Source organism: Pseudomonas sp. B21_DOA (assembly GCA_030544685.1).
GTDB lineage: Bacteria > Pseudomonadota > Gammaproteobacteria > Pseudomonadales > Pseudomonadaceae > Aquipseudomonas > Aquipseudomonas fluorescens_AO.
Genome location: CP086683.1, coordinates 3,167,643 through 3,398,328 on the forward strand (window position 1 = coordinate 3,167,643; position 230,686 = coordinate 3,398,328).

The 230,686-nt window shown below is 59.9% G+C and carries 190 protein-coding genes and 47 pseudogenes (1 of these 237 running past the window's edge); 93 read left to right on the forward strand and 144 right to left on the reverse strand.

The annotated features are described in order from the left end of the window. The 16 genes and pseudogenes from LJU32_14475 to LJU32_14550 form a co-directional block, all read right to left on the reverse strand. Positions 1 to 642, reverse strand: partial view of a ChbG/HpnK family deacetylase gene (locus LJU32_14475; protein ID WKV87051.1) — the 5' portion only. 150 nt of this gene lie to the left of the window's left edge; the window shows 642 of its 792 coding nt (coding positions 1-642); its start codon is at positions 640 to 642; its stop codon lies beyond the left edge, outside the window. Beyond that, positions 614 to 1,801: a GNAT family N-acetyltransferase gene (locus LJU32_14480; protein WKV87052.1), complete on the reverse strand. Its 1,188-nt coding sequence runs from the start codon at positions 1,799 to 1,801 to the stop codon at positions 614 to 616. The genes LJU32_14475 and LJU32_14480 overlap by 29 nt, the downstream gene beginning before the upstream one ends. Before the next feature lie 4 nt (positions 1,802 to 1,805). Next, a complete protein-coding gene (locus LJU32_14485; GenBank protein ID WKV91098.1) occupies positions 1,806 to 2,495 on the reverse strand; it encodes an N-acetyltransferase in 690 nt (229 codons plus the stop codon). 68 nt (positions 2,496 to 2,563) lie between these two features. Further along, complete coding sequence (locus tag LJU32_14490; GenBank protein ID WKV87053.1) at positions 2,564 to 4,483, reverse strand: hypothetical protein; 1,920 nt, start codon at positions 4,481 to 4,483, stop codon at positions 2,564 to 2,566. Next, positions 4,480 to 5,784 carry an oligosaccharide flippase family protein gene (locus LJU32_14495; GenBank protein WKV87054.1) on the reverse strand — a complete coding sequence of 435 codons (1,305 nt, stop codon included), beginning with the start codon at positions 5,782 to 5,784 and terminating at the stop codon, positions 4,480 to 4,482. Before LJU32_14495 ends, LJU32_14490 begins: the two co-directional genes overlap by 4 nt. Next, a complete protein-coding gene (locus tag LJU32_14500; protein ID WKV87055.1) occupies positions 5,781 to 6,782 on the reverse strand; it encodes a polysaccharide deacetylase family protein in 1,002 nt (333 codons plus the stop codon). The genes LJU32_14495 and LJU32_14500 overlap by 4 nt, the downstream gene beginning before the upstream one ends. 13 nt (positions 6,783 to 6,795) lie before the next feature. Then, entirely contained in the window at positions 6,796 to 7,932 is a 1,137-nt protein-coding gene (locus LJU32_14505; GenBank protein WKV87056.1) for a glycosyltransferase family 2 protein, read from the reverse strand. Further along, a complete protein-coding gene (locus tag LJU32_14510) occupies positions 7,925 to 8,893 on the reverse strand; it encodes a glycosyltransferase (GenBank protein ID WKV87057.1) in 969 nt (322 codons plus the stop codon). Before LJU32_14510 ends, LJU32_14505 begins: the two co-directional genes overlap by 8 nt. Beyond that, a pseudogene (locus LJU32_14515) lies at positions 8,890 to 10,259 on the reverse strand (O-antigen ligase family protein). The gene LJU32_14510 and the pseudogene LJU32_14515 overlap by 4 nt, the downstream one beginning before the upstream one ends. Continuing rightward, a pseudogene (locus LJU32_14520) lies at positions 10,256 to 11,346 on the reverse strand (glycosyltransferase family 4 protein). The pseudogenes LJU32_14515 and LJU32_14520 overlap by 4 nt, the downstream one beginning before the upstream one ends. Then, complete coding sequence (locus LJU32_14525) at positions 11,343 to 12,935, reverse strand: lipopolysaccharide biosynthesis protein (GenBank protein ID WKV87058.1); 1,593 nt, start codon at positions 12,933 to 12,935, stop codon at positions 11,343 to 11,345. Before LJU32_14525 ends, LJU32_14520 begins: the two are co-directional and overlap by 4 nt. 16 nt (positions 12,936 to 12,951) lie before the next feature. Then, positions 12,952 to 13,974: a polysaccharide biosynthesis/export family protein gene (locus LJU32_14530; protein ID WKV87059.1), complete on the reverse strand. Its 1,023-nt coding sequence runs from the start codon at positions 13,972 to 13,974 to the stop codon at positions 12,952 to 12,954. A 21-nt stretch (positions 13,975 to 13,995) separates the two neighbouring features. After that, positions 13,996 to 14,643 (reverse strand): CpsD/CapB family tyrosine-protein kinase, encoded by a 648-nt coding sequence (locus LJU32_14535; protein ID WKV87060.1) that lies wholly within the window; start codon positions 14,641 to 14,643, stop codon positions 13,996 to 13,998. Continuing rightward, complete coding sequence (locus LJU32_14540) at positions 14,643 to 15,389, reverse strand: sugar transferase (GenBank protein WKV87061.1); 747 nt, start codon at positions 15,387 to 15,389, stop codon at positions 14,643 to 14,645. Before LJU32_14540 ends, LJU32_14535 begins: the two co-directional genes overlap by 1 nt. A 14-nt stretch (positions 15,390 to 15,403) precedes the next feature. Continuing rightward, entirely contained in the window at positions 15,404 to 16,438 is a 1,035-nt protein-coding gene (locus LJU32_14545) for an NAD-dependent epimerase (GenBank protein WKV87062.1), read from the reverse strand. Next, a complete protein-coding gene (locus tag LJU32_14550; protein WKV87063.1) occupies positions 16,435 to 17,787 on the reverse strand; it encodes a UDP-glucose/GDP-mannose dehydrogenase family protein in 1,353 nt (450 codons plus the stop codon). The genes LJU32_14545 and LJU32_14550 overlap by 4 nt, the downstream gene beginning before the upstream one ends. 389 nt (positions 17,788 to 18,176) lie before the next feature. On the opposite strand from LJU32_14550, the pseudogene LJU32_14555 reads away from it, so the two are divergent. The 4 genes and pseudogenes from LJU32_14555 to LJU32_14570 all read left to right on the forward strand — a co-directional run bounded on the left by LJU32_14555 (position 18,177) and on the right by LJU32_14570 (position 24,256). Then, positions 18,177 to 19,873: pseudogene (locus LJU32_14555) on the forward strand (sulfatase-like hydrolase/transferase). 205 nt (positions 19,874 to 20,078) lie between these two features. Continuing rightward, complete coding sequence (locus LJU32_14560; GenBank protein ID WKV87064.1) at positions 20,079 to 20,732, forward strand: ABC transporter ATP-binding protein; 654 nt, start codon at positions 20,079 to 20,081, stop codon at positions 20,730 to 20,732. Continuing rightward, positions 20,729 to 23,199: pseudogene (locus LJU32_14565) on the forward strand (FtsX-like permease family protein). The gene LJU32_14560 and the pseudogene LJU32_14565 overlap by 4 nt, the downstream one beginning before the upstream one ends. Continuing rightward, positions 23,189 to 24,256 carry an iron ABC transporter permease gene (locus LJU32_14570; protein ID WKV87065.1) on the forward strand — a complete coding sequence of 356 codons (1,068 nt, stop codon included), beginning with the start codon at positions 23,189 to 23,191 and terminating at the stop codon, positions 24,254 to 24,256. Before LJU32_14565 ends, LJU32_14570 begins: the two are co-directional and overlap by 11 nt. A gap of 196 nt (positions 24,257 to 24,452) precedes the next feature. Here the strand turns inward: LJU32_14570 and LJU32_14575 are convergent. Continuing rightward, positions 24,453 to 25,971 (reverse strand): IS3 family transposase gene (locus LJU32_14575; protein ID WKV87066.1). Its coding sequence is split into 2 segments (ribosomal slippage): positions 24,453 to 25,506 and positions 25,505 to 25,971, totalling 1,521 coding nucleotides; the frame shifts between segments, so codons are not numbered across the junction. 566 nt (positions 25,972 to 26,537) lie between these two features. Between LJU32_14575 and LJU32_14580 the strand changes: the two genes are divergently transcribed. From LJU32_14580 to LJU32_14590, 3 genes are all read left to right on the forward strand, one after another. Beyond that, positions 26,538 to 26,780: a hypothetical protein gene (locus LJU32_14580; GenBank protein ID WKV87067.1), complete on the forward strand. Its 243-nt coding sequence runs from the start codon at positions 26,538 to 26,540 to the stop codon at positions 26,778 to 26,780. 11 nt (positions 26,781 to 26,791) lie between these two features. Continuing rightward, positions 26,792 to 26,992: a hypothetical protein gene (locus LJU32_14585; protein ID WKV87068.1), complete on the forward strand. Its 201-nt coding sequence runs from the start codon at positions 26,792 to 26,794 to the stop codon at positions 26,990 to 26,992. An 86-nt stretch (positions 26,993 to 27,078) separates the two neighbouring features. Next, positions 27,079 to 27,663, forward strand: coding sequence for a hypothetical protein (locus LJU32_14590; protein WKV87069.1), 585 nt, complete (start codon positions 27,079 to 27,081; stop codon positions 27,661 to 27,663). Positions 27,664 to 27,986: 323 nt separating this feature from the next. On the opposite strand, the gene LJU32_14595 is transcribed toward LJU32_14590, so the two are convergent. From LJU32_14595 to LJU32_14700, 22 genes and pseudogenes are all read right to left on the reverse strand, one after another. Continuing rightward, positions 27,987 to 28,814 carry a glycosyltransferase gene (locus tag LJU32_14595; GenBank protein WKV91099.1) on the reverse strand — a complete coding sequence of 276 codons (828 nt, stop codon included), beginning with the start codon at positions 28,812 to 28,814 and terminating at the stop codon, positions 27,987 to 27,989. A gap of 157 nt (positions 28,815 to 28,971) precedes the next feature. Then, entirely contained in the window at positions 28,972 to 29,469 is a 498-nt protein-coding gene (locus LJU32_14600) for a hypothetical protein (GenBank protein ID WKV87070.1), read from the reverse strand. Positions 29,470 to 29,587: 118 nt separating this feature from the next. After that, a complete protein-coding gene (locus LJU32_14605; GenBank protein WKV87071.1) occupies positions 29,588 to 30,490 on the reverse strand; it encodes a hypothetical protein in 903 nt (300 codons plus the stop codon). Positions 30,491 to 30,769: 279 nt separating this feature from the next. Continuing rightward, positions 30,770 to 31,408: a hypothetical protein gene (locus LJU32_14610; protein ID WKV87072.1), complete on the reverse strand. Its 639-nt coding sequence runs from the start codon at positions 31,406 to 31,408 to the stop codon at positions 30,770 to 30,772. A 34-nt stretch (positions 31,409 to 31,442) separates the two neighbouring features. Beyond that, entirely contained in the window at positions 31,443 to 31,805 is a 363-nt protein-coding gene (locus LJU32_14615) for an ASCH domain-containing protein (GenBank protein ID WKV91100.1), read from the reverse strand. A gap of 9 nt (positions 31,806 to 31,814) precedes the next feature. Then, positions 31,815 to 32,234 (reverse strand): transposase domain-containing protein, encoded by a 420-nt coding sequence (locus LJU32_14620; GenBank protein WKV87073.1) that lies wholly within the window; start codon positions 32,232 to 32,234, stop codon positions 31,815 to 31,817. 61 nt (positions 32,235 to 32,295) lie between these two features. Then, positions 32,296 to 32,511 carry a hypothetical protein gene (locus LJU32_14625; protein WKV87074.1) on the reverse strand — a complete coding sequence of 72 codons (216 nt, stop codon included), beginning with the start codon at positions 32,509 to 32,511 and terminating at the stop codon, positions 32,296 to 32,298. Positions 32,512 to 32,707: 196 nt separating this feature from the next. After that, positions 32,708 to 33,571 carry a sel1 repeat family protein gene (locus LJU32_14630; GenBank protein WKV87075.1) on the reverse strand — a complete coding sequence of 288 codons (864 nt, stop codon included), beginning with the start codon at positions 33,569 to 33,571 and terminating at the stop codon, positions 32,708 to 32,710. A gap of 617 nt (positions 33,572 to 34,188) precedes the next feature. Further along, a complete protein-coding gene (locus tag LJU32_14635; GenBank protein ID WKV87076.1) occupies positions 34,189 to 34,563 on the reverse strand; it encodes a hypothetical protein in 375 nt (124 codons plus the stop codon). Next, positions 34,533 to 35,684: a hypothetical protein gene (locus LJU32_14640; GenBank protein ID WKV87077.1), complete on the reverse strand. Its 1,152-nt coding sequence runs from the start codon at positions 35,682 to 35,684 to the stop codon at positions 34,533 to 34,535. The genes LJU32_14635 and LJU32_14640 overlap by 31 nt, the downstream gene beginning before the upstream one ends. After that, positions 35,609 to 35,860, reverse strand: coding sequence for a hypothetical protein (locus tag LJU32_14645; protein ID WKV87078.1), 252 nt, complete (start codon positions 35,858 to 35,860; stop codon positions 35,609 to 35,611). The genes LJU32_14640 and LJU32_14645 overlap by 76 nt, the downstream gene beginning before the upstream one ends. Before the next feature lie 38 nt (positions 35,861 to 35,898). Next, positions 35,899 to 36,225 carry a hypothetical protein gene (locus LJU32_14650; GenBank protein WKV87079.1) on the reverse strand — a complete coding sequence of 109 codons (327 nt, stop codon included), beginning with the start codon at positions 36,223 to 36,225 and terminating at the stop codon, positions 35,899 to 35,901. Further along, positions 36,225 to 36,671, reverse strand: a complete 447-nt coding sequence (locus tag LJU32_14655; GenBank protein ID WKV87080.1) for a hypothetical protein — start codon at positions 36,669 to 36,671, stop codon at positions 36,225 to 36,227. Before LJU32_14655 ends, LJU32_14650 begins: the two co-directional genes overlap by 1 nt. A 1-nt stretch (position 36,672) precedes the next feature. Continuing rightward, positions 36,673 to 37,497 carry a DUF4123 domain-containing protein gene (locus LJU32_14660; protein WKV87081.1) on the reverse strand — a complete coding sequence of 275 codons (825 nt, stop codon included), beginning with the start codon at positions 37,495 to 37,497 and terminating at the stop codon, positions 36,673 to 36,675. Beyond that, positions 37,490 to 39,567: pseudogene (gene vgrG / locus LJU32_14665) on the reverse strand (type VI secretion system tip protein VgrG). Before vgrG ends, LJU32_14660 begins: the two are co-directional and overlap by 8 nt. A gap of 133 nt (positions 39,568 to 39,700) precedes the next feature. Next, a complete protein-coding gene (locus tag LJU32_14670) occupies positions 39,701 to 40,216 on the reverse strand; it encodes an Hcp family type VI secretion system effector (protein ID WKV87082.1) in 516 nt (171 codons plus the stop codon). 625 nt (positions 40,217 to 40,841) lie between these two features. Continuing rightward, positions 40,842 to 42,230, reverse strand: a complete 1,389-nt coding sequence (locus LJU32_14675; protein WKV87083.1) for a VOC family protein — start codon at positions 42,228 to 42,230, stop codon at positions 40,842 to 40,844. 87 nt (positions 42,231 to 42,317) lie between these two features. Next, entirely contained in the window at positions 42,318 to 43,538 is a 1,221-nt protein-coding gene (glcF, locus tag LJU32_14680) for a glycolate oxidase subunit GlcF (GenBank protein ID WKV87084.1), read from the reverse strand. Between the two features lie 2 nt (positions 43,539 to 43,540). Continuing rightward, on the reverse strand, positions 43,541 to 44,590 hold the full coding sequence (glcE, locus tag LJU32_14685; GenBank protein WKV87085.1) for a glycolate oxidase subunit GlcE: 1,050 nt from the start codon (positions 44,588 to 44,590) through the stop codon (positions 43,541 to 43,543). Further along, on the reverse strand, positions 44,590 to 46,089 hold the full coding sequence (gene glcD / locus LJU32_14690) for a glycolate oxidase subunit GlcD (GenBank protein ID WKV87086.1): 1,500 nt from the start codon (positions 46,087 to 46,089) through the stop codon (positions 44,590 to 44,592). Before glcD ends, glcE begins: the two co-directional genes overlap by 1 nt. Continuing rightward, positions 46,086 to 47,012 (reverse strand): alpha/beta fold hydrolase, encoded by a 927-nt coding sequence (locus LJU32_14695; protein WKV87087.1) that lies wholly within the window; start codon positions 47,010 to 47,012, stop codon positions 46,086 to 46,088. The genes glcD and LJU32_14695 overlap by 4 nt, the downstream gene beginning before the upstream one ends. Positions 47,013 to 47,033: 21 nt before the next feature. After that, entirely contained in the window at positions 47,034 to 48,488 is a 1,455-nt protein-coding gene (locus tag LJU32_14700; protein ID WKV87088.1) for an NAD(P)/FAD-dependent oxidoreductase, read from the reverse strand. A 187-nt stretch (positions 48,489 to 48,675) separates the two neighbouring features. Here LJU32_14700 and LJU32_14705 point away from each other — a divergent pair. Both LJU32_14705 and LJU32_14710 read left to right on the forward strand, forming a co-directional pair. Further along, a pseudogene (locus LJU32_14705) lies at positions 48,676 to 49,748 on the forward strand (diguanylate cyclase). A gap of 209 nt (positions 49,749 to 49,957) precedes the next feature. Beyond that, positions 49,958 to 51,195 (forward strand): annotated as a pseudogene (locus LJU32_14710) (M20/M25/M40 family metallo-hydrolase). Positions 51,196 to 51,322: 127 nt separating this feature from the next. Here LJU32_14710 and LJU32_14715 read toward each other — a convergent pair. From LJU32_14715 to LJU32_14750, 8 genes and pseudogenes are all read right to left on the reverse strand, one after another. Continuing rightward, the gene (locus LJU32_14715) at positions 51,323 to 52,192 is read right to left on the reverse strand and encodes an oxaloacetate decarboxylase (protein ID WKV87089.1); all 870 of its coding nucleotides are present in this window, start codon (positions 52,190 to 52,192) and stop codon (positions 51,323 to 51,325) included. Positions 52,193 to 52,349: 157 nt separating this feature from the next. Then, positions 52,350 to 53,381, reverse strand: a pseudogene (astA, locus tag LJU32_14720) (arginine N-succinyltransferase). A gap of 37 nt (positions 53,382 to 53,418) precedes the next feature. Then, positions 53,419 to 54,435, reverse strand: coding sequence for an arginine N-succinyltransferase (locus LJU32_14725; GenBank protein WKV87090.1), 1,017 nt, complete (start codon positions 54,433 to 54,435; stop codon positions 53,419 to 53,421). A 118-nt stretch (positions 54,436 to 54,553) separates the two neighbouring features. Then, positions 54,554 to 55,903, reverse strand: a complete 1,350-nt coding sequence (locus LJU32_14730; protein ID WKV87091.1) for an APC family permease — start codon at positions 55,901 to 55,903, stop codon at positions 54,554 to 54,556. A 68-nt stretch (positions 55,904 to 55,971) separates the two neighbouring features. Beyond that, positions 55,972 to 56,724: an N-formylglutamate amidohydrolase gene (locus LJU32_14735; protein ID WKV91101.1), complete on the reverse strand. Its 753-nt coding sequence runs from the start codon at positions 56,722 to 56,724 to the stop codon at positions 55,972 to 55,974. Next, positions 56,708 to 58,039 carry a glutamine synthetase gene (locus LJU32_14740; protein ID WKV87092.1) on the reverse strand — a complete coding sequence of 444 codons (1,332 nt, stop codon included), beginning with the start codon at positions 58,037 to 58,039 and terminating at the stop codon, positions 56,708 to 56,710. Before LJU32_14740 ends, LJU32_14735 begins: the two co-directional genes overlap by 17 nt. Beyond that, a complete protein-coding gene (locus tag LJU32_14745) occupies positions 58,036 to 58,680 on the reverse strand; it encodes a cysteine hydrolase (GenBank protein ID WKV87093.1) in 645 nt (214 codons plus the stop codon). Before LJU32_14745 ends, LJU32_14740 begins: the two co-directional genes overlap by 4 nt. Positions 58,681 to 58,682: 2 nt before the next feature. Next, positions 58,683 to 59,537, reverse strand: coding sequence for a MurR/RpiR family transcriptional regulator (locus LJU32_14750; protein WKV87094.1), 855 nt, complete (start codon positions 59,535 to 59,537; stop codon positions 58,683 to 58,685). 317 nt (positions 59,538 to 59,854) lie between these two features. Between LJU32_14750 and LJU32_14755 the strand changes: the two genes are divergently transcribed. Next, a complete protein-coding gene (locus LJU32_14755) occupies positions 59,855 to 60,424 on the forward strand; it encodes a histidine phosphatase family protein (protein WKV87095.1) in 570 nt (189 codons plus the stop codon). Continuing rightward, positions 60,424 to 61,179, forward strand: coding sequence for a precorrin-6A synthase (deacetylating) (gene cobF / locus LJU32_14760; GenBank protein ID WKV87096.1), 756 nt, complete (start codon positions 60,424 to 60,426; stop codon positions 61,177 to 61,179). The genes LJU32_14755 and cobF overlap by 1 nt, the downstream gene beginning before the upstream one ends. 217 nt (positions 61,180 to 61,396) lie before the next feature. Here cobF and LJU32_14765 read toward each other — a convergent pair. The 3 genes and pseudogenes from LJU32_14765 to LJU32_14775 form a co-directional block, all read right to left on the reverse strand. Beyond that, a pseudogene (locus LJU32_14765) lies at positions 61,397 to 62,576 on the reverse strand (acetyl-CoA C-acetyltransferase). A gap of 11 nt (positions 62,577 to 62,587) precedes the next feature. After that, positions 62,588 to 63,253, reverse strand: a complete 666-nt coding sequence (locus tag LJU32_14770; protein WKV87097.1) for a CoA transferase subunit B — start codon at positions 63,251 to 63,253, stop codon at positions 62,588 to 62,590. 24 nt (positions 63,254 to 63,277) lie between these two features. Then, positions 63,278 to 63,976: a CoA transferase subunit A gene (locus LJU32_14775; protein WKV87098.1), complete on the reverse strand. Its 699-nt coding sequence runs from the start codon at positions 63,974 to 63,976 to the stop codon at positions 63,278 to 63,280. A gap of 283 nt (positions 63,977 to 64,259) precedes the next feature. Here LJU32_14775 and LJU32_14780 point away from each other — a divergent pair, with 283 nt between their 5' ends. Continuing rightward, entirely contained in the window at positions 64,260 to 65,156 is an 897-nt protein-coding gene (locus tag LJU32_14780) for a LysR family transcriptional regulator (GenBank protein WKV87099.1), read from the forward strand. A gap of 19 nt (positions 65,157 to 65,175) precedes the next feature. Here the strand turns inward: LJU32_14780 and LJU32_14785 are convergent, their stop codons facing one another. The 4 genes and pseudogenes from LJU32_14785 to LJU32_14800 all read right to left on the reverse strand — a co-directional run bounded on the left by LJU32_14785 (position 65,176) and on the right by LJU32_14800 (position 68,313). Further along, positions 65,176 to 66,018: an NAD-dependent protein deacetylase gene (locus tag LJU32_14785; GenBank protein WKV87100.1), complete on the reverse strand. Its 843-nt coding sequence runs from the start codon at positions 66,016 to 66,018 to the stop codon at positions 65,176 to 65,178. Between the two features lie 54 nt (positions 66,019 to 66,072). Further along, positions 66,073 to 67,118 (reverse strand): annotated as a pseudogene (locus LJU32_14790) (methyltransferase domain-containing protein). A gap of 149 nt (positions 67,119 to 67,267) precedes the next feature. Continuing rightward, on the reverse strand, positions 67,268 to 68,155 hold the full coding sequence (locus LJU32_14795) for a tryptophan 7-halogenase (GenBank protein WKV87101.1): 888 nt from the start codon (positions 68,153 to 68,155) through the stop codon (positions 67,268 to 67,270). A 23-nt stretch (positions 68,156 to 68,178) separates the two neighbouring features. Next, positions 68,179 to 68,313, reverse strand: a pseudogene (locus tag LJU32_14800) (FAD-dependent oxidoreductase). Between LJU32_14800 and LJU32_14805 the strand changes: the two are divergent. Beyond that, entirely contained in the window at positions 68,255 to 68,647 is a 393-nt protein-coding gene (locus tag LJU32_14805) for a hypothetical protein (protein WKV91220.1), read from the forward strand. The pseudogene LJU32_14800 and the gene LJU32_14805 overlap by 59 nt on opposite strands. 17 nt (positions 68,648 to 68,664) lie before the next feature. Here the strand turns inward: LJU32_14805 and LJU32_14810 are convergent, their stop codons facing one another. The 4 genes from LJU32_14810 to LJU32_14825 form a co-directional block, all read right to left on the reverse strand. Further along, positions 68,665 to 68,820, reverse strand: a complete 156-nt coding sequence (locus LJU32_14810) for a hypothetical protein (GenBank protein ID WKV87102.1) — start codon at positions 68,818 to 68,820, stop codon at positions 68,665 to 68,667. Beyond that, a complete protein-coding gene (locus LJU32_14815; protein ID WKV87103.1) occupies positions 68,817 to 70,481 on the reverse strand; it encodes a hypothetical protein in 1,665 nt (554 codons plus the stop codon). Before LJU32_14815 ends, LJU32_14810 begins: the two co-directional genes overlap by 4 nt. Positions 70,482 to 70,699: 218 nt before the next feature. Next, positions 70,700 to 72,010 (reverse strand): HAMP domain-containing histidine kinase, encoded by a 1,311-nt coding sequence (locus LJU32_14820; GenBank protein ID WKV87104.1) that lies wholly within the window; start codon positions 72,008 to 72,010, stop codon positions 70,700 to 70,702. Next, positions 72,007 to 72,747: a response regulator gene (locus LJU32_14825; protein ID WKV87105.1), complete on the reverse strand. Its 741-nt coding sequence runs from the start codon at positions 72,745 to 72,747 to the stop codon at positions 72,007 to 72,009. Before LJU32_14825 ends, LJU32_14820 begins: the two co-directional genes overlap by 4 nt. 295 nt (positions 72,748 to 73,042) lie before the next feature. Here LJU32_14825 and LJU32_14830 point away from each other — a divergent pair, with 295 nt between their 5' ends. The 3 genes from LJU32_14830 to LJU32_14840 all read left to right on the forward strand — a co-directional run bounded on the left by LJU32_14830 (position 73,043) and on the right by LJU32_14840 (position 74,975). Next, a complete protein-coding gene (locus LJU32_14830) occupies positions 73,043 to 73,306 on the forward strand; it encodes a DUF2790 domain-containing protein (GenBank protein WKV87106.1) in 264 nt (87 codons plus the stop codon). A gap of 33 nt (positions 73,307 to 73,339) precedes the next feature. Beyond that, a complete protein-coding gene (locus tag LJU32_14835; protein WKV87107.1) occupies positions 73,340 to 73,678 on the forward strand; it encodes a hypothetical protein in 339 nt (112 codons plus the stop codon). Between the two features lie 85 nt (positions 73,679 to 73,763). After that, the gene (locus tag LJU32_14840; GenBank protein ID WKV87108.1) at positions 73,764 to 74,975 is read left to right on the forward strand and encodes a cytochrome c biogenesis protein DipZ; all 1,212 of its coding nucleotides are present in this window, start codon (positions 73,764 to 73,766) and stop codon (positions 74,973 to 74,975) included. Positions 74,976 to 74,993: 18 nt separating this feature from the next. Here the strand turns inward: LJU32_14840 and LJU32_14845 are convergent, their stop codons facing one another. Continuing rightward, positions 74,994 to 75,455 (reverse strand): GNAT family N-acetyltransferase, encoded by a 462-nt coding sequence (locus tag LJU32_14845; GenBank protein WKV87109.1) that lies wholly within the window; start codon positions 75,453 to 75,455, stop codon positions 74,994 to 74,996. Positions 75,456 to 75,685: 230 nt separating this feature from the next. Here LJU32_14845 and LJU32_14850 point away from each other — a divergent pair, with 230 nt between their 5' ends. After that, entirely contained in the window at positions 75,686 to 76,498 is an 813-nt protein-coding gene (locus LJU32_14850; protein ID WKV87110.1) for a class I SAM-dependent methyltransferase, read from the forward strand. Positions 76,499 to 76,585: 87 nt separating this feature from the next. On the opposite strand, the gene LJU32_14855 is transcribed toward LJU32_14850, so the two are convergent. Continuing rightward, entirely contained in the window at positions 76,586 to 77,308 is a 723-nt protein-coding gene (locus tag LJU32_14855) for a CDP-alcohol phosphatidyltransferase family protein (GenBank protein ID WKV87111.1), read from the reverse strand. Positions 77,309 to 77,567: 259 nt separating this feature from the next. On the opposite strand from LJU32_14855, the gene LJU32_14860 reads away from it, so the two are divergent. Further along, positions 77,568 to 78,305, forward strand: a complete 738-nt coding sequence (locus tag LJU32_14860) for a tellurite resistance TerB family protein (GenBank protein ID WKV87112.1) — start codon at positions 77,568 to 77,570, stop codon at positions 78,303 to 78,305. Positions 78,306 to 78,437: 132 nt separating this feature from the next. Continuing rightward, positions 78,438 to 81,061, forward strand: a pseudogene (ligD, locus tag LJU32_14865) (DNA ligase D). Here ligD and LJU32_14870 read toward each other — a convergent pair. Together LJU32_14870 and LJU32_14875 are read right to left on the reverse strand one after the other, a co-directional pair. Then, positions 81,062 to 81,462: pseudogene (locus LJU32_14870) on the reverse strand (hypothetical protein). A gap of 80 nt (positions 81,463 to 81,542) precedes the next feature. Next, positions 81,543 to 81,857 (reverse strand): DUF2388 domain-containing protein, encoded by a 315-nt coding sequence (locus LJU32_14875; protein ID WKV87113.1) that lies wholly within the window; start codon positions 81,855 to 81,857, stop codon positions 81,543 to 81,545. Positions 81,858 to 82,019: 162 nt separating this feature from the next. On the opposite strand from LJU32_14875, the gene LJU32_14880 reads away from it, so the two are divergent. Next, a complete protein-coding gene (locus LJU32_14880; protein WKV87114.1) occupies positions 82,020 to 82,673 on the forward strand; it encodes a DUF2238 domain-containing protein in 654 nt (217 codons plus the stop codon). 4 nt (positions 82,674 to 82,677) lie between these two features. Here LJU32_14880 and LJU32_14885 read toward each other — a convergent pair. Then, positions 82,678 to 83,198 (reverse strand): annotated as a pseudogene (locus tag LJU32_14885) (superoxide dismutase family protein). Positions 83,199 to 83,441: 243 nt separating this feature from the next. Between LJU32_14885 and LJU32_14890 the strand changes: the two are divergent. Then, positions 83,442 to 85,054: pseudogene (locus LJU32_14890) on the forward strand (methyl-accepting chemotaxis protein). Positions 85,055 to 85,201: 147 nt separating this feature from the next. Here the strand turns inward: LJU32_14890 and LJU32_14895 are convergent. Beyond that, positions 85,202 to 85,633 (reverse strand): nuclear transport factor 2 family protein, encoded by a 432-nt coding sequence (locus LJU32_14895; protein WKV91102.1) that lies wholly within the window; start codon positions 85,631 to 85,633, stop codon positions 85,202 to 85,204. 531 nt (positions 85,634 to 86,164) lie between these two features. On the opposite strand from LJU32_14895, the gene mqo reads away from it, so the two are divergent. Continuing rightward, on the forward strand, positions 86,165 to 87,811 hold the full coding sequence (gene mqo / locus LJU32_14900; GenBank protein ID WKV87115.1) for a malate dehydrogenase (quinone): 1,647 nt from the start codon (positions 86,165 to 86,167) through the stop codon (positions 87,809 to 87,811). Positions 87,812 to 87,879: 68 nt separating this feature from the next. Here mqo and LJU32_14905 read toward each other — a convergent pair whose 3' ends face one another. Continuing rightward, positions 87,880 to 88,308, reverse strand: a complete 429-nt coding sequence (locus LJU32_14905; GenBank protein ID WKV87116.1) for a nuclear transport factor 2 family protein — start codon at positions 88,306 to 88,308, stop codon at positions 87,880 to 87,882. A gap of 486 nt (positions 88,309 to 88,794) precedes the next feature. Between LJU32_14905 and LJU32_14910 the strand changes: the two genes are divergently transcribed. Continuing rightward, entirely contained in the window at positions 88,795 to 89,559 is a 765-nt protein-coding gene (locus LJU32_14910) for an OBAP family protein (protein ID WKV91103.1), read from the forward strand. A gap of 464 nt (positions 89,560 to 90,023) precedes the next feature. Here LJU32_14910 and LJU32_14915 read toward each other — a convergent pair. Next, positions 90,024 to 90,793, reverse strand: a pseudogene (locus LJU32_14915) (alpha/beta hydrolase). A 111-nt stretch (positions 90,794 to 90,904) separates the two neighbouring features. On the opposite strand from LJU32_14915, the gene LJU32_14920 reads away from it, so the two are divergent. Continuing rightward, entirely contained in the window at positions 90,905 to 91,867 is a 963-nt protein-coding gene (locus LJU32_14920) for an aldo/keto reductase (protein ID WKV87117.1), read from the forward strand. 331 nt (positions 91,868 to 92,198) lie between these two features. Here LJU32_14920 and LJU32_14925 read toward each other — a convergent pair whose 3' ends face one another. Next, a complete protein-coding gene (locus LJU32_14925) occupies positions 92,199 to 93,092 on the reverse strand; it encodes a LysR family transcriptional regulator (protein WKV87118.1) in 894 nt (297 codons plus the stop codon). A 97-nt stretch (positions 93,093 to 93,189) separates the two neighbouring features. Here LJU32_14925 and LJU32_14930 point away from each other — a divergent pair, with 97 nt between their 5' ends. Further along, positions 93,190 to 93,660 (forward strand): cupin domain-containing protein, encoded by a 471-nt coding sequence (locus LJU32_14930; GenBank protein WKV87119.1) that lies wholly within the window; start codon positions 93,190 to 93,192, stop codon positions 93,658 to 93,660. A gap of 122 nt (positions 93,661 to 93,782) precedes the next feature. On the opposite strand, the gene LJU32_14935 is transcribed toward LJU32_14930, so the two are convergent. From LJU32_14935 to LJU32_14950, 4 genes and pseudogenes are all read right to left on the reverse strand, one after another. After that, positions 93,783 to 95,981: a xanthine dehydrogenase family protein molybdopterin-binding subunit gene (locus tag LJU32_14935; protein WKV87120.1), complete on the reverse strand. Its 2,199-nt coding sequence runs from the start codon at positions 95,979 to 95,981 to the stop codon at positions 93,783 to 93,785. Next, positions 95,905 to 96,932, reverse strand: a pseudogene (locus tag LJU32_14940) (xanthine dehydrogenase family protein subunit M). Before LJU32_14940 ends, LJU32_14935 begins: the two are co-directional and overlap by 77 nt. Then, positions 96,929 to 97,550 (reverse strand): annotated as a pseudogene (gene paoA, locus LJU32_14945) (aldehyde dehydrogenase iron-sulfur subunit). The pseudogenes LJU32_14940 and paoA overlap by 4 nt, the downstream one beginning before the upstream one ends. A gap of 358 nt (positions 97,551 to 97,908) precedes the next feature. Further along, a pseudogene (locus LJU32_14950) lies at positions 97,909 to 99,662 on the reverse strand (L-lactate permease). Between the two features lie 243 nt (positions 99,663 to 99,905). Between LJU32_14950 and LJU32_14955 the strand changes: the two are divergent. Then, on the forward strand, positions 99,906 to 100,112 hold the full coding sequence (locus LJU32_14955) for a hypothetical protein (GenBank protein WKV87121.1): 207 nt from the start codon (positions 99,906 to 99,908) through the stop codon (positions 100,110 to 100,112). A 51-nt stretch (positions 100,113 to 100,163) separates the two neighbouring features. Here LJU32_14955 and LJU32_14960 read toward each other — a convergent pair whose 3' ends face one another. After that, entirely contained in the window at positions 100,164 to 100,445 is a 282-nt protein-coding gene (locus tag LJU32_14960) for a hypothetical protein (protein ID WKV91104.1), read from the reverse strand. 278 nt (positions 100,446 to 100,723) lie between these two features. Between LJU32_14960 and LJU32_14965 the strand changes: the two genes are divergently transcribed. Next, positions 100,724 to 101,806 (forward strand): hypothetical protein, encoded by a 1,083-nt coding sequence (locus LJU32_14965; GenBank protein ID WKV87122.1) that lies wholly within the window; start codon positions 100,724 to 100,726, stop codon positions 101,804 to 101,806. A gap of 2 nt (positions 101,807 to 101,808) precedes the next feature. Further along, a pseudogene (locus LJU32_14970) lies at positions 101,809 to 102,160 on the forward strand (DUF1428 domain-containing protein). 62 nt (positions 102,161 to 102,222) lie between these two features. Here the strand turns inward: LJU32_14970 and LJU32_14975 are convergent. From LJU32_14975 to LJU32_15005, 7 genes and pseudogenes are all read right to left on the reverse strand, one after another. Beyond that, complete coding sequence (locus tag LJU32_14975) at positions 102,223 to 103,224, reverse strand: glutathione S-transferase family protein (GenBank protein ID WKV87123.1); 1,002 nt, start codon at positions 103,222 to 103,224, stop codon at positions 102,223 to 102,225. Between the two features lie 92 nt (positions 103,225 to 103,316). Further along, positions 103,317 to 104,299: pseudogene (locus LJU32_14980) on the reverse strand (glycosyl transferase family protein). A 14-nt stretch (positions 104,300 to 104,313) separates the two neighbouring features. Continuing rightward, entirely contained in the window at positions 104,314 to 104,649 is a 336-nt protein-coding gene (locus tag LJU32_14985) for a TusE/DsrC/DsvC family sulfur relay protein (GenBank protein WKV87124.1), read from the reverse strand. Further along, complete coding sequence (tusB, locus tag LJU32_14990; protein ID WKV87125.1) at positions 104,646 to 104,939, reverse strand: sulfurtransferase complex subunit TusB; 294 nt, start codon at positions 104,937 to 104,939, stop codon at positions 104,646 to 104,648. The genes LJU32_14985 and tusB overlap by 4 nt, the downstream gene beginning before the upstream one ends. Next, positions 104,939 to 105,295, reverse strand: a complete 357-nt coding sequence (gene tusC, locus LJU32_14995) for a sulfurtransferase complex subunit TusC (protein WKV87126.1) — start codon at positions 105,293 to 105,295, stop codon at positions 104,939 to 104,941. The genes tusB and tusC overlap by 1 nt, the downstream gene beginning before the upstream one ends. A 2-nt stretch (positions 105,296 to 105,297) precedes the next feature. After that, on the reverse strand, positions 105,298 to 105,690 hold the full coding sequence (gene tusD, locus LJU32_15000; GenBank protein ID WKV87127.1) for a sulfurtransferase complex subunit TusD: 393 nt from the start codon (positions 105,688 to 105,690) through the stop codon (positions 105,298 to 105,300). 172 nt (positions 105,691 to 105,862) lie between these two features. After that, a pseudogene (locus LJU32_15005) lies at positions 105,863 to 106,189 on the reverse strand (DUF6388 family protein). Positions 106,190 to 106,322: 133 nt separating this feature from the next. Between LJU32_15005 and LJU32_15010 the strand changes: the two are divergent. After that, positions 106,323 to 106,673, forward strand: a complete 351-nt coding sequence (locus LJU32_15010) for a hypothetical protein (protein ID WKV87128.1) — start codon at positions 106,323 to 106,325, stop codon at positions 106,671 to 106,673. 104 nt (positions 106,674 to 106,777) lie between these two features. Here LJU32_15010 and LJU32_15015 read toward each other — a convergent pair whose 3' ends face one another. Continuing rightward, positions 106,778 to 107,203 (reverse strand): GNAT family N-acetyltransferase, encoded by a 426-nt coding sequence (locus LJU32_15015; GenBank protein WKV87129.1) that lies wholly within the window; start codon positions 107,201 to 107,203, stop codon positions 106,778 to 106,780. A 151-nt stretch (positions 107,204 to 107,354) separates the two neighbouring features. Here LJU32_15015 and LJU32_15020 point away from each other — a divergent pair, with 151 nt between their 5' ends. From LJU32_15020 to LJU32_15030, 3 genes and pseudogenes are all read left to right on the forward strand, one after another. After that, positions 107,355 to 107,792, forward strand: coding sequence for a hemerythrin domain-containing protein (locus LJU32_15020; protein WKV87130.1), 438 nt, complete (start codon positions 107,355 to 107,357; stop codon positions 107,790 to 107,792). A gap of 219 nt (positions 107,793 to 108,011) precedes the next feature. Next, on the forward strand, positions 108,012 to 108,647 hold the full coding sequence (locus LJU32_15025; protein WKV87131.1) for a lytic polysaccharide monooxygenase: 636 nt from the start codon (positions 108,012 to 108,014) through the stop codon (positions 108,645 to 108,647). 98 nt (positions 108,648 to 108,745) lie between these two features. Beyond that, positions 108,746 to 109,335: pseudogene (locus LJU32_15030) on the forward strand (NUDIX domain-containing protein). A 1-nt stretch (position 109,336) separates the two neighbouring features. Here LJU32_15030 and LJU32_15035 read toward each other — a convergent pair. Next, positions 109,337 to 109,851 (reverse strand): annotated as a pseudogene (locus LJU32_15035) (methylated-DNA--[protein]-cysteine S-methyltransferase). 150 nt (positions 109,852 to 110,001) lie between these two features. Here LJU32_15035 and ggt point away from each other — a divergent pair. The 3 genes from ggt (at position 110,002) to LJU32_15050 (ending at position 115,016) form a co-directional block, all read left to right on the forward strand. Continuing rightward, positions 110,002 to 111,729 carry a gamma-glutamyltransferase gene (gene ggt, locus LJU32_15040; protein WKV87132.1) on the forward strand — a complete coding sequence of 576 codons (1,728 nt, stop codon included), beginning with the start codon at positions 110,002 to 110,004 and terminating at the stop codon, positions 111,727 to 111,729. A 64-nt stretch (positions 111,730 to 111,793) separates the two neighbouring features. Next, positions 111,794 to 112,327, forward strand: coding sequence for a cysteine hydrolase (locus LJU32_15045; protein ID WKV87133.1), 534 nt, complete (start codon positions 111,794 to 111,796; stop codon positions 112,325 to 112,327). Positions 112,328 to 114,002: 1,675 nt separating this feature from the next. Further along, positions 114,003 to 115,016: a hypothetical protein gene (locus tag LJU32_15050; GenBank protein WKV87134.1), complete on the forward strand. Its 1,014-nt coding sequence runs from the start codon at positions 114,003 to 114,005 to the stop codon at positions 115,014 to 115,016. On the opposite strand, the gene LJU32_15055 is transcribed toward LJU32_15050, so the two are convergent. After that, positions 114,986 to 115,327: a hypothetical protein gene (locus LJU32_15055; protein ID WKV87135.1), complete on the reverse strand. Its 342-nt coding sequence runs from the start codon at positions 115,325 to 115,327 to the stop codon at positions 114,986 to 114,988. The two genes, LJU32_15050 and LJU32_15055, sit on opposite strands and share 31 nt — an antisense overlap. A gap of 159 nt (positions 115,328 to 115,486) precedes the next feature. Here LJU32_15055 and LJU32_15060 point away from each other — a divergent pair, with 159 nt between their 5' ends. Further along, positions 115,487 to 116,932 carry a SulP family inorganic anion transporter gene (locus tag LJU32_15060; GenBank protein ID WKV87136.1) on the forward strand — a complete coding sequence of 482 codons (1,446 nt, stop codon included), beginning with the start codon at positions 115,487 to 115,489 and terminating at the stop codon, positions 116,930 to 116,932. On the opposite strand, the gene LJU32_15065 is transcribed toward LJU32_15060, so the two are convergent. Both LJU32_15065 and LJU32_15070 read right to left on the reverse strand, forming a co-directional pair. Next, positions 116,900 to 119,131 (reverse strand): response regulator, encoded by a 2,232-nt coding sequence (locus tag LJU32_15065; protein WKV87137.1) that lies wholly within the window; start codon positions 119,129 to 119,131, stop codon positions 116,900 to 116,902. The two genes, LJU32_15060 and LJU32_15065, sit on opposite strands and share 33 nt — an antisense overlap. 187 nt (positions 119,132 to 119,318) lie before the next feature. Then, positions 119,319 to 119,836, reverse strand: a pseudogene (locus LJU32_15070) (carboxymuconolactone decarboxylase family protein). Between the two features lie 131 nt (positions 119,837 to 119,967). On the opposite strand from LJU32_15070, the gene LJU32_15075 reads away from it, so the two are divergent. Further along, positions 119,968 to 120,783, forward strand: a complete 816-nt coding sequence (locus LJU32_15075) for an AraC family transcriptional regulator (GenBank protein ID WKV87138.1) — start codon at positions 119,968 to 119,970, stop codon at positions 120,781 to 120,783. A gap of 3 nt (positions 120,784 to 120,786) precedes the next feature. Here the strand turns inward: LJU32_15075 and LJU32_15080 are convergent, their stop codons facing one another. Continuing rightward, complete coding sequence (locus LJU32_15080) at positions 120,787 to 121,680, reverse strand: DMT family transporter (protein ID WKV87139.1); 894 nt, start codon at positions 121,678 to 121,680, stop codon at positions 120,787 to 120,789. Between the two features lie 89 nt (positions 121,681 to 121,769). On the opposite strand from LJU32_15080, the gene LJU32_15085 reads away from it, so the two are divergent. Beyond that, positions 121,770 to 123,101: a PLP-dependent aminotransferase family protein gene (locus LJU32_15085; GenBank protein ID WKV87140.1), complete on the forward strand. Its 1,332-nt coding sequence runs from the start codon at positions 121,770 to 121,772 to the stop codon at positions 123,099 to 123,101. A gap of 39 nt (positions 123,102 to 123,140) precedes the next feature. After that, positions 123,141 to 123,521, forward strand: coding sequence for a cytochrome c family protein (locus tag LJU32_15090; protein WKV87141.1), 381 nt, complete (start codon positions 123,141 to 123,143; stop codon positions 123,519 to 123,521). A gap of 500 nt (positions 123,522 to 124,021) precedes the next feature. Here LJU32_15090 and LJU32_15095 read toward each other — a convergent pair whose 3' ends face one another. Then, positions 124,022 to 125,677 carry a diguanylate cyclase gene (locus LJU32_15095; GenBank protein WKV87142.1) on the reverse strand — a complete coding sequence of 552 codons (1,656 nt, stop codon included), beginning with the start codon at positions 125,675 to 125,677 and terminating at the stop codon, positions 124,022 to 124,024. A gap of 175 nt (positions 125,678 to 125,852) precedes the next feature. Between LJU32_15095 and LJU32_15100 the strand changes: the two genes are divergently transcribed. After that, the gene (locus LJU32_15100; protein ID WKV87143.1) at positions 125,853 to 126,188 is read left to right on the forward strand and encodes a hypothetical protein; all 336 of its coding nucleotides are present in this window, start codon (positions 125,853 to 125,855) and stop codon (positions 126,186 to 126,188) included. 73 nt (positions 126,189 to 126,261) lie between these two features. Here the strand turns inward: LJU32_15100 and LJU32_15105 are convergent. Both LJU32_15105 and LJU32_15110 read right to left on the reverse strand, forming a co-directional pair. After that, positions 126,262 to 126,662: pseudogene (locus LJU32_15105) on the reverse strand (hypothetical protein). Between the two features lie 125 nt (positions 126,663 to 126,787). Further along, positions 126,788 to 127,357, reverse strand: a complete 570-nt coding sequence (locus LJU32_15110; protein ID WKV87144.1) for a chorismate mutase — start codon at positions 127,355 to 127,357, stop codon at positions 126,788 to 126,790. Positions 127,358 to 127,555: 198 nt separating this feature from the next. Here LJU32_15110 and LJU32_15115 point away from each other — a divergent pair, with 198 nt between their 5' ends. Together LJU32_15115 and LJU32_15120 are read left to right on the forward strand one after the other, a co-directional pair. Next, on the forward strand, positions 127,556 to 128,914 hold the full coding sequence (locus LJU32_15115; GenBank protein WKV87145.1) for an MATE family efflux transporter: 1,359 nt from the start codon (positions 127,556 to 127,558) through the stop codon (positions 128,912 to 128,914). Positions 128,915 to 128,988: 74 nt separating this feature from the next. After that, positions 128,989 to 129,546, forward strand: a complete 558-nt coding sequence (locus LJU32_15120) for a YceI family protein (protein ID WKV87146.1) — start codon at positions 128,989 to 128,991, stop codon at positions 129,544 to 129,546. A gap of 27 nt (positions 129,547 to 129,573) precedes the next feature. Here the strand turns inward: LJU32_15120 and LJU32_15125 are convergent, their stop codons facing one another. After that, on the reverse strand, positions 129,574 to 130,035 hold the full coding sequence (locus LJU32_15125) for a hypothetical protein (protein ID WKV87147.1): 462 nt from the start codon (positions 130,033 to 130,035) through the stop codon (positions 129,574 to 129,576). A 152-nt stretch (positions 130,036 to 130,187) separates the two neighbouring features. On the opposite strand from LJU32_15125, the gene LJU32_15130 reads away from it, so the two are divergent. Next, complete coding sequence (locus LJU32_15130) at positions 130,188 to 130,874, forward strand: GNAT family N-acetyltransferase (protein WKV87148.1); 687 nt, start codon at positions 130,188 to 130,190, stop codon at positions 130,872 to 130,874. Positions 130,875 to 130,936: 62 nt separating this feature from the next. Here LJU32_15130 and LJU32_15135 read toward each other — a convergent pair. Continuing rightward, positions 130,937 to 131,376: pseudogene (locus LJU32_15135) on the reverse strand (DUF4442 domain-containing protein). A 159-nt stretch (positions 131,377 to 131,535) separates the two neighbouring features. Between LJU32_15135 and LJU32_15140 the strand changes: the two are divergent. Further along, the gene (locus LJU32_15140) at positions 131,536 to 132,156 is read left to right on the forward strand and encodes a TetR/AcrR family transcriptional regulator (GenBank protein WKV87149.1); all 621 of its coding nucleotides are present in this window, start codon (positions 131,536 to 131,538) and stop codon (positions 132,154 to 132,156) included. A 116-nt stretch (positions 132,157 to 132,272) separates the two neighbouring features. Here LJU32_15140 and LJU32_15145 read toward each other — a convergent pair whose 3' ends face one another. Then, the gene (locus LJU32_15145; GenBank protein WKV87150.1) at positions 132,273 to 133,214 is read right to left on the reverse strand and encodes a class I SAM-dependent methyltransferase; all 942 of its coding nucleotides are present in this window, start codon (positions 133,212 to 133,214) and stop codon (positions 132,273 to 132,275) included. Positions 133,215 to 133,411: 197 nt separating this feature from the next. Between LJU32_15145 and LJU32_15150 the strand changes: the two are divergent. The 4 genes and pseudogenes from LJU32_15150 to LJU32_15165 all read left to right on the forward strand — a co-directional run bounded on the left by LJU32_15150 (position 133,412) and on the right by LJU32_15165 (position 135,945). Further along, positions 133,412 to 133,810, forward strand: a pseudogene (locus LJU32_15150) (response regulator). Positions 133,811 to 133,881: 71 nt separating this feature from the next. Further along, entirely contained in the window at positions 133,882 to 134,550 is a 669-nt protein-coding gene (locus LJU32_15155) for an HAD-IA family hydrolase (GenBank protein ID WKV87151.1), read from the forward strand. Positions 134,551 to 134,715: 165 nt separating this feature from the next. Beyond that, positions 134,716 to 135,513 carry an SDR family oxidoreductase gene (locus LJU32_15160; protein WKV87152.1) on the forward strand — a complete coding sequence of 266 codons (798 nt, stop codon included), beginning with the start codon at positions 134,716 to 134,718 and terminating at the stop codon, positions 135,511 to 135,513. Between the two features lie 21 nt (positions 135,514 to 135,534). Further along, entirely contained in the window at positions 135,535 to 135,945 is a 411-nt protein-coding gene (locus tag LJU32_15165; GenBank protein ID WKV87153.1) for an SRPBCC family protein, read from the forward strand. Positions 135,946 to 136,076: 131 nt separating this feature from the next. Here LJU32_15165 and LJU32_15170 read toward each other — a convergent pair. Together LJU32_15170 and LJU32_15175 are read right to left on the reverse strand one after the other, a co-directional pair. Beyond that, a pseudogene (locus LJU32_15170) lies at positions 136,077 to 137,469 on the reverse strand (HAMP domain-containing histidine kinase). Then, positions 137,447 to 138,130, reverse strand: a complete 684-nt coding sequence (locus tag LJU32_15175; GenBank protein ID WKV87154.1) for a response regulator transcription factor — start codon at positions 138,128 to 138,130, stop codon at positions 137,447 to 137,449. The pseudogene LJU32_15170 and the gene LJU32_15175 overlap by 23 nt, the downstream one beginning before the upstream one ends. Positions 138,131 to 138,308: 178 nt before the next feature. On the opposite strand from LJU32_15175, the gene LJU32_15180 reads away from it, so the two are divergent. The 6 genes and pseudogenes from LJU32_15180 (at position 138,309) to hcnC (ending at position 143,718) form a co-directional block, all read left to right on the forward strand. Continuing rightward, positions 138,309 to 138,632 (forward strand): hypothetical protein, encoded by a 324-nt coding sequence (locus tag LJU32_15180; GenBank protein WKV91105.1) that lies wholly within the window; start codon positions 138,309 to 138,311, stop codon positions 138,630 to 138,632. Between the two features lie 189 nt (positions 138,633 to 138,821). Next, entirely contained in the window at positions 138,822 to 139,751 is a 930-nt protein-coding gene (locus tag LJU32_15185) for a hypothetical protein (GenBank protein ID WKV87155.1), read from the forward strand. A gap of 219 nt (positions 139,752 to 139,970) precedes the next feature. Further along, on the forward strand, positions 139,971 to 140,510 hold the full coding sequence (locus tag LJU32_15190) for a hypothetical protein (GenBank protein WKV87156.1): 540 nt from the start codon (positions 139,971 to 139,973) through the stop codon (positions 140,508 to 140,510). Positions 140,511 to 140,746: 236 nt separating this feature from the next. Then, the gene (locus tag LJU32_15195; GenBank protein WKV87157.1) at positions 140,747 to 141,061 is read left to right on the forward strand and encodes a (2Fe-2S)-binding protein; all 315 of its coding nucleotides are present in this window, start codon (positions 140,747 to 140,749) and stop codon (positions 141,059 to 141,061) included. Continuing rightward, positions 141,058 to 142,466, forward strand: a pseudogene (gene hcnB / locus LJU32_15200) (cyanide-forming glycine dehydrogenase subunit HcnB). The gene LJU32_15195 and the pseudogene hcnB overlap by 4 nt, the downstream one beginning before the upstream one ends. Further along, positions 142,459 to 143,718, forward strand: coding sequence for a cyanide-forming glycine dehydrogenase subunit HcnC (hcnC, locus tag LJU32_15205; protein ID WKV87158.1), 1,260 nt, complete (start codon positions 142,459 to 142,461; stop codon positions 143,716 to 143,718). The pseudogene hcnB and the gene hcnC overlap by 8 nt, the downstream one beginning before the upstream one ends. Before the next feature lie 148 nt (positions 143,719 to 143,866). Here the strand turns inward: hcnC and LJU32_15210 are convergent, their stop codons facing one another. Further along, on the reverse strand, positions 143,867 to 145,675 hold the full coding sequence (locus tag LJU32_15210; protein ID WKV87159.1) for a monovalent cation:proton antiporter-2 (CPA2) family protein: 1,809 nt from the start codon (positions 145,673 to 145,675) through the stop codon (positions 143,867 to 143,869). 248 nt (positions 145,676 to 145,923) lie between these two features. Here LJU32_15210 and LJU32_15215 point away from each other — a divergent pair, with 248 nt between their 5' ends. After that, positions 145,924 to 146,838, forward strand: a complete 915-nt coding sequence (locus LJU32_15215; GenBank protein ID WKV87160.1) for a LysR family transcriptional regulator — start codon at positions 145,924 to 145,926, stop codon at positions 146,836 to 146,838. Here the strand turns inward: LJU32_15215 and LJU32_15220 are convergent. Together LJU32_15220 and LJU32_15225 are read right to left on the reverse strand one after the other, a co-directional pair. Further along, positions 146,828 to 147,598 carry a substrate-binding domain-containing protein gene (locus tag LJU32_15220; protein WKV87161.1) on the reverse strand — a complete coding sequence of 257 codons (771 nt, stop codon included), beginning with the start codon at positions 147,596 to 147,598 and terminating at the stop codon, positions 146,828 to 146,830. The two genes, LJU32_15215 and LJU32_15220, sit on opposite strands and share 11 nt — an antisense overlap. Positions 147,599 to 147,610: 12 nt before the next feature. Further along, complete coding sequence (locus LJU32_15225; protein ID WKV87162.1) at positions 147,611 to 148,903, reverse strand: MFS transporter; 1,293 nt, start codon at positions 148,901 to 148,903, stop codon at positions 147,611 to 147,613. An 808-nt stretch (positions 148,904 to 149,711) separates the two neighbouring features. Between LJU32_15225 and LJU32_15230 the strand changes: the two genes are divergently transcribed. Together LJU32_15230 and LJU32_15235 are read left to right on the forward strand one after the other, a co-directional pair. Then, on the forward strand, positions 149,712 to 150,020 hold the full coding sequence (locus LJU32_15230) for an RcnB family protein (GenBank protein WKV87163.1): 309 nt from the start codon (positions 149,712 to 149,714) through the stop codon (positions 150,018 to 150,020). Between the two features lie 88 nt (positions 150,021 to 150,108). After that, complete coding sequence (locus tag LJU32_15235) at positions 150,109 to 150,621, forward strand: hypothetical protein (GenBank protein ID WKV91106.1); 513 nt, start codon at positions 150,109 to 150,111, stop codon at positions 150,619 to 150,621. Position 150,622: 1 nt separating this feature from the next. Here LJU32_15235 and LJU32_15240 read toward each other — a convergent pair. Beyond that, positions 150,623 to 150,933: pseudogene (locus tag LJU32_15240) on the reverse strand (hypothetical protein). A gap of 14 nt (positions 150,934 to 150,947) precedes the next feature. Then, a complete protein-coding gene (locus LJU32_15245; protein ID WKV87164.1) occupies positions 150,948 to 151,994 on the reverse strand; it encodes a M4 family metallopeptidase in 1,047 nt (348 codons plus the stop codon). Between the two features lie 133 nt (positions 151,995 to 152,127). Here LJU32_15245 and LJU32_15250 point away from each other — a divergent pair, with 133 nt between their 5' ends. Further along, positions 152,128 to 152,472, forward strand: a complete 345-nt coding sequence (locus LJU32_15250; GenBank protein WKV87165.1) for an FKBP-type peptidyl-prolyl cis-trans isomerase — start codon at positions 152,128 to 152,130, stop codon at positions 152,470 to 152,472. 55 nt (positions 152,473 to 152,527) lie between these two features. Here LJU32_15250 and LJU32_15255 read toward each other — a convergent pair whose 3' ends face one another. The 4 genes from LJU32_15255 to ftrA all read right to left on the reverse strand — a co-directional run bounded on the left by LJU32_15255 (position 152,528) and on the right by ftrA (position 155,441). Further along, complete coding sequence (locus tag LJU32_15255) at positions 152,528 to 152,860, reverse strand: hypothetical protein (GenBank protein WKV87166.1); 333 nt, start codon at positions 152,858 to 152,860, stop codon at positions 152,528 to 152,530. Between the two features lie 8 nt (positions 152,861 to 152,868). Then, a complete protein-coding gene (locus LJU32_15260; GenBank protein WKV87167.1) occupies positions 152,869 to 153,108 on the reverse strand; it encodes a hypothetical protein in 240 nt (79 codons plus the stop codon). Between the two features lie 14 nt (positions 153,109 to 153,122). Beyond that, on the reverse strand, positions 153,123 to 154,268 hold the full coding sequence (locus LJU32_15265) for an S-type pyocin domain-containing protein (protein WKV87168.1): 1,146 nt from the start codon (positions 154,266 to 154,268) through the stop codon (positions 153,123 to 153,125). Between the two features lie 216 nt (positions 154,269 to 154,484). Continuing rightward, positions 154,485 to 155,441, reverse strand: coding sequence for a transcriptional regulator FtrA (gene ftrA, locus LJU32_15270; GenBank protein WKV87169.1), 957 nt, complete (start codon positions 155,439 to 155,441; stop codon positions 154,485 to 154,487). A gap of 101 nt (positions 155,442 to 155,542) precedes the next feature. Between ftrA and LJU32_15275 the strand changes: the two genes are divergently transcribed. From LJU32_15275 to LJU32_15290, 4 genes are all read left to right on the forward strand, one after another. Further along, positions 155,543 to 155,971 (forward strand): rhodanese-like domain-containing protein, encoded by a 429-nt coding sequence (locus LJU32_15275; GenBank protein WKV87170.1) that lies wholly within the window; start codon positions 155,543 to 155,545, stop codon positions 155,969 to 155,971. Positions 155,972 to 156,247: 276 nt separating this feature from the next. Next, the gene (locus tag LJU32_15280) at positions 156,248 to 157,027 is read left to right on the forward strand and encodes an ABC transporter substrate-binding protein (protein ID WKV87171.1); all 780 of its coding nucleotides are present in this window, start codon (positions 156,248 to 156,250) and stop codon (positions 157,025 to 157,027) included. Between the two features lie 208 nt (positions 157,028 to 157,235). Beyond that, entirely contained in the window at positions 157,236 to 158,348 is a 1,113-nt protein-coding gene (locus LJU32_15285; GenBank protein WKV87172.1) for a M14 family metallopeptidase, read from the forward strand. Positions 158,349 to 158,554: 206 nt separating this feature from the next. Continuing rightward, positions 158,555 to 159,271 carry a prolyl oligopeptidase family serine peptidase gene (locus tag LJU32_15290; protein WKV87173.1) on the forward strand — a complete coding sequence of 239 codons (717 nt, stop codon included), beginning with the start codon at positions 158,555 to 158,557 and terminating at the stop codon, positions 159,269 to 159,271. Here the strand turns inward: LJU32_15290 and LJU32_15295 are convergent. Then, positions 159,261 to 159,817 (reverse strand): annotated as a pseudogene (locus LJU32_15295) (hypothetical protein). The gene LJU32_15290 and the pseudogene LJU32_15295 overlap by 11 nt on opposite strands. A gap of 84 nt (positions 159,818 to 159,901) precedes the next feature. Then, positions 159,902 to 160,675, reverse strand: coding sequence for a hypothetical protein (locus LJU32_15300; protein ID WKV87174.1), 774 nt, complete (start codon positions 160,673 to 160,675; stop codon positions 159,902 to 159,904). Between the two features lie 146 nt (positions 160,676 to 160,821). Between LJU32_15300 and LJU32_15305 the strand changes: the two genes are divergently transcribed. The 4 genes from LJU32_15305 to LJU32_15320 all read left to right on the forward strand — a co-directional run bounded on the left by LJU32_15305 (position 160,822) and on the right by LJU32_15320 (position 165,017). Continuing rightward, on the forward strand, positions 160,822 to 161,358 hold the full coding sequence (locus LJU32_15305; protein ID WKV87175.1) for a chalcone isomerase family protein: 537 nt from the start codon (positions 160,822 to 160,824) through the stop codon (positions 161,356 to 161,358). A 146-nt stretch (positions 161,359 to 161,504) separates the two neighbouring features. Next, positions 161,505 to 162,824: an Nramp family divalent metal transporter gene (locus LJU32_15310; GenBank protein WKV87176.1), complete on the forward strand. Its 1,320-nt coding sequence runs from the start codon at positions 161,505 to 161,507 to the stop codon at positions 162,822 to 162,824. Positions 162,825 to 162,978: 154 nt separating this feature from the next. Continuing rightward, entirely contained in the window at positions 162,979 to 164,199 is a 1,221-nt protein-coding gene (locus LJU32_15315; GenBank protein WKV87177.1) for a putative DNA modification/repair radical SAM protein, read from the forward strand. After that, positions 164,196 to 165,017: a TIGR03915 family putative DNA repair protein gene (locus tag LJU32_15320; protein ID WKV87178.1), complete on the forward strand. Its 822-nt coding sequence runs from the start codon at positions 164,196 to 164,198 to the stop codon at positions 165,015 to 165,017. The genes LJU32_15315 and LJU32_15320 overlap by 4 nt, the downstream gene beginning before the upstream one ends. Positions 165,018 to 165,172: 155 nt before the next feature. Here the strand turns inward: LJU32_15320 and LJU32_15325 are convergent, their stop codons facing one another. From LJU32_15325 to LJU32_15345, 5 genes and pseudogenes are all read right to left on the reverse strand, one after another. After that, the gene (locus tag LJU32_15325; protein ID WKV87179.1) at positions 165,173 to 166,192 is read right to left on the reverse strand and encodes a branched-chain amino acid aminotransferase; all 1,020 of its coding nucleotides are present in this window, start codon (positions 166,190 to 166,192) and stop codon (positions 165,173 to 165,175) included. 242 nt (positions 166,193 to 166,434) lie between these two features. Then, complete coding sequence (gene lpdA / locus LJU32_15330; GenBank protein ID WKV87180.1) at positions 166,435 to 167,808, reverse strand: dihydrolipoyl dehydrogenase; 1,374 nt, start codon at positions 167,806 to 167,808, stop codon at positions 166,435 to 166,437. Positions 167,809 to 167,814: 6 nt separating this feature from the next. Beyond that, positions 167,815 to 169,089 carry a 2-oxo acid dehydrogenase subunit E2 gene (locus LJU32_15335; GenBank protein ID WKV87181.1) on the reverse strand — a complete coding sequence of 425 codons (1,275 nt, stop codon included), beginning with the start codon at positions 169,087 to 169,089 and terminating at the stop codon, positions 167,815 to 167,817. Next, positions 169,090 to 170,148, reverse strand: coding sequence for an alpha-ketoacid dehydrogenase subunit beta (locus tag LJU32_15340; protein WKV87182.1), 1,059 nt, complete (start codon positions 170,146 to 170,148; stop codon positions 169,090 to 169,092). A gap of 1 nt (position 170,149) precedes the next feature. Then, positions 170,150 to 171,384, reverse strand: a pseudogene (locus tag LJU32_15345) (3-methyl-2-oxobutanoate dehydrogenase (2-methylpropanoyl-transferring) subunit alpha). Between the two features lie 185 nt (positions 171,385 to 171,569). Between LJU32_15345 and bkdR the strand changes: the two are divergent. Both bkdR and LJU32_15355 read left to right on the forward strand, forming a co-directional pair. Continuing rightward, positions 171,570 to 172,057, forward strand: a pseudogene (gene bkdR / locus LJU32_15350) (Bkd operon transcriptional regulator BkdR). A 127-nt stretch (positions 172,058 to 172,184) separates the two neighbouring features. Next, the gene (locus LJU32_15355) at positions 172,185 to 172,901 is read left to right on the forward strand and encodes a class I SAM-dependent methyltransferase (GenBank protein WKV87183.1); all 717 of its coding nucleotides are present in this window, start codon (positions 172,185 to 172,187) and stop codon (positions 172,899 to 172,901) included. 14 nt (positions 172,902 to 172,915) lie between these two features. Here the strand turns inward: LJU32_15355 and LJU32_15360 are convergent, their stop codons facing one another. The 16 genes and pseudogenes from LJU32_15360 to LJU32_15435 form a co-directional block, all read right to left on the reverse strand. Next, complete coding sequence (locus tag LJU32_15360) at positions 172,916 to 173,164, reverse strand: hypothetical protein (protein ID WKV87184.1); 249 nt, start codon at positions 173,162 to 173,164, stop codon at positions 172,916 to 172,918. 211 nt (positions 173,165 to 173,375) lie between these two features. Beyond that, positions 173,376 to 174,308 (reverse strand): MBL fold metallo-hydrolase, encoded by a 933-nt coding sequence (locus LJU32_15365; protein ID WKV87185.1) that lies wholly within the window; start codon positions 174,306 to 174,308, stop codon positions 173,376 to 173,378. A 40-nt stretch (positions 174,309 to 174,348) separates the two neighbouring features. Further along, entirely contained in the window at positions 174,349 to 175,551 is a 1,203-nt protein-coding gene (locus LJU32_15370) for an NAD(P)/FAD-dependent oxidoreductase (protein ID WKV87186.1), read from the reverse strand. Between the two features lie 301 nt (positions 175,552 to 175,852). After that, a pseudogene (locus tag LJU32_15375) lies at positions 175,853 to 176,211 on the reverse strand (DUF6124 family protein). Between the two features lie 114 nt (positions 176,212 to 176,325). Beyond that, positions 176,326 to 176,691: a hypothetical protein gene (locus tag LJU32_15380; GenBank protein ID WKV87187.1), complete on the reverse strand. Its 366-nt coding sequence runs from the start codon at positions 176,689 to 176,691 to the stop codon at positions 176,326 to 176,328. 596 nt (positions 176,692 to 177,287) lie between these two features. Beyond that, positions 177,288 to 177,625 (reverse strand): annotated as a pseudogene (locus LJU32_15385) (hypothetical protein). Positions 177,626 to 177,735: 110 nt separating this feature from the next. Next, a complete protein-coding gene (locus tag LJU32_15390; protein ID WKV87188.1) occupies positions 177,736 to 178,089 on the reverse strand; it encodes a hypothetical protein in 354 nt (117 codons plus the stop codon). A gap of 10 nt (positions 178,090 to 178,099) precedes the next feature. Next, positions 178,100 to 179,299: an S-type pyocin domain-containing protein gene (locus tag LJU32_15395; GenBank protein WKV87189.1), complete on the reverse strand. Its 1,200-nt coding sequence runs from the start codon at positions 179,297 to 179,299 to the stop codon at positions 178,100 to 178,102. A gap of 966 nt (positions 179,300 to 180,265) precedes the next feature. Further along, positions 180,266 to 181,234: a reverse transcriptase family protein gene (locus LJU32_15400; GenBank protein ID WKV87190.1), complete on the reverse strand. Its 969-nt coding sequence runs from the start codon at positions 181,232 to 181,234 to the stop codon at positions 180,266 to 180,268. A 63-nt stretch (positions 181,235 to 181,297) separates the two neighbouring features. Next, positions 181,298 to 181,609, reverse strand: coding sequence for a helix-turn-helix domain-containing protein (locus tag LJU32_15405; protein ID WKV87191.1), 312 nt, complete (start codon positions 181,607 to 181,609; stop codon positions 181,298 to 181,300). A 581-nt stretch (positions 181,610 to 182,190) separates the two neighbouring features. After that, positions 182,191 to 182,673: a phage virion morphogenesis protein gene (locus LJU32_15410; protein ID WKV87192.1), complete on the reverse strand. Its 483-nt coding sequence runs from the start codon at positions 182,671 to 182,673 to the stop codon at positions 182,191 to 182,193. Between the two features lie 83 nt (positions 182,674 to 182,756). Continuing rightward, the gene (locus LJU32_15415) at positions 182,757 to 182,966 is read right to left on the reverse strand and encodes a hypothetical protein (protein ID WKV87193.1); all 210 of its coding nucleotides are present in this window, start codon (positions 182,964 to 182,966) and stop codon (positions 182,757 to 182,759) included. A 558-nt stretch (positions 182,967 to 183,524) separates the two neighbouring features. After that, positions 183,525 to 184,106 carry a hypothetical protein gene (locus tag LJU32_15420; GenBank protein WKV87194.1) on the reverse strand — a complete coding sequence of 194 codons (582 nt, stop codon included), beginning with the start codon at positions 184,104 to 184,106 and terminating at the stop codon, positions 183,525 to 183,527. A 1-nt stretch (position 184,107) separates the two neighbouring features. Further along, on the reverse strand, positions 184,108 to 185,118 hold the full coding sequence (locus LJU32_15425) for a DUF935 domain-containing protein (protein WKV87195.1): 1,011 nt from the start codon (positions 185,116 to 185,118) through the stop codon (positions 184,108 to 184,110). A 73-nt stretch (positions 185,119 to 185,191) separates the two neighbouring features. Further along, positions 185,192 to 185,572: a response regulator gene (locus tag LJU32_15430; protein ID WKV87196.1), complete on the reverse strand. Its 381-nt coding sequence runs from the start codon at positions 185,570 to 185,572 to the stop codon at positions 185,192 to 185,194. 96 nt (positions 185,573 to 185,668) lie between these two features. Further along, positions 185,669 to 186,673, reverse strand: coding sequence for a DJ-1/PfpI family protein (locus tag LJU32_15435; protein ID WKV87197.1), 1,005 nt, complete (start codon positions 186,671 to 186,673; stop codon positions 185,669 to 185,671). A gap of 197 nt (positions 186,674 to 186,870) precedes the next feature. Between LJU32_15435 and LJU32_15440 the strand changes: the two genes are divergently transcribed. Both LJU32_15440 and LJU32_15445 read left to right on the forward strand, forming a co-directional pair. Further along, on the forward strand, positions 186,871 to 187,551 hold the full coding sequence (locus tag LJU32_15440; GenBank protein WKV87198.1) for a response regulator transcription factor: 681 nt from the start codon (positions 186,871 to 186,873) through the stop codon (positions 187,549 to 187,551). A 48-nt stretch (positions 187,552 to 187,599) separates the two neighbouring features. Beyond that, positions 187,600 to 193,033 (forward strand): annotated as a pseudogene (locus LJU32_15445) (AAA family ATPase). Between the two features lie 60 nt (positions 193,034 to 193,093). Here the strand turns inward: LJU32_15445 and LJU32_15450 are convergent. Then, positions 193,094 to 193,969, reverse strand: a complete 876-nt coding sequence (locus LJU32_15450) for a LysR family transcriptional regulator (protein ID WKV87199.1) — start codon at positions 193,967 to 193,969, stop codon at positions 193,094 to 193,096. Between the two features lie 120 nt (positions 193,970 to 194,089). Between LJU32_15450 and LJU32_15455 the strand changes: the two genes are divergently transcribed. After that, a complete protein-coding gene (locus LJU32_15455) occupies positions 194,090 to 194,959 on the forward strand; it encodes an NmrA family NAD(P)-binding protein (GenBank protein ID WKV87200.1) in 870 nt (289 codons plus the stop codon). Positions 194,960 to 195,058: 99 nt separating this feature from the next. Here LJU32_15455 and LJU32_15460 read toward each other — a convergent pair whose 3' ends face one another. From LJU32_15460 to LJU32_15475, 4 genes and pseudogenes are all read right to left on the reverse strand, one after another. Next, positions 195,059 to 195,463 carry a nuclear transport factor 2 family protein gene (locus LJU32_15460; GenBank protein ID WKV87201.1) on the reverse strand — a complete coding sequence of 135 codons (405 nt, stop codon included), beginning with the start codon at positions 195,461 to 195,463 and terminating at the stop codon, positions 195,059 to 195,061. Continuing rightward, positions 195,453 to 195,824: a RidA family protein gene (locus LJU32_15465; GenBank protein ID WKV87202.1), complete on the reverse strand. Its 372-nt coding sequence runs from the start codon at positions 195,822 to 195,824 to the stop codon at positions 195,453 to 195,455. Before LJU32_15465 ends, LJU32_15460 begins: the two co-directional genes overlap by 11 nt. A gap of 62 nt (positions 195,825 to 195,886) precedes the next feature. Next, on the reverse strand, positions 195,887 to 196,498 hold the full coding sequence (gene gstA / locus LJU32_15470; protein ID WKV87203.1) for a glutathione transferase GstA: 612 nt from the start codon (positions 196,496 to 196,498) through the stop codon (positions 195,887 to 195,889). A 154-nt stretch (positions 196,499 to 196,652) separates the two neighbouring features. Beyond that, positions 196,653 to 197,578 (reverse strand): annotated as a pseudogene (locus LJU32_15475) (LysR family transcriptional regulator). Positions 197,579 to 197,695: 117 nt separating this feature from the next. Here LJU32_15475 and LJU32_15480 point away from each other — a divergent pair. Both LJU32_15480 and LJU32_15485 read left to right on the forward strand, forming a co-directional pair. Next, positions 197,696 to 198,468, forward strand: a pseudogene (locus tag LJU32_15480) (MFS transporter). Continuing rightward, positions 198,378 to 199,049, forward strand: a complete 672-nt coding sequence (locus LJU32_15485) for an MFS transporter (protein ID WKV87204.1) — start codon at positions 198,378 to 198,380, stop codon at positions 199,047 to 199,049. Before LJU32_15480 ends, LJU32_15485 begins: the two are co-directional and overlap by 91 nt. Positions 199,050 to 199,224: 175 nt before the next feature. Here the strand turns inward: LJU32_15485 and LJU32_15490 are convergent. The 8 genes and pseudogenes from LJU32_15490 to LJU32_15525 all read right to left on the reverse strand — a co-directional run bounded on the left by LJU32_15490 (position 199,225) and on the right by LJU32_15525 (position 205,001). Then, positions 199,225 to 199,790, reverse strand: a pseudogene (locus LJU32_15490) (UbiX family flavin prenyltransferase). Next, on the reverse strand, positions 199,777 to 201,285 hold the full coding sequence (locus tag LJU32_15495) for a UbiD family decarboxylase (protein WKV87205.1): 1,509 nt from the start codon (positions 201,283 to 201,285) through the stop codon (positions 199,777 to 199,779). The pseudogene LJU32_15490 and the gene LJU32_15495 overlap by 14 nt, the downstream one beginning before the upstream one ends. Positions 201,286 to 201,350: 65 nt before the next feature. Continuing rightward, complete coding sequence (locus LJU32_15500; protein WKV87206.1) at positions 201,351 to 201,773, reverse strand: DoxX family protein; 423 nt, start codon at positions 201,771 to 201,773, stop codon at positions 201,351 to 201,353. A 9-nt stretch (positions 201,774 to 201,782) separates the two neighbouring features. After that, positions 201,783 to 201,926, reverse strand: coding sequence for a hypothetical protein (locus tag LJU32_15505; GenBank protein WKV87207.1), 144 nt, complete (start codon positions 201,924 to 201,926; stop codon positions 201,783 to 201,785). Positions 201,927 to 202,002: 76 nt separating this feature from the next. Further along, positions 202,003 to 202,734 (reverse strand): hypothetical protein, encoded by a 732-nt coding sequence (locus LJU32_15510; GenBank protein WKV87208.1) that lies wholly within the window; start codon positions 202,732 to 202,734, stop codon positions 202,003 to 202,005. Between the two features lie 76 nt (positions 202,735 to 202,810). Continuing rightward, positions 202,811 to 203,674 (reverse strand): TauD/TfdA family dioxygenase, encoded by an 864-nt coding sequence (locus LJU32_15515; protein ID WKV91107.1) that lies wholly within the window; start codon positions 203,672 to 203,674, stop codon positions 202,811 to 202,813. Between the two features lie 35 nt (positions 203,675 to 203,709). Further along, positions 203,710 to 204,657, reverse strand: coding sequence for an aminotransferase class I/II-fold pyridoxal phosphate-dependent enzyme (locus LJU32_15520; GenBank protein ID WKV91108.1), 948 nt, complete (start codon positions 204,655 to 204,657; stop codon positions 203,710 to 203,712). Beyond that, positions 204,627 to 205,001, reverse strand: a complete 375-nt coding sequence (locus LJU32_15525) for a hypothetical protein (protein ID WKV87209.1) — start codon at positions 204,999 to 205,001, stop codon at positions 204,627 to 204,629. The genes LJU32_15520 and LJU32_15525 overlap by 31 nt, the downstream gene beginning before the upstream one ends. 142 nt (positions 205,002 to 205,143) lie before the next feature. Here LJU32_15525 and LJU32_15530 point away from each other — a divergent pair, with 142 nt between their 5' ends. The 5 genes and pseudogenes from LJU32_15530 to LJU32_15550 all read left to right on the forward strand — a co-directional run bounded on the left by LJU32_15530 (position 205,144) and on the right by LJU32_15550 (position 209,625). Beyond that, a complete protein-coding gene (locus LJU32_15530; GenBank protein WKV87210.1) occupies positions 205,144 to 206,055 on the forward strand; it encodes a transcriptional regulator GcvA in 912 nt (303 codons plus the stop codon). Between the two features lie 509 nt (positions 206,056 to 206,564). After that, positions 206,565 to 206,924 (forward strand): DUF6124 family protein, encoded by a 360-nt coding sequence (locus LJU32_15535; GenBank protein WKV87211.1) that lies wholly within the window; start codon positions 206,565 to 206,567, stop codon positions 206,922 to 206,924. Between the two features lie 138 nt (positions 206,925 to 207,062). Further along, on the forward strand, positions 207,063 to 208,604 hold the full coding sequence (locus LJU32_15540; protein WKV87212.1) for a DUF2235 domain-containing protein: 1,542 nt from the start codon (positions 207,063 to 207,065) through the stop codon (positions 208,602 to 208,604). After that, positions 208,604 to 209,257, forward strand: a pseudogene (locus LJU32_15545) (DUF2931 family protein). Before LJU32_15540 ends, LJU32_15545 begins: the two are co-directional and overlap by 1 nt. Before the next feature lie 77 nt (positions 209,258 to 209,334). Continuing rightward, the gene (locus tag LJU32_15550) at positions 209,335 to 209,625 is read left to right on the forward strand and encodes a hypothetical protein (GenBank protein WKV87213.1); all 291 of its coding nucleotides are present in this window, start codon (positions 209,335 to 209,337) and stop codon (positions 209,623 to 209,625) included. Between the two features lie 64 nt (positions 209,626 to 209,689). Here LJU32_15550 and LJU32_15555 read toward each other — a convergent pair whose 3' ends face one another. Further along, positions 209,690 to 210,649 (reverse strand): DMT family transporter, encoded by a 960-nt coding sequence (locus LJU32_15555; protein ID WKV87214.1) that lies wholly within the window; start codon positions 210,647 to 210,649, stop codon positions 209,690 to 209,692. 169 nt (positions 210,650 to 210,818) lie between these two features. Beyond that, complete coding sequence (locus LJU32_15560) at positions 210,819 to 211,745, reverse strand: LysR family transcriptional regulator (GenBank protein WKV87215.1); 927 nt, start codon at positions 211,743 to 211,745, stop codon at positions 210,819 to 210,821. Between the two features lie 112 nt (positions 211,746 to 211,857). Between LJU32_15560 and LJU32_15565 the strand changes: the two genes are divergently transcribed. The 8 genes and pseudogenes from LJU32_15565 to LJU32_15600 all read left to right on the forward strand — a co-directional run bounded on the left by LJU32_15565 (position 211,858) and on the right by LJU32_15600 (position 217,757). After that, a complete protein-coding gene (locus LJU32_15565; protein ID WKV87216.1) occupies positions 211,858 to 212,610 on the forward strand; it encodes a 3-oxoacyl-ACP reductase FabG in 753 nt (250 codons plus the stop codon). 7 nt (positions 212,611 to 212,617) lie between these two features. Further along, entirely contained in the window at positions 212,618 to 213,214 is a 597-nt protein-coding gene (locus tag LJU32_15570) for an NADPH-dependent F420 reductase (protein ID WKV91109.1), read from the forward strand. Positions 213,215 to 213,263: 49 nt separating this feature from the next. After that, positions 213,264 to 213,662, forward strand: a complete 399-nt coding sequence (locus LJU32_15575; GenBank protein WKV87217.1) for a nuclear transport factor 2 family protein — start codon at positions 213,264 to 213,266, stop codon at positions 213,660 to 213,662. 107 nt (positions 213,663 to 213,769) lie between these two features. Continuing rightward, positions 213,770 to 214,070 (forward strand): annotated as a pseudogene (locus tag LJU32_15580) (helix-turn-helix domain-containing protein). Positions 214,071 to 214,132: 62 nt separating this feature from the next. Beyond that, positions 214,133 to 215,107: a zinc-dependent alcohol dehydrogenase family protein gene (locus LJU32_15585; GenBank protein ID WKV87218.1), complete on the forward strand. Its 975-nt coding sequence runs from the start codon at positions 214,133 to 214,135 to the stop codon at positions 215,105 to 215,107. A 28-nt stretch (positions 215,108 to 215,135) separates the two neighbouring features. Then, on the forward strand, positions 215,136 to 215,477 hold the full coding sequence (locus tag LJU32_15590; GenBank protein WKV87219.1) for an antibiotic biosynthesis monooxygenase: 342 nt from the start codon (positions 215,136 to 215,138) through the stop codon (positions 215,475 to 215,477). A 163-nt stretch (positions 215,478 to 215,640) separates the two neighbouring features. Beyond that, positions 215,641 to 216,318, forward strand: coding sequence for a hypothetical protein (locus LJU32_15595; GenBank protein ID WKV87220.1), 678 nt, complete (start codon positions 215,641 to 215,643; stop codon positions 216,316 to 216,318). 293 nt (positions 216,319 to 216,611) lie between these two features. Then, positions 216,612 to 217,757, forward strand: coding sequence for a sensor histidine kinase (locus LJU32_15600; GenBank protein WKV87221.1), 1,146 nt, complete (start codon positions 216,612 to 216,614; stop codon positions 217,755 to 217,757). A gap of 39 nt (positions 217,758 to 217,796) precedes the next feature. Here the strand turns inward: LJU32_15600 and LJU32_15605 are convergent, their stop codons facing one another. Beyond that, positions 217,797 to 219,653, reverse strand: coding sequence for an ABC transporter ATP-binding protein/permease (locus LJU32_15605; protein ID WKV87222.1), 1,857 nt, complete (start codon positions 219,651 to 219,653; stop codon positions 217,797 to 217,799). A gap of 299 nt (positions 219,654 to 219,952) precedes the next feature. Here LJU32_15605 and LJU32_15610 point away from each other — a divergent pair. The 3 genes and pseudogenes from LJU32_15610 (at position 219,953) to LJU32_15620 (ending at position 221,837) form a co-directional block, all read left to right on the forward strand. Then, positions 219,953 to 220,602, forward strand: a pseudogene (locus LJU32_15610) (hypothetical protein). After that, positions 220,602 to 221,029, forward strand: a pseudogene (locus LJU32_15615) (phage holin family protein). The pseudogenes LJU32_15610 and LJU32_15615 overlap by 1 nt, the downstream one beginning before the upstream one ends. Before the next feature lie 40 nt (positions 221,030 to 221,069). After that, complete coding sequence (locus LJU32_15620; protein ID WKV91110.1) at positions 221,070 to 221,837, forward strand: DUF3618 domain-containing protein; 768 nt, start codon at positions 221,070 to 221,072, stop codon at positions 221,835 to 221,837. A gap of 53 nt (positions 221,838 to 221,890) precedes the next feature. On the opposite strand, the gene LJU32_15625 is transcribed toward LJU32_15620, so the two are convergent. Continuing rightward, complete coding sequence (locus LJU32_15625) at positions 221,891 to 222,997, reverse strand: M20/M25/M40 family metallo-hydrolase (protein WKV87223.1); 1,107 nt, start codon at positions 222,995 to 222,997, stop codon at positions 221,891 to 221,893. Between the two features lie 1,612 nt (positions 222,998 to 224,609). Beyond that, entirely contained in the window at positions 224,610 to 225,503 is an 894-nt protein-coding gene (locus LJU32_15630; protein WKV87224.1) for a LysR family transcriptional regulator, read from the reverse strand. Between the two features lie 169 nt (positions 225,504 to 225,672). Here LJU32_15630 and LJU32_15635 point away from each other — a divergent pair. Then, positions 225,673 to 226,844 (forward strand): annotated as a pseudogene (locus LJU32_15635) (MFS transporter). Position 226,845: 1 nt separating this feature from the next. On the opposite strand, the gene LJU32_15640 reads toward LJU32_15635, so the two are convergent. Next, positions 226,846 to 227,004 carry a DUF2986 domain-containing protein gene (locus tag LJU32_15640; GenBank protein WKV87225.1) on the reverse strand — a complete coding sequence of 53 codons (159 nt, stop codon included), beginning with the start codon at positions 227,002 to 227,004 and terminating at the stop codon, positions 226,846 to 226,848. A gap of 125 nt (positions 227,005 to 227,129) precedes the next feature. On the opposite strand from LJU32_15640, the gene LJU32_15645 reads away from it, so the two are divergent. The 3 genes and pseudogenes from LJU32_15645 to LJU32_15655 all read left to right on the forward strand — a co-directional run bounded on the left by LJU32_15645 (position 227,130) and on the right by LJU32_15655 (position 229,675). Next, positions 227,130 to 227,630 (forward strand): RcnB family protein, encoded by a 501-nt coding sequence (locus LJU32_15645; GenBank protein ID WKV87226.1) that lies wholly within the window; start codon positions 227,130 to 227,132, stop codon positions 227,628 to 227,630. Between the two features lie 149 nt (positions 227,631 to 227,779). Further along, a pseudogene (locus LJU32_15650) lies at positions 227,780 to 228,753 on the forward strand (quinone oxidoreductase). Further along, a pseudogene (locus tag LJU32_15655) lies at positions 228,750 to 229,675 on the forward strand (LysR family transcriptional regulator). Before LJU32_15650 ends, LJU32_15655 begins: the two co-directional pseudogenes overlap by 4 nt. The last annotated feature ends 1,011 nt before the right edge of the window (positions 229,676 to 230,686 follow it).

The window sequence follows — 230,686 nt, forward strand, 5'->3', positions numbered from 1 at the left end:
CGGGTGCGCAACGATTTCCAGCACGCCGTCGCTGGGCACGCTAGCGTTGCGCAGATCCACCGGGGTGCAGACGTAATCGGCGGTGAGCCGTGCCAGATTCTGCAGACGGCCATTAAGCAAACCTTTGAATATGCGCTTGGGCAGCGTGAGGTTGTGCCCGAGGTTGCGCGCCAGCCGGATCGGTACGCCTTGCTCGGCGGCAAACTTCGCGACGACTTCGCCGATCGGCCAGATGTTGTGGACGTGCTGGTGCGAGTCGATATGGCTCGGACGTATGCCGTGATCGACGCAGCGTTGCCATTGCGCCTGCAATTCGGCGCGCACCGCGTCCCGGTCTGCGCGACCCAGCCACAGGCTATGGCGGGGCAGGTTGAGGTCGAACACGCCGTTGCCATCGCAGAACGTTTGCCGCCCCAGGATCGCCTGGCTCAATGGGCGCCCATAGGTCAGGTTGAAGTGCAGGCCGATCCGCCCTTGCAGCGCCGGATGCCGAGCCATGGCACAGGCAGCTTCGAACGCTGGCATGTTGGCCATGGCCGTGGCCGAGCTGATCAGGCCGGCCTGAAAGGCTGCGAAGATCACCGCGTTTTCATTGGCGCTGAGACCGAAGTCATCAGCGTTGACTATGACTTGGCGAGGCATGGCCGCCCTCCGGAGTGATTGCGACAGGTTGCACCAGCGCTGCAGGTTTTTTGTTTGCGCGCCTGGCACGCCATTGTTGTACGGTGGGCTTGCAGCGATACCAGATGCGCAGCGCCAGCCCCAGCGCCAGCCCACTTGGGCGCCACGAATAGAAACTCCAGCGCCAGTGTTCCAGTTGCCCGGTCATGCGTTCGTGCAGTTGATGGCTGGAGTTTTCCAGGCTGACCCGCGAGGCGTCGATCCAGCGCCAGTGCTCATCCAGGCCCCAGCGAATCCATTCCTCCAGTAACACCCGGCCACTGCCCAGGTCGGCGTATTGCGGCAGGAATGCGAGGTTGTAATCGTAGAGCCGGCCCTGTTCGAGCAGGCCCAGGCGATAGCTGATGCAGCGGCCGTTCAGCTCAAGCATCACCACGCGTACCAAGCCTTGGCCGGCGAGGGCGGTGAAGGCGCGTTCGATCCATTGGCGACTGCGCGGCGTGGCGAAAATCCCGACGCCTTCATCGCCTTTCCAGCTCACCGCTTCGACTTCGCTGAGGGTCTGCAATAAAGCACCCATGCTCAGCGCATCCGGGGTGATCCGGCGGATCTGCGCACCGCACGCGGCAATCCGTTTGCGTGCCCGACGCAGTTTGTAGCGCGGGTCGCCGGAGATTTCCTGATGGTCGGCTTCGCTGATCAAATGCACCGGCACCCGGCAACTCAGGCGTCGTTCGGCCGTGGAGCTGCGCGCCATCCATGCGGTGACGGTACTTTCTTCACCCGCCGGTTCCGACAGCTCATTGAGTTGCAACAGCGCATGCGGCAGGCGCTGGCGAATCAGCACCAGCGCCTCGCGCATGTCCTCGCCGCCGAGCAGCGACAGCAAAGCCAGACGATCGGCCAGCGGATAACCCAAGTGATGCAAGACCCGAAACGGCACGCCGGCGAAGCGCTCGCGGCTGGCCACCAGCGGCAGGCACAGACGCAATTCTGCCGCTTCCCAACCGAGCAGAATGTGCAGGCGCTGATCCTCGCGCAGGGCCTGTTCCGCCGCGCACAACCAACCGAGATTGTTGAACGGCGTATGGTCGGTCACGCCAAGGCGCAGCGTTTCATACGCGGTTGCCGGGAAGTCGGCGGCGCACAGCGACGTGCGCCATTCGAATCGCATCACCATAGGTTCAGGCCGCCGTTGCGTTGACAGGTGGACGGGAAGTTTTACCCAGCGCCGCCAGGCGCGAACCGCTGTAGCGGGTTTCGCGGAAGAAGCGCCAGCGACCGAACAGCGTGTAGATATTCATGATCCGCTGTTGTTCGGTATAGCTCATGCGCAGGTGCAGCTTGAGCGCCGGTATGTTGGTCGACTCACAGACATCGACCACTTTGCGGCAGCCCTGGGCGGCCATGGCTTCCCACAGGCGCAATTGCAGGTCCACCGACAGCTCCGTCCCCCAGTACGCCCGGGCCAGTTCGCCGCCGAATTCGAAGAACTCACCGGGTTTCACCGGGAACCGGCAGCCGTAGTAATGCCGGTCGAAGTAATCGCGCGGGGTGCCCCAGATAAACGCCACGGCATCGCCTTGCTCGTCGACATGCATGTGCCCGGTGTGGCCCTCTTTGGCCAGTTCGGCCATCGTGCCGACACGGTCGCCAAAGTAACGCGCGAACGCGCTGGCGTTGTCCGCAGTGATCCTGACCACGCGCAGTGGCGGATAGGGTTTGAGGCGGTGCGGCGGCACCGGGCTGACCAGGTCGCGCTCCATCCACAGCAGCTGCTGATGGGAATACAGGTACAGTTTGCGGATCTTGCCCAAGGTCGCTCGCAGGCCTTTACGACGAATATGTCCGCTGAGTTTTTGCAAAACATCCATGGTCTCTTCTCCTGATGAGGGTGCCATGCGCGGCATCAAGACCGCGCGGCAGAGCATCAAAGGGCGGCTCATGAAGCGCTCCAGCGCAGGGCAAACAGGGTTTGCCCTGGCAATTCGAAACGCACGCGCCCGTTGTCGCAGGCAAATGGTGCGTCGCGGCTGCGATTGTCGGCGCCGAAGTAACGCAGCGCGCCATGGTTGAGCGGGCAGCGAGCGCCGCTCAGATCGACGCGTTGCAGGCGCGTGCCTTTGTTCACCCCAAGCAACGCGCGCTGCTCTTCGCCGGCCATCGCCAGCACATCCACCTCGAAAGCGTCGTTGTCCAGTTGCAGCACTTGGCGCAGCCAGTGGCGGGCGATGAATTGCTGGGCCAGACCGACCGGTTTCAGCTCGAAGCGATCCTCGCCCAATATGCGCAACATGCCTTTGGGGTATTGCGGCTCATCGGCGGCCTGAAACCAGTTGAGCATGCTCAGCAAACCGTCCTGCGAGGCGTTGATCACCACCGACGCCCACCACAGCGAGGTGTAGTGGGTTTCCTGATCGTAGGGGCTGAGGCTGGAGCCGCTCGACAGGTTGGTCTGATCGAGGAGCAAGGCCTTGCGCGGCTGACCATTGGCGTCGAGGCCGACCAGTTCGGCGGCGCGGCGCACGCTGTCGCGGTAGACGCGGGTGGCGAGCAGATCGCGAATCATCCATTCATGCCAGGCCATTGCATCGACCTGATCGGCCGACTCGCTGAGCAGGCGCCGCGCCCAATCGATTCCGCGTTTGTCTGCGGCGTTATCGGCGAACGGGCCGTTGACCAGTCGTGAGCTGGCCGGCATGGCGATGCGTACACCGGCGCGGGCGTTCGCCGGGTCGCTGCGCACCTGACGGGCCATGCTGGCGAAAATCGCCTGATATTGCTCATAGCTGGAGTAGTTGAGATTGGGCTCGTCGGCAAAGCCGATGTAATGCGTGCCGTTGCCGCCGAGGGCGCGGGTGCTCGCCAGCCAGGCGTCGAGGCCGCTGTTGCTCTGCACGTCGGCGCGCAGATCGGCCTGACGCTGACTGCCGGCCAGCAGGGTGATGTCGTTGCGGATGCCGAAGCGTTGCTGATAGACCCGGCGAAACGCGTCTTCGAACTGCGGATTCTGCGCCGTGACGTCGACGAAACTGTAATAGCTCGCCGCCGTCGGTTTCAGTGCATCGAGCAGCGCATGGCTGGCTGCGGGCGGCATCACGTAGGGCAAAGCAATGCCCAGATCCGGCGTGCGCCCAAGAACTTTCTCATGCAGCACCAGCCGCACATCTCCGACCTCTTCACGCAGCGGTTGCAGTTGCTGCGGATTCTGCGCAAACAGATTGGCCGTGCCATCGAGCCAGAACGCCGCTTTGCCGCTGCCTTGCAGCTGCAGACGCCAGACTTGCTCGCGCTGGCTGACCGGCAACGCCACCTGATCGAACTGCCAATAGGCTCGATAGGGTTTCAATGCGAGGGACAGCGCCTGGTGGTCGCCGACCCGCTGCGCCTGCAGTGCGGTGACGCCGCCATGGAATTTGCCGGCGAGCACCGCGTGCTCACCGGCCGCGACTTTGAAATACAGCACGTCACCATTTTTGCTTTCGGCACTGAAGTGCACTTTGGCCGGGGCAAACAGGGCGACGGTGCGCGCATCGTGTTCGATGCGGTAGTGGCGGAAGCTGTAGCCAGGAATTTCCAGCCGATAACTCGCCGCGCCGGGCAGCAGCGGCCAGCTCTGACTGCCACGGGTTTCGCTGGCCTTGATCAAGCGTTCGCCGAGCAATTTACCGCGACCGTCGAGCAGGTACAGCTGCTCTTCGTTGGCGTCCGCTTGCCACGCCGGGGTCCAGCGCACGGTCACGCTGTCGGGCTGATCGGTTTGCAGAAACAGACTGCCGTCACGAATCTCGCCCCAGCGCATCGACGCCGCCAAAGCGTCCAGCGACAAGCCGAGACCGAACAGCAGGTACCAGCCTTTCATGCCGGCTTCCTCTGCAGCATCGACCACATCGGCAGCACGTCGCGGGGCAGGATGATCAGGGTTTGCCAGAACGGCACGCCGCTCAAACGGCAATACAGCACGAGCATGGCCACGGTGACTGCCAGATAGGCGATCGATGAGGCGGCAGCGGCGCCAACAATGCCGTAGGCCGGAATCAGCACCAGATTCAACGCCAGATTGAGCAGCGCCCCCAACCCCATCAACAACGACACCGTGCCGGGGCGATTCTTGCCCAGCAAGTCCAGGCGCAGAATGCTCGCGTAACACAGACCCAGCAGGCCCGGCAGCAACGCCAGCAGCGCCGGATATGCCGGTTGGTAAGCAGCGCCAAACAGAGTGACGATCAACCATTCGCCGATTACGGCCATGCTCAGGCAGGCGCCGAGCATTACCGTCGCGGTCAGGCGCAGCGCCAGCGGAGTGACCTTGTCCATGCCTTCATCCTGTTGCAGCAGGCGTTTCATCAGCGGTGTGGTCACCGCTTCGGGAACGATCAGCAGCAATTCGGCAGCAGCGCTGGCCATGGCGTAATGGCCCAGCGCGGTGCTGCCGAGCAGGGCGCCGATGAACAGGTAATCGGAGCGCAGAATCACTTGCTGGAACAACAGATCGGGATGGCTGCGTGCGCTGTAGCGCAGCAGTTCGTTCTGGCTGGCGCGATCCCATTGCAGCTGCAACGGCTGCGCCCGCTTGAGCCAGACCCAACCGGCGAGCACCACCAGACTGATTCCGGCCAGCCAACTGATCAGCGCCGCCTCCAGCGCTGCGCTCTGCCACATCCAGAACAGCGCGACGAACAGCAACAGCGGCGCCAGCGATTCGATCAGGCGCAAGACGTTGAACGCGACCACGCCACCCGAGGCGTTGTGCAGCGTCAGCAGGCCGCTTTTCAACACGGTCAACGGCACCGCCAGCAGCAACAGCCAGGCGAGCAGGCCCAGTTGCATGGTCACGTCCAATTGCGCGCCGAATTCGCGCACCAGCGCGACCACCAGCAACGTCAGCAAACCGGCCAATAGGCAACCGAACACCAGCACCTGGCTCAACAGCAAACCCATCGGCCGCTGCTTCGCCGCCTGATAACCGACCGCCGAATTCAGACCGCCGCTGGTGGCGGCGCTGATCAGGTCCGGCAGGGTGCTGAGCAGGGCGAACAAGCCGCGCTCGCTGGGCCCGAGAATCCGCGCAAGCAACACGTTGCGCAGCAAACGCAGGGCGATCATCGCCAGTTTGGTTCCCATGCTCAGCGCCAGGTGCTTGAGGTAGTTGCCTCGGCTCATGGCCGCGCTCCCCGGTAGATCCGCCACGACAGCAATTGCGGATGGCGCGCGGTACGCTGGCTGACGCCAAAACGCGGCAGGTCCAACGGGTCGCCGTCGCCGCGATAAATCCCGGTGGCGGTGCCCAGCGCAAACGGATAATCGTGATCGGCGACCTGCTGGCGCACGCGCTCATCGTTGTCGCCGTTGGGGTAGCAATACACCGGTAGAGGTCGGTTGCAGCCGTTGTTCAAGGCCTCGCGGCTGCGGCGGATTTCTTCGCTCAGGCGTACATCGTCGAGGCCGGTGAGGATCGCGTGGCTGGCGCCGTGCGGGCCGAACCGCACCAGCCCGGAAGCTTCCATCGCACGCACCTGATGCCAGTCCAGTGCCTGTGGCAGCGAGTCCTTCGGGCATTCGTCGGTGAGCTCTTCCAGTTCCTGCGGCGCCAGGCTTTTCAGCCCTTGCAGGTAATGCAGCAACGCCAGACTGCGGCGCTCGACATCAATGTCATCGAGCAGCACTGGCAGCGGATGTTTGTGCGCATGCAGACATTCGATCAGGTGCATGCGTGCCTTTTCACCGTGGCTGCCCCAGAGGGTTTCGCCGAGGCTTTCCCACCAGAACCGTTGGCGACTGCCGATGAAATCGGTGGAGAGGAAAATGCTCGCCGGCACTTGATGTTTTTGCAGCAGCGCGAAGGCGTTGACGGCGTTGTCACGCCAGCCATCGTCGAAAGTCAGCGCCACCCGTGGGCGCTCGCTGCGCAGGGCGTTGGGCTGGAGAATTTCCATCAGCGGCACGCAGTCGAAATGCTTGCGCAGCCACACCAGCAAATGCTCGAACGCCTTGGGCCCAACGCACAGTTCATTGCGGTGCGGCAGGTCGGCGGCGCGGTCGTTGGACAGCACGCGGTGCAGCATCAGAATCACCCCCGCGCCTTGCAACTGCTGACGGCCCACCGGCGAGTTGAGGTAGAGCCAGCCACTGGTGCTTTTTATCAGTTGTTTGATCGCCATGGCTTCGGTCCTCTTAACGGTTCTGTTCCGGATTCCACTGGGCATACCGCTGGCCGCGCAGGAACTGCCACAGGCCAAGACTCATCCCGGCGAGGGTGACCAGCAGAAAAGCGGCGAGGCGGAACGGTTTCGGCAAGCGGTGTTGCCCATCCAGCAGCCCGGCAATCGCCACGCTGTAGCCGAACAATTGCGCGACCAGGCTCAGGCGATAGAAGCCGTGCTCGTCCCACAGCCAGCAATTGCTCAGCAGCAATGGCAGAAGCAGCACCGGCGCGAGGCGGCGGATCAGCTTGTGGCTGATCAACGCCAGGGAATACAGGCCATGCTTGAGCGGATTGAGCAGCTCGCGGCGCTGAGCCAGGCTTTGCAGGCCGCCGACGGTGACGCGCTGCCGGCGGCGAAACTGTTTGTCCGCCTCGTCGACGCCATGGTCGATAACCTGCGCTTCGGGCACGTAGACGATGCGCTTGCCGGCCACCGGTGCGCAGGTACTGATAAAGAAGTCGTCGTTGACTTCGGCCGGTACGTTCTGGAACAACTCGCGGCGCAGGGCGAGCAGGGCGCCGTCGGCCGAGACCATGCAGCCGGTACGGTTCTCGACCCGGCGCAACCAGCCTTCGTAATGCCGATAGAGGCTGTCGCCGACGCTCAAGCCGCCACCGGTGACCGGGATCACCATGTGCCCGGCACAGGCACCGACCTGCGGGTCGCTCAGCGGCGCAAGCAAGTGGCCGAGAGTGTCGCGCGACCATTGGTTATCGGCATCGGTGAACACCAGAATGTCGCCGGTGCTCAGGGCCGCGCCGGCATTCAACGTGGCCGCTTTGCCCTGACGCGGCAGGTCGAGCACGGTGATGCGCGGATCAATCACTTTGTGCGCGCTGGCCACGGTGTCATCAGTAGAGCCGTCGCTGGCGAGAATGATCTGCAACGTCGACGGTTGATAATCCTGGGCCAGCAGCGTGCGCAACTTATGCTCGATATGCCGCGCCTCGTTGTGCGCAGCGATGACGATGCTGACGTGCAGTGGCGGTGCCGGCGTATGTCGCCACGCCGGAAACAGCGGCGCGAGGATCGTCAGCAACAGCGGGTAGCCGACGTAGGCGTAGACCGGCAGCAACAGGCACATCCAGAAAATGAACTCAGCCACGGGCAGGCCTCCTTGCGTTCCACTGACACAGACTCAGGATGAAAGCGGCCCCGGCCAGGTGCAGGCGCAGCCAGTGCAGGCCCCACAGTTGCAGGGTCAGAAGCGGATCACGGTGCTTGAGACTCTGGCGAACGCTGAGGATCAGACCGGGAATCACGGTCAGCGCGACCATCACCGCCGCGTGATGGGGAAAACCGTCGAACAACGCGGAAATTGCCAGTAAATCAAGCAGCCAGACCAACAGCGACAGCATCGGGAAGCGCAGCAGGCGCAGACTCATGCCATGGGTGCGCAGCAGTTGCAGGTGGCTGCCCTGACGCCACATTTCTTTGCCCATCCATTCGCGCCAGTTCATTTCGTAACCCCAGTGCAGGGCGACGAGGTCGTTGACCGACAGCAGGCGCGCACCGTGTTTGTGCAAGCGCAGGGTGAATTCCTTGTCTTCGCCAGTGCGCAGGGCCTCGTTGAAACCGCCGACCTTGTCGAACCATTCGCGACGCATCAGCAGATTGGAGCTGGGCAGCCAATCGACGCTGTGGCTGACGCGGTGCGACGCTTGCGAAGTGCGGCGCTGCCAGGCCGTGGCGAACCATGGCGCCTCGGCCGGGGTGTGCAGGTCCAGGCCGAACACATCGGCCTGGCCACTGGCTTCGATGTCGAATAACGGCTGCAACCAGGTTTCCGGCATTTCTACGTCGGCGTCGATGAAGGCCAGCCATTCGCCGCTGGCGATCGCCGTGCCGCGATTACGCAGCGCGCCGATCAACAGCCCCGGCAAACTGAGCACGGTTGCGCCGAATTGCCGGGCAATGTGCGGGCCCTGGTCGCTCGAGCCGTTGTCGACCACGATCAGCTCGCACTCGACATTGGCCGCGTGTGCAGCTTTTTGGGCGGCGAGCAGGATACGGCCAATGTGCCGCGCCTCGTTGTACATCGGAATGACGATGCTGATCCGCTTCATGTCTGCGTCTCCGTAGTCAGTGGCGCCTGCTCGGCCTTGATGCGCAGCACACTGGTCAGCGCCAGCATGATCCACACGTACTTCTGGTTCGGCGCGCTGAGGAACATCAGGAACAGGGTCAGCGACAGAAAGCTCACACCCAAATGGGTCATCATGTCTGCCCGATGTCCATCACCGCGCAGCATCCACGCCGCCCGCGCGCGGATCAGGTTGTACAGACCGAGCCCGAGCATGCCGACGAAGAACAGCCCGGCGGGCACGCCCAGTTCGCTGAAGATTTCCAGATAGGTGTTGTGAGCGCGGCGGTACAGGTCGCCAATCTTGCGGTTGGCGGAAAACGCCTTGGCGTAACCGGTGGTCGCGTAATGCAGCGGGAAGGTACCGGGGCCGGAGCCGAGCACCGGGTGCTCGCGGATCATCTGGCTGCCGACGACGATGTAGGAAGCACGCCGGCCGAGGGATTCGTCCTGCGCCTTGGAGCCGGCGCTGAGGATGCTCAATGACTGGATCCGCGCCATGTAACCGGCGGGCATGGCGTAGATCGCCAGCGGAATCACGATGGCCGCACCGAGCATGACGAAACCCAGGTGCCGTGGACGGATGTGGGTCAGTTGCGCGCGGTAGTGCCAGATGCCGATGAGCAGGCTCAACGCCAATACCACCAGCCCGGACCGCGATTCGGTCTTGGTCATGCCGCCCAGCAACAACAGGCAGCAAGCGCCCCAGAACAAGCGGTGCAGCAGGTTCGGGCTGCGGATCACCAGCAGCAGTCCGAGAGGAATGGCGAAGGCGATGAGCATGGCGAAGGCGTTGGGGTCTTCGAGCAGGCCGGCGGCGCGCCCTGATCCTGAAACTTCGCCGAGAACATCGCCATGGCGCAGGTTGCGGTGACGGCAAGGGTCACCAGCCGGGCGAACAGGTCGAGGTTCAGGTCGCGGCCGATCAACAGGGTGATGACAAAAAGTACGAGGCCGACGCTGAGTTCGCGCAGGTGTCCCAGCGACATGCCCATGTCATCGGTATTGAGCAGGCTGAGAAAATACAGAACCATGAAGCCGATCAGGCAATGCCAGAGGTTGCTGCGCAGGCGTTGCGACGGAATCTGATGCAGCGCCAGTTGCAGCATCACGATTACCGCCAGCGAGGCGCCGAGCAACTTGCTCCCCGACACCGAGCTGTCCTTGAAGAAACCTTCGAACGGCACCAGCGCGGCAATGCCGAGCAGGCCCCAGGTCGGCTTGCGGTACAGGACGGTAAAACCGACCAGGCCAATCACCGCTCCCGGAGCCAGATAAGGCCAGGGACTGGCCAGCAAACCCAAGCTGAACAGAGCAAACAGACTGACGATCGAGAGCGGGAAAATCATGCGCGTGTCTCCCGTGCCGTGTGGATGTAGAGCTGCGACCAGCGTTCGGCCAAAGCCTTGAGGTCGTAGCGCTCCTGTTGGGTGCGTCTGGCGTTGTCGCGCAACTGCGCCGCCAGCTTCGGTTCGGCCAGCAAGGTGTCGAGCTGGCGGGCGAGGGCGGCGGTGTCCGTCGGCGCGGCGAGCAGGCCGTTGTGGCGGTCCTGCAAGACATCGGGAATGCCGCCGACCGCGAACGCCACCACCGGCACGCCGGCCTGCATCGCTTCGAGCAGAATCATCGGCGTGCCCTCGGTGCGCGAGCTGATCACCAGCGCATCGAGTTGCTGCCACCAGCCTTGCATCGCCGTCTGGTAGCCCGGCAGGCGAATCCGCTGCTGCAAACCGGCAGCATCGATGCGCGCTTGCAGGGCCTCGCGTTCCGGGCCGTCACCGAGCATCACCGCGTCCAGTTGCGGATGCTGATGACACAACGCGATCAGCGCATCAAGGAACAGATCCGGACCTTTCTCGCTGCTCAACCGACCGACGTGACCGGCCAGCCAGCGTTGCCGATCTGCCACCGGCTGCATCGCCGGTGCTGCTGGCAAACCGTTGGGAATCACCTGCAACTTCTCCGCCCGGACGTTGGCCTTCAGATGCAGCGTGGCGATGCTTTGCGCCACGCAGACCACCCGTTTCACCGACGCCGTGCGGCACAGTTGCAGGCTCAGCCAGGTGTAGAACTTCTGTTTGCGGCTGCGCGGCGTGAAGCCGTGTTGAGTGATCACCAGCGGCAGGCGCAACAGCGTGGCGCCGACCCAGCCGAACAGCAGCCCTTTGAAGTTGTGCGTATTGAGCAACGGCTTGTCGCCCCGGCGCCGACGCAAGTGCCGCAACAGCTCCCCAGCCCGGCACAACCACGGGCGTCCACCCCAGCCTCACGAAAGCGCGCGATCAGTTCCGGCGGTGCGTCGAGGAACAGCACCTGGTGCTGCCCCGGCGTGGCCAGGCAATGATCCAGCAACATCCGCTCGGCCCCGTAGAAGCCGCCGCTGCTGAGCAAATGAATGATCGGCAGGGCGACGATTGGGGTGGACACCGCGTTCAATTGCGCACCCAGTGAACCAGGCTCGGCATGGTCCAGTTCTTGTGCGGATTGCCCGGCTGCGACGTTTCTTCGTTGAGCACCAACAGCACTGGCAGGCCCAGCTCATGGCTGATTTGCGCCGGATGCTTGAAGCGGTGATCGAAGAATTCACGAACGTAGACGAAGGCGATCGCCAGCAGCAGGCCGCTGAACAGCCCGAACGGAATGATCAGCAGCGGTTTCGGGAACGCCGCCTCGGTCGGTTCGAACGGTGGGCTGAGCACCCGGGCGTTGGACAGATCATCGTTGAGCGAGCGCGTGGTGCTGCTTTCGGCGAAGCGCTGGGCATAGGTCGAAAACGCTGCGTGCAGCGCATCGATCTCGGTGTCCATCTGACGCAGTTTGCTCTGAGTCTGCTGCAGGTCACGGATGCGGCTCTTGAACTCGGCGATACGCGCGGTCTTCTGCTCGATCACCTGCTTGACCACGGCCAGGTCGGCGGTGCGTTCCTGGATGCGGTTGCTCACCACTTTGAGAAACTGCTGACGGGTGCGGGCGATCTGTTCGCGAGTCAACAGCATCGGCTCGCTGCCGGGCTGGAATACCGCCAGATCGTTCATGTAACGGCTGACCTGGCTGGTCAGTTGCTCGCCCATCTGTTTGATTTCCCGATCCTCGAACGCCACGTTGTCGACGGTGGTGGTGAAGGTGTAGGGAAAGGTGTAGTCGTTGAGCTTGCTGCTGCTGGCGGCGGCCAGCGCGGTTTTCAGATACTCGAGCCAACGCTGGCTTTGCAGCAGGCGATCCTGATACAGGTTCAGCGCCTGTTCTTCAGTGTTGATTGCATTGAGACGGAAGGTGATTTCTTCCTTCGGATCCGCCGCGCCAACATTTTCCAGCAGTGCTTGGCGGTTACCTTCCAGGCCATCGAGACGCACTTGGTACTGGTGCTTTTTGGTCTCGTAGAACGACTGCGGCAAATCGATCGATTGCAACGCCTGACGGCTGACCAGATAGTTCTGCAGCAGGGCGCTGACGAACGTCGTGCCTTGGCGCGGATCCGGGAAGCTGTAGGTGATCGAGATCACGTTGGAGCCGGGCAGGGTTTCGATTTTCAGGCTGTCGACGGCTTGCTGGGTCAGGGCGTCGAGGGTGGTGTCACGCACCGGATCGGTTTCCATGCCGAGCCCGTTGCGCAACGGGTTGATCACGTACTCGCGCAGCGGTGTCGAGACATAGCGCTTGAACGGTTCGCCGAGCAGTTTGGCGAACACCCCAGGTGGCGGGCTGTATTCACCGTTGTCGCGCAGTTCGCTGATGGTCTGGCGGATCAGCGCTGGCGAGCGAAGGATGTTGCTCTCGGTTTCCATGTCCGCCAGTGACGGTGGAATGAAGGTCGCGTTGTCCACCGTGAGCGACGTAGTGGCGTCGCCCTGAGAGAGTTTTTTCGACTGCACGATGACCTGCGCGGTGATGTCGAAGCTCTGTTTGAGCAGCAGCGGCAGGAGCAGGGCGATGACTGCAAAGGTCAGGAAGACGCGCTTCACCAGTTGCTTGTTGGCGAAGAAAATCCTGAAGAACTCATGCAGGTAGTTTTCCTTTGGGTTCATGTCGGTCACCTGTGAGTTAGTTGTCACTGTCTTTGTTGTCGACGCGGTAGCCGAAGCTGAAACCGACGCCCTGGAACAGCACCACATCAGCCAGTTGGCGGGCGAGTTCGCCGGCGCTGGCCAGTTTGGTTTTTGGCACGTAGAGCATGTCGTCCGGTTGCAGGTAAGCGATTTGCGGGGCATCGCCGGACAGGGCTTTTTCAACGTCGTAGCGCACGGCTTTCACCTGATTGCCGTTGCGCCGCATGATCACCACCGAATCCAGCCGCGCCTTGACGTTGGTGCCGCGCGCCAGGGTCAGCGCCTCGAGCACCGACACCGGCCGGCGGATCGGATACGAGCCCGGTTGTGCGACTTCACCCAGCACGTAGATCTCGTTGCCGGCGGTGGACTTGAGCAGCACGTCCACGGTCATGCGGCCCGGCAGTTGCGCGTACTTTTTGTTGAGGAAGGATTCCAGTTGATTGACGGTCATGCCTTGCAGCGGCACGGCGCCGATTTCCGGAAAACTCGCGTAGCCGTCAGTGCCGACGGTGATCTCGCGGCTCATGCCGGTGGCCGGGTGGTTCAGCGCGCTTTTCAGGTTCTGCTCATTGCTCAGCGGGCTGATGATCTGCACGGTGAGCTGGTTGCGGTTGGGCTGGAACAGCTGTTTGCGCTGATAGACGCGCTGGATTTCCTGGCGCGCTTCTTCGCTGGTCAACCCGGCGATTTTCACCGAGGTGTTGGCGCCGGGCAGCTCGATGGTGCCGTCGGGCAGCACCAGCTGGTTGCCATTGAGCTGGCTGGCGGCGGTGAAATTCAGGCCGATCTGGTCGCCCGATTGCACGCGGTAGGCGTCCGAGCCGCTGGTGCTGATATGGAAGATCACGTCCAGCACATCCTGCGGGCGCAGGGTCTGCTCGATCTTCGGCATGTCGGTCGCCTGGGCGTTGGCCGGGGAGGCGGTGAGAATATTCACCGGCATGTTCTGGGTGTCGGAATTGCTGGAGCAGCCCGCAAGCGGCAGCAACAGCAGGACAAGCATTCTGGCGTTCATGGCGTCATCCTTTGCGTTCGCTTACAGGTTTTTGTAAAGCCATTTGGGCATGTAGTACTTGCGCCGGTTGAACACGCTGCCGACCACTTTCGCCCCGGCCTGGGTCAGGCGTTGCACAGCAGCCTGGGCGACTTCCCAGCGGGTGTCTTCGGCGCGCACGACAAACACCACGCCGTCGACCTGAGTGCTGATGACCAGGGTGTCGGCGGCGGAGTACACCGCGTCGCCGTCGATCACCACGAAGCGGTACTGGCTGCCCAACTGGTCGAGCAACGGGCTCAGGCGCTCGGCGGTCAGGTGTTCCAGCGTGCGGATCGGCCGGCCGTTGGGCAGCACATGAAAGGGCAGGCTCGAAACCTGCACCACGCAGTCCTGCAACAGCGGCGGGTTGTCCGGGTTGAACAGCAGGTCGCGCAGGCCGCGCTCCTTGCCGAGGTTCATCTGCTGGGTAAGGTTGTTCGCCGACTGGCTGGCATCGACGAGCAGCACCTGGCCGCTGCTCATCTGTGCCAGTTGACTGGCCAGTGCCACAGCGCTGGTGGTGGTGCCGGCGCCGGGGTTGGCGGCGGTCAGGAACAGAATGCGCAGGTCGAGATCCAGCACGGTCGAAGTCAGATTCGATTCGCTGGGGCTGGCGATACTCAGGCTTTTATTGGTTGAACCGTCCATTAGCTTGCTCCGTGGCCGCTGAATACTTTGAAGGGGGTTTTCAACAGAATCTTCAGATCAAGCAGAAGGCTCTGCTCGGCGATGTAGCTGAGGTCCAACTCAACGCGCTGGTCGAAGTCGATGTTGCTGCGTCCGGAGATCTGCCACAGACCGGTCATGCCGGGGTAGATCGCCAGACGCGCGAGGTGATTGTCCTTGTAGCGATAGGCGTTGAACGAGGTCGGGCGAGGGCCGACCAGGCGCATGTCGCCGGTCACCACGTTGATCAGGTTGGGCAGCTCGTCGAGGCTGGTGCGCCGCAGAAAGCTGCCGATGCCGGTGACGCGCGGGTCCTTGTCGATCTTGAAGTCGATGGCGTCCGCGCCGTGCTTGTTCAGGTGGCGCAGCGACTCTTTGAGTTCTTCGGCGTTGCTGACCATGGTGCGGAACTTGAACATGCCGAACTTGCGCCCGCGATAACCGGTGCGTTTCTGCACGAACAGCACCGGCCCCGGGCTGGTGAACTTGATGGCCAGGGCCAGACCCAGCAGCACCGGCGAGATCAGCACGAGAATCGTCAGCGCGCCGAGGCAGGCAACCACGCGATTGGTCCGCGACAGCTGCCATGGGCGGCCGCCATCGCGGCCGCTGAGCCAGCCGCGACCCTGACGATGGATCGCCGCGTCGAGGCGCATGCGATGTTCCGGGTCGACGCGCTTGTCAGGGCGCATCTGTGCAATCGACACACTTCTTTCATGTCCAGTCATGGCGTCCTCCGCATTCATCCAGCCGCAAGCGGCGCACGGGCAGTGGGGTAGTAGTTGCGGAACCAGGCGATGAAGCGGCCCAGTCCTTCATCCAGTTCTATCCGGGGCTGGAATCCGGTGGCCTGGGCCAGATCGCTGGCCTCGGCGCAGGTGTTGAGCACGTCGCCCGGTTGCAGCGGCAGCAGCTCGACGATGGCTTTGCGATCTAGGTGTTTTTCCATGAGCGCGAGGTAGGTTTTCAGTGCAACCGGTTGCTGTCCGCCAATGTTGAACAGGCGCCACGGCGCCATGCTGCTGGCCGGGTCGGGCTGTTCGCGATCCCACTGCGGATTGGCTTGCGGTGGCTGATCGATGAGGCGGGCGATGCTTTCGATGATGTCGTCGATGTAGGTGAAGTCGCGCTGGTGCTCGCCGTAATTGAACAGCTTCAGCGGCTCGCCTTCGCTGATCGCCCGGGCGAACTGGATCGGCGACATGTCCGGCCGGCCCCAAGGCCCGTACACGGTGAAAAAGCGCAGGCCGGTGCAGGGAATGCCGAACAGATGGCTGTAGCTGTGCGCCATCAGCTCGTTGGCTTTTTTGGTCGCGGCGTACAGCGACAGCGGGTGATTGACGCCGTCCTTGACCGAGTAAGGCGTGTGTTGATTGGCGCCGTACACCGAACTCGACGAGGCGTAGATCAGATGCTCGACCGGGTGATGCCGGCAGCTCTCGAGAATGTTCAGGAAACCATTGAGGTTGCTGTCCAGATACGCCCGTGGGTTGTCCAGCGAATAACGCACCCCGGCCTGCGCCGCCAAATGGATCACCACTTGTGGTTGCTCGCGGGCAAACAGTGCGTCGATCGCCGAAGCGTGGGCCAGATCCACCGTGGCCAGCGGAAAATCGCCCACCTGCTCGCGCACCCACTGCACGCGGTCGTGCTTGAGCTGCGGGTCGTAGTAGTGGTTGAAATTGTCCAGGCCGACCACCGAATGCCCGTCGCGCAGCAAACGCAGGACGCAATGGGCACCAATGAAACCGGCGGCACCGGTCACCAGAATCTTCATGGCCGCAGCCCTTCGGGGGCGATGTGGCGCAGACCGATGCCGCTGTAATGCAGGCCGGCGGCGGCGACCTGTTCCGGGTTGTACAGGTTGCGGCCGTCGATGATCACCTTCGAACGCAGCTTCTCGGCGAGCAACTCGAAATCGACCACGCGGAAGTTCTTCCATTCGGTGCAGATCACCAGCGCGTCGGCGTCTTCGAGGGTGTCGTCGCGGGTCGCGCACAGATGCAGGTCGTTGCGGTAGCCGTAGATGCGCCGACACTCGGACATGGCTTCCGGATCGTAGGCCTGCACGCTGGCGCCTTCGGCCCACAACGCGTCCATCAGATAACGGCTCGGGGCTTCGCGCATATCGTCGGTGTTCGGTTTGAATGCCAGGCCCCAGACCGCAATGGATTTGCCGGCCAGGCCTTGCGGAAACTGCGCGCGCAATTTGCTGAACAGGATGTGCCGCTGGCTGTCGTTGACATCGGTGACGCTGCGCAGCAATTTCAGCGGCATGCCGTTGTGTTCGGCGGTGTGCAGCAAGGCCCGCAGATCCTTGGGAAAGCACGAGCCACCGAAGCCGCAGCCCGGATAAATGAAGTGGTAGCCGATGCGCGGGTCGGAACCGATGCCTTTACGCACCGCTTCGATGTCGGCGCCGAGCAGCTCGGTGAGGTTGGCCAGTTCGTTCATGAAACTGATGCGGGTGGCGAGCATCGCGTTGGCCGCGTACTTGGTCAGCTCGGCGCTGCGGTTGTCCATGAACATCAGTTTTTCGTGATTGCGGCAGAACGGCGCGTACAGCTCGCTCATCTGCTCGCGGGCAGCGTCGTCGCGGGTGCCGATGATGATCCGGTCCGGGCGCATGCAGTCGGCGAGGGCGCTGCCTTCCTTGAGAAATTCCGGGTTGGATACCACGCGCACCTGCAGCTCGGTTTTGCCGCGCAACAGCAATTCGCTGGTGGCCGTGGCCAGAACCTGATCGGCAGTGCCGACCGGCACCGTGGATTTGATGATGAGCGTGCGATCGGCTTCCATCAGGCCGGCAATCTGCCGGGCGACATTGAGCACATGGCTGAGGTCGGCAGAGCCGTCTTCGTCCGCCGGGGTGCCCACAGCGATGAAAATCAGCTCGGCGTGAGTCACCGCATCACTGGCCTGAGTGCTGAACAACAAGCGACCGGCCTTGATGTTTTCTTCAAGCGTCGCGGACAGGCCTGGCTCACTAATGGGCGGAACCGCTTGTTGCAATTGTTTGATCTTGTTCGGATCAATATCAATGCATAAAACCCGATGGCCGACATCGGCAAGTGCAGCGGCTTGTATAAGTCCGACATAGCCAGTGCCAAATACGCTCACGTCCATCTGCGCACCCTCGATAAAACGAAAAGAAGAAGTTCGGAAGAAGTTGGTTAAAGGGGTATAGCGCAGCGTTTGGAAAGCGTGTCAGCAAAATGACATGTTGCACGGGTATAACACTTGAGATGTTTTTGGCGATTGGCCATCAAGTCATTGCTGCGATTGGATTTGTTGTTTTTTTGCAGATTTGTTCAGATTCAATTTAACCGACAGACGGTCTAAGTCCCCGAAATTAAAGGCTTTAAGCGCTGAGGGTGTGTCAGATTTGAGTCACCGTTTTTTTGACGCTTTGCCCGGCTATCAGTCATTTCTTGCGCTTTGATGGCCGGGTGCTAGTGTCAGGTTCGGACCGACAAACCTTTGACATCTGCCCTTTTCCGACCACCGGTATCGCCATGTTCAAGTACGCCAAGGAACTGCTCTTAGTTGCCTATCTGTTGCTCTATTCCGACTATTATCTGGATCGGTTAAATGCTATCGGGTGGGGTCGCAATGCACTTGTTTTTGGCGCGATGTTTTTGGCGCTTACTTTAGCGTTATATCTAAGTGCGTATATACGTCAGGCTCTTGTTCGACATGCATTCGCATTAACGATGTTTGCCGCAGCAGTTTTTTTGATGTTTACACCCGGGTCACCGCGGATTACCTGAGGTACAGCGATTTTGTCTCGCTGGTGTACTCCGGCGGCTTCATTCAGGAAGCCGCGTATCAGTACCGCGATGCGATCCTGCGCGCGGTGCTCAGTGGCTTGTTGCTGTTGTTCGGCATCGGGCTCAAACCGCGTCATGCGCTGTTCATCCCCAATACGTTGCGAGTAGCGGCTCCGGTCATCGGCGTGTTGGTGCTCAGCGGATTGCTGTTTTTACGGGCGGGCGAGGGCGCGCGCGGACTGCCGATCATGTACACGCCGCTGGCCTACCTGAATCTGTTTGCCTACGAAGCGCTGCATGACACCGTCGGCCCGCGTGAACCAGTGACGCTCACACGCTCCGCACCTGCCATTGACCACGACATCGTGCTGATCATCGACGAAAGCATTTCCGGCAATTACCTCGATATCAACGCGCCGTTCGGTGTGCACAGCAACCTCAAGCAAGCACCGGCCGGGGTTGACGTCTTCAACTTCGGTTATGCCGCGTCCATTGCCAATTGCAGCGCCGACACCAACGTCACCTTGCGCTACGGCGGCACCCGCGCCGACTACAGACGCATGAACAGCACGTTGCCGTCGATCTGGCAGTACGCGAAAAAGGCCGGGCTCGGCACGGTGTACATCGACGCCCAGCGCACGGCCGGCAATCTGCAGAACCTGATGACCGCTGCCGAGAAAAACGACATCGACAGTTTCGTGCAATTCGACCAGACCAGCGTGCGCGACCGCGATATGGCGGCAGCGGCGAAGCTGATCGAATTGCTCAACGACGATCACGCGGAGCTGATCGTGATCAACAAGGTCGGCGCGCATTTTCCGGTGCATGACAAATACCCGGACGCGTTCATGGCGTACCGGCCAACGCTGCCACGCGGGCAGTTCACCGAAGTCGCCGACACTGGCGAACGCGCCGGTTTCAATGGCCAGCCGGATGACTGGGTGCTGTATCGCAACGCCTACAAGAACACGCTGTTGTGGAACGTTGGCGAATTTTTCGCCCGGGTGTTTGCCCAGGCCAACCTCAACAACGCGCTGCTGATCTACACCTCCGATCATGGTCAGGATCTGCATGAGCGCGGCAACCCGGGCTTGAATACCCACTGCGGCGGCGACCCGGTGGAAGAGGAAGGGCTGGTGCCGCTGGTGGTGATTCAGGGCCGAGGATTGCAGACACCGGACTGGGCGGCGAATTTGCCGACAAACAAGGACCGCTCCAGCCACTACAACATTTTCCCGACGCTGTTGCAGGTGATGGGTTACGACCTGGCGGGGATTGAGGCGGTGTATGGCAAACCGCTGAGCATGCCGACGGCGGATGAGTTCACCTTCAACTACCGCTTCAATGCGCGGCTGGGGGCCAAGCCTGAGTGGAAGCATATCGATCTGGGCAGCATCGTGACGCCTGAGCGGGCGCCGGCGAGTGTGGCTTCGGGGCAGTGAGATTCGATTGGACCGGGCGGGCCTCTTCGCGAGCAGGCTCGCTCCCACATTGGAACGCGATCTCCCTGTGGGAGCGAGCCTGCTCGCGAAGAGGCCTGCACAGGCAGCGACACTCTCAGCTGTTGTTCAATGAAACAGATGACCAGCGGACAAATACCGCTCCGGGCCGCTATCCTTGGCCCAGGTTCAATGATCGGGTTTGCTCATGCTTGAGGTTCGCGACGTTTTCAAAAGCTATGCCACGCCCCAGGGTTCGTTGCCGGTACTACAAGGCGTCGACCTGACGCTGGAGGCCGGTGGCAGCCTCGCGCTGATGGGTGAATCGGGCAGTGGCAAAAGCACGCTGTTGCATCTGGTGGCCGGGCTGGACAAGGTCGACAGCGGCAGCATTCGCAGCAGCGGACATCGCCTGGAATCCATGAGCGAAGGGCAACTGGCGAACTGGCGCCGCACGGAAATCGGTCTGGTGTTTCAGCAGTTCAACCTGATCGGCAGTTTGCGCGTGGAAGACAACCTTGCGTTTCAGGCGCGCCTGGCTGGGCGCCATGAGCCGCGGTGGCAGGCGCATCTGGTGCAGCGTCTGGGGCTGGGCGATCTGCTCTCGCGGTATCCCGAACAACTTTCCGGCGGCCAGCAGCAGCGCGTCGCATTGGGCCGAGCATTGGCCTCGCAGCCGAAATTGCTGTTGGCCGATGAACCCACCGGCAGCCTCGATGAAGCGACCAGTGATGAAGTGCTGCGGCTGTTGCTGGAATTGCTCGATGACACGCCGACGACCCTGTTGATGGTCACTCACAGCCAGCGCGTCGCGGCGCGATTGGCCCAGCGTGTGGTGTTGTCGAACGGGCGGGTGGCCTGATGATCTGGCGGCAAACCCTGCGTGCGCTGCTCAGCCACTGGCGGCGCCATCCCGTGCAGTTTTTCAGTGTGCTGACCGGGTTGTGGCTGGCCACCAGTCTGCTCACTGGCGTCGAGGCGCTGAACAGCCAGGCCCGCGACAGCTACGCGCGGGCCAGCCAGATGATCGGCGGCGAACCCCAAGCCAGCCTGAGCACACCAAATGGTGCTCCATTTCCCCAGCGTTGGTTTATCGAGTTGCGCCGTCAGGGCTGGCCGGTGTCGCCGGTGTTGCAGGGCCGGCTAACGCTCAAGGGCCACGAAGATCAGCGGATTCAGGTGATGGGCATCGAGCCGGTGTCGCTGCCGGGGATTCCGCAGTGGCCGGGCAGGCGATGCCGATTGAGCGCATCGTCGAATTTTTCAGCCCGCCGGGCAGCACCTGGATTTCTCCGGACACCCTGCAAATGCTCGGCTTGCGCGAAGGTGATACAGCGCAAACCGCGAACGGCCAGACCCTGCCGCCGCTGCTCGCGCAGAAGGACATGGCGCCGGGGTTGTTGCTGGTCGACATCGGCGTAGCGCAACGCCTGCTCGAACAACCTGAGCAATTGTCGCGACTGCTGTTGCCCAAGGATTTTCATCAGGAATTACCAGCGAGTTTCAACGAACGCTTGCAGCTCAAAAGCAGCGGTGAAGAAAACAATCTGGCGCGGCTGACCGAGAGCTTTCACCTCAATCTTGATGCGCTTGGATTTCTGTCGTTTCTGGTCGGCTTGTTCATCGTCCACGCCGCCATCGGCCTCGCTCTGGAACAGCGCCGAGGCTTGCTGCGCACATTGCGTGCTTGCGGCGTCAGTGCGCGAATGCTGATCGCGTGTCTGGTGGTTGAACTAGGTGTGCTGGCGCTGATCGGTGGGTTGTTCGGTGTGATCAGCGGCTACTGGCTGGCCAGTATTCTGCTGCCGGACGTCGCCGCCAGCCTGCGCGGCTTATATGGCGCAGAAGTGGCGGGGCAGTTGCGTCTGAGTCCCTGGTGGTGGTTCAGCGGCATCGGTCTGAGCTTGCTCGGCGCATTGCTGGCCGGGGCCAACAGTCTGCTGCGGGCGGCGCGCCTGCCGTTGCTGGCGGTGGCCGATCCGCAGGCCTGGCATCAACAATATTCGCGCTGGTTGCGCCGGCAGGGTTGGCTGGCGACGGCACTGCTGGCGATTGCGCTGGCGGCGCTGATCTGGGGCGACAGCCTGAGCAGCGGTTTCGTGCTGATGGCCGGGCTGTTGCTCGGTGCCGCGCTGGCTTTGCCGGTGCTGCTCAGCGCGTTGTTGAACCCGCTGCTCGGGCGCAGTCGGTCGGTGCTCGGCCAGTGGTTTCTCGCCGACTGCCGCCAGCAACTGCCTGCCCTGAGTCTGGCGCTGATGGCGCTGCTGTTGGCGCTCGCGGCGAACATCGGCGCTGGCAGCATGACCGCCGGTTTTCGCCAGACCTTCAACGACTGGCTTGAACAACGCCTGAGCGCCGAGTTGTACATCAACCCGGCCAACCCGGCGCAGGCCCGCGAGATGCACAGTTGGCTCAAGCAGCAGCCGACGGTCACCGCTGTGCTGCCCAACTGGCAGGTTTCGGTGACGCTGCAAGGCTGGCCGGCGGATGTCTACGGCATCATCGACCACCCGCACTATCGCCAGCATTGGCCGTTGCTCGACAGCAGTGGCAGCGATCCGTGGGGCAAACTGGCGACGGATGATGCGGTGATGCTCAGCGAACAACTGGCACGACGGCTGAGATTGAAGGCGGGCGAGCATCTGCGTATTCCGACGCCGAACGGCACGTGGTCGCCGCGCATCGTCGGCATCTACGCCGACTATGGTAATCCGAAAGGGCACGTGCTGATCAGCAGCGAGCACCTGTTGCGCGGCTGGCCGCAGCTCACGCCGAACCGCTTCAATCTGCGCATCGATCCGCCAAAGATTCCGGCGTTGCTCAACGCCTTGCAGGCGCGCTTTGAGCTGGATGACAACCACATCGTCGATCAGGCCCGGCTCAAGGGCTGGTCGGTGCAAGTCTTCGAACGCACCTTTGCCGCGACGGCAGCCTTGAACAGCCTGACCTTGGCCGTCGCCGGCGTGGCGCTGTTCATCAGTCTGCTGACCCAAAGCCAGAGTCGCCTCAGTCAACTCGCACCGCTGTGGGCGCTGGGCGTGACGCGCAAACAATTGATGCTGCTCAACCTCGGCCAGACCTGGCTGCTCGCCGTATTGACGTTGCTGTTGGCGCTGCCGCTGGGCATCGTCTTGGCGTGGTGCCTGGATGCTGTGATCAACGTGCAGGCGTTCGGCTGGCGCTTGCCGTTGCGGGTGTTTCCGTTGCAGTTGTTGCAACTGATGGGCCTGGCCTTGCTCGCGACTTTACTGGCTTCGGCATGGCCGCTGTATTCGCTGTACCGCACGCAACCGGCGGACTTGCTGAGGACCTTTGCCCATGAGGATTAACAGCATCGTGTTGATGCTGGTGCTGCTGCTCGGTGGCTGCGATCAGCCTGCACCCGAGGAGAAGGGCTTTGCCGGCATGGGCGATCAGGCGCAATCCTTCACCCCGGTGGTGCCCGGTCGGGTGTTCAGTTTTCCCGCCGATCACGGCGCGCATGATGGTTTTCGCATCGAGTGGTGGTACGTCACTGCCAATCTGAAGGATCAGCAAGGCAATGATTTCGGCGTGCAATGGACGCTGTTTCGCAGTGCCCTGAAACCGGTTGCCGAGCAAGCCGGGTGGGGCAATCAAACAATCTGGCTGGGCCATGCGGCGGTTACTTCGCGCTCGGCGCACCACGCCGCCGAGCGCTACGCCCGGGGCGGAGTAGGGCAGGCCGGCGTACGGCTGGCGCCGTTCGAGGCGTGGATCGACGACTGGATGTTTGCCAGCCAGGCGCAGGATCCGTTGCGCGACATGCAACTCAGTGCTCGTGACAAAAATTTCGCTTATCAACTTCGCCTCACCTCAAGCCGCCCGCTGGTGCTGCAGGGCGACCAGGGTTTCAGCCAGAAATCTGTAGAAGGTCAGGCCTCGTATTACTACAGCCAGCCGTTTTTTCAAGCCAGCGGCACGCTGCAGATCGACGGCCAGACCTATACCGTCAGCGGCCCGGCGTGGCTCGATCGCGAGTGGAGCAGTCAGCCGCTGACCGCTAATCAGACCGGCTGGGACTGGTTCTCGCTGCATCTGGACAGCGGCGAACATGTGATGCTCTATCGCATGCGGCAGAAGGACGGCGCACCTTATCTGACCGGCACGTGGATCGCCGCTGACGGGCAGATTCAGACATTGCGCAGCGAGCAGATCAGCCTTGCGCCGCAGGACACGGCCAAGGTGGCTGATCGACCGATGCCGGTGAAATGGTCGATCCGCATTCCTGACAAGCAACTCGATATCAGCGTTGACGCGATCAACCGCAATGCGTGGATGGATTTGCGTATTCCGTATTGGGAGGGGCCGGTGAAGATTGATGGCAGCCATCCTGGCCAGGGCTATCTGGAAATGACCGGGTATTAACGGTAGGTGCAGTTTCCCTGTGGGAGCGAGCTTGCTCGCGAAGGCTTTTGTCGAGCGATGATTTGTTCTGCTTGACCGGGTACATATCCGTTGCTGCGGTAACGGCTACTTAGGGTTTCGCCCTTACGGCGACTTACTTTTTACAAGCCGGTGCGTGTCAACGTATCTGTCGCTTCACGGCTGTTTTAGGAGTCTATTACGCCCTTGTTTCAGGGCGCTCTGGATTCAGGTAAACAGCGTTTGCGAGTTTCCAATTACGTACTTCGCCGCTCCAACGGCTAGGGTTAGTTGCTTTGGCTGCCTTGTAAAGATTCTCCCGTGCCTGCAGTAACGCAGGTGCCTTGCCTTCGTGACGCTCATTGGGCGTCACGTATTTCAAGGCGCTATGACGATGCTCGTCGTTGTACCACTCAACGAATTTCTGCACCCAGAGTCGTGCTTCCGTGAGGTTGTCGAAGGGCCGCTCGGGCCACAGCGGGCAATACTTAGCCGTACGAAAAAGCGCTTCGGCATAGGCGTTGTCATTGCTTACTCGGGGTCGGCTGAACGACGGTTCGACGCCCAATGCAATCATGCTTTCTCGAAGAAGCGAGCCTCTCATTACGTGACCGTTGTCCGAGTGCAGTACCAGCGGACGACCCGCCGTACGCTCTCGTAAGCATCCTTTTTCAAGCAGTACGCATGCATGTTCTGCGCGTTCGGATTCGTGTACTTCGTTGGTCACTAATTTGCGGCTATAGATGTCTTTGACCATGTACCAGTAGTAAAAGCGACCTTTAACGGTGGTGGGTAACCACGTGATATCCCAACACCAAACTCGATTTGGGGCATCAGCACAATGTGTGGTCAAAGCTCGGCGCTTCGGAGCTTTGGCTCGGCCTCGACGGCTATTCTGATTTGCCTCTTTCAGCACCCGATAGAATGTTGATTCCGATGCCAGATAGATACCTTCGTCAGCTAACTTCGGGACAATCTGGTGCGGTGTCAGACTCGCGTAGCCAGGTTGATTAGCAGCATCCAAAACAGCCTGACGCTCTGCGACGCTGAGTTTGTTGGACGGTGCTTCGCGCTTGATGATCTGGCGCTTGTCGGCTTCGCAGTGTCGCCAACGCTGAACCGTCCGCAAACACAGCCCGATCTCTTTGCATGCACGAAACCGACGAGCACCACTTGCTACTGCCTCAGCGATCAGGCCCAAAGCCTGCACACGATCAGGGGCGCTGATCAGCCTTCCTTGTCCTTGCCCCAGATCGCATTGGCTTTTTTCTGAGTTCCAGTAAAGCGACCGCCTCCTTGCAATCAGCATCGGATCGAAGCAGTTGTCGCTCCAGCTCCTTTATCCGTATTTGCTCGGTGGTCGGTTTTTTGTTGGGCTGAGGCTCCATCGCAGTGTTGGCATTCTGGCAAGCTTGGCGCCATTGCTGAATCTGCTCAGGATAAATGCCCTTGATTCGGCAATATTGTGAAAGCTCTACCTCGCTCAACGGCGCGGTTTCCAGAACGGCGTTGAATTTGTCGGCGCTGGACCACTGATTGCTGGTTTTATTATTCCCAGGAACAATCAATCCTTTATCTCTAGCCATTTGCCTCCAGTTTCGCAGTGACTGTGGGGTGACGCCGATTGCAACGGCGAGCTCTGCTACGGAACGGTTTAAGGGCGGCATCATTTGAAGAACAGCCCAGTCTCTGAAGTCATCGTCATAACGCTTCGGCATTGCTAGACACCTTCGCCCCCATGAATGGTTGAGTCAATCAACAGAGGTGACAGGTAGGCTGACACGGGGGAAGCGCCAAAAAAGTAAGCAAAAACGCTAGCTCCTACGTTCGGCCCTCGCAGGCTCGGGTTCCTTCGCTGCGGGATGATCCGGGCGCAGCGGCTACGGTTTGCTTCGCTGCACCTCCTTCCGCTGTGTCTGGCTGCGCCAGACGGTCGCTGCGCTCCCACGCCCGGATCAATCCCTCCACTCAGCCTTCCGACGTCGCCGGTGGATCAAGACCAAGAGCAGGCGAGCTGACACTCGACCTCATGGTTGGCGCGATCACTGTAGCAGCTGCCGAAGGCTGCGATCTTTTGCTCTTGCTCTTGCTCTTGCTCTTGTAGGAGTGAGCCTGCTCGCGATAGCTATCTCAAAAACACCGATGAATTACAGCTTAACCCCAATCCCTGTGGGAGCTGGCTTGCCAGCGATGGCGCCATCAAGGTCACCACTAATCAAACCGCTCGGAACTCTCCCTTCGCCAATACGCTCTACCCAGAAACCCGCCATTTTCGGACTCACCCATGAGCGACGACGTGCAACTCCCAGACCTCAACACCTGGCAACGCCTGTTCGACGATCAGACTCTTTGGCAGCAATCGCCCGACGCTCACTATTTCGATCTGCAGCGCATCGCCGATGACCTGCTCGGCCAAGGCGCGATCGACCTTGAGCAATGGCAATTGCTACGCGCCAAAGCCGACGATCTGCACAAGCAGTCACCCGAGGTCAACGTCGCCCGCGAACTCGACGATCCCGATGCCTGAGGACTCTTGCCATGAATACCACCATCAACCAGAACGACAACCCCGACGAACCGCGCCCGGCCGGCGAAACCGAACGCGATAACGACGCCCTGCGCCCCACCGATCCCAAGCAGCGACAGGACAGCGGCAAAGGCACGCCAAGTGGCGAATCCACGGCGCAAGAGACCGCCGAGCCACATACCCGCGGCCCACAAACCCAAGTCAAGCCCTGAACAGCGTCTATGCTCACCGGCACGCCCGTCGCTGAAGTCGATTCGGCAGCGGGCGTCGCCATTTCATCACAGGGAAAGTAATGCATATGAAGCTCGACGCTCTGGCCAAGGCCATCACCCTCGCAACGCTGCTTTCTGCCACCAGTTTCGGCGCTCTGGCTGCCGACATTCCGTTATCCGCCGCCGTTGAGGCCGATTCCGTTACCACCAAAGTGCTCTCCGTTGACCCGGCCAATCATCAAGTCGTGCTGGAAGGCCCCGAGGGGCGACAAGTCCACGTTCAGCTCAGCGACAAAGCGAAAAACCTCGCCAATCTTAAAGTAGGGGACTTGGTGAAGATCGAGGTGCAGCGATCTGTCGCCGCTTATCTCGATACAGATGTGGATAAAGGTCTGCCAGGCACCACCGAACGTACCGGCGAACTGCGCAAGGCTCCGGGCAGCGACAACCCGGGCGGTGAGGCTTATCGGCAGGTTCAGGTGCAGTTGAAAATCAGCAAAATCGATTTGAAGACCCATCAGGTCACCTTGGAAAATCCGTCGGGACAATCGAAGACGCTCGATGTGCAGAGGCCGGAGATTCAGGCCAAGTTGAAGGATCTGAAAGTAGGGCAGAGCGTTATTGTCACTTATACCGATATCTTGAAAGTGACCAGTCAGCACGATAGTTGAGTAGTAGCTCTACAAGTTTATTGCTCTTGTACAGCTTTATGTATGAGAGCAATCATGTAAAGTTTTTTGTAAGACAATTCTCGGGGAAAATCGGTAAAACACAGTTTTTAACTTTTCAGTTCAAAAATTTCATGTTTCCCCAGGACGACATATCCACTTGTTTGAATTAAAATCCTCGGCGTTCGCCCAGTGTCAGGGCTCTTTACCGGTGCATGGATTGCCAGGCCATTACACTGGGCGAACTCCACTACTTGCAAAAGTTGTATACAGAATCCGCAAACAAAAAGGGCGACTTTGCAGTCGCCCTTTTTTATTGCTTTCGATCAAGTCGAAGCTTGCATGCCGGCTTTGCCGTGCTGCGCCTGCAAGCGTTTGAGGGTCTGCTGGTACATTTTTGTCCGGCGATGATCCTTGCCATACGTGCCCGCCGCCGCGACGGTGCCGGCCTGGATGTGATCCAGATAGCGAAAGATCCTCCGCGGCGAGAGGAACCTGACGCCATAGCCCAACTCGACCATCCGATCCTGAAGCGTGTAACCAGGTACCTCCTCATCCATACAGAAGTGCAAACCCAGCGACTTCATCAAACGCGCATTCCACAGCGTGCAGAAACTTTTCAGATGGGTTTCTTTATACGGACGGGGCGGTTTCGAACGCAGGCCGAAATGAATTTTTAGCCGACGAACATGATGTTTGCAGAACCGCGAAGTTAAACGCCAGGTATCTCGCAATAACCCACGATCAAGTTGCTCCACACAACCGACCGCCGCCATGTCTGCACTTTTCGTGCACTCGCGCATCATCATCGCGAACACTTCCATGTCGTAGACAAAGGTGTCGGTGTGCAGCAGAAACAAGTAGTCGGTCTCAACTTTCGCCAAGGCCAGATCCAGCGCCTTGCCATGGGCAATATGCCCCGCTTCCTTGCCCGGCGACGGCCGCTCGATCAGATTGATCCAGTCCAGCGAACGCAAGTAATCAAGGCTGGCATCCGCCGAATCGTTGTCCACCACCCACACTGGAATGCCCTGCGCCTGGACATGCTCACGCAACAGTTCCAGACACATGCGGGTAATGTCCGGGGTTTTGTAATTGACCAGAACGAGGCTGAAGTTGGATTGCGGCTGGGAGGGTAGATCGAAGGCTTTCATGTCGGAGGGACTCATCCACGGCTCAAGACGACAGGTTGATGAGCCGGGATGCTAACGAGGGAAGCTTAGGTGAAGCTTAATTTGGGAGGGTCGGACACTGGAGAAATGTGAGGACGTAAAACGGTTGGGATGCGTACCGGATGTAGCCATGCGTTCATCAGGTTGCGAAGTAAAGCTCATCCAGTTGGCGCTTGCGGATTGCCAAGTATTCCTCCCACAAATTGGGAAAATCCTCATCTCTGGTTAGCGGAAAGGTCAGATAGATGTGTTTTCCGACAACACTGACGTACTGGCGCGCACGTTTGAAGGCCGGCTGTTCGTATAGTGAAAGGCTTTCGTCGTAAGCGTCGTGATGGTGGCGAATCGTTACTCGATGAGGGGCAATCATCCCTCGCGCAAAATCGATTACCCAGTCGCCGTCTATGGCCGTACGCAAATAGCCGTAAACACCATCGCCCGAGAGCAGGATGCAGGTGTTGGCTTGGTTGCCGTCCCCATCGTTCGCTAGAACAATCTGGTCTGCGAAGTATTTGATCGTCTGGTTATCCGGACCCTGTAGAAGCAAGCCCCAGCCCTCGACGCCCATGCGAAACTCGCCGATGTTTTGAAAGGTTGCGGTCCATCGATTGGCAAGCGTTATCTGACGGGTATTCATTGGCTTTTCAGACTCGAGATCTCCGACATATGGTGTCGGATAAACCGAAACAAATCGGCTTTACGTTTTAACAGATGTTAAAAATTCATAGAAATAGACGACCTTGGTTGCTCACATTTCATCCATGCAAACCCGCCGCTTTGCACGCTTCGACGAACGTGGCGCCTTTTTTGTCCATGGCAGTCTTGACCATTTGATTGGCTTTCACCAATGCACCGCTGGGCTTGGCCCATTGCTCTGGTGGCAACGGCTCAGACCATGTTTGCACTTGCTCCGGAAGGATAGGCCGCCCTTTGCGATGCGCCCATTCGGCTAGCATGTAAGGCATCTTCCAGAAGCTCAGCACACGCCACATGTACCAGCAGCGCAGTGGCCAATGGGATTTTTTCGAGTAACCGTAATGCTCGCGCTGCTCGGGCGTCAGTTCGTCGCCACCCTCGTCCAGTGACCCCATCGCGCGTGCGTCTTCGCGTTCGATTTCAAAAGTGTGTAGGCCTTCGTACGGTTTGAGCCGATCACCGGATGGAGTCAAACCCAGTGCCTTGAGCATCGGGTTTGGAGCATCTACCAACTGACCGTCTTCCATATAATTACGAATTGAAGTCCACATCCCTAAAGCATGTACATCGCTGGGTTGTGGTAGCAGGAGGAATTGCACTTTGTCCTGCTCCTCATCCTCCAGACCCATGCCGAACGTGTACTGGCGAGTAGCGCCATAACTGGTGACGCCCTGAGTGTTGGAGACCCAGGCGACGACGCTTTCCCAAGGTACGATGAGGACGCGGCGGGTTTTGCTGTCGACGTAGCAGACTTCGCGGCGTTGGCGGTTGAAGCGGACGGGGTAGGTTTTTGCTGATGAGTAGACACTAGAGATCATTCCATAGACGTAAGCGCCTATCGGAAGAAAGGAGAGTAGGGAAATACTTATGGACACTTGAATAAAACCGAATAGTTCGCGCCACGGATCACTAAAGTGCTCGGGGTAAAAAATCACTCCGTAAGCAATCACAAGGCTTGGCATTATGAACGCCAGAAATATGGGGAACCATAGTCCTGCCGCTAATATTTTTCCCTGCTCAACGGTCCCCCAGTTACTCCCACCTAGCTCTAAAAATGTGTCATTCACCTTCGAAAAATTTCTACGAGAGGACTGCGTCTGTCCTGTGTAAACGGGCAATGGCGAGAGAAATAGAGTTTCATTCAACCCGCTATCGCGGATTTCCCCGCGTTTGGGCGCTTGCTGCGTATATCTGGTGCGGCTTCGGTCGATACGATTTTATCTTTGCGCTTCAAAAGGCTCTTAAACATCGACAGTCGCCAGGTCTTCTTGTTTGAACAAAATGAATTGAGATTTATTTATGCCATTCGGCAATGTGTCTACGGACTCTACCTTAAAGACACCTCGCGTTGGGGTGCGTTTATATGATGCGCCAGTGATATGCAGGTCACGAAGTACAAAACAGGTTTCGTGCATGATGTCGCGCTCGGCTTCCAATTGATAGGCGATGTTCAGCGCCAAGGCAAAATCGGTGGTTTGCAGCGAGTCACTTATCGGCAGGTGGAGTGTCAATGCCTCGTTGCTTTTGCTAACCACAACAAAGCGGGTGACCCAAGCGGACGAGCGTTCCTGCCACCTTAACGGGAACGGACCTGGCGCGTATCCAATATTTTTTGGAGTGTCGCGATACTGCTCGTACGCTTTCAACTGTAATTTGCGAGTGTCCATTTCCTGTGTGCTCACACCAGGAACTACCAGTTTCAAATAGGTCTGTTTGGCATCGCGGATCATTTTGCAGGTAGGTTTTTGCACAACTTTTGCCAATTCGTTCCACTCATCCTGTGCGGTACGGTTTTCGGTCTTGTTCCCCCAAGCGCTGCTCCGCATCCACTTTTGCAGGTCGTCCAGATTGAAGTAGTTGTAAAGGCCTTCCCCTACCAATGTAAGCGTCTGCCCAACACATCTTGCTCAATGTTCAGCGTCTGTCTGGGAGTAGGAAATCTACCTCGTAGATACCCCGTGCCGCACGGATGGTCACAGGGTGTGTGACTGGCCTTACGTCACTCAACTCCCATGCGAGCCAGCCATCCTCAAAATAGCTTGCACAGGCCGCTTGCATGTCAGCGAGAATGAAAGGGCGCACGGTTTTCACGCGCACAATTGCGACGGCAGTACCGTTATCGTCTTCGTCCCCATCGTTATGGAGAAAACGCCCGTTTTCCACAATCACGAGATCCTCGGGAGGATTTAAGTCTGGATGCCAACGACGGACTTCGAGGATTTTCTCGCCAGAAGCGATTCGGCCTCCACTGGGCCGTACAATTGATAACGCCTTTATGGTTCTCTCCTAAAAATTAGACGCTTGGGAAATAGTCGCTTCGATAGGATTCCACTTATGCGGCAGAAGCTCGGCGATCTCACTCGCCCGTTGCGTCGGCAGGCGTGTAAGAACATCCTTGAGGTATGCATACGGATCATGCCCATTGAACCGCGCAGACTGGATCAAACTCATGATCGCTGCGGCACGTTTACCACTGCGTAGCGAGCCTGCGAACCACCAATTCGAGCGGCCAAGAGCCCACGGCCGAATCTGATTCTCGCACCAATTGTTATCGATGGGCACAGCACCGTCATTCCATTTCTGGACGAGGTTGGCATTGAGGTTGTGGGTCAAGGCGACATTGGCAATTGAGGTGTCAGCCTGCGCACACTCGGCGATGACCTGGGGCTTAAATGACTTGGAATAGGAACGGCGTTCTTGTGGCATGGGCGTCCGCTTAAAAAGGCTAAAAATGGTGTCCACTTAAATTTAGGTGGACACCATCGCCTTAAGCGATGGCATCAGGAAGGTGTGTTGCCCGGACGGTTACCTTGCACCCGGCCTGGGCACCGGCGAAGACTTCAAACTTCGCCAGTTCGCCGGATTTTTCGGCCATGTCGACGCCGACCAGGCTGGTGTAGCCGGTTTTTTGATCCAGGGTCAAATCGCGCGACAGCATGAGGCTTGCGTCAGCGAAGCCCCAAGCCTTGGCTTGAAGATCCAATGACATTTTGCCGAAGTTGACACTGCGTACGCTGCCGTCGTGGGCCTTGTATTTCGCTATCCAGGGATCAGCCGTTGCCCGTTAAGGGAACTCGACTTTCTGCAAGTTTTAAGGTCGGCGATCTTCAGTCCTTATAACTTTTTAAACAAGTTTTGACTATGCTGAACTAGAGTTGAGACTAATGCCATGTGAGAACTCAATAACCATAAACGGGAACAAAATAAGAAAGTGGTGGGCGTGTTTTCTTCCATTCTTCCGCAAATAGAAGACCTTGCTTGATGTCTTCTTTGGTCATTTTTTCAGTGATTTTTGGGAGCATTCTTTCGCCGTCTTCAGCTGCTGTCCCGCCACCCTCGAATTTAGACAACAGATAGGCTAGTCCATAAGCCTCAATCAAGTTTTTTGGGTAGTCTAGATCGTTTGGTATATGGGCTACGCTGAGGGCGTAATTACCAACCGCGCTGACGTATCCGCCTTCGGCCGATTTTTTTAGCCAATAAGCAACTTCTTCTTTCCTCCCTCCATGTTCAAATAAATAATTGGCATAAAAATACATTGCTTTGGGGTATCCACCTTCAGCTGACGCTTTGTACCACTTTTGAATGGTTTTTTCGCGGCTACCCGGAACGATGAACCATCCTTCCCCATCTTCGTAGATTCCTGCGAGTGTATTCTGTGCTAGATGATCACCTGCCTCCGCTGCCATTTCTAACCAACTGAATCCTTGTTTGGTTATGAATAAAACGGTCATTGCTTCAGTGTCATTGTTTTTAGCTCGTTCCTGAGCTAGTTGTATTGCTTGTTCTCGCCATTCGTCTGCACTCTTACCACCGCAGCTTTTCATTTCATTACAGATATCACTCTTACTGCTTAGTCTTAGCATCGCGTAAAGGTTGCCCTGTTGCGCAGCTGCTTCATACCATTTTCTTGCTTCATCAGTTGTGTATCGGTTGCTCAGCCGAATCGCCTCTGCCAAGTAATATTGGGCTGTCTCGTCACCCGCAATAGCAGCACTTTCCAGTAAAGGTTGAGAGTCGTACCAGTCGCTTTGCTGATACAAAATTAGTCCTCTCTCTTTTTCGACTGCTGTTCTTGTGTTAGTTGTGCAGAAGCTGAGTAGGGAAAAAGGACGAATAGAAATAAGCATAATACGATTTTAATCAATGTTAGGTCCCTTATAGCTTGCTTTTGTATCTTGGATTGGAGCGAAAGCCGGGCCCTTATAGATGGTGTTGTACTCACAGTGTCCAGTTAGTCGGGCGCCCAACCTTGCTACATGCTCGCGATAAATTCTTCTTGATTCGTTACTGGTCTTATCCAGAGCCTTAACTCGTTCAGCCATAAATGAATCGAGCTTGAATTTGTTTTTACAATATGTAAGCCCGGCTTGCGGTGATCGCAATCCATCCCGATTCATACGTATAATTGCCTCTTCGAACTGCAGAGTAGCGTTAGGGTTGGATGATATCCACCCTAAACACCGTTCGATCGCTCTCTGCTGTAGTTGATATGCCTCGTCTTCCTTGACGCTTTTATTGTCTTGGTCTTCTTCTATTGAAAAAGATTCAGGAGATGAGCTAAGGGTCAATAGCAACGGTCCAAGTGCCTGTGGCTGCAAGTTACACACCCATTCCTGCATCTCTTTCTGTTTTTTGTCGGTGACGATTGAGTAAGCAATCAATCCCCCACGCCCCCCTCAGTCAGCGCATCAAATATCCCTTTAACAATGGCATATCCACGCACATAGGCAAACGCCACATCGATACCAGTGGCGCCTAGGAAGCTCAGCTTTTGCAGATAGTCCATGGCTTCCCCATCGACCCACTCAAGATCCTTGTATTGGTTCGCGGCCATTTCCTGTCGCACCAGTTCCGTCAAGGCCACGATGCTGTCGTAGCCGACTTCAAAGGTCAAATACCCTTTGACGCCTGCGCCCCAGACCAGCGCGCCCTTGATCGATAACAGCAGTAGGCCGTTTTGCATCCGCAGGTGCATGTCGCCGTTGTAGCCGGCGCCGATGGCTACGGCCGCTTCAACTTCCAGTTTGGCCAAAGGGCGCCACTGGTTGGCTGAAATACGATTTGGCACGGGAGCAGGAGGGAGGACGCTTGGGGAGGGCACCAGAACAGTTTGCCGGTTACCTTGCACCCGGCCTGGGCACCGGCGAAGACTTCAAACTTCGCCAGTTCGCCAGATTTTTCGGCCATGTCGACGCCGACGAGGCTGGTGTAGCCGGTTTTTTGATCCAGGGTCAAATCGCGCGACAGCATGAGGCTTGCGCCAGCGAATCCCCAAGCCTTGGCTTCCAGATCCAGAGACAGTTTGCCGAAGTTGACGCTGCGCACGCTGCCGTCATGAGCCTGGTATTTTGCGATCCAAGGATCAGCCTTTGCCCGTTTAGGAAGCTCGACTTTGAGCAAGCTGACTTCGCCTCGCCACGCTGTGACATCCAGTGCAACTTCTACGTTGGCAATCTGAGGGGAACCACTTTTAAGAGTGGGGCCTTCCATTTTGACTTCGGACAGCAAGTTGGCGCTTTCCGGAAGTAAGCATCGAACGAGTTGGGCCTGGGGGCTGTTGTCGAACAGCATGAGATTGCGCAGCTGTTTATCTTCGAAAACCATGGCTTTCAGATTTTCGCCCCAGGTTTGGCGTTTGGCTTCGGCTTTCAGGCTTTCGACTTTGTAGCCTTTGGCTTCCAGCGCCGCGAAGAACTTATCAGGCACAAACAGTCCATTTTCATCGAACCATGGTCCCTTTTCATCGAATTGGAGCGCGCCTTCCTGTTCCAGCCAATCGCTGAATACCCGATCGTCATCGGCCTCTTTGGCAATCGATTTTGGCAGGCTGGTCGCAAGCTCCTTGAGCTGGCCTTGGAATGCGTTACCACTGATTTGTGCCAGATGTTTCAGGCTGATGTGGTTGAGTATCGTTGTTGACGAGGCGCTACTGAGTTCGCGCAGAGGTATGTTGGTTTTGGCCAGACGTTCGATCGGCTTTGGCTTGTAGCTTTCCGGTTCCCACATGAACAGGCGGGGTGGCTTGAGCCCACGTACACGCGCCTCTGCAGTGATCTGGATTCGCTCTGCCTCGTTATTCAGGTCGTACCACTGCTTTTGCAAACTGACGAACAGAACGCCGGGCGGTGCGGATTTGCCGCCAGTGGCCGACACCCATTGAGAGTAACGCTCCTCGATTTTTTCTCGAGCTCATCGCGTTTGTTGGTCAGCTCGATAAACGCCTGAAAATCCTCGGTACCGGCGTACTGGTCATCGGGACTCAGCGCAAACTCGGGAACTGCAATCCCGCACTCGGCAAGCTCCACGATCGCATTGATGTACTTGGACATCAGGTCTTTCAACGCCAGGATGTTGAGCTGAACACCCCTTAGTTTTTTTCGTCGATCTCGCCGGTTTCGATCAGCTTTTTGTGAAGCGCCTTGTACTCTTTCAGGTGTTCCCAAGCCGAAGCGATCTTGCCGGTGCCAGGGTCAAACATTTTGTAGCCGTGGGCTTTCGCCTTGTCGCGTTCTTCAATGTATTTGTCAATTGCATCACGCGCCTTCAAGGCACGCGGGGTGTAAAGAACGCCGTTTTCCCGTTTGTACCCCAGTGTCTTTGCTTTCGCATCGGAAACTTTTTCCAAGGTTTGCATGTTCTGCTGATTTGTCTCGATGCGTTTTCCGGCATGGAACATCTCACGTTCGGCATGCATTACCGCGTCGCTATCACCTTTGGCCTTCGCCGCTTCCCAATCCTTGCGGCACTGTGCTTTTTTGCAGTGTCCTCGGGGATTGCCGCTTTCGACTCCACATAACTGGTGTGTTGCTCACCTTCTAGAAAAGCTTCCGGACCCGGAGTGAGGAAGTAGTCCATCAACCCTGCATCGGCGATGTTGCTCATGCGCGCGGCTTTATCCGTGTCTACGGTCTTCTGCTTGAGCAGGCTGACGCTTTCCTTGAGTTTCTCGGACGTGCGCTTGGGCAACAGCCAGAAACGGCGCTGACCGGTAACGTAGATGATGTCTTCATAGCTGCTGCTGCAGCCCGGCTTCTTGTCTTTGCAGAACGTTTCCGCATCGGCAGTCTTTTTTGGCGGATCGGCCGGAATGACGACAGGCGGCTGTTCGGATAGGGATGTTTGTTCGGACGTACCTGTCATCTCAGACTTCCATTCGTTGTACTTTCTCGAATGCTGGCATGTCGCTGCTCAGCAAGTTCATGACGTCAGTGCGCGCCTGCAACGGACCTTGGTTTAGATTCGGCAGCAGGCGCTCAAGATGACGTCCTTCTGCAATGCCGTGGTTCACCAGCAGTTGCAAATTATCGGCCACGCCAGACAGCTGCGAGTCCGATAAGCCTACAGCGGACTCGGCGTTCCGCAGCCGAATCCAATACCACCAGCGGATTTCATCGAACGCTATCAGCGTGTTGATCTTTAGTTGCAACGGATATTTTTGTTCGCCATTAGAGGCATCAACTTTTTCTCTTTGTTCCCAAACACGCCATTGTTGATCATCGCTGTGGGCGGGCGGGGTATATACGATGTCCCAAGGGCCGAACAGAGGTCGGGCGGGTACCGTCAGCGCCAGCGCGCTCCAGAACGCCGGGTCGTAGTAGCGAGCTAGCGAGTCACCATGAGCCGGGTCGTTCATGCGCAGGAGGCGACGAGCATGCAAGAGCGCGGTCTCCGGTTTTTCACACGATGTGAGCAGAATACCGGCGCGGTTGTCGCGGCATAGCTCAAGGGCTTGGGCGGCGGCAGGACTTCCCGCTATCAGCTGTATCCAGATCGGACTGACATCATTCATTTCGGCAAACGGCGTGTCCTGAAACAACTTTTCAACACCCGTCAACCCGGACTGTTGGTAAAGCTTTTCCAGAGCCCGAGGCTGGCGAACGCTGTCGATGATGCCGTACAGGGTGCGGTTTCCAGTGGTGCCCAATGGCGTCGTGGCCACGGTTTTTCCAGGAAATGACTTAGCCATTCAGACATGGGCAAACCTCACGCGAGCAAGCGCCATTAGCTTGCTTTCCACAAATCGGAACAAGGGGAAGGCCTTGAATGCTTTTTCGTACAAACGGGTTCGCCATAGGTGGCACTGTTACCTGCCCCGCCTTATCCGCATCAGCCTGTTTTAAAGGCCCCGGCATCAACGGCGCAGCACCGGTCCCACTCCCCGGACTACCCCCGGAGTTCATGTTGATCACCGGCCCGCTCAGGGTCACGCCGCCAGCGTCGATCTTGATAAAACTGCCACCGCCGACCAGCGTGAGTTCGGCGCCGGCTTCCATGACCACTTTCATGCCGCTGCTCAGGTGGATTTCCTGGCCTGCGTCGATGAACTGGCCGGTGCCGATCTTGATGTGCTGATTCACGCCGACGGTGAGGTGGTCGTTGGCGCGGGTTTCGACTTTGCGGTCGGCGTAGACGGTGTGGTGTTCTTCGGCCTTGAACTCGGTGTAGCTGTTTTGCTCGACGGTGTCGTGGCGTTCGTTGCCGACGCGGATTTTCTGGTCGTGCTCGATGTTCTCGTCCCAGTCGCGCTGGGCGTGCAGGTAGATCTGTTCCTGACCTTTCTTGTCTTCGATGCGCAGTTCGTTGTAACCACCGCCGCCCATCGAGCTCAGGGTCTTGAAGGTGCTGCGGGTCTTGTTGGCCGGCAGGGCGTACGGGACGGTGTTTTCCTTGTGGTACAGGCAGCCGCTGATCAGCGGTTGATCGGGGTCGCCTTCAAGGAAGGTGACGAGCACTTCCATGCCGATGCGCGGGATGGCGATGCCGCCGTATTGGGCGCCGGCCCAGGCGCTGGAGACGCGCAGCCAGCAACTGGTCTTGTCGTCGGCCTGACCTTCGCGGTCCCAATGGAACTGGACTTTGACCCGGCCGTATTCGTCGCAGTGGATTTCTTCGCCTTTCGGGCCGGTGACTACTGCGCTCTGGCTGCCGAGGATGCGCGGTTTCGGGTGGCGTAGCGGCGGGCGATTGGGTACGTCCACGGCGTGGCCTGGAAGCGGTTGCGGTAGCCCTGGTGGAAATCGTCTTTCAGCGCGGTGGTGTCGCTGGTCACCGACTCCTCGAGCACTTGCGGCTGCTTGCCTTCATGCAGGACTTCGGTGAGCAGCCAGAGGTCGTTCCACTTGGCTTTCGGGTGTTCGGTCAGGGCGAGGAAATGGCCGCTGACCAGCAGTGGCTGATCACTCTTGCCTTCGGCCAATTGGAAGTCGCTGCGATGACGTTCGAGGGCGCGTTTGGCCAAGTGCTTGCCGCGCTCGCGGTCGATGAAACGGCCCGGGTAATCGTAGTCTTCGAGGTCGGGCAGGGCGTCGCCACGGTTTTCGCTTTCCAGGGTCAGACGCGGTTTTTCGAAATCGTAATCGCGGCGGGTGGTGCGGCTGGTGCGGGTTTCCAAGCGCAGGTCGAAACGCTTGATCACCGGGTTGCTGGCGACCATGCCGGAGTCTTGCTGATAGGGCACTGGGGCCAGTTTCGGGAACACCGTCTGGTCGTCGCCGAACACCAGCTTGTGCGCGTTGGCGCTGTGCTGGAAGTGGAAGTGAATGCCTTCTTCTTCGCACAGGCGCTGGATGAAATGCAGGTCCGACTCGTCGTATTGCACGCAGTAGATGCGTTCGGGATAGATCGAGCCGGTCTTGAATTCGTAGGCGTTGCTTTGGATGCCGTGCTCTTCCAGCACCTGGCCGATGATTTTCGGCACGCTGAGGTTCTGGAAGATGCGCTGGTTGATGCGGTGCGCCAGATACGCCAGTTGTGGGCGCAGCGTCACCGAATAACGCGTCAGACGCTTGCCGGAATCGCCTTGCGCGGCGCGGTAGATCTGCCCATGGATGCCGCTGCCGTCAGGCGACAGCTGCAGAAAGGCCGGTTTGTGCAGCAGGGTTTCAAGGTCCAGCGACGGCTGCTCACTGACCAGCTCCACCTCAAAGACAAAAGGCTGGCTGATGGCTTCCCGGCCTTGCAGGGTGAATACCTGAAAATCAGCGGAAAGCCCTTCGATGGTCAGGGCAAAGTGGGTTTCATTGGCCGGCGCGAACATCCCTTGTTCCTCGTGCTGTACAGCGGCGCTCGTCGACGGCCGCAAAAAGCGGCTCAACGTACGCGAAATTCTGGAGGGGCGTAAACAACATCGACCAGCAGAGCTGGCCGATGCGTGTAACGGTCAGCCGTAATTAAACGACTGGAGCACGCCAGTCATCGGAACCCGAAGTACCGGATACTTCGTGGGTCCAGGTGATTTTGCGGTAGGTGAACTGCACTTCTTCCAGGTGGGTGAAGTGCGCGTTGCCTGGATCCTGGCAGTTGTGCATTTTGTTGTTGATGGCGACGATGATCGCGTCTTCCAGTTTGGTGGTGTAGTAGTGCTCTTGGGTGCCTTGGGCCGAAGTGCGGTACCACTGGATAACGATTTCGCTCATGCGCTCGCCGGAAGTCAGTGCTGCTTGCAGCAGTGGCGAAGCCTTGTCGTAGACCTTGGTGATCACAACTGGCTTGTGAACGCGCTGACCGGTTGGCTGACCGGATTGCGGGTCACGCGGGATGATCACGTCGTGGGTGAAAGCCTGAACCATGACCTGGTCTTCGTGGCCTTCCTGGTAGGTGTTGCCAACGGAGTCGGCGGTGAAAGCGCCGGCAGTGATCAGGCCTTGTTTTTCGCCGGTAACCGACATGTACGCTGGTGTTGCCATGGGGTGCTCTCCTTGCGGATAAAGTTAGGGTGCCCGGAGGCGAAATCGCCCGGTGGGTGGCTGAGAGTTATCAAGGAGCGTGCCAGGTTTTGCGCGGTGCCCGGGTGGCGGGGGCGGCGCGATGGTTGGTCATCATTCGCGGCGATTTTCACCGCGATAACCGGGAGAAAGTGCGCAAGAAGTTGCGCAGTACTGCGCAACTTCTTGCGCACTTGGCTGCAGGGCTTGAATGGTGGGGGCTGCAGAGGATTTAACCCCTGAAATATTACGACCTACTGCGCAACTTCTTGCGCAGTAGGGGATTTGCCGGGACCGCGGTGTTGCCTTCGCGAGCAGGCTCGCTCCCACAGGGGAATTATGGGTTGCCCGAATTCGGGTTAAGCCGCAAAACCTGTGGGAGCGAGCCTGCTCGCGAAGGCGTCTGTTCAGGCAAAACATCAGCGACTGACACACCGCTTTCGCGAGCAAGCTCACTCCTACAAGGGATTTGTGGTTTGCCCGCAATCTGGAGCCCACCCCGGAATATGTGGGAGCGGGCTTGCTCGCGAAGGCGGCGGGTCAGGCAGAGCATGGGGTGACTGACACACCGCTATCGCGAGCAGGCTCACTCCTACAAGGGAAAACGTCAGGTCAGCTTGATACCCAAAGTTTCGGCACATTCCTCAATCGACCGCCGTTGCGTCTCGGCATACAAGCCCAGCTCATCGATAGTCGAACGCCCCAGCGCCTGTTCGAAAGCCTGGCGATTGGAATGTTCGGCGTAATGCGTCTGCGCAGAATCGCCGAGGTTCGACTGAAAAATCCTCGCTGCGCTCACCGGTAGGAAATCTTCGTACACCAGCGGCTCCGCTTTCACGTAGCCATCGCGCAGCAAGTCCTCCAGGGACGACTCGCCAAGTCCTCCAGCGGCCGAACCCTTTTCCGTGACGAAATAACGAAAGTACGCCAGTCCCTGTTCGCGCATGCCCTCGATGCTGTCAGGAAATTCCGCAAAATGCTGAGTCATCAGCGTGTTGTAGCGTGCGGCATTGGCTTCGTTAGGGAAGTCGCCCAGTTCATCGCGAGCGGCATTCAACAAGCGGTCATACAGCGCGCGACCCTTCGGCGTGAGGGCGGCGCCGCGTTGTTCGATTTCGCCGAAACGCGCGCTGTGGCTGCCACGGGTTTCGGGCTGATCGGTGAAGGCGATCGGCTCGTCCAGCGCTTTGAAGCTGGTCTGGCGCAGCAGGATCGGGCAGTTGCGGCGCGGTGGGCCTTCGATCACCGCTTTCGGTGTGATGCCATGGGCGAGCATCTGTTGCTGCACGGTGTCGATGTCCAGCGTGCGTGGGGTCAGGTGGTTGATGTGCGGGCCCTTGAACGCAACGACATCGGCGACCAAGCGGTGCTGGGCGCTAAGTTTCTGGTACTGCCCGGCGCTGACGGTAGCGCTGTGGTGCCAGCGAAAAGTCTCAAGTGCCTGTCGGACGAATTCTGCGGCTTCGTCGTCATTCAGTCCGCCTGCCGTTTCCGCCTGATCAATCAGGCGCAACGCGGAGTCGGTAAAGATCGAACGACGGGCCAACACCGACTCGGCAAACTCACGTAGTTCAGGATCTTCAATCAGCTCCAGGCGCAGCAACGAGGTAAACACGCGAAACGGGCTGACCTGCAGCGCCTCTTCATGCACCGCGCGAAACGCCGTTGAATGCACCGGCACACCGGCCGGGGTCAGGTCGTAATAACCCACTGGTTGCATGCCCATCACCGCGAACAGGCGGGCGAGGGTAGCCAGTTCGCTCGCGGTGCCGACGCGAATGGCGCCGTGGCGTTCCATGTCCAGGCGCTCGATTTCGCCGGTGCGCTTGAGCTGTCCGGCAATCTCAAGCTGGCGTGCCAGCACGTCGCGGTTGGTTTTCTCCACCAGTTCCATCAGCGCGCCGTACAGCGGCACCTCTTCGCGATACATGTCAGACATCGCTCGGGAAAAGCGTTGGCGGATCAGGTCAGGGCTGACGAACGGCTGCACGGTCATGAAAAAATTCCTGCCACGGTGACGAAATGGATACCGGAAAAGATCGCAGCCTTCGCCCACGCGGGCAAACGAAGAATCCTACGGACTTCATTCTGCCAATGACTGATCCACCAGTTCGATCCAGTGCCTGACCGGCGTGCGCCCGGCGCTCGCCAGATGGCTCTGACAGCCCACATTGGAAGTGACGATCAACTCCGGTCGGCCGCTTTCCAGGGCGTTGAGGCGCTGATCGCGCAGTTGCCGCGCCAGCACCGGTTGGGTCAGCGAGTAAGTGCCCGCCGAGCCGCAGCACAAATGGCCATCCGGTACCGGCGTGAGGTTAAAGCCGAGTCGGGTCAGCACTGCTTCCACTGCGCCGCCGAGTTTCAGTGCGTGCTGCAAAGTGCACGGGCAATGCACGGCGATGCGTCGTTCGCTGGCGGCGCAGACCTGTTCCAGCGGTTCCTGCGCGATAACTTGCACCAGGTCCCGAGTCATTTCGCTGATCTGCCGAGCCTTGTCGGCATAGACCGGATCATCCGCAAGCAAATGCCCGTAATCCTTGATGAACGCGCCGCAACCGCTGGCCGTCTGCACGATGGCTTCAGCGCCGTTCTGCAGGTGCGGCCACCAGGCGTCGATGTTCTGTCGAGCGCGGTCGAGACCTTTGCCCTGAGCGTCGAGGTGATAGTCGAGAGCGCCGCAGCAACCGGCCTCGCTCACCGGGGTGACGCTGATGCCCAGGCGATCGAGCACCCGCGCGGTCGCGTCATTGGTATTCGGCGACAGACCCGGTTGCACGCAACCTTCGAGCAACAACACCCGGCGCGCATGCCGAGGAGCAGGGCGCGACCCCATAACACCCAAGCGCTGCGGCAGTTTGCTTTCCAACAGGCGCGGCAGCAGTGGCCGAAAGGTCGCGCCCATGCGCAGCAAGCCTTTGAACAAACCCGGATTCGGCGCCAACGCGCGCAAGCCTTCGCGCAGCAAGCGCTGTGCGGCGGGGCGTGGCACCGCGCTGTCGACCACCGCACGGCCGATGTCGAGCAGGTTGTGATAATCGACGCCGGACGGGCAGGTGGTTTCGCAGTTGCGGCACGACAGGCAACGATCCAGATGCAGTTGCGTCTGTTCGGTGGCCGGTGCGCCTTCGAGCACTTGCTTGATCAGATAAATGCGCCCGCGCGGCCCGTCGAGTTCATCGCCGAGCAATTGATACGTCGGGCATGTCGCGTTGCAGAAGCCGCAATGCACGCAGGTGCGCAGGATCTTTTCCGCTTCGCCAGCGCGGGGCAATTGCCGCGATTGCTCGCTGAGGGTGGTTTGCATGGCTAGACCTCCTCATACATTCGCCCGGGGTTGAACAGCCCTTGCGGGTCGAGTTGCGCCTTGAGTTGCCGGTGGTAGCGCAGCAGGGTTGGCGCCAAGGGTTGAAACGGCGAATCGGTGGCGCCGTGGGTAAAGCACGTTGCATGGCCGCCCAAGGAATGGGCGAGTGCGTGAATCTCAGTGCTGTCGGACTTCAACCAGCGTTGCGCGCCGGCCCAGTCGATCAGTTGCTCGCCGGGCAACTCGAGCGGGCCGAGATTGTTTGGCAATGACAGGCGCCACAGTGGCAAGCCTTCGTCGAAAAAACTCAGCCGCTGTTCGTTGAGATCGCGCCAGAAAACCGAGTCCAACGGCTCACCACCGAGGCGTTGATGCGCAGCGGTCACCGAACCTTCGCCACCTTCCAGACGCAGATACAGACTCTGGCCATCGTGACACGCGGCGCTGATCGGCAGCGGTTGCTGGCCCCATTCGGCAAGTTTGCTCAAGGCCCGAGCGCAGTCGATATCGAGGCGAATGCTCAGGCACTGGCGTGGTTTCGGCAGGACTTTCAGCGACACTTCAGTGAGCACGCCAAGGCAGCCGAAACTGCCGGCCATCAGCCGCGACAGGTCATAACCGGCGACGTTTTTCATCACTTCGCCACCGAAGCGCAAATGCTGACCGAGGCCGGTGATCACCCGCGTGCCGAGAACGAAGTCGCGTACCGAGCCTGACCACGGCCGGCGTGGTCCGGACAGTCCCGTGGCGATCATGCCGCCGACCGTGGCGCTGTCGGCGAAGGACGGTGGTTCGCAGGGCAACATTTGCCCGGCGTCATCCAGCGCCGCGAGCAACTCGGACAACGGCGTGCCGGCACGTGCGGTGACCACCAGTTCGGTCGGGTCGTACTGGACGATGCCGCGATGAGCACGGGTGTCGAGCACTTCGCCGGCCACCTCGCGGCCGAGAAAGGCCTTGCTGTTGCCGCCCTGAATCTTCAGCGGCGTGGCATTGGCCCGCGCGGCGTTGACCTGATCGAGCAGGGCCTTGGCAGCGTCGAAATCAGCCATCAGAATCGCTCCAGCTCGGGGAAGGGCAGTTGCCCGGCGTGAATGTGCATCGCGCCGAATTCGGCGCAGCGATGCAGGGTCGGAATGTTCTTGCCGGGATTGAGCAGGCCCTGCGGATCGAACGCGGCTTTCACCGCATGAAACAGCAGTAACTCGTCGCTGTTGAACTGCGCGCACATCTGATTGATTTTTTCGCGGCCGACCCCGTGCTCGCCAGTGATGCTGCCGCCGACTTTTACGCACAATTCGAGGATCTTGCCGCCCAACGCCTCGGCGCGATGCAGTTCGCCGGGCTGGTTGGCATCGAACAGAATCAGCGGATGCATGTTGCCGTCGCCGGCATGGAACACGTTGGCTACGCGCAAACCATATTCTTCGCCAAGACGCGAGATGCCTTGCAGCACAGCGGGCAATTCGCGGCGCGGGATGGTGCCGTCCATGCAGTAATAATCCGGCGACAACCGACCAATCGCCGGAAACGCGTTTTTGCGCCCGGCCCAGAAACGCACGCGCTCGGCTTCGTCCTGGGCCTGGCGCACCTCGCTGGCGCCGGCCGCTGTCATCACTTCCCGTACGCGCTGGCAATCGTCGTGCACGTCGGCTTCGACGCCGTCGAGTTCGCACAGCAGAATCGCCTCGGCGTCGACTGGGTAACCGGCGTGGATGAAGTCTTCGGCGGCGCGGATGGCGAGGTTGTCCATCATTTCCAGACCACCCGGAATGATCCCTGCTGCGATGATTTCGGCAACCGCACGGCCGGCCTTTTCCACTGAATCGAAACTGCCGAGCAGGACCTTGGCGACTTGCGGTTTGGGTAATAATTTCACCGTGACTTCGGTGATGATCCCCAGCAGGCCTTCGGAGCCGGTGAACAAGGCGAGCAGGTCAAAACCGGCTGAATCGAGCGCCTCGGAGCCCAGCGTCAGGCGTTCACCCTCGATGGTCAGCACTTCGATTTTCAGCACGTTGTGCACGGTCAGGCCGTACTTGAGGCAATGCACGCCACCAGCGTTTTCCGCGACGTTGCCGCCGATCGAACAGGCGATTTGCGACGACGGATCGGGCGCGTAATACAAGCCGAACGGGGCCGCCGCTTGAGATATGGCGAGATTGCGCACCCCCGGCTGAACCCTCGCGATACGTGCAGCGGGGTCGATGTGCAGGATGTTGTTGAACCGCGCCATGACCAGCAGCAGACCTTTTTCCAAAGGCAGGGCGCCGCCGGACAATCCTGTGCCGGCACCCCGCGCGACGACGGGCACGTTGTTCTGATGGCAGAGTTTCAGCAGGGTTTGCACTTGCTCCAGACGCCGGGGCAGGGCGACCAGCATCGGCGTGGTGCGGTAGGCGGAGAGGCCGTCGCATTCGTAGGGTTTGAGTTCATCTTCGCGCCAGAGGATGTCCAGGTCCGGCAGGGCTTGTTGCAGGGCCTTGAGCAATTCGCCCTTGTTCACCTCGGGCAACGGGCCGTCGAGGCGTTCGTCGTAAAGGATGTTCATCTCTGTCGTTCCAGAAATTCCCCGTACAGCCGCGCGGTATTTCCCGGCTGTTCGACCATCGGCATATGCCCGACGTGATCCCACACATCCACTTCGAGATTGGCGATGCCTTTGCTCCACACCGGCACGCTGCTGACGTCGATCAGGCGATCCTTGCGCCCCCACAGCAACAGCGCCGGGCATTTGATCTCGGCCAGTTTCGGCTCCATCGGCGGGCTGGCACGGAAGTCACGGAAGATTTCTTCAAGCTCGTCACGTTGTTGCTCATAGCGCTGAGCGACGGCGTCGAGCACCGGTTTCGGCACCCATGGCGGCGACTCCATGGTCATCGCGTAGAAGCGCTGAAACTCTTCGCGGGAATTGATCAGGAACGGATTGTGCCCGCGCGCCAGGTGGCGCTCCATGTCGCTCGGCTCCGGTGCGGTGACGCCGGCCGGGTCGATCAAGGCCAGCGAGGCGATGCGCTCGGGATAGGTCGCCGCCAGCCACGCGGCAATGTAGCCGCCCATGGAGTTGCCGATGACGTGGACTTTTTCTACGCCGCAGACATCGAGCAGTTGAATCATGCGTTTGGCCTGAACCGCAATGTCGTAACCGCCGCCAGCCTTGAAGCCAGTCTCACCGTGGCCGGCCAGATCCGGTATGATCACCCGATACTGACGGACGAAGTGCCGGGCGCAGCGCAGCCAGAGGTTTTTATCGGCGCTGAAGCCGTGCAGCATCAGGATCGCGCTGGACGCCTCGTACGGCCCGCCTTGCCAGGTCGACACGGTCATTTCGGCGATCGGCACTTCGATCTTGTGCAGTTTGTACAACTTGGCCTCGCTGGCCATGGCCAGGTTGTACAGCCAATGGCCGACCGCCGGGTAACTCAACCAGCTCCAGGCCACGAAAACCGCAAGTGCGACAAACAGCAAAAGCATCGACGTCTTCCTTTTACGTGTTCAGGACAAAATATGGTCGGCCGGTTTCAGCGCCCGGGTCAGCAGGTGATAGCTGAAACTGAAGCCGGGAAACATCGCGATCACATGACCGCTCTTGCTCTGGTACCAACTGTGACAGCCGCCGGACTTCCACACCGTGCGCTGCATTTCCCGGTGGATCATTGCAGTGTAGGTACGTTCCGCGTCATGACGTACTTCGATGCTGCGCAGGCCTTTGGCCTGCACGGTGCAGATGCAGTCGAGGATGTAGTTCATCTGCGATTCGATGATGAACAGCGCCGAGGTGTGGCCAATGCCGGTGTTCGGCCCGGTGACAATAAACAGATTGGGGAAATCTGGCAGGCTGGTGCCGAGGTAGGCGCGCGGGTATTCGGCCCAGACGTCTCTGAGTTGCACCGCGTTTTTGCCGCTGACCGGGTAGGAAATCACCCCATCGGTGGCGTCGTAACCGGTCGACCAGACGATCAGATCAACATCGAGATGCTCGCCGTCCACGGTGTTGATCCCGCTTTCATCGATCGAAGCGATGCCATGCTCGCGGCTGTGCAGTGTGACGTTGGCGCGGCTCAGCGCCGGATAATACGTGCTGGACACCAGCACCCGTTTGCAGCCGATGGTGAAATCCGGGGTGAGTTTCTGTCGCAGCAGCGGGTCTGGAACCTGGCGTTTGAGAAAACGCAGCGCATGTTGCTGAACCAGGTGAATCGCCGGTTTCGAGTATTTGAAGGCGATCACCCGGGTTTCGAATTGCCAGTAGATCAGCCAGCGCAGGAGCTTGTAAGCCGGCTTCAAGCCGAGCAGCCAGCGCTGGAAACGGCCGAATTTGCGATCGGCTCGGGGCAGCACCCAATGCGGCGTGCGCTGGAACACATGCAGGTGTTCGACTTGTGGCGCAATCGCCGGGATCACCTGCGCGGCGCTGGCACCACTGCCGACGATCGCCACGCGTTTACCGCGATAGTCGTAGCTGTGATCCCAATTATTTGTGTGAAAAGTCTTGCCTTGAAAGCGATCCATCCCTGGAAAGTGTGGGATGACCGGCTGACTCAACGGCCCGGACGCGTTGATGAGGAATTGGGTTCGGAAAGTACCTTTGGCACGGGTGTGCACCAACCAATGCTTTTCCGCATCGTCCCATTCGACGCGCTCGACATCGGCCCCCAGTTCTACGCGTTCGCGCAAACCGAACTGCTCGATTACCTGTTCGGTATAGCGCTGCAATTCTGCCTGTTCGGCGAACATCTGCGTCCAGCGGTAGGGCGCAAATGACAGCGAATACAGCGGCGACGGCACGTCCACGGCTGCACCGGGATAGGTGTTCTGACACCACGTGCCGCCGAAGAAGTCGCGTCGCTCGAGAATGCGAAAGTCGTCGATCCCGGCCTTGAGCAGGTTGACCGCCGCGCACTGGCCGCCGAAACCGCTGCCGATGATCAACACAGCGTAGGTATGCATGTGCCCCCTTTTTGTAGTTGTTTTTCCATTTCCCCTCTTTCATTTATAGCCAAGTCTGGGCCGCGTGTGCGGCGCTGATGGCGCTCTATTCAGGCCGCTGGCCGGTGATGGCTATTTAACGGTGCCCTGATAGACTCCGAACACACCGTGTCTGGGTGTAACCATGCATCGCGCGGTCGAGGCCCTTATGGGAAATACGCGAGGAAAGGGACTTTCACTGGCCAGGAGGCTGTATACGTCGCGGGTGTTCGGGCTGCTGCTCGGGCTGATGTGTGTCAGTGTGGCGATGCATGCGCTCGATCCGCCGCTGTGGGTGTGGGGTCTGATGCTGTTCAACGGCCTGGTCTGGCCACATCTGGCCTTTCAATGGGCCCGCCGGTCGAGCGTGCCGTTTCGCGCCGAACATCGCAATTTGCTGATCGACGCATTCATGGGCGGCTTCTGGGTCGCCGCCATGCAGTTCAATCCGCTGCCCAGCGCAACCACGATTTCGATGATGGCGATGAACAACGTCGCCATTGGCGGTGGGCGGTTTTGCTGGCGGGCACGGTGGCGCAGCTATTGGGCATCGGCGTGGGGCTGGTGGTGTTTGCGCCGGCGTTCATCCCGCCAACAACCCCGCTGCAGCTATACGCCTGTTTGCCATTGCTGTTGCTGTATCCGCTGGCGCTGGGCTGGATCTGCTTTCGCCAGGCTTCGACCCTCGGTCGGCACAAGCGCGAATTATTGGCGTTGAGTCGTACCGACAGCCTCACTGGTCTGCTCAATCACGGCGCGTGGAAGGATCAACTGAACCTCGCATTCCAGCGCTGCAACCGCCAGCAGCAGGGCGCCGCGATTGCGCTGATCGACATCGATCATTTCAAGGTAATCAATGACACCTATGGCCACGTCGCTGGCGATATCGTCCTGCGCCAGTTGAGCAAACTGCTCAAACAGAATCTGCGCGCCACGGACGTGGCCGGACGATACGGCGGGGATGAGTTCTGCGTGATCCTGCCGGAGCTGCCGCTGTTCAATGCCGCCCAAGCCATGGAAGCCTTGCGCGAGCGTTTCGCGCTTCTGGGCTATGAGCAGAACCCGGCGCTGAAGGTAAGTCTGAGCATTGGCCTGGCCGCATACGACCCGAGCCATGCCGACGCCACGCGCTGGCTGGATGAAGCCGATCAGGCGTTGTATGAAGCCAAGGCGAGTGGGCGTAATCGGGTGATCTGCATCAGCGACAACAAGCCGAGGCAGGCGCTGCTGGATTCGGTTTGACGAGGGTTGCTGATGCCTGTGGGAGCGAGCCTGCTCGCGAAAGCGCTGGGTCAGTCGGTATCAATATGGTTTGCCACGACGCCTTCGCGAGCAGGCTCGCTCCCACCGGGGTATGTGTTGTCGGTTAGATCAGTGTCGCATCCACTATAGAGCCTTGCGCCGATGTCGGTTACGGTTGAATCCCTCCGACACGAAACAAGGACTGCTTCATGACGTTCTCATTTCCCCGCTCCCTGTTGGCCGCCAGCCTCGGTCTGTCCCTCGCGTTCTCGGCCGTAAACGCTTTCGCCGAACCGCATAAACAAGTGCTCGCCGATGCCGAGCAGTACCAGCCGAAGCCCTGAAGTTACTGGAGCGACTGGTCAATATCGACTCCGGTTCCGGTTATGAACCGGGCCTGAAACAGGTCAGCGACATTGCCATCGATGAGCTGAAAAAACTCGGCGCAACCATCGAACTGGTGCCCAACACGCCGGAAAAATCCAACCACGTGCTGGCCACGCTCAAAGGCACCGGCAAGGCAAAAATCCTGCTGATGGCGCACATGGACACGGTGTTCAAGGAAGGCTCGGCTGCCGAGCGGCCATTCCACATCAAGGACGGCCGCGCCTACGGGCCGGGGGTGATGGACGACAAGGGCGGGATCGTCGCCGGTATCTACGCGCTGAAAGTGCTGAAGAACCTCGACTTCAAGGATTACGCGCAGATCACTTTCCTGCTCGACGCCAGCGAAGAAACCGGCTCGGACGTCGCCACCGACCTGATCAAGAAAACCGCCAAACAGCACGATGTGACCCTCAACCTCGAACCGGGCCGCCCGGCCGATGGCCTGGTGGTGTGGCGCAAGGGCAGTGCGACGGCGCTGGTCGAAGTCAAAGGCAAAGCCGCTCACGCCGGCGTCGCGCCAGAGTTGGGACGGAACGCGGCGATGGAAGCGGCGCACCAGATTCTGCAACTGGGCAAGCTCGGCGACGAGGCGAAGAAGACCACCATCAACTTCACCGTGCTCAAGGCCGGCGATCGCACCAACGTGATTCCGGATCAGGCCACGGCCAAGGCGGATGTGCGCGCGGCAGTGCCGGAGGAATTTGATCGCATCGAGAAGGATCTGGCGCGGGTCTCGCAGGAAAAGTTGATCGCCGATACCGAAGTGAAAACGTCCTTGCAGCGCGGTTTACCGCCGATGCCACAAACGGCCGAGTCGGATCGCCTGATGGCCATGGCCCAGGGAATTTACGGCGAGATTGGCCGCAAGCTGACCGAGGAGGGCAGTGGTGGCGCGGCGGATGCCAGTCTGTCCGCAGGGGTTGGCACGCCGACTCTGGATGGCTTCGGGATTGTCGGCGGCAATATTCACACGCCCGAGGAATACGCCGAAGTGGCGAGCGTGGCGCCGCGGATTTATCTGTTGTCGCGGATGATCATGGAGTTGGCGAAGCCGCGGTGATGAGGTAACTGTCCCGATCTAGCGTTGTAACTTCAGACGCTTTCGCGAGCGGGCTCGCTCCCACAGGGGATCGCATTTCAACTGTGGGAGCGAGCCTGCTCGCGAAGGGGCCGGTGCTGCGTTTGCGTCACTCCTTGACGCTCATGTACTCCTTGGCCCAGAGAATATATTCCTCGGGTTGGGTATAGGTGTGCGTCAATTCGGTCGCGCTCAGATCGGCGGCCTGGGTGAAGATCTGCCGCTGTTCGCGCAGGCTGTCGTAAGTCGCTTTGATCGCAGCGAAGTAGGCGCCGTGGCCGTCGATGGTCACGCGCACCCCGAGTTCTGCCAGACGTTTGTCGTCGCGCAGGGCCGGGTTACCGTACGTGACCAGCATCAGCGGCACGGTCAGGTGCTCGGCGATTTGTTCCAGTTGGTCGAAATCCTGCACGCCGACCATGCAGATACCGTCAGCGCCCGCCGCCTGATATTGGCGGGTGCGGCTGATGATTTCCTGGATCGGCAGAATGCCGGCGTTGGTGCGGGCGATGATGGCCATCTCGGTGTCGACCCGGGCTTCCAGCGCCGCGCGGATCTTGCCGACGCCTTCGGCCACGGTGATCAGGTCGGTGGATTTGCGCCCGAATTGCGCGGGCAGCAGGGTATCTTCGATGGTCAGTGCAGCAACGCCGGCGCGTTCCAGTTCGACGATGGTGCGCATCACATTAAGGGCGTTGCCGTAGCCGTGATCGGCGTCGGCGATCACTGGCAATTGGGCGACGCGGCCAATGCGCGTGGCCTGTTCGGCGAATTCACTGAGGGTGATCAGGGCGAAGTCCGGTGCGCCGAGTACCTGCAGCGAGGCCACGGAACCGCCGAGGATACCTACTTCAAAACCCAGGTCAGCGGCGATGCGGGCGGACATCGGATCGAACACCGAAGCCGTGTGATAGCAAGTGTCGGAGGCCAGCAGCTGACGGAAGTTACGGCGCAAATCTTGATGGGAAAGCCTGGTCATACGAGTTCCACCAATACATAAGGAATGGAAAGGCTTGAGCAAAGGTGTCAACGCCGAAGAATGAAAAGGCTATCACGCGAATGGGTCAAGAATCATGACGAATTTGCTCAGTGAGACTGGCGGCTGAAAGGTTTAACCTCCTGCGCTGGAAAAAACAGGCCGCCACGGCGTGCTGCTGTTGATGGGGCAGGAGTACCGCACGCACCGAATTGCCCGGCTGAAGTTGCAGGCGTTTGGCGGTGAGACGATCAACCACCAGGCTGTTGCCTACCAGTCGACCGGGGGCCACGGTAATGCGGCAGTTTTCCAGGCGGCGGTTGTGAATCAGCCACAGCGGCGCCTGCTCGTCCGGGGTGCCGAGGCTAAGTGTCAGTTCGAGACTGTCACGCACCGTGCGGATGCTGCGGATCGGCGCTTCGATGACCGGGCCACCATCGAAAATATCGATGTAGCCCTGGTGCGCAAAGCCTTCGGCCTGAAGAATTTTCAGCGCTGGCTGAGTGTTCGGATGCGTCTGGCCGATCGCGGCCTGCGCCTGTTCGGTCAATAGGCAGGTATACAGTGGCTGGCGCGGCATCAGTTCGGCAATAAAGGCTTTGTTGCCCAGGCCCGACAAGTGATCGGCGTGGGTGAAATCCATCTGGAAAAAGTGCCGGCCGAGGCTGTCCCAGAACGGCGAGCAACCGTTTTCATCGGCACTGCCGCGCAGTTCGGCGATCATCTTCTCGCCAAACAGGTGCGGAAATTCGGCGACGAACAGCAGACGCCCCAGCGACAACAGGCGGCCATTGCTGCCGTTGCGCTGGTCATGGCGCAGGAACAGCGAGCACAGCTCGGATTGGCCGGTCAGTTCGTTATTGAGGAACAACGTCGGAATCTGTCGCTGAATGCCCAGATCTGGCGCCGAACTGACGGTTACGCCGAGCCGGTAGTTGTACCAGGGTTCGCGCAAGCCAACGGCGCCAGCCATCGCGCTGACACCGACCACGCGCTGTTCATCGTCCTCAAGCACAAACAGGTAATCGGCATCGGCCCGTTCCACCTGTTCGGCGAAGGCCCGTTGCGCCCAGCGCACTCGGTGCGCGAGGCGGTCCTCGTTGACCGGGAGGGTAGTAAAACCCGGTCCGGCTTGTTCGACGAGGGTCATCAAGGCAGGCAGGTCGCTGACTTTTACCGGACGGACAATCATGCTCCAACTCCTTGCAGGCACGGAAGGCAAACGCGGCTCACAGTGCGACCAGCCGTATCGAACTGCCATCGCTGACCTTCAGCGCCGCGCAGATGGCGGGGGTCAGGGGCAGCGGCTGACCGGGGTGATAGTCGAGTTCGGTGACCATCGCGCGGTAGTCATGCAGGGCGTCGTTGCTGAGCAGGTAACGGCCACGGGCGTCGGTCGATACTTGTTGGCGGACAATGGCGGTCTGGCTGTCAGCGATCGAGCGAATGTTCGCGGTGCGCGCATAGAGGGTCGGGCCGGCGTCGAACAGGTCGATGTAGCTGTTGGTTTCGAAGCCCTCGCGTTCAAGGATATCGAATGCTTCCTGGCCGTCCGGATGCACGCGGCCAATACAGTCCTGCGCCGCTTGCGGCAGCATCGGCACATAGATCGGGTATTGCGGCATCAGTTCGGCGAGAAACGTGCGGTTCTGCAAACCGCACAGACGTTCGGCTTCGGCGTAGGGCAGGTCGAAGAAATGCTTGCCCAGCGCATCCCAGAATGGCGAATGCCCCTGTTCGTCGCTGTAGCCGACGATCTCGGTGATCACCGCCTCGGAGAACCGCTGCGCATGCGCGGCAATGAACAGCAGGCGCGCCCGCGACAGCAGTTCGGAAAACGGTGTGCGCACCAGCGTGGCGTCGATGTGGAAACCGCGCAGCAAGGTATGCCCGCTGAGGTCATGGCACAGCGACAACGCCGGCACGCCGTGCTCGATGTTCAATTCCCGCGAAGCGCTGGTGAAATGGCGGTTGCGCAGGCTGTAGAACGGCTCCTTGAAACCGGCGGTGGCAAGGATTTCCGAGCAGCCGACCAGTTGCTGGCGTTCGAGATCTTCGAGCACGAAGAAATAGTTCTCCGGCCCCTGCGCTGCAGCGGCGCTGTCGAAAGACACGCACGACGCGGCGATTTTCTCGCGCAGGTGTTCGCTGTCATCCGGCAGCGAAGTCACGCCGATCAGGCTCTCGCGAGCCAGGCGCTGTAGCTGGGGCAGATCATTCTGCTCGACTGGGCGTAAGACCAGCATGGATGTACTCCTGTATCAAAAGGTTCGGCCCGTTCGCCGAACCTGACTATCACTGTCGGTTTCCACGCGTTGAATCGGCGGTCGCCTGATTTGTTGTCAGACGCCGCTCTTTTTCTTGTCAGCCTTTGCTCGGATCGGGCAGCGCAGTGCTGGCGCCGAGCTTGTTGAGGAAGAACAGGTACACCAGGCCCAGGGCAATCCAGATCAGACCGAGTTTCTGCGCATCGACGCCCATGTTGTACATGATGGCGGCGACGATGATGAAGCCGATCACCGGGCAGAGCAGATGGCGTACAACTTGCCCGGATTTCTGCCGACGCCAGTATTGGTTGATCACAGTCAGGTGCAGCAGCATGAAACCGCTGAGTGCGCCGAAGTTGATCAGCGAGGTGAGAATGTCCACCGCATTGAGGAACAAGTAGCAGATCAGCAGCGACAGCACCGCCACCAGATAAATGCTCAGGTACGGCGTGTTGTGTTTCGGGTGAACCCTGGCCAGCACCTTCGGCAGTTTGCCGTCGCGGGCCATGCCGAACAGCAGACGCGACACCGCAGCCTGCGAGGTGATCGCCACCGCGACGCCCCAGGCCAGTGCTGTCGCCACCGCAGTCAGCGTTGCCAGCCAGCTGCCGGCGGCGATTTCAGCGATTTCATAGAAGGCGGTGTCGGCGGACTTGAAGCCCATGCCCGCCGCCAGATCGGTGGCAATCCACGTCTGTACCACGAAAATCGTGCCCATCACCGCCAGCGTGATCAGCGCTGCCTTACCGACGCTGCGGCCGGGGTCTTCCTTGATTTCTTCGGCGAGGGTCGAGATCGCATCGAAGCCGAGGAACGACAGCACGGCGATCGACACCGCTTGCATCAGCAGGGCGAAGTTGAAGGTTTCCGGGTGATACAGCGGCGCCATGGTCAGCTCGCCGTTACCGCCACCGTTGTGCAGGGCGTTCCAGGCGTAGAACAGGAAGATGCCCAGCACCACCAGTTGTGCCAGCAGGAACAGGATGTTCATTCGCGCGGTGAAGGTGATGCCGCGCAGGTTGACGAATGTCGCGCTGACCAGGAACGCCAGAATGAAGCCGACCTTGGGGATGTCCGGGTACAGGTGGTTGAGCGCCATCGCCGCATACAGGTACAGCAGCGGTGGAATCAAAAGGTAATCGAGCAGCATCAGCCAGCCAGCGATGAAACCGACGTGTTGGTTAAGGCCGCGTTGCGCGTAGGAATACACCGAGCCTGCTATCGGAAAGGCCTTGGCCATGCTGCCGTAACTCAGCGCGGTGAACAGCATCGCGACCATGCCGATGATGTACGCCAGCGGCACCATCCCCGGTGCTTCGGCGTTGACGTAGCCATACACACCGAACGGGGCGATGGGGATCATGAAAATCATCCCGTACACCACCAGATCGGTCAGCGTCAGGCTACGTTTCAACTCTTGCTTGTAGCCGAATTCTTCAATTTCCATGAAGCGCAACTCCTTGTCAGCCATCGGTCGTTTTAGTTGTTCTATCGGTCCATCATTTACCGCGATTCCTACAGCAAAGGCGCGAGGTAGCCGGCCCAGCGCGATACGGCTTCGGGGCTGCGCAGCAAGTCATTGCGCACCTCGATCAGCACTGCTTCAAGGCCGCGGGCGTCGCCGTGCACCGGCACGGTCATGTCGCCCAAGGGATCAATTCTGTACGGCTGGTTGCCCGCCACCTTCAGCGGGTGCGCTTGCAGCCCGTCGAGCAGACGCTCGGCATAGTCTTTGGCCTGGCCGAACAATACGCCGACTTCCAGTGGTCGCGGCTGGCCGTAATACACCGGGGTGAAACTGTGAATGCCGACCACCCGCACCGGCCGGCCTTGGGCAATGCGCTCGTCGATCAACGTCTGCAAGCGCGCATGAAACGGTTTGAACAGCGTCTGCCGTCGATACTCGCGCGCCGCTTCGTCCAGATCGCGATTGCCGGGTATCTGGTAGATCTCGCTTTGCAGCGGGATGCTGTCCGGCGCATGGCGCGGTCGGTTGAGGTCGATCAACAGCCGTGAATAATTGGCGCTGAGCAGGGTGGCGCCAAGCTGTTGAGACAACTGTTCGGCCAGTTGCAGCGCGCCGATGTCCCAAGCGATGTGTTCGCGCGCGGCCGCCTCGTCCAGGCCCAGGTTATTCAGGGCTTCGGGGATGTAACGACTGGCGTGCTCGCACACGAGGATCAACGGATTCGTCGAGTCCTCGCGGCTCAGGTTGTAGACCGGTCGGGTGTACAACCCCAGCTCGGCGGATTCAGTACAGGCGTGCATAGTGCTCACACAGGTCAGCGGGCGAGAGCTGTTCCGTCAGCGCCAGTTCCTCGGTTTTCAGGGCGTAATACGTGTCGAGCAACGGCTTGGGCAGCCATTCATTGAAGGCTGCACTGTCACGCAGGCAATCCAGCGCCTGGGCCAGCGAGGCGGGCAGGGCGACGATGCCCCGGGCCTTGCGTTGCTCGTCGTTGAGTGAATCGGGAATTTCATCGGTGATCGCGTTCAGCGCCAGACGCTGTTCGATGCCCAGCCGCCCGGCGATCAGCAACGCGGCCATGGCCAGATGCGGCGAGGCGGTGGCGTCCATGGCGCGGAATTCCAGGTTGAACTGCTGCGCGGCGGACTTGCCACCCAAGGTCACGGTCGGGCAGATGCGCAGCGCCGCTTCACGGTTCTGCTGCCCCAGGCAGGCGTACGACGCGCTCCAGTGGTGCGGCTGCAATCGCTGGTACGACAGCGGCGTCGGCGCGGTGAACGCGCACAGCGCCGGCAGATAGTGCAGGACGCCGGCAGCCCAGTGCTGGCCGATGCTCGACAGGCCGTTGCTGGTGCCAGCTTCGTACAGCATCGGCTGGCCGGCCAGATCGAGCAGGCTCACGTGCAGGTGCACACCGTTGCACACCGCTTCGGCGGCGGTCTTCGGCGCAAAACTCAGATCCAGGCCCATTTGCCGGGCGATTTCCCGGGTGATTTCCCGCACGTTGACCGCGCGATCGGCCGCCGCGACGCCAAGGGTCGGGCGGCAGGTGATTTCGTATTGGTGTTTGCCGTATTCCGGCAGGAACATTTCCGGCTCGACGCCGCCGGCGCGCAGGGCGCTGAGCAGCCAGCCGCCGAACTCGGCGCCTTGACGCTGTGCTTCAAGAGAGAACGCAGCATGTTCGGCTACGCCCGCGTGCAGGTTGAACTCATGTTCGAAGGCGGCGTTGACTTGCAAACCCAGCTCATCGCGATAGCGTTCGATTTCATCGCGCAACAGCGTACGTGGGCAGGCGCCCCAGGCTTGACCGTCGGTCTCGCGAATATCGGCGTGGATGAAATCCAGCACCGGCGCATTGGCGTCGGGGCCGTTGCCGACGGTCACGCGGCTGTCCAGGTCGGGTATCAGCCGCAGGTCGCCATACGCGCCCCAAGGACTGCTCGAGGCGATGATGTCTTGCGGCGTCAACGCACTGTTGGCCGGAACCCAGCCGCAACCTGCTGCCTGGTAGTGCTCCAGTTCATCGGTAGGAAACGAGCGGCCACGGGTAATGCCGATCAGGTCGGTGGTGACCAGCGTAGTCATCGGCAGCGGCGTCAGGCGTGCGCTCATGGCTGCATCTCCCGTAAACGGCCAAGCACGGTTTCAGTGTCGGTGATCCAGCAGTAACCCTTGATCGCGTTGAGGCAGGCGTGGTGGCGTTCGGCTGTGTAAGTGGCGCAGGCGTCTTCGACCAGCGTCACCAGATAGCCCCGGTCGGCAGCGTCGCGCACGGCCATGTCGACACATTGGTCGGTGACGATGCCAGCGATGATCAGATGACGGGTCTGCAGGTTACGCAGTACATAGTCGATGTTGGTCGAGTTGAACACCCCGGAGGAGGTCTTTGGCAGCACGATTTCGTTCTCGGCCGGGGTCAGTTCAGCGATGACCTGCGCTTGCGCGCTGCCCTTGGGCAGGTGCATGTCCGACAGCTTGTGATCCAGCGAACGGTCGCGACCGTCGGCGGTCAGGCTTTCGATGATGGTGTGCAGTACGTTTTGCCGCGCCTGGCGAAAGGCGCCGAGCAGACGTTGCTGGTTGGGCACCACCTGGCTGCGCGCGCGGTGGAGAAAATATTCGGCCTCCGGCCCGCTCAGGTGCGGGTCGAATTGCGGCTCGAGCCAGGCGCGCTGCATGTCTACCAGCAACAAAGCGGTGTGGTCGAACGCAAACGGCAGGTCGCGTGGCGAGCGGTGGGGAAGGCTGAACATCCTTATTTTTCCTCCATCAGGTGAGTCGCAAAGTCATTGCGCAGGGCATCGATGCCCTCCAGGCGATCGGCCGGGTCCGGCACGCGCAAGGTCAGGCAGGCGATCAGCGCCTCGACCTGCGCCAGCGCCGGCACCATGGTGTCGAACGGCGAGGCCGACTCCACCGGCGCGCTGATGATCAAGTCGGCCAATTCGCGCAGCGGCGAGGCGTAGACATCGGTGAACAGCACTACCCGCGCGTTATTGTTCTTCGCCGCCTGCGCAACGCGCAGGGCTTGGGTCTGGTAACGCCGGTAGTCGAACACCAGCACCACGTCCTGGCGTTGCAGATCGTATAAACGATCAGGCAGCAGGGCGTTGTCTTCGAGGGCGAAGCAGCCGGGACGCAGCAGACGCAGGTGGTTGAGCAGGTAATTGGCCATCAGAATGCTGAAACGGCCACCGAAGCAGTACACCTGATGGCGGCTATCGAGCAGCCACTCCACGAGGATGCGCACGTCTTCGGGTTGGGTCAGGGCTTGAGTGTCGACCAGCAAGCGTTGACTGTCGGCCAGATAGTGCGCCCATGCATCGTCCTTGTTCTGCTGCGAACGCGGCTGCAACAGCGTGCGTGGCGAGCGCAGGCGATGGTCCATGTCGCTGAGCAAGGCTTCCTGGAATTCAGCATAACCGCCGAAACCGAGCTTTTTCACCAGACGCACGATGGTCGGGTCGCTCACACCGGCATGTTCGGCGAGCCGCGCCATAGGCCCTAGACCGTTGCGCGGATACTGATCGAGCAGGGCGCGGACGACTTTGCGCTCTGACGGCGTCAGGTCCAGGCCGGGGTCGGTGATCAGGTCTCTGAGAGGGGGCATCCGGGCTCCTGCTGGATGGGGTGTCGAATTCGTTTCACAATCCGTTAAAAGAGTATTTATGTAATGTGCGCTACATGTCTAGCGAATTTTTGTACAGGTTCAGCGAGCACCAAAAGCGTGCAAGGCGCCCGTTTAATAAGGCTTAGGCCGGAGTCGCTCAGTGTTGTAGTCCATTGCTGATGGCGGTGTCAGACATTTCGTATAGATGAGTGAGCGCCTGGCAGGCGGTCACGCTCAGGGCCTCCGGTTTGCGGCACAATGACTAGCGGATCGGCTCTGCCGTCGCTTGTTTCAACTTTCAACCGAGAAACCTGCTTGTGCCAAGTAGCCGATTGACATTGATTTGCCATGCACGAACCGTCGCACAGAAACTGGCGCGTTTTCCTACGAATGAGCCTGTTGAAGATTTGCCTGAGGTGTCTGACGCGTTCAAGGCGCGGTTCGCCCCGCCACAGCGGTTGATTTGCGGGCCGGAGTTGCGGACTCGGCAAACAGCAGCGTGGTTGGGGGCCGATGCCGAAATCGACCAGAACCTGCGCGATTGCGATTGGGGACACTGGCACGGCCAATCGATCAAGGATTTGCAGGCCAATCACGCCGACGCGTTGCAAGCCTGGCTGGCCGATCCAGAAATGATGCCCCATGGCGGCGAATCGGTCTCGCAACTGATGCAGCGAGTAGCGACGTGGCTGGACACAATCGCTGCAACGCCGGGGCATGTCGTGGCAATCACTCATCCGTTCGTCATGCGCGCAGCGCTGACGCAGGTGCTGCAAAGCGCGGCGTTCAATGCGATCGACATCGAGCCGCTGGCGACGATCGACCTGCGCTTCAATGGCATCTGGCGCCTACGCTTGCCGGGCATGGCCCTCGAAGAGGAATTCTGATGAAACAGCTGCTGGTCATCGGCATCGGCGCCGGCAATCCTGACTACATCACGATGCAGGCGGTGAAAGCGCTGAACCGGGTCGATGTATTCTTCCTGCTGGATAAAGGCCAGAGCAAGCAGACGCTGATCGATCTGCGCCGCGAGATTTGCGAGCGCTACATTACCGATCACGCTTATCGCTTCGTCGAAGCCAGCAGTCCGGAGCGCGAGCGCGGCGATGTCGACTACACGGCGAGCGTCGATATACTGAACCGCGCCAAGCAACAGACCTTCGAGCGGCTGATCGATGAAGAATTGTCTGACGGCCAGTGCGGCGGTTTCCTGATCTGGGGCGATCCGGCGCTGTACGACAGCACGTTGCGGATTCTTCAGGCGATCCAGTCATCAGGCCGCCGTGAGTTTGAATACGAGGTGATACCGGGGATCACCAGCGTTCAGGCCCTGGCTGCGCAGCACAAAATACCCTTGAACACGATTGGTCGCTCGGTAGAAATCACCACAGGCCGGCGTTTGGCGGCGGGGCAGGTGAGTGAGACGGACAGTCTGGTGGTGATGCTCGATGCCGAAGATTCCTATCAGCAGGTGGCAGATCGGCAGACCGAGATTTTCTGGGGCGCTTACCTGGGCACGCCAGACGAGATACTGATCCGCGGCAGGCTGGCGGATGTGGCCGATGAGATCGAACGGGTGCGCAAAGCGGCGCGGGCGGAGCATGGGTGGATCATGGATACCTATCTGCTGCGCAAGCCTTGAGTGGTTGGCGGCTGAACAAGCGCTTTCGCGAGCAGGCTCGCTCCCACAGAGAAATGCGTTGAGGAATGTGGGAGCGAGCCTGCTCGCGAAGGGCCAGAACATTCACCGCCGATTTGGGCCAGGCAAAAAGAAACCCGGTGCAACGCAAATCGCACCGGGTTTTTGTTGCCAGCCAACAGCGGATGTCGTGGATCCGCCGTCAACCTTGAACTCTGTATCAGGCGCGTTCCAGCGCCAAAGCCACGCCCTGACCGCCGCCGATGCACAGGGTCGCCAGACCTTTTTCGCATCGCGTTTGAGCATTTCGTGCAGCAATGTCACCAGCACGCGGCAGCCCGATGCGCCGATCGGGTGGCCGAGGGCGATGGCGCCGCCGTTGACGTTGACCTTGGCCAGATCCCATTGCAGGTCCTTGGCCACGGCCAGCGATTGCGCGGCGAACGCTTCGTTGGCCTCGATCAGGTCGAGCTGATCGATGCTCCAGCCGGCCTTGTCCAGGCAGCGGCGGGTGGCCGATACCGGGCCTATGCCCATGATCGCCGGGTCGACGCCAGCATTGGCGTAGGCAGCGATTTTCGCCAGAACCGGCAGGCCCAGCGCTTTGGCTTTCTCGGCACTCATCAGAATCACGGCAGCAGCGCCATCGTTCAGCGATGAGGCGTTGCCAGCGGTGACACTGCCGTCCTTTTGAACGCGGGGCGCAGTTTCGCCAAGGATTCTGCGGTGGTATCGCCGCGTGGCTGCTCATCGACCTTGAACGCCACCGGATCGCCTTTGCGCTGGGGAATCAGGATCGGCGTGATTTCATCAACGAAGCGCCCGGCCTCGATCGCAGCCGCAGCTTTTTGCTGGGACGCGGCAGCAAAGGCGTCCTGCTGTTCGCGGCTGATCTGGTATTTGTCGACCAGATTTTCTGCGGTGATGCCCATGTGGTAATCGTTGAACGCATCCCACAGGCCATCGCTGATCATGGTGTCGACGATTTGCGCGTGGCCCATGCGCAGACCGGTGCGGGCGCCCGGCATGATGTAGTTGGACAGGCTCATGTTTTCCTGTCCGCCGGCAATGATCACCTCGGCGTCGCCGCAACGGATCGCCTGCGCGCCCAGATGCAGCGCCTTCAGGCCCGAACCGCAGACCTTGTTCAGGGTCATCGCCGGTACCGCGTGGGGCAGACCAGCCTTGATCGCGGCCTGACGTGCCGGGTTCTGCCCGGCACCGGCGGTCAGCACCTGACCCATGATCACTTCATCGACCTGCGCACCGTCGAGGCCGGTCTGCTCGAGCAACTGGCGGATCACCGCCGCGCCCAGATCGACTGCGGATACATTGGCCAGAGAGCCCTGAAAACTGCCGATCGCGGTACGCGTGGCGGCAACAATGACGACGTCTTGCATTTTCGAATTCCTCACTCGGCAGCGAACTGCATTTCCGGTACGTGATCCGGGACGATCAGTTTACCAGCGGTTTTGGCGACGATTTCTTCAACGCTGACGCCAGGTGCGCGTTCCTTGAGGACAAAAGCGCCATTTTCGATTTCCAGATAGGCGAGGTCAGTCAGCACGCGTTTGATGCAACCGGCGCCGGTCAGCGGCAGGCTGCATTTGGCCAGCAGCTTGGACTCACCGTCCTTCGATGCGTGGGTCATGATGACAATGATGTTGTCGGCACCGGCCACCAGATCCATGGCGCCGCCCATGCCCTTGACCAGCTTGCCCGGGATCATCCACGAAGCGATGTTGCCTTCGACGTCCACTTCAAAGGCACCAAGGACGGTCAGGTCGACATGGCCGCCGCGGATCATCGCGAAGGATTCGGCGGAATTGAAGATCGACGCGCCGATTCGCGCAGTCACGGTTTGTTTGCCGGCGTTGATCATGTCGGCATCGATGGTTTCTTCGGTCGGGAACGGGCCCATGCCGAGCAGGCCGTTTTCCGATTGCAGCATGACTTCCATGCCTTCGGGGATGTAGTTGGCGACCAGGGTCGGAATGCCGATGCCGAGGTTGACGTAGTAGCCGTCCTGCATTTCGCGGGCGACGCGCTGAGCCATTTGTTCGCGGGTGAGTGCCATGTTGTTGTTCTCCGTAGGCCTGAATTATTTGCGGATGGTGCGCTGTTCGATGCGTTTTTCGAACGTGCCGCAAATGACCCGGTCGACGTAGATGCCCGGGGTATGGATTTGCGTCGGGTCGAGTTCGCCGGGTTCGACGATTTCTTCGACTTCGACCACGGTGATCTTGCCGGCGGTGGCGGCCAGCGGGTTGAAGTTCTGCGCGGTGTGGCGGTAAACGACGTTACCGAAATGGTCGGCCTTCCAGCCTTTGACGATGGCGAAGTCGCCGGTGATGGACTCTTCCATCAGGTACTTTCGCCCTTTGAATTCACGCACTTCCTTGCCTTCGGCAACCGGGGTGCCGACGCCTGTGGCAGTGAAGAACGCCGGAATGCCGGCACCGCCCGCGCGCATCTTCTCGGCCAGGGTGCCTTGCGGGGTGAGGATGACTTCGATGTCGCCCTTGAGCAGTTGCTCTTCGAACAGTTTGTTTTCGCCGACGTAAGAGGCGATGACTTTGCTGATTTGGCGGTCGGTTAGCAGCACGCCGAGGCCGAAGCCGTCGACGCCGCAGTTGTTGGAAACCACGGTGAGGTCACGGGTGCCCTTGCGCTTGATCTCGGCGATCAGGTTTTCCGGAATGCCGCACAGGCCGAAGCCGCCGGCGATGACGGTCATGCCGTCTTCCAGCCCGGCCATCGCTTCCTCGTAGGAATACACACGCTTGTCGAAACCTGCCATAGGCACCTCTTTTATTATTTGCGGGCGGCTGGCTAGCCGAATGACTGGAGTGTCGCTCTGTGGGATATATTTGTTAAGTTGATTTTTACGGTTGATTGATTGATAAAACTCACCAGTGGCTGAGATGATCGTTCCCATGCTCTGCGTGGGAATGCCTCTAGGGACGCTCTGCGTCCAGTGACGCGGAGCGTCACGGGCTGCGTTCCCACGCAGAGCATGGGAACGATCAGTAATCACGACTTGCAGCTTAAAGCTTGACGCTTGCAACTGGAGCAAAGCGACCATGACCATCAAACAGATCCGTGCCTTTCTCGCCGTCGCCCATAGCCTGAGCTTTGCCGTGGCTTGCGAGCGCTTGCACCTGTCGCAATCGGCGCTCAGCCTGACCATCAAAGCGCTGGAAGAGGGCCTGGGCGGTCGGCTGTTCAGCCGCAACACCCGGAATGTCGCGCTGACCCCGGAAGGCGAATCTCTGCTGCCGCTGGCGCGCCGGTTGATTGCCGACTGGGACAACGCCGAAGACGAAATGCGTCAGCGTTTCAGCCTGCAACGGGGGCGCGTGACGCTGGCGGCGATGCCTTCGTTCGCCGGCAATCTGCTGCCGCCGATCCTCAAGACGTTTCGCGCGCGTTATCCAAACGTCAACGTGACGGTCAATGATGTAATCAACGAGCAAGTGCTGGAAATGGTCCGCGATCGCCAGGTCGAGCTTGGCGTGGCGTTCGCGCCGATGCAAAGCACTTCGATGAACTTCACACCGTTGTATGTCGACCGTTTTGTCGCTGTGGTGCCAGCGGATTCAGCGTTGGCCGAGCGCTCTGATATCGACTGGCAAACCCTGCTGCAGGAACCGTTCATCACCCTGCAGCGGCCATCGACGGTGCGGGTCATGCTGGAAGAGCATCTGCAGGCGCGTGGAATGAAATTGCCGGTGGAATTCGAAAGTCACCAATTGGCAACGGTCGGCCGGATGGTGGCCAGCGGGCTCGGAGTCAGCGCGGTGCCGGCGTTGTGTGCGGGGCAAATGTGCGAGCTGGGCGCGCATTGTTTGACTTTGAATGATTCGGTCGAGCGGGCAATTGGTGTGTTGACCGAACCGGGCAATGAGCTGTCGGCGGCGGCGCAGGCCTTGTTCGATATTCTCCAGCAGGAAAACCTGAGTGAACGTCTATTTCCCTGATCTCCCCTGCAATAGAGTTTCAGGCGTCGAGTCGCTGTGCCAGCAACGGCAGCAGCGCTTCGCATGATCCTTCAATCTTCAAATCGAGCAGATCATCCGCGCGGGTCTTGCCCAGGTTGATCGCAATCAGCGGCTTGCCCCGTTCGGCGATGACCCGGCACAGGCGAAACGCCGAATACGCCATCAACGACGACCCCACCACCAGCAACCCCGCTGCATTCTCGGCAGCCGCCATCGCCCGTGCCGCCGTCGGCTGCGCCACGTTTTCGCCGAAAAACACTACATCCGGCTTCATCCGCTCACCTGCGCAATGGGGGCACTGCGGCACCTGAAAGCGCGCTTCAAATGCTGGATCCAGCAAGGTATCGCCATCCGGCGCCTGCATCGCGTCGACGCCTCTCAAATAGGGGTTCTGTGCTTCCATCTGCTGCTGGATCACATCGCGCTGGCTGCGCTGCCCGCAATCCAGACACAGCACACGATCCAGCCTGCCATGCAGTTCGATGACATCGTGGCTACCGGCCTGATCGTGCAGGGTGTCGACATTCTGCGTGATCAACGCGCTGATCCGGCCTCGCTGCTGCAGCGTCGCCAGCGCCTCATGCGCGGCGTTCGGCCGGGCCTGGCGCACGCGCGGCCAGCCGAGCATCGCCCGTGCCCAGTAGCGCCGGCGTGATTCCGGGGCGGCGAGAAACTCCTGATACATCATCGGCTGCCGCCCGCGACGGACGCCGTCGCTGTCGCGGTAGTCCGGAATCCCCGAAGGCGTGCTGATGCCAGCGCCGGTCAATACCAGAAAATTATCCTCGGCCATGGCCTGCAATAGCGTGTCGAAGTGTTCGCGGATCGGGCTGTCGAGCATGCTCAGCACTCCAGAATGGGCAGTGCCCGCAGGTTAGCACGCGATCCGCATCGGTTACTTGCGCGCCTCCAGAATCAGGTTGAACGGTGTCTGCGTGGCGCGACGGAACTGCTTGAACCCAGCCTCGGTGAATACCTTGCGCAAGCGCATTTCCCCGGCTTGTGCACCGAGCCCCAGGCCGACTTCCTGAGACAGCGAATTGGGTGTGCAGATAAATGTCGAGGCGGCGTAGAACAGACGCCCGACCGCGTTGAGATTGTCGTCCAGTTTGTCGTTGGCGAACGGTTCGACCAGCAACACCGTGCCATCGTCTTTCAGCGATGCGTAAGCATGCCGAGCAGCACCGACCGGGTCGCCCATGTCGTGCAGGCAGTCGAAAAAGCAAATCAGGTCGTAGTCGCCACGGGGGTAGTTTTTTGCCGTGCCCTCGAAAAATGTGGCGCGGTCGCCCACACCACCTTCTTCGGCGCGTTGCGTGGCGACCGTGACTGACGGCGCGTGGAAGTCGAAGCCGAAAAACTGCGATTTGGGAAACGCCTGAGCCATGATCACCGTCGAGGCGCCGTGTCCGCAGCCGACGTCGGCAACCTTGGCGCCGCGCTCCAGTCTGGCCACTACACCGTCCAGTGCCGGTAGCCATTCAGCGATCAGATGACCTTTGTAGCCGGGGCGGAAGAAGCGTTCGGTGCCGCTGAACATACAGGGGTGGTGATCGCCCCAGGACAGACCACCATTGCCGCGCATGGCTTTGACCAGTTTGTCTTTGTCATGGACAAACGACGCCACCACGCCGAGTCCACCGGCGACGTACACGGGGAATCTTCCACGGCGAGCGCCAGCGCCTGTTCTTCCGGCAAGCGAAACTGACCGTCAAGGTGATCCATATAGCCCGATGCGGCATGGGCGCTGAGCCATTCGCGCACCAGGCGCGGATTGCAGGTGGTTTTGGCTGCGAGGGCTTCGGGGCTGATCGGTTGGCTGTCGGCCATGGCCCGGTACAGACCGAGCTCTTCGCCAACGATGACATTGGCCAGCATCGCCGCGCCACCCATGTCGTTGACCAGTTTGCCCATGAATTCGTTGAGCTTCGCCTCATTCATCACGTGTGCTCCTGAAACAGGATCACCGTCCGGCGGCGTTGAATGTCGAGGCAGGCGCCACCGGGCGGTGGTCACGGATAGGGGCAGGGCACAGCAGAAGTCCTGCGGCCCCCTCGACTGGGTAATGAATGAGTCTAGACTCCTTTTGCTCAATCAGTGCCCAGCCATCGGGGCGGGAACGGGTGTTGACCATAGAAACTGCGCAGCTGTGTCAGGTCGTGTTCATACCAGCAGCGCAGCCATCGCTGATACTGTGCTTGTGCGAGCGGTCGCAGTAGCGGTCGGAACCAGCCGTCGTGAATGGCTTGAGCGGCCTGCATGCCGCTCATCAACGCCTTGAGCACCCCGTGCGACGAAGCCGGGTCGAGCCGGCTTGCAGCATCACCCACAAGAAAGTACCCATCACCGGCCACAAACTCGCTTATGCGCCAGCTCACATCCGCACCGCGTATCGGGCCCGCCTGCGGTAATGCCTGCAGGTCTGCGGGCAATATTCGCAGGCAAGGATTTATCCCCGGCGTAGCCTCGGCTTCCAGCGTCAGGTGTGTCCAGTGCAGCAACTGTGCCTTGACCTGAGCGATCCAGGTCCAGCCATCAGGGGTAGCCAGCAAATGCGGATGGCTTGCGTAGGGCTCGCAGCGACCCTGCAAATAACCGTAGCGAGCCACCAACGCAGGAGAATCGATTTGTTCCGTCAGGTGCAGTTTGCGGCCAAGCCAGCCGGTAGCTCCACTGGCGTCGATCAAATACAAGGCAGAAAGGCAGCCGCTGTCGGTCTCCACACCGATGACTCGGCGCCCATGGGTGAGCACCTGCTGCGCCCGACATGGCTGATACACCTCGACCCCCGTGGACGCCGCTTGCTGCAACAACGCCCTGTCCAATTGCGCGCGGCTGATATGGAAGCCGCGCCATGGGCCATTTGCATCCGTGCCGAAAGCGTTGAAACGCGCCGGGCCGTGCCAGTGCACCCATTGACCTTCAAAGCGCAGAGTCGACGAGGCACCGAGCAGATCGGCGATGCCGAGCTGTCGCAATAACGGTTCGATCCCCGGATGCAGGCTTTCGCCGGGGCGGAATCGGGAAACGCGTGCCGTTCGAGCAAAGCCACGCGCAACCCTCGGCGGGCACAACTGATGGCGCTGGCGCAGCCCGCAGGGCCTGCGCCAATCACCACAACATCAAAGTGTTTCATCAGCGATCTGCCAGGCCCCTGCATCCTGTTTCATCAGGATGGTATCGGCGCTGACGAACAACAGGACCTGTCGCTCCACTTCGACGTGACGCAATTTGAAATCATCATCGGCAGTGCTGACAGCCCCGCGCTTGTACATCGAAAAACGCTGCACCCAGCCCTCGAGAACAACGCCGGCTTCCTGCTGGGCCGTATCGAGTTCGTTGTCCGGTTGCTGCACCTCGAGAAACGACAGCAGCGGCCAGGCATTGCGCTGGGCGTTGTCATCGTCAGCGCCAAGCACCTGATAAACCCGATGCATCGAAACGACCCGCCGCTCATACGCGGGTTGTGATGTGCGGCCGGTCAGGCTCAGGGAAAAAGCCCGTCCAGGGCGACCTGGGTGTAATCGGCGTGGGCATAGGCGTGGTACTGGGCAAACAGGCGATTGTCTTGAACGATGAGTTGCGGACCCGGCTGATCGTCCCAGGCAATGGCACCGTGCTGGTTAATTTCCTGATCGGTCAACGGGATGATGGTGTGCAGACTTGAACGTGGTTCGAAAACGCGCACCGAGTCCGGTGCCACCCCGGCCAGAAGGAGCCCAGAGCCGCGCAGATTTTCGCATCTTCGGGAAACGGGCTTGCCATCTGATAGCCGGCCAACACATTGATCCATTGCGCATCGGAAGTTTTCTGTCGAATCCAGCCTACTTCCCAGCCCGGACCGAAAACCCCGGCGGCGCCGTCGGGCAGCGAGGAAGGTCGCGAACTCTGAGCGAGCGGCATTTGCGATGACGTGCGCAGGCGCGGTTCAGCCGAAGCGACAATCGCCGTCACCCCTCGATCCTTGTCAGAAAACAACTGATCCTTGAGATTCAGGTTGGCGCAATACCGCACGTTGGAAAGCGCTTCGAGGCGGGCGTGCCAAATGTCGGGATCGGGGAAAAGCGGCTCTTCCCGGACCCAGCGCAGCAGTTTGCGCTGACTGCACAGTGGGTAAAAATCCGGAGGGCCGATAATCGAATAGGCAGCCACCGTCGGCAGCAGGTCGTTGAGGACCGGGCAGTGTGGCCGAACCCATCCGTCAGCTGTCGCGTCTTGGTAGTGCAGGGCCTCATAACCGCCTGCACGCACCAGCGCTTCGACATCGGGGTGGTTGTTCAAATCATTGATGCTGCCGTCTGCGTCAACCTTGTGTCGGCCATGCACCATGCCGCCGGTGTTGGCTGGCATCAGAAACGATAGCGGTCGGCCCTCGAGTCTGGCGGGCTCGACCAGCCGTGCTTTCGGCTCTGGCAGCAGCAGTCCGGTGCCGAAATCCTCCACAGTTGCCCAGGCAGCCAGATCATCGGTCACGACAAAGGGCGGCTGGCTGATCTGCGGTTCCGCCCAGCCGGTGCCACTGTGACGTAAATGGATGTGCCGCAACTTCTCGTTGATCTGATGATTTTCCAGGGTCACCGCCAGTTGCAGGCCCGCCAGGCACTGGTCGCCATCGAACAGCTTGTGCAGCGGCACCCAGAAATCCAGCTCGGGATCGACGTCGGCCTGAAAGTCCATCGGCCCGAAGCGCTGCGCATCACCACGCAATTGCATGGCAATGTACGCGCTGTAGCGCACCGGCATGACCCGGATGCCATGGGCGTCGCCGTCGACAAAGGGCAGGAAGCATCGCTGTCTGGCGTCATACCGGGCAGGCATCGTGCCGACGCGGGCAATGCCGGTGCGCGAAAAGCAAAGATCGGCGTGTCGGCCGTGCACGGTGTCGGCCGCGCAGCGATATTCACTGGCAAAGGCCACTACCACCAAGGGCGCGCCAGCGGCGGTCAGGCGCAGTTGATCGAGGGTGGGCGGGGCGATGCTGTAGACATAGTTCAGAACGGTTTCGATTTCGCCCTGAGTCGGCAACAGCAGCAGATCCGTTCCGGTTTCGTCGACGGTCACTTGCGGTGATGCCAGCGCGTGATACAGCAAGCTGCGCGAGGGCGCCGCCGCTTCGATTGCGCAGACTCCGTCGGGGTCGAAATCTTCGAATCCGCTCAGGCAGCGATTAACCGTCAGTGGTCGTCGCAGCTCGGCTGCCAGTGGCTCTGCCAACAGATCAAGACCATGGGCCAACATCAGCGAACGCCAGCCGCCGGGCGCCAGCCGATGACATACCTGGGTGACGGATTCGAGCAGAGTCATGGCTGATCCTCGTTACGGTTCGCGAGCCGTCATCAAACAGCACAGGGCAGACGCCTCGCTACTGTCAGGTCTGACAGTAGCGAGGCGTCTGCGCATGCATAACCATAGGGGCTTCGCCCGGGCGCAACAGTCGGGAAATTCCGGCGAGGTTGTAGGCAGATGCCTGCTGTTCGGATGGAAACAGCAGGGCGGCAGGAGGGAAATTTAAACAGTGGCTGTCAGCCGTGCAGCGGCAACTTCAGTTCAGCGCACAGCCCGCCGCCTTCACGATTGCTCAACAGCAGCGAGCCACCCAGCGCCATCGCCAATTGCTGGGCGATCGCCAATCCGAGCCCGGTACCGCCGGTGTCGCGATTGCGCGAGTTTTCCACGCGGTAGAACGGTTCCAGCACCTGCGCCAGTTCGGCCTCGGCGATGCCCGGGCCGCGATCGAGGACTTTCACCGACAGGCTGTTGCCCTGCGCTTCGACCTGCAATTGCGCGGCGCCGGCGAATTTCAGGGCGTTGTCGGTCAGGTTCACCAGCACCCGACGCAGGGCTTGCGGACGGGTTTCGATTACCGCTTTGCTTTTGCCGCCGAGCTGAACGTCCTTGCCCATGTCCTGATAGTCGAAGACCAGGCTGTCAAGGAACGAGTCGAGATCGGTACGGCGGCTTTCTTCGGTGGCGCCATGAATGCTGCGGGCATACGCCACGCCTTCGCGCACCAGATGCTCGATCTCGCCGAGATCGCTGCTCAGTTTGTCTTTCTCGACCGAGTCGTCCATGAACTCTGCGCGCAATTTCATCCGGGTGATCGGCGTTTGCAGGTCATGGGAAATCGCCGCCAGCAGTTGCATGCGTTCTTTGAGGTAGGCGGCGATGCGCGTCTGCATTGCGTTGAAGGCCCGTGCGGCGTGGACCACTTCGGTCGGCCCTTGCTCGTCGAGTTTGATCGGATGGGCGTTGGGGTCGAGGGTTTCCACCGCGTTGGCGAGGCGGGTGAGAGGACGGATGGCGATGCGCACCGCGAGCCAGGTGCAGAGGATCAGCAACGCCAGTTGGCCGAGCAGCACCACCGGCAACCACGGCGACAACGGCACCATCGCCGGACGGATATCGATGGTCACCGGGCTGCCGTCGCTCAGGCGCAAGTGGCCCTGGAAATGTTGTCTCGGCCCGCCGGGAACTTCGGTAAACACGATGGGATAAGTGTCGCCGATGGCGGCCGTAATCGAGGCGATCGCGACGGACTTTTCAGCCGAGGTCACCGGCATGCCCGGTTCGCCCTCATTGAGCAGGTAGCCGTAGTTGCGCCGGGCCAGACGCGGCAACCAGGCCTCGCGTTCAGCGGCGGGCAGGCGATCGAGGATTGCCATCGAGGTCGAGACGTCGGTTTCGAGGTTGCCGAGCATGGTGCTTTTCGCGCTCTGGTAACGCTCGTAATACTGCGCGCCGAACGACAGGCCCTGCGCCAGAATCAGCCCGATCAGAAAGATCAGCGACAGGCGCGAGGCAAGGGTACGCGGCCATTGCAGCTTCAGTTTCATGCCGACGCCCCGAGCAGTTCGACCGGCAACGAAAACACATAACCTTCACTGCGCACGGTCTTGATATAGGCCGGCTCGCGGGCATCGTCGAGCAGCCGCTGACGCAAACGACTCACCAGCAGATCAATGGAACGATCGAACAGATCGGCCTCGCGGCCCTGGGTCAGGTTGAGCAGTTGATCGCGGCTGAGCACCCGTTGCGGGTGGTCGAGGAACACCCGCAGCAGGCGATATTCGGCGCCACTGAGAGCAACCATGGTGCCGTCACTGTCGAGCAGGTGCCGGGCCGAGGTGTCCAGTTGCCAACGACCGAACGCCAGCAGGCGTCCGGCTTCGGTGACCACTAGGTTCGGCGGCAACATGCGGGTGCGGCGCAACACAGCGTTGATCCGCGCCAGCAGTTCACGGGCGGCGAAGGGTTTGGTCAGGTAATCGTCGGCGCCCATTTCCAGGCCGATGATGCGGTCGGTCTCATCGTTGCGCGCGGTGAGCATCAGCACCGGCGTCGCCTTGTGTTTGCCGACGCGCAATTCGCGGCACAGCTGCAGACCATCGTCGCCGGGCATCATGATGTCGAGCACGATCAGGTCGACGGTATTGGCATCGAGAAAACTGCGCATCTGCCGGCCATCGGCGACGACTGTCGTGCGCAGACCGTTTTTCTTCAGGTAGTTGCCTACCAGTTCACGGATCTCGCGGTCGTCGTCGACGATGAGAATGTGATCGACATGTTCCATCGGTTCAAGCCTCTATAAAAGGGAATGCCGTGCAGTCTATAGCGCCGTAGACCGCACGCCTGCCTGCCTTTGTATTGCAGTGTATCTGCCGCAGCGGCGGATACACGCCGACGCAAAAACGCGATTTCCTGCGGGTTTTGTATCCCTGTGTATCTACACACGGCGTGGATACACAACGAGTGATTCTCGTCCTTTCCTGACACAGACGCGATACCTCGAAGGCCTCAAATAGGCTCCATCGAGGCACACACAGAGCGCCTCGGCTCAAACCCACTGAAGCCTTGAGGACTACACCATGAACAACAAATCCGTATTCGCCGCCTGCCTGTTCGCCGCTCTGAACATCTGCACCCTGTCGGCCCACGCCGAAGCTGACGTCAGCCGGCAAACCTACACCTACGGCACGCATCTGGATATCCAGAAAGTGCTGTCGATGACCGAGGACACTTCGGTGACCTGCGGCATCACCGAAGCGCGCATGACCTACCTCGATTCAGCCGGCAAAACCCGCGAGCTGGATTACAGCAAATTCGCTGACGGCTGCAACAACCAGAACTGAGTCACCCCCACTTTTTCTGCAAGGAGTTTTGCCATGAACAACGTCTCGCGCTTTCTGACCGCAGCCGCCTTCGCCTTCACCGGTGCCGCCGCTCACGCCAACAGTGCTGTAGAACAAAGCAGTTGCGCCAGCAGCACCTGCTTCCAGCTGACCACGGTAGCGAAGGAGGGCAGCGATGCCTTGATCGCCGCTGACGGCTCCAGCCGTACACCGCAGGGGCAGATGGTTGCCGCTGATGGTTCCAGCCGTACGCCGCAGGGACAGACGCTTGCCGCTGATGGCTCAAGCCGCACGCCGCAGGGCCAACTGGTCGCGGAGAACGGTGCCAGTCGCACGCCGCAAGGGCAGTTGCTCGACGGCCAGACCGCATGAGGCACGGCGTAAATAAAGCAGGCTAGCGAGGGCGTTTCCCTCGCTGGCCGGTTGCGCGCCCAGCCCCCATTTCAAGGTGATCCCTATGTACCTCATCGCATTTCTCGGCGGTCTTCTCACCGTCCTCAGTCCGTGCATCCTGCCGGTGGTACCGTTTCTGTTCGCTGGCGCCAACCGTACACGCTCCTCGATCTTGCTGACCCTCGCCGGCATGGCATTGACCTTTGCGATGATCTCCAGCCTCGCCGTGGTCAGCAGCGAGTGGGTGATCCAGGCCAGCAACACCGGCCGCCACATTGCCTTGTTCGTGATGGCATTGTTCGCCCTGTCGCTGATCTCGGCCCGGGTTGGTGACTGGTTGACCCGGCCCTTTGTCGCGCTGGGCAATCGCCTCGATCAGGACACGCGCAAACGAGCGGGGCCGATGGGCTCGATCATGCTCGGTGTCGCCACTGGCCTGTTGTGGGCGCCTTGTGCCGGGCCGATTCTTGGGGTGATTCTCACCGGCGCGATGCTGCAAGGCGCCAATGCGCAGACCAGCCTGTTGCTGCTGGCTTATGGCGTCGGCAGTGCCTTGTCCTTGGGTACGTTGATTTTCGCCGGGCGCGGTCTGGTCAATCGGCTGAAACCATCGATCCCGTTCAGTGGCTGGTTGCGCCGTGGGGCCGGGGTTGCGGTACTTGCTACGGTCGCGGTGATTTCGACCGGCGCTGACAAAACCCTGCTCGCCAGTACCTCTTCGGAAGGCGTGGCCAGCGTCGAGAAAAACGTTCTGGAGAACGTGCCGAAAGTGGTCGACTACTTTGTCAGCAAGGTCCGCGCCGATTCGATGCTGGACCAAGCCCAGGGCGCGATGCCGTCGCTGTCAGGCGCTGTGCAGTGGCTCAACTCGCCGGAGCTCAACGCTGAATCCCTGCGCGGCAAAGTGGTGCTGGTCGACTTCTGGACCTACGACTGCATCAACTGCCAGCACACCCTGCCGTACGTCAAAGACTGGGCGAAGAAATACGAGAAGGACGGCCTCGTGGTCATCGGCGTGCATACGCCTGAATACGGCTACGAGCGCATCATCGACAACGTCAAGGAACAAGTGAAAAAGCTCGGCATCACCTACCCGGTAGCGATCGACAACGACTACGCGATCTGGCGCCACTTCGACAATCAATACTGGCCGGCGCATTACCTCATCGACGCCAAGGGCCAGGTGCGTTACAGCCACTTCGGAGAAGGTCGCTATGCCGAGCAGGAGCAGATGATCAAGCAGTTGCTGGAGGAGGCCAGGGCGCCGGCCGCCTGATCAAGGCAACGCAATGGCTCAGAGGTCGCGGACCATGAGCCATTGTGTTTTCTCCCACGCCCGGAAACGCTCCAAAAACTGCCAACCGCGTCTGCCGTAGTAGTCGTGTTTGTCCTGCGTATGCAGATACAGGCGCGCCACCCCGCGTTTTTTCGCCTCTTCGCATATCCCTTCAATCAACCGCTCGGCCAGGCCTTGACCCCGCGCCTCGGGATCCACGAAGACACAGGCCAGCCAGGGTCCGAGATCGGGTCGATCAGCGAGGTCATCCCGCGCCAGTGCCGCACCGCCGAGCAGTCGCTCACCGTCGAGGGCAATCAGGCATGACCAATCGCCATTGCTTTGGCCTTCGGCAAATTCTCGTTGCCATCGAGCCAAAGGTTGATCGGCGTATTCGTAATGAAATTGTTGGTGAATCCACGCCGCATAGCGATCGCTGTGCTGCATGTGTGCGGCGAGCCAATCCAGTTGCAATGCCATCAGTCAGATCCGTTTCAGAGGCGAACCGGCATCAGAAACCAATCCCGCGACGCTGGCAATGCGCAAGGTGTATCAGGTGCTTGACAGATTTGCGCCACTCATCGGCAAAGTGCCCTATTTCTGGGCTCGCCGGACGATTGACAGGGACGCCGGGCAGCCTCGGCGCGATAGTGAGCAAGCACGGTCCGCGTCGCAGCCTGTGCTTTCTCTCTGCCACGGAGCTCGATGTCATGAGTACCCCGATTGATCTCACTGCCCTGAAGGAACGTCAGAAAGTTGCTTGGGCCAGTGGCGACTACGCCGTGATCGGTACCACCTTGCAAATCGTCGGCGAAAGCCTCGCCGAGGCCTGCGATCTGCGCTGCGATGAGCAAGTGCTGGATGTCGCCGCCGGTAACGGCAACGCAACCCTGGCAGCGGCGCGGCGCGGTTGTGTGGTGACTTCGACCGATTACGTCGCTGCACTGCTGGAGCGTGGTCAGGACCGCGCGCGGGCCGAGCATCTCGAGGTGATTTTTCAGGTAGCCGATGCCGAGGCACTGCCGTTTCCCGACGAGAGCTACGACGCCGTACTGTCCACGTTTGGTGTAATGTTTGCGCCCGATCAGGCGACTGCTGCGAGTGAGTTGGGACGGGTTTGTCGTCGCGGCGGGCGGATCGGGATGGCGAACTGGACGCCGGAGGGCTTCGTCGGGCAGATGTTCAAAATTCTCGGCCAGCATCTGCCACCGCCTGCGGTTGCCCAGCCACCATCGAACTGGGGCTCGGATGCATGGCTGCACAAGCAGTTCGATGATCGCGATTTTCTTGTTCGGGTCACCCGCAGCCAGTTCAATTTCCGCTATCGCTCGGCGGCGCATTTCATTGACATCTTCCGCCACTGGTACGGGCCGGTGCACAAGGCATTTGCGGTGCTGTCGCCGGAGGCCGGGCAAGCGCTGGAGGAGGATCTGACCGAGTTGCTCAACCGATCGAATCGAGCGGGAGAGACGTCACTGGTGGTGCCGAGTGAGTATCTGGAAGTGGTGATTACCAAGCGCTGACGTTCGATTCGATTCGTCAGGCTACGACAATCGAATGTGGGAGCGAGCAAGCCCGCTCCCACAGGATATGTATTTCAGTCCAGGTTCCTATTTCACCTGTGGTCGATCAAACCACTCCAGCGCCGTGCGCCAGATGCAGATCCCCAGGAAATAAGCCGACATCAGCAACCACAAGCCCATCACCAGCGGGTTGATCACTGGGTGATTGAGCACCAGCGAAAGGCTGCATAACAGCCAGATCGCCGTCACCGCGATATTGATTGGCATGAAACGACGCACGCGGAACGGGTGCAGGAACTTCATCCGTGTCACCGTCAGCAATGCCAGACCGATCACGGTGAGAAAGGTGATCCACGGCCCCGGACCAATGATGTACAGGCACAGCGCAACCACGTTCCAGGCCGCCGGGAAACCGACAAAGTAGTTGTCCTTGCTCTTCATGTTGACGTTGCAGAAGCAGAACAGCGACGACACCAGAATTACTGACACCGTCAGCAGCAGGGTGTAGTCGGGCAGGGGAATGTAGCGGTAGATAAACAGTGCCGGGATGAAAACATACGTCAGGTAATCGATAACCAGATCAAGGATCGAACCGTCGAAACTCGGCAGCACCGATTGCACGTTGACCTTGCGCGCCAGTGCGCCGTCGAGGCCGTCGACGATCAGCGCCACGCCCAGCCACATCAGGCAATGGATCGGCTGGTTTTCCAGCAGGGCGAGGGTCGCCAGAAAGGCTGTGACCACGCCGGTCGCGGTAAAACCATGGGCGCCCCATGCTTTAAGCCTGGCGATGTGTACGGTGGATATCACGGGGGCGTTCTCCAGAAAGTGAAGCAAGCCGGGTATCGCCCATCGTCAGAAAGGGCGCCGGCAAACCGGGTCGGGTTGCAGCTATCGACCGGTTTGGCCGGGATAAGGTTCACCACCCTTGAATCTTAGCTGGCTCGCGGAAAATTTCTCGCGCGGCGATTTATCGATTATCGGGCGTCAGCCCAACGGTGCTGGCGCTATGGCCGCGTCGGTCTATTGTTGCCTGACGCAATCGGGCCGGGGCCTTGAGGATGACGTCATGAACACCAGCGATTTGCTCGAACAACTGCTGCGAGGCCAGGCCTCGGCGGGACAACAACGTGGGGCTTCAGCCGGCGACGGCCTGGGCGGATTGCTTGGCGGCCTGCTGGGCGGCGGCAGTCAGACCGGAGCGGGCAGCGTGGCTGCTGCGGGTGGCCTCGGCGGCCTGGGTGGTTTGCTCGGCGGCTTGCTCGGCGGTGGCGGGTTGGGAAGCGCCCTTGGTGGCGGCAGCCGAAGCCGTACCGGCGGGACCAATTACGCCGCACTCGCTTCGCTGGGCATGATGGCCTACCAAGCGTATCAAGCCTGGCAACGCAGCCAGGCCAGCAAGGCACCGCAAGAACTGCCACAAACCGCCGACCTGCTCGCCGGCCCGCAAATCGAAACCCACAGCCACGCGGTGCTGCGCGCCCTGATCGCCGCCGCCAAGGCTGACGGGCGCATCGATGAAGCGGAAAAACACCTGATCAGCAGCGAAATCGGCAAACACACCGCCGACCCGCAGTTGCAGCAATGGCTCGACGCCGAAGTCGCCAAGCCGCTGGATCCCAGCGAAGTGGCGCAATCGGCTAATGGTGATCCGGCCGTAGCCGCCGAAATGTACCTGGCCAGCGTCATGCTGGTGGACGACCAACAGGACGCCGAACGCAGTTATCTCGATGAGCTGGCCGCGGCCTTACAGATTGATCCGGATCTGCAGGTCCATCTGGAACAGCAGGCCAAAGGGCAAGCCTGACCCGCTGTAAAAATCCCGGACATCAACAGCCCCGGCCATTCCATCCGTCCGGGGCTTTTTTATGTCGATTGAATTTTTCCGCCGCCGTGTCGCTCTTCTGCATAACAGAACCCGTTTGCCATCGGTGTGCTCATGAACAGGAACCTCGACGATTACAACCGCATGCGTGATTTTTCTGCGACTTCGGAACCGGCCGCAGTCAAGCGCTCGGGCCGTAAGTCGGCCAAGGATCATGCGTTGCAGTTCTGCATCCAGAAGCACGACGCTTCGCACCTGCATTACGACTTTCGCCTGGAACTGGATGGCGCGTTGAAGAGCTGGGCGGTGCCGAAGGGGCCGTCGCTGGATCCCTCGGTCAAGCGTCTGGCGATTCATGTCGAGGATCATCCGCTCGATTACGCGACGTTTGAAGGCAGCATTCCCGAGGGGCATTACGGCGCCGGTGATGTGATCGTCTGGGATCGCGGCGTGTGGATTCCGCTGGAGGATCCGCACAAGGCCTACGCCAAGGGCCGGCTCAAGTTCGAGCTGCAAGGCGAGAAGCTCGGCGGCGTGTGGAATCTGGTGCGCACGCACATGCCGGGCAAGAAGGAACAATGGTTCCTGATCAAGCATCAAGACAACGCCGCGCGCCCGCAGGATGATTTCGACGTGCTGGTCGCCGAGCCCGACAGCGTGCTCAGCGAGCGCACGATTGTCGGCAAATCGGCGACTGCCGCCGATAAGGCCAAACCCGTGAAGAAAGCCCCGGCCAAGCCGCGCAAACAGGCGTCCGGGCAGCTTACCGGCGCACGCAAGGCCAAGTTGCCGGCGCTGATCAAGCCGGAACTGGCTACGTTGGTCGACAGCGCGCCTGAAGGGCAGTGGAGCTACGAGATCAAATTCGACGGCTACCGGATCATGGCGCGGATCGATCACGATGAGGTGCAACTGTTCACCCGCAATGGCCATGACTGGACGCACAAACTGCCGCAGCAGGCCAAGGCACTGGCGGCGCTGGGGCTGGAATCGGCCTGGCTGGACGGCGAAATGGTGGTAGCCAACGAGCAGGGCGTGCCGGACTTTCAGGCGCTGCAGAATGCCTTCGATGCCGGGCGCAGCGGCAACATCGTCTATTACCTGTTCGACGTGCCGTATCTCAATGGCGTCGACCTGCGCGACGTACCGGTCGAAGAACGCCGTGCCGCGCTGAGCACCATCCTCGGCGCGCAGAAAGAATCGTCAACGCTGCGTTTCTCCGAAGCTTTCGAGGAAACCCCGGACGCGCTGCTCAACAGCGCCTGCCAGATGCAGATGGAAGGCCTGATCGGCAAGCGTCTCGGCTCGCCTTACGTGTCGAGGCGCAGCGGCGACTGGATCAAGCTCAAATGCAAGCATCGCCAGGAATTCGTCATCGTCGGCTACACCGATCCGAAAGGTGCGCGCAGTGCTTTCGGTGCCTTGCTGCTCGGCCTGCACGACCGTGACAGCGGCGAGTTGCGCTATGCCGGCAAGGTCGGCACCGGGTTTAACGAAACTACATTGAAAAGCATCCTCGCCCAACTCAAACCGTTGCAAACCAAAAGCGCGGCGGTGGTCAATCCGCCCAGCGGTTTCGAGGCCAAGGGCGTGCATTGGCTCAAACCAAAATTGTTGGCGGAGGTGGCATTCGCCGAAATGACCAAGGACGGTTCGGTGCGCCACGCCGTCTTCCATGGTTTGCGCGATGACAAACCGGCCAAGGACATTACTGAGGAGCGAGCGAAGCCTGTGAAAGCTGCCAAGTCCGAAAAGACCGAAAAAACCGAAAAGACCAAAGCCGCCGACAAGCAGCCGGCAAAGAAAACCGCCGCCAGCAAAAAAGCCGAGACTGCACCGTCGCAATCAGGACTGGCCGGCGGCAAGGTACGCATCACCCATCCGGATCGGGTGATCGACGCCGTCAGCGGCACGACCAAAATGCAACTGGCGCAGTATTACGCCAGCGTCGCCGAATACATCCTGCCGCAACTCAAGGATCGCCCCGTGGCACTGGTGCGTGCGCCGGACGGCATCGCTGGCGAATTGTTTTTTCAGAAGAACGCCGACCGCCTGGCCATTCCCGGCATCACCGCACTGGACAAGGACGTTACCGGCCAGCCGGTAATGATGATCAATAATCCCGAAGCGCTGGTGGGCGCGGTGCAGATGAGCACGGTGGAGCTGCACACCTGGAATGCCACGAAAGTGGATCTGGACAAGCCCGATCGCTTCGTCCTCGACCTCGACCCGGACCCGGCGCTGCCATGGAAAAGCATGGTGGAAGCCACCGCACTGACCCTCACCGTGCTCGATGAGTTGGGCCTCAAAGCCTTCCTGAAAACCAGCGGCGGCAAAGGCATTCACTTGGTGGTGCCATTGACCCGCAAGCATGGCTGGGACGAAGTGAAGGACTTCAGCCACGCCATCGTCAGCCACATGGCCAAGTTGCTGCCGGATCGTATTTCAGCGGTGTCCGGGCCGAAAAACCGCGTCGGGCGGATCTTCATCGATTACCTGCGCAACGGCCTCGGCGCCACCACCATTTGCGCCTACGCCGCACGCGCGCGGAAGGCATGCCGGTGTCGGTGCCGCTGTACCGAGAGGAAGTCGCTGAAATCAAGGGCGGTAATCACTGGAACATCTACAATGTACACGAGCGTCTGACCGAGGTCGGCGATGAACCTTGGGCGGACATGAAGAAAACCCGTCAGACCATCACCGCCGAGATGCGCAAACGCGTCGGCATGAAAAAGTGATCAGGTGTCGCGCAGCAAGTCGTGGGCGTTGAGCAGTTCGAAGGCGATTTGCGGGTGGTTTTCCAGGCCCTTGCGAATCGCCGCCGGGATCGCCGCCCGGGTCTTGCGACACAGGCCCGGTAATTCGCCGATCTGAATGGCAATGCCGCGCATGGTGCGTACTTCGTTGAAACCAGGGGCAACGTCGACGCGGATGCCGAGTTGCTCGTACATGCGCTGTTGCAGGCGTTTGAGGTCGTCGAGATCTTTGAGTTGTTCCAGGCGCGCGAGGAGGATTTTTCCTCGGCGCGAGTCAGGCGCAGGATGCGCAGATCCGCGCCGGGCGATTCCAGCAACGGATCGCGCCCGCAGATGCAGGCGCCGGGTGGGCAGGGGGAACGCAAGGGTACGGTCGTCGTCATGGCCTCCATCATAGAGGCCGTCCGACGGTTTTGCCTATGCGCACTCAGCGGCCATCCATCGGCCGCTGCGTCCCTGGTGACTACTGATGCACGCCTTCGTATTGCACCAGGATGGCGTTGGCCAGGTCTTCATCGCTGGCGTTCAAGCCAGGGTTGGCCTGACGCACCTGTTGCAGTACCGACTCAAGATAAACCCCACGAATGGCCCCGCCGCTGGCGACAAACGCAGACACGTCGTCACGGGCCGGAATCACCATTTTGTCATCCTTGAAGGTCGAGTACAGCGACGCGGAAACACCTGCCGATGTGGCGACGTCACCCGCATCGACGCGGGCCAGTGCCGAACCGACCGGCAGGCAAAGCATAAGAGAAGAAATCAGGACTAACTTGCGCATGACGTGTTCCTCCACAAGCGCTAAGCAAAAAGGGAAGGGACTACATTAGCTCAGAGGTGCGCCGTGCACCGGAGTTCCGTAAGCGTCGAAAACGCAGCGGCGAGGAACCGGGCAAAACCGGGAAAGGTCTACCGCTTGCCCGTATTGTTGAGAATCGACCCCATGCTCGTCAGCGTCAGCGACAATTTAGCCCGCCCGGCAGACACGCGAATCGAAGCGCTATTGCTCGGCGGATTCGTCTTCCTGACCTTTGCGCTCGGCATCTCCCCACGCAGCCGTGTCGACTGGCTATTGGAAAATGTCCTGGCGCTGGCGCTGGTATTGACACTGCTCTTGACGCATCGGCGTTTTCGCCTGTCGACACTGTCGCTGGGGATGATCTTCGCGTTCCTGTGCATCCATGAAGTCGGCGCGCATTACACCTATTCCCGCGTGCCCTACGATCAATGGAGCACGCTGTTGACCGGCGTCAGCGTCAACAAAGTCCTGGGCCTGGAGCGCAATCACTATGATCGGTTGGTGCACCTGAGCTATGGATTGCTGCTGGTCTGGCCGATGCGCGAAGTGCTGCTGCGCCTGACACCGTTGCTCGGCGCATGGCTGGCGCTGTTGACCTTGAATGTGGTGCTGGCGACGTCGGCGTTGTACGAATTGATCGAGTGGGTGGGCGGCGCTTATCTGGGCGATGACACCGGCCAGGCTTTCGTCGGTGCGCAGAATGATCCGTGGGATTCGCAGAAGGACATGGCCCTGGCGCTGCTGGGCGCCGGGCTGTCCTTGCTGGTGTTGACGCGCTGGCGTCGCACGCCGCGCTGAGGGATCAGATCACCCCGCAGGCCATGCGATCACCGCCACCGCCCAGTGGCTTGGGCATGTCGGAATGGTTATCGCCGCCGGCGTGAATCATCAGGGCGTGGCCCTTGATCTCTGACAGCTTCTTCAGACGCGGCGCCAGCACCGGATAATTGGCGACACCGTCGGCCGTCACGTACACCGCCGGCAGATCCCCAAGTGCCCATCGGCGTACGGGCCAAGGTGCTTGCCGGTTTTCGCCGGATCGAAGTGTCCGCCAGCGGCCAGCGCCGCGCCTTTGACACCATCCTTCATGCCCGCTTCGCAACTGCCGTTTTCATGAACATGGAAACCATGAATGCCGGCCGGCAACGATTTCAAGTCCGGGGTGAACAGCAGACCGTACGGCGTCTCGCTGACAGTGATCGAGCCGATCGCCTGCGGCGCACCGTCGGCGCTGACCAGATTGATCGCGACTTTCTCCGTTGCCGCCTGTGCGGTGCCGATTGCCAGGGTGCCGAGCAGACCAAACCACAGTGCGCGTTTCATAAGCGTTTCCTTCAGCTGCATGAATGTTCGAGACGCCGGATTGATAGCCTGCCGCGATTAACCGGCGATGAAGGCGTTATCCAGCGGTGCTGCAAGGTGTGACTGGCCCCTCGATGCAAAAGTTTTGCCGGATTCAAGTCGCCGCTGACATCAGCCGATACGCTCTGTGTCGGCAGTTCCCTGTACATAGGCTTAACTGAAATCCGACAAGCGCAATCCAGCGTGCCCACGGGAGATTCCACGGTGTCGATCAAACTGCGTTTGGTGTTGCTGATTGCGACCAGCCTGCTGACGGCGCTGATCGTGAGTCTGGTCAGTTACGTCGGCAATCTGCGGATGGCCACGGCGGTCGGCGATAACACGGTGAGCATGAGCGCGCTGCGCAATCACATGGAAGCCGACATGATGCACGACGCCCTGCGCGCCGATGTCTATTCGGCGATGCTGGTCGGCCTGGGCAAAAGCACTGGAAGTGCGGCTGAGGTGCGCGATTCGCTCACTGAGCACGCCGGGCATTTTCGTGAAGTGCTGGGTGACAACCTGAAGCTGCCGATCAACCCGCAGTTGCGCACGGCGCTGGAGCAGATCAAGCCGAGCCTCGATACCTACATCAAATCCGCCGAGCAGATCGTCGGCGTGGCACTGGAAAATCCGGATGCCGCGCAACAGCAGCTGGGCACGTTCAACAGCGCCTTTACTCAGCTCGAAGAGCAAATGGCGGCGCTCAGCGAGTTGATCGAAACCAACACCCGGCAAACCAGCGAAGGCACCGAAGCGGCCATTCGCAATGCCAATCTCGCCCTCGGCGTCGTGCTGATCGCCAGTCTGCTGTTGCTGCTGGTCCAGGGCCGCTGGGTGATGCGCAGCATCCTCGGGCCGCTGAAGTCTGCCAGCCGCATCGCCGAGAGCATTGCCCATGGCAATCTCAGCGAGCCGATTGTCGAGCCTGGCGGCAAGGACGAAGCCAGCGTCTTGATCCGTACATTGGCGACCATGCAGCGCGACCTGCGCAACATGATCGACGTGGTTCGACGCAACGCCCACGGTGTCAGCGGCATGAGCGAGCAGCTCAGCTACGGCTGCCATCAGGTCGCCGACAGCAGCCAGCAGCAGAGCGTCGCGGCGGGGACCATGGCGGCCGCCGCCAGCCAGATGACTGCCAGCATCGAAGAAATCACCCGCCACGCTGAACGTGCCCTGAGCATGGCCAATCAGGCCGAAAACCTGGCCAAGGAGGGGGCGGGGTGATCCACCAGGTGGTCAGCGATATGGACGACATCGCCCGTTCGGCGCAGCAGTCAGCGCAGGTGATCCGCACGCTGGACCAGGAATCCGAGGCGATCTTTAACATCATTCAGGTGATCAAGAGCATCGCCGACCAGACCAACCTGCTGGCACTCAACGCCGCGATCGAGGCGGCGCGGGCGGGTGAGCAGGGCCGTGGCTTTGCCGTGGTCGCCGATGAAGTGCGCAGTCTGGCCGCACGCACCAGCGCCTCGACCCAAGAAATTGCAGCGATGGTTGCGCGCATTCAGAACAGCACGCGCGAGGCGGTCAGCAGCATGGAGGCGGGCGTGGCGCAGGTTGACAAGGGGATGGCGGTGACGGCGGAAGTCGAGCGGGCGATCCGCGAAATCCTTGATGCCACGCTGAGCACCACGCAACTGGTCAATGACATTACGCGCACGATTGGCGAGCAGAGCATGGCCAGTAACGAAATCGCCCATCAGGTGGAGATGATTGCGGGGATGAGCGAGGGCAATAGCCGGGTGATCGGGCAGACGGCGACGACTACCGATGAATTGTCGAATCTGGCGGGGCAGTTGGCGCGGTCGGTGGATCGGTTTCGGTTGTAGCGGTAAGGTCAGTGGATTTGTGCAGGCCGGGCTGTCGTATTCGCGAGCAAGCTCGCTCCCACATTGGCATGCGTTCTCCTGTGGGAGCGAGCTTGCTCGCGAAGAGGCCAGCCCAGTCAACATCCATTCAGGCCAGATAAATCTCAATCAAAACCTGAACGCCTGTCGCCCAACCAACAACCATTTCCCACCCTGTTTCTGCCAGATCTGAAAATTCTCGATCTCGGTCGGAATCACCTCGGTCCCCTTCAACGCCTGCGCAGAGAAGTGGTGGCGCACCAATGCGGTATCGCCGGACATCGTGATGGTCTGCTTCTGCATCTCCAAAGTCTTGAATGCGCTGCGGCCGGTTTCGATATCGGCGATGAACTCCTGCTTGTCCTGGATCTTGCCGCTGGAGTGGCCGTAGGTCAGGTTCGGCGCGGTTAGAGCGTTCAGTTCGGCGATGTCTTTGTGCAGCATCGCTTGGGTCAGGTGATCAACCGCTTGGGCCACCTCTTTTTCCGCTGGGGCAGGGGCGGCGATGGCGCAGGCACTGAAGGCGCAAAACAAGCCGATGAGAAGGCGGGACTTGGTCATGTTGGTTCCTTTGTTGTTATTGAGATCGAGATGACTGGCGTCTGGTTCGTCAGTCATCGTACAACTTAGCAGGTTATTTTCTGCGTGGACAACGAGCGTTTGGTACTGATTTATCAAGTTGCGATGCGCATCGCGCAAAAAACTTTGCAGGCCAATGCCTGATCGCAGTCATGTTTGCTCGGCGATGGCCGATAAGTCCCTGAGCGGAAAAAGACTTTCAAGTCGGGAACAGACGCCCGAGTTCGCCCTGACGTGATATTCTCCGCGCCAATTTGCTTTGACCTAATTCGGTTGGCCGGCCTTTCGGGCGGGCCGACGGGATCCCTGTCGCTCAAGCAGCTGAAGCCAATAATGATAAGAAGTCAGTTCAGAAGGGACATTAACTGAGGTCGATGCCACATGTCGGCCTTGTGTGCCCACCCGTCAATATTGAAGTGTGCCGATTGCGCGACGCCAGCCTGAGCGTCAGCAAAGCGCAACGCAGACTGATAACAACGACGGGCGGAAGGCGTTTTATCATAGGTGCAACAGATGTTTAAGAAAGTGAACACAGCCTTGCTCGGTCTGGCTTTGGCGATGGGGATGTCGTCCGCCAATGCTGCCGAAGCCAAGAAAGTTGACGTCCTGCTGATCGGCGGCGGCATCATGAGCACCACCCTGGGTGTGTGGATCAATGAGCTGGAACCGACCTGGTCGATGGAAATGGTCGAGCGTCTCGATGGCGTCGCCCTGGAAAGCTCCAACGGCTGGAACAACGCCGGTACCGGTCACTCGGCCCTTGCCGAGCTGAACTACACCCCGGAAGACGACAAGGGCAACGTAACGATCCCGAAAGCTGTCGAGATCAACGAAGCGTTCCAGGTTTCCCGTCAGTTCTGGGCCTGGCAGGTTCAGCAGGGCGTGCTGAAGAATCCTCGCTCGTTCATCAATACCACTCCGCACATGAGCTTCGTGTGGGGCGATGACAACATCAAGTTCCTGAAAAAGCGCTACGAAGCGCTGCAGGCGAGCCCGTTGTTCGCCGGCATGCAGTACTCCGAAGATCCGGCAGTGATCAAGAAGTGGGTACCGCTGATGATGGAAGGGCGCGACCCGAACCAGAAAATCGCGGCCACCTGGAGCCCGCTGGGTACGGACATGAACTTCGGCGAAATCACCCGCCAGTTCGCCGCTCACCTGCAGACCAAGCCTAACTTCGACCTGAAATTGTCGAGCGAAGTCGAAGACATCACCAAGAACGCCGATGGCACTTGGCGTGTCAGCTACAAAAACCTCAAAGACGGTACCAAGACCGAAACCGACGCCAAGTTCGTGTTCATCGGCGCTGGCGGCGGTGCCCTGCACCTGCTGCAGAAGTCGGGCATTCCTGAAGCCAAGGAATACGCAGGCTTCCCGGTTGGTGGCTCGTTCCTGGTGACCGAGAACCCGACGATTGCCGAGCAGCACCTGGCCAAGGCCTACGGTAAAGCTTCGGTTGGCGCGCCACCGATGTCCGTTCCGCACCTGGACACCCGTGTTCTGGATGGCAAGCGCGTCATTCTGTTTGGCCCGTTCGCGACCTTCAGCACCAAGTTCCTCAAGGAAGGTTCGTACTTCGACCTGCTGACCAGCACCACCACCCACAACATCTGGCCAATGACCAAGGTCGGCATCAAGGAATACCCGCTGGTCGAGTACCTTGCCGGTCAGTTGATGCTGTCGGATGAAGACCGTCTGAACGCGCTGAAGGAATACTTCCCGAACGCCAAAGCCGAAGACTGGCGCTTGTGGCAAGCCGGCCAGCGCGTGCAAATCATCAAGCGTGATGAAGCCGCTGGCGGCGTGCTGAAACTGGGCACCGAGATCGTTGCTTCGCAAGACGGCTCGATCGCCGGCCTGCTGGGCGCCTCGCCGGGCGCGTCGACCGCTGCACCGATCATGCTGAGCGTGCTGCAGAAAGTCTTCAAAGACAAAGTCGCATCCCCGGAGTGGCAGACCAAGCTGCACCAGATCGTGCCAAGCTACGGCACACAGCTGAACAGCGATCCGGCCAAAGTGGCTGCCGAGTGGGCTTACACCGCGAAGATCCTCGAACTGCCGACGCCTCCGGTGATCGGTCAGGTAGCTGCTCCGGCGGCACCTGTGGCTGAAAAAGCCGTAGCACCGAAGGAAAGTGCTGCACGTGACATGGCTCTGTAATTAGAACCCTGACACACAAAACCCACTGAACCGGCGACGGTCAGTGGGTTTTTTTATTCGGGGTGGATTCAGGCTTTTGCAGAAGCAAGGTAGGCCCCCAGGCGCCGACCCATTTCTTCGCCCAGTGCCTGCAACCCGCTCAACGGCCGCACCATCACTTCAAACTCGACAATCTTACCGTGCTCATCAAAGCGAATCATGTCGATGCCCTTGAGTTCTTTGCTGCCGACCCTGGCGCTGAATTCGAGGATCACATTCAGGCCATCCGCTGTCGACAACTCGCGGTGATAGGCGAAATCTTCGAAAACTTCGAATACGGTATTGAGGATCATCGCCACCACTGGCGCGCCGGGGTAGGGCGTATGGGCCATGGGCGAGCGGAACACAGCTTGCGGATCGAGCAATTCAGGCAGGGCTTTGAGGTTGCCGCTGCGGATCATCTCGTGCCAGCGCTCAAGGGACGCGGCGACGTTGGGCTGCAAAACGAGGTCGGGCATGGTCACTCCGGTTTTAATTGTTGTCGGTCGGCAATGACTGTAGATCAACCGGGCAGAAAGCGGATCCTCAAGCTGGAGGCTGAATACCGGTTCATGCGCGAAGCGGATCAGATATGTATCTGATCCGTATTTTTCTGTTTCATCTGCCTCTGTATCCAGTACAGCGACAGGCTCAGAATGCCCCGGCAGTGCGGATATTCACCAATCCGTTTCATCCCGAGGCGTTCGGTGCACCGCACACTCAGCATCAAGGAGCGCAACATGTACAAGATGGCGATTTTCCTCGGCGGTTTCCTGACCTTGACCATTCTGATTGGCGTGCTGGCGACGATCTCTCCAGTCTGATCCGCACGCAGCTTTTTCGAACTCTGCCGTTCTCCTGCTTTCAGTTGCAGAACAGGGCCAGCATGCGCCCGTCACTGAAAGTTCGAGGAGTGAAACATGCGTACGACAACCTCGCAGGGACGTTGGGTTCCCGTTGGTTTGATGGTCGCCGCGTTGACCGGTTGCGCGATGAGCAATACCGATTCGCCGGTGCAGACGCCCGGCCAGGCCAAGGCCTCCGACACCGAGATGCTCGAAGTCGGCGCGCAGTGGTTGCAGGACAAACCGCCGATCCGCGCGTTGAACATGTACCTTGATGGCTTTCATTTTTACAACGGCCATCCCGGCGCGCAGATGGAAGCGCACCACTACTGCTCGGCGCTGAACGAGGAAGTCTTCCAGTGCGTGATCTACGACGGCAACACCGCTGAAGCCAAATTGATGGGCGTGGAATACATCATCAGCCAGCGCCTGTTCAGGCAATTGCCGGCGAAGGAAAAAACCCTGTGGCACAGCCACGCCCACGAAGTGACTTCTGGCCAATTGGTTGCGCCGGGCATCCCGCAAGTGGCGGAAACCCGCTTGATGGAAAAACTCGCCAATACCTACGGCAAGACCTGGCACACCTGGCACACCGACCAGGACAAGCAACTCCCGCTGGGCGTGCCGCAGTTGATGATGGGCTTCACCGCTGATGGTCAAGCGGATGCACAAATGGTCCGGCAGCGTGATCAGCGACTGGGCATTGACAGTGCCGAGAAGAAAAAGGCCCGTTCCGAGATCAAACCGGCGCCTGTCGCACCAGGAGCGGATGCGTGGCAGAAGGGCAATGCCGTGCAGCTCAAGGACCCGACCGGCCATCAACACATCATGCCGCGCCCGGCCACCTCTGGCGATGAAAATGCCCGAAGCCGCAGTCAGCCTTAGCCTCTAGCGTTAGCTCATGTGGGAGCGAGCTTGCTCGCGATGGCAATGTGTCAGACACAGATAATTTGCCTGGCCCACCGCTTTCGTGAGCAAGCCCACTCCCACAGAGTTTTTGGTTGTACACAAAAGCCCGACAACCCCACAAATCCCATGTGGGAGCGAGCTTGCTCGCGAAGGCAGTGCGTCAGACACAGCTAAATTACCTGACCCGCCGCTTTCGTGAGCAAGCCCACCCCCACAGGGTTTGCGGGTGTACTCAAATCCGGGCAACACAAAAAATCCCATGTGGGAGCGAGCCTGCTCGCGAATGCAGTGTGTCAGACACAGCTAAATTACCTGACCCACCGCTTTCGTGAGCAAGCCCACTCCCACAGGGTTTTCGGGTGTACTCAAATCCGGGCAACACAAAATCCCATGTGGGAGCGAGCCTGCTCGCGAAGGCGTCTGCTTGATCGCCGCATCCTTCAGCGATTCAACACATCCCCCATCCAGCGCAAATATTCCCCGCGCTCGGAGATCGAATTATGCCCCGATTCCGGCACCACCTTCAGCGTCGCCACCCCCGCGGGAAAATTCTCGAGCAGCCGCTGCGTGCTGCTGCGACCAATCACTTCGTCATCACTGGCCGCAAGCAGTAACGTCGGCACGCGGATATGCGCCGCATACTTGCCCGATTCGAATCGGTCCTTGAGCAACCAGTTCACCGGCACCCACGGGTATTGCCGTTCGGCGATTTCCGCAAGGCTGTTGAACGGCGTTACCAGAATCAGATTCCGCACCGGTCGCTGACTGGCCAGGCGCACCGCCACGCCCGAGCCGAGACTGCGCCCGATGACTGCAATTTGCGGATGGCTGGCATAGACCTGATCGAACAATGCCAGCGCATCTTCGGCAATCGCCGCTTCCGATGGCGAGCCAGTGCTGCCGCCAAAGCCGCGGTAGTGCAGGAAATACAGCGCATAGTCAGGGAACGCCTCAGTGAATTCCGGCAGATTGCGCGAGACGTCCTCGGCATTGCCACCGAAATAGATCAGCGCCCGCGATCCGCTGCGCTCTCGACTGGTCACCCAGACCTCGGCGTCCGGCATCGACAGTTTCATTCGCGAGTGCGCTGTAACCTCGGCGGCAGGCTGGGGAACCAGATCAGCGAACGCTGAAACAAGAAAAGCGCGGCGCACACCAGCAGGTATACGGCAACGATGAAAACGACGAGTGACATCAGGGTTCGGGACATTCGGCTACTTTTAACGGGGAGAAAGGTTGGCTGTGGCAGTGTAGTTCAGCGACTGCGCCTGACAGCCGGCGCACACACGATGCAACAGATCCGCGCAGCAGGAGGAGCCGCATGCGCCACACTGAGGGTTATTCCCGTCGCCGCCTGCTCACGCTGGCTGCCGAGGCTGCGGCGCTGTTTACCATTGATCGGGCGTTGGCCAGCGGCGTGCCACCAACCTTCACTGCGCCGCATATGGCAGGAGACCAGACCATGCAGACCCGCGTCATCCCTTCCAGCTCTGCCGAAGCACTGCCCGTGGTCGGATTGGGCACGTATCGCGGTTTTGACGTCGCGCCCGGTGATCCGGTGTACAGGCAATTGCCCGCCGTGCTCGATGAGCTGTTCAGGAAGGGCGGCACGCTGATCGACAGCTCACCCATGTACGGCCGCGCCGAGCAAACCACTGGTGAACTGCTGTCGATCCACGAACCGCGCTCGCCGGCGTTTCTAGCCACCAAGGTGTGGACGCGCGGGCGCGAGGAGGGCATCGCGCAGATGGAGCAGTCGTTCAGACTGCTGCAAACCGAGCGCATCGACCTGATGCAGATTCACAACCTGCTCGACTGGCAAACCCACTTGCCGACCCTGCGCGAATGGCAGGAGCAGGGGCGGATTCGCTACATCGGCATCACCCATTACACCTCGTCGGCCTATGACGATGTCGAGGCCGTGCTGAAAGCCGAGAAGCTGGATTTTCTGCAAATCAACTACGCTCTGGATGATCGTGCGGTCGAGAAACGCATCCTGCCGCTGTGCCGCGAGCGTGGGGTCGCGGTGATTTGTAATCGGCCGTTTGGCGGCGGTGATTTGCTCGCCCGGCTCAAGGGCAAGCCGCTGCCGGCCTGGGTCTCGGATGTACAGGTCAACAGCTGGCCGCAACTGGCACTGAAATTTCTCCTGGCGCATCCGGCGGTGACCTGTGTGATTCCCGGGACCAGCAATCCGCGCTACATGGCTGACAACGCAGGAGCCGGTTTTGGGCCGATGCTGACCGATGCGCAGCGGCACCAGTTGATTGCGTTGCTGGGCTGATCAGCCTTTAAAATTCGCGAAGCTCTTCTGATTAATTGCAAATTGTTCTAAAAAACTGTCAACCCTGACAGTTGGCTGAGCTGTGCCTGAAGCCAATCATGCGGTTCCAGCCAAACGGCCGAACAGTCATGAATGTGAACCACCAGAGATTTCTTGGTTTGGCAGGCGTCTGCCTGATATTGACGTCCCTCAAGGTAATCGGCGAAACCGCAGAGTATGTGTGCATGGGAAGCCAGAGAGGCCAAATCGCAATCGTGCGGGCAAATTCTTTGTTGGAGGCGAACCAGGTAGCCAAGGCAGCGTGGGGGCTGCCGGCTGCTATAAAAGTGACTCAACTGCGATAGCGCAACGCCTCCAGCAACAACGCAAATGCCGGCGCTGCCTGGCGTCGGCTCGGGTAGTACAGGTGATAACCGGAGAATGCCGGGCACCAGTCCCCAAGCACCTGGATCAGGCGGCCGTCGGCCAGAAATGGCGCAACGACATTTTCCGGGATGTAGCTCAGCCCGAAACCATCCAGCGCGGCGTCGAGCAACGGGTACACGCCATTCAGGGTGACCTGGCCGGAGACGCGAACTTTCAGGCTTTCGCCCTCCTTTTCGAATTCCCAAGCGTACAGTCCGCCATTGGTTGGCAGGCGCAGGTTGTTGCAGGCGTGGTCGGTCAGGTCGCGCGGGGTCTGCGGCGCAGCGCATCGGGCGAAGTAGGCGGGCGAGCCGACCACGGCCATGCGCATGTCGGGACCGATGCGTGTGGCGATCATCCCCTGCGCGACGTCTTCGCCCAGGCGCACGCCGGCATCGAAGCCCTGGCCGGCGATGTCGACGAAGCCGTAATCGCAGCAGACCTCGACGGCGACGTCCGGGTACTGCGGCAGGAATGTCTGCAACACCGGACGCAGGATCCAGTTCAGCGAGTGGTCGGTGGCGCTGATGCGGATCTTCCCCGCCGGGGTCTCGCGCAGGTTGCTGAGGGCGGCCAGTTCCACCTCGATTTCTTCGAAGCGCGGGCCGATGGTTTGCAGCAGGTGTTCGCCGGCCTCGGTCGGCGACACGCTGCGCGTGGTGCGGGTCAGCAGGCGTAGGCCGAGTCGCGCCTCGAGGCTGCGAATGGTGTGGCTGAGCGCCGATTGCGAAACGCCGAGTTTCGCCGCGGCCTTGGTGAAACTGCGCTCACGGGCAACGGCGAGAAAGGCGAGCAGGTCGGTGGCGTTTTCGCGAAGCATTGATGATCGTCCTGCATAAGTTTTTTCGGATTCTAGTCGATTATCCAATGAGTGCGATTCGCTAGAGTGGGTGCATTATTTATCCGGAGGAACCGCCATGAACCCGATCGCTGCATCTGCACTGACGCTCTCGCTGCTGGCCGGTGAGGTGCAAGCCACTGAAAACCCACGCGTCACCGTCACGCCAAATGGCTCGCAACCATCGGCCAAAGGGCCGGCTGACTGGTTTACCGGCACGGTGCGCGTGGATGCGCCGTTCAAAGGTACCGACGATGCGCGGGTCAGCGGCGCGACCGTGACGTTCGAGCCGGGTGCGAGGACGGCATGGCATACCCATCCGTTGGGGCAGACGTTGATCGTGACTTCGGGGGCTGGGTTCGTACAGGAATGGGGACAGCCGGTTCGTGAAATCCGCCCGGGCGATACCGTATGGATTGCCCCGGGCGCCAAGCATTGGCACGGAGCGGCGCCGACAACGGCGATGAGTCATATCGCGATTGCCGAAGTGCTGGATGGCAAGGTGGTGGACTGGATGGAGCAGGTCAGTGATGAGCAATACCCGCGTTAAGCAAAACACCCTGTAGGCGCTGTCGAGTGCAACGAGGCTGCGATCTTTTGATCTTGCTTTGGAGATCAGAAGATCACAGCCTGCGGCAGTTCCTACAGGGGTGTTTTAACGTCGACGTTTCTTCAGATCATCTCCGGCAACGAATCCAGAATCTTGTCCAGCGTAATCGGATACTCCCGCACCCTTGCGCCGGTGGCGTTGTAGATCGCGTTCGCCACCGCTGCACTCACGCCGCAAATCCCCAATTCACCCACGCCCTTGGCCTTCATCGGCGAAGAAATCGGGTCGGTTTCTTCGAGGAAGATCACTTCCTGATGCGGAATGTCGGCGTGCACCGGCACCTCGTACCCGGCCAGGTCATGGTTGACGAAAAAGCCCAGGCGCTTGTCCACCGCCAGCTCTTCCATCAATGCCGCGCCGACACCCATGGTCATTGCGCCGATCACCTGACTGCGCGCCGACGTCGGGTTGAGAATTCGCCCCGCCGCGCACACCGCGAGCATGCGCCGCACGCGGACTTCGCCAGTGGCGGCATCGACGGCGACTTCGGCGAAATGCGCGCCGAACGTCGACTGTTGATACTTCTCGGCCAGATCGCCGAATTCGATGCTGTCCTCGCCGACCAGCGCGCCGCCTTCAGCCGCATTGCGCAGCGGCAGGGTCTTGCTGCCGACGCGGACCTGGCCATCGACAAACTCAGCCTGATCCGCCGCCAGCCCGAGCTTGGCCGCCACCGCTTCGCGCAGTTTCACGCAGGCGGCGTAGACACCGGCGGTCGAACAGTTGCCGCCGAATTGGCCTCCGGAACCGGACGAAACAGGGAAGTCCGAATCGCCCAGACGCACCACGACATCCTTGAGGCCGACGCCCATCATCTCGGCAGCGGTCTGCGCGATGATCGTATAGCTGCCGGTACCGATGTCGGTCATGTCCGTTTCGACAACCACCTTGCCGTCGCGCTCCAGGCGTACGCGGGCGCCGGACTTGACCAGCAGGTTGTTGCGAAACGCCGCCGCCACGCCCATGCCGATCAGCCAGCGGCCCTCACGGCGTGTGCCCGGCTGCGCCTTGCGCTGATCCCAACCGAATTTCTCGGCGCCGATCTGCAGGCATTTGACCAGTTGACGCTGAGAAAATGGCCGCCCGGTTTTCACCGGGTCGACTTGAGTGTCGTTGACAATGCGGAACAGCACCGGGTCCATCTTCAGCTGTTCGGCCATTTCGTCCATGGCGATTTCCAGCACCATCAGCCCCGGCGCTTCACCCGGTGCGCGCATGGAGTTGCCTTCGGGCAGGTCAAGCGGGGCCAGGCGCATGCTGACGCGGCGGTTTTCGGCGGCGTACAGCAATTGACTGGGTTGCGCGGCGAGTTCGACCTTGCCGTCGGCGAGGTTGCCAGACCAGCCTTCGTGGGCGATGGCGGTCAGCTTGCCATCGGCCGTGGCGCCCATTCGGATGCGCTGAATCGTCGCCGGGCGATGGGTGGTGTTGTTGGCCATCTGCGGGCGGGCGAGGGCGACTTTCACCGGCCGTCCAGCCATGCGCGCGCCGAGAGCGGCAAGGATCACGTCGGCGCGGATGAACAGTTTGCCGCCGAAGCCACCGCCGATGTATGGCGAGACCAAACGGACTTTTTCCTTCGGCAGGCCGAGGGTTTTCGCAATGTCACCGACACTCCAGGCGACCATCTGGTTCGAGGTCCAAACGGTCAGTTGATCGCCTTTCCAAGCGGCCAATGTGGCGTGCGGTTCCATCATCGCGTGGGACTGGTCCGGCGTGGTGTAGGTCTGATCGAACTGCACCGGTGCAGCGGCGAAAGCGTTGTCGAAGTCACCGTGATTGACGTCCGGCAGCTCGTCTTTCGGCTCGACGCCGAGGTCTTTGACGCTGGCCAGATCAAACTTGCCCTCAATGGTTTCGTAATCGACCTTGACCAATTGCGCAGCGGCGCGGGCCTGTTCGAAGGTCTCGGCAACCACCAGTGCAACGGCTTGCTGGTAATGCTGCACTTCTGGACCGGCGAGCAGATGCGCGGCGTTGTAATCACCTTTATCGAGCTTGCCGGCATTCTCGGCAGTGACGATGGCGAGTACGCCGGGCGCGGCTTTGGCTTCGTCGAGATGAATGGCTTTGATCCGCCCTTTGGCGATTGCCGAATCGACCATGAAACCGTAGGCCTGATTGGCTGCCGCTTCATGTTGTTCATAGGCGTAAGTGGCCTGGCCGCTGGTTTTCAACGGGCCTTCAATGCGCGCGGTGGGCTGGCCGACGACCTTCAGGCGGTCGATGGGATTGGTGGTGGCGGGCGTGTCGAATTTCATGCGGTTTCCTCGCTTGCGCCAACACCGAAGCCAGCGTGCGCTCGACCAGTGTCAGTTTGAATTGGTTGTCCTCGGTGGGCGTCGCGCCTTCAAGCAGGCGTTCGCTGACTGCTTTGGCACCCTTGGGCAGCAGCGCTTCAGCGGCTTCGACCCGCCACGGTTTCGGCGCAATGCCGCCCACGGCGACGCGGCCGGTGCCGTCCTTTTGCAGGATCAAACCGACCGAGACCAGAGCAAACGCATAAGACGAGCGATCGCGAACCTTGTGATAAATGTGCGTACCGCCGACCGGTGCGGGCAGGGTCACGGCGGTGATGAACTCGCCGGGCGTCAGGCTGGTTTCGATGTGCGGCGTGTTGCCTGGCAACTGATGGAAATCGGCCATTGGGATGCTGCGGGTGCTGCCGTCAGGCTTTACTGTTTCGATCTGCGCATCCAGCGCGCGCATGGCGATGGCCATGTCGCTCGGGTGGGTGGCGATGCAAGCGTTGCTGACGCCGATGATCCCCAGCTGCCGGGTGACGCCGCCGATCGCCGCGCAACCGCTGCCGGGGTTGCGTTTGTTGCAGGCCTGGTGGGTGTCGTAAAAGTAGGGGCAACGGGTGCGTTGCAGCAGGTTGCCAGCGGTGGTCGCCATGTTGCGCAGCTGCCCGGAAGCCCCGGCGAGCAAGGCGCGGGAGAGCAGGGCGTAGTCCTTGCGCACCCGCGCGTCGGCGGCCAGATCGGTGTTGCGCACCAGCGCGCCGATGCGTAATCCCCTTCGGGCGTGGCTTCGATCTGGTCCAGGCCGAGGTGGTTGATGTCGATCAGGTGCACCGGGGTTTCGATGTCGAGTTTCATCAGGTCGAGCAGGTTGGTGCCGCCGGCGATGAACTTGGCACCCTCGACTTGCGCAGCCTGGGAAGCGGCTGCCGCCGGCGAGTCGGCGCGGCTGTAATTGAAGGCTCTCATGCCGGCACCTCCGCGACTTCAGTGATGGCTTCGATGATGTTCGAGTAAGCGCCACAGCGGCAGATGTTGCCGCTCATGCGCTCCTGCAGTTCGGCGGCGATCAGCTTCGGCGGCTCGGTCAGGCTCGGGCTGACGTGGCTGGGAATGCCGTCGCGGATTTCCTTGAGCACAGCGACCGCCGAGCAGATCTGCCCCGGCGTGCAGTAGCCGCACTGATAGCCGTCGTGCTTGATAAACGCGGCCTGCATCGGGTGCAGCTTGTCCGGCATGCCGAGGCCTTCGATGGTGGTCACCTCACTGCCCGCGTGCATCACCGCCAGGGTCAGGCAGGAGTTGATCCGCCGACCATCGGCGATCACCGTGCAGGCGCCGCACTGGCCGTGGTCGCAGCCTTTTTGGTGCCGGTCAGGTGCAGGTGTTCGCGCAGGGCGTCGAGCAGGGTGGTGCGGGTGTCGACTTCGAGGGTTTGTGGTTTGCCGTTGACTTGCAGGGTTACTTGACTCATGGCCGGTTGCTCCAGACTGGCCGCGTAGGCCTTGAGGCTGATAAAGGGGGCATGGCGAACGCCGTCGCGGTTACGGCGCCGAGGATCATGAAATTGCGTCGGGAAATCGGCATGGTTCGATTCCTTGTCTCTCATCGGGCGGCAGGATTGCAAAAGGCCCAAACGGGCGCGCCGGCATGCATGCCAGTCTCGTAAAAGGAGTGACCGCAGCGGGAGGGAAAAGGTTTTGTCAGATTTGCGCTAAAGAGTTATGTGCTGGGCTCATCAATCCGCAGATCACACAAAAAACCTGTAGGAGTGAGCCTGCTCGCGATAGCGGTGTGTCAGTTGATACTGATTCGACTGACACACCGCTATCGCTGGCAAGCCAGCTCCCACAGGGTTCCGAGTTGTTAATCCAATTGCATTCACAACATCAAAACCTGTGGGGGCTGGCTTGCCAGCGATGAGGCCGACGCGTTCACTCTGAATCTAATGCCCACCTACAACCATCGAGGTAAACGGTGCGACATACGCCTGCAACGTCACCAGCCCGCCGACCAGGATCGCCAGTACGATCGAGTGGAAGAACACGTAACGCAGGATCTCGCCCTCATGCCCGTACCAGCGGGTCGCGGTGGAGGCGACGACGATCGACTGCGCATCGACCATCTTGCCCATCACGCCACCGGAACTGTTCGCCGCCGCCATCAGCACCGGACTGATACCCAGCTGTTCCGAGGTCACTCGTTGCAGGCCGCCAAACAGCACGTTCGAAGCGGTGTCCGAGCCGGTCAGCGCCACCCCCAGCCAGCCGAGCAGGGTGCCAAACATGGGGTAGAAAATCCCCGTCGCCGCGAAGGCCAGGCCCATGGTCGCATCGAGCCCCGAATAGCGCGTGAGGAAGCCCAGCGCGAGCATCGCTGCAATGGTGATCAACGAAAACCGCACCACCCACAACGTGCGCAGGTATTGCTTGATCAGCTGCGGGATCGAATAACCCATCAGCAAACCGCCGACAATCGCTGCCAACAAGATTCCGCTGCCGGTCGCGGTGAGCCAGGTGAACTTGTAAATCGCTTCCTCGGCTTTCGGCGCCGCGACTACCGGCGGCACTTTCTCGATCTGCAGATGCAGGGTGGTGAAGGTCACCGCCGGGGCGAAGATCGGATTGGCCTCGCGCACCGGTTTGCCCTGCGCATCGACTTTGGCCGACTGCGTGACCGGATCAATCACCGGGCGCGTATCGAACATGTTCTTGAAGCCCTGCGTGCCCCAGGCAAACACGAACACCGTGAGAATGATCCACGGCATCCACGCACGCATCACGGCCGGGCGCGCCTGATCGCTGAACGCGGCGCTGGCGGTGACTTTTTCTTCCTCGACCCTGGAGTTGTCGACGCGACCGGACAGCGCTGCTGAAGTATGGATGGTTGCCGGTTTCCACACCTTGAGGAACAGCGTCAGACAGGCCATGGAAATCAGCGCGGCGATCACGTCCACCAGCATCGGCCCGTGGTAGTTCGACACGAGGAATTGCGGAATAGCGAAACTCACCCCGGCCACCAGAATCGCCGGCCACACCTCGAGCATCTTGCGCCACCCGGCAAACGCCCAGATCAACCAGAACGGCACCAGCACCGAGAAAAACGGCAGCTGCCGGCCGACCATCATCGACAGTTCCATTTCGTCCAGCCCGGTGACTTTGGCCAGGGTGATGATCGGCGTGCCCAGGGCGCCGAAAGCCACGGGTGCGGTGTTGGCGATCAGCGCCAGGCCCGATGCGGCCAGCGGCGAAAACCCAGGCCGATCAGGATCGCGCCGGTCACCGCTACTGGCGTACCGAACCCCGCCGCGCCTTCGAAGAACGCACCAAAGCAGAAGGCGATCAGCAGCAGTTGCAAACGCCGGTCATCGGTAATGCGCGCGAGGGAATCCTGCAGCACTTTGAACGAACCATTCTCGGTGGTCAGGCGATGCAGAAAGATGATGTTGAGGACGATCCAGCCGATCGGCAGCAAACCGTTCGCCGCGCCGAACAACGCCGCCGAACCCGCCATGCCCGCTGGCATGTCGAAGGCGAAAATCGAGATCAGCAGGGCGGACGCGAGCGCCAGCAACGCCGCCAGATGCGCCTTGACGTGAAAGAACGCCAGCGCCGCGAGCATTACCACCACCGGCACCGCAGCCATCAGCGTGGAAAGCACCGGATTGCCGAACGGGTCATAGATTTGCTGCCAGACCATGGTCCACCTCTGCTTGTTGTTATTTGAGGGTGCAGATCCATTGCATGGGGTTGGTTGCAAGCAGTATAGGTGGCATTACGCCGCTGTTCGGGCGTAGCGAACGGGCCGACCAACGGTCGATAGTGGCCACTGAATCAACAGGCTTTTGCCCGGTCGTATCTGCGGCTGCGCGCACGGCGTCCTGAAGACGCGGGCAGCGTGGCGATTTCCGTCGTCAAGACCTTGGGTTTAGGGAAGTGTTGAATGAAGCAAGCGACAACCATGCTGCTCACTGTGACTGCCGCCGTATTGCTCAGCGGCTGTATTGCGGATTTTGATGATGACCACCGGCACGGCCGGCATTACGACCGCGAACATGGCCGCAATTACGATCACGACCGACGCTGGGATGACCGCGATGACGACCGCCGCGATGGCCGTCGTTATTACCGTGATCGCGATGACGACTGATTGAATGAAGAGGGCGTTCCCGTTAAAGGAACGCCCTCTGTGCATCAGCCTTCAATTGAAAAAACGAGCGTTCGCCTGGACGCGGGATCGCGCAGGCACCGAGGCCTCGTGATCGAGCAAATGGGTGGCGAGGATGTCGCTCAGAAAACGGAACTGATCGTTGATGCCGACCACTTCATTGCTGAAGTGGTTGCTGGCAGCGGGCATCAGCAGATCGTCGAAATCTTCGTTGAACACCAGCGTCTGCGCCTTGCGCGGCACGACGTGCTGTTGGTAGTAGTTGCTGCCGAACACCGGGAAACTCACGGAGAGGGTGACTTGAGTGTGGGTCATCATGTGAACGCCTCGTTGTGTGTCGGATGTGCCAATCGTGCCTTTCAGGAAGGGTGGGCGGAAGGCAATCGTGGCGATGGTGGATATCGACGACAGTGATGATGAACAGGATCCCCTGTGGGAGCGGGCTTGCCCGCGAAAGCGGTGTGTCAGTCGATACATGTGGTGACTGATACACCGCTTTCGCGAGCAAGCCCGCTCCCACATTGGTTATCAGCCAAGCAGTCACATGCCTATACTCAAAGCTGCACTTCCCCAAGCCAAAGGACACCACCACCGTGAACCCGCGCGCGCTGGTCGTCGCCGCACTGTTTCTGTTGGCTGGCTGCGCCACCTCGGCCCGGGCACCGGTCAGTGCGCCACAGGCGGTGGTGGTGTCGGCGCAAACCTGGCAGCAGATCGACCGCGAAATCATCAGCGCCTCGCAGCAGGCCACCGAGCAGGTCAAGCTGTTCGCTCGTGGCTCGATGGAACATTGGCGCACGCGGATCTATCAGCAAACTGAAGAAAATTTCATCCCTTGGTTCAGCAGCTATTGGACTCAGGAATGGCTGTCGATGAAGGTCAGCTGGTACACGATCAGTGCTGGCGGCGAGCAGGACGCTTCGGCGAAACGCCTGGCGGCGTATCTACTTGAGCAATATCAGGAAAAAGTCCTCGCGCCGGTGGCAGTGGAGATTGATCCGGACGCGATCCTGGCCCAGTCCACGGCGTTCTACGCGCAATTGATGGCGCAGCAGATGCCGCTCATCGCCCAGCGTCATGGCGTGCCGATCACACAGCTCAACGGACGCTTGCAGCAGATCCCGGCCATCGCCCTTGGCCCACCGCCGGCACGGGATGCTTCATTGTTCAAAGTCATCAGCACCGAGCCGCTGAACACCCTGCCGGCGTACGCCGCGCTGATCGACAAGATCCACACCGACGGCGGCGCCAAGGGCATTTCCTCCACCGACGCGGCGATGGCGCCGGTGGCCAAGCGCGCCAGCCAGCGCATCGAAGCGGAAATGGCCCCACGCGGCGCCGCCAGTGCGGTGGCGGCGGCCGCCGGGAAACTGGCCGGGGCGATGATTTCCGTCGGTGTGGCCGGCATCCGCGCGATCATCCAGGCCAACGACCGTCCGGACAGCGAAGCACTGATCCGCAGCAGCCTCGGCAATACCTTCGACAAAGCCTGGCAGAAGTTGCTGCAGAACCCGACTACAGGAGTGATGGCGGGCACGTTGCACATCGCCGGGCAGGTCGAGGGCAATTTGAGCGCTGGCGCAGAGCCGTCCGTCGGGCTGGGAGACAATCACGTCGAATGGCGCCCGCCGCAATCGACCAGTCAGCAGATCGAACCCAACTTGCAAGGAAAATGAACATGGCTTACATCGATATCTTCGTGGCGCCGGTGCCTGACGCCAATCATGCGCAATACAAAAACACTGTGAGATCGCCGCCAGGCTGTTCAAGGAATATGGCGCCGTGGATGTCGTCCAGTGCTGGGGTGACGACGTACCGGAGGGCAAGCTCACGTCGTTCCCGCTAGCGGTCAAACTCAGGAGGGTGAAACCGTCTCGTCCGGTTGGCTGATCTGGCCAGACAAGGCCACCCGCGATGCAGGTATGGCGAAAATGATGGAAGACCCGCGCATGCGGCCCGACGTCAATCCGATGGGTTTTGATGGCCAACGGATGATCTTCGGCGGTTTTAAGAGGCTCTCTGAATCCTGATGGCAGTACGAACGCCTGTGGCCGCTGCAAGTGCAGCACGCGCCACAGAAGCTCGTCGACGATCAACCTCGACGCCAGACGCCGTTGCCGCTCAAGCGCGACCGATCATGCGGTCCGGTGAAGTCCTGCTTCGGACCTTTCGGCACCACACCGGTCGGGTTGATCGTCTTGTGGCTGCCATAGTAGTGATGCTTGATATGCTGGAAATCCACGGTCTCGGCGATCCCCGGCCACTGATACATCTCGCGCAGCCAGTTCGACAGGTTCGGGTAGTCGGCAATCCGCCGCAGGTTGCACTTGAAGTGCCCGTGGTACACGGCGTCGAAGCGAATCATCGTGGTGAACAGGCGCACATCCGCTTCGGTCAGGTATTCGCCGCTCAGGTAGCGATTGGCACCCAGCAATTGCTCCAGATGATCCAGTTCGGCGAATACTTCATCGAATGCCTGTTCGTAGGCCTGCTGCGACGTGGCGAACCCGGCGCGATAGACACCGTTGTTCACCGCCGGATAGATCCGCTCGTTCAGGGCGTCGATCTCGTTGCGTAGCGGCGCCGGGTAGAAGTCCAGATCGTTGCCGGTGAGCCCGTCGAAGGCGCTGTTGAACATGCGGATGATCTCCGCCGATTCATTGCTGACGATGCGCTTGAGCTGCTTGTCCCACAGCACTGGCACCGTCACGCGCCCGGTGTAGTCGGGGGTATCAGCGGTGTAGCGCTGGTGCATGAAATCGAAATCATCGAGTTTGTCGCCGGTCGAACCGAGCGTCTTGTCGAAGGTCCAGCCGTTTTCCAGCATCAGCCAACTGACGACCGAAACGTCGATCAGGCTTTCCAGACCTTTAAGCTTGCGCAGAATCAGCGTGCGGTGCGCCCATGGGCAGGCGAGGGAAACGTAGAGGTGATAGCGCCCGGCTTCGGCAGCAAAACCGCCTTCACCGCTGGGGCCTGGCTGACCATCGGCGGTCACCCAGTTGCGGCGTTGCGCTTGTTCGCGCTGGAATGCGCCGTCCTTGCTGCTTTCGTACCACTTGTCCTGCCAGTGGCCGTCGACGAGTAAACCCATGATCAAGACTCCTGAAAACCAATATTCGTTGGAGTCGAGTCTATTCCGATGAGTTCGAACAAAAAGCGCAAAGATCGGGCGCTAATGATCGGTTAGATCGATGTATTTCGCGCTGCCCAATACTGCTCGGCCGTGGCGAAGGCTTGCTCGCGATCTTGACCAAGGCCGCGCAGGGCGAGGGCCATGGTCGCAATCAGGGCCATTTGCGGGTAACTGTCGACCACATCGCCGCGCCATACGGCTTTCAAGTGTTCGATGTCCAGCGAGGCGGGTTTGACGTGGCGCTGCGCTGACAGCTGTGGCCATTCCTCGTCCCAGCTCTGACCACCGCTGGTGCCGTAAAGATGACTGGTGGCATCGGGGTTGATCTCGATTTCACCGCCATCGCCCTTGACCACAATTGCCGTGTCGCCGAGCAAGCCGCTGGCATCGCGATGCACCGCCTGGTAGCCGGGATGGAAAATGCTCTGCAGGCCACAACGTGCACCGAGCGGATTGAGGATTCGCGCCAGCGAGTGAATCGGCGAACGCAGGCCCAGGGTGTTACGCAGGTCGATCATCTTCTGCAATTGCGGCGCCCAGTCCATCAGCGGCATGAAAGCCAGTCCGCCGTTATCCAGCGCCGCGCCGACTTGATGCCAGGTGCGGCACAGGGGAATGTTCAGTTCCCCCAGTAGTTGTTCGCTGTACAGGCGCCCGCCCGTGTGTGCGCCGCCGCCGTGCATGAAGATGCGCACGCCGTTCAGTGCCAGGCACTTGGCTGCCAGCAGATACCACGGCAGATGGCGTTTTTGCCGGCATAGGTCGGCCAGTCCAGGTCGACATTCAATGCCGGCGCCTGCAAGCGTTCGCGCAGGGCTTCGGTGAATCCGGCCATTTCCTCGGCGCTTTCTTCCTTGTGCCGCAGCAACATCAGGAAGGCCCCGAGTTGCGTATCTTCGACCTTGTCGTCGAGCACCATGCCCATGGCCTCGCGGGCTTCCTCGCGCGTCAGGTCGCGGGCGCCGCGCTTGCCTTTGCCGAGAATGCGCACGAATTGTGCGAACGGGTGCTCGGCAGGCGTTTCGAGGGTCAATGCAGAAAAGTCGTTCATAGGCAATTCGTCGGTTTGGGCAGGCCCGCCAGTTTCGCGGCGAGTTTGGCAGGGGTGCCTTTGAACAGTCGGTTCAGGTGCTGGCTGTTGCCTTTGTCGGCGCCGAGTTTCAATGCGGTGTACTTGATCAGCGGTCGCGTGGCCGGCGAAAGCTGGAACTCGGCATAGAAACTGCGCAGCAGCTCGAGGACTTCCCAGTGTTCGGGCGTCAACTCGATGTCTTCGGCGGCGGCGAGGGCGCTGGCGACATCAGCCGACCAGTCGTTGAGGTCAACGAGAAAGCCGTCCTTGTCCAGTTCGATGGCGCGGGCGCCGACGGTAAGGGAGTTCATAGCCAGCTGTTGACCTTGGCGTGATGAATCGACAGTTCGACGAAGGCCGGGTAGTCGATGGCCTCGGCCCAGTCCGGAATGTCGATCGCACGCGCCTGTGCGTCCTCAAGCAATACAAACAGCTTGATGGTTCGCTCTTGCAAAGCAGAAAACGCCACAGTGCCCGGTTGCAGCGCATACACCGCATCGCCGGACAACAACACAGCATCGGCGCTGCCGAGCAGGCGCAGGCAACTGATCAGGCGATCGTCGCCGAACGGAGAATGAGACAACACATGCAAAGTCGACATCAGAGGGTGATCACCTGATCGTAACGGTCAATAAGGGCGGTGATTTGCTCAGCGGCAAGCGGCTGCGCTTCTTCCAGCGACACGTTGCCGAGGCCGCGAGCACTGGCGCTTTGTGCGCAATAAAACAGTTCTTCGACACCAAACATCGGCAGCGCCTGCAGATTGGCGCTGAGGTCTTTCTGCTGCAAGGCCTTGGCGTTCTGTCCGGCGGCCAGTTGCAGCACGCCGTCATCGAGAAACAGTAAACCGATCGGCAGATCGAAGGCGCCACCGGCAAGCACGATGTCCAGCGCTTCCCGTGCGCCGGGGCCAGACCAGGGCGACTGGCGGCTGATGATCAACAGCGATTTGGCCATGTTCACGCGCCTCCGAAACAGATCAGGCGGTCAGCGTCCTGCACGGCATCGTGCAATTGCCCAAGACCGGACAGTTCCCACGGCGCGCTCACTGAAGTCGCTTCTCGCTGGTAACGTTTGGCTTCTTCTTCGTTCAACACACCACGGCGCAACGCGGCGGCGATGCAGACCACGCCGTCGAGTTGCTTTTCGTTGATAAAGGCGCGCCATTGCTTGGGCAAGTCCAGTTCATCCTGCGGCGTCACCACCGCATCGGAGGCGTTGAACACGCCGTCCTGATAGAAAAACAGCCGGACAATCTCATGTCCGCCAGCCAGCGCGGCCTGGGCAAACAGCAGGGCACGGCGCGAGGAGGGCGCATGGGCGGCGGAAAACAGCGCAATGGCGAACTTCATGATGGACTCGATCAGCGAAACTGCGGCCATGATAAAGCTTTATTGCGGCAGCCGCGAAACCCCAGTTTTACGCAGATTCCTTTGTAGGAGCTGCCGAAGGCTGCGATCTTTTGATTCTGCTCTGCAAGATCAAGATCAAAGATCGCAGCCTTCGGCTGCTCCTACATCGATTAGGGGTAATGCCGTAAAGATCGCAATACTCGACCCAGTCCATCCCGGCCATCTCCGCAACCTCCCGATGCACCTCAAGCCGTTGCGCCTGATAGTCCTCGGGCGAGTCAGCCGTCAATTGCAGTGTCAGTTCCCAGGCAAATAATCCCTGGCTTTCCGCCTCGGCCTCGAATGCCTCATGCAGGCGTTCTTCGCGATACTGTGCCTGGGTTTCGCCCTTGGCCTGAGCCAGCAGCGGGTTGAGGTGATCGAGGGTTTCCCGCAATTCGGGTCGCGCATCGAGAAACAGTTTCAGAGCCTGTTCATGTCGCTGGTCGCTAGGCGCCATGTAATTTCCTTGTGTGGCTGAAGATCTCAGGGTGCCGCAGCTGCTCGCGCGTGTCGCGCATAAAAACAGTAAAGCAGAACGATTTGCTGCCTTGCAGTGCTACAGTCCGCTTTTTTCTCGATGAGCGAATGCAATGCGAATGCTGATGGTAGCGCTGGCGGCGGCCCTGTTGGCCGGATGTGCCGGTTCGGTGATGAACGAGGCTCGCACCAAGAGCCCGGACAAGGTCCTGACCTCGGACAAGCCGGAGAAAGACGTCGCCCGGTGCGTGCAATTCGCCTGGCAGGACGAAGCGGTGTTTGGCGTCGACGCGGCGGCCTATCTGGAGCCGCGCGAGTCCGGCGGCACTACGGTCTACACGCGTTCGGCAGAGTCGTTTGTCGATGTGCTTACCGAAGCCTCGGGTACGACTTTGAATTACTACGCACAACAGAGTGATTTTGTCGCGATGCGACGGATGGCGGCGATGGCGACCTGCCTCTGACTGTGTGTCGAGGCGGCTGGCGCTTTCGCGAGCAGGCTCGCTCCCACAAGTTGAAATGCTTTCCAGTGTGGGAGCGAGCCTGCTCGCGCAAAAGAGCGACACAGTCAATCGATCAGCCGCTTCTGGAAAAAATGCCGCTTGTGCCCCAGCGGATAATCGACAATCTCGCCACATTCGCTGTATCCGACCTTTCTGTAAAACGCCGGCGCCTGGAAAGAAAAGGTGTCGAGCCAAATGCCCACGCAGTTTTTCTCCCTGGCAAAGTCCTCGGCCATGCGCATCAATTTTGTGCCGATACCCTGACCACGACCTTGCTCCGGGACCGCGAGCAATTCGATGAACAACCAGCGGTAGAACGTGTGGCCATACAGGCCGCCGAGGATCTCGTCGTTTTCGTTACGCACCAGCAAGGCAATCGGCTCCCACGTGGATGGCCCGGCCTTGGCAACGTTGTGTGCACGCAAGGGCGCAAGAATCGCTGCGCGCTGTTCTTCGGTAGGGTTCTGCGTCAACTCGATACGCAAGTTCATGCATGACTTCCTTGTGTAATGGAGCGGTCAGCCTACCGCGTCCACACAGGTGCCTCCAACCCTCCGATCAAACAAGCGGAACCGTCAAACCAGCGCTGCGGTCTAGGCTTTTATCGCGTCTTTCCCTGAGCGCGATTGATGAGGACATCCCGTGAATATTTTCGAAGCCCTGCGCGAAAGCCACGAGCGCCAGCGCACTTATGCCAAAGCTCTGATCGCGACCAGCGGCGACAGCCCTGAGCGGGTCGAGGCTTACAAACAACTGAAAGCCGAACTGCAAGCGCACGAAACCGCCGAAGAGCGGCACTTCTACATCCCGTTGATGGAAATTGACGAAGGCGTTGACCTGAGCCGCCACGCCATCGCCGAGCACCATGAAATGGACGAGATGATGGAAGAGCTCGACGAGACCGAGATGTCCAGCCCGGCCTGGCTGGCAACGGCAAAGAAGCTATCGGACAAGGTCCATCACCACCTCGAGGAAGAAGAGCATAAGTTCTTCCAGATGGCCGGCAAGTTGCTCGACGATAAACAGAAAACCCAACTCGCTGGACAGTACGAAAAGGAGTATCAGGCGCAACTGCGTTGATCGGCCTCCAGCCGTTTCGTCAACTTGACGTGTAGGTGTTCAGCTATGCGTTGAGTACGAAGTTTCGTCGAGCACTGTTCATCCATCCAGTGTTTGCAGGATTTCATTCTTCCTTCCGGTAGCGCTGCGACAAAAGCGCCGATGGACAAAAATCCACCTCCGTTAGCTTGAAGGCCTCTCCTCGGGAAGGAGAGTTCTCAAATCAACGGAGTGAAAAACATGAATCAGGCAACTGCACAAACCCAACTGAAACACGGTCGCGTCATCTCGCCAGCGAGTCGCGGCGCGGTCGCCATCGACCTCGGCTTGCTCGGCGCCTGGCAAGTCAATGAAATGGAAGGTGGCAAGAACTTTCCGGCCATGGAAGCCGGACCGTTTCCGTCACCTTTCGAGACAGACTCCGCCAGCGTCGCGCCGCCGGCCGACGGTTACATTCTCAGCGGCGGCAAGACCGATGCCCGCGATTGCGTCAATTACACCAGCGACGAGATGAGCAAGAAGCTCGGTCGTTCGTTCAGTTGGCCGCTGCTTAATGTCGATCCGGGGCAGATGCTCAAAGTCACTTGGGCCTACACAGCGCCGCACACCACTCGGGGTTATCGCTGGCTGATCACCAATGACAGCTGGGATCCTCAGCAACGCATCACTCGTGCACAACTGGAAACCCAGCCGTTCTTCGAGGATTTCTACCCGCAGGTGCCGTATTACAGCCATGCCGGTGAATTGAAGGCGAAGGTCGATCACCAAGTGCAACTGCCGGCGAACAAGAAGGGCCACCACGTCATTGTGCTGATGTGGATCGTTGCCAACACCGGCAACGCGTTCTATCAGGCCTTCGACGTCGACTTCCAGTAACAGCGGCGGCTGAACGAGCCCGGTAGCGCTGCCGGGCTTTTTTGTCAGCGCAATTGTCCGACCATGGCCGTCCATTTATGAAGACAGGATCAGACGCGATGTCCAACACAGCCGAACGGGTCAACATCGTCGACACTCAGGTGTTGTCCCACGACTGGTATCTGCTGAAGAAAATCACCTTCGATTACCACCGCAACAATGGCGAATGGCAACGTCAGACCCGCGAGGTCTACGACCGCGGTAATGGCGCGGCGATTCTGCTGTTCAACCGCGAAAAGCGCACGGTAGTGCTGACCCGACAGTTCCGCTTGCCAGTCTTCGTCAATGGTCACGATGGATTGCTGATCGAGGTGGCTGCGGGGTTGCTGGAAGGTGCCGCGCCTGAGCAGCGCATTCGTGACGAAGCCGAGGAGGAAACCGGTTACCGCGTGCATGACGTGAAGAAGGTATTCGAGGCGTACATGAGCCCCGGTTCAGTGACCGAGAAGCTGCACTTTTTGTCGCTGAATACGATGCCGCCTCCAAGGTCAGCGAGGGTGGCGGCCTGGAAGAGGAAACCGAAGAACTGGAAGTGCTCGAGTGGGGATTCGATGAGGCGCTGGCCGCGTTTCAGCGCGGCGAGATCTGCGATGCGAAGACCATCATGTTGTTGCAGTACGCAGCGATGAATAACCTCTTCGTTGCTTGAGTCAGAACAGCTCGCCTGTTTTCCCGAACGTTGACCATTGGCCACCTTCGAGCATCAGTAACCGCTCTTTAGCCTCCAGCCCACCGGCGAAACCCGTCAGCTTTCCCGAAGCACCGATCACTCGATGACACGGCGCAACAATGGAAATCGGATTGCGCCCGTTGGCGGCGCCGACCGCTCGGACCGCCGTCGGATGGCCGATTTGCAGCGCTATCTGACTGTAGGTGCGTGTCTCGCCAAACGGAATGGTCAGGAGGGCGGCCCAGACTTTTTCTGGAATTCGCTGCCGACAAATGCCAGCTCGAGATCGAAGCGACGCCGAGTGCCGGCGAAGTACTCTTCGAGCTGGCGCGCGGTCTGCGCGAGGATCAGGTTGTCCGGGGCTTCGCTCATCGGTCCCAGCCTCACCCGGTTCGGTTTGTCGTTTTCCCAGAGGATGGCGGCGAGTCGGCTGCCGTTCGCGACCAGCTTCAACTCACCGACCGGCGAGGGCAGGGTGATGAACGTGCAAGACATGATGGCGACTCCAGAGCTGGGCATTAATGCGGCCCAGCATACTGGCTGAACGGGGAGGCGCAATACGCAAAGCCGACCATACTGCTTGTTGCTCCTGAAGCGTTGCCCTGCGTTTGGCGCAGTCCTCAACAACAAAAAAGAGATCGACTCATGAAGTACGAACCTTTGGCCAGATCGCTCATTGCGACCTCCCTGGCGCTCAGCTGTCTCATGGCTCACGCGGCATCCGTGGCGCCGGTTGCGGCGGAAAACGGCATGGTGGTCACCGCGCAACATCTGGCGACCCACGTGGGTGTCGACGTTTTGAAAAACGGCGGCAATGCCGTGGATGCGGCGGTGGCCGTGGGCTATGCACTGGCGGTGGTTTATCCGGCTGCGGGCAACCTTGGCGGCGGCGGGTTCATGACCATCCAACTGGCAGACGGGCGCAAGACCTTTCTCGATTTCCGTGAGAAAGCCCCGCTGGCAGCGACGGCGAACATGTATCTGGACAAGGACGGTAATGTCGTTCCGGACCTGAGCACGCGCGGTCACCTGGCGGTCGGCGTGCCGGGCACCGTGTCTGGCATGGAGCTGGCCCTGAGCAAATACGGCACCAAGCAGCGCAAGGACATGATTGCCCCGGCGATCAAACTGGCCGAAGACGGTTTCGAGCTGCAGCAGGGCGATGTCGAACTGCTGGAGTACGCCACCGACGTGTTCAAGAAGGACATGCGCGATTCCGGCTCGATCTTCCTCAGCAACGGCGAACCGATGCAGGTCGGGCAGAAACTGGTGCAGAAGGATCTGGCGAAAACCCTGCGAACGATTTCCGACAAGGGCGCCGACGGCTTCTACAAAGGCTGGGTCGCCGATGCCATCGTTACCTCCAGTCAGGCCAACAAAGGCATCATCACCCAGGCTGACCTCGACAAATACAAAACCCGCGAACTGGCCCCGGTGGAATGCGATTATCGCGGCTATCACGTGGTCTCGGCGCCGCCGCCAAGCTCCGGCGGGGTGGTGATCTGCCAGATCATGAATATTCTCGAAGGCTATCCGATGAAGGACCTGGGCTTCCATTCGGCTCAGGGCATGCATTACCAGATCGAAGCCATGCGCCATGCCTACGTCGATCGCAACAGCTATCTGGGCGATCCGGATTTCGTGAAAAACCCGATCGAGCATCTGCTGGACAAGAACTACGCGACCAAACTGCGCAACGCCATCCAGCCGCAAAAGGCCGGCATCTCGGCTGAACTCAAGCCCGGCGTCGCGCCTCATGAAGGCAGCAACACCACGCACTATTCGATCGTCGACAAGTGGGGCAATGCCGTTTCGGTGACTTACACCCTCAATGACTGGTTCGGCGCGGGCGTCATGGCGAGCAAGACCGGGGTGATCCTCAACGACGAAATGGACGACTTCACCTCCAAGGTCGGCGTGCCGAACATGTATGGGCTGGTTCAAGGCGAGGCCAACGCTATCGCACCGGGCAAGGCGCCGCTGTCGTCGATGAGTCCGACCATCGTCACCAAGGACGGCAAGGTGGTGATGGTGGTGGGCACGCCGGGTGGCAGCCGGATCATCACCGCAACCTTGCTGACCATGCTCAACGTCATTGACTACGGCATGGGCCTGCAGGAAGCGGTCGACGCGCCGCGCTTCCACCAGCAATGGATGCCGGAAGAAACCAACCTCGAAGACTTCGCCGCCAGCCCGGATACGAAAAAGATCCTGGAAAGCTGGGGCCACAAGTTTGCCGGCCCGCAAGACCCCAACCACATTGCTGCAATTCTGGTGGGAGCGCCGTCGCTGGGAGGCAAACCGGTTGGCAAGAATCGCTTCTACGGCGCCAACGATCCACGGCGTAATACCGGCTTGTCATTGGGTTACTGAGCGGAGTAAAAGGGGCGGGCTCAGGTCCGCCCCATTCTCAAGGATTGATCAAGGAAGGCTCGACATGACCACCGCATTACTGATCATCGATGTCCAGCAGGCGCTGTGTGCTGGTGAATATCAGTGTTTTGAAATCGACCGTGTGATCGCCACGATAAATGGTCTGAGCCAACGCGCCCGCGATGCCGGCGTTCCGGTGGTGCTGATTCAACACGAAGAAAAGGACGGTCCGTTTGTGCGCGGTGCTGACGGTTGGCAACTGGCCAAAGATCTGCTGACTTCGACGAAAGACCTGAACGTAGACAAAACCACCGGGGACTCTTTCTACCAGACCGATCTCGGCAAGCTGCTGCCCAGCGAAGATTTTGAGCGACTGGTCATCTGCGGCTTGCAGACTGATTACTGCGTCAACGCCACAGTTCGCAGTGCGCATGAGCTGGGCTACGACGTCGTTGTTGCGAGAGATGCGCATTCAACAGTCGACAACGGCACCATGAGCGCCGACGACATCATTGCCCAACACAACAAGGACTTCGCTGCGCTCACCGGTTCCGTAGCGCGAGTCGATGTCAAACCGGCCGCCGACATCACTTTCTAACCGTACACACCCCACCTTGTGGGTTGCCGGGGATGGCGGGTGTAGCGCGAAATCCTGTGGGAGTGGGCTTGCTCACGAAGGCGGCAGGTCGGGCGATTTATTTGTGGCTGACAGACCGCTTTCGCGAGCAGGCTCGCTCCACATTGGTTTTGTGGGTTGCCGGGGATCGCGGGTGTAGCGCGAAATCCTGTGGGAGTGGGCTTGCTCACGAAGGCGGCAGGTCGGGCGATTTATTTGTGGCTGACAGACCGCTTTCGCGAGCAGGCTCGCTCCCACAGTGAATTTTTGGCTTGCCGGGGGATGGCGGGTGTAGTGCGAAATCCTGTGGGAGTGGGCTTGCTCACGAAGGCGGCAGGTCAGGCAATTTATCTGTGGCTGACACACCGCTTTCGCGAGCAGGCTCGCTCCCACATTGGTTTTGTGGGTTGCCGGGGATCGCGGGTGTAGCGCGAAATCCTGTGGGAGTGGGCTTGCTCACGAAGGCGGCAGGTCAGGCAATTTATCTGTGGCTGACACACCGCTTTCGCGAGCAGGCTCGCTCCCACATTGGTTTTGTAGGTTGCCTGGGATCGCGGGTGTAGCGCGAAATCCTGTGGGAGTGGGCTTGCTCACGAAGGCGGCAGGTCGGGCAATTTATTTGTGGCTGACAGACTGCGTTCGCGAGCAAGCTCGCTCCCACATTGGTTTTGTGGGTTGCCCTGTGGGAGTGGGCTTGCTCACGAAGGCGGCCGGTCAGGCAACTTATCTGTGGCTGACACACCGCTTTCGCGAGCAAGCTCGCTCCCACATTGGTTTTGTGGGTTGCCGGGAATCGGGGTGTAGCGCGAAATCCTGTGGGAGTGGGCTTGCTCACGAAGGCGGCAGGTCGGGCGATTTATTTGTGGCTGACAGACCGCTTTCGCGAGCAGGCTCGCTCCCACAGTGAATTTGTGGCTTGCCGGGGGATGGCGGGTGTAGCGCGAAATCCTGTTGGAGTGGGCTTGCTCACGAAGGCGGCAGGTCGGGCGATTTATTTGTGGCTGACAGACCGCTTTCGCGAGCAGGCTCGCTCCCACAATGGTTTTTGGGTTGCCGGGGATCGCGGGTGTAGCGCGAAATCCTGTGGGAGTGGGCTTGCTCACGAAGGCGGCCGGTCAGGCAACTTATCTGTGGCTAACAGACCGCTTTCGCGAGCAGGCTCGCTCCCACATTGGTTTTGTGGGTTGCCGGGGATCGCGGGTGTAGCGCGAAATCCTGTGGGAGTGGGCTTGCTCACGAAGGCGGCAGGTCGGGCATTTTATCGGTGGCTGACACGCCGCCTTCGCGAGCAAGCTCGCTCCCACAGTGGTTTTGTGGGTTGCCGGGGATCGCGGGTGTAGCGCGAAATCCTGTGGGAGTGGGCTTGCTCACGAAGGCGGCAGGTCAGGCATTTTATCGGTGGCTGACACACCGCCTTCGCGAGCAGGCTCGCTCCCACATTGGTTTTGTGGGTTGCCGGGGATCGCGGGTGTAGCGCGAAATCCTGTGGGAGTGGGCTTGCTCACGAAGGCGGCAGGTCAGGCAATTTATTTGTGGCTGACACACTGCTTTCGCGATCAGGCTCGCTCCCACAAGGTGACTGAGTGTTCTACGACAACGGCGATTTACGGCAGCAGCACTGGCATACTCCCCGCCATCCGAAGAATGGAATCTCTCGATGTTCGCTATCTCCCTGCGTAACACCCTGGCGCTGGCAACGCTCGCGCTGGCCTGCAGCACCCACGCCAGCAGTTTCGATTGCACCAGCGCCGCCGGCAAAGCCGAAACAGCCGTCTGCAACGACCCGTACCTCTCGAGCCTCGACGACAAACTCGCTGAACAATGGCGGACCACGCTGGGCAACGTTACCGATTCTAAAGCGCTGAAAGCCGACCAACGCCAATGGCTGAAAAACCGCAACGCTTGCGGTACCCAGAGCGCGTGTCTGCGTCGTGAATATCTGATGCGCCTCACCGAACTCGAACATGCGGTCAAACCGTTCAGTTGGGACGCTACTTGGCAATTGATCCCGCCCGGCACTTCGACTTCGGCGACCCTTGTCACCCAACCTCGTGATGCCACGCATATCGCCATCGATATCTCGGCAGGCGAGGGCGCCAACTCCGGAGACTTGACCGGCGTTGCCATACTCAAGGATGGAATAGCCGTGTATGCCGAGGACGACTGCAAACTCACCTTCACGCCCATCAATGGCGTACTGAACGTCACGCAAACCGGTGCGGATTCCGACTGCGGCGGTGGCATGGGCGTGTATTACGCCGGTCGCTATATCGCCTCCGAACAACCGCTGACCCTGGATTACGATCTGCTCAGCCTGGGTCTGGCTCGCACACCCGCAGAAGACCAGGTACTGCGTTCGCTGCTCAAGAATGATTACCAGAAGCTGGTAGAGACCTCGGGTTCCTTGCAGGTCGGCGAGGATTCAAAGGATGTACCTGATACACAGGTCGTGGAAATGTGGATGCGCGGTCTCGGCGGCATCGGCATCCTGATGAGCGCGGCCGACGCGCAGGTCTGGCTGATCTTCAAAAGCTACGATGACCAGGGCCAGGAACATCTGCGGTACTACACCAACGTGACGAAGTGGAAGAATCGCCTGCCCGATGTGCTGCAGGGCTGGTACGACCGCATGCAGGAAAATCATTCACCGATTCTGGAAATGGTGCCCTGAACGTCGAGCCGATTCGCCTCACGCAATAACCGCTCGATCTGCGCCAGTTCCCACGTGCTGAGCAGGCTCACCGGGTCTGTGCCATAACGCTGCCACGTGTCCAGCGCCGCTTCATCCCCGGCGCAGTTGCGAGCGAATTCACAGTGATGCAAATGTCCGTCGGCGAAGTCCAGCAGCAGATGCCAACCCTCGATATCAACGGCAATCAGCCCGGACTCGGACATTACCTCGCAGACTTCGAACGCAAGCACGCCCAGCGCCACTTCGCGCAAACGCTGACACACATCCCGGGCGGACAGAAACGCTGACATGCTGCAACTCGATTCAATGGGCACGTCGGCAAGGATAAGCCCCGCGCCAATCGGTGTCAGCGTTTCACTGGCCCGAGGCCGAACAATTCCGTAACATTCGCCTCCCTCTTTTTCGCGAAAACAGCGGCCGTGCCCGACGGCCGCTCAGTCAGGTAAGCCATGAAACCGATTCGTCTGCGCGCCGATGTCCTCGCCGGACTCACCACCTCGTTTGCCCTGTTGCCCGAATGCATTGCTTTTGCGCTGGTGGCGCATCTCAACCCGCTGATGGGCCTGTACGGCGCGTTCATCATTTGTACGCTGACCGCATTGTTCGGCGGCCGGCCAGGCATGGTTTCCGGTGCGGCGGGTTCGATGGCGGTGGTGATCGTCGCGCTGGTGGTGCAACACGGCGTGCAGTATTTGCTGGCGACGGTGCTGCTCGGCGGTCTGATCATGATGGCGTTCGGGCTGTTGCGCCTGGGCAAACTGGTGCGCATGGTGCCGCATCCGGTGATGCTCGGTTTCGTCAACGGCCTGGCGATCATCATTGCTCTGGCGCAACTGGAGCATTTCAAGAGCGGCGAGCACTGGCTCAGCGGTACGCCGTTGTACCTGATGACCGGGTTGGTACTGCTGACCATGGCCATCGTTTACATCCTGCCGCGCCTGACCAAAGCGGTGCCGCCGGCCCTGGTGGCAATCCTTGGTGTCGGCCTGCTGGTCTACCTGTTCGGCTTGCCGACCCGCACGCTCGGCGACATGGCGCACATTGCCGGCGGTCTGCCGACGTTCGCCATGCCGGACATTCCATGGAGCCTGGAAACCCTGCGCATCATCGTCCCGTACGCGATTCTGATGGCGATGGTCGGCCTGCTGGAAACCTTACTGACACTGAACCTGACCGACGAAATCACCGAAACCCGTGGCTACCCGGATCGTGAATGTGTGGCGCTCGGCGCGGCGAACATGGTGTCCGGCGCGTTCGGCGGCATGGGTGGTTGCGCAATGATCGGCCAGACCGTGATCAACCTCAGCTCCGGCGGGCGCGGGCGTTTGTCAGGCGTGGTCGCTGGCGTGCTGATCCTGTTGTTCATTCTGTTTCTGTCGCCGCTGATCGAGCGTATTCCGCTGGCCGCGCTGGTAGGCGTGATGTTCGTAGTGTCGCAGCAGACCTTCGCCTGGGCGTCGTTGCGCGTGATCAACAAGGTGCCGGCGCACGATGTGCTGGTGATTATCGCCGTGACCACCATCACGGTGTTCACCGATCTGGCCACGGCGGTGCTGTGCGGGATCATCATCGCCGCGCTCAACTTTGCCTGGCAGCAGGCGCGCGAACTGTACGCCGATGAACATCTGGAGGCCGATGGCAGCAAACTCTATCGCCTGCACGGCACGCTGTTCTTCGCCTCGACCACGCCGTTTCTCAACCAGTTCGATCCGGCCAACGACCCGGCCAAAGTCACTCTCGACTGCCGACACCTGAGCTTTGTCGATTATTCGGCGATCGCCGCGTTGAAAACCCTGCGTGAACGCTACGCCAAGGCTGGCAAGCATTTACAGGTGTTTCATCTGTCGGAACGCTGCAAGAAATTACTCAAGCGCGCTGGCGTCGATCACGACTGACGCCGCTGGCGTTGCGTCCTTGAGCCAGGTCTTGCCGAGAATTCGCGAGACCTGTTCGGCGGAGTAGGGCTTGGCGAGAAACTCGAAACCTTCGTAACCACTGCGAGCCAGCTCTTCGCTGTAGCCGGAAGTCAGAATCACCGGCAGATCAGGGCGGCGCTGGCGCAGTTCTTTGGCCAAAGCGACACCAGTGATGCCCGGCATGACCACGTCGGAAAACACCGCGTCGAACGCCATGGCATCGCTGCCGGCCAATTGCAGGGCTTCTTCGGCGTTGGTCGCCCACGCGGTTTCATAGCCCAGATCCTGCAGGATCTGATTGGCGAAACGGCCGACATCGAGATTGTCCTCGACCACCAGCACCCGGCGTTTTTCGCACGCCGCATGCACCTCGCCATCGTCCTTCGTGTCATCCACCTCAGCCTCGTCCGCAGGTACCTCCGGCAGGTACAAGGTGAACTCGGTGCCTTGGCCGAGCACGCTGGAGACATCGACGTTACCTCCGGATTGCTTGGCGAAGCCGAACACCTGCGACAGCCCCAGCCCCGTGCCCTTGCCGACCGCTTTGGTGGTGAAGAACGGCTCGAAAATATGTTCCAGGGTGTATGCGTCGATGCCGGCACCGGTGTCGGCCAGGGCAATCGACACGAAGTGGCCGTTGGAACCGGCGTGGCCGCGAATCGCCGGCAGCGGTTTATGGCATTCCAGGCGTAGCTTCAATTCACCCTGACCGTCCATGGCGTCGCGGGCGTTCAGCGCGATGTTGATCAACGCGGTTTCAAACTGACTGAGGTCGACACGGATGTAGCAGGGGTGATCCGGGCGCTCGACGCACACGTGTATCTGCGCGCCGGTGACCGATTCAAGCATCTCGCCGATATTGGCCAGACGTTCGCCGGCATCGACCACTTGCGGATTGAGCGGCTGGCGGCGGGCGAAGGCGAGCAGTTGGCTGGTCAGTTTCGAGGCACGCTCGACCGTGTCGGACACCGCACGCATATAGCGCTGGCGGCGTTCTTCGGAGAGGTTGGGCTGGCGCAGAAAATCCACCGACGAGCGAATGATCGTCAGCAGATTGTTGAAATCATGAGCAACGCCGCCAGTCAGTTGACCAATGGCTTCGAGCTTTTGTGACTGGCGCAACGCCGATTCGGCCTGAGCCAGACGCAGGCTGCGTTCTTCGACTCGCTGTTCCAGTGTGGCATTCAGTTCGGCCAGCGCCAGTAAACCTTCGCGCACGTTGGCGTCGGCACGCACCCGTTCGATATGCGCCCAGCAACGTTCGGTGACTTCGTTGAGCAGCGCCTGTTCGAATTCCGACCAGATGCGCGGTACTTTGTCGTGGATGGCCATTAACGCAGTAAGGCGACCTTGCTTGATCAGCGGCACACAAATGGTGGAGGTGATGCCAATGGCCTGGAAGGTCGCCGATTCCTCCGGCGGCAACTCGCTGCGGTTGTCGTGAATGACCAGCGGTTCACCGGCGCGCAGCAGACGCACTGCCTTCTCACCGAAATCGCGCAATTGATAATGGCCGACAATGCTCGGTGAACCCGGCGCCGCGTAATCGCCACGAATGGTGAAACCATCTTCGTCGGCATCCATGTCGGCGTAGGCGCAGTTGGACAGTTGCAATTGCTCGACCATCAGCCGCGTGCTCGCCGCCAGGATCGCTTGCGCATCCGTAGCGTTGGTTACCGCGTTGCCAATGGCATCGAGGACGGCCAGGCGGCGGTTGAGATAAACGGTCTGGGTGGTTTCGGTAACGGTGTCGATCATGCCGACGACATTGCCGTGGGAGTCGCGAATCGGGCTGTAGCAGAAAGTGAAGAACGCCTGCTCCGGCCCCTTGCCGCGCTCGATCTGCAGGGCGAAGTTTTCGATGTAAGTGGCCTGGCCGGCATACGCGGCCTCGGCGATCGGGCTGATCTCATGCCAGGCTTCCTTCCAGATGTCGCTGAAAGGACGTCCCAACGCGTGCGGCTTGTCGCCAAGAATCGGTACGAAGGCGTCGTTGTAAAGGGTGATCAGTTGCGGGCCCCAGACGATCGCCTGAGGGAAATGCGACGCGAGACTGAGCGAGACGGTGGTCTTGAGTACATCGGGCCAGTTTTCCAACGGGCCGAGGGGCGAATTCGCCCAGTCGTGACGGCGAATCTGCCCGGCCATCTCGCCATTGTCCTGCAACCAGTCTGTCATGGGGTTCGTGCTTTTCCGGGCGTCTGTCTGAGACAAAGACCTTCGCGCAGGGTGTTTGGTTTCAGCACAGCAGGCACTTGTTTGCGCAACAGGATCTCTGGATATGCATCATGGCAGCAAAAATGTGCGCTGGCGAAAGTGGGTGCCCCTTCGCCAGCGGTTATTTCGCGGTTTTTTGAACCACTGCTCAGGCATCGATTGCCGGGAAGTCGATATCGGTGAGCGCGGTGTTGTTCAGGTAGTTGGTCAATGTCTGCACGGCCACCAGGGCAATCACTTCGATGATCTTGCGGTCATCGATACCGGCAGCGCGGGCAGCGGCCAATTGTTCATCGCTCAAGTGGCCACGGGTTTCGGTCAGTTGGCTGGCAAGGGCGGCGTAGGCATTCAGGTCGCCTTGACGGGCCGCGTTGATGTCCTCCGCCGACAGCCCGGCCTTGCCGGCAAACACGGTGTGTGCGGACAGGCAATAGTCGCAACCGTTGACCTGCGAAGTGGCGAGGTAAACGGCTTCTTTCTCTTTGCCGCTCAATGAGGTCTTGCCGAGGATGGCCGAGGCTTGCAGGTAAGTGTCGAGGGCGACCGGCGCCTGGGCGAGGGTGGTAAAAACGTTGGGCAGGAAACCAATTTTTTCTTCACGCCTTCCAGTGCAGGACGGGTGGCATCGGTGGTGGTGTCGAGGCTGATTGCAGGGATGCGGCTCATGGTGATTCTCCGAAATTCCGCAGCGAAGTGCAGCGGCGATGGAGAGATCTTAGGAGCTGCCAATGGCGCTTTGGCGGCAAATCGTCGAGGATATGCGGCAGATCGTCCAGATATGCCTTCGGGAGTCAGCCATGGATCGCCTTTCCACATTACTCAGTCATTTCGGCGTGAACGCCGGCACCTTCCATAGCGGCGCGTTTTGTGGCGTGAGCATTCACGAAGGCGAACCGGTCGGCCATGTGCATGTTCTGCAAGCCGGGGCGTTGCTGCTCAAACCGGGCAACGAGCGGGAGATCCGTCTGGACGAACCGTCACTGATTTTCTTTCCCCGGCCCTTCACTCACCGGATGTCTGCCGACGAGGCCATGGTCAGCCAAGTGGTGTGCGCCTCACTGACCTTCGATGGCGGTTCGGGCAATGCCCTGGCCGCTGCGTTACCCGACTATCTGGTACTGAAACTCACCGATATTCCGGAATTGCGCAGCACCCTTGACTGGTTGTTCAGCGAGGCCTTCGAAGGCCACTGCGGGCGGGTGGCGGTGATGGATCGCCTGTTCGAATTGCTGGTGATTTTGCTGCTGCGCCATCTGATTGGCAGTCGCGATCAGCAGCCGGGCATGATGGCCGGGCTGGCTGACGCACGTTTATCCCGCGCCTTGAACCTGATTCACGAGCAACCCCACAAACCGTGGAGCGTTGCCGACCTCGCCGCTGCAGCGAACCAGTCCCGCGCCGGTTTCGCCGAGCAGTTTCGCCGCGTGGTCGGGCAGACGCCGGCCGATTACCTGTTGAGCTGGCGCGTCAGCCTCGCGCAGAAACGCCTGCGCGAAGGCCGCCCGATTGCACTGATTGCCGAGGAGGTTGGATACGAAAGTCCGTCGGCGCTGGCCCGGGCGTTTCGGCGCAAGACCGGGCTCAGTCCACGGCAATGGAAAGCCGGACACTGAACATTACCTGGCGAATTTCTTCGCTCCGGCCACGCAAAGAATCACCCCCAGTGTGACGCCGAGCATGCCGACACTGACCTGCTCATGCAGCAATGTCGCCGCCAGTGCCAGACCAAAAAACGGTTGCAGCAGCTGCAGCTGCCCGACCGCGGCGATCCCGCCCTGAGCCAGGCCGCGGTACCAGAACACGAAGCCGATCAGCATGCTGAACAACGACACATATCCCAGGCACAGCCACGCCGACACGCTGATGTTGGCAAACGAGGCGGGCGCCAGCCACAGGCTCAGCAGCGCCATCAGCGGTAATGACAACAGCAGCGCCCAGCAGATCACCTGCCAGCCGCCGAGGCTGCGTGACAGTTTCGCGCCTTCGGCGTAACCAAGGCCGCAGGCCAGGATCGCCGCGAGCATCAGCAAGTCCCCGGTCGGCGAGGCGCTCAGCCCTTGAGACAAGGCGAAGCCCACCACCAGCGCACTGCCCAGTATCGAGAACATCCAGAACACCGGTCGTGGCCGCTCACCGCCACGCAAGACTCCAAACATCGCCGTGGCCAGCGGTAGCAATCCTACAAACACGATCGAATGCGCCGACGTTACGTGCTGCAATGCCAACGCAGTCAACAGCGGAAAACCCAACACCACGCCCAGCGCCACAATCAATAGCGACAGCCACTGATGACGCGCCGGTCGCCGCTGTTTGAACATCAGCAAAAGCGCCACCGCCAACGCTCCCGCAATGGCTGCTCGCACGACGGTCAGAAATACGGGATCGAATTCCAGCACCGCCAGACGTGTCGCCGGCAGCGAACCGCTGAAAATCAGCACGCCGATAAAACCGTTGATCCAGCCGCTGGTTTTTTCCAGCCTCGGGTTGGCCGCAGTCGATGTTGTGTGCATGTCGGTCGCGCTCAAGAAGTGGCTTGTGTCGCTGTGATCCTAGGGCTGAGAATCAGCACAATCAAAAAATTGTCATGGATACAGCCGACATGCCCAGTTCCCGTTACAAAACTCTGGTAGACCGTTACGCGGCGGACATTCGTGGCGGACGATTGGCGCCGGGTACGCGATTGCCAACGCATCGGCAACTGGCAGCGCAGGAAGGACTGGCGCTGGTGACCGCATCACGGGTCTACGCCGAGCTTGAGGCGATGGGCCTGGTCAGCGGCGAAGCCGGGCGTGGCACTTTTGTCCGGGAAACGTCGCTGGCGCCGGGGCAGGGCATCGATCAAAAGGACGTGGCGGTCGGCATGATCGACCTGAATTTCAACTATCCATCGTTGCCCGGTCAGGCCGAGCTGTTGCGTACTGCGTTGCGTCAACTGGCGTTGTCCGGTGATCTCGAAGCACTGCTGCGTTATCAGCCCCACGCCGGGCGTGCCCACGAGCGCGCCGCGGTCGCGCAACATTTGTCGGCACGCGGCGTGACGGTCGAAGCTGCGCAGGTGCTGATTGTCAACGGCGCTCAGCAGGGCCTGGCGGTAACGCTGATGGCGCTGCTTAAACCCGGCGATGTGATCGCCGCCGATGCGTTGACCTATTCCGGGTTCAAGGTGCTGGTCGACGCGTTGCATCTGGAAGTGCTGGCGATTCCGATGACGCAACAGGGTCCGGACTTGCCGGCACTGGACAGACTCTGTCGCCAGCGTGCAGTGCGCGCCGTGTACTGCATGCCGACGCTGCACAATCCGCTGGGCTGGGTCATGCCATTGGAACAGCGCGAGCAATTGATCGCGATTGCGCGTCGGCACGATCTGACGATCATTGAAGACGCGGCCTACGCGTTTCTGGTCGAGAACCCGCCATGTCCGCTGATTGAACTGGCACCGGAACGGACGTTTTACGTATCGGGGCTGTCGAAAAACATTGCCACCGGATTGCGGGTCGGCTTCGTTGCCGCGCCGCTGCCTCAAGTGCCCGCACTGGAGCGGATCATTCGCGCAACGACGTGGAACACGCCCGGGGTCATGACCGCCATCGCTTGCGGCTGGCTCGATGACGGTACAGTGACACTGCTTGAACAGCAGAAACGCCACGATGCCATGGCCCGACAGGCCTTGGCGGCCGAGTTGCTGAAAGGGCTGCGCTACATCGCTCATCCGGCCTCTTATTTTCTGTGGCTGCCGTTGCCCGAAGATGTGCGGGCCGATCAGATCGTGGTCGAGTTGATGCAGCAGCAGATTTCCGTAACCACCGCCGAGCCGTTTTCGCTGTTGGCCAATACGCCCCATGCGATTCGTCTGGCGCTCGGGTCGGTGGACATGCAGGTGTTGCGTCAGGCGTTGATCACTGTCAGGACGATTGTCGGCGCTTATCTGTAAACTGCGCCCACGCCATGAAAAGCCAGTTTGGACTGTTCAATGAAATTCACCACAACACTGTTTCTCGCTTTGCTCTTCAGCACCAGCGCTCAGGCTGAGGGCGATCCTGAGGCCGGGGCGAAAATCTTTCCGCGTCTGTGCGGCGGTTGCCATCAGGTTGGCGAGTCGGCTCGTCCGGGGTTTGGTCCGCAGTTGAACGGCATCATTGGCCGGGCTGCGGGGACTTCGGCCAATTATGTTTATTCCGATGCGATGAAGAACTCGGGGATTACCTGGGATAGGGCGACGCTCAAGGCGTATCTCGAGGATCCGAAAGGGGTGGTGCCGGGGACACGGATGATTTTCTGGGGGCTGAGTGATGAGGAGAAGCTGGAGAATCTGTTGGCTTATTTGCAGATGTTCAGCCCTGAATCAAGGTAGGAGCGGAGTACATATCCATTGCTGCGGTAACGGCTGCTTAGGGTTTCGCCCTTACGGCGACTCACTTTTTTACAAACGCCTAAAAAAAGTAAGCAAAAAAACGCTAGCTCCTACGTTCGGCCCTCGCAGGCTCGGGTTCCTTCGCTGCGGGATCGATCCGGGCGCAGCGGCTACGGTTTGCTTCGCTGCACCTCCTTGCGCTGTGTCTGGCTTCGCCAGACGGTCGCTGCGCTCCCACGCCCGGATCAATCCCTCCACTCAGCCTTCCGACGTCGCCGGTGGATCAAGATCAAGAGCAGGCGAGCTGACACTCGGCCTATAGGTGAACGTGGGACTGTAGGAGCTGCCGAAGGCTGCGATCTCTTGCTCTTGCTCTTGTAGGAGTGAGCCTGCTCGCGATAGGTATCTCAAAAACGCTGGTGAATAGCAGGTGTACTCAATCCCTGTGTGAGCTGGCTTGCCAGCGATGGGGCCGGCAAGTCGACCTGTCTACGCCGCTGTCAGCGGGCATGGAACGCCACCTGATTGCGCCCCGCAGCCTTCGCCTGATACAGCTGCTGATCGGCACGTTTGACCAGCGTCGTATGGTTGTCGTCTGCCGGATCTGCCAGGCCGAGGCCAATACTCACGGTAACGTTGCCGACACCGGGAAACTCCGCTTGGGCCACCGCCGCGCGAATCTTCTCGGCGACGACTTCCGGGGTGTCGGGTTGCGCCACTTCCGGTAGCAGTACGGCGAATTCTTCGCCACCGTAACGGGCGACGAAATCGGTGCTGCGCACGCTGTCCTGAATCAGCTTTGCCAGTTGTTGCAGGACCTCGTCACCGACCGCATGGCCGTGGCTGTCATTGATGCGTTTGAAGTAATCAGCGTCGATCAGCAGCAGGGCGAACGGGCGTCCGGTGCGCCGCGACAGCAGCGAGTACTCTGTGATTTTTTCGTCAAATCGGCGACGGTTGTAGACGCCGGTCAAGCCGTCGTGGGTGGCCAGACTCAGCAGCTCGGCATTGGCTTCGGTGAGTGCGGCGGTGCGTTGTGCCACGGTGGCTTCCAGCGAGGCGTTGGCTTCCTGCAGTTCGCGTTCCTTGCCGAGCAGTGATTGCGTCATCGCGTCGATGGACTGGCCGAGCTGGGCAATTTCCAGTACCGGATGCTGGAGCTGGAATTGCGCGCCGGACTGGTTGTTCTGCACCTGTTTGGCCGAGTGCGCGAGTTGTTCGATCGGGCGACTCAGGTACAGCGCCAGGTAATAAGCCACCAGGCCGAAAACGATGGCGGCGAAAACGCCGAGGATCAGCAATTCGTATTGCAGCGTCCGCGCCGGTTGCAGCGCGGTTTCCAGTGGCTGGCGGACGGCGATCGACCACGACAGCGCCGTGCCCGATGGGGTCGGCACGGTGACCATGCTGGTCAGGTAACCGTTGGCCGCCGTCCAGCCCGGCAATACCGGGTCGTTGGTCGCCAGCTGTTGGCCCATCAGCGCTTCGGGGTAGAGCACCTTGCCATCGTGGTCGACGATCAGCGCCTGAATATCCGGTGCCGAGTTCTTGTGGGAAAACGCCGCCGACTCGACGATGCGGGTCACCCAGCTCCAGTGCGCATGTGCGCCCAGCACGCCAATCACCAGACCTTCGGCGTTATGGATCGGTGCGGCGAAATCGATGAAGCGCAGTGGCTCGCCATTGGGCAGGCCCGGCAACAATTTCGCCAGCAACACCGCTTCGTGGGGATCGCCGGTGTACTGGCCGCGCAAGCCGGTCTGGAACCACGGGCGTTTTTGAACTGACTGGCCGACCAGCAAATCGTTGACGGCCTGGCGGACGTTGCCTTCGGCGTCGGTGACGCCCATCCACGCATATTCGGCGCGTGCCTGGGTGCGCAGTTGCATCGATTTGAGAATGGCGGGGTTATCCAGATCACCACGTTCCAGATGCGGAGCGCGACTGAGCAGGTAGACCTCCAGTTGCCGCTCGCGCAGTTGCTCACCCAACAACGTCGCCGCCGAGCGCGCCGTGTTCAGCAAGGCATTGCCGCTGGCCTGCTTCATTTGCTCGGTGGCGATGTGACCGACATAAAAGCCCACACTCAATAGCGTAAGCAGGGACAAACCGCCGAACCACAGGGTGAGATGGCTACGCAGACTGGCTTTGAACATGGGGGCGGTGTCTGTCTTGTTAAAGTGGCGCCATGGTATGCGACATCGCCGATGGCCGGCCAGCGAACAAGTTCATGTAAACAAGAACAACATTGATGCTAATGAGCCATCATTTTGGTTAGAATGCGCGCCGCCCGAGAGATGGATCCCGGGCGTTCCCCCATGGAGTTTTACTGTGAAATACCTCAGCAAAGTAGTCGCCGCCGCACTGTTCGGTGTGGTTCTGGCAGGTTGCACCGGCGCCCCGATGAAATCCGCACATTACGACAGCAACCAGTACACCGTGGTTGGCCACAGCGAAGCCTCGGCCACCGGCCTGCTGCTGTTCGGTATTATTCCGATCCGCCAGAACAGCCGATTTGTACGTGCGCAAGACGCGGCGATCAAAGCCAAGGGTGGCGATGCATTGATCAACACCCAAGTGCAGGAAAACTGGTTCTGGGCCTGGGTCCTGACCGGCTACACCACCACCATCTCCGGCGACGTGGTCAAGCTGAAAACCGCGCAATAAGCGTCGGCTGAATGCAAAAAGCCCGGCTGATCAGGCCGGGCTTTTTCATGGGGGTTGCGGTACTGCACTTGATTCATGCCACGCGGCGTTCGATCAGACGATCCGAACCACCTTCGGCCACGCGGCGTTCGATCAGACGATCCGCACCACCTTCGGCCACACGGCGTTCGATCAGACGATCCGTACCACCCTCGGCCACGCGGCGTTCGATCAGACGATCCGCGCCACCTTCGGCCACACGACGTTCCATCAGACGATCCGCGCCACCCTCGGCCACGCGGCGTTCGATCAGACGATCCGAACCACCCTCGGCCACGCGGCGTTCGATCAGACGATCCGAACCACCTCAGCCAAACGGCTTTCGATCAACTTGTCCGAGCCGCCTTCAGCGACCAGGGTGTGAGCAGGGGTTGCCGCAAAAGCGTTAACTGCGAAAACCGAGAAAGCGATGCCGAGAAGGGTTTGGCGTTTCATGATCGTGTGCTCCAGAAAGTTGTTTGTTTGTCTGGAGCCGATGTTACGCCGTGCTTTTTTTATGAGAACTTCATTGACGTGATGGTGAACATCGACGCCGATGATGTATTGCCGATACCCTCGCTTCAGAGCGGTTTTGCCCGGATGCATAACTCGCCGCTGGCACGAATCAGCGCCAGATCATGCAGCGCATCGGCGGCCAGACCGCTGCGGACAGTGGTCAGCCATGACGGGCAATTCGGGTCTTGCCGATAGTGGGAGAACTCGGCGTACTGTTGTAACAGGCGCTTTTGCAGTTCATCCAGACGCGGGCGTATCTGTTTCGCCAGGTCCGGGCGCGGTGTATCCGGTGCCGCGCCTGCCGCCTGCCATTGTGCGAGCAGACCGTATTGCACCAGTTTGTTGGCCTCCATTTGCGCGGCGATCAACTGTTCGACGTCATCCGGATCGAGTTTGTTTTCGTCTGCCAGGGTTCGCGCATTGGCAATCACCTGCGCCTCACGCGGGCTGTCCTGGATCGGTTTGCCGCTGTCCCATTTGGTCAGCGCAACCAGATCACCGATGTTCAGGCGTTCATTGAGCGTGACCAATAACGGTTTCAATGAATCAGGGGCCGCTGCAGGTGCGGCTGCCTGAGCGCAGGTCGCGAACAGCACGAAAAGGGAGCCGAGCAGAAAATTTGCAACGTTACGCATGAACCTAGCCTCAATAGTACGTGTCGAGAGAATCGCTGATTTACCACAGCCGAACACTGACACAAAGCGATGCCTGGCATTTACACAAATGCAAAACTGACAATCAACGCCGATTGGAAATGTTGATTGCACCGTGCACGCAACTCACCGAAGCTATCGTCAATCAGGCCTGCCGCCGTCGAGATGGACCTCCATTCAATGCAAAGCGCCACCTTCGCCAAGCCGCTCTGGCAAACCTATCTATTGTTTCTCGCGCCGATGGTGCTGTCGAACTTCCTGCAATCGATGTCCGGGACAGTCAACAGCATCTACATCGGTCAAATGCTAGGCACTCAGGCGCTGGCGGCAGTGTCCGGCATGTTTCCCGTGGTGTTCCTTTTCATCGCCCTGGTCATCGGTCTTGGCGCGGGTGCCGGCGTGTTGATCGGTCAGGCGTGGGGCGCGCGGGAAACGCACATGGTCAAAGCGATTGCCGGAGCGACGTTGCTGCTGGGTATGCTGATCGGCCTGGTTGCCGCAGTGCTCGGTACCGTGTTTGCGCGCCAGGCGCTGACGGGGCTGGGCACGCCGGCGGATGTGCTCGACGATGCGGTGGACTATGCCCACGTCATGTTGTGGATTCTGCCGTCACTGCTGGTCTTCGTGCTGTTCACCCAGTTGCTGCGCGGGGTCAGCGATACGCTGTCGCCGTTGCTGGCGCTGATCGTCTCCACCGCGGTGGGGCTGGCACTGACGCCGGCGTTGATTCGCGGCTGGCTGGGTTTGCCACCATTGGGCATTCAGAGCGCGGCCTATGCCGGGCTGGCGGGGAATCTGTCGGCAATGGCGTGGCTGGCCTGGCGGCTGATCCGCAAGGGCCATCCGCTGGCGCCGGACCGGGAGTTCTTTGCCGCATTGCGACTGGACCGGGTGATACTCGGCAAGGTTTTGCGTATCGGCCTGCCGACCGGAGTGCAGATGATCGTGCTGTCGCTGTCGGAGCTGGTGATTCTGGCACTGGTCAACCAGCACGGTTCTCAGGCAACAGCGGCCTATGGCGCGGTGACGCAGATCGTCAATTACGTGCAATTCCCGGCGCTGTCGATTGCGATCACCGCATCGATTCTCGGGGCACAGGCGATTGGCGCCGGACATCTGCAACGAATGGGTCCAATCCTGCGCACCGGGTTGTTGATCAACGTGTGCCTGACCGGGGGCTTGATTGTGCTGGGTTATCTTCTGTCGCACTGGCTGCTGGGCTTGTTCCTGACCGAGGACTCGACCCGGGCCATGGCCGAGCACCTCTTGCACATCATGCTCTGGAGCCTGCTGGTATTTGGCTTTCAGGCCATCATCGGCGGGATCATGCGCGCCAGTGGCACGGTGCTGGTGCCGGTGGTCATTTCGATTATCTGCGTGGTCGGCGTGCAGTTGCCTGCGGCGTATTGGCTGGACGGGCACTTCGGTTTGCAGGGCGTCTGGATGGCTTTTCCGGTTGCCTATCTGGGAATGCTGATACTGCAGACGCTCTATTACAAACTGGTCTGGAAGCACCAGAAGATCGAGCGCTTGATATAGGTGCTGGCGTGACGGCGGGTTGTTTGCTTAAGTGAACCAAGGCCCTCGACGGCACGCGCCGCCCGGAGAGTTCCATGTCGATGCGATTGCTGCTGGTTACCGCGTTGTACCTGTATGCCTCGACCGTCGCTCAAGCCGGCGAATACACTCGCGTCAACACCAGTGCCAGCCAGATCAGCTTCACCTACCAGCAGATGGGCTCGCGAATGTATGGCACCTTCGGCAAGTTCGAGGCAACGCTGGACTTTGACACCGACAACCTTGCCGACGCCCGTACGACTTTGCATATCGATCTCGGCAGCATCGATGCTGGCAGCGAAGACGCCAACGCAGAGCTGGTAAAACCGGCCTGGTTCGACACTGATAAATTCCCGCTCGCGGTGTTCGAATCCAGCCGTTTCACCCAGGTGGCCGAACACCGTTACCAGATCGCCGGGCAGCTCACACTCAAGGGCATCACTCGTGAGGTCGAGGTGCCGGTGCAGTTGAAACCGGACAACGCCATCGGCATCTTCGACGGTGAGCTGGTGCTCAACCGTGAGGCGTTCGGCCTCGGCGCAGGGGAGTGGGCTGACAGCGTGGTGTCCAGAGACATCAACATCAAATTCAGAGTAGTGGCGCCGCAACAGTGACTGTTCAGTAGTACCGGTCCTGTTCCTTCATCGCCTGAATCTGCCAGAACGTCCGGCCGGAAACCAGCAGGAACAGCAGGGCGAGCGATACGCCGCCGGCCATGATGTAAAAACCTGCGCGATAGCTTTGCAGCTGGCCGGCGATGGCGCTTTTTCCGGCATCCAGGGCGAGACCAATAGCGCAATCGGTCCATTGACTTCGTACTGGGTGTGTTCGGCGTAGCGTTCGTCGACAAAATCACCTTCATGAAGCTGACCCTGCTCGTCGGCATAGCGATAGTGAATGATCTTGCCGTTCTTGTTCATGAGGATCTCTTCCAACTGCGTGACAGTGCCGTTGGTTTGCGCGCCATTGAAATTCAACAGCGCATACAGAATGCCTTGATGGCGCGCCATCCCGGCGAGGAGCAAGACCACGCAGCAGGCGACAGTGAGCATGACGATTCGGTTGTAAAGATGATCTTTTGCGGCTTCGCGCGGGTAATACATGGCCCGGTCCTTGGTAGTGAAATGAAAGGTGATCGTTACATCGGCCTTCGACAGCGGATCTTTAAACGGTGGTCTACCGCGGCGCGGTATGATGTCGCGGTTCGTCGACGGCTCTGATCATCGGCAACGTTATTTACCGCCGGAGTTTGTCCATGCCACGCATCACCCACTACACCTCCCCATGCCCCGAGAGCGTCAACAGTCAGATCCTGCAAATGGTCGTCGACTACCTGACCGACATCAGTGCGGTGGGACTTGGCCCGAGCAATCTGCTGTACAACGTTTATCAGTACGCGGTCGGTTACGAGGTGTATCTGTACCTCGAGGCGTTGAATGGTCAGAAAGGCACCGAGGTGGAATTGCTGGTGGCCACTGACAATGAAGATCCGGAACAGGTCATCGGCTTTCTGCTGTACCTGCCGGTGCAGGGCGATTGGGAGGCGTGCAGCGTCGCCTACATGGCGGTGCGCGAAGGGCATCGGCGTCAGGGTGTGGCGCGGGCGATGCTCGCGGACATGGTCGGACGCTATCCGCATGCGGAACTGGCCTGCAGCATTGGCAAGGTGCCGTACTTCGAAGCGTTGGGTTTTGAAGTGATCGGCCAGCGCGAGACTCAGGTGCTGATGAGCACGCGGCATTACCGCAGCAACGGCTTGCGCGGCTTTATCGATACCACGCCGATCTACCGCTCGCTGGAAGTGCAGCAGATTCATACCTACCTGCTGCAGAAGAACGGCAAGCGCGCGATGCTCGATGCGGAAAAACAACGCGACCGTCATCTGGATCAGACCAGCCGTCACGTCGAAGAATTTGTCCGTCAGCGCCTGACCTTGCACTGACCCGGCCAATCAAAAGCCCTTGCTGCGCATTGCGTAGCAAGGGCTTTTTTGTGCGTGCAATTTCAACCCAGTTTGACGTTCATGGTGATGCGTGCGGTGAAGACTTTTTGCCCTCGGTATCATGAATGTCGACATTGACCACCTTGTCGCCATCGCTCTGCCAATCCACGCCTTCAGCGCTGGCCACGGCGGTGACGTCGGTTTTCGCTTTGGCCAGGTATTCCACGGTCATGCCTCTCGGAATCCAGCGCGCGCCGGCCGGGATGGAGACGTCGGTCATCATCCCGCCGGCCAGTTCCGCCGCGTTGCACATTGCGATGGCGTGCACTGTACCGAGGTGATTGGTGATCTCCTTGCGAAACGGCACTTGAACGGTGGCGGCGTTCGGGCGCAATTCGCTGATCAGTGGGTTGATGCTGCTGAAATACGGGGCGAACTGGCAGGCCATCTTGCTGAAAGCGTCCGGACCGACGCTGTTGAACATGCTGAGAGATTGACTCATGGAAGCCTCACGATTTGGTGGTTTAGCAGAATGATGTTCCGTTACAGAATAATGTTCTGTAACGGAACGGTATTCTGTTCACCGTAAATCTGTCAACCTAGGCGCAATTTCCACGGGCAAACTTCGCCTTGTTCAAACCTTTTTCGGACCTCAAGCAGCATGGACACCGCCGATCTACTGGAACGCAGCTACCCCGGCCGCCGCGCCGAGCTCAAACGCGACATCTTTCGCAAGGCCTTGAAGCTGTTCAACGAGCAGGGAATCGAGGCGACCACCATCGAGATGATTCGCGCCGAATGCGACACCAGCGTCGGCGCGATTTACCACCATTTCGGCAACAAGGAAGGATTGGTCGCGGCGCTGTTTTTCACCGCGCTGGAGGATCAGGGACGTTTGCGTGATGCGTATCTCGACGCGGTCGATAGCACCGAAGCAGGCGTGCAGGCGCTGGTCTTCAGCTATGTCGACTGGGTCGAGCAACAGCCGCAGTGGGCGCGTTTTCAGTATCACGCGCGGTTCGCCGTGACCAAAGGCCCGTTCAAGGAAGAGCTGGCCGAGCGCAACAAGACGCGCAATCTGCGTCTGCGCCAATGGCTTGCGGAGTCGGGGCGTGCTGCCGAGCTGCAGAATTTGCCTGCCGAGCTGCTGCCTTCACTGATCATCGGGCAGGCGGACAGTTATTGCCGAGCCTGGCTGGCGGGGCGGGTCAAAGGCAATCCGACGGATTATCGCGAGGTGCTCGCACAAGCGGCGTGGCGCTCGGTTCGCGCTGAAAGCTGATTTGTATGAACAAATGTGGGAGCGAGCCTGCTCGCGAAAGCGGTGTATCAGTCAGCAAATTGTTTTCTGACCCTGCGCTTTCGCGAGCAGGCTCGCTCCCACAGGAATTTGATGTGTCAGGTGTTGCGCTGGAAAACCAGGGCTTTCAGGCCGCTTTCCGGGTCGACATCCGGAAATTCCGGCGGATTGTCCAGCCGGTGATCGAAACGCAGGCTCGGCGCTTCCTGGGTCACGCCATCAATGAGAAAGTCCGAACCGAACGACGGATCGTTCATGCACGCCAGCACCGTGCCTTGCGCGGTCAGCAGTTCCGGCAAGCGGCGCAACACGCGTTGATAGTCCTTGGTCAGCAAAAAACTGCCTTTCTGAAACGACGGCGGGTCGATGATTACCAGATCGTACGGGCCGCTGTTGATCACTTTGCCCCAGGATTTGAACAGGTCGTGACCGAGGAAGCTGACCTTGCCCAAGTCATGGCCGTTCAAACGATGATTGTCGCGACCACGGCTCAGCGCTGCGCGGGACATGTCGAGATTGACCACATGGCTGGCGCCGCCCTCGATTGCCGCCACGGAAAAACCGCAGGTGTAGGCGAACAGGTTCAATACGCGTTTGCCCGCCGCTTGTTCGCGCACCCAGTTGCGCCCGAAACGCATGTCGAGAAACAGCCCGGTGTTCTGCTTGCGGCCCAAGTCGACGCGGTACTGCAAGCCACCCTCGACGATGGTCATTTCCTCGATTTCCTCGCCGATCAGCCATTCGGCCGTGCTCTGCGGCAGGTAACGATGCTGGATCAGCAAAGTGTGCGCACCGGACTGCTGCCATTCCGGCGAGGCGGCAAGGTGCAGCAGTAAATCTCGCAGATCCTGCAGTTGCTCAGGCGCCGGTTCCTTGAACAACGACACCAGCACCACGCCCTGCAACCAGTCCACGGTCAACTGCTCGAGTCCCGGCCAGCAGCGCCCGCGCCCGTGGAACAGCCGGCGGGTTTCGCAGGGTGCCGCCCCCAGTGCGGGCAGCAAATGGGCGTGGAGGGTGGCGAGAGCTTCAGGGTTCATGGATCAGGATCGGCCGGACAAAGGGCGCGCATTTTAACCACAAATGAGCATTTTGGACGGAAGCTGCAGCCCGAAAAACAACACCTTGGCGAAATCTCCTGTATCAAAAGTGAATTTCTGCAGGGCGCGCTGCTCATACCTGTTAAGCAGCGGATTCAAAACCGCTATTCGAAAATGTAATTCGGGGAGTGCTGTTCATGTGCCCTACACCTACGTCGAGCGCGCACCTTCCTGACGGGTTGATTCTGGTTGTCGAGGACGATCCGTTGATTCTGGAGTTCCTTTGCGAAATTCTCCAGGAGGAAGGGTTCAAGGTCGAACCGCAAACCAGCGCCGACGCCGCATCCTTGTATCTGGAAAAACACGCAGCTGATGTAGCGCTGTTGCTGACCGACATCACCATGCCCGGCACGCTTAACGGCGCCGATCTGGCCAACCTGTTCGGCGATCGCTGGCCGGACAAACCGGTGATGGTCATGTCCGGCTATGAAACGCCCGAGACCTCTGGGGTCAAGCACTCGGTGGCGTTCATCAAGAAGCCTTGGGCGATCGGTCAGTTGCTCGATTGTGTGGAAAGCGCGTTCAAATCCAAGGCCCGCAGCTGCACTGACAAGTGCTACATTGCCGGGCCTGTCTGCCCCAGCCATCTGTCAGAGGATTTGTTCTCTTGTCTGCACAAGCATCGGTTTTTGATCGCGCATTCGCCGCGTTCCTGTTCGATATGGACGGCACCGTCCTCAACTCCATCGCCGCCGCCGAGCGCATCTGGTCAGCGTGGGCGGTGCGCCATGGCGTTGATGTCGAAACATTTTTGCCGACCATCCATGGCGCGCGGGCGATCGACACCATCATCCGCCTGAATCTTCCGGGCGTGGATGCCGAGGAACAAGCGGCGTTTATCACCGCTGCCGAAATCGAAGACGTTGAAGGCATCGTCGAGATCCCGGCTGCGGCGGCGTTTCTCAACGCTCTGCCGAAAAATCGTTGGGCGATGGTGACGTCGGCGCCGCGTGACCTGGCCCTGCGCCGGATGGCGGCGGCGGGGATTCCCGGACCAGCGGTGATGATCACGGCGGAAGATGTGGAGGCCGGCAAGCCTGATCCTTCGGGTTATCTTTTGGCGGCGAAAAAGCTTGGCGTTGAACCGGCGGATTGTCTGATTTTTGAAGATGCCGCGGTTGGCATTCAGGCTGCGGAGGCGGCGGGTGCGGCGTTGATGATCATCACCACCACGCACCAGCATCCGATCGAAACAGCTCATGCGACGTTGGCCAGTTACGATGCGATCAGCGTCAGGGTCGGCGCTGATGGTTTGCTTCGTCTGACGCAAATCTGATCTGCATCAGAAGATGTTGCTCAACCACGTCAACGGTCGGCAGCTCTCTCGCAGATGCAACATCGCAACTACGCTGATCCATGCTTCTGAAATCGCCGCCATGGTCGAGTCCGCACAGGCATCGGCCGTCCGGCGCGAGCCCTTGCCAATCGATGAGGTAAACGCATGAAGATTGATCTGAGTGGGAAATTGGCCATCGTCAGCGGCAGCACCGCCGGTATCGGCCTGGGCATCAGCCAGTCGTTGGCCGAGGCCGGGGCGACGGTGGTGGTGATCGGTCGTGACACGGCCAAGGTCGAGCAGGCGCTGGCGAGCATTCGCCAAGCCGTGCCCAGCGCGCAGTTGCGTGGTCTGACCGCCGATCTCGGGACGGCCGAGGGCGCGGAAAAGCTCTTCGCTGCCGAGCCGCGCGCGGACATTCTGGTGAATAACCTGGGCATCTTCAACGACGTCGATTTCTTCGAAACCCCCGACAGCGAGTGGACACGCTTCTATGAGGTCAACGTGATTTCCGGCGTGCGCCTGGCGCGGCATTATGTGCCGGCGATGGTTGAGCAGGGTTGGGGCCGGGTGATCTTCCTGTCGTCCGAATCCGGGGTCGCGACGCCGGCGGACATGCTCAATTACGGCGTGACCAAAAGTGCCAACCTCGCGGTGTCCCACGGCTTGGCCAAGCGTCTGGCTGGCACCGGGGTCACAGTCAATGCGATCCTGCCGGGGCCGACCTTCACCGATGGCCTGCAGGACATGCTCAAGGACGCAGCCGCCAAGTCCGGACGCGACCTGCGCGACGAAGCCGACGCCTTTGTGCGCAAGGCCCGCCCGACCTCGATCATCCAGCGCGTGGCGGATGTTTCGGAAGTGGCGCATCTGGTCACGTACATTGCTTCACCGCTGTCCTCGGCCACCACGGGCGCGGCATTGCGCGTCGATGGCGGTGTGGTCGACAGCCTGACAATCTGAATTTTCCGAAAGAGAGGTTTTATGCCAACAGCATCTGCAACCATCGACATCCCGGCCTCGGCCGATCAGGTCTGGCAATTGATCGGCGGCTTCAACACGCTGCCGGACTGGCTGCCGTTGATTACCAACAGTGAACTGAGCGAAGGCGGGCGCGTGCGCACTCTGCAATCCGCTGACGGCGGGGTGATTATCGAACGTCTGCAGACCTTCGATCACGCGGCCAGAACCTACAGCTATTCGATCGAACAGGCACCGTTCCCGGCCAGCGATTACCTGGCGACGATCAAGGTCGAGGCCCAAGGGCAGGGCGCGCGGGTGACGTGGTCGGGACGCTTCAACGCGGTGGGCGTGAGCGATGAGGAAGTGGTGGCCTTGTTCAACGGCATCTACCAGGGCGGCCTCGATGCCTTGCGGGCGAATTATCCGACCTGAGACGCAGATCGTTCCCACGCTCCGCGTGGGAATGCAGCCCGGGACGCTCTGCGTCCCATTTCGAAGGCCGGAACGCGGAGCGTCCCTTGAGGCATTCCCACGCGGAGCGTGGGAACGATCGGCGCGAGACGTCAGGCCTGGCTGATCAAACTCTGCCGACAATCCAGCACCAGTTTCGCCCCGCCCAGATCACTGCTGCCGACCTCAAGGCTGAAGCCATGCAGGCTGACAATCGCCGCGACGATCGACAGTCCCAAGCCAAAACCACGCTGCGGCTGGCCACCTTCAGTGCGATAGAAACGCTGAAACACCGCCTCACGTTCAGCCTCGGGAATCCCCGGCCCTGAATCGTGAACCTCGATCCGCGTCTGCCCACCCGCATTGACTCCACGCAACATCACCGTGCCGCCGGGCGGGGTGAATTTGATCGAGTTGCTCAGCAGATTCGCCAGCGCTTCGAACAACAACGCCCGGTCGCCATTGAGCGGCGGCAGCGTTTCCGGCATGTTCAGCTGGAAACGCAGATCGCCTTCCTCAGCCAGTGGCAGATAGAACTCGTGCAATTCTTCCAGCAACTGCGCGGGGTCGAGTTCGACGAAACCTGAACGGCGCTGACGATCCTCCAGTTCGGAAATCCGCAGCAGCCCTCGAAAGCGCGCCATCAGCGTGTCCGCTTCGGCCAGCACCAAATCCAGTTGCGCTGCTTGCTGCGAACCTTCGCCGGCCTGTTGCTGCATGCGATACAACTGCGCGCGCAAGCGGGTCAGGAGTGCGCAAATCGTGGGCGATGTTGTCGCAGACGCCTTTGACCTCGTTCATCAAACGTTCGATGCGCTCGAGCATGGCGTTGACGATCGCGGCGAGCATGTCCAGTTCATCGCGGCGATTGGACAACGGCAAGCGGTGCGTCAGGTCGCCGGCGACGATAGCCTGGGCGCTATTCTGGATCGCGCGAATGCGCTGCAACGGTCGACGCCGCAACAGATGCCAACCGGCGATCCCGGGAATAATCGTCAGCGACACGCCCCAGAACAGCGCGTGCAAAATGATCCGGGTGACCGCAAACAGCGAGCCATTGTCACGCAGCAGCACCAGCCAGCGTCCGTCGCGGGTTTGCGTGGCCACCGCATCGCAGCTGTCGCTCGGCAGGGTCGGATCGTCGGAATCGGCGCATTCGGCGAGCATGTGGATCTTGCCATCCAGCGGCAGCCCTTCGGGGATTTGCTGGAGTGCACCGCCCAGGTAAACGCCGTCCGCGCTGAATAGACCGTAGGCATCGATGCCGCGGATATCGAAGGTCATGCTGGCGGCGAGGGCGTCCTCCAGTTGCTCGCCGCGAAAGTGCGAAAACAGGTGCTGACGTTGCATCAACGAATGTTTGGCGAGTTTGTCGAGGTAGCCGGACACCTCGTAGTACATGACCCCCATGAGGATCGCGCTCCACGCCACGAACAGCGAACTGTACAGCGCCAGCAGGCGGCTGCTGGAAGAGCGCCAGCCGTCAGACGGGTTCGGCAATGACATAGCCGGAGCCCCGTACCGTGCGGATCAGCGGAACGTTGCCGGCTGCGTCGATCTTCTTGCGCAGTCGGCCGATGTGCACGTCGATCAGGTTGGTGCCTGGGTCGAAGTGATAACCCCAGACCTCTTCGAAAATCATCATCCGCGAGAGAATCTGGCCGCTGTTGCGCATCAGAAACTCGAGCAGCTTGTATTCAGTCGGCAACAGCGTCAGCACCTGTTCGGCGCGTCGGGCTTCGTGGCTGATCAGGTCCAGTTCCAGGTCGGCGACTTTTAGCGTCGTGGCCTGGGTGGCGACGCTGTTCTGCCGGCGTAGCAACACTTCAACCCGCGCGGCCATTTCATCGGTGGCGAACGGCTTGGTCAGGTAGTCATCGCCACCGGCGCGCAAACCGCGCACGCGCTCATCGACATCGGAGAGGGCGCTGATCATCAGAATCGGCGTCGCCACGCCCATGGTGCGCAGCGTGGTGACAATCGCCAGACCATCCAGCTCGGGCAGCATGCGGTCGAGGGTGATCAGGTCGTAGTTGCCGCTGACGGCGCGGTCGAGGCCTTCGCGGCCATTGTCGACCCAGTCGACGTCCAGCCCGTGGCTGCTCAGTTCGGCAACGATTTCCCGCGCGGTCACGGCGTCGTCTTCGATGGTCAAGATACGAGTCATAGGCAGGCCTGCTGATCGGTTCAAACGGAATGGCAGCATTTTGCCAAGAAATTACCGTGACGCTTTAAATTAACTTTCATGTTGCCGCTGCCATTCACCGGAACGGAAGCTTTGCTTGTCAAAAGATTGATATCATCTGGCCATAAAGTCCAACAGGAGTGGCGCGGTGAATACATTGATGAGCTCTGGCTGGAGGCCGATCGTCCTGCTCTTGCTGGTGTTTGCCATCGGCCTCGCTTTTGCGGCCAATACGCCTTGTTCCGGCAAGAAAGGCGGAATCGACCGCTGCGATGGCGACTTGTTCCTGTGCAATGACGGCTCAATCAGCGGTTCGAAGAAGAGCTGCGCGGCAATGTTTGGCGAGCGCCAGCAGGCGCGTCCGCAAAACTTCCTGCAAGGCGACGATGGTTGCGTCTGCGGTACCGGCTCGTTTTGCACGGGGCCTCGCGGCGGCGTGTATTGCCTGACGCCAAGCGGTAAAAAGAGCTACAAGCGAAAATGATCGACTTTGCCAATGCATAAAACCCGCTGTAATTTGGCAACTGTTGCAATTTGCAAGGTCCTAAGAAGTTCATATTTTATAAGCCATTGAAAAATAAGGATTTATTCAGTCGCTGTACCTGGCACGGTCACTGCAATTCCTCACATGACGAGTTGTAACACCATTTTTCATGCCTGGAGCAGCACAACAATGAATAGATCCCCTGATGGCTATTATTCTGCCGTGGAAGAGTCGAGCAGTGTTTCAGGCGTGTCCTGGGGCGCGATCTTCGCCGGTGCTGCGGCTGCCGCTGCATTGTCGATGATTCTGGTATTGCTCGGTTTCGGCCTGGGCTTTTCGGCTGTTTCACCGTGGGCCGGAGAGGGCGTCAGCGCCAAGGGCCTGGGCATTTCGACGATTGTCTGGCTGGCTGTGACGCAGATTATTGCTTCCGGTATGGGCGGCTACATTGCCGGCCGTCTGCGTGTGAAGTGGGCCAACATGCACGGTGACGAAGTGTATTTCCGCGACACCGCCCATGGTTTCCTTGCTTGGTGTGTCGCCACTTTGGTCACCGCTGTGCTGGTCGTCGGTTCGGTCAGCAGCGTCGTCAGTGGCGGCGTGCAGGCCGGTGCTAACGTCGTTGGCGGTGCTGCCGGTGCGATGAGCCAGGCCGCCGGTTCGGCTGCTGCCAACACTGACAGCGATCAGAACGGTTACTTCGTCGACAGCCTGTTTCGCGATGATCGTCCTGCTGCTGTCAGCGATGATGCCGCACGCGGCACCGTGACCCGCATCTTTGCCCAGAGCCTGGCCAACGGTCAGCTCAGCGCAGAAGACCGTACCTACCTCGCGCAACTGGTGTCGCAACGCACCAACCTGAGCCAGGCCGATGCCGAACGTCGTGTCGACGAGATCTACGCCAACACCCAGAAAGCCATCGCTGACGCCAAACTGAAAGCCCAGCAGGCTGCTGACACCGCCGCCAAAGTCGCTGCCTACACCTCGCTGTGGATGTTTGTAGCGCTGTTGGCCGGTGCGTTCTTCGCCAGCCTCGCAGCTACCTTCGGCGGTCGTCGTCGCGATGCGGTCGAGTACGTTGAAGTCGATACCTACACCACTACCACTCCGGTCCGTTAAAAAGGAGAGTCACCATGCGCTCATTACTGTTGTTCTTCCTCGGCGTACCGATCCCGATCATCATCCTGATCGCCCTGTTCGTGCACTGATCCCTCTGAGGCAGGATGCCTCTGCCGCTTTACCTTCGGGTAAAAGCGGCTTTTTGCTTTCTGCGGTGCCAAAAGCGAAAATCCCTGCGCAAAGCGGGCGTTCCGCTTTATCACTTTAAGGATGAGTCAGTTGGACAAGAAGGAAACCAAACGCCAGGTCGGCGAAATGCTCGATGCCGGTCGCTCGAAAACCGAGACTTTCCAGGCATTCTCCGGTGGTGCGCTGAAAGACAAGGCGCTGGCCTACCTGATCGGCTCACGCCCCGATCCGGATCTGATTGAACGACACGCCGGCAAGATCAAAATCCTTCTCGGACTGATCTATGTCCAGGCGCTGATCGGTCTGGTGGGCGGCTATTTCCTCGGGCTGACTATCAGCACTGGCTTTGCCATCGGACTTGGTTTGTTTGCAGGTGGCGTGCCTTTGCTCTTTGCCTGGGGTTTTTATCGCAACGCAGCTCACGCTTACACGGTGTACGTGGTGCTCTCGATCAGCCAGGTGCCGCGCATGTTCAAGGAATACGGAGATGACCCGACCGGTACGGTGATCGGCGTGGCAATCACGCTGGCGATGATTTTCTACGTCGCGTGGTTGAAGAACCTGCTGTTCCCCGACCTCGGTTTCTTCGGCGCAAAGAAAATCAAAGGCCAGTTCGTCTTCTCCAACTAATCGTTACCATCCCGCCATTTTCACTGGCCTGGATCAATATTTCGCGTGGCGATGTCGCCTACCGTAAATGACCCAGGCCTTTGCTGAGGTATGAGCTACAGTGCTTCTCGCGCACCTTGTTGCGCTGACGAAGTATCCGCGTCGACGTTGAAAACACAGCAAAAAAGCGTCGACGAGGCGTAGTGCAGCAAGGAGCTGTCACAACCTCAACTGAATCTTCACGGACGAACACCGTAATGAACTGCCTAGAAAGAACCTTCGATATCCAGCCCTTGGTGCAGGCGGACATGACCGTGCACATCAACGGCCAAACGATCAGCGCCGCCATTGGCGAAACTGTCCTCAGCGTCATCCAGTCCCTCGGCGTGCGGCAGATCGCACGCAACGACCACGATCAGATCAGCGGCGCCTATTGCGGCATGGGCGTGTGCCAGTGCTGTCTGGTGAAAATCAACGGTCGCCACAAACGCCGGGCCTGCCAGACCGTGGTGCGCGACGGCATGCAGATTGAGACTCAGGTCAACCGCGTCGTCGCGCAGGAGGTCGTATGAGCCTGCAACCGTTGATCGTCGGCGGCGGGCCGGCGGGGATGGCGGCGGCCATCGAACTGGCGCGCCACGGCGTGCGCAGCACCTTGCTCGAAGAGGCTTCGCGCCTCGGCGGGGTGGTCTATCGCGGGCCGTTGCGTGATGGCGTGCAACTGGATTATCTCGGGCCGCGCTATTCCGAAGCACTGGACAAACTGCATGGTGAATTTCAGCAACAGTCGGGGCTGATCGACGTGCGCCTCAACCATCGCGTGGTCGGCGCCGAAGGCACCCGCGCGTTGGTGGTGCTCGACGGCGATGAGCAACTGCACGAGATCGCTTATCCGCAACTGCTGCTGGCCGCCGGTTGTCATGAACGCAGCGTGCCGTTTCCCGGCTGGACGTTGCCGGGAGTCATCCTGCTCGGCGGCCTGCAACTGCAGATCAAGAGTGGCGTGGTCAAGCCGCAAGGGCCGGTGATCATCGCCGGTACCGGGCCGCTGCTGCCGCTGGTGGCGACCCAATTGCATGCCGCTGGCGTGCGCGTCGCCGGTGTCTACGAGGCTTGCGCGTTCGGCAAGATCGCCCGCGAGAGTCTGGCGCTATTGAACAAACCGCAGCTATTCCTCGACGGCTTGAGCATGCTCGCTTACCTCAAGTTGCACGGCATCCCGATGAACTACGGTTGGGGGTGGTCGCAGCCCACGGCGAGGGCGAATTGAAGAGCGTCAGCGTCGCGCCGTATTCGTCGACGTGGGAGGCGGATCTGTCGCGGGTCGAACGCTTCGAAGCGCAGACGTTGGCGGTGGGGTACGGTTTTATTCCGCGCACGCAATTGAGTCAGCAGATGGGTCTTGATCACGGCTTCAGCGACGATGGCTACCTGCGAGCCCACGCCAATATCTGGCAGCAAAGCAGCGTGGCGCATGTGCATCTGGCCGGTGACATGGGCGGAATTCGCGGCGGTGAAGCGGCGATGCTCGCCGGCAAGATCGCCGCCACTTCGATTCTGCTGCAACGTGGCGTACTCGACGCCGGACTGGCCCGCGTTCGCCGCGACCGTTACGCGAGCAAGCTCAGAGCCATCGTGCGCTTCCGCGCAGCGGTGGATCGCTACACCGAGCGCGGCGTCGGCCAGACTGCTTTGCCCGCAGCCGACACGGTGATCTGCCGCTGCGAACATGCGACCCGCGCCGACATCGACCTGGCCCTGGAGCAGGGCGTGCAAGACATCGCCAGCCTGAAAATGCGCACCCGCGTGAGCATGGGCGATTGCCAGGGGCGGATGTGCGTCGGTTATTGCAGTGATCGCCTGCGCCAGGCCACCGGACGTCAGGATGTCGGCTGGCTGCGCCCGCGCTTTCCGATTGATCCAGTGCCATTTTCCGCGTTTCAGTCCTTCGGCACGGAGGCCGCTTCCCATGAGTAAGTTCTACGACGTGGTCATTGCCGGTGGCGGTGTTATCGGCGCGTCCTGCGCCTACCAATTGTCAAAACGCAAAGACCTCAAGGTGGCACTGATCGACGCCAAGCGCCCCGGCAACGCGACCCGCGCGTCGGCTGGCGGTTTGTGGGCGATCGGCGAGTCGGTCGGCCTCGGCTGCGGGGTGATTTTCTTTCGCATGATGTCGGCCAATCGCAAGCGCGCGACCCAGGGCGCAGCGGTGGCGGTGGACGCCAGTACGCCGCACATTTTGCCGCAGTCGTTTTTCGATTTTGCCTTGCAGTCCAACGCGCTGTACCCGGCGTTGCACCGCGAGCTGAAAGACAACCACGGCATGGATTGCAAGTTCGAGAGAACCGGGCTGAAATTCGTGATTTATGACGACGAGGATCGGCTGTATGCCGAGCACATCGTCGGCTGCATTCCGCATCTGGCCGATCAAGTGCGCTGGCTCGATCAAGCGGCGTTGCGCGCGGCGGAGCCGAGTGTCAGTCATGAGGCTCGCGGGGCGCTGGAGTTTCTTTGTGATCATCAGGTCAGCCCGTTCCGCCTCGCGGATGCCTACATGGAAGGCGCGCGGCAGAACGGCGTCGACATCTTCGTCAACACCAACGTCACCGGCGTGCTGCATCACGGCACTCGCGTGACGGGAGTGCAGACGGCGGAGGCGGGGGTGTTCCACTGCAAGACGCTGATCAACGCCGCAGGCGCCTGGGCGGCGGATTTGAGCGAGTGGGCGACGGGTATTCGCATTCCGGTAAAACCGGTGAAAGGCCAGATCCTGCTGACCGAGCGCATGCCGAAGATCCTCAACGGCTGCCTGACCACCAGCGATTGCTACGTGGCGCAAAAGGACAACGGCGAAATCCTCATTGGTAGCACCACCGAAGACAAAGGCTTCGACGTCACCACCACCTACCCGGAAATCGCCGGGCTGGTGCAGGGCGCGGTGCGCTGTCTGCCGGAGCTTGTGGACGTCAATCTGAAACGCACTTGGGCGGGACTGCGTCCGGGCTCACCGGATGAATTGCCGATCCTCGGGCCGATGCGCGGGGTCGAGGGTTATCTGAATGCTTGCGGGCACTTCCGCACCGGCATTCTGACGTCGGCGATTACCGGGGTGTTGCTGGACAAACTGGTGAATGACGAGCCGCTGCCGCTGGATATCACGCCGTTTCTGGCGGAGCGGTTTGCAGTTGCAGCCGTCGAGCCGGTGCCCGCGCTGGAACTGGCCTGACCCAGGCAGCATTGATGTTGAATGTGCCGGCCTCTTCGCGGGCAAGCCCGCTCCCACAGGGTTATATGTCGTACACGAAATATCGGTTCGACTCGACCAATGTGGGAGCGGGCTTGCCCGCGATGGCGGCTTGAGCAGCGCCGGATTTTCAGCTGTCGCGCGCTTGCTCTTCCAGTTGATCCGATTCAAACAACTTCGCCAGTTCCGCCCGGGCTTCCTGGGCGGTCTGCAGGACTTTGGCGGCGTCGTCGTAAACGGCGTGTTGCGCCTCCAGTACCTGTTCGTCGTGATGCTTGAAACGCTTGATGCGCGCATCGGCCTGGGCCTGGGTCAGCCCGAGGCCGACCAGCGTGCGCCGGCTCATTTCCAGGCTCGAATAATAGGTCTCACGAATCGCTTCCGCGCCGACATCAACCAGGCGATGCACGTGCTGACGGTTACGCGCGCGGGCGATGATTTTCATGTGCGGATAGAGCTTGTGCACCACTTCGGCAGTCTTGATGTTGGTCTCCGGATCGTCCGTGGCAATGACGAAATACTCCGCTTCGCCAACCTTTGCCGCGTGAAGGATTTCCGGGCGCATCGGGTCGCCATAGAACACCGGCACACCGCCGAAGCTGCGCGACAGTTCGATGGTTTCCACCGAGGTGTCCAGCGCAACGAACTTGATGTTCTGCGCGCGCAGAATCCGCGCCACGATCTGGCCCATCCGGCCCATGCCGGCAATCACCACGCGCGGCGCTTCGGTGTCGATTTCGCGGAATTTCTCCGGCACTTCCACCGGCTGCACTTTGGGGCTGACCAGCCGTGCGCAGATCAACAGCAACAACGGCGTCAGCGCCATCGACAGGGTGATGGTCAGCACCAGCAAGTCGTAGAGACGCGGCTCGAACAGGCCTTGGTCGCGACCGATCTTGAATACCACGAAGGCAAACTCACCGCCGGCAGCGAGGACGATGCCGAGGCGGATTGCGCTGATCTTGTTCAATCCTCCCGCCAGGCGCCCGACCACGAACAGCAGCGGCAATTTCAGGCCGATCAGCAGCAGGGTCAGGCCCAACACGGTGATCGGCGCGCTCAACAACAGGCTGAGATTGGCGCCCATGCCGACGCTGATGAAAAACAGCCCGAGCAGCAGGCCTTTGAACGGTTCGATCTGCGCTTCCAGTTCATGGCGATATTCCGAATCCGCCAGCAGCAGGCCGGCAAGAAACGCACCCAACGCCATCGACACACCGACCAGATCCATCAGCCACGCCGTGCCGATCACCACCAGCAGCGCAGTGGCAGTAGATACCTCGGGCAGACCGGTTTTCGCCACCACGCGGAACACCGGACGCAGCAGATATCGCCCGCCGATCACCACCACGGCAATGCCGCCGAGCACCTGCAGGCTGTGCCGAATATCGTCGGCGGTGCTGGTGTGGTGATCAACGCCAGCGAGCATCGGCACCAGGGCGATCAATGGAATCGCGGCGATGTCCTGGAACAGCAGAATCGCAAACGCCAGACGCCCGTGGGGGCTGGTCAGTTCCTTGCGTTCGGCGAGGCTCTGCAGGCCAAACGCGGTAGATGAAAGCGCCAGACCGAGGCCCAGCACGATCGCACTGTTCAGCGGCTGGCCGAACACCGACAGCGCCAGCCCGCCGATCACGGACGCGGTCAGCAGCACCTGCGCCAGGCCGACACCGAACACCGATTTGCGCATCACCCACAAGCGCCGCGGCGACAGCTCGAGGCCGATGATGAACAGCAACAACACCACGCCGAGTTCGGAAATATGCGCAACGCTTTGCGGATTGCCGATCAGTCCCAGCACCGATGGGCCGATGATCACCCCGGCAAACAGATAACCCAGCACAGCGCCCAGTTGCAGGCGTTTGGCCAAAGGCACGGTGAGCACCGCCGCGAACAGAAACACGACAGCGGCTTGCAACAGATTGCCTTCATGGGGCATTGGAACGACTCCTGACTACGGGTACGGCGGGGCGACAAGGATAAGGGTTACGCGGTCTCCAGACCATTCGAGATCCAATGTGGGAGCGAGCCTGCTCGCGAATGCGGCGGGTCAGTCACCTATGCATTGACTGATGCCCCGCATTCGCGAGCAGGCTCGCTCCCACAAGGGCAGCTCTTTCAGGCCTGTAATAATTTGCATCAAATGGTTACATTTATAACCCCTGCGCATCAATTTCCGGAAACGCCATGGCCATCAACTTCGACCTCAACGACCTGCAAGCCTTTCGTGCGGTGGTCGAGCAGGGCAGTTTTCGCAAGGCTGCCGAGACCGTGCGCCTGTCGCAACCGGCGCTGAGCCGGCGCATCGAAAAGCTTGAAGATGCCCTCGGCGTGAAACTGTTCGAGCGCACCACGCGCAAGGTCAGCCTGACCCAGGCCGGGCGCGGCTTCATGCCCAGCGTCGAGCGCTTGCTGGATGATCTCGACATTGCCTTGCTCGGCATCAGCGAAGTCGCCTCGACGCGTCTGGGCCATGTCACCGTCGCCTGCGTGCCGTCGGCGGCGTACTACTTCATGCCCCGCGTGGTCGCGCGCTATCATCAGCAGTTTCCACGGATCAAGGTCAAAGTCCTCGATTCCAGCGCCCACGATGTGTTGAGTGCGGTGGTCAATGGCGAGGCGGATTTCGGTTTGAGTTTTCTCGGCACGCAGGATGCCAAAGTCGAGTTCGAACCGCTTGTGCAGGAGTGCTACGTTGTCGCCTGTCGTCGCGATCATCCGCTGGCCGGGCGCAGCAGCGTCAGCTGGGACGAGTTCTATCAGCAGGATTACATCGCGCTGGACAAGACTTCGGGCAATCGCTTTCTGCTTGATCAGGCCTTGGGCGGGGTAGTGCCGCAGCGGCAGAGCATCTGCGAGACGCGGCATGTGACGACGATGATCGGGCTGGTGGAGGCGGGCTTGGGCGTGGCGGCGGTGCCGTTGATGGCGATGCCTGGGCCGGATCATCCGATCCTGACGCGGGTGCCACTGATTGAGCCGCAAGTGGTGCGCAGTGTCGGCATCATCAAGCGCCGGGATCGCACGTTGACCCCGGCGGCACTGGAACTGGAGCGGCTGGTCGTGGAAATGCGCGTCCAGCCGCCAACGCTCAGCGCTTGACCGAATCCAGCCCGGTGGCCTGCACGTCAGCCTGAGCGGCCGGTGCAGCGAGGTAAGCGAGCAGGGCCTTGGCTTCTTCCGGATGCTCGGCCTTGACCGGAATGCCAGCGGCAAAACGCGTCACCGACTGTACCGATTCCGGAATCTTCGCGACGAAACTCACGCCCGGCACCGGCAGCAATTCGCTGACCTGCTGGAAGCCCAACTGATAGTCGCCAGTGGCAACCACCGAGCCGACCGGGATCCTGGCGATCATTTTCGCCTTCGGTTTCAGCTGGTCTTCGATACCGAGTTTCTTGAACAGCTGCTGCTCGATGTACACGCCGCTGGCGCTGTCGGAGTAGGCCACCGACTGCGCATCAAGCAGGGTTTTCTTCAGACCATCGACATTGCTGATGTCCGGTTTCGCCGCGCCCTCACGCACCACCATGCCGATCCGCGAATCCGCCAGTTCAACGCGGGAGGCCGGGTCGACTTTGCCTTGTTTGATCAGCTCATCGAGGGCGTAGCCGACCATGATCACCACGTCGGCGTGCTCACCGCGCGCCAGACGATTGGGAATTGCTTCCGGCGCCTTGCCCATCGACGGGCCGAGGCTGGTGGTCAGGGTGTTACCGGTGGCGGCAGCGAATTTCGGCCCGAGGATCTTATAAGCGGCAGTGAAGCCACCCGAGGTCATCACGCTGAGTTCTTCGGCCTGAGCCGCGAAGTTGAAGGCGAGACCGGCGAGCAGGGCAGTGACAGTAAAGAGTTTTTTCATGGCGAGTTTTCCTCAGGCCGCGACAGGTTGCAGACGACCACCGGCACGGCGGTACAGATAAAGCGTGGCGCACAGCGCGCACAGGGCACCGATGCTCATCCAGTAACCTGGCGCGGCTTTGTCGCCGGTGTACTGGATCAGGAAGGTCGACATCGCCGGGGTGAAACCGCCGAAGATCGCCGTGGCCAGGCTGTAGGCCAGGGAGAAGCCGGCGACGCGCACTTCCACCGGCATGATTTCGGTCAGCGCCGGAATCATCGCGCCGTTGTACAAGCCGTAGATGAACGACAGCCACAGCAGCGACAGCAGCATGTTGGTGAAGCTCGGCGCCTGCACCAGGAACGACAGCGCCGGATAAGTCGTGGCCAGCGCCAGCAAGGCCATGCCGATCAGTACCGGACGACGGCCGATACGGTCGGACAACGCACCGCCAATCGGCAGCCAGAAGAAGTTCGAAACACCCACCAGCAGCGTCACCAGCAGCGCGTCGGAAGTGCTCAGGTGCAGCACGGTTTTACCGAAGGTCGGCGCGTACACGGTGATCAGGTAGAACGCGGTGGTGGTCAGCGCGACCATCAGCATCCCGCCAAGTACCACGCCCCAGTTCTGGCCGAGGGTGCGGAACACTTCGCGCATGCTCGGACGGTGTTTGCGCGCGGCGAACTCTTCGGTTTCCGCCAGATTACGACGCAGGAAGAAGATGAACGGGACGATCATGCAGCCGACGAAAAACGGAATGCGCCAGCCCCACGCAGCCACGGCTTGCGGCTCCATCCACTGGTTCAGACCGTAGCCCAGCGCGGCAGCAACGATGATCGCCACTTGCTGACTGGCCGACTGCCAAGCAGTGAAAAAGCCTTTGCGGCCCGGCGTAGCGATTTCGGACAGGTACACCGAAACACCACCGAGTTCCGCGCCGGCGGAGAAGCCTTGCAGCAGTCGCCCGATCAGCACCAGCGCCGGGGCGAACAGGCCAATGGTTTCATATCCGGGCACCAGCACAATCAATATCGTGCCGCTGGCCATGATCGACAGGGTGACAATCAGACCTTTGCGCCGGCCGACATCATCGATGTATGCACCGAGCACAATGGCGCCGAGCGGACGCATCAGGAAGCCTGCGCCAAACACCGCGAACGTCATCATCAGGGAGGCGAACTCGCTGCTCGCCGGGAAGAACACCGCCGCAATCTGCGTGGCGTAAAAGCCGAACAGAAAGAAGTCGAACTGTTCGAGGAAGTTGCCCGAGGTCACCCGGAAGATGGCACCGGCCCGCGAGCCGTTGGTAGGGATTGAGGCTGTCATAGGAAAAGTACTCCACCGCTTTTATGACGTGCGCTACGGAGAAGCGGCGCACGGTTTTTATTGAGGTGGATGGTGGCGCAGATGTAACAATCTGTTAATTGCATTGTTGGCATGGATTGATGCGCGGGGCGGATCAATGCTTTCGGTGCTTAGCGGCATATGTGGGAGCGTGCGTGCCCGCGAAGGCTTTTTGTCGAGCTGGTTGACCGGGTACATATCCGTTGCTGCGGTAACGGCTGCTTAGGGTTTCGCCCTTACGGCGAGTCACCTTTTCCAAACGCCGAAAAGGTAACCGAAAAGGCTTGCTCCTGCGTTCGGCCCTCGCAGGCTCGGGTTCCTTCGCTGCGGGATCGATCCGGGCGCAGCGGCTACGGTTTGCTTCGCTGCACCTCCTTGCGCTGTGTCTGGCTGCGCCAGACGGTCGCTGCGCTCCCACCCCGGATCAATCCCTCCACTTAGCCTTCCGACGTCGCCCGTGGATCAAAAGCACTCGAGCTAACGCTCATTGTTGAGTGGGGCGGCTTCGCTGCTTTGCTTTTCTGTGGGAGTGGGCCTGCTCGCGATAGCGGTATCAGGCGAAAATGATGTTTGCCAGTCGAAGGTTATCGCGAGCAGGCTCACTCCTACAGAGATCGGAGCTCCGGTCAAAAAATTTGGTGAAACACCAATCTCTGTGGGAGCTGGCTGGCCAGCGATGGCGGTCTGATGGACGAAGCCCTCTAGTGTCCATCTCTGGCAAAAAACAAGGAATGTTTCCCGCGCCGCACAGTCGGAGTTCAGGTACTACCTATCTGAAAGAGGTTCACCGATGAACAGCAAAACCCTAATCGCCAGCCTGGCCCTTGTTGCGGGCATTGCCGGGATCACGCCCATTGTTCAAGCGGCGCAAACCTCCAGCGACCCCTCTGTGCAATCGCCGACCAGCGATCGCCAGCTGAAGGTCAACGACCGCGCGCCGGAAATGTACCAGCGCGAAGACAAGGCGCTGAAGAACTGGAAAGCCAAAGGTCTGAAAGCACCGATCGAGCAGGCGCAGTGGGTGCAGATCAATGACAAGTACGTGATGGTGATGATCACCAATGGCACGATTGTCGAGATGCAGCCGGTCGAGAAATAGCCTCGGCTTTACAATTGGCCACGGATGGCTGATTGCATTCGAACGCCGTTCCGGTAAAACAGCGGACGTCTGGATGAGGAACAAGGGATTGGACAAGAAACCGCTTTACCGCAAAGTGAATACTCGAACGTGGGGTGTTCGTCGCCACGAATCAGTTGCGCATTATCGCGATCAGCGCAACAGCAAAGCTGCAAGCCGTGACGAAGGCATGCGAAGTTCGATGCACCCAGGCAAACAATACGGGCGAGATTACACGCCGTTGTTTCGCTTCCTGCTGTCTCGGGTTGGCGGTTCTTGGGATGCCATTTTCAGCGAAGCTGTGGCGCGACTGGATCAATCAGCGCCGGTGTTCTGGATGGTTGCCATCCATGAGAAGGATCGCGAAGAAGTCGTGCGACTGGGTGAGTCCAGTTATTTCAACGGTCTTTACGTCGACGAGCAAAATCTCCTGCAACTGGTCAATCCGAAACTGAAGGCGCAGGACATGACGCCGAGCTGCGAGTGCTGTACGCACACGTTCAACGGTGTCGTATTCGGCCAGACCGCGGGCTTTGGCCCGCGCACATCGTCAGTTGTCGACGCAGAAGAACCGCCAGCATGAATCAGAGCAGCTCCCCCTTGTCCCACAAATGCACCAGCTCCCCGGTGCACGGTCCTCCGGCACCTTCAACACCATTTCCCCGGACTGATAGCGCACCTCAATCTGATAAAAGCGTTGATCACCACGTCCGGATTCGCTGCTGTCCAGCGGCAGGCACCCCTCAAGCACCGAGCAGATTCTTGAACGCTGACTGATGTCGCATTGCGCGAATTCAATTTCCCGTGGGCGGCTCAGGCTGTGAATCGCTGCAACGCCACCCTGGCGAGATACGCGCAAAACGGAATCGTCATCCAGCTCGGGTAGCGTTTTCATACAGTCTCCTCGGATTATTCGATGCCGACCTGTGCCCAGGCTTGCTGCACTGAGCCGGCTGCTTCGGCGCCGAAGCGCTGACCAGCGTGGTCGATGGTCAATTTTGCAAACGCGTCGAACGTTGCCTCTTGGCTCAAGCGGTTGTCGCATAGTGTGTCGTACCAGATGCGTCCGGCTTTTTCCCAGGCAAATCCACCAAACGCGCGGGCCGTCAGATAAAACGCGCGGTTGGGAATCCCGGAGTTGATGTGCACGCCACCATTGTCTTCGCTGGTGATGACGAACTTGCGCATATGGTCCGGCTGCGGGTCCTTGCCCAGCAGCGGGTCGTCATACGCCGTGCCGGGGTGCGACATCGAGCGCAGGCCCTTGCCCTGGATCTTAGGCATCAGCAGGTCGGCGCCGATCAACCAGTCGGCCTGCTCGGCGGTTTGACCGAGGGTGTATTGCTTGGTCAAGACACCGAACACGTCTGACAGCGACTCGTTCAACGCGCCGGACTGGTTGGCATAAATCAGCCCGGCTTCGCTTTCGGTGACGCCGTGGGCCAGTTCATGGCCGATGACGTCGAGCGAGCGGGTGAAGCGCTGGAAGATTTCGCCATCGCCGTCACCGAAGACCATCTGCGCACCGTTCCAGAATGCGTTCTCGTAGCCCTGGCCGTAATGCACGCTGCCGATCAGCGCGAAACCTTGATTGTCGATCGAGTCGCGACCGAGCACTTTCCAGAAGAAATCATAGCTGGCGCCCAGCGCATCGTAAGCCTCATCGACCGCCGGATCGCCCGACGCCGGCTGGCCCTCGAGACGCACCGGCATGCCCGGCAAGAGCATTTTGTTCTGCGCATCATGCACGCTGCGCCGGGCCAGGCCAGGCTTGGTCGCCTCCGGCAGAATCGCGCGCGCCGGCGGCTGCGAAGGGCGGCCGGGATTGGGCAGCAGACTGCGCACGTGGTTGAGCGTCTGCATCGCGGCGCTGCGCTGCGGCTCCGAACCGTGAGCAATGATTCGGTTGAGGATGTAGGGCGGGATGAAACTGCGCAGCAATCGAGAGTCGGTCATCAAAGCATCCTTGTCGTCATACGATGTCGATACACATGTGAGCGGTAAGGCGTGTTTTCGGTTCCATGGATTGCCATCGGCAACGGATTCTGCGAAAAACGCCGCCTGCAAATATCTCAACAGAGCCAACGACATGACAGACGAACTGCAAATCATCGACCTGCAACCGGGCGACGGCAAAGCCGCGGTGAAGGGCGCGCTGATTACCACCCAATACACCGGTTGGCTGGAAGACGGCACTGAATTCGACTCGTCCTGGAGCCGGGGCAAACCGTTTCAGTGCGTAATCGGCACTGGGCGCGTGATCAAAGGCTGGGATCAGGGGCTGATGGGCATGCAGGTCGGCGGCAAACGCAAATTGCTGGTACCGGCGCATCTGGGGTACGGCGAGCGGACCATGGGCAAGATTCCGCCGAATTCGAATCTGGTGTTTGAGATTGAGTTGTTGGAGGTTTTGACGCGAGGGATTGACGTCTGAGGAACGTGCGTCTGGATGAAGCCACCCTCATCCAGACGCTTGCAACTTCGGATGCTCAGGTGAACATCTCAATATCGTCAATTGTGTCCTCAATGATGCCCTGCAACGAGGGCATCCGACGCCTTAAGTTTTCGAGCGCCGGCAAAACGGTTTCGGTATCCAGTCCATGCCGACGAGCGATATGGCCCAGGGCGGTGATGGCAGATGCAGCAATCGCCTCGGTTTCGCTGGAGAGGTGCTGGAAGCAGATCGCCTGAGCCCACACTGCATCTTCTTCGCTCATACCAATCGACACTAAGCCCATTACCACATTTTCGGCGACGCCACTTGCAATGCGAGTCATCGCCGCGTCGCGGGAAATGGATGGATCTTGGTAGATGAGGCTCATCGTCGACGCTAGCCCCTGACGCCGATGAATAAGTCCAGCTCCTTCGGCAATTGCTCTCCGAGTATTTCGCTGATCCGTTGAGTTTGGTCCGCAGTCAGCAGCCATTCTCCGTCGGGACTTAGATTGAGTTCTGGCCAGCCCATTACGGCCAATATCGGACGCTCAGATTTCGAGTGGACCGTCAGCTCGAATTTCAGCGTATCGTCCTCGCTTTCGTCTGGTAAAAAACCACTAATCCATAAATACATATTTTTATTCCTCTTCACTTTGGAGTCCATCGCTCGGGATCGGCAGGATCGATTTGCTCGCCCGTTTCGTGATTAAACTCACCTAGATGTTTGCCTTGCTTGTTATAGAGTTCTATAGCCCCTGTTTTGCTATCCCATTCATAGATTCGACCTTTCTTGTCTTTCCATCTGCTACGCTTGCCGCCACCACCTTGAACACTGCTTTTGGATTTGACGGGATAGGTATCCGGGAATGCTGGGAGAGTTACGGTAGGCCGGTGATATTTGATGTCACCGCCAAGAGCAGGTCTTGAAAGCACAACGTATAGCGGGCGTACTCCGCAGTCCGCCGGAAAGACCAGAATAAAGTCCTGGTATTCAGGCGGGTAAACCGGATTGACGATGACGTTGTCCGCCTGCTCGGTCGGCGGGAATACCCAAATGTGGGGAACCTGCGGCGCACTTTCCAGCGGCGCAATTGCCGATCCGCGTGACGAGTCTACTGAGGGAGTCCAGAGCAGGGTCGCCCCATTGCCAAAATCTGCGACGTACGAGGCGCCTTGCTTGACGAACTGGACGACGGGAATCATTTCCCAGTCGCTGCGCGTTTGAGTGTTGTATCCGTATCCTTTCAACGTGCCGTCGGGCTGCTGTTCTACATGCAATCGAACCCGAGTCCGAGCCGTCTCAAGCGACTGTAGCTGCTCCTCTGTGTAGAGAGCGCTATCGGCGAGACTCGATGGCCACAGCAGCGCAACCAATCCGAGCAACCCGCCTGCGACGACACCGCCGGTGGCCAGGCTTGTAGTACTTGCGGCGGCAGTGCTAGTGCTCAGACTGCCAGAGCTGCCGAGAGCAAAAGCTCCGATCGACGCTTGCAAACTGGTCGCGCCAATTGCCTTGAGTGCAATATTCCCGGCGGAGTCACGTTCACGCCCCGCTAGCAAGGACAGCGTTCCATAATCCGAAATTTTCCCAACCGGTATAAATCCGGATGGATTGGCATCATTGATGACGCCGTTCGGCAGCTTGCAACTTTTCACAAACACACAGCCACTTAAATTGTGCTGTTGTCGTATGGCCTGATTGCCAAGTCGATCTTCGTGAACCTGCTGCCGCGCCAGCATGTCTTCATAAGCGCCCTGTGCGGCCTCGCGCTCAGCAAGTTCGCTGGCTGTCATGTAGCGGCTGGTGATGTGGTGTCCATCTCCCTCTGGCGGGTTTTGAACCCGGGGATGTCTTTCTTGCGAGCCATGAGCGTCCTTGTCCGCTGTTTAAAAACGAAGCGGACGCTAAAGCAACGAAGAAGTGATGAATGTAGGACGCGTCTGAAAGTGTTGAAGTTGTTAGGACTGCAAGAAGATCAAATCCATGACCAGTCAGGTCAACAAATCGCCTTACCGCCCAAACCGCTCCCGATAAACCGACGGCGGTACGCCCACCACGCTGCGAAACGCCACACGAAAACTTTCCACCGAACGATAGCCGCAGCGTTGGGCGATCTGCTCGGTGTGCTGGTGGGTGCTTTCCAGTAACTCCCGTGCTCGCGCCAGCCGTTCATGTTGCAGCCACGCCTTGGGCGATTGCCCGCTGGCTTCGGTGAAGCGCCGCAAAAACGTGCGCTCGCTCATCGCCGCTTCACTGGCCAGATCGCGGACTTCCAGCGGTTCGTGCAGGCGTTCGCGGGCCCATTGCATGACGCGCGACAGGTCGTTGCGCGGCGTCGCGCTGACCGGGGTGGGAATGAATTGTGCCTGGCCGCCGGTGCGTTGTGGCGACATGACCAGGCGTCTCGCAACAGCGTTGGCGACCTGGGTTCCGAAGTCACGCGTCACGAGGTGCAGGCAGGCGTCGATGCCGGCTGCGCTGCCGGCGGAGGTGATCACCTGACCGGCGTCGACGTAGAGCACGTCCGGATCGACCTCGATCGCCGGGAAGCGTTGCGCCAGTTCACCGGTGTAGCGCCAGTGCGTGCTGGCGCGGCGGCCGTCGAGCAGGCCGCTGGCGGCGAGCACGAACACGCCCGAGCAGATCGACAGCAACCGCGCGCCACGCGCATGGGCCTGACGCAACGCGTCGATCAGCGCAGGCGGTACCGGGGCGTTGCGGTCGCGCCAGCCCGGAATGACGATGGTCCGCGCTGCGGCGAGCAGTTCCAGGCCACCATCGGCCAGCACCTGAATCCCGCCCATAGCGCGCATCGGGCCTTTATCGACCGCGGCAATCGCATGTTCGTACCAAGGGAAGTCGAACTCTGGCCGCGCCAGGCCGAAGATCTCCACGGCGATGCCGAACTCAAACGTGCAGAGGCGATCGTAGGCGAGAATGGCAACCAGATTGGGCTGTGTGGGCATTTGGCGGAAAACTCCCGGTCGGTGTCTTGCGCGCCACTGTAGCGGCAACCGCCGTCTCGATAAAGTTCGTTCATCCCCCACAGACAAAGGAGCAACACAGCATGACCAGCCTGGTTCGCGAAATTCCCGCCGCGCCTTCGGCGGTTGCCCTGATGCATTTCAGCAATCGTCTGACCTTCGAAACCGATTGTTCCGACGTGTTCAGTAGCCACGAGGCCGGGGAGGTCGATTTTGTTCTGGTGGATGTGCGCGGCCCGTTGGCGTTCGACCGCGGCCATGTGCCCGGTGCGATCAATATCCCGACCCGCTTGCTCACGGCAGAGCGCTTGGCCGATTACTCGAAAAACACTTTGTTCGTGGTCTATTGCGCCGGGCCGCATTGCAACGGCGCGAACAAGGCTGCGGTGAAATTTGCCGCGTTGGGCTATCCAGTCAAAGAGATGATCGGCGGCGTCACCGGATGGCTGGATGAAGGTTTCAACCTCAACGCGGCGGCGGTCGCCAACACACCCATCGCCTGCGAATGCTGATCTCTCTGTACGCGCAGCCTTCGGCAGCGCCTGCAGGGAAACGACATTTTTTGCTCTGCAAACAGTCTTGTCCTACAGCCTTCGCACCACCACGGCGCACGCGTTGATCCTCGTCAATGCGTGCGCCGATGTTCTGTAAGTATTTGTCGCTTAAAAACAATTGCCCCCGCGCGCGTCGCCATAGACTGCCGGCCACTTCGGTTTTTGCCGTTAGAACGCCATGACCGAATGCTGAATCGAAAGCTGCCAATAAAAGCCTCCGCACGGGAGTAATAAATGAAAAAGCTAGTGATGTTCGGTGCCCTGGCACTGTCGATGTTGTCCCTGACCGCTGTGGCGGAAGACGCCAAGCCGATCCGCATCGGTATCGAAGCCGGTTACCCGCCATTCTCGATGAAAACCCCTGACGGCAAACTCACTGGTTTTGACGTGGACATCGGCGATGCGCTGTGCGCGCAGATGAAGGTCAAATGCACGTGGGTCGAGCAAGAGTTCGATGGCCTGATCCCGGCACTGAAAGTGAAGAAAATCGACGCGATCCTGTCGTCGATGACCATCACTGACGATCGCAAGAAAAACGTCGATTTCACCATCAAGTACTACCACACCCCGGCGCGCTTCGTGATGAAGGAAGGCTCGGGCGTGAAAGACCCGCTGACCGAACTCAAAGGCAAGAAAGTCGGTGTGCTGCGCGCCAGTACTCACGACCGTTACGCGACCGAAGTGCTGGTTCCGGCCGGGATCGAACTGGTGCGCTACGGCTCGCAGCAGGAAGCCAACCTCGACATGGTGTCCGGGCGTATCGACGCGATGCTGGCTGACTCGGTCAACCTCAGCGACGGTTTCCTGAAAACCGATGCCGGCAAAGGCTTCGAATTCGTCGGCCCGACCTACGAAGACGCCAAATACTTCGGCGGCGGCGCTGGCATTGCCGTGCGCAAGGGCGATACCGCACTGGCTGAGCAATTCAACAAAGCCATCACCGAAATCCGCGCCAATGGCGAGTACAAGAAAGTCCAGGACAAGTACTTCGACTTTGACGTGTACGGCCATTAATACGCCGTGAAAAAAGTGGCCCCGTTTGCGCGGTGGCCATTTTTTTATGTTTTCGTTGTACTGATAGAGATCCATAGTGGGAGCGAGCTTGCTCGCGAATGCGGTTTAACATTCAGCATCTATGGTGGCTGACACATCGCATTCGCGAGCAAGCTCGCTCCCACAAGGATCTTAGTGATCCGGATTTGCCAGATTTCAGGAGTTTTCCATGCAACGCATCGACCACGTTCTGCCCTGGAGCCATTTGGGCAGTGAGCGCTCGCTCAGCGTGTTCCGTTACGGCGCTGGCAGCCGGAAAGTCTATATCCAGGCCAGCCTGCACGCCGATGAACTGCCGGGCATGCGCACCGCATGGGAACTCAAGCTGCGTTTGAACGAACTGGAGCAGCAGGGTCGTTTGCAGGGCGTTATCGAACTGGTGCCGGTGGCCAATCCGATTGGTCTGGATCAGCATCTGCAAGGCAATCACATGGGCCGCTTCGAACTCGGCAGCGGAAAGAATTTCAACCGCGCATTCGTCGAACTCAGCGCCCCGGTCGCGGCGCTGGTTGGCGAGCGTCTGGGCGCGGATGCCGAGGCCAACGTCGCGCTGATTCGCCAGGCCATGGCTCAGGTCTTCGAGGGACTCCCGGCTCCGGCCTCGCAACTGGAAGCCTTGCATCGCCTGTTGCTGCGCCACGCCTGCGACGCCGACATCACCCTCGATCTGCATTGCGATTTCGACGCTGCGATTCACCTCTACGCGCTGCCGCAACACTGGCCGCAGTGGCAGTCTCTTGCGGCGCGACTAAAGGCCGGCGTAGCTTTGCTCTGCGAGGATTCCGGCGGCAGCTCGTTCGATGAATCGTGCTCTACACCGTGGTTGCGTCTGGCCAAAGCATTTCCTCACGCGGCGATTCCGCCGGCGAACCTGGCGACGACGCTTGAGCTGGGCAGCATGGGCGACACTCGTGTCGATCAGGCGCAGGCCAACTGTGAGGCGATTCTGGGCTTTCTCGCCGAGCAGGGCTTCATCAGCGGCGACTGGCCGGCGGCGCCGAGCGAATGTTGTGAAGGTCTGCCGTTTGAAGGCACCGAATACCTGTTCGCCCCGCACCACGGCGTGGTCAGTTACTTGCGCAATGCTGGCGAGTGGGTCGAGCAGGGCGACGCGCTGTTCGAGGTTGTTGACCCGTTGCAGGATCGCGTGACCACCGTGCGCGCCGGCACCAGCGGGGTGCTGTTTGCGATTGATCGCGGGCGTTATACCGAGCCGGGGATCTGGCAGGCGAAAGTGGCGGGGCGGGTGCCTTTTAGAACCGGGAAGCTGACCAACGACTGATGGCTCTTCGCTGAATTTGCTGACCCCATCGCTGGCAAGCCAGCTCCCACAGGGTTGCGGTTGATCTCAAATTTTGGAGACGCCGCAATTCTTGTGGGAGCTGGCTTGCCAGCGATAGCGGCATTAGCCACAGCACAAAATTTGGATCCTCAGCCGGAGGATTGTTAGGCTCCCCGCGAACCCGACACTCTGTGAAGGAAGGCTTTATGTTGAAACTATTCGCCCTGCTGACCCTGCTCGCATCCACCGCCGTCCACGCGCAAACCACCCTGCAATCCGATCTGCCACTCAAGTACCTCGAACTGGTCCACGCCGACGCCGAACCACGTCCGCTGGTGATTTTCCTGCACGGCTACGGCAGTAACGAAGCCGATCTGATCGGCATGAAATTTCAGCTGCCGGCGCAGTACAACTACCTTTCCGTGCGCGCGCCGATGACGTTGGGCGAAGGACGTTACCAGTGGTTTCGCAAGAAGGGCGAAGGTGCCTACAACGGCGAGACCGATGATCTGAAGGTCAGCGGTCAGAAACTGCGCGACTTTATCGCCCAGGCGGCGAGGAAATATCACGCCGCGCCGGACAAGGTTTACCTGATCGGCTTCAGCCAGGGCGCGATGATGAGCTACGAAGTCGGCCTGCGCGCCCCGGCGGCCGTGGGCGGCTTTGCCGCGTTGAGCGGGCGCTTGTTGCCGGTGCTCAAAGCCGAACTCAAGCCTGGCCAACCGCCGCTGCCGCTGAGCATCTTTATCGGCCACGGCACTGCCGATGACCCGGTGCCTTACCGTCACGGCACCGAGGCCAATGCGCTATTGCAGAAACTCGATTACAAGCCCGAGTTTCACGCGTATCCGGGCGTCGGCCACAGCATCAGTTCGGCCGAATTGCGCGATCTGAATGGCTGGTTGCAGCGGCTCAATCCTTGACGATGGCTTTGACCAGGGCATCGTGACCTTTTTGTCGCTGGCGCGGGAAATCACCTGCACCAGCGCCATCTTCGTCCCCGAGCCGGCCAGCAGCGTGGTGTTCAGCGTCTGGCCACCACCCTGGGTGGCGGTGCTGTCAACCTGACGCAGACCCAGGCCGGTACCTTTCTGGGTCAGGCTTTTCTCGCTGAGTTTGTTGAAGTCCGGCAGGGCCTTGCGCTGATCGTCGATGAAACTCGACACGCTGCCGTCAAGAAACTCACCGTCGTTGTCCTTGACGTTCTGCCCAGCCGGGATCTGGTTTTCGGCGGCGATGACCACGGTCTTGGTGGTCTGGTTGGTGTACATCGTGCCCTTGGCCCCGCTCGGGCTGGCGGGCAGCGGGTCAGCGACAAAGCCTTTGGGCAGGACGAAGGCGAATTTGCCGTCGAGCAGCGTAACCTTCTCGGTTTTGACCTTTTCCTTGGCGGCGTGTGCGTTGATCGCGGCGAAACCAGCGATGGCCGCCAGCATCAGGACGACGGCTTTTTTGCTCAACAATGACATGTGAATCTCCGGTGAATGGTCGCGCGAGGCGGGCGATCATCCCACGGAGCGTGCCGGGCGTTCCAGCGCGATTCGTCCGGGCGGTTATTGCGCTTGCGCCTTGGCCACTGGCCGCGCCAGCAGACGCCGGGTCACCCCGAGCATCGCCACCGACACTGCCACGCCTACGACAAAACCGCTGAGGCCCATGCTCGGCAGCGTCAGGGCCGACACCAGGCAGAACGCCGAGAACGAATACATGCCGGTCGCCGTTGCGCGCAATAACGCAGCGGTAAACGCCGGGCCGCGAGTTTGTTGCGAGAACACTGCCATGACGCTGCCGAGCACCGGGAACACCGCGAGCAGGCCGCTCCAGCGTTCGCCGACGGTGCTGGCGAGCATCGTCACCACCAGCGTCAGCGCCGCACCGGCGATCATCCGCCAGATCAGTTTGTCCGACTTCGGTGCTGGCCCGTTCAATATTGGATGCACCTCAGGGAACAGATAAGGCGAAGCGAGCAGTGCCACCGCTGCCGCAATCACCGAGAACGGCAAGGACGCCGGAATCACCGACAACACCGTCGCCAGCGCGGCCCACACCGCCAGTGAAATGGTCAACGCCCACGGCCAGTTCGCCCGCTGCGCCACCTGCGCATAAGTGATGCAGAAAGCGATCATCGCGAACATTGCCGACAGCGCGGCGACCGCCGATTGCGCGGCAAACTGCGGCCCTTGTTCAATCGCCAGAAAGAACAGAATCGGCCCGACCACCACTGGCAATCCTGACAGCCACCCGGCCACGCTCGGCCCCCAACGTTTGCCCGCCAGGGAAATCAGCAGGAGAAAACCGGGAATCAGCAGCAGTTTGAGGATCAGCACGCGGGTGTCTCCGTCGGGTCAGGATGAGCCACGTTAGCACTGCCGATTAAAGATTGCTGCCTATGTTCGCAATTTTTGTATACAAAAATTCAGGCGCGAATCCGGCTATGCTTTGATCATCAGAATGCAGCGGAGACGATACGGCGATGAACAGAACACCGAAGCTCGTACGTGGCTGTTGTGGCATCGGCTTGTGGGCACTGTTGCTGACGCCGACGTGGGCCAATTGGCAGGACGCAGTGCCGGGGGCGCAAATCATCGGCAGCGGCGATTTCAGCGTGTTCGGCTTCGATGTTTACAGCGCGCGGTTGTGGAGTGCCGCGCGGCCTCTGGCGGACGGCCAGCCGTTTGCCCTGGAGCTGATCTACCGGCGCAAAATCTCGCGAGACGATCTGGTCAGCACCAGCGTCGAAGAAATCAAACGCCTTGCCGGTCCCCGGGTCACTTCTGCGCAATTGGCTGGCTGGCAGACGCAAATGCAGCAATCGTTTGTCGACGTGCAGGCCGGCACGCGGATTACCGGTGTGTATCTGCCGGGGCAGGGCGCGCGGTTTTTTGTCGGCCAGAAGCTTCAGCATGAGATCGAGGATCCGCAGTTTGCCAAGGCGTTTTTTGATATCTGGCTGGACCCGCGTACGCGCAGTCCCGAGTTGCGCGAGCAGTTGCTGGGGGTGAAACGATGAGATCAGAAGATCGCAACCTTCGGCAGCTCCTGCAGGACATCGCATTACCCATGTACGAGCTGCCGAAGGCTGCGATCTTTGCTCTTCAAGGCTGTGGGCGAAACGACTAAGCTGCCGGGCTCCCGTGTTTGTTTCTGGATGTGTGCGTGAAATTCAGTTTGCCCAAAATCGCCACCGCGCCGTTTTGCCCGCCGGAAGTCGCCGGTAGCGTCGCGGTCGATCCGACTGCTTCCTTCTTCAAACGTGTGCTGCGTTTTGCCGGCCCCGGTCTGCTGGTGTCGATCGGCTACATGGACCCGGGCAACTGGGCCACCGCGATTGAGGCCGGTTCGCGTTTTGGCTACAGTCTTTTATTCGTCGTGTTGCTGGCGAGTCTGGCCGGCATGGTCGTGCAGTGCCTGTGTTCGCGGCTGGGCATCGCCACTGGTCGCGATCTGGCGCAGTTGTCCCGCGAGCGCTACAGCACGCCGACCGCGCGCCTGCAGTGGCTGCTGGCGGAAATCTCAATCATCGCCACCGACCTCGCCGAAGTGCTCGGCTGCGCTCTCGCGTTTCACTTGCTGCTCGGTTGCTCGCTGACCTTCGGTATCGCTCTGACGGCGTTCGACACGCTGCTGGTGCTGGCCCTGCAGAACCGGGGCTTCCGCCGTCTCGAAGCGATCATGCTGGTGCTGGTCGCGACCATCGGTGTGTGTTTCTTCGTCGAATTGTTGTTGATCAAACCGTACTGGCCAGACGTCGCACTGGGCTTCAAACCTTCGCTGGCGGCCATCGGCGATGCGGCGCCGCTGTATCTGGCCATCGGCATCCTCGGCGCCACAGTGATGCCGCATAACCTGTATCTGCACACCTCGATCGTGCAAACGCGGATGATCGGCAAGGACCTGGCGAGCAAACAGGACGCGGTGAAACTGGCACGCATCGACACCATCGGTTCCCTGGCCCTGGCGCTGCTGGTCAACGCGGCGATCCTGATTCTCGCCGCGGCGGCCTTTCACCAGTCCGGGCACACCGATGTGGTCGACATTCAGGACGCTTATCATCTGCTCGATCCGCTGGTGGGCGGTGCGCTGGCCAGTGTGTTGTTCGGCGTGGCGCTGCTCGCGTCGGGGCAAAGTTCGACCTTCACCGGGACCATCGCCGGGCAGGTCATCATGGAAGGCTATCTGAACCTGCGCATCCCGTGCTGGCAGCGGCGTTTGATCACCCGCGGGCTGGCGCTGATTCCGGCGTTCATCGGCGTATGGCTGCTCGGCGATGGCGCTATCGGCAAGCTGCTGGTGTTGAGCCAGGTAGTGCTCAGCCTGCAACTGCCGTTTGCTTTGTACCCGCTGATTCGCATGACAAACGACCGGCAGTTGATGGGGCCGTTCGTCAATCGCTGGCCCACGCGGGTGCTGGCCTGGGGGCTGTTTGTGTTGATCAGCGGGGCGAACAGTTGGTTGATATTGCAGTGGGCGGTTTGATCACTGAGTTGCGGTGACTGGCAGGGCCTATTCGCGAGCCGGCTCGCTCCCACAAGCCGCAATTCAGATGGCCAGCCGACGAGGGGTCATCCGTCAACTTGTTTCGCGGCGGTCGAGCCTATACTGTATATGCACACAGTAAAGAGCCCGTGCCATGCAAATCATCGACAAGCTCAGCATCCTCGCCGACGCCGCCAAGTACGACGCCTCCTGCGCCAGCAGCGGTGCGCCCAAACGCAGCTCCGAGGGCAAGAACGGGCTAGGTTCGACGGATGGCATGGGCATTTGCCATAGCTACACGCCGGACGGGCGCTGTGTGTCGTTGTTGAAAATCCTGCTGACCAACTTCTGCCTTTACGATTGCCAGTACTGCGTCAATCGCCGTTCCAGTGATGTGCCGCGTGCGCGCTTCACCCCGGAAGAAGTCGTGACGCTGACCATGGATTTCTACCGGCGCAACTGCGTCAGCGGCCTGTTTCTCAGCTCCGGGATCATTCGCTCGGCAGACTACACCATGGAGCAACTGGTGCGCGTCGCCAAGTTGCTCCGCGAAGAGCACGAATTTCGCGGCTACATCCATTTGAAGACCATTCCCGAAGCCGATCCTGCCTTGATCGAAGAAGCCGGGCGTTATGCCGACCGTCTCAGCGTCAACATCGAACTGCCCACCGACGCCAGCCTGCAGACGCTGGCGCCGGAGAAGGACATCACCTCGATCAAGCAAGCGATGAACACCATCTACACCGGCGTGCAAACGGTGTTGAACGAGCCGCGCTCGGCCAAGTTCGCCCCGGCCGGGCAAAGCACGCAATTGATTGTCGGTGCCGATGACACCGATGACAGCACCATCCTGCACAGCGCCCAGTCCCTGTATGGCAACTTCCGTCTGCGCCGGGTTTATTACTCGGCGTTCAGCCCGATCCCCGACAGCCCGAAAAGCGTACCGCTCGCCGCGCCGCCGCTGATGCGCGAGCATCGTTTGTACCAGGCCGATTTCCTCCTGCGCAGCTATGGCTACAGCGCAGATGAATTGCTCAAGGGGCCGGGCAATCTGGCGCTCGACATCGACCCGAAGCTGGCCTGGGCCCTGGAAAATCGCGACGTGTTCCCGCTGGACCTCAACCGTGCCGACGCGTCATTGATCGCACGCATCCCCGGCATTGGCTTGCGCACCACCGAGCGCCTGGTCGAGCTGCGCCGCCAGCGCCGCATCCGTTACGAAGACGTAGCGCGGATGCGCTGTGTGCTGGCCAAGGCCAAGCCGTTCATCATCACCAGCGACTACCATCCGCAGCAGGCGGAAGTCACCAGCCACATGCTCTACCAGCAATTGCGCGACCGGCCGATGCCGCAGCAGATGGGGTTGTGGGGATGATCAGTCTCGATTGCGACGATCTGTTCGACACATGGCGTCAGCAGGCGCGCTGGTTGCTCAGCCATGAAATCGATCCAAGTCTGGTGAGCTGGGCGGCGGAAGGCGTTGGCGATCTGTTTGCCAGTGATGATCACGTGCCGGAAGGGCAGGGGCCGTTTCAGGCGCGTATTCCCCGTGCGCTGCTCGACACCCTCGAGCAAGCGTCGCGCTATCGCGGTGAACAGCGCTGGAGCCTGTTGTATGAAGTGCTCTGGCGCGTCAGTCACGGCGACCGCACGGCGATGATGGCCGGCGATAAACTCGGCAGCGAATTGCAGCGCCGTATCAAACAGGTCAGCCGCGAGGCCCATCATCTGCATGCGTTTGTGCGTTTTATCGAGCGGCCGAAGGATCAGCCCGGTCCACAATACGTGGCGTGGCACGAGCCGGCCCATGACATTCTGCACAGCGCCAGCGCGCACTTCATCGGGCGCATGGGCCAGCATCGCTGGTTGATCGCCACGCCGCGTGACGGCGTTTATTACGACGGCGAGCAATTGATTCACGAACGGCAGTGCCCGATCGAATGGCAGCAACTGGCACAGAACGTCGATGACCCTCACGGCGATTTGTGGTTGACCTACTACAGCCACATCTTCAACCCGGCGCGGTTGAACCCGAAGGTCATGCAAGGGCATTTGCCGGTGCGGTTCTGGAAAAACCTGCCGGAGGGTGAATTGATCCCGGGATTGATTACCCAGGCGCGAATGGGCAAGCAACAGAATGGGCAGGCGAGCGGGATTGCCAGTCGAGCCGGAAAGCGGATTGCTTTGAAATAGAAGATCAAAGATCGCAGCCTTCGGCAGCTCCTACAGAGACCGTGTAGGAGCCGCCGAAGGCTGCGATCTTTTGATTTTTTGATCTTCTGTAGCCCAGCAAAAAGCCCTCCATCAATCACTCAATGGAGGGCTTTCCAACATCAATAACCGTCAATTCAAACCTTGACGATCCAGCCCGCTGGCGCTTCGATGTCGCCGGTCTGTACGCCAGTCAGCTCTTTGTAGAGCTGCTGGGTCACCGGACCTACTTCGGTTTCGCTGTGGAATACATGCAGATGATCGTTGTAGCTGATGCCACCAATCGGCGTGATCACGGCAGCGGTACCGCAGGCACCGGCTTCCTTGAAGTCCGCCAGTTTGTCGATCAGCACGTCGCCTTCAACCACTTCCAGGCCCAGACGCGATTTCGCCAGCTCGATCAGCGACAGGCGGGTGATGCCTGGCAGGACCGATGGCGAGTTCGGGGTGACGAACTTGTTGTCGTGGGTGATTCCGAAGAAGTTGGCCGAACCGACTTCCTCGATCTTGGTGTGGGTCATCGGATCGAGGTAGATCGCGTCGGCGAAGTTGGCTTTCTTGGCTTTCGAGCCCGGCATCAGGCTGGCGGCGTAGTTGCCGCCGACCTTGGCCGCACCGGTGCCTTGTGGGGCCGCGCGGTCGTAGCTGGAGATCTGGAAGTTGTGCGGGGTCAGGCCGCCCTTGAAGTAGGCGCCGACCGGGATGCAAAAGATCGAGAAGATGAACTCGGGTGCGGTGCGTACGCCGATGTTGTCACCAACGCCGATCACGAACGGACGCAGGTACAGCGCGCCGCCGGTGCCGTACGGCGGGATGAAACGCTCGTTGGCGCGAACCACGGCTTTGCAGGCTTCGATGAACTGCTCGGTGTCGACCGTCGGCATCAGCAGGCGCGCGCAGCTGCGCTGCATGCGCAGGGCGTTCTGGTCCGGGCGGAACAGGTTGATCGAGCCGTCCTTGCAGCGATAGGCCTTCATGCCTTCGAAGCACTGCTGGCCATAGTGAAGGGCAGTGGAGCCTTCGCTGATGTGCAGGACGTTATCTTCGGTCAGGGTGCCTTTGTCCCACTCGCCATCGCGGAAGTACGACAGATAGCGCTTGTCGGTCTTGATGTAGTCAAAACCCAGCTTGTCCCAATTGATGCTTTCGTTACCCATGACACCCTCTATCACTGAACAACCGCCGAAACGGTTCAAGGCTTCTGACGTTTTTTGGATGGGCACAACAATACTTCATTCTTGAGCGGTTTCGCAGCTTGTGGCGAGGGATTTATCCCCGCTGGGCTGCGAAACGGCCCCTTTGGCTCAGATATCTGACGTTCGGCGGTGGCCGATTTTGCGGTTGCTGGGCAACCCAGCGGGGATAAATCCCTCGCCACAGCGGCATTCGGCTGCATCTGTCACAGATGCAGCGCATGCCCCAGCGCACGCAATGCCGCTTCCTGCACCGCTTCGCCCAAGGTCGGGTGCGCATGAATGGTGCCGCCGATGTCTTCCAGCCGCGCGCCCATTTCCAGGCTTTGCGCAAACGCCGTCGACAACTCGGAAACCCCAACGCCCACCGCTTGCCAACCGACAATCACATGATTATCCCGACGAGCAACCACGCGCACGAAGCCGCTTTTCGATTCCAGGGTCATCGCCCGGCCGTTGGCGGCGAACGGGAAACTGGAAACGATGCAGTCCAGCCCGGCAGCCTTGGCTTCGTCCGGAGTTCTGCCGACCACCACCAGTTCCGGGTCGGTAAAGCACACGGCAGCGATGGCGGTGGGGTTGAACTCACGGGTTTTGCCGCTGATCAGCTCGGCAACCATCTCGCCTTGGGCCATGGCGCGGTGCGCGAGCATCGGTTCGCCGCTGACATCGCCAATGGCGTAGACATTATGCATGCTGGTCTGGCAACGGCTGTCGATCCTGATCGCCGAACCGTTCATGTCCAGGTTCAGTGCTTCGAGATTGAAGCCTTGAGTGTTGGGTTTGCGCCCGACGGCGACCAGCACCTGATCGGTTTCCAGGTTCAAGGTTTCACCCTCGGGATCGCGCACCTGCAACGTGCCGTCGAAACCCAGAACGCTGTGCTTGAGGTACAGCTTCACGCCCAGTTGCTTCAGCGCTTCATGTACCGGTTGCGTCAGCTCAGCATCGTAGGCGGGAAAGATGCGATCCTGCGCCTCGACCACGCTGACGTCGGCGCCGAGCTTGCGATAGGCAATGCCCAATTCCAGGCCGATGTAACCACCGCCGACCACCACCAGGCGTTTTGGCACGGACGTCGGCGCCAGCGCTTCGGTGGAGGAGATGATCGGCCCGCCAATCGGCAGGATCGGCAGGTTGACGCTGGTCGAACCGGTGGCCAGCACCAGATGCTCGCACTGGATGCGCGTATCGCCGACTTCCACGGTTTTGCCATCGATGATTTTCGCCCAGCCGTTGACAACCTGGACCTTGTTCTTCTTCAGCAGTGCCGCGACGCCAGTGGTCAGGCGATCAACGATGCCGTCCTTCCACTCGACGCTTTTGCTGATATCCAGGGTTGGCGCGGATACGTTGATGCCTAAGGCCGAATGCTGGCTGTGATGCTGCGTCTGGTGAAACTGCTCAGCGACATGAATCAGCGCTTTTGACGGAATGCAGCCGATATTCAGGCAGGTACCGCCCAACGATTGGCCTTCGACCAGAATGGTCGGGATGCCCAGTTGTCCGGCGCGGATCGCGGCGACGTAACCACCAGGGCCGCCGCCGATGATCAGCAGCGTCGTGTTCAGAGATTGCATGCAGGCTTACTCCACAAACAGAGTGGCAGGTTGTTCGAGCAAGCCACGGATGGCCTGGATGAAGAGCGCCGCATCCATGCCATCGACCACGCGGTGATCGAAGGAGCTGGAGAGGTTCATCATCTTGCGGATTACGACTTGGCCTTTGACGACCATCGGCCGCTCGACGATTTTGTTCACGCCGACAATGGCCACCTCCGGCAGATTCAGCACCGGCGTGCTGACAATCCCGCCCAATGCGCCGAGGCTGGTCAGAGTAATGGTCGAACCGGACAGCTCATCGCGGCTGGCCTTGCCATTGCGTGCGGCGTTGGCCAAACGCGAAATTTCCGCGGCGCTGTCCCACAAGCTGCGCGCTTCGGCGTGACGCACCACGGGCACCATCAGGCCGACATCGCTTTGCGTGGCGACGCCGACATGCACCGCGCCGAGACGGGTGATGACTTGCGCTTCGTCGTCGTAACGGGCGTTCATCTGCGGGAAGTCGCGGAGAGCGACAACCAGTGCACGTACCAGGAATGGCAGCAAGGTCAACTTGCCTCGGCTGGCGCCGTGCTTTTCATTGAGATGCGCACGCAGTTCTTCGATCGCGGTAACGTCGATTTCCTCGACGTAGCTGAAATGCGCGGCACGCTGAGTGGCGTCCTGCATGCGCTGAGCGATCTTGCGGCGCATGCCGATCACTTGAATCTGTTCTTCGTCGTTGCGTTGGGCGTAAGCGGCAGCGGCCGGCGCCGAAGCGTTCGACTGACCTTGCGCCAGATAGGTCTCAAGATCCTCATGCAACACGCGACCGGCTGGGCCGCTGCCGCGCACCAGACGCAATTGAATACCCAGATCCAGCGCGTGTTTGCGCACGGCTGGCGAGGCAAGCGGGCGTTCGTCTGGTTCGCGAGCAACCATCGGGCCTTGGCAGGCAGGAGCAGGGGCAGGGCGCGGCGCGGCTGCAACAGGTTTGCTCTCCACGACGGCTTCAACTGTCGGCGCAACAGGCTCTTTCGTAACAACAGGCGCGGCGGACTCTTTAAGGTTGCCTGCACCTTCAACTTCGATGCTGATCAGCACACTGCCGACCGCCATCACTTCACCCGGCTGACCACCGAGCGCAATTACTTTGCCGTGCACTGGCGAAGGAATATCGACCATCGCCTTGTCGGTCATCACATCCGCCAGCACCTGATCTTCAACCACCAGATCGCCCACCTTGACGTGCCACTGCGACAGTTCTACTTCTGCGATGCCTTCGCCGATGTCCGGCATCTTGATAACGTGCGTGCCCATTCAGACCTCCATGACCCGTTTCAACGCCGCACCCACTCGGGACGGCCCTGGGAAATACGCCCACTCTTGCGCGTGCGGGTAGGGCGTGTCCCAACCGGTGACGCGTTCGATCGGCGCTTCCAGGTGATGGAAGCAATGCTCTTGCACCAGCGACACCAGTTCGGCGCCGAAACCGCAGGTGCGCGTGGCTTCGTGAACCACCACGCAACGACCGGTTTTCTTCACCGATTTGACGATGGTGTCCAGATCCAGCGGCCACAGGCTGCGCAGGTCGATGACCTCGGCATCCACGCCTGACTCTTCGGCAGCCACTTGCGACACATAAACGGTGGTGCCGTAAGTCAACACCGTTACATCTTTGCCCGGACGAGTGATGGCGGCGACATCCAGCGGCACGGTGTAATAGCCATCCGGCACTTGCGCGGCAGGGTGTTTCGACCACGGGGTTACCGGACGGTCGTGATGGCCATCGAACGGGCCGTTGTACAGGCGTTTCGGCTCGAGGAAGATCACCGGGTCATCGTTTTCGATGGAGGCAATCAACAGGCCTTTGGCGTCATACGGGTTGGACGGCATGACGGTGCGCAGACCGCAGACCTGAGTGAACATAGCCTCGATGCTCTGGCTGTGGGTCTGGCCGCCGTAGATGCCGCCGCCGCACGGCATGCGCAGGGTCATCGGCGCGGTGAACTCACCGGCCGAGCGATAACGCAGGCGTGCCGCTTCGGAAATGATCTGGTCGGAGGCGGGGTAGACGTAGTCGGCGAACTGGATTTCGGCAACCGGACGCAAACCGTAGGCGCCCATGCCGACGGCCACGCCGACGATGCCGCTTTCCGAGATCGGCGCGTCGAACACCCGCGAGGTGCCGTACTTGGTCTGCAGGCCTTCGGTGCAGCGGAACACGCCGCCGAAGTAGCCGACGTCCTGACCGAAGACGACGACGTTGTCATCGCGCTCAAGCATCACATCCATGGCCGAGCGCAGGGCCTGGATCATGGTCATGGTGGTCGTGGTCATGGCGGTTTCCAACTGAATATTGTTGTTGTGATCGTTCATGTCAGATCCCCAACTGCTGACGCTGGCGCTTCAAGTGCTCCGGCATCTCTTTGTAGACGTCTTCGAACATGGTCGCGGCGCTCGGAATCTGGCCGCCGGCGAGGGTGCCGTACTGTTCGGCCTGTTTCTGCGCGGCGATCACTTCGGCTTCGAGTTCGGCGCTAACGGCGGCGTGCTCTTCTTCGGACCAGTGGCCGGCCTTGATCAGGTGCTGTTTCAGGCGCGCAATCGGATCGCCGAGAGGAAGTGGCTCCAGTCATCGGCAGGGCGGTATTTGGAAGGATCATCGGAAGTCGAGTGCGGGCCGGCGCGGTAGGTGACCCATTCGATCATGGTCGGGCCGAGATTGCGCCGGGCGCGTTCGGCAGCCCAGGCGGAAGCGGCATAGACCGCGTAGAAGTCATTGCCGTCGACACGCAGCGAAGCGATGCCGCAACCGACGCCGCGTCCAGCGAAAGTCGTAGCCTCACCGCCAGCAATGGCCTGGAAGGTGGAAATTGCCCACTGGTTGTTGACGACGTTGAGGATCACCGGCGCGCGGTATACGTGGGCGAAGGTCAGGGCGGTGTGGAAGTCGGATTCGGCGGTGGCGCCGTCACCGATCCACGCCGAGGCGATTTTGGTGTCGCCCTTGATCGCCGAAGCCATGCCCCAGCCGACACCCTGAATGAACTGGGTGGCGAGGTTGCCGGAAATGGTAAAGAAACCGGCGTCCTTGACCGAGTACATGATTGGCAACTGGCGGCCCTTGAGCGGGTCGCGCTCGTTGGACAGCAGTTGGCAGATCAGGTCGACCAGCGGCACATCGCGGGCCATCAGGATGCTTTGCTGGCGGTAGGTCGGGAAGCACATGTCATCAATGTTAAGCGCCAACGCCTGGGCGCTGCCGATGGCTTCTTCGCCGAGGCTCTGCATGTAGAACGACATCTTTTTCTGGCGCTGGGCGACGACCATGCGGTTGTCGTAGATGCGCGTCTTGAGCATCGCGCGCATGCCTTTGCGCAGGATCTCGACCGGCACGTTTTCAGCCCATGGGCCGAGGGCGTTGCCCTGATCGTCGAGCACGCGAATCAGGCCCCGGGCGAGGTCGGCGGTGTCGGCAGGTTCTACATCGATTGGAGGTTTGCGCACCGTACCGGCATCGGTCAGATGCAGGTAGGAAAAGTCGGTTTTACAGCCGGGACGGCCCGAGGGTTCAGGGACGTGCAGGCGCAGCGGTTCATACGCTTGGGTCATGGCTTCTACGCTCGATCTTGTGAATATCTTGTAGTGAGCTGGCAGTCATTCCTGGGTAGAGGAAATCTTGTCCTACAACAATCATAGGCGCGGCCAAGAAGAATATTTCTCTGTGTTTCGTTGCGCTGGCGACCATTTGCAGATAGAAATTCTGCATAAACATAAAAAACAGGTGGTTTTGTCTCATGCGCAAACTGGACCGTACCGATATCGGCATTCTCAACAGCCTTCAGGAGAACGCGCGCATCACCAACGCCGACCTCGCCCGCTCGGTGAACCTGTCGCCGACGCCATGCTTCAATCGGGTCAAGGCCATGGAAGAATTGGGCCTGATTCGCGAACAGGTCACGCTGCTGGATGCCGATCTGCTGGGGCTGCATGTGAATGTGTTCATTCACGTCAGCCTGGAGAAACAGGTGGAAGAGGCGCTGCAGCATTTCGAGGAAGCGATCTCGGATCGCCCCGAGGTCATGGAGTGCTATCTGATGGCCGGCGATCCGGATTATCTGATCCGCGTGCTGGTGCCGAGCATCCAGTCGCTGGAACGCTTCATGATGGATTTTCTGACCAAGGTGCCGGGGTGGCGAACATCCGCTCCAGCTTTGCCCTCAAGCAGGTGCGCTACAAAACTGCGCTGCCCTTGCCGGCCAATGGATTGACGTTAGGCACCTGAGCGGCCCGGCAGACCTGACGACGGCGGGCCGGCGTATTCCCCAGCGGAATATCCCCCATGAAATCATTGGATTTTTCTTCTGTTCGCTCATGGCGTAGCGTGCCCGTGAAGGACAAGGAGAATCACCATGACTCAACCCGCCATCGATCCCGCCGGCAAATTCGACAACTCCAGAGCCAATGAATACGCCAGGCAAAGCCGGATTGCCCTGGCCGGCTACGATGCCTGTCACGATCTTTCCGCCTGCATGCTGGCCGCCAGCCTCGGCCCGTCGCGTCCGGCAAAAGTGCTAGTGGTGGGCGCAGGTGGCACGGCGCAGGAAATCATCGCCATGGCCGCGCTGGAGCCAAGCTGGAATTTCACCGCAGTCGATCCTTCCGAGCCGATGCTGGGTGCCGCCACCGAGCACTTGCGCGCCAATGATCTGTTGCACAGAACCCGAATACATCTCGGCCATGTCGAAGACTTGCCGGCAGACGCGTCCTTCGATGCCGCGACGCTGATCGGCGTGCTGCATCACTTGGGCGGCGACACGGCCAAGCAACAGATCCTGCAATCCATTCACGCCCGGCTCAAACCCGGCGCGCCGTTGATCGTCGCCGGTAATCATTACGCTTACGAAAGTCAGCCGTTGCTGCTCCAAGCCTGGAGCCAGCGCTGGCGACAGCAGGGCGCCACCGCCGAGGAGGTGCAGGCGAAACTCGGGAAGATTTTGCAGGGCGCTGATCCGCCGCACTCGGAGGCGGCGGTTCAGGCGTTGTTGCATGACGAGGGGTTCGGTGAGGCGACGCGGTTTTTCAGCAGTCTGTTCTGGGGCGCCTGGCTGACATGCAGAGTCGCTTGAGCCGCGCCGTTTGACTATGCCTCCGTCCAGTCCAGTGCTGCGGTTTCGCGCCACTTCACATCAGTGATGCCGTAGCGCTCGGCCTGGGGTTTGGAAACGACTTTCAACGGCGGTTTGCCCGGTTTTGGAATCGGCGCAATACCGGCGTCACAGCTCGCCCAATGCCAAGCGTCGGCGTTGCGCATACTCTTGGCGCGGATGACGAATGATTTTGGCTGGTCGTGCAGTTTGTATTCGATGACGAAAATATCGGTGCTACGCATGAGTTCCTCCTTACGCTCATACGTAAATGATTTTGTCCGACAAAAAAATTCAAAGGATTTTCTGATCAGGTGATCAGCGAAACGAAACGCTCTGGAACGCGGTTCTCCAAGGATTCTCAGGAGCCGGAAAACCTTGCCGGCGCAGACACTTAAAGTCTCCCGCAACAGCTTCGTCCGGCAAGTGCCGGGCGAAGCTTTTTCAGACCCGCAATCAGTAATCCCAGATCGCCGGAATCCAGCGGAACGCATCGCCATTGACCGCCACTCGGCCCACCGATGGGAAGGCCAGATGCGTGGCGACGAACAGTTCGCCGCTGGCGGCGGCTTCCCTGAGCATGCGCACTCGGACTTCCACCGATTTCGCCGGATCGTGTTCGAAACCGTTGTGCCAATCAGGATGATCGAACGCCACCGGGAACAGCGCATCACCGGCGAAGGTAAGGCGCTCGCCGCCGGAGTTGACGTAGACCACGCAGTGGCCAGGCGTATGCCCGCCGGTGAGTTTGGCGACTACGCCGGGAGCAACCTGGCATTCGTCTTCAAAGATCTGCAGCTTGCTTTCATAGTGATCGATGAACGCGTTGGCAGTGCTGCGCAGGACGTCCGGCACAGGCGCGGGCATGTCGGTGTAGGTGAAGTCCGGCGTGGTCCAGAAATTCACTTCGGCGGCGGTGACGTGGATACGCACGTCTTCACGCAGACGACTTTTCACCGAGTCGACCAGCAGGCCGCCGATGTGGTCCATGTGCATGTGGGTGATGACGATATCGGTGATATCAGCGAGGTCCACCCCGGCAGCGGCCAGGCGCTTGGGAAACTGCCCGGCGCGCGGGAAACCGGGGAACTGGCCACCGAGACCGGCGTCGACGAGGATGACTTGCTCGCCGCTGCGCACCACCAGCACGTTGAGCGCCCAGTCGAACGCATCGGGGCCCAGGTACATTTCCTTGAACCAGGCGGCTCGGTCGGCGGGATCGGCGTTGGTCGACATGGTCTGGGTCGGCAACGGCAGCACGCCATCACTGATCACCATCACATCGATGTCGCCCAGGCGCAGAGCGTAGCGCGACGGCACCAGTTCTTCGCTCGGGCTTTGCAGGGCTACCGCGCGGTTGGCGGTGAAGGAATCCAGATGCAGGGTCATGGTGTTCTCCTTGTTCTCAGGGCTAAAACGCAGGGTGAAATCAGGCGACCGGGATCAGCGGGTCGGCGGCTGCGAGGGCAACGCGACGATCGGCGGCGGGCGGGTAGATCCACACCGTGTTGATTTGCGTCTTCAACTCTTTGGCTTCAGCCTTGACCAGTTTCAACTGACGATCCCAGCCTTCGGTGTACACCGCGCCCCAGGCGCCCAGATCCAGGCAAGTCACGTACTTGGGCTGGCGGTACATTGTCGGGGCAACACCGAGCAGATCGGCGGCGGCGTTGTTGCCGGCATAACGGCCCAGGCTGATCGCATGCTGGCAAGACATTGCCGCGTAATTGCCGAGGTCATCAGTGGCCGCGCGAGCGACATCACCGGCGGCAAATACATGATCGATGCCTTGCACCTTCAGGTTGCCGTCGACATGCAGGCGGCCTTGGCCATCGCGTTCGGCGTCGAGTTGTTCAGTGAGCGGGCTGGCGCGGAAACCTACGGTCCAGATCACGGTGTGGCTTTCGATGTGGCGGCCATCGGCGAGGGTGACGCCATTGGCATCCACGGCAGCAACGCTGGCGTCGACGATCCATTCGATACCCAATTCATTGGACGCCTCGATGATCGATGGACGAATACCGTCGCCCATGGTCGCGGCGATGTCCTTGCTGCGATCGACAATGATCACGCGCAGATCTTGATCCTCACCGAGAATCGCGCGCAGGCGCGCCGGCATTTCCGTCGCGGTTTCAATCCCGGTGAAACCACCACCGGCGACCACCACGGTGTTGCGCGCAACGCTGGCCGGTTGGTCGGCGAGGGCGATGAGATGGCGTTCCAGACGCGCCGAGGATTCGATCTGATCGACATCGAACGCATGCTCCTTGAGGCCTGGAACCGGCGGCCGTGCGAGCTGGCTGCCGCTGGCGAGAACCAGCCGGTCGTAGCTCAGTTGACCCGGACGCCCGGCCTCGTCGCGGTAACCGATTAGGCGCGCCTCGGCGTCGATGCTGTCAGCGGTGCCTTTGACGAAACGCACACCCACCGCATCGAACAGCGCGTCGAGCGGCGCGTACATACTGTGCACATCCGGCTCGTAGAAACGTGGGCGAATGCGCAATTCGGCTTGCGGGGCGAGCAAGGTGATCTCGACATCCTGACGGTCATGCATATCCAGCAAACGCGCAGCGCTCAGCGCACTCCACAGCCCGCCGAACCCCGCACCGATCACCAATAATTGCTGTTTCATAATGTGCTCCCTGACGCTGATGGATGGATGACACCCGAGCCCGACGCGGACTCTGGCGTGACGATCACTGGCCGCCGCAACTGGTTGCCGTACTGCCTGGCGCTCAATCGTTCGCTGTCGAAAGCCATGCTAGGGCGGGAGGCTGCGGGCGCAGTTGTCCATCGGTGTGCGTGGGGTACGCATGGGTGGAAGAGGGGTATACGAAGGTATGGGGGGCGAGGTGGGAATACCGGCCAGGTGTTGTTCGAAACGAACATCGCCGCGCAGGGTGCCAGCACGCCTGCACGGCCGATGCCGTTGTTCAGTCGGTGGGCACTACGTTATCCAACGCTTTGTTCACGGCCAATTCTCCTAGCATGACCACCTGCGCGATGCCCAACAGGGTATTGCGCCGTGAGCCCTCCAGCATCCCGGCGAAATCACCGAGCATCACCGTGGCTGAGGCCAGGGATTCGCAGGCGTTGACCAGCAGCGATTCGGTGTCTGATTCCGGGTTGACCATAAACAGGGTGTTGGGACTGTAGGGCGTGGCGTTGATATTGGTCGGCGCGAGGTAATGGTCGAGCGCGCGCTCGGCGGCGTCGTGCAGTTTTTTGAATGAAAGGATTCGTAAGGCGATACCGGGTCGGTGACCGGCGGATGGGACGGTGTCTGTGACATCAGCTGAAACTCCGGTGAGAGCCGCTTGAGCGTCTGAGTATGGGAATGCCGCGCCACGGCTGTGGCGCGTCCGCTGGCAGTGAGGGAGCATGCCCCTCCTGCCTGGGTTGCCGGCTAGCTCGACACGCGTCGGCTGTCGAGCACGCGATTGACGATCAGCTCACTCAACATGATCACCTGCTGCAACATCAGCAGCGATCGACGCTGTGGATGGTCGATCACGCCACCGATTTCGCGGGCCATGTCATTGGCGGCGGCCAGTGATTCACAGGCTTCGACGAGCAACGTTTCCTCGTCCACCGTGGGATCGATGAGAAAGATCCTGCCCGGCTGGCGCTTGGGAATGGTGGTCTTGAGCGTCTGAGGGTCGAGGTAAAAGTTGATGGCACGAGCGGCCGCGTCTTTTATTCGCTGGGGTTCCAGAGCGGGGTCGTACGGGATCGAATCGGCTTCTGGCGGGTTTGGCGTTACTTTGAACATAAATGACTCTCTACCTTGAAGGAATGAAGAGCCGTCACTATCGCTACCAAACGATGGGTGGCGGCCACGCGCGGGTTGGTAGACCGGTCAAGATAGTTAACCCCGGCGCTCACGAATGAGCCCCACGCATGGCCACCATAGAGAGCTGAGCCTCGAAATAGAGGCCGCATATGGGGAAGCCGTACAACTATCAAGAAACGGGCTACCAAACCCGATCACTGTTTTGCAGTGACAGGGAAACGATAAAGCCCAACCGATAGCTGTGTAAGCCGGCGGATTCTGAAGTACCGGTAGGCAGCGGCGCAAGGCGTTGTAGGCTTTTTGCAGTAACAGTCGGTGTAATTTAAACGTGATTGCCAAGTCGTGTTTATGCGCTGTACGTGCCTGCTCATCTCACCTTTTCAAAATGTAGGAGACCCGAATCTGTTTAGGCCGATCTCAAGGCCGTTGCGCCGTGGGGCGGAGACATTCAAGCAAGTCGGGTCGTAGACGGGCTTTTGGCTCTTCCACTGTTGGCCGTAGAGAAGCAGAAAAACGCCTCGGCCGGCAGGCGAAAAAATTACCTGCCAGCACTGGGATCACAAATGACATAGCGCTTAGTCTGCTTTGAAAACGAACTCAAAACCGATTCCCACAGCTCTCAAGAGCTCGGCCACGCGCTCGAAGAACAATTCCCCCGCTCCGAAACCTCGTGCTTGCCGTAAACACGGATGACGAGTGACTTGCCGAGTGCAGCGGGAATCTTGTTATAGATCTCACCGCCTTCGATGAAAGCGATGTAGCCGTTTATCTTCCGTTGTAGCGCGAGCAGGTGCTCGGCTTATAGGGTCTTATTGCCCCATTGTAGGTGGTCAGCGATGCCCAGGATGATGGTGCCACTGTCCGATTTGGGGATTCCCCACATATCGATAATGTTCGGGTCTGTTAAGGACACTGCGGATCCTTGGCCTCCAGCCGATTTGTTAAATCCCTCTGAGGGAACCGAGCTACAGCTCTGTGGCTTGCCGCTCTTTTGCTTTGCTTTAGCTCGACTAGCTCACACGCCTAGTGTCGAACGGCAAAGTCGTCCTTCAGCACAAATTCCATTCCGATGCCTACGCCTTTGAGTACCTCGGTCACGCGGTCGATAAAGGTTTCACCTTGCTCAGGCAGCTCATATAAACCATTGATGCGAATTTTCGGATTCTTGCCCTTGGCTGGCGGATAGCTTTCCAGCAGTTCGCCGCTCTCGATGAAGGCGATGTAGGTGTTGATCTTTTCTTGTAGCAACAACAGATGTTCGCCCTGTTGGGCTTTGTCGCCCCATTCCAAGTGATCAGTGATGACGAGGACGACATTGTCGGGTTCCCACTCGGGCACTGCGATGATGTCGACGACTTTGGTTTCGGTGATGGACATGTCTGCTCCCTCAGAAGGTCGGGTCAGGTCGAATGATGTCGACTCTGGTAGGTGGGATTCGGGTGCCTCCGGTGAAGCCGGGTTTACCTTTGCCGACGACGGTTGCGCCGGTCTTCTCTATTTCTGGAAAGCCCAGTTTTTGATTGCGCGTCAGTGGCGCTGTTTCAGAAGATTTGCATTCGACGCAGGAGATGTTGCCGTCCGCATCGCGGCCCATCATATCAATGCGCGTGCGTACACCGCTGTCGGTTTTGACGGTGACCTCACGAGCGGCTTCAGGTTTGATCTTACTGAATTCGTCAAATGACGCTTCTTCGAACGCTTTACCCTTTTGCTTATTCTTCTCTAGCTGCGTGCTGAGCACGATGTAGATCGGCTCAAGCCCCGCATCCTCCGGGAACCAGATGATCGCATCCTGGAACTCAGGTGGGTGCGCGGGGTTGGCCAGCAGCGTGTCCGACTGTGGTGTCGGCGGATAGACCCAGACGGGAGGTAGCTGAGGCGCACCTTCCAGCGCTGGGATTCCCAGAACTCCGTCGAGGCTTGCTCCGGGTGTCCAGGTCAGACCGATGCCGTCGCCGATGTCGGCGATGAATTTTTCGCCGTCTTTCTGCGCTTTGATGACCGGTACATTTTCCCAGTCCTTCTTGCCTCCGGTGTAAAAGCCGTAGGCGTTGACGGAGCCGTCCGGCAACGTTTTCACGTTGACTCGAACGCGCGTTCGGCCGGTTTCTAGCGTGGCGTATTGCTCGTCCTTATAGAAGGCACTGTCCGGGGCGATGCTGGTGTTGGGCATCAATAGCGCGACGGTGCCCACGGCAGCGCCTGCTGCCATGGCGCCTGCGCCGTCGAGTAGGCCTAGCGCGAGTGAGCCACCCAGCCGTTGGGCAACGGCACCGCCGGTTGCGGAGCCGCCGACAAACTGGAGGGGCGTGCCTTCGGCCGTAATCGCTGCGCCAGTGGCCAACACGGCCCATAGCCCGTAGTCCGCCAGTTTTTCAACGGGGACGAACCCTGTCGGGTTGCTGTGGTTGATTTCGCCGTCGGGCAGGTTGCAGCTTTTGGCGAAGACGCATCCCTTGAGGTCGGGTTTCGAGTCTGGCGCTGGCGGGAGTTCTTTGTATTGCGCCCAGTGCTGGGCGTTTAGGTCGACGGGTTCGACGCCGGTGTTGCGGTAACCCTTGGGTGGGTTGGGGACGTAGCCGCTCAATCCTTGTTTCCTTGTTCTGGTCCTTTTGAACGGAGTGAAGGGTGACAGGCGCGGTTTCGAGTGGCAATAGATGGCAATTTGGTACTATATTTTGACTGTCCGTTCTTTTTTATTTTTTGCCAGATAACACGGGTAATACATGAGTGCTTATGCTTTCGAACTGAAATTGGTATGTGGCGGTTTCGCTTACTTTTCGACCCTCACAATGGGCAGCATGCCAGGTGATGGAGGATTGGAGGTCCGAACGCCGTCATGTGTCGACAGAGCAAGGTTCGCTACGGCTTTGGCAGATATGGGCTTAAATTATTCATTCGTTCACGACGAGCAGAGTTTTTACGATTGGACTTGTATACAAGGCTGGGCCATCGCAGACCTTGATTTTGCCAGGACGCACATGAGTCACTGGCTAAAAAACGTGAATGCTTGATCTCACCCTTCGGCTCCTTCACCGACATGAGCATCGCGTCCGACTCAATCAGAAAACGCACCTTTAGAGGGAAATTCAAGAAACGTATTTTAGATCGGGACAATAACAAGTGTGTGTTGTGCCCAAGAACTGATCAGCTCACTCTACAACACGTCAGGCCCTATTCAGGCGGTGGTGAAACCAGCTTTAGAAACCTAGTTACTTTATGCGAGCCTTGCAATCAAAATATGGGTGCTGAGAGTTACCGTTTTTTATATGATCTAGCTGGCCTGCGATCCTCGTATGAACCTTCTATGCTGCGTAGCACTAAGTTGAACAAAAATGCGATGATCAGAGCTGTTCAGCTATCCAGCAATATAATGCACACTCGGTGCGAGCTGTACTGACTTTTATGAGGCGCATGGGCCGCCGTAACTTCTACACCCTCTGAGGCACATTGCCTTTTAATGTTGCGAGGTCAGTAGATAAATGTTTTAGATTTTTGAGGGGGCTGGCGGCTGCAGCAGCATCTCATCGCTCACCTAAAATAAACTATAAATCTATTTAATCTCCCACGGCGGAATGTAATTATCATCTCGGACTTCACTCTCGACTTGACGGGAGTGATACACACCGTCCCCCAGCGAGAGCGACTCAAGCTGTCGGATACTCCTGTTGTATGTCTCGGCAAGGGACTTAAAATCATCATCGAGATATGCTGCCTCGCCTAACAAACCACCAAGCTTATACTCTAGCTGAGTTTTGCTCAGCCCAAAACCGCTGTGCTTGCCTTCAATCGCCAATTTAACTAATCTGATTTTTCTAAACCTGGCGTTGGGGACTTTTAATGCCCCATCAAAGATCACTGTGCCGGTGATATGTTTAGGCATCTCTGGGCCAAACAGGCGAGTCTTCTTAGCCGCGGTCACATGCCCGTATTTTTTTACTAACTTCTCAACCTCCCACAATAAACTTCGAGTTATGTGGGGCCCCGAAAAGGTCAGGTCGTCTACATAGCATGTAAAATTAAGGTTTGACCTTTTTGCCAGCGCACTTAGCTCATCGAATAAAGGCTTATTGGAGTAATATGAAAGAAGTGGGCTTAGTGGGCTTCCAGTCGGGATGCAGTCATCGCAGGTTACAAGCTCAGAGTAAAACTTGGCTATATCCCCGGGGCATTCAAGCCGATCCCTGAAAAAATTAAAAACTTGTGATTTCGTAGTGGAGCGAAAAAAACTACTGATATCGAGCGTAGCTACCATGGTGCCCATCAAGTGGGCTTCAGCATTTTTCTTATAAGAAGTCCCCTTAAGAGCAAATTGCATATATGTGGGAACTTCGACACAACGAAGCAACTTCAGAATACGCTCGTGAATAGCCAATAATGTGCCTTTTGGCTTTTGCACCCAGCGGCTTTTAGGAGTTTTACCAACATTGAAGGGGTCAACTTTTGGGGTCATTTCGAAACGCTTGTAGTCACCCACGCTATCAACAATCTGAGCAACAGTAAGAGATAGAATGGTCGCCATCCTCGATCTTGAGGTGGTTTTGTACAGTGCGCTTTGTGATATGTCGTAGGATTTTTTTCTTTCTTAGCCTTTTTTACTCGCTTTGGCTTCATTTTTATTTTCAATCCATTCCAGAAGATGAATCACTTTTTTAGCCACGCCCACGCGCAATTTATCCGAAGGCTTAGGAGTGTCGAGGTTTTCAGAAAAAAATAATATTGATGACAACGGAATGTCGAAACGGTAGCTGTATCTTCCCAGCAGTTCGATTGTCGGTTGTTTTTTGCCTGATTCCAGCTCGGAAAGGTGAGAGTTCGAGATTCCCAACTCCTTACTCAGCTCTGTTTGTGACAGATCGTGGTAGGTTCGAATCAAGCGTAATGCCTGGTTCAGCATCACAGCATCCTCGTTAGTAAGTGACAACAGCGGGGTTAGGCATTAGAAGAGCTCACGAAGGTTTTCTAAAAGTTTTGGCCAGTGTTTGTCGATCAGAGCGCACAGAATTCCGACCCAACGTACAACACACATTACCTGCTTCAACCGTTTAATCATCTTCAGTTTTCTAAAAGCCGGGCGTCGCTTGGCGGGTTTATCAATTTTCATGGTGTTATTCCAGTTACCCCTCTCAGAATTTGAGAAGGTCTCGCATGCAACTGAAACGAAAATTGGAGCAAGCAACGCTTTTCCCCTTTCTGAGCACCTGCTTCCGACTCGCACGGAAGCAGTATCCCCGCGTGTCCGGATCCCTGTGCTGCCGGGTGCCGAATCGCTTGGGAAAGGGTTTAGAGGCAAAGCCTCCACTGGACCGAAGCCCTAACAGCAGCGAGATGATCTCCTTACCGCAAATGCAGGCTATCTGAGGCGTTGAAGCAAGTCAAAATATTTTCGCTAATAGCGAAATAAATACGCTGATTTTTCACCTATCGATTTTGTCGATTACCGTGTTTGATTAGCTTGTTGGCGCTTGAAGACACTTGCTAGGAGAGCTTTCGAGCTTGTTGGTCGAGGTGTGACATTGCCAAATCTAGAATGGCTTGTTCTGTTTCCGGTTGGAGTGTTCCCCCACTGTCTACGGGCAGATATTGCCGCGCAGGAATGTCGCCCCATAGGTGCGGAAAATCCGCCTGTTTTCCACCAAACTGCATCATCGCCGCATACGGCTTGTTGCTGCCAACCATGGCCGAGCTGTCGGTTGCATGCGTGGTCATCGAGGCCGCCAAACCAGCAGCACTGACCTGCAGAATCTGTCCCGGCCAGTGGCCGTGCTTTGCGCGCTTTTCAGTGGTGACATCGGAGAGCTCGGGCCACTCGGGGCGGCCTTCGTGTTCGAAGTTTTCTTCGGTTTGGCTGGCGAGTTCGGCGGCGATGGATTGCATCAGGGGCTTGAGGTCGCCGATGGCGATTACGATTTTGCTGAGGGATTGTTGCAGGTGCTGGGTGTTTAGTTTGATGGTGAACATGGACGTCCTGTTTTGGCTTTTGGGGGCAGATAACCAGTCCCCACTGCCGAGCTTCACGGAACGGCATCGGGGGCTGCGAAATGTCAACTGGACGTCATCAGCACCGCCAACGTCATCTTGATGAACTCTTCATTCTCATCAGTCGTGTGTAGGGCTCCACGAACGTTTTCGACAGCCTCTCCATTGCCGGTTTTCTCAGCGAGCATTGCGAGTTCCATAATTGCCGCCTCTAGCGCTAACTGATTTTCGTACATTTTAGAAAGAAGGCTTGGCAAAAGATCCGAGTCAGGCATGGTTTTGATTCCTTTCGACCGTTAGTGATGTTGTTACGTTGCTTGACCATTTTGGCAGCGCCCTAGGCCTTTCGGTCCTGTTAGAACTACTAGTTTTTTAGACGATTTAATGTCGGCTTCGATTCAGAAAACGCATATCTATACGCCAAGAAGTCCTTCTTACATGGGCGCCATGGTTGGTGCTCTTTTAAAAAAACTACGGTTTCCGAGTGATTTTTAAGTCGAATTTCGACGGAATCATTGTGCGGTGGTGTTTGGGCTGACGCTATCGCGAGCAGGCTCACTCCTACAGGGACCGCGGTGGGTCAGCTTAGGTGGAGTTGCCGTTTGTTTTGTGGTTTAGGGCTTGGGTTAGGGCTTTGCCGGGGGCGTGGTTGAAGCCGGGGTCGGTTCGAAAGGTGATGTTGTGTCCTTGGGCGTTTTTGAGGCGCAGGCCGGTGACGGTGGCGGTTCGGATTTCGCCGGTGTGTTTGTTGAGGCCGGTTTCTACGGTTTCGGTGAAGGTGCGGCCTTGGCTGGTTTGGACGGTGAGGTCTCGGCGTTTGACAGCGGCTTCGGTCAGGGCGAGGACACGGCAGCGGCAGTTGAAGCCGTTGGGTGGGTAGATCGTTTGCCAGATGGGGTCGTCGTGGCGGAAGACCTGGCGTGCATGGCGCGGTGGCTGGGGCGGGTTTTGCTGTCGAGGATGGAGATGAGCATCCAGTACGGGTGGGTGGCAGTGGCAGCTTGCATGCTGGTTTTGCGGCCAGCCATGTAGGCGCTTTGCAGGTTGGTTTGGTAGATGGTTTTGAGGCGACGCGGGCTGCCGAGTTGGACGGGTTGAGCAGTGCCGTCTGCGGCGACGATGATTTGTTTGCCCCACCAGCCTTGAGCTTGCAGCGTGGGTGTGAGGTTGGCGGTGAATTGTTTGAGGGTCTGGCCTTGTTGCAGGGCTGTTTCCAGGGCGGCGCGGATGTCGGAGAGCAGGTCCAGGCGCATGGCTTTGGCGACGGTGAAGGCTTGGTGGTGGGCTTGGTCGAGCATGTCTTGCCAATGCCAGGTGATGGCGTAGCCCTTGGCGTGCAGGTAGGCGATGGCGTTGGCGGGTTCGAGGCCGAAGATGGCTTGCAGGTGGCTGGGGTCGAGGGTGTGTTTGGCCATGTCAGTCTTCCCGGTCGGCGGTGGCGCTGAGGTGGCCCCAAGTGTTGGCGATGAAGATGAGCTGGGCCAGGTGTTGTTCCAACGCTTGGGTGTCCATGTGGGGGTTGGCCTCGGCTAGCCGTCCGAGCGCGTCGGCGTCGGTCGGGCTGTGCTCAAGTGCAGCGATCAACGGCGCAATGGCGTGTTGGCTGTGTAGGTGGAGGACGTTGGCTGGTAGACCATTGATGGCTTGGTCGAGGGCGTGCTGGTCGAGTGCGGAATGACTTTGGTACTCGCTGAATGCGGGCGAGCCGGTGACGGTCGGCGTTTTTCGCAGGTCGCCTTCTTGCAGGTTGTAGGTGCGTTGCCAGTAGGCGTTGGTGAATTGGACGCCGGATTCGGTGAGGGCTTTGTCGCGCTGGGCGAGGCTTTTGTCGATTTCTTCCTGTTGCCACAGCTGATAGTTCGGAGCGGCGACGTGGGGGCCGAAGTTGAGGTCGACGACGTGACGAATACAGGCGTTGAGTGCGGCGGCGACGATGCTGGCGTCGCCGTCGCGGATGTCGTGGGTGACTTCGGCGCCAGCGGTGGCGCTGGCGCGGTTGCTGTCTTTTTCGGTGGTCTGGTTTTGGCCGAGCATGGCGACGTTGATTTCGCTGCGATAGTATTCGAGCAGTTGGCGGTAGACGTCGGCGCTGCCGGCTTTGCCGGCGGCTTCGATGATTTGCACGCTGGCATCATCCGGGATCGCAGCGACGGCGTCCTGGACCATGGCTTCGAGGCTGTCGAGTAGCAGGTCGGTTTCTTCATCGTTGGCGCCGCGCTGGTGTTTGCCGATGACCCAAGGGCTGCCGTATTTCTCGGTGAATTGAACCCAGAATTTCAGGCCGCCGCGCATGAAGGTCGCGGGCCAGAAGCACATGCTCAGGTCCGGGAAGCCGTAGGGGTTGGCGTAGGTGGCGTCTTGGCGGGCGACGATGAAGCGTTGTCTCTCCCCAACAGGGAGCCGACCGTGTTGTCTTCTGTCAGACATCGACATCATCGACCGAGTCGGTTATGGGTCGATGAATCTAGGCGACAGGCAATACAATGCGCTGACGGCCTTATCAAGTGTTTTCAGATCTACGCAGTGCAACCTCGACCCAGGCAACTAACTCGTCCGCCGCAAAAGGTTTACGCAGCCAGTCAACGACATCAGTCGCTCGGGACTTGTCGCAAGGCAAATCTCCGTGATGCGCCGACACGAAAATCACCGGCATCCTCCAGCCTTGCGCCCGCAGTGCATCCAGCATCTGCGAACCACTCATGCCCGGCATCTGCATATCGGAAATCAGACAATCAGTCTGCGCCGGTCCATCCGATTCAAGGTAATCCGCCGGCGCCGCATAGCCGAGCACTCGATAACCCGACGCTCGCAGCAGGCTGCTCAGCGATGTGCGCATGGCCTCGTCGTCGTCCACTACCGCAATGACATGCGTCTTGTGCATAACGCTCCCGGGCCGGGTGGCCGAGCTGGTGACTCCTGTCGTTCTTGCACCATACGCTGATGGCCACCGGGCAAAACTATACGTAGGTATAGCGGTTCAGCCATCGCGGCTGAAGCGACTGCGGTAGTCGCGCGGGGAGATCGACAGGTGGCGCTGGAAGCAGGCGCGCAGGCGTTCTTCATCGCTGAAGCCGCAGAGGCGGGCGATTCGTTCGATTTTATGCCGGGAATTTTCCAGCAGGCGTTTGGCCGCTTCGAGGCGAAACAGCTCCAGCGCTTTCGACGGTGTGCGCCCGGTGCGCGCTTTGTAGACCCGCGTGAAGTTGCGCAGGCTCATCGCGGCTTGCTCGGCGAGGCGCTCCACCGTCAGATTCGGATCGCCGAGGCGCTCCATCAGCCACAGGTGCAGATCATCGAACATCGCAGCGTCCTGCGCCTGCGATTGCAGCAGCGTGCTGTATTGCGCCTGGCCGCCGGGGCGTTTGATGTACACCACCAGTTCCCGCGCGACCTGCAGCGTCACGTCGCGGCCGCAATCGGCCTCGACCAGTGCCAGCGCCAGATCGATCCCGGCGCTGACTCCGGCCGAGGTCCAGATCTTGTCCTGCTGAATGAAAATCGCATCGGCATCCACCTCGATCGCTGGAAAGCGACCGCGCAAAGCGTCGCACATCGCCCAGTGGGTGGCGGCGCGGCGGCCATCGAGCAATCCGGCCTGAGCCAGCAGAAACGCACCACTGCACACCGAAACCACGCGGCGGGCGAGCTGAGCATGGCTGCGCAGCCAGTCGGTGAGTTCGCGGTGCTCGTCGAGGCTCTCGCAAATGTCGGGAGCGCCGGGCACGACCAGGGTGTCCAGCGCGGCGCTGTCGAGCGTGGTTAACGCCTGGGTGTCGATGGCCAGCCCTTCGACGGTCTGGATCAAACCGCCGCTGAGGCTGGCGGTGTGCAGTTGATAACCGGGCTGCCCGCGCTCGGCCATGGCTTTGCTCGCCGCCCAGAACACGGTTTGCGCACCGCTGAGGTCGAGCAGGCTCAGGCGTGGGTAGGCAATGAACACCACGTCGCGCGGAGCCGTTGTAAAAGCGGGATGAGTGGACATCGCGGGCCTGCCTGTTTGCAGCGCTGGCGGCGGGACTGCCTCAGCCTGGCCGATTTTCAGGGGTTTCTGGCCGGTCGGCAATGGCGTCGACTGATAGCCTGATCGCTGACCGCCCGGGGTATCTGGCTGCGGTCGCCATCCTGAACTAGATTTATTGACCAGCCCGATGCGTGCTGCGATCTCGCCGAGGAGACACGATGACCTTGTGGTCGCATTCCAGCCCTGCGCAAAGTCCCGCTGTGCTCAGCGAGCCGGTGGTGTACGTGGTCGATGACGATGCCTCGATGCGCCAGGCGCTCGACAGCTTGCTGCGCTCGATCGGCCTGCAGGTGCGAACCTTCGACAGCGCCGCGGATTTTCTCGCGCAAGCGCAACGTGAGGTGCCCGGTTGTCTGGTGCTCGACGTGCGTCTGCGCGGCGAAAGCGGCCTGACATTTCAGGAGCAGATGGAGAAAAACGGCCTGCGCATCCCCGTGGTGTTCATGACCGGCCACGGCGACATCGCCATGAGCGTCAAGGCGATGAAGGCCGGTGCGGTGGATTTTCTGGCCAAGCCGTTCCGAGATCAGGACATGCTCGACGCCGTGGCCAGTGCGCTGGCCCGCGACCGCGCGCGGCTCGCCGACGAACACACCGGCGCCGTCCTGCGTCGGGCTTACGAAACGCTGACCGCACGTGAGCGCGAGGTGCTCGGCTACGTCATTGCCGGGCTGATGAACAAGCAGATTGCCGGGCAACTCAAGCTCAGCGAGGTCACGGTCAAAGTCCATCGCGGCCAGGTCATGCGCAAACTGGGCGCACGTTCAGTGGCCGATCTGGTACGAATCGCTGAGGCGTTGGGCATCGAGCCTGTGCAGCGCGGCCCTGAGCATTGCTAACGCTGAACACCCGGTACGGCAGAAAAACCTTGAGCAGTGTCGACGCAGATGGCCAGCAACAAACAGATTTTGTGGGACGACGGCGAGCGGGTGTTGTCCCGCGAGCGCGGTTCGGGCGAGGGCAGCGTGTTGGCGGTGCGTCCGGCGCTCGGTCAGCCGTTGCCGGCGACCCTTGCGCGGCTCGCGCATGAGTACAGCCTCAGGGCCGATCTCGATTCTGCCTGGGCTTTGCAGCCTACGGCCTTGGCGCGTACGGGCACTCGGGTTCGTCTGCTGTTCGACGATCCGGGCGGCGAGCCGTTGTCGCGATTACTGGTCGCACCCCTGGCTATCGAAACCTGTCTGGGCTTGGCTGCCAATATTGCCAAGGCGCTGGGCCATCTGCATCAGCGCGGCCTGGTGCACAAAGACCTGAAACCGCAGCACATCTTCGTTCATTGCCATGATGGAGCGGCACGGTTGACCGGCTTCGGCCTGGCCTCGCGCGTGCCTCGCGAGCGGCAAGCGCCCACGCCGCCGGAAACCATCGCCGGCACGCTGGCCTACATGGCGCCGGAGCAAACCGGGCGGATGAATCGTTCGATCGATTCGCGCAGCGACCTGTATGCCTTCGGCGTGACGCTGTACCAGATGCTCACCGGCTCGCTGCCGTTCAGTGCGAATGATCCGATGGAATGGGTGCATTGCCACATCGCGCGGCTGCCGATGCCAGCCTGCGAACGGGTGGCGACGGTGCCGCCAATGCTCTCGCGGGTGGTGATGAAACTGCTGGCGAAAACTGCCGAGGAACGCTATCAGACCGCGGCCGGCGTCGAGCATGACTTGCGCCGTTGCCTCGACGAGTGGCGACGGGCGCGACAGATCGAGACGTTTACGCTGAACGAGCAGGGCGCCCTCGAGCGTTTGCTGATTCCGGAAAAACTCTACGGCCGCGAACACGACGTGCAAACATTGATCGATGCCTTCGCCAATGTAGTGCAAACAGGTGCGCCGGCGCTGGTGCTGGTCTCGGGTTATTCCGGCATCGGCAAATCGTCGGTGGTCAGCGAACTGCACAAAGTGCTGGTGCCGACCCGTGGCTTGTTCGCCGCCGGCAAGTTCGACCAGTACCAGCGCGACGTACCCTATTCGACATTGGTCCAGGCCTTTCAGGGCCTGGTGCGGACGCTGTTGGGCAAGCGCGCCGACGTGCTGGCGGGATGGCGCGAAGCACTGTTGCGGGCGCTGGACGCGAACGCGCGGCTGATCACCGATCTGATTCCCGAGCTCAAATTGATCATCGGCGATCAGCCCGCCGTGCCCGAGCTGGAACCGCAGCAGGCGCAGCAGCGATTTCTAAAGGTTTTGCAGCGCTTCATCGGCGTGTTCGCCCGGGCCGAGCATCCGCTGACGCTGTTCCTTGACGACCTGCAGTGGCTCGACGCGGCCACCCTTGATCTGCTCGAAGACTTGCTGAGCCGTGCCGAAATTGCTCATCTGCTGCTGGTTGGCGCGTATCGCGACAACGAGGTGGATGGGGATCATCCACTCAGCCGCACACTCAAGACCCTACGTCACGCCGGCGTACACATTGACGAAATTCGTCTGGCGCCACTGGCTGGCGCGCACATCGAACAACTGATCAGCGAGTCGCTGCGCTGCCCACCGGCGAGTATCGTCGCGCTGGCGCGGCTGGTGCTGGACAAGACTGCCGGCAATCCGTTTTTCGTCATCCAGTTTCTGCACGCCCTGGCCGAGGAGAAGCTGCTGACATACGAGCCTGCGCGCCAGCGCTGGCGCTGGGATGTGCAGCTGATCAACGGCAAGGGCTACACCGACAACGTCGTCGACTTGATGGTCGGCAAACTGGCGCGGCTGCCCCAGGAAACCTGCCAGGCACTGCAGCAACTGGCTTGCCTGGGCAACGTTGCACGGCTCGACACGCTGGCCACCGTCCTCGATGTGCCGGTCCCTCGCGTTCACCCCGCGTTGTGGCCAGCGGTGCGGCTGGAGCTGGTCGAGCGTCAGGACGGTGCCTACCGGTTTGTGCATGACCGCATCCATGAAGCGGCGTATTCGCTGATCGCTGAAACCGAACGGGCGCAAATGCACCTGCGCATCGGCCGCTTGCTGGCGCTGCAAACCCAGGTCGAGCGGCGTGAAGAGGCGATCTTCGAGATTGTCGGCCAGCTCAATCGCGGTGCGCATCTGATCAGCCTGCGTGCCGAGCGCGAGCAACTGGCCGAATTCAATCTGCTTGCCGGCCAGCGCGCCAAGGCTTCGACCGCTTACACCTCGGCACTGACTTACTTGGGCGCCGGCGCAGAGCTGCTGGGCGAGCAGGGTTATGACAGTCGGCATGAGCTGGGTTTTGCTTTGGCGCTGAACCGCGCCGAGTGCGAATTTCTCACCGGCCAACTGGCGCTCGCCGACACGCGTCTGGCGACATTGGCCGAGCACGCCGTGACCACCGTCGAGCGCGCGGCGGTGGCCTGCCTGCAAATGGATGTCTACTTGCTGCTTGATCGCAGCGACCGGGCGGTGGCGGTGTGTCTGGCCTATCTGCGTCAGGTCGGCATCGATTGGTCAGCGCATCCGGGCGATGCTCAGGTGCGTGACGAATATCAGCAGGTCTGGACCAGCCTGCGCGGGCGCAGTATCGAGCGGATGATCGACTTGCCGCTGATGGAGGACCCAGCCGCGCGGGCCACCCTCGATACACTGGGCAAACTCTTCGCGCCGGCGGTGCAGTCGGATCTGAACCTCGCCAGCCTGACCATTTGCAAAGCGGTCAGCCTGAGCCTGCAATACGGCAACTGCGATGCGTCCTGTTTGCTCTATGCCAACTTCGGGCGCATATCGGGGCGGCGATTTGGCGACTATGCCGCCGGCTATCGATTTGGCCGTCTGGGCTGCGATCTGGTTGAGCGACGTGGGCTGACGCGTTACGAGGCGAGCACCTGGTTGTGCTTTTCGATTTTCGTGGTGCGCTGGATGCGACCTGTGCGCGAGTGCCGCGAACTGCTGCGCCGTGCGCTCAACGCGGCCCATCGCAGCGGCGATCTGCCGTATGCGGCGTTTGCCGGCAACAGCCTGATTTCCGATCTGTTGTTCATCGGCGAGCCGCTGGCCGAGGTGCAGGCGCAAGCTGAAGCAGGCCTGGCTTACGCCGAGAAGGTCGGTTTCGGTCTGGTGGCCGATTTCATGCGCTGCCAGTTGGCGCTGATCAAGATGCTGCGCGGGCAGACGCCGACGTTTGGCGGCTTCAACCATGACGGTTTCGATGAAACAGCTGTCGAGGCGCATCTCGCCGCGTCGGCGGATCTGGCGCTGGCGCGCGGCAAATACTGGGTGCGCAAGTTGCAGGCGCGCTACCTGGCGGGGATTACGCGGCGGCCGCTGAGTGCGCGGCGCAGGCGCAGGGATTGTTGTGGGTGATTTCGGCGTTTTTCGAAGAGGCCGAATATCATTTTTATGCGGCGCTGACTTTGGCCGCTCACGGCGAAACCGACGCCGATGCGCTACAGCGTCTGGGTCAACACCATGCGCAATTGCAAGTGTGGGCGGGTTTGTGCGCGGAAACCTTCGCCAGTCAGGTGGCGCTGGTCGGCGCAGAAATGGCGCGCGTCACCGGGCAGTTGCTCGAAGCCGAATTGCAGTACGAGCAAGCCATTCAATTGGCTCAGGACAATGGTTTGCTCCATATCGAAGCGCTGGCCAACGAACTGGCCGCACGGTTCTACAGCGCTCGCGGTCTGGCCAAGATATCCCGCGTTTACCTGCGCGACGCACGCTACGCCTATCTGCGCTGGGGCGCCGCAGGCAAAGTGCGGGAGCTGGAGCGACGTCACCGTTTTCTGCGTGCCGAAGAGGCGCAGCCGAATCCGACCACCACGCTCATTACGCCTGTTGAACACTTGGACATGGCGACGGTGCTCAAGGTCTCTCAAGCAGTGTCCGGGGAGATCGTCCTGGACCGTTTGATCGAAACGGTGATGCGCACCGCCATCGAACAGGCCGGGGCCGAGCATGGCCTGCTCATTTTGTTGGATGCCGACATTCCCTATGTTGCTGCGCAAACCCGCATCGGCGACGGTGCCACGCAGCTGTGCAACGCGCCGCTGCACGCGGTGGCGCTGGCTGAGTCGGTGCTCTACCAGACGCTGCGCACCGGCGAAAACCTGTGCCTGGACGACGCGGTTGCCGATCCGCTGTTCGCCGCCGATCCATACGTTCAGCAACGAGGCGCGCGCTCGATCCTGTGCCTGGCATTGATGAATCAGGCGCGGGTGGTCGGGGCGCTGTATCTGGAAAACAACCTGTCGGCCGCGGTGTTCAGCCCGGCGCGTCTCGCCGTGTTGCGCCTGGTGGCGTCGCAGGCAGCGATCTCGCTGGACAACGCGCGCCTGTATCGCGACCTCGCCGAGCGAGAAGCGAAAATCCGTCGGCTGGTCGATGCCAACATTATCGGCATCATCGTCTGGAGCGTGGAAGGGGAAATCATCGAGGCCAACGACGCGTTCCTGCGCATGGTCGGTTACACCCGTGACGAGTTGCTTTCGGGCAGTGTCCATTGGCGTGACATGACGCCGCCGGCGATGCGCGCCAACAGCGACGTGGCACTGGCAACGGCCATCCGCACCGGCCGCGCCCAGCCATTTGAAAAGGACTACATCCGCAAGGACGGCAGTCGCCTGCCGGTGATTGTCGGTCTCGCCGCCTTCGAAGCAAGTCAGCAGCAGGGCCTGGCCTTCGTCCTGGATATCAGCGAACGCAAGCTCGCCGAAGAGCAAGTGCGCGAAGGTGAGCGGCGGTATCGTCAGGTGCAAACGGAACTGGCCCACGCCAATCGCGTGGCAACCATGGGTCAGTTGGCCGCGTCGATCGCCCACGAAGTCAATCAACCGATCGCCGCCACGGTGACCCATGCCAACGCCGCCCTGCGCTGGCTGGGTGCGCAACCGCCGAACGTTGCCGAGGTGGAGCAGGGCCTGCGGCACATCATTCTCGACGGCAACCGCGCCGCCGACGTACTCGGGCGCATCCGCGCGCTGATCCACAAAACCCCGCCGCAGCGTCAGCCTGTCAGCCTCAATCTGCTGATCGAAGAAATGGTCGGTTTCAGCCGGGGTGAAGCGCTCAAACACGGCGCTGAGGTCAGCGTTGAGCTGGCGGCAGATTTGCCTTTCGTAGTGGCGGACCGGGTCGAACTGCAACAGGTGTTGCTCAACCTGATCATCAACAGCCTCGAAGCCATGACGATCATGGCAGCGGGGCAGCGACGTCTGCTGATTCGCAGTGAGGCGCTGGGCGAAAACGTGCAAATCAGCGTGAGCGATGCGGGCCGGGCTTTGCCTGCGAGCAGCCAGAGCAGGTGTTCACGGCGTTCTACACGACCAAATCCACCGGGCTGGGCATGGGCCTGTCGATTTGCCGCACGATCATTGAAGGACATGGCGGCAAATTGTGGGCCGAGCGCAATGAGCCGAGGGGGCGCGGGTAGTGTTTGGCTTGCCGTGTTGTGAATGAGGATTGGGCAAGTGTTCATGTTGGTTACACGGCGTCAGGCATTTAGCAGCAACGCTTTGTCCGGGAAGCGCGCGCAAATGAAATCGACAAACGCACGTACCTTTGGCGCGGCGAGTCGGCGGGACGTGTGTAGCACCCAGAGTTCCGGTTCCACGCCCGTTATCGTGCCCCACTGCGTCAGTTCACCGCGAGTCAGTGAGGCCTGGGCGATGGAGTGGGGCAGCAGCGCCGCGCCGGCTCCGGCGATGGCTGCATCGCGAATCATCAGGAACGAAGAAAGGCGCAGCGTGGGGTTCGGCTGGAGAATCAACTGTCCGTCATCCAGCCGCCACTGAGTCGGCTCGAAACTCGGCATGACGATGGCGGCCACCAGGCCAACCTTGCCCGGCGCTGGCTTGGCCACGTCCGGCGCGGCGACGACGACCAGCCGATCCCTGGCAAAACAGCGCCCGACCAGACTGCTGTCCGGGCTCGGGTTGATCCGGATGGCAACATCGAATTGTTCCTCGACCAGATCAACCCGACGATCTTCGGCGATCACTTCAAGCTCGATCTGCGGGTAAGCCGCGCAGAACTCGGCGCCGATCCGTCCCATCGCCAGTTGCGAAAACAACACCGGGGCGGCGATGCGCAAACGTCCGCGCGGCGTCGATAAACCCTCGCGCGCCGCCGTCAGTGCTTCGGCCACTTCACTCAACGGCGCTTCGGTTCGCGACATCAACAACTCACCCGCTTCGGTCAATTTCAAGCCGCGCGCGCTACGCTCGATCAGACGCACGCCCAGTTGTTCCTCAAGATCGGCGATGCGTCGTGACAGGGTGGCCTTGGAAATGCCACTCGCGCGACTGGCCTTGCCCAAGCCCTCATTGCTGGCAACAAGCAGGAAATCGATCAAGGCATTGAGGTTCATGGCTGTTCCGGATTTGAAACGAAGTGTCTGCATTCTGGTGTCTGTGCGTTATGCCTGCAACAGCCTATCTTCGCCTCATCGGGCTTCGAAACGCGGGCCCACAACGACAGGAGATTCACCATGAGCATTCTCATAATTGGCGCCACCGGCACCATCGGCTCACTCGTCATGCAAGGCTTGGCCGAGGCGGGCGCAGAGGTCAAAGCCCTCGTGCGCCAGACCGGCAAACGCGACTTTCCGGCCAGCGTCAGCGAAGTGGTCGGCGACCTCACAGACGTGGCGTCGATGCGCCAGGCCTTGGCGTCGGTGCGCACGCTGTTCCTGCTTAACGCCGTCACCCCCGACGAAGTCACCCAGGCACTGATCACCCTCAACCTGGCCCAAGAGGCGGGCATCGAACGCATCGTCTACCTGTCGGTGATTCACGCCGACACCTTCACCAACGTCCCGCACTTCACCGGCAAATACACCGTAGAACGCATGCTCGAAAGTCTTGACCTGCCCGTTACCATCCTGCGCCCGGCGTACTTCATGCAGAACGAATTGATGGTCCGGCAGACCATTCAGGACTACGGCGTCTACCCGATGCCCATCGGCTCCCAAGGCGTAGCGATGATCGACGCGCGCGATATCGCCGACGTCGCGGTGGCGGAACTGCTGCGCCGCGATCGAGCTGATTCTGCGCAGGAACGTGTCACTCTCGAACTGGTTGGACCGCAGGTGTTGACCGGGGAGTCGGTAGCAAAAATCTGGAGTACCACGCTGGGGCGCGACGTTGCCTACGGTGGCGATGATGTCGCCGCATTTGAAGCGCAGTTGGCGACCTACGGCCCGGGGTGGCTGGCGTATGACATGCGCCTGATGATGGCGGGGATCCAGCGCTTCGGCATGCAGGCCGGGGCAGCGGCGGTGGAGCGGATCGAGGGATTGATCGGGCATCCGCTGCGTCGGTATGAGGATTTCGTGCGGGAGGCGGTAGCCGGGAGTTGATGGCGGGATCTCCTCACCCTGGAATTGTTCTCTTCGCAAACTCTAGGTTTCGAAGCCTGGGTGAGGAATGCCGGTGGTGCCGCCGGTTTGATCGATCGCTCAGCCCGCGTCCACCACCACAGCGGGTTCGAGCGGTGTCGCCTGATAGACCAGCAGTTGCCACTGCTCATCGGTTCGCTGCCAGGCGGTAAGCGTGCGATTGTGCAGACGTTTGCGCACCCCACCGGAGGTTACGGTGGTGCTCATTTCACCCAAGGCAATCGCCAGCTCTCCGACCCGCGTCACTTTGTCGATCTGCAGATCAAGGGTGTGATAAACGAATTCACGAGAGCGGCATTTCTCCAGATAGCTTTTGAGGTTGTCGATGACGCCGCTGGCGTGAATGTAGGTGAGATCGGGGTGGAACAGGTAACTGAAAATATCCAGGTGCCCACCGAGCATGGCGGCGCAACGCTGTGCCTCGCAGGTTCGGATCAGCAGATCGGTTTGATCGTTAAGCGTCATCTGCCGCTCCCCGCACTGCTGTAACGATGATTTCGATCAGCAACTTCCCGCCAAGATCAACGCCGTAACAAGCGCGCTGAGGCCAGTGCTGCGGGTTGTCGCCAATCCACTGCGCCCAGATTTCATCGACAATGGGTTTGCTGGCCATGTCGGCAAGAAGCACCTGCGCCGAGAGCATGCGCGAGGCGTTGGAGCCGAGTCCTTCGAGGCTGGCGCTCAGGGTAGCGAGGGCCCGGTGGGTCTGGCCGCTGATGTCCAGCGAGGTATCCGCGCTGGTCGCTACGGTGTAAACCAGGTCGGCGTAGGCGCAGGAACGGCTGCGTCCTGCGTGGCCGCTCGGGACGCGTTCAATGGTCTGCATGAGGCTTCATCCTTGTTGAAGTCAGGCAGAAGCCGGCATCGACCAGCTTCTGTCATCCATGATTACACTGGCTGTGTTGCCTCTTCCGCGGCGATGGCGGCCTGCACACTTGGACGCGCTTCGATGCGCGCCACGAACGCAGCCAGTTCCGGCCAGTCGCCGATGTCGATATTGAAGAAAGGAAGCCATTTCAAAACCGTAAACAGGTAGGCATCAGCGAGCCCGAAAGTGCTCAACAGATAATCCTTGTTGACCAGTTCCTTGTTCAGGTAATCCAGGCGCTTGAACAGTTTCTGGCGAAAGATTTCCTTTACCGGCTCCGGAATGTCTGCATTGAACAACGGAGCACTGCCACCGTGGATCTCCGAGGTGATGAAATTGAGCAGTTCCTGCAGGCGAGTGCGTTCCCAGTTACCGTTGGCCGGTGCCAGAGCGTTGCCCGGTACCTGATCGGCCAGGAATTGAATGATGGCCGGCCCTTCAGTCAGCACCAGGCCGTTGTCCAGCACCAGCGCGGCCACATAGCCCTTGGGGTTGATGGCGCGAAAATCACGGCCGTCCGCCGTGGCTTTGGTCTTGTTGTTGACCCGGATCAGTTCAAAGGGCAGGCCCAGCTCACGCAACACAATGTGTGGCGACAGGGAGCAGGTCATTGGCGCAAAGTACAGTTTCATGTGGATCTCCTTGAAGTAAGCAACACGTACCCGAACGCATTGCCCGGCTCACGTCGCAATGGCTGTGAACCGTGTTCCAGACATATTGGTGGCGTGTCATGGATCGGTAAAATTACGATTTTATGCGCTCATCATTAGCTGCTCTTATGTCCACTCAGGCGACTTTCGCTTCAGTACTGCGAACCGTCATCGGAATATCGTTGCCAATACTCGACTTGCGAATTTCATTGAGAAACGCTTGAGCGGAAGGAGTCCGTTCGCCGACCGCCGAGCAGACCAGCCCGAATTCACGGTAAATCGGTCGGGCCAATTCGAAGACCCGCATGCCGCGTCGATCCAGCGGCAATGTCGAGGCAGGAACGATCGAGATGCCCATGCCTTCACTGATCAGCGCAAATGCAGTGGTCCAGTCGCGCACGGTGATCTTGATGTCTCTTAGCGTGAGTCCCTCACGCTCGACCAGCGACTGGCCATTGAGGTGACAGCCACCCGTTGCCAGGATGAAAGGCTCTGTCACCAGATCTTCGAGCGCGACCGTGCTGGCCGAGGACTTGCGCGCCAGATCATGGTTCGCAGGGACTGCCGCTACCCACGAGTCGCGGCCCAATAACAGCGCACCGCGCGAAGGGCAGGGTTCATCACCACACCAAGGTCGATGCTGCTGTTGGCCAGCCACTGTTCGACTTCTTCATCGGTGCCTTCCAGCGCGACGATTTCGATGCCCGGGTGCAGCCGACTGAAACTTTGCAGCAGCGGTGGCAGCAGGTTGGCGAATACCGAGGGAAAGCTGGCGAGTTTGATTCGCCCCAAGTGACACCCACGTGATGCGTCCACCAGATTCTGAATCGATTCGAATTCACTGAGCATGCGCCGCGCGCGGTCAATGATTTGCTGGCCAATGGCCGTTGCAGTGGTCTGGCGTCGATCACGCACAAACACTTTGACCCCGAGTGCTTCCTCCATCTGGGTCAAGGCCTGACTGGCGCCCGACTGGGTGATGCCATAGCGCTCGGCGGCGCGGGAAACATTCTCGGCGTCAGCCACGGCGACCAGCAGTCGCCAATGCATCAGGTTCATCATCTCAGTAGTTCCTCTTATGTTCAGGTAATCGAGATTTAATTTTACGGAGCCTGCGCACCGCCTCAGGATCACGATGAATACACAGTGAGGTGGTGGAAGGTGGGCAAAACTCTGTCAATGGATCTGGTGGTCAGGCCTGCGTCGGCGACGCCCGTGTTACTGAGCGTGGCGTTGAGCTCGTTCATGGTCGCGCTGGACGTCACAGCGCTGAATGTCGCGCTACCCGAGATGGGTCGCGACCTGGCAGCGGGGATGGATCGTCTGCAATGGATTGCCGGTGCCTACACGCTGGTCTTTGCCAGCCTGCTCCTGTCTGCCGGTGCATTGAGCGATCGTTTGGGCGCGAGGCGAGTGTTTGTGTGGGCCTTGGTGATATTCACGGGCGCATCGATAGCATGTGGATCGGCCAGCAATGTCTTGGCGCTGATTGCGGCGCGTGCCGTGCAAGGCGTCGGAGCGGCATTGATGCTGCCCAGCTCCATGGCGCTGCTGGTCGAGGCCTACCCGAGCCCGGCGCACGGGCGAGGGCCGTTGCGCTGTGGGGTGGAATCTCGGCGCTGGCGCTGGTGAGCGGACCTTTGTTGGGGGGCTTGCTGGTCGAGCACATCAACTGGCGTGCGATTTTCTACCTCAATGTGCCGTTTTGTATGGTTGCGCTGCTCAGCTGCGCGCTACGCAGCAGGCCCGTTGCCGTCCGGCCACGTTCTATCGACTGGGCAGGGCAGGTGCTTTCGGCCCTGGCGCTGGTGTCGTTGATCTTCGCTTTGATTGAAGGCCCCGTATGGGGCTGGGGACATGCGTGGGTCATGGCTGCACTGCTCACCGCTTTGATGACCGCCGTGGCATTCGTCCATTCGCAGCGAACTCGGCGCGAACCGATGCTGCCCTGAATCTGTTTGCCTCCAGAACCTTTTCTGCAGCGATCGGCGCCGGGTTTCTGCAAACGCTGGCTTACTACGGCAGTCTTTTCGTATTGCCGTTTGCCTTGCAGGGGCAAGGTCGCGCCCCTGTTGAAATCGGCGTGGCGATGATTCCGATGACGCTCGCAACCGGTGTGATGGCCAGCCTTTCCGGACGCCTGTCGAATGCATTGGGTGCCCGCTCAGTCGGTGCTGCTGGCATGTTGTGCGGCGCACTCGGCGCGGCATCGCTGGCACTGTTCGATATGAATGCTGTAAGCCTGGTGCTTGGCGGTTTGTTGATCGGCCTCGGCGGTGCGACCTTGCCGGTGATCGTCGGTGCCTGTCTGGCAAGTGTGCCGAGCGGCAAGGTCGGAATCGGCTCCGGCGTGCTCAATGCGGCCCGCCAGTGTGGCGGAGTGATGGGTATTGCCTTGCTCGGTGCGACGTTCCAGGGCTCGGGACACGCAACCGCTGCGTTGGCAATCATTGCGTTGTCATTTGCGGCGGCGGCCGTGCTGACCGTCATGCGGCTTTACACCGACGAAGTCGATGCTGTGGGTGAATGCTGACCGGCGTGCCGAAGCTTGCCGGTGAGTGTTTCGATGACACAGCGTTGCATTCGCCCGGCCGCACTCGGTTTGAGCGAGCAGGCAAACGCAACGGTATAGCGTGGTTCCTGATTGTGAAAGAGCGAGTCGGCAAGGCGTCTGGACACACTTGCCGATGATGCAGCCAACCGGGAATTCAGCCCCAGCGCCGCACGGTTCCGGTATCCAGTCCCAACAGATCAAGCATGCGCCCAAGCGTATGGTCGACCATGTCCTGGATCGATTGGGGTCTGGCATAGAACGCCGGTACTGGCGGCATCACGATGCCGCCCATTTCACAAATCTGGGTCATGCTGCGCAGGTGCCCCAGATGTAACGGCGTTTCCTCACCATTAAAATCAGCGGTCGACGTTCCTTGAGTGTCACGTCGGCGGCACGGCTGAGCAGGGTGCCGGTGATGCCGCTGGAGATCTCCGAAAGGCTTTTGATGGAGCAAGGAGTCACGACCATGCCCAGTGTCTTGAACGAACCGCTGGAAATCGAGGCGCCAATGTCCGCAGGGTCGTGTACGACACTGGCCAGCGCTTTGACGTCCGCCACTTTCATGTCCAGTTCGTGGGCCAATGTGACCTGGGCCGAGCGGGTCATCACCAGATGCGTGGCAATGCCCAGTTCGCGCAACAGCACCAACGTACGCACGCCATAAATCACGCCGCTGGCCCCGCTGATGCCGACGACAATCCGCCGCTCAGGGCTGTTCATGAGAATCTACCGCCTCGTCGAATGTGCTGATCAACGGCGGTTGACCCGGCAGGCCCAACGCGGCCCAGCGTTCGCTGACGCGCGCGTACACCGATGGGCGCAATAACGTGCGCGTCGGGAAGTGGCGTATGTTGCGGTAATCCTTGCAGGCGTTGATCAAGGCCTTGGAACCGAAAAAACGTTTCTCTGGCGGGTTCTGCGCCGGGTCCAGCGGCGAGCCGCGCGTGTTGCGCAGAATATCGATGTCATCGCTGGGAGTTGCACGTGTGGCCATTGCCCAGAGCACTTGGTTCATGTCGGTGGGATCGACATCCTCGTCAACCGCGACGATCCACTTGCTGATATAGGCGCCACCGGGGACCTGGCTGGCGAGTGCCAGGGCCTGTGCAGCGTGACCGGCGTATTTCTGTTCCAGGCTGATCACGATCATGCCGAACGCACCGGCTGCGGCCGGAGGGCAGTACACCCCGTGGATGCCCTGGATGCCGAGTTTGTCGAGATCGCTCCAGATTTTCGCCGAGCGGATCGTCGAAAAAAATGCGCTTTGTTCGTTCGAGGGGAAATCAGCCATCAAGGCATTGGTCAGGATCGGTCGGGTGCGATAGTGCAGGGCAGTGACTTCGATCAGCGGGCAATCGATGTCCTTGTAGCCGTAGTAACCGGTGAACTCGCCGAAAGGGCCTTCTTCGCGGGTCGAACCGGGACGAATCAGGCCTTCAATGACAATCTCGGCAGCCGCAGGAATCAACAAGTCGGAATGTCTGGCCCGTACCACTTCGATAGGCTTGCCTTTGATGCCCCCGGCGAAGTCGTATTCGCTGACGCCCGGTGGCAGGGATTGCGACCCCACGACCATCATCAGCGGGTCGACACCCCAGGCAGCAGCAACGGGCAGCGCCTCGCCCTTGGCCCATGCCTGATGAATGTGACGCAAAGCGTCCTTGCCTGGGGCCAGTGACAGGCCGACCTCGCGGGGGCCTTGGATCATCATTCGATAGGTGCCGACATTCAGGTAACCCGAGGCCTGATCGCGGGTGAACACCGCGTCCGCGGTACCGGCGTAAGCGCCGCCGTCTCGGGGCCAGTGCTTGGGAATCGGCAGCCGGGTGAGGTCGATGTCATGGCCGGTGAGGGTGTTCTGATAGATCGGTGCGGCTTCAGCGCTGACCTCCAGCGGGGCGATGCTGTGCCTGAGCTTGTCTTTGGTGCGCCGGATCAATTCCATCGTTGGCGTATCCGGTGCTTCCTCCAGGGTGATCGCGGTGCGAGCCACGCTTGGGCCGAAAATATTCCACAGGTGGCGTAAGCCCAGCGGCGAGTCCGCCTGGTCGAAGAGCACCGCAGGCGAAGCAGCCTGGCGAGCCAACAAATAAGTGATGGCGCTCATTTCCTCAACCGGATCGACAGCGGGCGAGACAGTCTGCAATTCGCCGATCTTTTCGGCCCGTGCCAGCCAGTCGCGCAGGTCGGCAACCGGTTCAATCAATTCGTTCATGTTGGATATCCGCAAGCACTGAAATGGAAGCGACGGGCAGCATTGCTGCGCCCGTCGCCAGAGGATCAACGTTTGTCGATCGAGTACTTTCCAGGCCCCAGAAGGCAGAGGAAGAGGAAACCGCCGGCAATGCTCACGTTCTTGAAGAAGTGCACGAATAGCGTGTGATGATCGGCCGGGTTGGTGCTGTTCCAGAAAGCATGGCCGATGATGCCGGTGCCAATGGTGTACACCACGAAGATCGCCGCGATCGGCCGGGTCCAGAAGCCGAACAACAGTGCCAGACCACCGAAGAATTCGATGATGGTGGCGACGATGGCGGTGAACTCGGGTATCGGCGCGTTTACCGTTTTCAGATAGCTGACGAAGCTGCCGTGATCGGTGACGTAGGTGAAGCCGAAGTAACCGTAGAGGATCAAAATCATGATCCGGGCCACCAGGATCATTGCGTCGCGTTGGTCGTCGAACAATTGATAGCGTAAGTACATTGCATGGCCTCAGATTGGGTAAGGAAACGTGCTGGCTGACTGCGTGTCGGCGAGCTGAAACGCACGCGCGAATACTTGCGGGTTCACCGCGTTGTCGTGGTTGGGTTCAGCGTCGAAAACCGCGAGAACATTGCCCGCAGCCAGTTTCGCCATGCGGCTGACGGCCTCGCGGGATACTCCCGCCAGGTGCGGCGAGCTGATAACGTTGTCCAGACTTGGCAAACCGCTGCTAGGAGCGGGCGGTTCCGGCAGAAATACATCCAGCGCAGCCCCCCAGTCGGTTCTGCCTCAACGCCTCATACAGCGCCTGTTCATCGACGATGCCGCCACGCGCGGTGTTGATCACATACGCGTGGGGTTTCATCAAAGCCAAGCGTTCGGCGGACAACAAGCCAACCGTTTCGGCGGTTTTGGGACAGTGCAGACTGACGTAGTCGGCGCTCGCCAATGCACCTTCCAGGACGGCAACCGGCTCCACGCCGTGGGGCAAGTGCTGCGCGGCGAGATAAGGGTCATACACCCTGACCCGCATCCCCAGTGCCAACAGCAGAGTGGCGACCCGAGCGCCTATTCGGCCGCAACCGATGAGCAATGCTTCACGACCTTCCAGCTCGCTGGGCAGATACTCGTAGCGCTGATGCCAATCGCCATTGCGCACCAGGCGACTCAGCGCCTCGGTGCGTTTGGCCAAGGCCAACATGAATCCCAGCGTATGCTCGGCGACTGCGCGGTGATTGGCGTTGGCGCAAACCATTACCGGAATCGCCGCTTCGGTCATTACCGGGATATCCACCGCATCGAAGCCGACGCCGATCCGTGACACTACCTGCAACCCTGTCGCGCGTTGCAACTCGGCTGGGCCGAATCGGGTCAGTCCGAGGACGACACCGTGTACGGCATCGAAACTTTCCAGCAGTGCCTGAAACTGACTTTGCTCAATCGTATTGGCGAACTCCACCACCTCGATATCGTCGCGCTCGCGCAGCAGGCGCTTCCTTCATCGCCGAGGATATGAGCAATCAAAACGCGCTTTTTGCTCATGCGACATGCTCCTTCAGTTCATCTTTGGCAAAGAACTCGCCGTCATTGATGCCAATGCGAAACATCACCCGTTCGGCATCGCGGGGCAATTCGGTGGCGCAGTGCCATACGGAGCGGTTGTCCCAGATCAGCAGATCGTGGGGCTCCCATTGGTAATTGAAGATCCGCTCCGGCGTCAGCGCGAATGCGAAAAGCTGGTCAAGCAATGCCTGACTCTGCTCTGGCGAATAGCCGCTGATGTGCGCTGTGTAACCCGGATTGACGTACAGGCTTTCGCGTCCGGTGCGCGGATGTATGGCAACTGTGGGGTGTGTGCTGGCGGGAAATGTCTGCTCCAGGCGTGTGAAAATCTCTTGGATCGACTCGCCTACGTCGTCTTCCTTGACTTTGTAGGTCCAGCGCACGTCGTGTACGGCTTGTCGATTCCTGACCCGCTCATACAAGTCTCTGGGCAAATCGTCGTACACCGACTGCATATCCACGAACAGGGTATCGCCACCCGCTTCGGGCAATTGCTGTGCGTGCAGCATGGTCAGTGGCAACGGTTCTGCCAGGTAGCTCGAATCGCTGTGCCACATGTTGCCGAGCTTGCGTGCACCGGTTGCGCCACCGCCATTGCGATTGTTGATTACCAGAATGTTCGGGAACGCCGGGTCGTGGTAATTCTTGAGCCTGAACTGCTCCAGTTCGCCGAAACATCCGGCGAATTGCTGATAGCCTTCGCGAGTCAATCGCTGGTTCTTCAGCGCCACCACTTTGCGCTCGTAGACCAGTTCCTGAATGGCACGAATCTCATTCAGGGACGCCGTGTTGATATCGAAATCTGTCACCGCGGTGACAAAGGTGTCGGTCAAATCCATTCGCTTCACGTTAAGTGTCTCCTGCACGACGTCAGTCAAACAGCCAGCGCAGGCTGGTGTTGGTCGGCACCCGGGTTCACTTGTGGCGACACGCTGCTTTTGAGCATCAGGCTCAGGTCGAGGATGTCGGCCGGGTTGTGTGCCGAGGTGACTGACATGCGCAGAGCAGCCTGGCCGCGCGGCACTGTCGGGAAGAACACGACGGAGGTGTAGTGACCCTGCTGCAACAGGTACTCGCCTTTGGCAATGGCCTGCTCTTCGTTGCCAATACGAACGATGCGAATCGGCAGTTCGCTGCCGCTGGTTTCGGTCGGGATCAGGTTGTCGAACAGCGCCATGTTGTTGCGCAGTGACCGTTGCAGTTTGTGCAGTTCAGGCGTGGCATGAATTTCCGCCGAAGCCAGCGCAGCACCGACGGCCGCCATATTGGGAGCGCAGGAGAAGCCGTAGGTCGGCGCATAACGGCGGATCGCGTTCTCGACATGTTGGGTGCCCAGCATCAACAGCCCGCCGGCGGCACCGTAGCCCTTGCCCAGCGATGCGGCCACGATGGTGTTTTCATCCAGACCGTCGAGTTGCGAACGAACGAAGCCCTCGCCGCGCTGCCCGACCACCGAAATCCCGTGGGCGTCGTCCAGATAGACGAACAGCCCGTATTTATCCTGCAGCGCGCGTAATTCGCGAACTGGCGCGGCGCCACCCATCGAATAGGCACCGTCGCCCACATACGCAACCTTACGACCGCTTTTGCACAAGCGTTCCAGGTGATCGAGGTCGTTATGCTCGATGACGATTACGTCAGTCTCTTCGCGCAAGACCGGAATGTGATACTGCAAGGTCACGTGAGCAAAGCGGTCGAAGGCGATCAGCGGCTTCTCACCGCCGGTGAACAGGCCGGCAGCCAAGAGGGGCAGGGCACCCATATTGGCAGCGGCGACTGTCGGGAAAACTACTATGCCGTTGACGTCAAACAGTTTGGCCAGGGTTTTTCCAGGCGTACCAGCGGTTCGGCGGACAGGCGCGTACGGGCGACCGAAAAGTGCGTGGAGGGCGTTTCTTCCATTGAGGCCCTGGCGGCAGCGAGCACTTTGGGGTGCGCATCGAGGTTAAGGTAGCCGCAGCGCGTATAGTCAATCACTTCCTTGCCGCTGGTGGCGATTTCGATACGGCGGTTGTCCAGCACGCGGCAGGACACCCCCATCAGACCTTTTTCATACGCAGCATCGAAATGCGGACGGCTGATTTCAGCCATTCTCGACGCATTGCGCGCTTTTGACCGGGATGTTTTTTCAAGCGCGACGCTGCTTGTTTCAACGGCGTTATTCATGGCGACCTCATCCTTTGAGTGGGTGTTCCCGAAGCCGTAATGGCTCAGGAACGGCGCTAGAATCCACGACCGCTGAAACATTTTGCAAAGGACTTCTCCGCTGTTACCTTATGACAAAATCTCATGAGCATTACGAAGTCTTATGGTTACCCGGATTCCCTCTCTCAATGGATTGAAAGCGTTCGAAGCCGCTGCGCGCCATATGAGCTTTACCAAGGCGGCCGAAGAGCTGAATGTCACGCAGACGGCCATCAGCCATCAGATTCGTCGCCTCGAAGATGAACTCGGAATTCGTTTGTTTCTGAGACTCAAGGACGGCCTGGCGCTGACGACTGAAGGCCACGCCTACCTGCCCGGTATCCGCTCGGCATTTCATGAGTTGCGTTACTCGACTGAAATGCTGCTGGAGTCCACGAATAACAGTGCGTTGACCATCAGTACTCTGGTGTCGCTTGCCTCCAAATGGCTTTTGCCGCGCCTGGCATCTTTTCAGGATGCATTTCCCAATATCGACGTGCGCGTAACCGCCTCGACGGACCTGGTCGATTTCCGCAAGGGCGGTATCGATGCGGCGATTCGCTATGGCTTCGGTGACTGGAAAGGGCTGCGTGCAGACTGGCTGATGTCGGACGAAATCTTTCCGGTCTGCAGCCCGAAGCTACTGCTCGGCCCGCAGGCCTTGAGGACTCCCGTCGATCTTGCCCATCACAAGTTATTGCAAGTGAGCGGCATGACAAGCAATGACTGGAACATGTGGCTAAGCGCGGCGGGCCAGCCGAAAAAACTGGCCGAGGGTACGCGTTTGACGTTCGATCTGGCGATGATGGCGGTGCAGGCCGCCATTGATGGTCTCGGCGTCTGCATTGGACGTTCGACCTACGTCGATGACGACTTGAAGGCCGGAAAGCTGGTCGCGCCATTCAACCTTCGATTGAAATCCGATCTTGGTTTCTATCTGGTGACACCGCTGGAAATTGCCAACTCCAACAAGGTCGTGGCCTTCCGCACATGGCTGATTGATCTGGTGCAAGGCGCAGGCACCGTCAAACCCTGATTTCGCGGCCATCCTTGATAGGCGGTCGGCGATCAGGAAGCGAACACGTTGGCGGCGATGCGCTGCCAGACACCGGTAATTTCGGCTCCGCCAAATTCCTCTTGCAGGCGTAAGCCTGCTCGCGATGACGCCAGCCCATTCGTCACCACATAAACACAAAATACCGAGTTCGTTTAAACGATTACTCCAGACTCAAGCAAACGGCTACAACGCCTTGCGCCATTCCCTACCACTACGCCAGAATCCGCCGGCTTGTGCGTCTGCCGTTCCCTCCGTAACTTGACTCGTGTCACTACTCATCAGTGATCGGGTCTGCAAGCCCGTCGGAAATCAGTCGCATCGTCCTGCCAAAGGACACTTGTTCGTGTCCGCTCAATGGCGGCTTTGTGCGGGAGACCTTCGGGTCTGCCGGGTTCCTGATTTCCCGGTCTTGCAGACCCGCACACAGCTGCCACCCATCATCTGCAAGTGATGTTGGTAGCTCCAGACCAATAATCAGGAGTTTCACCATGTTCAAAGTCACACCCAATCCCCCAACCAACGACCCCGCATCGCCCTACGAATCCAGCGCCTCGAAAAAGCTTCACGAAGCCGCCGAACGCGCCCTCGATCACTATCTCGGTCCCGCTGAAATCCTGGCCAGCACCAACACCCCGGAACAGATGTTCCTCGCCAATCCGAAATACGACACCGAATCCCTGCTGGCCAACGCCAGCGAATCCCTCGGCTCGGCCACCACCATGCTCTACGACTTCGCCGCGCTGCTCGACAACCCGCGCCGCAAAACCCTGCTGGGCATCGCCCAAGTCGTCATGCTCGGCGAAATCGCGGTAAATCAGGCTTTGGACAAAGTCGAAATAGCCAAATAACCCGCAACGCGACGAGCGCCAAACCTCGTCGCATCCCCCTGTTGTGCCATGACTGGCACACCGCCACGGCTTGCACCACCCGGCCCCGACTGTCACCCTTCGGGCCGTTCTTCAAGGATCAGAACAAGGAATCAAGGATTGAGTGGCTACGTTCCAAACCCGCCGAAAAACTACCGCTACGAACAAGCCAAACCCGTCGACATACACGCCCAGCACTGGGCCGAGTATGAGAAACACGGGAAAGAACCCGCGCGCGAGCCTGAGAAAATAGGCATTGCGTTGAGGATTGGGGTGTTCTTTGATGGCACGGGCAACAATGCGAACAACTCTGCTGCGGGGTTGTTGTGCGGTGCCCAGCATCCGATTGCGCCGGAGGATATACCGGCTAGCTGTATGCCTTACATGAGTGATCCGGATAGTAGTTATGGTGCCGGGCCTACGAATATCAAGAAATTGTTTTCTCTGTATAAAAAGACCCAGAAAGCCGAAGGCGATGGCTTTCTTAAGTACGTCTCAAGCCCAATATATGTCGAAGGTATAGGCACTGAAAGCAATCAGATGGATAGCGCTGTAGGTGCTGGAACGGGGCGAGGTGAGACTGGTGTTACGAGTCGCGTACAAGCGTCCTTCACGCAGATAAAACAAGCTATCGAAGAGGCACTGCAAGAGAACCCCGACAGTGAAATTGCGTCCCTGACGTTCGATACATTTGGCTTCAGTCGTGGGGCTGCTGCTGCACGGCACTTCGCAAATGAAGTGGTGCGGGGTAAGCAAGGAGCTTTAGGAGATATCCTAAACCGGAACGCCGCAGATTTCAGTCGCACCTTTGATAATAAATACGGAAACGGCATCAAAATGGGTTTCATCGGGCTCTTTGACACGGTGCCCTCGATTGCCGGCTTCACCAATCTCGGCCGGGTGAAAAGTCCCATAGCTCCCGGTGTGAGGCTGTACCTGGACCGTCAATACTTCATGGATGTCGTACATCTCGTAGCGCGTGATGAATGTCGCGCTAATTTTGCCCTCAGCCGAGTGAAACCCGCGCACCCTGAGTACACTCTTCCTGGGGTTCATTCGGATATTGGCGGCAGCTATCTCGATGAAGTCGAAGAATGCGTGCTCGTCAGCCCTATGCAAACTCTCGCTGTGCCTCGGTACGTAGACGTTTCAACGACGTCGATTTATCACGACGCCGCGCGTGTAAAAAGCGAGTGGATTGCTAAAGGATGGCCTGCGCATCTGCTGGATATTGTCACCCCGGCCTCCTTCGAAATTCCGCAGGAGCATCAAGACAGGCTTTCACCGGGGCAGAAGCGCGTATATGCCGCTCTACAATTGAAACGTCCGGTGAGTGGAAAACTTTCGAGAGTTTATTTAAGAGTCATGTATCAGCTGGCAAAAGAAAAGGGTGTTCAATTCATTGATATACCCGAAGATGACGAATACTCCGTGCCGGCAGAACTCCAATCTCTTTGTGACCGATTTCTCACAGGAAACTACAGAACAACTGCAGAAGAAGAGGCTTTGCTCAAGCTGAAGTACATTCATCCCTCTGCAAACTGGAATCATCCCCTCGGAAGAAGAGATGGGAGCGGCATTGATGCTGTTTACATCAACGCCCCGACGGAAGACGCGATCCGTGTACAACACCCTCACGTAGCTGATTGGAAACTCTGGTAATGAAGTCTGTAATCGTTCTGCTTGGCGCTTTATTGTTAATGGGCTGCCAGAAAGGAGGTTTCGAAAGTGGAGAAGATGACCCCAAGTCTCCTTGGTGGCAAATAGGATTCGTTGAGCCGAATTACATGAAGATCTGGGTTGAGGACAGCTCGGTGCTGGATATCAATAACAGAATTTTTTCAGAGTCGGTGGAAAATCTGCTCCCGGAGGCGAACCAGAAGATGGGACGGAGTCTGCCCGCGGTTGGGGAACAGTCGGTGGTTCTGGAGTTTTGGTAACCGGTGCTGACCTTCCTCGAATGATTTTTGTCCGTTGGCAGTCGATATCGGAGCAGAAAACCTATAAAGGCTTCATAGAGATTCCAGAAGAAGCGAGGCAACTGATGGTGCAGTCCACACACCAGCGGTGCCCAAAGACTCCCGAAAGAACCGCACGTTACTCCGCAACGCTGCTTGTGGGGCTCGCCCCGGGGAGTGCTTCAAGCATGGGTCAGGGACTCCTGCCACCGCCCGATAAAAGTCTCCCATGCTCAAGGCGAACTCGAACCTCTTGGCCCTGAGCAGGGCAAGCATGGCGGGCGCTATGCTTATCCCGTGAGTGAAAAGGCCAAGCGATACATTGATAAGTTCGGCATCCCGTACGGTAGTTGGTAAATGATGTGGATGGAGCTCCATCTACTTTCCAGGCGCCAGACCGTTTCAGTTATTTGAGTTGGATTAGGGGCGGCGTCTTGAGAATAGAAAAGGTCGACCGTTTCGATGATGTCGACTACGACGCAGGCTATGAGTATCGAGGTTTCAATTACCTGATTCTGGATGGTGTCGATGAGTTTCTCGTCAGAACTTACGATGACCAACCCGGTAGCGCGACGGTTGTACGCCCTGTCATGACCACAAGCACCGGACTCAGAACGCTGGCGGAATTTTTACGAACGGAGCTGGAGGTAACTGCGATTTATCTCTACAAGAGTGAAATAGGAAGCTATGCCAAGGTAGACCTCGAGAGCCTGCAATTCTGCTGATCCGGTATCGAGCCGGGGGCGATAAGCAGGACTCGCCAACCAAGAGTCCCGCCACGACACCCCCTCAAACCTCAGCCTTCACCTCAACCTTCACCGGCGCTTTGCGATACGTCAGCAAAACAATCCCGCTCACCACAATCACGCCACCCACGATCTGCCCTCTGCTGAGCATCTGGTCCAGCACGATCCAGCCCATCAACAACGTCGCCAATGGCTCAATGTTCATCACCGGGGCGTTGCGTGGCATGTCCAGTCGGGGCACGGAGATGAACAACACAATGAAGCCGGTCCCATAAAGCACCACAAGCGTGGCAAGGGCCAGCCAGCCGGTTGAGGTGGCGGGGAGGTTGAGTCCGCCGGGGAGGGCGCCGGTCAGTCCGGCGAGGTTGACGCTGCTGAACACGATGAAGATGGTCAGCAGGCTGCGCACCGAGCCGCGCACTTGCGACAGTTTGTGGTCGGTGATCCACAGCGCGCAGGCGAAGACGCTGGCGGCGCAGAAGGCGAGCGCGACGCCCAGCAACCATTCCGGGCCGACGCTGGCGCTGTCTGACAGACGTCCGGGGACGTCCAGTACGAACACCAGCCCGACGAGAATCAAGCCCATCAACATCGCGGTGCGCGCGCTTGGTCGTGGGCCGCCCAGCGCCCAGGTCAGCAAGGCGAGCAGGATCGGAAACACGTTGGCCACCAGCAGCGCCAGCGCGACCGGCACTCGTGCGACAGCGGAGTACAGACACAGGCTCTGCGCAGTAATTAGCAGGCCCAACAGTAATTGCCAACGCCACGCGCCTGCCGGCAGACGCAGGCTTTGCCGCTGCCATAGGACGAGAACGGCAAGCACCAGCAAGGTCCCGCCCGAGCGCATCAGAATTGCCAGCAGCACACCCGCGCCGTCATCAAAAGCCACCCGTGCCGCGACGTGGTTGCCGGCGAAGGCACAACCCATGCACAACAGAATGATCACGGCGAGATAACGGGGGAAGGGCGGCGGTACGGTTGGGGCAAATTCAGGACGGGACATGGGCAGTTCTCAAAAATAATAGCCACTCAGGGCGGCTCAGGTTTTTATTATGTTGTCGTACAACTTCTCGATTTGTACCGTAATCAAGCAGGGGCGGCAAGCTTGAAAGGCTGGATAATCCGCTTATGCATGATGCTGCTTGAGTTTCAGAGGTCGTATAACTTGCTGGCTAAGCTCGAGCGTCGAGTCGAGTCGCCCACCCATCCTCTCGAGCCTGACCGACCAGAAAATCAACAAAAGCCCGGGTCTTTGCCGGCAACAGCTTCTGGCTGGAAAAGTACAAATAGATCTGTCCCGCATCGACATGCCAACCCGGCAACACCCTCTCCAGCGTGCCGTCCTGCAGATACGGCAGCACATCCGGAACCGCCAACAGCGCAACCCCTAATCCCAAGCGCGCGCACTGACACAGCGCTTGCGGGTCGTTGACCAACAGGCGCGGCGCCAACTCCAGCGGTGCTCGTTGCCCATCGGGCCCTTGCAGCATCCAGCTGCGCACCTTGCCGGTCTGCACCGAGCGCATGGCCAGATGATCGAGCGTCGACAGTTCTTCAATGTGCCGGATGCGCTTGTGTCCCGAGAGATATGCCTTCGATGCCACCAGGATCAGATGCGCCGGCGCGATGGCTCTGGCGACCACACCTTGCGCGAGTTCGATGCCGCCGCCGATGGCCGCATCAAACCCGTCCGCGATGAGATCGACTTGGCGATTGTCGAGGTGCCATTCAGGGGTCACGGCGGGGTATTGCTTGAGAAACTCGGGCATCAGCGGCAGCAGAAAATCCTTGGCGAAGCCCGGTGCCGCACTTAGACGCAAAGTCCCGGAAGGCTCTCCGGCATTGCCGGCCACATCGGCGATCGCCGCCTGAACGCTCTCCAGTCCCGAACCGACGTTGGCCAGAAAGCGCTCTCCCGCTTCGGTCAGCGTGAGTTTGCGCGTGCTGCGCTGAAACAAGCGTACGCCGAGGTTGGCCTCCAGTTGCGCGACGTTGCGACTGACCGCCGCGGGAGTCAGGCCCAGGCGCCGCGCCGCCGCAGAGAAGCTTCCCGCCTCAGCGCTGCGCACGAATGAGAGCAAATTACCTAGCGTTTCCATCTGCGCACCTTCAACGAATGATTGAAAGTGATTCTAGGTGGCTTCTACTACTGGTGGAAGATCAAAAAGCGTCTCATAGCCTCATCAACTCCAACCACCCAGAGGCTCGACCATGAACACATCCACGCTTCCACTGACCGGCAAAATCGCCATCGTGACCGGTGGCTCACGCAGCATCGGCGCAGCAATCGCCAAGCGGCTCGCGGCAGATGGCGCCACCGTCGCCATCAGCTACAACGCATCGCCAGATCGCGCCGAAGCGGTCGTGCAGGAAATCGTTGCGGCGGGCGGCCAGGCTGTGGCGCTGGCGGCCGATGCGGGCAATCCCGAGGCTGTACGTGCAGCGATCGCCGAGGTTGCGCAGCGTTTCGGCAAGATCGACATTCTGGTGAACAACGCTGGCATCAGCGTGCTCGGTGCCCCGGAGGACATCGCCTTCGAGGACTTTCAACGCATCCTTGCGGTGAACGTGACCGGCGTCTTCGTCGCCACTCAGCAAGCGCTCAAACACATGGGGCAGGGCGGCCGCATCATTCACATCGGCAGCTCGATGGTGCAATACGCTGCGTTCGCTACGGCCTCCGTCTACACCCTGAGCAAAGGCGCGCTGACCGGTTTCAGTCGTGGACTGGTGCGCGATCTGGGGCCGCGCGGCATCACTGTGAACACTGTGCATCCCGGCCCGACCGACAGCGACATGAACCCGGCCGACGGGCCTATTGCGGACTTCCTGCGCCCGAACATCGCCATGGGGCGGTACGGAGAGGGCAAGGATGTTGCCAGCGCGGTGGCGTACCTGGCCAGTGCAGAGGCAGGGTTTGTCACCGGCGCAGAATTAATCGTCGACGGCGGCTTCACCGCGTAAGGAGAGCATCATGACTATCAGCATCATTGGTACTGGCTCCATTGGCGCCGCCATCGCTCGGTTGCTCGTCAACGCAGGCCTGCCGGTCAGCCTGGCCAACAGCCGCGGGCCGCAAAGTCTTGCTGGCTTTGTCAGCGAATTGGGCCCACTCGCACAAGCCGTAACTGCTCGGCAGGCGAGTCAGGCGGACATCGTTTTTCTGGCGGTGAACTGGTCGAAAATCCCCGATGCCGTGCGCGATCTCGGGCCTTGGGACGGGCGCATCGTGATTGATGCCAACAACCCGATCGAGGCGCCACTGTTCAAGCCGTTCGATCTGGGCGGCCAGCCGTCTTCGCAAGTGGTGGCGCAGATGCTGCCCGATGCGCACGTGGTCAAGGCCTTCAACCATTTGCTCGCGGCTCTGCTGACCGATCCCACCGCCGAGGGCGGCAAGCGTGTGCTGTTTTATTCCGGTGAAGATGCCGCGAGCAAAACCAAGGTTGCAGAGCTGATTACTCAACTGGGTTTTTACGGCATCGACCTGGGCGGTGTGCAGCAGGGAATGCTTGCGCAGTTCCCGGGCGGACCGCTGCCAGCCTTGAACCTGGTCAAACATGGTTAACCGCTGAGCCCAGGCAACTGGGCTTCACATAGCAATCGAGGATTCAAAAATGTCTGGCTCAGATTCGCGAAATATCAGTGAGGTTGAAAACTACGACGCCTTGCTGCGGGCCAACCTGCAGCGCGTGTTCAACGAGCGCGATGCACAGAAGCGCATTGCGGCGTTGCAGGAGCTTTTTGCAGACACACCGACGATGTACGAACCGACTGGCATCGTCACCGGGCGGGCGGCGATTTCAGAGGTGGCCGGTGCGTTGCTGGATCAGTTCGGGGCGGACTTCGCTTTTGTTCCGGAGGGGCCGGCGGTTGGGCATCATGGCTTGGGTTACCTGCGCTGGCATGCGGGCCCGAGCGCTGGGCCGGTAGTCGTCAGTGGCGTTGATGTGGCAGAAATCAAAGCGGGAAAAATCGTGCGGTTGTGGGTGTTGCTGGATGCGCCCCAAGGCTGAGCCGCAGGGCAGGGCGGCAAAGGGAATCCCGATGCCGCCTGTCGCCGACAGCCAATCAGATCAAGATCGCGCATTGACATATCGAAAAATCTCGATATCCTCGGCGCATGGAACTGATCGAAATCTTCAAAGCCCTCTCGAACCCGACGCGCCTCAAGATCCTTGAAGGCCTGAAGGATCCCGTGAAGAACTTCCCCGCAGGATGAGGGTGACGTTCTCGTCGAGGGTGTCTGCGTCAGCAGCATCCAGGAAGGTATCGGCTTGTCGCAGTCGACGGTGTCGAGTTACCTGGCCACGTTGCAGCGGGTGGGGCTGGTTGAAGTGCGACGCATCGGTCAATGGACCTACTACAAACGCAATGAGGCTGCTATCAGCGCGCTTGCAGAGATCATAGGGAAAGAGCTGTAAATTTTTTACCGCAGTATATCGAGAATTCTCGATATCCCTCTTTATCGATACGAGGTTTTGCCATGAAAGCGATGATTTTGAAATCCTCCGGCGGTCCTGATTCGTTCGAACTCAGCGACGTTCCAAAACCGGTTCCGCAAGCGGGCCAAGTGCTGGTCCGAGTGCACGCTACTTCCATCAATCCGCTGGATTATCAGGTTCGGCGCGGTGACTATCCCGACCTGGTGCCGCTGCCAGCCATTACCGGTCACGACGTGTCGGGCGTGGTTGAAGCCATCGGGCCGGGCGTCAGCGCTTTCGCGCCGGGCGACGAGGTCTGGTACACCCCGCAGATATTCGACGGGCAGGGCAGTTATGCCGAGTACCACGTCGCAGCCGAAAGCATCATCGCCAGAAAGCCTGCCTCGCTGAGCCACCTCGAGGCGGCCAGTCTGAGTCTGGTCGGCGGTACGGTTTGGGAAGCGCTGACCGTGCGCGCCGTGCTCCGCGTTGGCGAAAGCATTCTGATTCACGGCGGCGCCGGCGGGGTCGGCCATGTGGCGATTCAGGTGGCCAAAGCCATGGGCGCCAGAGTGTTCACCACCGTGCGCGAGGCCAACGCCGATTTCGTCCGCAGCCTGGGTGCCGACGTGGTGATCGATTACACCCAAGAGGATTACGTCGAAGCGATCATGCGCGAAACCGCCGGGCATGGCGTTGATGTGGTGTTCGACACCATCGGCGGCGATACCCTGGCCCGCAGCCCCGACGCGCTCGCTCAGCTTGGCCGTGTCGTCTCGATCGTCGACATCGCGCAGCCACAAAACCTCGTCCAGGCCTGGGGCAAGAACGCCAGCTACCACTTCGTCTTCACCCGGCAGAATCGCGGCAAGCTCGATGAACTGAGCGCGCTGGTCGAGCGCGGCCAGTTGCGGCCCCACGTTGGCGCGGTCTATTCGCTCGCCGACATCCCGCTCGCCCATGCCCGACTGGAGAGCGCCAACAACGGTCTGCTGGGAAAAATCGCCATCGCCGTCGAGCCTTCGCTCATCGTCTGAATCCGCTCACTGATTTTGGAGAAACATCATGGTTTACGAGATCGCTGCGCTGCCCGTTCACCCGCAACAGACTGAGGCCTTCCGACGCGCATTTGCCGAAGTCGAACCGTTGCTCACCCGCGCCAAGGGATACGGCGGCCACTTGCTGGCGCAAGGTATTGAAACCCCCGAGCAATTCAATTTGATCGTGCGCTGGCAGTCACTTGAGGACCACTCGCCGGGGTTTGAAGAAAGCGAGGACCACCAGCGCTTCATGCTGGGGCTGCAGGATTATTTCTCCGCAGAACCGAAGGTCTACCACATTGAGGGTGGTGCTTTTCCGGGTGGCGATTTTGGCGTACCGGACAACGGTGCCAGCTTAGGCATCTGAGGGAGCATGTGGCTGTTCGTCACACGCGGCTGTGGCTGGTCGAGCGTGCTTGTGATGAATTGCCACATTAATTCCGCTTCGGCCTGTTCATGGGGCAGGGGTGGCAGGCAAAATGCGCCGTTTTCCATATGTCTTGTACTGCTGCTCATCCAAGGAAGGCCACTTGAAAGTCACTCTCCACGCTTCCCTGCGCCCTGAAATCTGGCCAGCCGTTGTTTTATTGCTGCTGGCAAGTCTGATCACGACCGGCTGCACGCGCTCCCATTCTCCAAAACCGGTGGAGCGCGATCTTTGTCTGGATGCCGGTCCAGAGCATACAACGGCCTACGCCAAATGCGTGAGCGAGCGGAAAGAGCGCCAAGCTGAAGCGCTCAAAATACTGCTCAGTGATGATCCTGCTGACAATCCGCAACGACAAGTGGCCGTGCCAGGCGACAGCGATTTCCAACCGTCAGATTTTCCTGACGAGCCAATGCCAGCGAGTTTTCGCATGTCTTCCAACCTGAATCTCAAGGACGCCCAGGCGTTTGCTTACAAGACTCGAATCAGCTGGAAATACGTGCCGGATCACTTCCTGCCAAGTCCAAAGGAATACGCGCGGATGAAGCAAATGGAGCGTCTGATCCAGGCAGCCGTCGCAACGGATGGTTCGGCAAAGTGGGGTGCACGGTCACTGGAGGACAACGCTTGGAGTGGGTTTTCTACACGCTGGACGACGCGGCCTTTGTCAGCCGTGTGCAGGCAGCTCTGGCGCAGACCGGGCCTTATCCGATCGAGTTCCGCAGCCGTAAACAGACAGATGTCAGTGCTGAGGTGCAGAATGCCGAGCAAACTCGATTGACACCCAAGCGATGCCTGGAGTGAAAATTTTCGACGCATAACCTCTTGAAACGAACGTCTCTCATCGCAAGGATCCGAAAGCGTGGTCGCTTCAGAGGCGTTCGTTGCGGGCGCAACGGCCATCTCGTGGACCGCGACCTCTTCAGCACACCGATTTTCCTCCAACGTTAGCCCAGCGCTTTGGTGGTAGGCTGCATCCCTCAGCCGTACTTTCTGTACTCCTGAATTCCCCTTTCCGAAATCTGCGCCGGCTCAATTGCTGGCGTTGATGGATTTCCCTCGCGGACTACAGCCATGCGCCTGCCAGATTTCATTCTCGAAAACCTAGAGCCGATCCTGCAGGCCTGGGAAGATTTCGCCCGCACCATCGAGACGCCCGGGGTGGAGCTCGATAACGTCGCGCTGCGCGATCACGCCGAGCAGATGTTGCGCGCCATCGTCATCGATCTGCGGACCAAGCAGACCATGAGCGAACAAATTGCCAAAGCCCAGGGCCAGGCGCCGCGCGACGATGAAGAAACAGCTGCGGAAACCCACGCGGTGACGCGGCTGATGGCCGGTTTTACCATCGACCAGATGGTGTCGGAATACCGCGCGCTGCGCACCAGTGTGCTGAGCCAGTGGCTGCGTCAGGTCAAGGATGGCAAATCGGTGAATGTCGACGACATGACACGCTTTCACGAAGCCATCGATCAGGCGCTGGCCGAGTCGATTGCCAGCTACTCGCGCGCCGTCGAGGCGTCGCGCAACGTGTTTCTAGGGATTCTCGGCCATGACTTGCGCACGCCGCTGGGGGCGATTCTGCTCGGTGCGGATATGTTGCGTCGTACCGAAGCTACCGACCCGCGCACCAGCAAAGTGGCCAGGCAGATCTACGCCAGCGTGCAGCGCGCCAGCCAGATCGTGGGCGACCTGCTGGATCTGACGCGCTGCCAGATGGGGCCGGGGATTCCGGTGAAAAAATCCCTGATCGATCTCAGCCCTGTGTGCGAGCGGGTGATCGAGGAAATCCGCGCCTTTCATCCGCAGGCCAACGTGCGGTTCGATGCGAAGGAGGCGGTGATGGGAGCGTTCGATGGCGCCAGGATGGAACAGGTCTTTTCCAACATCATCAGCAATGCGGTGACCCACGGCGACAATCAGTTTCCGGTTACGGTTGAACTGGAAGCTCGGGCGGATTGCGCGGTGTTCATGGTGCACAACGGCGGCGAGCCGATTCCGGAGGATGTATTGCCGTTCATCTTCAACCCTATGGGGCGCTTCTCGCAGCGCTCCGTGGTTGATCACGGGCCCGTTGCCGGGCTGGGTCTGGGCCTGTTTATCGCTTCGGAAATCGTCGCCTCACATGCCGGCTCGATCGAGGTCAGCTCTGATCTGGACGGCGGAACGGTGTTTCGCGTAAAGCTTCCGATTGATGCCGAAAGCCCCGTCACCATCTAGGCCAATCGATGGAGAGCCGGCCCCGGCCCTCCAGCCTGATCACTCCTCCATCACCTCAACCAAACCGCGATCTTCACCCAGGAACCCGCCGCTCTGGTGCTGCCACAGACGCGCATAGGTGCCGTTCTTCTCCAGCAGTTGCACGTGGGTGCCTTGTTCGATGATGCGGCCTTCGTCCATGACGATCAGTCGGTCCATCGCTGCAATGGTCGACAAGCGGTGGGCGATGGCGATCACGGTTTTGCCCTGCATCATTTCATCGAGGCTTTCCTGGATCGCGACTTCAACCTCGGAATCCAGCGCGCTGGTGGCTTCGTCGAGCAACAGGATCGGTGCGTTCTTCAGCATCACCCGGGCGATGGCGATGCGTTGGCGCTGGCCGCCGGAGAGCTTGATTCCGCGCTCGCCGACCAGCGTGTCGTAACCGCTGTGGCCTTGTTTGTCGCTCAACTGGCTGATAAAGCCATCGGCCTGGGCGTTCACTGCCGCGCGATGGATGTCTTCGTCGGTGGCGTCCGGGCGACCGTAGGCAATGTTGTCGCGGATCGAACGGTGCAGCAGCGAGGTGTCCTGGGTGACCATGCCGATCACGCTGCGCAGGCTGTCCTGGGTGACCTCGGCGATGTTCTGCCCATCGATGCGAATCTCGCCGCGATCAACGTCATAGAAGCGCAGCAGCAGGTTGATCAGTGTCGACTTACCCGCACCGGAGCGGCCGACCAGGCCGATTTTTTCGCCGGGGCGAATATGCAGGGTCAAGCCGTCGAGCACTTGGCGTTCGCCGTTGTAGTTGAAGCTGACATTGTCGAAAACCACTTCGCCGCCGGCAGGCTCAAGCACTTTGGCATCCGGCGCGTCCTGGACTTTCGGGCCGCTGGTCAGGGTGGCCATGCCGTCCTGGACGGTGCCGATGTTTTCGAACAGCGAAGTCATCTGCCACATGATCCAGTGCGACATGCCATTGATGCGCAACGCCATGGCGGTGATCGCCGCGACGGCGCCGGTGCCGACTTCGCCCTGATGCCACAGCCACAACGCGTAACCACCGGCACCGAGAATCAACGCTACCACCAGCGCCTGATTGACGATTTCGAACTGGCTCACCAGACGCATCTGGCGGAAGCCGGTGAGCTTGAAATCTTCCATCGCCGCGCGGGCAAAGTGCGCTTCACGCTTGGAGTGCGAGAACAGTTTGACTGTGGTGATGTTGGTGTAGGCGTCGGCAATCCGCCCGGTCATCGACGAGCGTGCATCGGCCTGTTCCTGGCCGACCTTGCCCAGACGCGGGACGAAATACACCATCGCCAGCCCGAACAGAACGATCCACGCCAGAAACGGCAGCATCAGCTTCAGCGCAAAGCCACCGGCCAGCGCGATGATCGCGATGAAGTACACGCCGATGCCGGGGAGAATTTCGATCAAGGTGAACAGCACCTCGCGCACCGACAACGCAGTCTGCATGACCTTGGTTGTGACGCGGCCGGAGAACTCGTCGGAGAAGAACGACAGACTTTGCCGCAGCATCAACCGGTGAAAGTCCCAGCGCAGGCGCAGCGGCAGATTGATCGCGAGGATCTGGTGCTGAACCATCGTGCGCAGCGCCACCAGACCAATGCTGACTACCAGCACGATGCCGATGCCCCACAACACGCGGCTTTCCTCATCACCGGCGGCGCCGCCGGATTGCCAGGTCGAGAGCAGATCCACCACTTGCCCGAGGAAGGAAAACAACCACGCCTCATAGATCGACACGCTGGCGCTGAGCAGGGCAAAGGCGAGGATGTAACCGCGCGCGCCCCGGGTGCAGGCCCACAAGAAACGCATCAGGCCAACTGGCGGTGGCGGCGCCTCGTCGGGCGGGAAGGGGTCGAGCCTTTCTTCAAACAGGCGAAGCATTGCGGTCTCCGAAGTGATCAGGGTGTGGGGATTCTGCCATCTATCGGCGTTGTTGCGGGTTTCAGCGTCGTGTTGCAGATAAATGCTTGTGCCTTGTCTTGACCGCAGCCAGGCGCAGAAGCTCAACGTAATCATGCCAAGCGCAACCTTTCGTCGCTGATCCAGACCTGACACGGCACGCTCATCAACCTCTTTGAACTCTCGCGCAAGCTGCTTCGTCATCTTCTATGTGGGGGCTCGAGGCAATGTTGCCGTGTAGCTCCGATTTTCCGTTTTCAAGTCAGAACGCGAGGGGCCACATGAATACTCAAGACAGCAGGGCAGGCTTTGAACCAGGTGATCCGAACAGCAAGCCTGGACAGGGTTTTGAACATTTGAAGGACGACGTCAATGAAGCAATTGGCGGCGCGCGGCAACAGGCTGACGCGCAATTCGGACAGTACCGTGACACCGCGGCCGAACAGATAGAAGCACTGGCCCAAGGCGCAAAGAGCTTCGTCTCGGAGTTGCAGGACAAGGACACGCTGGGCATGTCCGACTACCTGACGGATATGGCGGACTCCATGACCGGGCTGGCGGGCAATCTGCGCGGCAAGAGCGCCGAGCAGTTGCTGCACGACGCGGCCGATCTGGCACGCAGCAATCCGGGCCTGTTCATCGCCGGCAGCATTGCTATCGGTTTCGGCCTGTCGCGGTTTCTCAAAGCCGGTACGGCCGCAGCAGCGACGGTCAGCGCCGAACATGATCCGGCGGCGGGAACGACATCGACGCCACCGCCAGCCGATTACGGTGCGCAGCGACCCCATGAATCGTCAGTGCCGTCATCGGCCCACGCCAATCCGGGACTGGCCACCGGCATCACTCCGACCTCGCCGAGTGACAGCGATCACCCTCAGATTTTGCCGCGGCTTCCGTACCGCACGCACCCGACGCCAAAGGAGAACTGTGATGAACAGAGATGAATCTGATCTGAGCGGGGCAAGGCCCCTCGGCCAAACGGATGACGCTTCGGTGGTCGGTCTGCTGCGACAACTGTCGCGCGAAGTCCCGGCGTTGTTCACCAAGGAACTGGCGCTGGCCAAAGCCGAACTGCAGAACAGCCTCAGCACGCTCAAAGCTGGCATCGGCGCGGTGGCCGGTGGCGCAATCGTGTTCCTCGCCGGCTTCATCATTCTGCTGATGTCGGCGGTCTATGGCCTGAGCATGTTCATGGCGCCATGGCTGGCCGCGTTGATCGTTGGCGTGGTGGTGATGGTCATTGGTTTCGTCATGCTGCAATCCGGGAAAAACAATTCGAGCCGTCTCACTTCAAACCTGATCGCACCCTCGACGCCTTGAACAAGGATCAGGAAGCGCTGCGGAGGAAAGTCTCATGAAAAGCGAACTGGATATCGAAGCGGAAAAAGCCCGGAGCAGATCGAGCGCGAAATCGATGCGCAACGCGCGAGCATCGGCAATATCGTCGATCAACTGGAAAGCAAATTCACCCCCGGGCAGATGATCGATCAGGCCTGGGGAATGATGCAGAGCAACGGCTCGACGTTCTTCACCAATCTGGGCACCAGCGTGCGCAATAACCCGGTGCCGGCGGTGCTGACTTCCGTGGGGCTGCTCTGGCTGATGATGAGCCAGAATCGCCCGCCCGTGCCGCAACCAACCTATCGCAGCGGTCCAGATCAGGACAAGGCTGGCGAGTGGGCGGACGGCTTGGCCGACGGCATCGACAGTGCCCGCGCGCATTTGCACTCGACCACTGACTCGCTGAAGGACGGCTACCAGTCGCTGAAAGGCAAGGCCAGCCACCTCGGGGAAAACGTCGGTGCAGCGAAGGAAAATCTGACCCATGCGATGCATGACGCCAGTGATCGACTGTCGCGTAATTCGCAAGTGCTCGGCCAGCAATTCAGCCACCTGCTCAAGGAGCAACCACTGATGGTGGCTGCCGCCGGGGTTGCGCTCGGTGCATTGCTCGGCGCGGCGTTGCCGACTACGTCTACTGAACAGCGCTACATGGGGCGCACCAGCGCAGGCATGGTGGATAAAGCCAAGCAGAAAGCTCAAGAAGGGTACGAAGCCGTGCGCGACACGGTGACTCGAACCACTGAACAAACCGAAGTGGAGACCAAGCCGGAAACGGCGCGGCCTTCGTCTTCCGATTTGTCGCAAGGTCTGGGGACTTCCTGACGGTGAGAGATAAGGGAGGCCGCTTATGGGCCTCCCTGTTTTTGTCCTGCGGGTTAAGCTGCTACGTCGTTCTGCAGGCCTTTCAAATATTCCACCAGCGTCTGCGCACACGCTTCAATCGCGCCGTCGACCACCAGTTCGAAACCATGGGTATTCTCGGTCGGGATTGCGATGCATCCGGCCTGGGCGCTGATGCCTGAGCTCATCACCGCGCTGGCGTCGGAGGCGAAATCCACCAGCAGGGCGAACTGTGGATCGAAGCCGCAACGCTTGGCTGCGTCGGCCAAGGCCATGACCACGCCGCGCGAGTAATAGCCTTTCTGGTCGCCGGTATCGATGATCGGGTCGACGCTCAATCGCGTTGCGTATTCGCTCATCACCGGGCCGACTTCCACGGCGATTGTGGTGTCGCCGGGCAGGTGTGCAGCGGCGTACATTGCGCCGGCGTTGCTTTCTTCCTCAAGGGTGGTGAAGACGAAGTAGGTGTCGTGCGCCAATTCGGTCCGGCTGCGCTTGAGTTGCTCGGCGGCCTGGAGCATGGCGACCACAGGCGCGCGGTCATCGAGAAAATGCGCGGCGGTGGCATCACCTACCCGGAACGGCGTGCGCCAGTGCTGGCTGAGCACAACCCGCGTACCCGGACGCACGCCCATGCCTTGCAGGGTCTGCTGATCATGGCGGGTGATGATGTGCACGTCTTTCCATTCCACCGCGCCGCTCATCACATCCTTGCCCTGCGGCGAGCCTGTGGTGGCGTGCATCGAACCGAACGAGAGAACGCCCGGCAGGGTTTGCGCGTCGCCGAGAATATCCACCGGGCAGGCACCAAAGTTGACCGGATTCGCCCCACCCAACGCCACCACCCGCAACGTGCCGTCCGGCTCGACGCGTTTGACCAGCATGGCGATTTCATCCATGTGGCCCATGATGCGCACGGCGTACTGGCCATCGGGATCGGGTTCGCGGCCCTTGAGCAGGCCGATGACATTCCCGGCCCGATCGGTCCAGACCTCGTCGCAATGGCGCCGCAGTTCTTCCAGGCAGATCGCCCGGACCTCATCCTCCTGACCACCGGGCCCGCGTGCCATGAGCAAACGGCTCAATAGTGTTTGGGTGGATTCCTGTGTGTCGCGCGGCGAAGGCGTTTGATTATCCGACATGCATGCTGACCCTCCTTGCATCGGCGGACGTGTATCGACCGCTCAGAATTTAGGGGGCAGATTGGCGGGAAAATTCAGATGGTTTTAGCCCGTTGATTCATATGCAGACCCACAGGATTTTGGTTGGGATGGAGGTCATTGGCGTGCCCCGGATCATTGTGGGAGCGAGCTTGCTCGCGAAAGCGGTGGTTCAGGCAATGCAGATGTTGAATGTGCCGGCGCCTTCGCGAGCAAGCCCGCTCCCACAGGGATTTTGGTTGGGATGGAGATTTTTGGTGTGCCCCGGATCATTGTGGGGGAGCCTGCTCCCGAAAGCAATAGTTCAGGCGATGCAGATGTTGAATGTGCTGGCGCCTTCGCGGGCAAGCCCGCTCCCACAGGAATCTTGGTTGGGATGGGGATCGTTGGTGTGCCCCGGACCATTGTGGGAGCGAGCTTGCTCGCGAAAGCGTTGGTTCAGGCAATGCAGATGTTGAATGTGCTGACGCCTTCGCGAGCAGGCTCGCTCCCACAGGGAATTTGTCTGGGATGGAGATCGTTGGTGTGCTCCGGATCATTGTGGGAGTGAGCCTGCTCGCGAAAGCGTTGGTTCAGGCAATGCAGATGTTGAATGTACCGACGCCTTCGCGAGCAGGCTCGCTCCCACAGGGAATTTGTCTGGGATGGAGATCGTTGGTGTGCTCCGGATCATTGTGGGAGTGAGCCTGCTCGCGAAAGCGGTGGTTCAGGCGATGGTGATGTTGAATGTGCCGGCGCCTTCGCGGGCAAGCCCGCTCCTACAGGGATTTTGTCTGGGATGGACATCGTTGGTGTGCCCCGAATCATTGTGGGAGCGAGCTTGCTCGCGAAAGCGGTGGTTCAGGCGATGGTGATGTTGAATGTGCCAACGCCTTCGCGAGCAAGCCCGCTCCCACAGGGATTTTGGTTGGGATGGAGATTTTTGGTGTGCCCCGGATCATTGTGGGGGAGCCTGCTCGCGAAAGCGGTAGTTCAGGCAATGCAGATGTTGAATGTACCGACGCCTTCGCGAGCAGGCTCGCTCCCACAGGGAATTTGTCTGGGATGGAGATCGTTGGTGTGCCCCGAATCATTGTGGGAGCGAGCTTGCTCGCGAAAGCGGTGGTTCAGGCGATGGTGATGTTGAATGTGCCAACGCCTTCGCGAGCAAGCCCGCTCCCACAGGGATTTTGGTTGGGATGGAGATTTTTGGTGTGCCCCGGATCATTGTGGGGGAGCCTGCTCGCGAAAGCGGTGTGTCATCCAATGTGGATGTATCTGATCTGGCGCCTTCGCGGGCAAGCCCGCTCCCACGGGGATTTTGGTTGGGATGGAGATTGTTGGTGTGCCCCGGATCATTGTGGGAGCGAGCTTGCTCGCGAAAGCGATGGTTCAGGCAATGCAGATGTTGAATGTACCGACGCCTTCGCGAGCAGGCTCGCTCCCACAGGGATTTTGCCCGGGATGGAGATCGTTGGTGTGCCCCGGATCATTGTGGGAGCGAGCTTGCTCGCGAAAGCGATGGTTCAGGCAATGCAGATGTTGAATGTGCCGGCGCCTTCGCGAGCAAGCCCGCTCCTACAGGAATTAGGGTTGGAAAGGACAGTTGGGTTTGTCAGCGGTTGTATTTCAGCGCTTCGACAAACGCCGCAAACGCCGCCGAGCCCTGGCGTCGGTTTGGGTAATACAGGTGATAGCCCTGGAACGTTGGGCACCAGTCACTCAACACCTCCACCAGTCGCCCATCCGCCAGATAGGGCGCGACCAATTGCACGGGCACGTACGCTACGCCGATGCCATCTACGGCGGCATTGAGCACATGCATGATGCTGTTGAACACCAGTTGCCCATCGACCTTCACGCTGAAATCCTGACCCTTGTGCGCAAACTCCCAGGCGTAAATCGCGCCGGCCGGTTGGTGACGGATGTTGATGCAAGTGTGCTCCGTCAACTGATGCGGCGTGGTGAGTGCCGGATGGCGAGCGAAGTAGTCGGGTGAGGCGACCACCGCCAGGCGCCAGTCCGGGCCGATGCGCACGGCGATCATGTCTTTGCTGATCGATTCGCCTAGTCGAATGCCGGCGTCGAAGCGTTCCTTGACCACGTTGGTGAAACCGTAATCGACATAAAACTCTAACGTGATGTCCGGATAGTCCCGCAAAAACTGCGCAAGCTTCGGCCGGATGCACAGCTCGATCTGATCGTCCGTGCAGGAAATCCGGATCGTGCCGCTGGGCTTGTCGCGCAGTTCACCGAGGGCTTCAAGCTCGGCGCTGATCTGCTCGAATAGCGGTGCAATCGAACGCACCAAGCGCTCACCCGCTTCGGTCGGCGAAACGTTGCGCGTGGTGCGGGCGAGCAAGCGAATACCCAGACGCTGCTCCAGCGCGCGAACGGTATGGCTCAGCGCGGAGGGCGTGACGCCGAGGCGAGCGGCGGCTTTGGTGAAGCTCTGCTCCTGCGCCACGGCCAAAAAGGCCTGGAGATCGTTGACTTTGCCGTTGCTCATTGCTGAATTTTTCTCAAAAGCACATAAAGATTACCGCTACTAATCAAGTTATTCGCAATCCGTCAAGCTTTACAGCCTGAGTAACGAGGCGGAAACGCTTCGATCAAATCGTTTCCAAAGAAGGTTTTTCATGACGGCCCAAGTAATTGATAACCCGACAGCCCAATCCATGGGCGCGTCCACAACCGGCGAGCAACCGGCGTACTGGAGCGGTGTATTCGCGATGACCTTGTGTGTCTTCGCGCTGATCGCTTCCGAATTCATGCCGGTCAGTCTGCTCACGCCGATGGCCACGGACCTGCACATCAGCGAAGGCCTGGCCGGTTACGGCATCGCTATCTCCGGCGCCTTCGCCGTGCTGACCAGCCTGACGATCGCCAGGCTCGCCGGTTCGATGGACCGCAAGAACCTGTTGCTGCTGTTGACGGCGCTGATGTGCGCTTCCGGGCTGGTGGTCGGTCTGGCGCCCAACTACACGGTGTACATGATCGGCCGCGCGCTGATCGGCGTGGTGATCGGCGGTTTCTGGTCGATGTCGGCGGCACTGGCCATGCATCTGGTGCCATCGGCCAGCGTGCCCAAGGCGCTGGCCATTTTTAACAGCGGCAACGCGCTGGCGACCGTCGTGGCGGCGCCGTTGGGCAGTTATCTGGGCAGCGTGATTGGCTGGCGCGGGGCGTTTTTCTGTCTGATACCGGTCGCGGTGATTGCGCTGCTCTGGCAATGGATCAGTTTGCCGGCGCTCCCCGCCGCGCCGCGCAAGGTGAGCGCAGGCAATGTCCTTGCGTTGTTGAAAAGCCGCCGGGTGGCATTCGGCATGTTCGGCGCCGGCTTGTTCTTCATGGGGCAGTTTGTGCTGTTCACTTACCTGCGACCGTTTCTGGAAACCGTGACGCGGGTCGACGTTTCAGTGTTGTCGATGATTCTGCTGGTGATTGGCGTGGCCGGATTTATCGGCACCGCCGTCATCGGCTCGGTGCTCAAGGCTGGCCTGTACAGGGTGGTGATCGCCATTGCGCTGCTGATGGCGATGATCGCTGTGGCGCTGATCGGGCTGGGCAGCTCGCTGGTCGCGACGTTCGTGTTGCTGGGCTTGTGGGGATTGATCGCCACGGCGGCGCCGGTGGGCTGGTGGTCGTGGCTGGCGCGCACGCTGCCCGACGATGCCGAAGCCGGCGGTGGGTTGATGGTGGCGGTGGTGCAGTTGTCGATCGCTTCGGGCTCGACCGTCGGTGGTCTGCTGTTCGACGGCAGCGGATATCGGCTGACCTTTTCGCCAGCGCGGCATTGCTGGTGCTGGCGGCGCTGATGACCTGGTTGACGTCGCGGGAGACGGCCTGAATCAGCTTTCGGTGTTCTCGGCCGACGCCTGCGCCGCTTCGGCTTCCAGCTTCAAACGATCAGCCTTGCAGATGTATTTGGGCTTTTTCGGCGCCAGTTTGGCGTTGGCCTTTTTGGCCTTTTCCTTGAATAACTGCTGCAGCTTCTTTTGGCGATTCATGAGTTTTCGATCAGGGGTGGAGAGGGTGGGAATCCTGACGCAAGGCCGAGTGGTCAGCAAGGGGAAATCCACTAAGCTGAGCACTATGCTCGACTCAAGAGCCCGGCACACTTAAGGAACCGCCCATGAGAAAACTTCGCAGATTGGTTGCCGCGCTGTCCTGCCTCGCGCTGGTGGTTGGCAGCACGACGGCGCTGGCCGACCCCGGCAATGGCAAGGGCCAGGGTGGTCAGGGAGGCCAGGGCAACGGCAAGGGCAAACCGCAGAACATGCAGGATCACGGCAAACAGGGTGGGGGTGGCCAGGGTAATGGCAACAAAGGCGAGCCATCCTCTGGCAATCGCGGCGGTGGTCCGAGCGTTGATCGCGGCAATATTCTCGGCATCATCGGCGGCTATCGCGGCGAATACTGGAATCCGGGGCCGCCGCTGCCGCCGGGTATTCAAAAGAATCTGGCACGGGGCAAACCGCTGCCACCGGGCATCGCCAAGAAGCTGGACGGGCGTCTGCTTGGCCATTTGCCGCACTATGACGGCTACGAATGGCAACAGGTGGGCACCGATCTGATTCTCGTTGCGCTGGCCACCGGGCTGATCTACGAGGTGCTCAACGGCGCGTTCGATTGATTTTTCAAAGGGAGTGGCAGCACGTGCCGCTCTTTTTTGTACCCATAGCTGCATAAAATGCAGCAATGAACTGCATTCAGGCTGGCTTGTTCGTTGAAGGCTGAGCTTTCAGACTGAGCTCAACGGTTAACGAATGAATGGAGATGACCATGGCCAACGCAATCCGCTTCACCGAAACGGGCGCTCCGGACGTCCTGCAGTTGCAGAGTGTCAGCGGGCAAACCCCTGGGCCCGGCGAGGTCTGGCTGGAGCAAGCCGCGGTTGGCGTCAATTACCTCGATGTCTCCCAGCGCAAAGGTGCGGTGCCGGTAGCGGTGCCGTCTGGGCTGGGTCTGGAAGGCGCGGGTCGGGTGGCCGCTGTCGGTGTTGGCGTGAGCAATGTCCGCGTCGGTGATCGGGTCGCTTATGCCACTGGCCCGTTGGGCGGTTACGCCTCGGCGCGGCTGTTTCCGGCAGAGCGCTTGGTAAAAATCCCCGATGAGCTGTCGTTCGAAGATGCAGCGGCGGTGCTGTTCAAAGGCATCACCGCGCAGTACCTGCTGAAGGCAACTTACCCGGTCGGGCCCGGCACGACGATGCTGCTTTATGGCGTCGCGGGTGGTCTGGGGAAATCATGGTGCCGTGGGCCAAACACCTTGGCGCGACGGTGATCGGTGTGGTGTCGAAACAGGCCAGCGTCGACAAGGCGCGCGCTTCGGGCTGCGACGAAGTGCTGGTGTTCGATGCCGAGACACTTGCCGCCGACGTGTTGCGTATCACCGAGGGGCGCAAGGTCGACGTGGTGTATGACCCGATTGGCCGGGTGTCTTTTCAGGCCTCGCTGGACAGCTTGCGTCCTCGCGGGCTGATGGTGTCGTTCGGCGCGCAGACCGGTGCGCCGGCAGCGGTGGAAATGGCCACGCTGAACGCCAAGGGTTCGCTGTTCCTGACCCGTCCGTCGCTGGCCGCACATACCGCGACAACTGCGGAATATCAGGAACGTGCGCAAGACGTGCTGGCCGCTGTTGCCGCCGGTATCATCACGCCGCAGATCCGCGCGCGCTATGCACTGGCCGACGCGGCACAAGCGCACGCCGATCTCGAATCGGGGCGATCATCAGGGACGATTATTCTAAAACCATGAATCTGGATGTTCTGAGCAACCCGCACAGCGATGAGATCGCTGCCTTCCTCGCCGTCGCCGCGCAGGGCTCGTTTGTCGCGGCGGGGCGCTTGCTGCAGCGCCATCCGACCATCGTTTCGAAACGCCTTGCGGCGATGGAAAAACGACTGGGCGTGCGGCTGGTCGAGCGCTCGACGCGACACGTGCGTATCACTGAGGCCGGCCTCCAGCTCGAACAGCGCTTGCGCGCAGCCGTTGAGCTGATGAACGAGGCGCAACAACAAGCGGTGCAGGGCGCCAGCGAAGTGCGCGGCACCTTGCGTCTGGCCTTGCCGGCGGCGATGGGGCGGTTTTGGCTGGGGCCGCTGCTGCCGGAATTTCTCAGGGCTCATCCCCACGTTTCGTTGGTCGCCGATTACAGCGAAGGCCTCGTCGACATCATCGAGCAGGGTTTCGACGCGGCCATCCGCATCGGCGAGCTTGACGATAATCGGCTGATCGCAAAAAGCTCAGCGAACATCGACGGATTCTCTGCGCATCGCCGGCCTACATCGAGGCGCACGGCATGCCGCAAACCCCGCAGGACCTGCTGCAGCACAATTGCCTGCGCTTCAGCGGGCTGGCGTCGTTTCCGCTGTGGCGCCTGCATTGCGGCAATGAGGTGCAGACCCTTACGCCACACGGCAACCTGACCGCCAGCGACAGCGAATCGCTGCTCGCCGCCGCCCGGGCCGACGCCGGCATACTCGGCGCCGGCGACTGGCTGATGAGCCGCGATCTGGCGGCAGGGCGGTTGATCCAGGTACTGCCCGACTGGCATCTGGATTCGGCGGGCGGTGTCTATCTGGTCCGGCCGTCGTCGCGGTTCCCGCCGGCGGCGGTGGTGGCGTTCAAGGAATGGATTGAAGCGAAGTTCGATCCGGCGCCACCGTGGGCGGTTTGACCAAAGCCAGCATCCAGTGGCACCACCATCCCTGTAGGAGTGAGCCTGCTCGCGAAAGCGGAGTGTCAGTCATAGATGATCTGGCTGACCTGACGCCTTCGTGAGCAAGCCCACTCCCACAGGTTTCATAGTTCGCTCAGAAAATCCCGAACACCACAAATCCAATGTGGGAGCGAGCTTGCTCGCGAAAGCGGAGTGTCAGTCATAGATGATCTGGCTGACCTGACGCCTTCGTGAGCAAGCTCACTCCCACAAGTTTCGTGGCTTGCCCGCAAATTCCTGAACGCTCGCGAATCCAGTGTAGGAGTGAGCCTGCTCGCGAAAGCGGAGTGTCAGTCATAGATGATCTGGCTGACCTGACGCCTTCGTGAGCAAACTCACTCCCACAGGTTTCCTGGCTCGCCCGGAAATTCCTGAACGCCCGCAAATCCAGTGTGGGAGCGGGCTTGCTCGCGAAAGCGGAGTGTCAGTCATAGATGATCTGGCTGACCTGACGCCTTCGTGAGCAAGCCCACTCCCACAGGGTTCATGGTTCGCTCAGAAAATCCCGAACACCACAAATCCAGTGTGGGAGCGGGCTTGCTCGCGAAAGCGGAGGGTCAGTCATAGATGATCTGGCTGACCTGACGCCTTCGTGAGCAAGCCCACTCCCACAGGGTTCATGGTTCGCTCAGAAAATCCCGAACACCACAAATCCAGTGTGGGAGCGGGCTTGCTCGCGAAAGCGGAGTGTCAGTCATAGATGATCTGGCTGACCTGACGCCTTCGTGAGCAAGCCCACTCCCACATTTTTCGTGGTTGCTCAAAAATTCCTGAACACCCCCAAATCCAGTGTGAGAGCGAGCTTGCTCGCGAAAGCGGAGTGTCAGTCATAGATGATCTGGCTGACCTGACGCCTTCGTGAGCAAGCCCACTCCCACAGGTTTCCTGGCTTGCCCGGAAATTCCTGAACGCCCGCAAATCCGGTGTAGGAGCGAGCCTGCTCGCGAAAGCGGGGTGTCAGTCATAGAT

Bases quoted from the DNA above. Each gene is read 5' to 3' on its own strand.
- LJU32_14480 (WKV87052.1), bottom strand. From the start codon at position 1,801: ATGGTGATGCGATTCGAATGGCGCACGTCGCTGTGCGCCGCCGACTTC.
- LJU32_14485 (WKV91098.1), bottom strand. From the start codon at position 2,495: ATGGATGTTTTGCAAAAACTCAGCGGACATATTCGTCGTAAAGGCCTG.
- LJU32_14490 (WKV87053.1), bottom strand. From the start codon at position 4,483: ATGAAAGGCTGGTACCTGCTGTTCGGTCTCGGCTTGTCGCTGGACGCT.
- LJU32_14495 (WKV87054.1), bottom strand. From the start codon at position 5,784: ATGAGCCGAGGCAACTACCTCAAGCACCTGGCGCTGAGCATGGGAACC.
- LJU32_14500 (WKV87055.1), bottom strand. From the start codon at position 6,782: ATGGCGATCAAACAACTGATAAAAAGCACCAGTGGCTGGCTCTACCTC.
- LJU32_14510 (WKV87057.1), bottom strand. From the start codon at position 8,893: ATGAAGCGGATCAGCATCGTCATTCCGATGTACAACGAGGCGCGGCAC.
- LJU32_14525 (WKV87058.1), bottom strand. From the start codon at position 12,935: ATGAACCCAAAGGAAAACTACCTGCATGAGTTCTTCAGGATTTTCTTC.
- LJU32_14530 (WKV87059.1), bottom strand. From the start codon at position 13,974: ATGAACGCCAGAATGCTTGTCCTGCTGTTGCTGCCGCTTGCGGGCTGC.
- LJU32_14535 (WKV87060.1), bottom strand. From the start codon at position 14,643: ATGGACGGTTCAACCAATAAAAGCCTGAGTATCGCCAGCCCCAGCGAA.
- LJU32_14540 (WKV87061.1), bottom strand. From the start codon at position 15,389: ATGACTGGACATGAAAGAAGTGTGTCGATTGCACAGATGCGCCCTGAC.
- LJU32_14545 (WKV87062.1), bottom strand. From the start codon at position 16,438: ATGAAGATTCTGGTGACCGGTGCCGCCGGTTTCATTGGTGCCCATTGC.
- LJU32_14550 (WKV87063.1), bottom strand. From the start codon at position 17,787: ATGGACGTGAGCGTATTTGGCACTGGCTATGTCGGACTTATACAAGCC.
- LJU32_14560 (WKV87064.1), top strand. From the start codon at position 20,079: ATGCTTGAGGTTCGCGACGTTTTCAAAAGCTATGCCACGCCCCAGGGT.
- LJU32_14570 (WKV87065.1), top strand. From the start codon at position 23,189: ATGAGGATTAACAGCATCGTGTTGATGCTGGTGCTGCTGCTCGGTGGC.
- LJU32_14580 (WKV87067.1), top strand. From the start codon at position 26,538: ATGAGCGACGACGTGCAACTCCCAGACCTCAACACCTGGCAACGCCTG.
- LJU32_14585 (WKV87068.1), top strand. From the start codon at position 26,792: ATGAATACCACCATCAACCAGAACGACAACCCCGACGAACCGCGCCCG.
- LJU32_14590 (WKV87069.1), top strand. From the start codon at position 27,079: ATGAAGCTCGACGCTCTGGCCAAGGCCATCACCCTCGCAACGCTGCTT.
- LJU32_14595 (WKV91099.1), bottom strand. From the start codon at position 28,814: ATGAAAGCCTTCGATCTACCCTCCCAGCCGCAATCCAACTTCAGCCTC.
- LJU32_14600 (WKV87070.1), bottom strand. From the start codon at position 29,469: ATGAATACCCGTCAGATAACGCTTGCCAATCGATGGACCGCAACCTTT.
- LJU32_14605 (WKV87071.1), bottom strand. From the start codon at position 30,490: ATGCCAAGCCTTGTGATTGCTTACGGAGTGATTTTTTACCCCGAGCAC.
- LJU32_14620 (WKV87073.1), bottom strand. From the start codon at position 32,234: ATGCCACAAGAACGCCGTTCCTATTCCAAGTCATTTAAGCCCCAGGTC.
- LJU32_14645 (WKV87078.1), bottom strand. From the start codon at position 35,860: ATGTCCAAGTACATCAATGCGATCGTGGAGCTTGCCGAGTGCGGGATT.
- LJU32_14650 (WKV87079.1), bottom strand. From the start codon at position 36,225: ATGCATGCCGAACGTGAGATGTTCCATGCCGGAAAACGCATCGAGACA.
- LJU32_14655 (WKV87080.1), bottom strand. From the start codon at position 36,671: ATGACAGGTACGTCCGAACAAACATCCCTATCCGAACAGCCGCCTGTC.
- LJU32_14660 (WKV87081.1), bottom strand. From the start codon at position 37,497: ATGGCTAAGTCATTTCCTGGAAAAACCGTGGCCACGACGCCATTGGGC.
- LJU32_14670 (WKV87082.1), bottom strand. From the start codon at position 40,216: ATGGCAACACCAGCGTACATGTCGGTTACCGGCGAAAAACAAGGCCTG.
- LJU32_14675 (WKV87083.1), bottom strand. From the start codon at position 42,230: ATGACCGTGCAGCCGTTCGTCAGCCCTGACCTGATCCGCCAACGCTTT.
- glcF (WKV87084.1), bottom strand. From the start codon at position 43,538: ATGCAAACCACCCTCAGCGAGCAATCGCGGCAATTGCCCCGCGCTGGC.
- glcE (WKV87085.1), bottom strand. From the start codon at position 44,590: ATGGCTGATTTCGACGCTGCCAAGGCCCTGCTCGATCAGGTCAACGCC.
- glcD (WKV87086.1), bottom strand. From the start codon at position 46,089: ATGAACATCCTTTACGACGAACGCCTCGACGGCCCGTTGCCCGAGGTG.
- LJU32_14695 (WKV87087.1), bottom strand. From the start codon at position 47,012: ATGCTTTTGCTGTTTGTCGCACTTGCGGTTTTCGTGGCCTGGAGCTGG.
- LJU32_14700 (WKV87088.1), bottom strand. From the start codon at position 48,488: ATGCATACCTACGCTGTGTTGATCATCGGCAGCGGTTTCGGCGGCCAG.
- LJU32_14715 (WKV87089.1), bottom strand. From the start codon at position 52,192: ATGACCAGGCTTTCCCATCAAGATTTGCGCCGTAACTTCCGTCAGCTG.
- LJU32_14725 (WKV87090.1), bottom strand. From the start codon at position 54,435: ATGCTGGTCTTACGCCCAGTCGAGCAGAATGATCTGCCCCAGCTACAG.
- LJU32_14730 (WKV87091.1), bottom strand. From the start codon at position 55,903: ATGGAAATTGAAGAATTCGGCTACAAGCAAGAGTTGAAACGTAGCCTG.
- LJU32_14735 (WKV91101.1), bottom strand. From the start codon at position 56,724: ATGCACGCCTGTACTGAATCCGCCGAGCTGGGGTTGTACACCCGACCG.
- LJU32_14740 (WKV87092.1), bottom strand. From the start codon at position 58,039: ATGAGCGCACGCCTGACGCCGCTGCCGATGACTACGCTGGTCACCACC.
- LJU32_14745 (WKV87093.1), bottom strand. From the start codon at position 58,680: ATGTTCAGCCTTCCCCACCGCTCGCCACGCGACCTGCCGTTTGCGTTC.
- LJU32_14750 (WKV87094.1), bottom strand. From the start codon at position 59,537: ATGCCCCCTCTCAGAGACCTGATCACCGACCCCGGCCTGGACCTGACG.
- cobF (WKV87096.1), top strand. From the start codon at position 60,424: ATGAAACAGCTGCTGGTCATCGGCATCGGCGCCGGCAATCCTGACTAC.
- LJU32_14770 (WKV87097.1), bottom strand. From the start codon at position 63,253: ATGGCACTCACCCGCGAACAAATGGCTCAGCGCGTCGCCCGCGAAATG.
- LJU32_14775 (WKV87098.1), bottom strand. From the start codon at position 63,976: ATGGCAGGTTTCGACAAGCGTGTGTATTCCTACGAGGAAGCGATGGCC.
- LJU32_14780 (WKV87099.1), top strand. From the start codon at position 64,260: ATGACCATCAAACAGATCCGTGCCTTTCTCGCCGTCGCCCATAGCCTG.
- LJU32_14785 (WKV87100.1), bottom strand. From the start codon at position 66,018: ATGCTCGACAGCCCGATCCGCGAACACTTCGACACGCTATTGCAGGCC.
- LJU32_14805 (WKV91220.1), top strand. From the start codon at position 68,255: ATGGCGCTGGCGCAGCCCGCAGGGCCTGCGCCAATCACCACAACATCA.
- LJU32_14815 (WKV87103.1), bottom strand. From the start codon at position 70,481: ATGACTCTGCTCGAATCCGTCACCCAGGTATGTCATCGGCTGGCGCCC.
- LJU32_14820 (WKV87104.1), bottom strand. From the start codon at position 72,010: ATGAAACTGAAGCTGCAATGGCCGCGTACCCTTGCCTCGCGCCTGTCG.
- LJU32_14825 (WKV87105.1), bottom strand. From the start codon at position 72,747: ATGGAACATGTCGATCACATTCTCATCGTCGACGACGACCGCGAGATC.
- LJU32_14830 (WKV87106.1), top strand. From the start codon at position 73,043: ATGAACAACAAATCCGTATTCGCCGCCTGCCTGTTCGCCGCTCTGAAC.
- LJU32_14835 (WKV87107.1), top strand. From the start codon at position 73,340: ATGAACAACGTCTCGCGCTTTCTGACCGCAGCCGCCTTCGCCTTCACC.
- LJU32_14840 (WKV87108.1), top strand. From the start codon at position 73,764: ATGTACCTCATCGCATTTCTCGGCGGTCTTCTCACCGTCCTCAGTCCG.
- LJU32_14845 (WKV87109.1), bottom strand. From the start codon at position 75,455: ATGGCATTGCAACTGGATTGGCTCGCCGCACACATGCAGCACAGCGAT.
- LJU32_14850 (WKV87110.1), top strand. From the start codon at position 75,686: ATGAGTACCCCGATTGATCTCACTGCCCTGAAGGAACGTCAGAAAGTT.
- LJU32_14860 (WKV87112.1), top strand. From the start codon at position 77,568: ATGAACACCAGCGATTTGCTCGAACAACTGCTGCGAGGCCAGGCCTCG.
- LJU32_14875 (WKV87113.1), bottom strand. From the start codon at position 81,857: ATGCGCAAGTTAGTCCTGATTTCTTCTCTTATGCTTTGCCTGCCGGTC.
- LJU32_14880 (WKV87114.1), top strand. From the start codon at position 82,020: ATGCTCGTCAGCGTCAGCGACAATTTAGCCCGCCCGGCAGACACGCGA.
- LJU32_14895 (WKV91102.1), bottom strand. From the start codon at position 85,633: ATGACCAAGTCCCGCCTTCTCATCGGCTTGTTTTGCGCCTTCAGTGCC.
- mqo (WKV87115.1), top strand. From the start codon at position 86,165: ATGTTTAAGAAAGTGAACACAGCCTTGCTCGGTCTGGCTTTGGCGATG.
- LJU32_14905 (WKV87116.1), bottom strand. From the start codon at position 88,308: ATGCCCGACCTCGTTTTGCAGCCCAACGTCGCCGCGTCCCTTGAGCGC.
- LJU32_14910 (WKV91103.1), top strand. From the start codon at position 88,795: ATGGTCGCCGCGTTGACCGGTTGCGCGATGAGCAATACCGATTCGCCG.
- LJU32_14920 (WKV87117.1), top strand. From the start codon at position 90,905: ATGCGCCACACTGAGGGTTATTCCCGTCGCCGCCTGCTCACGCTGGCT.
- LJU32_14925 (WKV87118.1), bottom strand. From the start codon at position 93,092: ATGCTTCGCGAAAACGCCACCGACCTGCTCGCCTTTCTCGCCGTTGCC.
- LJU32_14930 (WKV87119.1), top strand. From the start codon at position 93,190: ATGAACCCGATCGCTGCATCTGCACTGACGCTCTCGCTGCTGGCCGGT.
- LJU32_14935 (WKV87120.1), bottom strand. From the start codon at position 95,981: ATGAAATTCGACACGCCCGCCACCACCAATCCCATCGACCGCCTGAAG.
- LJU32_14955 (WKV87121.1), top strand. From the start codon at position 99,906: ATGAAGCAAGCGACAACCATGCTGCTCACTGTGACTGCCGCCGTATTG.
- LJU32_14960 (WKV91104.1), bottom strand. From the start codon at position 100,445: ATGACCCACACTCAAGTCACCCTCTCCGTGAGTTTCCCGGTGTTCGGC.
- LJU32_14975 (WKV87123.1), bottom strand. From the start codon at position 103,224: ATGGGTTTACTCGTCGACGGCCACTGGCAGGACAAGTGGTACGAAAGC.
- LJU32_14985 (WKV87124.1), bottom strand. From the start codon at position 104,649: ATGAACTCCCTTACCGTCGGCGCCCGCGCCATCGAACTGGACAAGGAC.
- tusB (WKV87125.1), bottom strand. From the start codon at position 104,939: ATGTCGACTTTGCATGTGTTGTCTCATTCTCCGTTCGGCGACGATCGC.
- tusC (WKV87126.1), bottom strand. From the start codon at position 105,295: ATGGCCAAATCGCTGTTGATCATCAGCCGCCAGTCGCCCTGGTCTGGC.
- tusD (WKV87127.1), bottom strand. From the start codon at position 105,690: ATGAAGTTCGCCATTGCGCTGTTTTCCGCCGCCCATGCGCCCTCCTCG.
- LJU32_15010 (WKV87128.1), top strand. From the start codon at position 106,323: ATGCGAATGCTGATGGTAGCGCTGGCGGCGGCCCTGTTGGCCGGATGT.
- LJU32_15015 (WKV87129.1), bottom strand. From the start codon at position 107,203: ATGAACTTGCGTATCGAGTTGACGCAGAACCCTACCGAAGAACAGCGC.
- LJU32_15025 (WKV87131.1), top strand. From the start codon at position 108,012: ATGAATCAGGCAACTGCACAAACCCAACTGAAACACGGTCGCGTCATC.
- ggt (WKV87132.1), top strand. From the start codon at position 110,002: ATGAAGTACGAACCTTTGGCCAGATCGCTCATTGCGACCTCCCTGGCG.
- LJU32_15045 (WKV87133.1), top strand. From the start codon at position 111,794: ATGACCACCGCATTACTGATCATCGATGTCCAGCAGGCGCTGTGTGCT.
- LJU32_15050 (WKV87134.1), top strand. From the start codon at position 114,003: ATGTTCGCTATCTCCCTGCGTAACACCCTGGCGCTGGCAACGCTCGCG.
- LJU32_15055 (WKV87135.1), bottom strand. From the start codon at position 115,327: ATGTCAGCGTTTCTGTCCGCCCGGGATGTGTGTCAGCGTTTGCGCGAA.
- LJU32_15060 (WKV87136.1), top strand. From the start codon at position 115,487: ATGAAACCGATTCGTCTGCGCGCCGATGTCCTCGCCGGACTCACCACC.
- LJU32_15065 (WKV87137.1), bottom strand. From the start codon at position 119,131: ATGACAGACTGGTTGCAGGACAATGGCGAGATGGCCGGGCAGATTCGC.
- LJU32_15075 (WKV87138.1), top strand. From the start codon at position 119,968: ATGGATCGCCTTTCCACATTACTCAGTCATTTCGGCGTGAACGCCGGC.
- LJU32_15080 (WKV87139.1), bottom strand. From the start codon at position 121,680: ATGCACACAACATCGACTGCGGCCAACCCGAGGCTGGAAAAAACCAGC.
- LJU32_15085 (WKV87140.1), top strand. From the start codon at position 121,770: ATGCCCAGTTCCCGTTACAAAACTCTGGTAGACCGTTACGCGGCGGAC.
- LJU32_15090 (WKV87141.1), top strand. From the start codon at position 123,141: ATGAAATTCACCACAACACTGTTTCTCGCTTTGCTCTTCAGCACCAGC.
- LJU32_15095 (WKV87142.1), bottom strand. From the start codon at position 125,677: ATGTTCAAAGCCAGTCTGCGTAGCCATCTCACCCTGTGGTTCGGCGGT.
- LJU32_15110 (WKV87144.1), bottom strand. From the start codon at position 127,357: ATGCGTAACGTTGCAAATTTTCTGCTCGGCTCCCTTTTCGTGCTGTTC.
- LJU32_15115 (WKV87145.1), top strand. From the start codon at position 127,556: ATGCAAAGCGCCACCTTCGCCAAGCCGCTCTGGCAAACCTATCTATTG.
- LJU32_15120 (WKV87146.1), top strand. From the start codon at position 128,989: ATGTCGATGCGATTGCTGCTGGTTACCGCGTTGTACCTGTATGCCTCG.
- LJU32_15125 (WKV87147.1), bottom strand. From the start codon at position 130,035: ATGTATTACCCGCGCGAAGCCGCAAAAGATCATCTTTACAACCGAATC.
- LJU32_15130 (WKV87148.1), top strand. From the start codon at position 130,188: ATGCCACGCATCACCCACTACACCTCCCCATGCCCCGAGAGCGTCAAC.
- LJU32_15140 (WKV87149.1), top strand. From the start codon at position 131,536: ATGGACACCGCCGATCTACTGGAACGCAGCTACCCCGGCCGCCGCGCC.
- LJU32_15145 (WKV87150.1), bottom strand. From the start codon at position 133,214: ATGAACCCTGAAGCTCTCGCCACCCTCCACGCCCATTTGCTGCCCGCA.
- LJU32_15160 (WKV87152.1), top strand. From the start codon at position 134,716: ATGAAGATTGATCTGAGTGGGAAATTGGCCATCGTCAGCGGCAGCACC.
- LJU32_15165 (WKV87153.1), top strand. From the start codon at position 135,535: ATGCCAACAGCATCTGCAACCATCGACATCCCGGCCTCGGCCGATCAG.
- LJU32_15175 (WKV87154.1), bottom strand. From the start codon at position 138,130: ATGACTCGTATCTTGACCATCGAAGACGACGCCGTGACCGCGCGGGAA.
- LJU32_15180 (WKV91105.1), top strand. From the start codon at position 138,309: ATGAGCTCTGGCTGGAGGCCGATCGTCCTGCTCTTGCTGGTGTTTGCC.
- LJU32_15185 (WKV87155.1), top strand. From the start codon at position 138,822: ATGAATAGATCCCCTGATGGCTATTATTCTGCCGTGGAAGAGTCGAGC.
- LJU32_15195 (WKV87157.1), top strand. From the start codon at position 140,747: ATGAACTGCCTAGAAAGAACCTTCGATATCCAGCCCTTGGTGCAGGCG.
- hcnC (WKV87158.1), top strand. From the start codon at position 142,459: ATGAGTAAGTTCTACGACGTGGTCATTGCCGGTGGCGGTGTTATCGGC.
- LJU32_15210 (WKV87159.1), bottom strand. From the start codon at position 145,675: ATGCCCCATGAAGGCAATCTGTTGCAAGCCGCTGTCGTGTTTCTGTTC.
- LJU32_15215 (WKV87160.1), top strand. From the start codon at position 145,924: ATGGCCATCAACTTCGACCTCAACGACCTGCAAGCCTTTCGTGCGGTG.
- LJU32_15220 (WKV87161.1), bottom strand. From the start codon at position 147,598: ATGAAAAAACTCTTTACTGTCACTGCCCTGCTCGCCGGTCTCGCCTTC.
- LJU32_15225 (WKV87162.1), bottom strand. From the start codon at position 148,903: ATGACAGCCTCAATCCCTACCAACGGCTCGCGGGCCGGTGCCATCTTC.
- LJU32_15230 (WKV87163.1), top strand. From the start codon at position 149,712: ATGAACAGCAAAACCCTAATCGCCAGCCTGGCCCTTGTTGCGGGCATT.
- LJU32_15245 (WKV87164.1), bottom strand. From the start codon at position 151,994: ATGACCGACTCTCGATTGCTGCGCAGTTTCATCCCGCCCTACATCCTC.
- LJU32_15250 (WKV87165.1), top strand. From the start codon at position 152,128: ATGACAGACGAACTGCAAATCATCGACCTGCAACCGGGCGACGGCAAA.
- LJU32_15255 (WKV87166.1), bottom strand. From the start codon at position 152,860: ATGAGCCTCATCTACCAAGATCCATCCATTTCCCGCGACGCGGCGATG.
- LJU32_15260 (WKV87167.1), bottom strand. From the start codon at position 153,108: ATGTATTTATGGATTAGTGGTTTTTTACCAGACGAAAGCGAGGACGAT.
- LJU32_15265 (WKV87168.1), bottom strand. From the start codon at position 154,268: ATGACAGCCAGCGAACTTGCTGAGCGCGAGGCCGCACAGGGCGCTTAT.
- ftrA (WKV87169.1), bottom strand. From the start codon at position 155,441: ATGCCCACACAGCCCAATCTGGTTGCCATTCTCGCCTACGATCGCCTC.
- LJU32_15275 (WKV87170.1), top strand. From the start codon at position 155,543: ATGACCAGCCTGGTTCGCGAAATTCCCGCCGCGCCTTCGGCGGTTGCC.
- LJU32_15280 (WKV87171.1), top strand. From the start codon at position 156,248: ATGAAAAAGCTAGTGATGTTCGGTGCCCTGGCACTGTCGATGTTGTCC.
- LJU32_15285 (WKV87172.1), top strand. From the start codon at position 157,236: ATGCAACGCATCGACCACGTTCTGCCCTGGAGCCATTTGGGCAGTGAG.
- LJU32_15290 (WKV87173.1), top strand. From the start codon at position 158,555: ATGTTGAAACTATTCGCCCTGCTGACCCTGCTCGCATCCACCGCCGTC.
- LJU32_15305 (WKV87175.1), top strand. From the start codon at position 160,822: ATGAACAGAACACCGAAGCTCGTACGTGGCTGTTGTGGCATCGGCTTG.
- LJU32_15315 (WKV87177.1), top strand. From the start codon at position 162,979: ATGCAAATCATCGACAAGCTCAGCATCCTCGCCGACGCCGCCAAGTAC.
- LJU32_15320 (WKV87178.1), top strand. From the start codon at position 164,196: ATGATCAGTCTCGATTGCGACGATCTGTTCGACACATGGCGTCAGCAG.
- LJU32_15325 (WKV87179.1), bottom strand. From the start codon at position 166,192: ATGGGTAACGAAAGCATCAATTGGGACAAGCTGGGTTTTGACTACATC.
- lpdA (WKV87180.1), bottom strand. From the start codon at position 167,808: ATGCAATCTCTGAACACGACGCTGCTGATCATCGGCGGCGGCCCTGGT.
- LJU32_15335 (WKV87181.1), bottom strand. From the start codon at position 169,089: ATGGGCACGCACGTTATCAAGATGCCGGACATCGGCGAAGGCATCGCA.
- LJU32_15340 (WKV87182.1), bottom strand. From the start codon at position 170,148: ATGAACGATCACAACAACAATATTCAGTTGGAAACCGCCATGACCACG.
- LJU32_15355 (WKV87183.1), top strand. From the start codon at position 172,185: ATGACTCAACCCGCCATCGATCCCGCCGGCAAATTCGACAACTCCAGA.
- LJU32_15360 (WKV87184.1), bottom strand. From the start codon at position 173,164: ATGCGTAGCACCGATATTTTCGTCATCGAATACAAACTGCACGACCAG.
- LJU32_15365 (WKV87185.1), bottom strand. From the start codon at position 174,308: ATGACCCTGCATCTGGATTCCTTCACCGCCAACCGCGCGGTAGCCCTG.
- LJU32_15370 (WKV87186.1), bottom strand. From the start codon at position 175,551: ATGAAACAGCAATTATTGGTGATCGGTGCGGGGTTCGGCGGGCTGTGG.
- LJU32_15380 (WKV87187.1), bottom strand. From the start codon at position 176,691: ATGTTCAAAGTAACGCCAAACCCGCCAGAAGCCGATTCGATCCCGTAC.
- LJU32_15390 (WKV87188.1), bottom strand. From the start codon at position 178,089: ATGTCCATCACCGAAACCAAAGTCGTCGACATCATCGCAGTGCCCGAG.
- LJU32_15400 (WKV87190.1), bottom strand. From the start codon at position 181,234: ATGGCGACCATTCTATCTCTTACTGTTGCTCAGATTGTTGATAGCGTG.
- LJU32_15405 (WKV87191.1), bottom strand. From the start codon at position 181,609: ATGCTGAACCAGGCATTACGCTTGATTCGAACCTACCACGATCTGTCA.
- LJU32_15410 (WKV87192.1), bottom strand. From the start codon at position 182,673: ATGTTCACCATCAAACTAAACACCCAGCACCTGCAACAATCCCTCAGC.
- LJU32_15415 (WKV87193.1), bottom strand. From the start codon at position 182,966: ATGCCTGACTCGGATCTTTTGCCAAGCCTTCTTTCTAAAATGTACGAA.
- LJU32_15420 (WKV87194.1), bottom strand. From the start codon at position 184,106: ATGGCCAAACACACCCTCGACCCCAGCCACCTGCAAGCCATCTTCGGC.
- LJU32_15425 (WKV87195.1), bottom strand. From the start codon at position 185,118: ATGTCTGACAGAAGACAACACGGTCGGCTCCCTGTTGGGGAGAGACAA.
- LJU32_15430 (WKV87196.1), bottom strand. From the start codon at position 185,572: ATGCACAAGACGCATGTCATTGCGGTAGTGGACGACGACGAGGCCATG.
- LJU32_15435 (WKV87197.1), bottom strand. From the start codon at position 186,673: ATGTCCACTCATCCCGCTTTTACAACGGCTCCGCGCGACGTGGTGTTC.
- LJU32_15440 (WKV87198.1), top strand. From the start codon at position 186,871: ATGACCTTGTGGTCGCATTCCAGCCCTGCGCAAAGTCCCGCTGTGCTC.
- LJU32_15450 (WKV87199.1), bottom strand. From the start codon at position 193,969: ATGAACCTCAATGCCTTGATCGATTTCCTGCTTGTTGCCAGCAATGAG.
- LJU32_15455 (WKV87200.1), top strand. From the start codon at position 194,090: ATGAGCATTCTCATAATTGGCGCCACCGGCACCATCGGCTCACTCGTC.
- LJU32_15460 (WKV87201.1), bottom strand. From the start codon at position 195,463: ATGACGCTTAACGATCAAACCGATCTGCTGATCCGAACCTGCGAGGCA.
- LJU32_15465 (WKV87202.1), bottom strand. From the start codon at position 195,824: ATGCAGACCATTGAACGCGTCCCGAGCGGCCACGCAGGACGCAGCCGT.
- gstA (WKV87203.1), bottom strand. From the start codon at position 196,498: ATGAAACTGTACTTTGCGCCAATGACCTGCTCCCTGTCGCCACACATT.
- LJU32_15495 (WKV87205.1), bottom strand. From the start codon at position 201,285: ATGAACGAATTGATTGAACCGGTTGCCGACCTGCGCGACTGGCTGGCA.
- LJU32_15500 (WKV87206.1), bottom strand. From the start codon at position 201,773: ATGTACTTACGCTATCAATTGTTCGACGACCAACGCGACGCAATGATC.
- LJU32_15505 (WKV87207.1), bottom strand. From the start codon at position 201,926: ATGGCGAAACTGGCTGCGGGCAATGTTCTCGCGGTTTTCGACGCTGAA.
- LJU32_15515 (WKV91107.1), bottom strand. From the start codon at position 203,674: ATGGATTTGACCGACACCTTTGTCACCGCGGTGACAGATTTCGATATC.
- LJU32_15525 (WKV87209.1), bottom strand. From the start codon at position 205,001: ATGAATAACGCCGTTGAAACAAGCAGCGTCGCGCTTGAAAAAACATCC.
- LJU32_15530 (WKV87210.1), top strand. From the start codon at position 205,144: ATGGTTACCCGGATTCCCTCTCTCAATGGATTGAAAGCGTTCGAAGCC.
- LJU32_15535 (WKV87211.1), top strand. From the start codon at position 206,565: ATGTTCAAAGTCACACCCAATCCCCCAACCAACGACCCCGCATCGCCC.
- LJU32_15555 (WKV87214.1), bottom strand. From the start codon at position 210,649: ATGTCCCGTCCTGAATTTGCCCCAACCGTACCGCCGCCCTTCCCCCGT.
- LJU32_15560 (WKV87215.1), bottom strand. From the start codon at position 211,745: ATGGAAACGCTAGGTAATTTGCTCTCATTCGTGCGCAGCGCTGAGGCG.
- LJU32_15565 (WKV87216.1), top strand. From the start codon at position 211,858: ATGAACACATCCACGCTTCCACTGACCGGCAAAATCGCCATCGTGACC.
- LJU32_15575 (WKV87217.1), top strand. From the start codon at position 213,264: ATGTCTGGCTCAGATTCGCGAAATATCAGTGAGGTTGAAAACTACGAC.
- LJU32_15585 (WKV87218.1), top strand. From the start codon at position 214,133: ATGAAAGCGATGATTTTGAAATCCTCCGGCGGTCCTGATTCGTTCGAA.
- LJU32_15590 (WKV87219.1), top strand. From the start codon at position 215,136: ATGGTTTACGAGATCGCTGCGCTGCCCGTTCACCCGCAACAGACTGAG.
- LJU32_15600 (WKV87221.1), top strand. From the start codon at position 216,612: ATGCGCCTGCCAGATTTCATTCTCGAAAACCTAGAGCCGATCCTGCAG.
- LJU32_15605 (WKV87222.1), bottom strand. From the start codon at position 219,653: ATGCTTCGCCTGTTTGAAGAAAGGCTCGACCCCTTCCCGCCCGACGAG.
- LJU32_15625 (WKV87223.1), bottom strand. From the start codon at position 222,997: ATGTCGGATAATCAAACGCCTTCGCCGCGCGACACACAGGAATCCACC.
- LJU32_15630 (WKV87224.1), bottom strand. From the start codon at position 225,503: ATGAGCAACGGCAAAGTCAACGATCTCCAGGCCTTTTTGGCCGTGGCG.
- LJU32_15640 (WKV87225.1), bottom strand. From the start codon at position 227,004: ATGAATCGCCAAAAGAAGCTGCAGCAGTTATTCAAGGAAAAGGCCAAA.
- LJU32_15645 (WKV87226.1), top strand. From the start codon at position 227,130: ATGAGAAAACTTCGCAGATTGGTTGCCGCGCTGTCCTGCCTCGCGCTG.